The organism is Vibrio sp. 3-2(1) (genome assembly GCF_963887575.1).
GTDB classification, from domain to species: Bacteria; Pseudomonadota; Gammaproteobacteria; order Enterobacterales; family Vibrionaceae; genus Vibrio; species Vibrio anguillarum.
This window is the reverse complement of the sequence record NZ_CAWPGB010000011.1, coordinates 346,030-576,715: the sequence shown is the minus strand read 5'-3', so window position 1 is coordinate 576,715 and position 230,686 is coordinate 346,030. Positions and strand designations below refer to the sequence as shown.

The following is a 230,686-nucleotide window of genomic DNA, read 5'->3' as shown; positions in this document are numbered from 1 at the left end:
TGTAGCCGCCGTTTTGTGTTTCTCTTCTTGCGTCATATGCCCAGTGAGAGAGACAAATATTGGCATAATCCCCACGGGGTTCACAGCGGCTACAAGGCCTAAGAAAAACTGCAGGAAAATGGCTAACTCAAAGGTTTGCATGGCATTTATCTCTAATGGATCATTTCGATGAAATATTACGTGGCTAATGTAAGCGAAAGCAAAGGATAGCACGAATGAAAAAAACTAAAGCGATTGGGGTTTTATTGCTGAGAAAAACTAATTCAATGAAGAAAACGTTTTACAATTGTTTTTCTAATGTATGTGAGTGGTGTTGTTTTTTGCTCAACTGTTAACATCTGCACATTTTTAATAAAATTAGTGCTCCTAGCTGGTGGTAAAAGTGAGAGTCGATATACTCTCAGTAGCACGTAAAATGAGGTGTGTTCATTCATCTATCGCTCAAAAATGAAACTTTTTTACAGATTGTTGTAGTTTTTATAGTTTTCGTTGTTTAAGTAAATGTTTTTTATTCATTTAATTATCTATATGTTTTTTGTTTGTTTTCAGTGTCTTGTGGGCGATTTTGTAGGGTGGTTACCCCTAATTGGGTAATTAGTTTTTGAGAACTGATCTGAGTCAATTTTTTTCACACTCTGAAATATTATACTCAGTCCTGAAAGCAATTTACTAAGTCTGTCATTGTTTAAGCTGTTGAGAAAAAACAAAAACACAAAGCTGCAAACTTAATAAAGAGTTTTTAACATTTTTCTATTTTTAGGAGATCCATTATGCCTGTAACTAATTTAGCTGAACTTGATGCTCTAGTAGCGCGCGTTAAAGCGGCTCAAGCAGAATTCTCTACTTACTCTCAAGAGCAAGTAGATAAAATTTTCCGCGCAGCATCATTAGCAGCTAACCAAGCTCGTATCCCTCTAGCGCAACAAGCGGTAGCGGAATCAGGCATGGGTATTGTTGAGGATAAAGTAATCAAGAACCACTTTGCGTCTGAGTTCATCTACAACAAATACAAAGACGAAAAAACGTGTGGCATTCTTGAAGAAGATAAAAACCTAGGCACGATGACTATCGCTGAGCCTGTAGGCATCATCTGCGGTATCGTTCCAACCACTAACCCTACTTCTACTGCAATCTTCAAATCTCTCATCTCTTTGAAGACTCGTAACGGTATCATCTTCTCGCCACACCCACGTGCGAAAAATTCAACTAACGATGCAGCTAAACTCGTGTTAGATGCAGCAGTTGCAGCTGGCGCGCCAAAAGATATCATCGGCTGGATTGATCAACCTTCAGTTGAGCTATCTAACGCGCTAATGAAGCACGAAGGTATTGCACTTATCCTTGCAACAGGTGGTCCTGGCATGGTGAAAGCAGCTTACTCGTCAGGTAAACCAGCAATCGGTGTAGGTGCAGGTAACGTTCCAGTTGTAATCGACGAAACGGCAGACATCAAACGTGCAGTTGCTTCTGTTCTTATGTCTAAAACATTCGATAACGGTGTGGTATGTGCTTCTGAGCAAGCGGTTATCGTTATGGACGAAGTGTATGACGAAGTAAAAGAACGTTTCGCGAGCCATAAAGCGCATGTTTTAAGTAAAGCAGACGCAGACAAAGTACGTAAGGTACTGCTTATCGATGGCGCACTAAACGCGAAAATCGTAGGCCAACCAGCAACAGCCATCGCTGAAATGGCGGGCGTTAAAGTTCCAGCAGATACTAAAATCCTTGTCGGTGAAGGTATTGGCGAAGTTTCTTATGACGATGAATTCGCACATGAAAAACTTTCTCCAACACTTGGCATGTTCCGCGCGACTTCTTTCGAGAACGCGGTAGAACAAGCAGTAAGAATGGTAGAAATCGGCGGTATCGGCCACACTTCTGGTCTATACACTAACCAAGACGTTAATGCAGACCGTATCCGTTACTTTGGTGACAAAATGAAGACGGCGCGTATTCTTGTAAACATCCCAACCACTCATGGTGGTATCGGTGACCTTTACAACTTTAACGTTGCACCATCTCTAACGCTAGGTTGTGGTTCTTGGGGTGGTAACTCGATTTCTGAGAACGTAGGTCCTAAGCACCTAATCAACAAGAAAACTGTTGCGAAGCGAGCTGAAAACATGTTGTGGCATAAACTACCTAAGTCAATTTACTTCCGTCGTGGTAGCCTTCCAATCGCTATGAGCGATCTTGAAGGCAAAAAACGCGCATTCCTAGTTACTGACCGTTTCCTATTCAACAACGGTTATGCAGACGACGTAGTGACTCTGCTGAAGTCAAACGGTATGGAAGTTCAAACATTCTTTGATGTAGAAGCTGATCCAACTCTATCTGTCGTAGAGAAAGGCGCTGAAGCAATGAAGAGTTTCCAACCAGACGTGATTCTAGCACTTGGTGGTGGTTCACCAATGGATGCGGCGAAGATCATGTGGGTTATGTATGAGCACCCAGAAACTCACTTTGAAGAGCTTGCAATGCGCTTTATGGATATCCGTAAACGTATCTACAAGTTCCCTAAAATGGGTCAAAAAGCAGAATTGGTTTGTATCACGACTACTTCAGGTACAGGTTCAGAAGTCACACCATTTGCCGTTGTAACAGACGACAAAACAGGTGCTAAATACCCACTAGCGGATTATGAGCTAACACCTAACATGGCTATCGTTGATGCGAACCTTGTGATGAATATGCCTAAGTCTCTAACGGCATTTGGTGGTTACGATGCTGTGACTCACGCTCTTGAAGCCTATGTATCTGTTCTTGCGAACGAATACTCTGATGGTCAAGCTCTACAAGCACTTAAGATGCTGAAAGAGTACCTACCATCAAGCTACAAAAATGGCGCAGCAGACCCAATTGCTCGTGAAAAAGTGCACAATGCAGCGACTATCGCAGGTATTGCTTTTGCTAACGCGTTCTTAGGTGTATGTCACTCTATGGCGCACAAGATCGGTGCTGAGTTCCACATCCCGCACGGCCTTGCTAACGCATTGCTTATCTCTAACGTTGTGCGCTATAACGCGAATGATAACCCAACCAAACAAACTGCGTTCTCTCAATACGACCGTCCACAAGCACGCCGTCGTTACGCTGAAGTGGCTGACCACTTAGGCTTGAGCCAAGCGGGCGACCGTACTGCTCAGAAGATTGAACGTCTACTGACTTGGTTGGAAGAGCTGAAGAAAGATCTCGACATCCCGCTATCTATCCAAGCGGCTGGCGTGAATGAAGCGGATTTCCTCGCAAAAGTTGACGTGCTATCAGTTGAAGCGTTTGATGACCAATGTACTGGTGCAAACCCACGCTACCCACTGATTTCTGAGCTAAAAGAAGTACTTCTTGCGGCTTACTATGGTACAGCGTTTGTTGAAGGTGAAACTTTCGAAGGCACTACCGTTATCAAGAAGAAAGATGACCAAAAACCAGCAAAGAAAAAGTAAGCTGAGTTATTGAGAGATTTTCGCTAGCACGAAACAATCTCTATCGGGAAAAGATAAAGCCTCACCGTCTGGTGAGGCTTTTTTTGTATCGAGTAACTTCATCATCAAAGCGTGGATGGGTATCTATCCCCACATGACTAAGATAGCGGCAATTGCGACTAGAACAAGCCCCAGCCCATCTTTAATTTTCACCGATTGTTTTAGCCAAAAAATAGAAATTAACATCGTAAAAAAGATCTCAATTTGGCCTAAAGTTTTTACATAAGGCACGGTTTGAAGAGACATTGCACTGAACCAACCAATAGAACCAAGACAGCTACTTGTGCTGGTTAATAGCGTTAGCTTAGGTCTTACCCATAATTGTTTTAATGAGTTGTTGTCGGTCACCATTAGGTAAATTAGCAGTAATAAAGTCTGCAGTGAAATGACCAACAATAATACCCAAGCAGCACTGTGTGGAAAGGGTAAGCCAAGTGCTAAGCTGGCTTCACGTACCCACAATGAAGTGAGTGCAAAGGCACTACCACAACTTAATCCCAGTAAAACAGTTGGCATTGAAAGCTGCTTAATATTGCCGTGCGTGCTCATCAAAAATACACCAATGCCACCAACGATGACGCCAATCCAGCCCAAGCCTGTCAAATGAGTCCCAAAAAAAATCATCCCTAAAATAGCGGCAACTAAGGCTTCGCTTTTGGCTAGCCCAGCACCTACAGCATAGTTATTTAATTTAAAAAGCTTAACCATGAGCGCAGTCGCGATGATTTGCATCAATGACGCGCCGATAATGAAAGCGATAAAGGTCAATGACAATGTAGGTAATTTCGCGGGTATGAAATGATACAAAGTGATGAGATACAGAGCCGCGATAGGGCCAGCCCAAAGAAAGCGGGCAAGGGTAACACCAGTAGTACTGACCTCAGTTGCTAAGCGACTTTGGAATGCATTGCGCCAAGATTGCATGAATGCGGCCAGAAGGGTGAATAAGATCCAAGTCATGGAAGTCCATTTTGAGTGACAAGAAAGAGGTAATGCTATGAGATGCAGAGATATTGGGCAAGCGGAATATAAAAAGGGCTGCGAATGCAGCCCTTTAATGGTATTTAAACTCGGTTCAGAGATTAATACTGTGGTTTAGTCATTGCCGCACCAGCTTGACTTTGCGCTGACTGGCTGCCTGCTGCACGAGTTGCAATTCGTTCAGCATGGAAAGGTGCTGATACGATTTCAATCTCTTTGAGCAACAAAGAGCCTGAGGCTTTGGTCATCGGAGAGAATGCATGCGCTTTGATTGTTTTGGGTAATACGGCTTCAGGTGCCTTAGTTACTGCTTCAACCTTCAATGCTGGTACTTTCTCTGTCGTGGCTTTTTCTTCGACAACGAGCTCAATAGCGGTAGTCTTTTCAATAACAACTTCTGCGATCACTGGCTCTGAAATAACGGCTTCTACAGTGACCGATTCTGTGACTGAAACCGATTCTGTTACCACTGTCGATGGTACTTGAGGTTCAATAGCGTCCTGCAAAGAGACTGTAACAGGTTCTTCTACGACGCTCTGGTCCTCTTCGTGGCGAATAATGACCTTACCCATTGCCATTTCAGGGAAAGCAAAACCACCTAACGTTATCTCGGTATTGTTATCTACGACATCTGCCACTTGCTGAACAGGTTCAACCGCTGCGACTTGCTCTGTTACTGGTGCTTGATACACAGGTTTAGAGAGGTCATAGCGAGGCATCACTTTACCCATTGCCATCTCAGGAGAGGCAACCCCACCTTTGCGTAAACGGAATGGGTTAGGGCGACGATCACGACCACGGCGTCGACGTTGACCACTGGCTCGTAAATGACGAGGGGAGCGGCGATTGCGACGTTGATTTTGATCGTCATTCTCATTGTCGTCGTTTGGTGTAACGACCGATGTCTCAACAGATTGTGCTGTTTCAGCTTTTACGGCTTCAATAACCTCTGCTGCCGGGGTTGTATTGATCAACATTTCAGCTTCTGGTTGTTCTTGAGCGATTGTCTGATCTTTTACACGAACTTGTTTGTTTAACTTACGGCGTTGACGGCGTTCTTTGACTTTTGCCGTTTTCTCTTCCGTTTTATCTTCATTCGCTGTCAAGGTAACGGCTTGCGCTTCAGCCGCAAGTTGTAGCCCTTGCTCCGCTAACTTTTCAGATTTGCTGTCATCACGCTTGTTGCGGCGCTCTTGTTTTGGCTTGCGAGCTTGTGTCTTACGAGGCTCGTTGGTAGCAACAATTTCTTTGTCTTGTGTTTCTTCAACAAGAGCAGAGGTATTGACAGGTTTACGTTTGTTTCTGTCACGGTTTGCGTTGTCGCGATTAACATTTTCACCGCGTCCGTTACGACGACGTTGGTCATTTCGATCACGACGCTGGCGTGGTGCTTGGCTACGTTCGTTTTCTTGTTTTTGTTGCTCTTCCTCAGTTTTCACCTCTTCCGTGGTGGTTGAGAAGATGCTACCAAGAGCTTTAACGATGCGGCCAAATAGACCTGGTTTGCCTGGTTCAACAGCGATCTCTTTGACTGGAACCGCTACCTCTGCTTTAGGTGTTGGAGCTGGAATAGTTTGTGCTGGAGCAGCAAACCCTTTCAACGCTGGTTCTTCAATGCGTTTTGGTTTGAAATCGATATCTGAGCTTTCTTTGCCTTCTGCTTCTTTCAGTGCTTCTAGTTTCATTGGCACTAAGTAAGAGAGTATTTCTTGCTCTTCCCCTTCACGGACACGGATCACTTCAAAATGAGGCGTTTCCATTTCAGAGTTAGGGACAATGGTGATCTCGACTTCTTGAATGCGTTCAATATGATTGATTGAGCGACGTTTTTCATTGAGTAGATAAGATGCAATAGGAACGGGAACCACCGCCATAACTTGAGCGGTATTATCTTTTAGTGCTTCTTCTTCAATGAGACGTAAAACAGAGAGCGCAAGAGATTCATTATCACGAACCACTCCGGTACCAGAGCAGCGTGGGCAGATATGGTGACTTGCTTCGGCAAGTGATGGGCTCAAGCGCTGACGCGACATTTCTAACAAGCCAAAACGTGAAATTCGGCCAATTTGTACGCGAGCACGATCTAGGCGTACGGCATCGCGTAAACGGTTTTCTACTTCACGTTGGTGACGAACAGGAGTCATATCGATGAAATCGATAACCACTAATCCGCCCAAATCGCGCAGACGTAATTGGCGAGCAATTTCATCGGCTGCTTCTAAGTTGGTGTTAAGCGCCGTCTCTTCAATATCGCCGCCTTTTGTTGCACGAGCAGAGTTGATATCAATTGAGGTCAATGCTTCGGTTGGGTCGATAACAATAGAGCCACCAGAAGGCAAACGCACTTCACGCTGGAAAGCCGATTCGATTTGGCTTTCAATTTGGTAATGGCTAAATAGGGGTACTTCACCGTCGTATTTTTTTACACGACTCACGAAATCAGGACGCACCAAACGAATGTGCTCAAGGGCACGTTCATAAATTGTGTTGCTATCAATTAGAATTTCACCAATGTCACGACGCAGATAATCACGAATTGCGCGTACAATGACGTTGCTCTCTTGGTGAATAAGTAGCGGTGCAGGACGCAAATCTGAAGCCTGTTTGATTGCGCTCCAGTGATTGAGCAAAACGTTTAAGTCCCACTCTAGCTCTTCCGCACTTTTGCCCACACCTGCAGTGCGAACGATAAGGCCCATGCCTTGAGGAAGCTCTAAACTGCTCAATGCGGTTTTTAATTCGGTACGCTCATCGCCTTCGATACGGCGTGAAATACCACCGGCACGAGGATTGTTTGGCATAAGAACTAGGTAGCTACCAGCAAGAGAAATGAAAGTGGTCAACGCAGCGCCTTTGCTGCCTCGTTCTTCCTTTTCAACTTGGACAATAACTTCTTGGCCTTCTTTAAGCGCTTCTTTGATGTTTGGACGGCCTTGGTAAGTGTAGCCATCAGGGAAGTATTCGCGGGCAATTTCTTTGAGAGGAAGGAAACCGTGACGTTCAGCGCCGTAATCAACAAATGCAGCTTCTAAACTAGGTTCAACACGGGTGATACGTCCTTTATAGATGTTCGCCTTTTTAGATTCATGCCCTGGACTTTCGATGTCTAGATCAAAAAGTCGTTGGCCATCAACCAGCGCGACACGCAACTCTTCTTTTTGAGTTGCGTTAATTAGCATTCTTTTCATTTAAAAATCTCGTTATCTTTCTTTAGTTTTGATTATTGGACTTGTTGCTGGGTTTCGTTTTCACGGTGCCAGATCCCATGACTAAAAGGTGCAGCCTCCCGGCTGGAGGGGATGCTCTAGGGCACTTCAGTTATCGCACGCACACGATTGCCTGCGATCCGCGTATTGGCGGAAAATACTCAACATGAAATGACGATGAGTAGAGCAACAAGATAGCTTCGCTCAATAGTGTCTTACGCCATGTGCAGCACATTGACGCTTAGCAGTCTACTCACTATTTTGCTCAAAAATGGACGGTAAAGAATAAAAAATCACCGAATCATTCATTGCAGCTGTGAACTATAGCAGTGACAGGTAAACACAGCAATCTGCTTTGTTATGAACAGGTCAAAAAAATGAGAATAGGTCTAAAAGTTAGATGGCTAATTTAATGTTTATCAAAGAGTTTTAGTTGTTAAAGTAAGAATTGTAATGGGTAATATTTAATTTTATCCACAGTCACATTTCAATTGGTGTAATTCTCGCCAATTTGCCATTAAACAGCAGATGAAAATATTCTTTTTTGGGGCGAAGAAAATGTGAATTTAAACAATTTACAGTGGTACAATGGCGCCCATGAGTGAAATTAGAACCCAAGTCCAGCTCATCGATATCGATGAAGATATGGCTGGTCAACGCATTGACAATTTTTTGCGTAACCAATTAAAAAACGTTCCCAAAAGTATGGTTTACCGAATCCTGCGCAAAGGAGAGGTTCGTGTAAATAAAAAACGCATCAAAGCAGAATATAAGTTATCGGCTGGTGATGTGGTGAGAATACCACCAGTGACTCTCGAACAGTCGGATCAAGAGAGCAACACACCCAATACCAAATTGAGTAAAGTCGCCGAGCTAGAACACTGCATTATTTTTGAGGATGAGCACTTACTTATTCTGAATAAACCTTCCGGTACGGCTGTTCATGGTGGGAGTGGTTTGAAATTTGGCGCAATTGAAGCGCTGCGGGCATTGCGCCCAGAAGCTCGCTTTTTGGAATTGGTGCACCGTATCGATCGCGATACGTCGGGCATTTTATTAGTGGCTAAAAAACGCTCCGCGCTGCGCCATCTCCAAGCCCAGTTTAGAGAAAAAACGATTCAAAAATATTACTTTGCTTTAGTTATGGGGCAATGGAAAAGCAGCTGTAAAGTCGTGAATGCGCCACTATTGAAAAATGAAGTGAACAGCATTGTGCGAGTCAATCCAAACGGTAAAGCATCGGAAACGCGCTTTAAGATCCTTGAACAGTTTGCACAAGCAACTTTGGTGCAAGCCAGTCCGATCACTGGCCGTACTCATCAGATCCGCGTTCATACTCAGTATACAGGGCACCCGATTGCGTGGGATGATCGTTATGGTGACCGCCGTTTTGACGCATATGCCGCACAGTTTGGCATTGACCGATTATTCTTACACGCGGCGAATATTCGTTTTGTTCACCCTTCGACAGAGGCGTTAATGGACATTAATGCACCACTCGATACTCAACTAGAGCAAGCATTAGTCAAATTGAGAAACGCTTAAGGCCAGCTTTCATTCGCTAACGAGTAGCAACATAGTAGAAACATAAAGTAATGGTCGAAGTCATGGTATAAAAGTGAGCGCGGATCAAGGCGCTCACTGTTAATCATTATCCTAAAACGGTAATGCCTTGAGACTCAAGCATTGAGACTAGCTTAATTAATGGTAGTCCAATCAAACTGTTAGGGTCGTCACCTTCTAAACGTTCAAAAAGTGCAATGCCTAGGCCCTCACACATAAAGCTGCCTGCGCACTGTAGTGGCTGTTCTTTTGCCACGTAAGCCGTCACCATCTCGCTAGATAAAGAGCGAAAATGAACCGTGAAGGGTTCTACGGTGACCATGCATTGACCAGAGACTGAGTTGTAAACCGCAAGCCCAGTATAAAAAGTGATGGCTTTTCCACTTTGTCTGAGTAGCTGCTTAATGGCTTGTTCTTGTGTATGAGGTTTGCCAATAATCTCACCGTCAATCACGCAAACTTGATCAGAACCGATGACTAAACTGGGTTGGTTTGGATGGCAAGATCTTGCTTTCGTTTCTGCTAAACGAGTCACCAGATCTTGTGCGGACTCACCAGGCAACGCAGTTTCGTCGCAATTAGGCGAGCAGGTAACAAAAGGTAAATCCAGCTTTTTAAGTAATTGCTGCCGAAACGGCGAAGTAGATGCTAAAACTAGTTGGTAATTTTGCATTTTGATTTAGAATTGCTGCGAATTTTACCGCAGCATATATCAATCAGGCATGCTGTACATAATTCTCTCAGTGGAAAGGGGAAAAAACGAACTTTTTTGCCTTTTTCTTTGACTAAAACCGATTTGGAAGATAATATTCGCGCCCTATGCAAAAGGTAAAAATACCGCGATCGATTGATCCGGCTAAAGCGGCTCAAAAACGGCTTGATTGTGATGGTATCATCCAACTCAATCTTTTTAAGCGTTTAGAAGAATCAGTCGCAGGCGTTAAACGCGACGCACAAGTCTCATTGTCATTTGGGCTTGATGAACAGCGACTAGTTGTTATCTCTGGTAAAGCTAACATCTCTGTCGATTTAGAGTGTCAACGCTGTAACAAGGTTTTCGCACATGAGTGCGAAGTCCAATTCAAGTATACTCCTTACTTGGGGAGTAAAACGGATGAAGACGCACCGGAAGAGTACGATTTGGTAGATCCGAATGAGTACGGTGAGATCGACCTTGTACAATTAGTTGAAGACGAGTTCATCATTAATTTGCCACAAGTAGCAATGCACGATAGAGCGGAATGTAGCGTTAATTCAGACAATTTAGTATTTGGTGAACTTCCAGAAGAACTAGCGGAAGAAAAGCCGAATCCATTTGATGTTTTAAAAAACTTAAAACGATAATTCGTTATAGGTTAAGACAAAGGAGTAGGGTCAATGGCCGTACAAAAGAGCAAAAAATCACGCGCACGTCGTGGCATGCGTCGTTCACATGATGCGCTAACTACATCTGCACTATCTGTAGATGCGACTTCAGGTGAAACTCACCTACGTCACAACATGACTGCTGACGGTTATTACCGTGGCAAAAAGGTTATCAGCAAGTAAGGTTGACCTTTGCAATATTTAACCGTTGCACTTGATGCAATGGGCGGGGATTTCGGTCCTCGCGTAACAGTGCCTGCCGCCGTGCAGGCACTGTCGCATTTCCCAGAGCTCAAAGTGATCCTCGTTGGTGATCAAGTTTTGATCACACATCAATTATCTCAATTAGGTTATGAACTTAATACTCGCTTGAGTATTTTGCACAGTGACCGCGTTATTTCTAACTCCGAAAAACCTTCTCTGGCCTTACGCAATAGTGCTGGAAGTTCAATGGGCATAGCAATTGACCTAGTTTCTGATAGCCGTGCTGATGCTTGTGTCAGTGGTGGTAATACAGGTGCGCTCATGGCGTTATCTCGTTTTCGTCTGAAATTGCTGCCCGGCATTGATCGTCCTGCATTAGTTTCAGCGTTGCCGACGGCTTCAGGTCAACGCACTTGGATGCTGGATTTGGGTGCGAACGTATCAAGTGATGCAGATTCTCTGTTTCAATTTGCTGTCATGGGGAGTGCGCTAGCCGAACAGCATTTAGGCCGCTCTGCAAAAGTTGCCATCCTTAATATTGGTGCGGAAGAGATTAAAGGGAATGATTTAGTGAAGCGTTGCGCTGAAATGTTGAATCAAACTCAGGCCGTCAACTATATCGGCTATATCGAAGGTAATCAGTTGTTGGATGATGTCGCTGATGTGATTGTTTGCGATGGTTTCGTCGGCAATGTTTGCCTGAAAGCATGTGAAGGCACAGCACAACTCTTTATTGATAAGTTAAAAAGCCAACTTTTGGGCTCATCCATAAAGGGTTGGATTGCACGAAAACTGTTTTCTTCATTATTTACTGAACTAAAAACATTGAACCCCGACCAGTATAACGGCGCAAGTTTGTTAGGATTGCGCGGCATTGTCATAAAAAGTCATGGAAGTGCTGATGTACTCGCCGTCGTGAATGCGATTTCCGAAGCGGTACACGAGGTCAAACGACAAGTCCCCAGCCGTATAAGCGATCGTTTGGAAGCGGTTTTACTCGAGAGGCATTATTAGTCTTCATGTATAGCAAAATTTTAGGTACTGGCAGCTACTTGCCATCTCAGGTGCGTACCAACGCAGATTTAGAGAAAATGGTAGAGACAAGCGATGAGTGGATTATTGCCCGTACTGGTATTCGTGAGCGCCGCATTTGCGCGGAGAATGAAACCGTTGCGGATATGGCTTTCTATGCAGCGCAAAATGCCATTCAAATGGCCGGCATTGATAAAAACGATATTGATCTGATTATTGTTGCAACAACCAGCAGTAGCCATGCATTTCCTTCGGCAGCATGTCAGGTGCAAGGTAAGCTTGGCATCAAAGGATGTCCCGCTTTTGATTTAGCGGCGGCTTGTTCGGGTTTTGTCTATGGATTATCGATTGCAGATCAACACATCAAATCGGGTATGTGTAAAAACATTCTTGTCATTGGTGCTGATGCCTTGTCTAAAACCTGCGATCCAACAGACCGCTCGACAATCATTTTATTTGGTGATGGCGCAGGCGCCGTCATTATTGGTGCAAGTGAAGAGCCAGGAATTTTGTCGACTCATATCTATTCTGATGGTGAGTTTGGCGAGCTCTTGAGTTTACCTGTTCCAGAGCGTGGTGGTGATGCTGATAAATGGCTCTATATGGCGGGTAATGAAGTCTTTAAAGTGGCAGTGACGCAACTCTCTAAGCTTGTTAAAGATACGCTTGCTGCCAATAACATGCACAAATCAGAATTAGATTGGTTAGTGCCTCATCAAGCTAACTATCGCATTATTTCCGCGACCGCGAAAAAACTATCGATGTCACTTGACCAAGTCGTAATAACGCTTGATCGCCATGGTAATACGTCTGCCGCTACCGTCCCAACCGCGCTCGATGAAGCCGTGCGAGATGGTCGAATTCAACGTGGTCAAACGTTATTGCTTGAAGCCTTCGGTGGTGGTTTTACTTGGGGCTCGGCACTCGTTAAGTTTTAAGCGGATAGATTTTTATTTTAAGGGGTTGGTTCAACCTCTTGTTTTTACTTAAGGAAACAAACAATGAGCAAGTTTGCTATCGTATTTCCAGGTCAAGGCTCGCAATCAGTTGGTATGCTTGCGGAACTTGGTCAGCAGTATGATGTCATTCAACAGACATTTGCCGAAGCTTCTGAAGTGCTGGGTTATGATTTATGGGCATTGGTACAAAATGGCCCAGTAGAAGATCTTAACCAAACCTCTCGTACCCAACCGGCATTACTCGCTTCTTCTGTTGCCCTTTGGCGGCTATGGCAAAGCCTAGGTTTAGATCAGCCAGCCTTGCTTGCAGGCCATAGCTTGGGTGAGTATTCCGCACTGGTGTGTGCTGGTGTAGTTGACTTTAAGCAAGCCATCAAATTAGTAGAGCTGCGCGGTCAGTTAATGCAAGAAGCCGTTCCGGCAGGCGTAGGCGCGATGTCGGCTATTATCGGTCTTGATGATGAGCTGATAGCAAAAGCGTGTGAAGAAGCAGCTCAAGGTGAAGTGGTTTCACCGGTTAACTTTAACTCGCCAGGCCAAGTTGTCATCGCAGGCAATAAAGATGCAGTTGAACGTGCGGGTCAGTTATGTAAAGAGGCCGGAGCAAAGCGCGCGCTGCCATTGCCAGTTTCTGTTCCTTCTCACTGTGCTTTAATGAAGCCAGCAGCAGACAAGTTAGCGGTTGCATTACAATCGATTGAATTTCATGCACCACAAATTCCGGTTATCAATAATGTGGATGTAATAGCAGAAATTGATCCGGCCAAAATTAAAGATGCGTTAGTTCGTCAACTATACAGCCCTGTTCGTTGGACGGAATGTGTACAGTTGATGAGTGAGCAAGGCATAGAAAAGCTGCTTGAAGTTGGCCCAGGCAAAGTTTTGACGGGCCTGACTAAGCGCATTATTAAATCGCTTGAATCAGCAGCAGTGAATGATATTGCTTCACTTGATGCCGTTAAGTAATCAAAGGAAAGAATAGATGATGAACCTAGAAGGCAAAATTGCTCTCGTGACTGGCGCAAGCCGTGGTATTGGCCGAGCGATCGCTGAATTATTAGTTGAACGCGGTGCAACAGTGATCGGCACGGCGACTAGCGAAAGCGGTGCAGCGGCAATCAGTGAATATCTTGGTAATAATGGTAAAGGCCTAGCGCTGAACGTGACGGATGTGGAATCTATCGCAGCGACGCTGAAAACCATCAATGACGAGTTTGGCGTGATCGATATTCTTGTGAATAACGCCGGGATTACTCGTGATAATCTATTAATGCGCATGAAAGATGATGAATGGTCAGATATTATTGATACCAACTTAACGTCTATCTTCCGCTTATCGAAAGCGGTGCTACGTGGCATGATGAAAAAGCGCAATGGTCGCATCATCAATGTGGGCTCTGTGGTCGGTACTATGGGTAACGCTGGTCAAACCAACTACGCAGCGGCAAAAGCGGGCGTAATTGGCTTTACTAAGTCTATGGCTCGTGAAGTTGCATCTCGTGGTGTGACGGTTAACACAGTTGCGCCAGGTTTTATCGAAACAGATATGACAAAAGCGCTGAATGATGACCAACGTACTGCTACACTAGCCCAAGTGCCAGCTGGCCGCTTAGGCGATCCACGCGAAATTGCGTCGGCAGTGGTATTTTTAGCTTCTCCAGAGGCTGCCTACATTACGGGTGAAACTTTGCACGTAAATGGCGGGATGTACATGGTATAAGTTGGTTTTTGAACGTTATTGATGAAATAAAGGCTTTGCTATTGTCAACAACGTGTAAAACTTGCTAACTATATGCGCAACATTTGTGCATGATTTAAGTCAAAAATGGTCTTAATTTCGGTTAAAATCGGTAAAATTGTGGTTTGACCAGCAATGACCCACTTGCAACTTTCCCTAGTTAGAATAAACTACGGAACCATCGCATTAGGCGAAATCTGTAAAGGAAAAGAAAACATGAGCAACATCGAAGAACGCGTAAAGAAAATCATTGTTGAACAGCTAGGTGTAGACGAAGCAGAAGTAAAGAATGAAGCTTCTTTCGTAGAAGATCTAGGTGCTGATTCTCTAGATACAGTTGAGCTAGTAATGGCTCTAGAAGAAGAATTCGATACTGAAATTCCAGATGAAGAAGCTGAGAAGATCACTACTGTTCAAGCTGCAATCGACTACGTAAACAGCGCTCAGTAATATCTCTCCCCAGGCGGCCCTCTGGCCGCCTGAGTTTTTCTAACTCTTCTATACCTCTCATAGAACTTTTCAACTCCGGAGAATATGATCGTGTCCAAGCGTCGTGTCGTTGTCACTGGCATGGGTATGTTGTCACCGGTAGGCAACACTGTAGAATCTTCTTGGAAAGCCCTGCTAGCTGGTCAAAGTGGTATCGTTAATATCGAACATTTTGATACCACCAATTTTTCAACTCGTTTTGCAGGTCTAGTCAAAGACTTTAACTGCGAAGAGTATATGTCTAAAAAAGATGCCCGTAAGATGGATCTCTTTATCCAGTACGGTATTGCGGCGGGTATCCAAGCACTTAATGATTCTGGTATCACAGTAACTCCAGAAAATGCCCCAAGAATCGGTGTTGCTATCGGCTCTGGTATTGGTGGTCTTGACTTGATTGAAACTGGCCATCATGCCTTGGTAGAAAAAGGCCCACGTAAAGTGAGCCCGTTCTTTGTACCCTCAACGATTGTCAACATGGTTTCAGGCAACTTGTCTATCATGCGTGGTCTTCGTGGTCCAAATATCGCTATTTCTACCGCATGCACAACAGGTTTACATAACATTGGCCATGCGGCACGTATGATTGCATACGGTGATGCCGATGCGATGGTGGCGGGTGGTGCAGAAAAAGCATCGACACCACTTGGCATGGCGGGTTTTGGCGCAGCAAAAGCATTGTCTACGCGTAATGATGAACCGCAAAAAGCGTCTCGTCCTTGGGACAAGGGCCGTGATGGCTTTGTTCTAGGCGATGGTGCGGGCGTTATGGTTCTTGAAGAATATGAACATGCTAAAGCACGCGGTGCGAAGATTTACGCTGAGTTAGTTGGCTTTGGTATGTCTGGTGATGCTTATCACATGACTTCACCAAGCGAAGACGGTTCAGGCGGTGCGTTAGCGATGGAAGCCGCGATGCGTGATGCGGGCGTAACAGGTACTCAAATCGGTTACGTCAACGCTCATGGTACTTCGACTCCAGCTGGTGATGTTGCGGAAATTAAAGGTGTTAAGCGCGCTTTAGGTGAAGAAGGTTCGAAACAAGTTCTTGTCTCTTCTACTAAATCGATGACTGGTCATTTGCTAGGCGCGGCTGGTTCTGTTGAAGCCATTATCACCGTTATGTCATTAGTTGACCAAATTGTTCCACCAACCATTAACCTTGATGATCCAGAAGAAGGTTTAGGCATTGATCTTGTTCCACACACTGCCCGCAAAGTGGAAGGTATGGAATATGCAATCTGTAACTCTTTTGGTTTTGGTGGTACGAACGGCTCGTTGATTTTCAAAAAAATCTAATGATTGTGGTTGTGACACTTGAGTTTGAACGGCTTGATGCTTAGCATTGAGCCGTTTCTTTTTGTGGGGTAAGCACGATGTTTTGGGTAAATGGACAGCCTAGTGACACTCTATCTCTTACTGATCGCTCTTTTCAGTATGGGGATGGTTGCTTCACAACGATTCTCGTTTGCGCTGGTGAGCTTCAATATTGGGATATGCACGTTGAACGCATGGAATCTTGTTTGCGGTGTTTAGCTATTCCCGCCCCTGATTGGCGGCAAGTTGAACATTGGCTCTCAACGATCGTTCCTCGTACCGCAAGATCCGGTGTGAAAATTCATATTAGCCGCGGACAAGGTGGTCGGGGTTATAGCCCTGCTAACGTTGGCGATTCTCAAGTCACTATCAGTACCTTTGAGTATCCAGCCCATTATGGTCAGTGGATAGCCGATGGTATCGAGCTTGGTGTATGCCAACAGCGGATGGGACTCTCGCCATTATTGGCGGGTCACAAACATAACAATCGACTAGAACAAGTTTTATTGAAGTCAGAGATGGATGCAAAAGGGTACGCTGACGGCATCGCGCTAGACATCAATGAGCATGTCATAGAAACTACGGTTGCAAATATTTTTTGGGTGTCAGGGGATAGGTTATGTACGCCAAACTTAGACAATGCAGGCGTAGCTGGGGTTATTCGTCGTGTATTATTGGCGGCGGCTACCGATCTCAAGGTTGAGATGAGAGCATTCTCATTAGAAGAGTTATTGTCGGCAGATGAAGTGTTTATTACTAACTCCTTATTAGGCGTTGCGCCTGTCACGGCAATTGCAAATACGATTTTCCCTATTGGTAAAATAACACGCTATTTTCAGGAGCGTTTTAACTCGTGATTAATCGAATTTTCGTTGTATTACTACTGATCATTATCGCCGTTGGAGCTGGATATTTCTACATTGAGCGACAGGTAGATGCTTATTTAGAACAGCCTCTATCGCTTCCTTCATCGCAAGTCGTGACCATAAAATCTGGTACAAGCCTTAATGGCGTATTAACGCTATTGAATGAGAAAAAATGGATAACGGATTTTTCGATGTACAAGTTAGTGCGACGTCTGCATCCTGAAATAACCAAAATTAAGGCGGGAACTTACCAAGTACAACCCGGAGCTCGATTGATCGATCTCTTAAGTGACGTGATATCCGGTAAAGAGCATCAGTTTTCTATTACCTTTGTCGAAGGGAGCCGCTTTAATGAGTGGCGAGCTCTGCTTGCACAAACCGAAGGTGTGACAAACACGATAGCTGATTTGGCAGAAGCCGACATTGCCCAAAAATTAGGCATTGAGCAGCAAAAGCTTGAAGGACTATTTCTAGCGGAGACTTATCATTTCCCTTTTGGAACGACCGATTTTGAGATCCTAAAAAGGGCCAATAGACGTCTTGAGAAAATACTCGATCAACATTGGGCCAATCGCCAGCCAAATCTGCCAATTAAAACGCCTTATGAAGCGTTGATTTTGGCGTCAATTATTGAAAAGGAAACGGCTATTGCTTCAGAGCGAGGGCGCATTGCCTCCGTTTTTGTCAATCGACTCAATAAACGGATGCGGCTACAGACTGATCCTACGGTCATTTACGGGCTTGGCGATGCCTACGATGGCAATCTTCGTAAAAAAGACTTAAGAACACCGACGCCATTTAATACTTATACTATTTTTGGTTTACCTCCTACGCCTATTGCGATGGCGGGGGAAGCCTCAATCAAAGCGGCATTAAACCCAGAGCAGAGTAATTATTTGTATTTTGTTGCCAGTGGCTCTGGTGGACACGTTTTTTCTAAAACATTGAATGAACATAATCGCGCTGTTCGCGCTTATTTAAAACAGTTAAGAACCCAGTCATGAATGCTAAATTTATTGTTGTAGAAGGTTTAGAAGGCGCAGGAAAAAGCACTGCTATTCAATCCATTAGAGAAACACTTATTGAGTTCGGCGTGACAAATATCACTCATACTCGTGAGCCGGGTGGAACTGTTTTAGCAGAAAAAATGCGCGCCTTAGTCAAAGAAGAGCATGAAGGTGAAGTGCTTCAGGATATGACTGAGCTGTTATTAATGTACGCCGCTCGTGTTCAATTGGTTGAAAATGTGATTAAGCCTGCACTTGCGGCTGGTTCGTGGGTGGTTGGTGATCGCCATGATATGTCCTCTCAAGCCTACCAAGGTGGTGGGAGGCAAATTCCGCTAGAAACGATGCAAAACCTTAAAAAGGTAACGCTAGGTGATTTTAAGCCAGATTTTACTCTCTATTTGGACCTAGATCCGAGCATCGGTTTAGAAAGAGCAAGAGGTCGAGGTGAGCTTGATCGTATCGAAAAAATGGATATTGGTTTTTTTGAGCGCACGCGTGAACGTTACCTTGCCCTAGCTAAGGAAGATAAAAGCGTGGCCGTGATTAATGCTGAACAAACAATAGAAGCGGTGGCATTCTCTATCAAAGCAGCGTTAAACCAGTTTCTAGAAACCAATATGCTAGAGAGAAACTAGGGCTAAACATTGAGTAACAAATTGATGATAAATGATCTGTATCCTTGGTTAGCAGGCTATTGGCTTCAGTGGCAAACCAGCCTCAATAACCAGCAGTTCCCTGCGGCGAGCTTACTCGTTTCTCCCTCAGGGCTGGGCGCTGAACGGCTCATTGAGAAGTTGAGTGCAGCAGTGATGTGTTCGCATGGCCATTCAGAAGCGTGTGGGTTTTGTCATAGCTGCGAATTGATGAAGTCTGGTAGTCACCCTGATTTTCATCTGATCTCGCCTGAAAAAGAGGGGAAGGCGATTACCGTTGATCAAATTAGGCAATGCAATAAGTTGGCTCAAGAATCGGCGCAGCTTTCTGGTGCTCGCTTTATCGTTATTAATCCCGCCGATTCCATGAATGAATCAGCAGCGAATGCACTGCTCAAAACGTTAGAAGCTCCGGGGCGCAATTGTTTTTTCTTACTTGTCGCCTCTCGTATCAACCCATTACTCCCAACCATTATCAGTCGCTGTCAAAAAACGGTGCTGACACCACCGAGCAGTGAACAAGTCTCGCATTGGTTAAGTGAACAGACATCGCAACCTGTCCCTCCTTATGCGGCGCATTTAAATGGTTATTCACCACTAAATACGTTGGCGTTTATTCAATCGGGAGAGTTAGCAAAATATCAGGCTTTTGAGCAAAATATTGCTCATTGCTTAACCGATACTAGTGCCGATATTTCCGCTTGTGTGAAGCAGATTAATGAGGCACCTACCCAATATTTGGCTTGGTTGTGGACCATGTTGACCGATACGCAAAAGGTACAATTTGGCGTGGTTGAACAGCAGCAGCTTCCTATTAGCCTTCGATTAGCAAAACAGATCAGCTACCCAGTACTTTATCGCCAAACCAAGGCATTAACTCGTTTGATGGAAGAACTAAAGACGTTTAGTGGGCTCAATAGCGAGCTACTGATCAGCGATTGGCTATTTAACTTTAATGATGAGAAAACATGTTTGTAGATTCGCACTGCCACTTAGATAAACTTGATTACGATACGCTCCATATCGATGTTGCTGATGTAGTAGAAAAAGCTCGTCAAGCCAATGTTAAGCAATTGCTTTCTGTTGGCGTAACGCTGGATTCTTTTGAACCAATGTTAGAGCTTATTCAGCCCTTTGATAATGTTCATGCTTCTTGTGGTGTTCATCCACTTGACGTTGAAAGTCATTTTGAATTGACCCGCTTCCATCAATACGCGAGTCATCCCAAAGTGGTGGCGATTGGCGAAACGGGGCTAGATTATCACTATCAACCGGAAACGGCTGAATTACAGAAGTTACGGTTTTCACAGCACATTGAAACCGCCGTTGCCCTTAACAAACCTTTGATTATTCATACACGAAATGCCCGGGCTGATACTCTTGAAATGCTCCGTAATGGTGGGGCAGAAAGGTGCGGTGGTGTTATCCATTGTTTTACTGAAGATCTTGCCTTTGCACAAGCCGCTATGGAGCTTGGCTTTTATATTTCTATCTCAGGAATTGTCACGTTTAGACAAGCGACAGAATTGAAAGAAGTTGTGAAGGCGCTGCCCTTGGAACGCTTGCTGATTGAAACTGATTCCCCTTATCTTGCGCCGGTTCCACACCGTGGTCAGCAAAATCAGCCAGCCTACGTTGTTGAGGTTGCTGCTTATATTGCACAGCTAAAAAGTCTGTCATTAAAAGTAATTGAAGAAAAAACGACCGAAAATTACCAAAATCTTTTTTTGCGACGGAAAGTTGAATTGTCGTGAGAAATGCGTGTAAGACGGCGTTTTTTATCAAGTTCGCGTGATAATTAACAACTTATTACCTTGTTTACTTAATCTGTTGAAAAAATAAGCTTGAAAGTTAAAATTGTAATTTTGTTACTAAAAATAACAAGTGCGCTAATTTTATTCACTCTGTGAAATTAATGGTATTGTTAACAATGTCATTATAAAACATGAAGTTATATTAATTGATTGGCAGGGTTTACACCCTCCCGCATTGTGATCGGTCTATTGTTTTGAAACAAAATTTCGTTACTAACTAGAAAGTTTGAGTGGCATCAAGATATATTTAGAGGCGAAAAATATAATGCGATATGTGGTTACATTTTCATTGGGTGCTAACATTTAGGCTACGGGGGTGTGCCGTTAGAACCCAAACAATTCTAATAACTTAATCAGGAGCATAAACATGTTTAAAAACCTTTTTGCAAACCTGCAGAAAGTTGGTAAGGCTCTGATGCTTCCAGTATCAGTTTTACCAGTTGCGGGTATTTTGCTTGGTGTGGGTGCAGCGAACTTTAGCTGGCTACCAGAAGTTGTTTCACATTTAATGGAACAAGCTGGTGGTTCGGTTTTTGGTCAAATGGCACTACTCTTTGCAGTAGGTGTAGCATTAGGCTTCACGAATAACGATGGTGTTTCAGGCCTGTCAGCAATTGTTGGCTATGGCATCATGGTTGCGACGCTAAAAGTAATGGCAGTCGTAATGGGTGTTGATAACATCGAGACGGGCGTTCTTGGTGGTATCCTTGCAGGTGGTGTTGCTGCTTGGGCATTCAATCGTTTTTACAAAATTCAACTTCCTGAATATCTTGGCTTCTTCGCGGGTAAACGTGCAGTACCAATCATTACGGGTTTCCTTGCGATTGCTCTAGGTATTGTTTTATCTATCATTTGGCCTCCTGTAGGTTCAGCTATCGCAACATTCTCTGATTGGGCTGCTAACCAAAACCCAGTAACCGCATTTGGTATCTACGGTGTTGTTGAGCGTTCATTGATTCCATTTGGTCTTCACCACATCTGGAACGTGCCTTTCTTCTATGAAGCAGGTACATGTACCAACAATGCAGGTACTACCGTTCACGGTATCATGACTTGTTTCTTGACTGCTGATGATGCGTCTCGCGCTGCAGGTAACGGTTTCGGTCAACTAGCGGGTGGCTACCTATTCAAAATGTTCGGTCTTCCAGCTGCAGCAATTGCAATTGCACACAGTGCTAAACCAGAAAACCGTGCCAAAGTAATGGGTATCATGGCGTCAGCTGCATTGACTTCATTCCTAACGGGTATTACAGAACCTATTGAGTTCTCGTTCCTATTCATCGCTCCAGTACTTTATGTTGTTCATGCTTTGCTAGCTGGTCTTGCTTATGTATTGACTAACGCTCTAGGTGTTGTTCACGGTCACACGTTCTCGAACGGTTTCATTGACTTTGTTGTTCAATCTCCTCGTGCTGAAAACATGTTGCTATTGGTTGGTCTAGGTATTGCTTATGCAGTTCTATACTATGTCGTGTTTACTTTCGTTATCCGTACGATGAACCTGAAAACTCCTGGTCGTGAAGATGAATCTGAAGAGGCTTCTTCTGCTACAGGTAGTGAGTTAGCTGGTGAACTTGTTGCAGCCTTTGGTGGTAAAGAAAACATCACTAACCTAGATGCATGTATTACTCGTCTACGCGTTTCTGTTGCTAAAACAGAAGCAGTAAACCAAGAGAAATTGAAACAGCTTGGTGCTGCGGGTGTTGTTGTTGTATCGGGTGGCGTTCAAGCTATCTTTGGTACTAAGTCTGACAACCTTAAAACTGAAATGGATGAGTGGATCCGTAACCACGGTTAATTCATATCTTTTCATTCCCCTATAAAAAAGGAGGCGAAAGCCTCCTTTTCTTTTGCCGCTAACTCGTTCATCAGCCATCCCCTATTTTTATAAGTTGATCATTGCCATCTCATTTATTAGTTGAGTTGTCCGCTTGCGGCGATAAGACGGATCTCACACTTGGCTTGTTGACTTAATTCTCTTTTATCTCAAACGATAATCAAGTAAGGGCTATTTCGCTCTATTCCTTTATTCACATCACTTGTTTAATTTTGCTGTGGTTTTGGTGGCATGAATAGGTTTGGCTTCAAGAGGCAGGTGTAGCGGTTGTCGACAGGCATAAAAAAAGCCGATGATGACATCGGCTTTTAGAATCAACAGGATTATTGTTTGTTCATGGCTTTTTTAATGCAGATGGCGGCGCCACCCCACGTAATGCCCAAACCAATAATCATCATAATAATTGCACTTGTCGTCATTAGTTGCACTCCTTGCGGCTTGTTGCATTGATTGTTACGCCTATAGCGAATAGTAACCCGATCATGACCCATCCTAGGGTGAGGTCATAACCACCGTAACCTTCTGTGAATAGAGCGTTCAGTTTTGTGGCGACAATAATGGCCAAAATTACAGGTGAGATAAAGCGCAGACAAATATCAAACCACACGCCAATATTGAAATCGGAAATGCTGTTCACGTATTTGCGTACGTCAGAAATCTTAAATAGCCATGCCATGAGCGTAAGTTCCACTAGACAGCTCGCCATAATGCCCACGTTGTTTGCGAAGTGGTCGACAAGGTCGAGTAGCAACAGGCCACCGTTGGTCGCAAAGGCCATTGAAACCAAAAACCCTACACTGATAACTACATTAGCGGCCTTTTTACGGCTCCATTTTAGCTTATCGATGACGGCTGAGGTGACGGCTTCAATGATTGATATGTGTGAGCTTAGGCCTGCAACAACAAGTGCAAAGAAGAAGATTGGCCCAAGAATATAGGGCGCTGGCAATAGGTTGATAGCCGCTGGCAACGTAACGAATGCAAGCCCAACGCCCGCAGACACGACTTCTGTCAACGGTTTGCCTTGTTCATGAGCCATGTAGCCAAGAACAGAGAAAATCATAATCCCCGCCAGAATTGAGAAACCACAGTTGATCAATACTGTCATGAAGGCGTTATTCGTTATGTCTGATTTCTCAGGAAGGTAGCTGGAATACGCCAGCATGATGGCAAAACCAATACTTAGGGTGAAGAAAATCTGTCCATAAGCAGCAGCCCAAACCTTCACATCCCAGATCTTGTCAAAGTCAGGCTCAAACATGTAGTTCACACCATCTAATGCACCTGGTAGGAAAATCATGCGGCCAATCAAAAGCAGTACCATGATAAACAGTATTGGCATCATGATTTTTGAAGCGCGTTCGATTCCAGATTTCACTCCACCGACGATAGCAGCATAAGTAATGGCCCATGCAATCAGCATTGCAATGGCGATTTTCCATTGAATACTACCGAGATTGGTCGGTGAATTATCGCCTAGTGCTAAATAGTTGCTAAAGAAGAAAGCATTAGTATCGGTTCCCCAACTTTGTGTAAACGACATACCAAAGTAGGAAATAGCCCAGCCAATAACGGCCACATAATACACAGCAATAATAGCGGCAACCCCTACTTGGAACCAACCTAACCATTCAAATTTTGCGTGAATTTTAGCCAGAGTGGCTGGTGCTGAACCGCGATGCTTTTGACCCATGCTGAACTCTAGGATCATAAACGGTATACCCGCTGTGATCATGGCGAAAAGGTAAGGGATGAAGAATGCACCACCCCCATTCTCATAAGCCATATAAGGGAAACGCCATATGTTTCCAAGACCGATAGCCGAACCTACGGCAGCCAGAATGAACCCTGCACGGGATCCCCATTGTTCTCGCTTCATTGTTTACTCCTTTACGACTTCCCTGAGGTATGAAGCTTCTCTTCGGCTGCGGAGCCAGTGTTGGAGTGATGAATACTATCGGTACACTAAATAGACCGTGAATATTTGCGCCATCATCCATGAACTGGCAAAAAGTTAGTGTTATATGTTGTCAGCTTTCAGAGAACTCAGAATATTGTTCTTAATAGTTCGATGTGTGTTTGCTGTATCTGAAATAATCAGCTACGCATGGGTTCGAGACTACAGACTAATCTAAGTTAAGGCAATAGATTGTAAATGTTATTCTCTGGTTTTTTGATGGTGTATTAGTTGTTAATTAATTGGGATTTAGGTGGAATGAACGTCATTTTTTAATAAGAATGGAATTTATAACTTCGTTGTCTAAAAAATATAAATGATAAAACTATTTTTTGTCGAAGAGTGTATGACTGAAAAACATACACTCACTAGTGAATCACACCACAATTTTATCTTGGTTTAAAAACGAACTGTTAGGCCGATATTAGCCGAAAATTGATTGATCCAATCAGATTTAAAACGAATCGCGCACGTTTCTGAAGAGGGCAGTGTGCAGGTTGCTGAAGTTTCGTTGTCAACAGAGGTACCTAACCAACGCACTTGGCTATTCAGCGCAATGTTATCGGTAAAGGCATACTCAAAACCCCCAAACAAGCTTGAAGAAAAACCATATTTATCTTTAGCCCAGTCAACATCCGTATAAGAACCACCGATACCTAGGCCTATATAAGCGGTCAATTGTTGGCTTGTCGGATAATAAATGCTGCTTTGAAAGTGGAGATAATGGATGTTGGCATCCGAGTTAATGGTTTCAACAGAGGTGTTTTGAGTGGCATAAAACAGACCAATTCGGCCTTTTTCGTAATCAGTTTCTATAGCGAGGCCATAACCAGAGGAAGCTTTTAAATCGTATTCATTGCTGGCTTGATCCTCGATTTCGCCCCCAATCATATACCCAAAAAAGGGAGAGACGATGACTTGCGCTTGTGCATAGTGAGCAGATAAAGCTCCGATGATAAGAATGATTTTATTGTATTGATGCATAATTATTAACCTAAGCCACTTTTTAACGATTAGGTTATTGTGATGGTAACTCCATAATTGTGCACGAAAAACCACCGATTCTTGAAGATACTTCACACTGATGTTATTACTTTGTTATCTGATAGGAGGTGGCTATGGAACTTGATCTAAAATATGCATTAGTGATTACTGCAACGGTCTTTACTATTCTCGTCGGTTTTGGTTTGATCGCTATCAGCCATTAATCAACGAGGGTTCTGCTGATGAACACTAGTGGAACTATCTCTGATAAAGAGACGAGAGCGGATTTAGATCGGCTCTCGAAGTACATTGGAGGAAAAAATGCATTGGTTGCCCAAGGTGGTGGTCAAAGAGGTATTTTTACCGCAGGTGTGTTAGATGCGTTCCTTCTTTCCAATTTTGACCCCTTTGATGAATTTTATGGCACCTCTGCAGGTGCATTGAATTTGTGCGCTTACCTATGCCGTCAACATGGGTTAGGTAAGGCTTTTATTTTAGAACTCACCACGGATGCTAATTTTTTTAATCTATTTAGCTACGTTCGGCGTAAGCAGTTCATGAACTTGGATTGGGCTTTAGATCGCATATCGGAATTTCCTTATCGGTTGGATGTCGATATGGGAGCCCAAGTCCTTGCGAAAAGAAAAGCTTATGCTGCTGTTACCTCAGCACACTCACTACACGACCATTATTTCCCGATATTAGAAAGTAACTGGCGAGAGGTGTTGATTGCCACCTGTGCGATTCCCCGCTTATATCCGCATGAAGTCAAGCTGGGTGATGACCTATATATTGATGGTGGAGTATCGGCATCAATTCCAGTTCAGGAGGCATGGCGTAGAGGTGCCCGTTTTGTTGCGGTAATCCGCACTGAATGCCCTGATGCCGACGCGGTAGAGAGTGGGTTACCGATGAAGCCGTTGCCTTCTGCTAAGCCTTACAACGAGGCTCATTGGTTACATGAACCTTTGCAAAATATTCAAGGTCAGTGGCGACAAAAATTGTCTTACTGGAAGCAAGAGTGGAGTGGTCTTCTCCATCAACAAATAGAACGTTCTAAGTTACAAAAACGTGAGCAAATGAATTTGGAGCTACTCAATGGTGGACGCTGGTTATTTGGCGCTGATGATATTTATCGCTTGAGTCATTTAATTGGTGACAAGTTTGATTCGGGGTTAGCGGATATGTTAATGGTGCATTACCAAACTTATTCTCTTACTCAAGAATTTTTGCGTGCGCCGCCGGATGATGTTTACATCCTACAGATTGTGCCCAGCGAACCATTGAGGTCAAGATCTCTCTTAAGCAGTCAAGAAGATCTGCTTTATGATTATGAGCTGGGACTGACGGCGGGTTATCGATTTATCGACCAATTTAACCAAGCGCAGTCGGCATATCAGTCCCGTATTGCATCATCGGATTATTTTCCCCGCGACCATTAAGTCAACGGGGAGAACGGGTTATTCAAGGACCGGCAGGATACGCATGCAGTTGGTTGACCCTTCGACATCCATAATGTCACCTTGAGTGATGATCACTAAGTCACCGAACTCTAACAATTTTTTCTCCTTAAGCGTATTGAGAGCTGCAACGGCCACATCAAAACCAGTATCTGCTTTGGTATCAAAATAGACGGGTGTGACTCCCCGATATAGAGCGCAGCGGTTTAAACTTCGTTCATTGGGCGACATAGCAAAGATAGGCAGTACAGAATTTAAGCGTGAGGTCATAAGCGCTGTTCTTCCTGATTCGGTCAGAGTCACCATGGCTTTGATTCCTTCCATGTGATTGGCCGCATAGATAGTGGACATCGCGATGGTCTCTTCAGCAGTCACAAACGAAGTATCGATTCGGTAATTTTGTTGGCTAGCTTCGATCATTTTTTCCGCACCGACACACACTTCGGCCATCGAACGAACCGTTTCTACTGGGTATTTCCCAGCAGCAGTTTCACCTGAAAGCATCACCGCATCGGTTCCGTCAAGCACCGCATTGGCAACATCCATTACCTCCGCGCGGGTTGGCATTGGGTTCTCTATCATTGACTCCATCATTTGTGTTGCTGTGATCACTACTCTATTGAGTGCCTTAGCGCGGCGGATCAGCTTTTTCTGCACACCAACCAGCTCAGGATCACCAATTTCTACCCCCAAGTCACCACGAGCGACCATGATCACATCGGAGGCCATAATGATGTCATCAATATTGTGATCACTGGCTACAGTTTCTGCCCGTTCCACTTTAGCCACGAGCTTGGCCTCAAGGCCTGCATCACGAGCGAGGCGGCGAGCGTATTTCATATCTTCGCCATTGCGAGGAAATGAAATGGCTAGATATTCAACCTGTATTTCGGCGGCGAGTAGTATGTCTCGTTTGTCTTTTTCGGTCAGCGCTTCCGCCGATAAACCGCCACCCTTTTTGTTGATGCCTTTGTTATTTGAAAGTGGGCCACCGACGGTGACTATGGTGTGTATTTTAGCACCATCGACTGCTGTAACGAGTAGTTGTACTCGTCCGTCGTCCAATAGCAGCAAGTCATCCTGTTGCACATCTTGTGGTAGTTTTTTGTAGTCAATGCCAACCGAGTCTTGGTCACCTTGCCCTGGGGGGAGCTCTGCATCAAGAACAAATCGGTCACCTTCATTTAAGTAGACTTTTCCTTCTTTAAATGTGGAGACCCTAATTTTTGGTCCTTGTAAATCACCAAGTAAAGCGACATGGCGACCCAACTTAGCAGCGATAGCTCTTACTCGTTGCGCTCGCAGTTTATGGTCCTCGGAGCTACCATGTGAAAAATTCATGCGCACAACATTTGCGCCAGCTTTGATAATCGCCTCTAATATCTCGCCTTTGTCTGTTGATGGGCCTAAAGTAGTCACGATTTTTGTTCTTCTTAACACAGCGGTCATTGTGTTCTCCTGATGGGGCGGGAATCTAGATTGAGTATATGCAAGATCTGGCGAAAGAAAGGGGATAAGAGTGAAATTTATCGACAGGTGTCAGATGATTTTTGTCACAAAAAAAGAGGAGTTTCATATTTTTTGAATGTAAACAAATGGCAGTTTATTGGCTAAATACACGAAGATCTAGGTATATCCGTGATGCTTGTCACGGCAATATACTAAAGCGCTTCACAATTACTTCGCAAAGTAAAAAAATTGGCATGTTATTGATTTCTGGAGCTCCCAATGTATATGGCGCAACCAGGCCATATTGATCATATCAAACAGGTCAATGCTGGTCGTGTATATAAACTCATCGACCAAAAAGGTCCCATTTCTCGCATCGATTTATCGAAGGAGAGTGAGCTTGCTCCGGCAAGTATTACCAAAATTACTCGTGAGTTAATTGAAGCTCATTTAATCCATGAAACGACAGTACAAGAAGCGATCAGCCGTGGCCGCCCAGCCGTTGGTTTACAAACCAATAATGAGGGATGGCAATTTTTATCCATGCGTTTAGGGCGTGGTTACCTAATCATTGCCCTGCATGAGTTGGGTGGTGAAGTGTTGATCGACACCAAAATTGAGATCCATGAGCTAGACCAAGATGACGTGCTCGCTAGGTTGCTTTACGAAATTGAAGAGTTTTTTCAAACCTACTCGTCGCAATTGGATCGAGTGACGAGTATCGCAATTACCTTGCCCGGTTTAGTGAATTCAGAGCAAGGGATTGTGCTGCAGATGCCTCATTACAATGTGGAAAATCTGGCTCTTGGTCCTGAAATTTATAAGGCGACGGGCCTACCTGTATTTGTGGCAAATGATACCCGAGCTTGGGCACTGGCTGAAAAGTTGTTTGGCCATTCGCAAGGCAATGAAAATTCGGTTCTTATCTCTATTCACCACGGTTTAGGGGCCGGCATTATCCTCGATGGCAGGGTGCTGCAAGGTCGGCACGGGAATATCGGTGAGTTAGGTCATATCCAAATTGATCCGCACGGTAAACGTTGCCATTGTGGCAATATTGGCTGTTTGGAGACAGTCGCCAGTTCGCAAGCAATTCGTGAAGAAGTGGCGCTGCGTATTGCAAACGGTGAGGTTTCATCATTGACCGAGCACAGTGAAATCACTATTGAAGATATCTGTGAGGCCGCAGCAGAGGGTGACCCATTAGCGGTGGATGTGATAGAGAAACTAGGGCGTTATTTAGGGGCCGCAATCGCAATTGTGATCAACCTGTTTAACCCAGAAAAAATTCTTATCGGTGGTGTTATCAACCAAGCTAAGAACGTGTTATACCCTGCATTGCAAAAATGCATCGAAGAGCAGAGCTTACCTGTCTATCATCAAGATCTCGAATTAGTGGAATCACGTTTTTATAAACAGGCAACCATGCCCGGTGCGGCTTTGATTAAACAAGCTCTCTATGATGGACTTTTGCTGATGAAAGTTGTCGAAGGTTAATTTTTTCGCGGTTAGATCATTTATATTTTTTACAATTAACCCATATGGCTATACTGTTATGTGAGTTCACTATAATTTTCGGGATTTCGTATGTCAGGTGTTTTAAATACGGTTGACCAGCGCACCAATCTTGTCGGAGAGAATCGACTTGAGTTGCTTTTATTCAGCTTAAATAGCCGGCAAATTTTTGCGATCAATGTATTTAAGGTGAGGGAAGTGATCAAAGTTCCTCAGTTAACGAAATTGCCCGGTTCTCATCATAATATTACGGGTGTAGCCTCATTGAGGGGAGTGCCAGTTCCTGTCATTGATTTGCGCAGTGCGATCGGTTTTCCTCCATCTCGCTTGGATAGCCAGGAACAGAACCTCATCATCACTGAGTACAATCGAACCATTCAAGGTTTTTTGGTTGGGCAAGTTCGCAATATTATCAATACCGCATGGACTGAAATTCAGCCACCACCGCGTTTAGCTGGCCGGTCTAATTACCTTACCGCTATCACCCATGTTAAAGAGGCCAACAGTAGCCATATTGTTGAAATCATTGATGTTGAAAAAGTGTTAGCTGAGATTATTGATTATGATGTTTCTATCTCAGAAGGCATTCTTGATCATGATTTGGTTGCGGAGATGGTCGGGCGAAAAATTCTGATTGTGGATGATTCTTCAACGGCTCGTAACCAAATAAAAGGGACGCTCTCACAGCTTGGTTTAGAAATTGTCGAATGCAGAGATGGCTTAGAAGCATTGAATCTTCTGAAGTCGTGGAGCGATGAAGGAAGAGATGTAACGAGTGAGCTTTTACTGATGATCACCGATGCTGAAATGCCAGAAATGGACGGCTATAAACTGACTTCCGAGATCCGTAACGATCCGAGAATGAAATCACTATTTATTACGTTAAACACGTCACTCAGTGGCAGCTTTAATGAAGCCATGGTACAAAAAGTGGGTTGTGATCGTTTTATCTCTAAATTCCAACCCGATTTATTAGTACAAGTGGCACAAGACCGATTACGTGATGTGCTTTCGTAAGATTTTTGGCCATCATCACAACAAAGTCGTCTCTAATGTGCCGACATGAAATAGTGATTTTTACCTCAAACGACAATGCCTTGCTGATGAGGCAAGGCATTGAAAGATTAAGAAAAAGCTAAGCCATTACTTTTTCGGTTGTGCATCGATACATTGACCATTCACAGCTTGGCCTTCCGGCGCCATTAAATAGAGATAAAGCGGCATGATATCTTTAGGCGTTTTCAACAACTCCACATCTTCAGCGGGATAAGCTTTAGCGCGCATGCCAGTACGCGTGCCACCGGGATTAATTGCATTCACTCGAATTGATGTGTTGCTTAGCTCATCAGCTAGCACTTGCATCATCCCTTCTGTGGCGAATTTTGACATAGCATAAGTGCCCCAAAAAGCACGACCATCATGGCCTACGGTTGAAGACGTAAATACAATTCGCGCATCTGGAGATTTGTGCAGCAATGGCAGCGCCGCTTGGCTGAGTAAGAATTGCGCTTTGACGTTGACCTGCATGACATCGTCATAAGAATCTTCACCGATCTGATCAAACGGGCTGATCACACCCAAAAGCCCCGCGTTATGTAGCACGCCATCTAAGCGACCAAACTGCTCTGCAATGGTATCGATCATATCGAGATAATGTTGCTTGGTGGCTCCTTTCATGTCCAGCGGAACAATCGCAGGTGTTGCGTAGCCAGCGTTTTCTATCTCATCATAAGTTTGTTCTAACTTTTTCACCGTGCGGCCGAGCAAAATGACGGTTGCGCCGTGGGCTGCATAGCTGATGGCGGCTTGTTTACCGATACCGTCGCCAGCACCTGTAACTAAAATGACTCTATCTTTGAGGGCATCTGCAGAAACTGAATAATCCACCTTGTGCTTCCTTATTGTTATGATTTGCTTTAAGTCTTCGTGACAAGGTGGTTACAATACACCAAATCAAAACCTATGAGGATTAGGACGTTGGAATTTTTATTGGACTACGGCCTATTTTTGGCCAAGATTGCGACAATCGTCGTCGCTCTTGTTGTGCTATTGGTCATTGTGAAATCGGTGGGCGGAAAAAACAGCGCGCAGAAAGGCGAGCTGGAAGTAGTGAATTTAACCGAGCGTCATAAAGAAATGGTCGAGCAGATGGAACACCATCTGCACGATGATGCTTTCTTGAAGGCTCGCGATAAAGCAGAAAAGAAAAGCGAAAAAGAGAAAAACAAAGCACGTGACAAAGCGATCAAAAAAGCGGCCAAAGAGGGCGCGCTAGATACCAAACGTGAACCGCATCTCTTTGTCTTGGATTTCAACGGCAGTATTGATGCCAAAGAAGTGAGTTCGCTACGCGAGGAAGTGACCGCCATTCTCGCCGTTGCTCGTCAAGGTGATGAAGTGTTGCTGCGTTTAGAGACTGGCGGCGGCATGGTGCATGGTTATGGTTTGGCTTCTTCGCAGCTCGATCGCATTAAAGCGGCTGGGTTACCCCTAACCATCGCAGTTGATAAAGTGGCCGCCAGCGGTGGTTATATGATGGCGTGTATTGCTGATAAAATTGTGGCCGCTCCTTTTGCGATTGTTGGATCCATTGGCGTTATTGCACAGTTGCCTAATTTCAATAAACTGCTTAAAAAACATGACATTGAATTTGAACAATTGACCGCAGGTGAATACAAACGCACGCTGACTATGTTTGGTGAAAACAGTGATAAAGCGCGCGATAAGTTCAAGCAAGAACTCGAAGAGACCCACGAACTGTTTAAAGATTTTATCCGCGAGCATCGCCCAGCGCTTGACCTTGAGAAAGTGGCCACTGGTGAACACTGGTTTGGGACTCAAGCTCAAGAGCTCGGTTTAGTTGATGAGATCAAAACTTCTGACGACTTAGTGGTTGCTGCGTGTAAAGATAAAACGGTACTGGCAATCCATTATGTGCAGAAGAAAAAACTGACTGATAAATTGGCTGGTGTTGCGGGCGAAGCGGCTGATAGCGTGCTTCTGAAATTGATCAGTCGCGGTCAACGGCCAATCGTTTAGGTTAGGTGCGTCTTTCTCGAAGCAGGCAGATTATTTTTCGGAGAGTATTAAGCGGAGAAGTACGTTACTTCTCCGCTTTTTTTGATCTCAGCCATTCACCGATGGCGAGTATCAACCCGGCCAACATGCCTGCTAAATGCGCTTCGATAGCCACGCGTGCATTAATAAGCTCACTGGTGTTACTTGAAGCGCCGAAAATTTGCTCCCAGACAACTTTGACAATAACACCAACCACCAACAGCCAACTGCTGCGACGCCCTTGCAGTGCTTCTTGCAGCGCCAAATAGGCAAACATTCCATGGAGCGCGCCTGAAAGGCCGACATAGACTTGCATACGGCTCAAAAAAAGGCTAACGCCTACCATCAGGCTGGTTGCCAGAAGGCTGATTAACCATTTTTTACTGCTCGGTTGAAACACCAAATGGATAATCCACAGCCCTGCGAGGTTCATACCAAGGTGCGTAAAGTTGGTGTGTGTGAAATTTCCTGTTAGGATCCGCCACCATTGGCCCGCTTCAATGGCAGGCCGATTCCACGCACTGAGGGCGGCCAGTGGCGGCCATTGCAACCCCAAGCAGACCAAGCTGATAGCAAGTAGTGCAAAATAACGATTTTTTTGATGGTTTATGTTTAGTAAGCAAAGGCGAAAGTAATTCACGTTATGTCTCGATACTGTTCTCAATGTGGTAAAGCGCGAAAAGCCTGCATCTGTTCTTTGATCGTACCGCTTTCCTCGTCGGTCGAGCTTATCATTCTTCAACATCCGACAGAAGAACATCGCCCAATGGGCACAGCCCGAATTCTCGATTTATCTTTAGCGAATTGCAGGCGCTTTGTTGCTGAAGATTTTAGCCAGCACACTCAGCTGAACGAGTGCTTAGCTGAGCCGGATGTGCTCAACTATGTACTTTACCCGCATGAGACTGCGCAGCCCGTGTCGGCTATGAATATCAATGCTGATACCAGAAAAGTACGAGTTATTTTACTCGATGGTACTTGGAAGAAAGCGTATAAAATGTGGCAACTCTCGAGCAATTTACATTCGCTACCGTGTTTGCACTTGCCGACCGATCTCAAAGGCAATTATCGCATTCGCAAGGCACCGAGTGAAAACAGCTTATCAACTGTTGAAGCTGGTTTTCATATCTTGTCATTGCTTGAGCCTCGGCAAAGTTTTCAACCGCTCCTTGATGCTTTTGATGCGATGGTTGCCTTTCAAATTAGCCAAATGCCAGCTGGGGTTTTTAAGCAAAACTATATCAGCGAGTAACCGCTATATCAGTGAGTAATGATGGCAGAAGCTACCACTCAACCAGCCATTAATAGTGATTATGAGCTGAGAACAGTTGTTGATGGAGCCTTTGCGCATAGCCATCGGTCATAGCCGAAATATAGTCACAGATAACGCGCATACCATCGTTTTCATTGGTTTGGGCTTGCCACTTACCGCGCGTTGTTTCTGGCAGTAAGCGTTCAGGATCGGCGCTTAGCGCTTCAAACAGATCCATGATGATCTGCTGGCCTTTGTATTCAAAACGCTGCACTTGCGGAATTTGAATCACATATTGGTTCACAAATGATTTCAGTACTTCCAGCGCGGCGGCCATATTGGGTTCTAAATAGGCGTTGAAGGCGAGTAGCTCATTCTCAAAATGCGCATCAACGGCTTGAATATGAATACTAGTCAGTAGTGCATTAACAATCCCGCCAATCGCATCTTTACGACGGTAATGTTTGCCTGCAAACAGCATTTCACTGATGGAAGCAATGTGTTCTTCAAACCACGCATCACCGCATTCGGCCAGTTTCGAGGCCGCGGCCTCTTGCCACTGTTGGCGAGTCACCATGCCAAGTACGATGGCATCTTCTAAATCGTGCACGCCGTAGGCAATGTCATCGGCCAGCTCCATGATTGAGCAATCGAGTGATTTAAAGCGAGTCTTGTGATGTTGATAAGGCGTTGCGGGCTGACCACGCATTTGACTGAGTAGGGCTTTATCTTGCGCAGAGAGCGGCTCCGTTACCCAAGAAAAAATCGCGTGATCGCAATCGTATATTCCCTTAGCAGGCGACCACTCTTTAGCTTTCAACTGACGCTGGTGAGCGACTGCATTGGGTTGCTGTACGGCGCGAGTTTGGCTCAGCAGCGCAGGGTATTTTAATAACCCTAGCACAGTGCGGCGTGACAGGTTCATGCCATGGTGTTCGGTGTAGGGCTCTAAGCTGGTTACAATTCTAAAGGTTTGCGCGTTGCCTTCAAAGCCGCCGTGATCGCGCATCATATAATTGAGCGCCACTTCGCCGCCATGACCATAAGGAGGATGGCCGATATCATGCGCTAGGCATAAGGAATCGATCAAACTATCCGAAGGCAGCAAATCACGAAACTCAGGTTGTTTGAGTTTAATTTGCGCCACTATCCCAGTGCCGAGTTGCGCAGCTTCTAAGGAGTGAGTGAGACGAGTGCGATGGAAATCATTCAGGCTAGTGCCATGTACTTGAGTTTTGGCTTGCAAGCGACGAAATGCCGCAGAGTGAAGAATACGCGCCCGATCGCGTTGGAAGGGGCTACGGTGATCATCGCGGCGGATTTTATGCTCATCATCTTGGCGTTCAAGCCATTTGGGGTCAATGGATATATCCATGCCATCTCCTGCAGTACATTTATGTTTTTCAAACACTTAACAAGTAACTTAGCGTGAGTTAGCTGATCTCGTCCAGCGTTAATTCGAAACTAGGGGCAAAGGTATTGAGAAAATACTCCATCTCAGGTGTATGGCGATCTCGTAAGGTGACGTCTAAACGTTTTTTGGCCAGCGCATATTCATGGTTGCCCGCGCTGAGCTCTTCTAAGCATTTGAGATAGGCGCAGAGTGAATCTGCCTGTTTGACTATCGCCACATCTTCAGGGTGCGCGGCGTCTGAAACGAGATATGGAGCAAAATCCTCACGCAGCTCTTCAGGCAACATCGAGAGCAGTTTTTGTTCGGCGGCGGCTTCTATCTTTTTGTATTCTTTCGCAATATCGGGGTTGTAGTATTTAACTGGTGTCGGAAGATCGCCCGTCAACACTTCACTGGTATCGTGGTACATACCTAAAATCGCAATCCGTTCAGGGTTGACCTTGCCGCCAAATTTTTTGTTTTTGATTACGGCTAAAGCGTGAGCGACAAATGCCACTTGTAGGCTGTGTTCAGAGATATTTTCACTGGAGATGGATCGCATTAAAGGCCAGCGTTGAATTAACTTCATTCGGGCTAAGTGAGCAAAAAAGTGACTCTCTTTCATTGCAATAAACATCCTTGCTGTGTCGGGGGCTAAGAGAAAAATTGGCGATTAAAAGAAAACGGGCGCACTTTTAGTATCGAAAAGTGCGCCCGTTTAGCATATGGAAGTTTACGTCAGAATGCTACTGACTGTAGGTCGATAAGAAACGCTCGAAGCGGCCAATGGCAATTTCCAAATCTTCAATATGCGGTAAGGTGACAATGCGGAAGTGATCCGGTTTTGGCCAGTTAAAGCCCGTTCCTTGAACCAATAGCACTTTCTCTTGTTTTAAGAAGTCGAGCACCATTTTTTGGTCATCTTTAATGCTGTACATTTTCGTGTCGATTTTCGGGAACAGGTACATGGCTCCTTTAGGTTTGACACATGAAACGCCGGGGATTTGGTTGATGAGTTCCCACGCGCGGTCGCGCTGTTCGAGCAGTCGGCCGCCGGGTAAAATCAGCTCGTTGATGCTTTGATAGCCGCCTAATGCGGTTTGAATCGCATGCTGCATGGGCACGTTGGCACACAAACGCATTGAGGCAAGCATTTCCAAACCAGCCACATAACCTTTTGCGATGTGTTTTGGCCCGGTAAGGAACATCCAACCGCCTCGGAATCCGCACACACGGTACGCTTTCGACAGGCCGTTAAAAGTGACCATTAAAACGTCATCAGCTAGCGTTGAAATAGGCGTATGGGTTGCACCATCGTATAAGATTTTGTCATAGATTTCGTCGGCGAAAATGATCAATTTATGCTTGCGTGCAATCTCAACAATTTCCAGCAGAAAATCACGGTTATAGACAGCCCCTGTTGGGTTGTTGGGGTTTATCAATACAATACCGCGTGTTTTGGGCGTGATTTTACTTTTGATGTCGTTGAGATCAGGGTACCAATCGGCTTCTTCATCACACAAGTAATGCACGGCAGTGCCACCGGAGAGGGCGACCGAAGCGGTCCATAATGGATAATCAGGAGCAGGGACAAGCATTTCATCGCCATTATTAAGCAGCGCTTGCATCGCCATCACGATAAGCTCTGAAGCACCATTACCGATGTAAACATCTTCTATATCTAGGCTACGCAGCCCTTTTTTCTGGTAGTGCTGCACCACGGCTTTGCGCGCGGAATAGATCCCCTTTGAGTCGCAATAGCCTTGTGAAGTAGGCAGATTACGGATCACATCAACTAGGATTTCATCTGGGGCGTCAAAGCCAAATGGGGCGGGGTTACCAATGTTTAACTTCAGTATTTTATGCCCCTCTTCCTCCATGCGTTTAGCATGTTTGAGTACAGGACCCCTAATGTCATAGCAGACATTGTCGAGTTTTGACGACATCCCGATATTTTGCATTGTATAATTCCTGAAAAATAAATAATTTCTTTATTAAACTACACTAAATTGATGTTTGATAGAATAAAAATCTGCCACTGTGCGCTTTTAGGATACAGATGAAGATGCCCGTTATCACAGGAATCTGCAAAAGATAACTCGTAACCTTGATTTCGTTTCCCTCTCTAAATAGAGTAGCCGTCAGTAGAGCCCGTGTCTCAATGTTTTCGAGGTCGATTTGTCGCATTTTCATCAAGCTATTGCTCGGTTAATCGAGCAAATAAACGACGCGAAGGATGATGACGTTCGTTTTGTACAAATACTGCAAGAAGCTCCCCCTTTCGCGCCAATTGATTGGCTTGAAGCGCAACCCATTTTCCCTAAATTTTATTGGCAGTCACGCGATACGCGCGAAGAAGTCGTGGCATTAGGTCAGCTGTATACTTTTTCTGAGGCTGAACCTGCCTACGCTATTCTTGGTCAGGAGCAGCGAGTTTGGGGTGGACGTTCTTTTGATGGGCATACGGACAAAAATCGCCGTTGTCTATCCTCATTCTTCTTTTTACCGCAAATTGAGCTGATTTGCTGTGATGGTCAATGGTCATTGGCGGCGAATATTACCGCTGAACGCCAACGAACCTTGGTCGCACTGCATAAACTGCAACTTGAAGTTAGTCCGTTACGTGGTATGACGTCACATATAAAACAGGTCACCCATCAACCTAATGAGGTGAAGTGGCAGCAGTTGGTCAATCAAGTGCTTGAGGGAATTGATCATCAAGCGTTTAAGAAAGTGGTACTCGCGCGGCAAACGACACTCAGTTTAGATAAGCCGTTAAGCGCGGCGCAGTTGCTTAAGGCAAGTGCGGCGCACAATCATCACAGTTTTCATTTTTTATTAGCATTTGATCAAAAACACAGCTTTATGGGGTCGACACCTGAGCGTTTGTACGCTCGTCAAGGGCAGACTTTGTATACCGAAGCGCTGGCGGGAACTATAGGTCGGGGAGAAAATGCGAGCCAAGACATGGAGTTATCTCATTGGCTTACTCAAGACAGTAAAAATCTTAATGAAAATCAATATGTAGTGGATGACATTATTGAACGGTTAACGCCTCATTCTGAAAGGGTTGATGTTGAACAGGACGTCCGTTTAGTGCGTTTGCGCAAAGTGCAACATTTAAAACGGGGTATCCATGCGCAGCTGAAAAAGGGTGTGAATGGTGTGCAACTGCTGAACGCGTTACAACCAACCGCGGCGGTGGCTGGCCTGCCGCGCAAAGCGGCGATGGATTTTATTCAGGCTAATGAGCCTTTTGCACGTGGTTGGTATGCCGGCTCAGTCGGTTATTTTAGCCATCAACAAGCGGAGTTTTGTGTGGCGATTCGCAGCGCTTTGCTGGTGGACAATCAGGTCCAACTGTTTGCCGGAGCGGGCATTGTTCCAGGTTCAGTTGCTGAGCATGAATGGCAAGAGTTAGACAAAAAAATGGCAACCTTACTGAGTTTGATCAGCGACCATTTTCCTCTAGGAGTGGCGTCATGAAGCATGACCAAGCAGTGCTGAACCGAATTTGGAGCCAAACGCTACTTGAGGAGCTTACTCGACTTGGGGTGCAAGAGATCTGTATTGCACCAGGTTCACGCTCGACACCCTTGACCTTAGAGGCGGCCGCCAATCACAAGCTTTCAATCCATACTCACTTTGATGAGCGTGGGCTGGGCTTTCTTGCTTTAGGTCTTGCTAAGGCGAGCCAAAAACCAGTTGCGGTGATTGTCACTTCTGGCACGGCGGCGGCTAATTTACTGCCAGCGATTGCTGAGTCACACCTCACGGGTGAAAAACTCGTTGTACTCACGGCTGACCGGCCCGTTGAGCTCGTGGGATGCGGTGCGAATCAAGCAATCAATCAAGTAGGTATTTACTCATCACATGTCACCCAGGCGGTGAATCTACCCAGTCCATCGACAACTATCCCATTGACTTGGTTGTTAACCACAGTGGATGAGTCCATGGCCAACCAAGATCACATGGGTGGCGCAATACATATTAACTGTCCCTTTCCCGAGCCACTTTATGCCGAACATGATGTAGATCTTTACGCGGACTATTTGGCTGTGATTGAAGCGTGGCGTCAGCGTGAGCAAGCATTCAGCTCTCGCCAGTACCAAACCGAAACCAAAACGTTAGATGATGGTGCATGGCTGAGTAAAAAAGGGCTGGTGATTCTTGGTTCGTTGACGTTAGCTGAAGCGAAGAAGGCCAAGCATTTTGCCAACAAACTCGGCTGGCCAGTCTTATGTGATCCACAATCAGGCGTGAGCAGCGAATGGGCGCATTTTGATTTATGGTTGCAAAATGCGCGAGCACGTGAGCTGCTTAGTGAAAGTGAGGTGGTGATCCAATTCGGTTCACGGCTGGTCTCAAAACGGCTTACTCAATGGCTAGCTAGCCATGCTCACATGGGTAACGTGCAGTATATTTACGTTTCACCCCAAATGGCACGTAATAATCAAAACCATCTGATGCAACAGCAGTTTGTCACTGATATTGCGTGCTGGGTCGATCGGCATATTGGTAAATTAACGGCTTTAGGTGCGGCGCAAGCGGGTTGGTCGGATCGGATAAAAAGTGTGGCGCAAGAGATTGCCCAACTGGCTAAATTACATTTGAACGGTGACTCTTCCATTACAGAGATTGGTTTAGCGCTCGATATGGCCGAGCGTAGCGAAGGGGCCGACCTATTTATCGGCAACAGTTTGTTCGTCCGTTTAGCCGATATGTTTGCTCAAATTGAGGGACGTTCGGTTTACTCCAATCGAGGCGCTTCGGGCATTGATGGCTTAGTGGCAACCGCCGCAGGAGTACAGCGAGCCAATCATAATCCAATGTTGGTATTTATTGGTGACACGTCATTGCTGTATGATCTGAATTCTCTAGCTCTGCTTAGCCAAGTCAGCACGCCTCTGGTGCTGGTGGTGGTGAATAATGATGGTGGCGCTATTTTTGATCTATTACCCGTTCCCAAAACGCACAAAACCGCCTTGTACCAAATGCCCCATGGCTACCAATTTGAACACGCCGCACGGCAGTTTCGTTTAGGTTATGCTTGTCCGCAAACCTTATCTGCTTATCAAAGCTTGGTCCGTGAACATTTACAACAGGGTACTGGCACCTTATTGGTTGAAGTGACCACGCCGTCTGGGCAAGCCGGTGAGCAAATCACACAATTTACCCAGCAAGTCTATGCTTTGTAGTCGTTTTTATTGCAGCACCACCACAGGTTCGACGTCGGTAGAGCCTGTGGTGGTTTTTCTACATGGTTTACTAGGCAGTGGGCGAGATTGGTCGAAAACGGCGGTTTTCCTTTCGCCATACTCGCAATTATGGATTGATCTTCCCGGCCATGGCGGTAGTCAGTCTCTCTTATGTGATGATTTTGATGAGTGCTGCGCTCACATTTCTGCAACCGTGCTTAAGCAGCTTGGCGAAAAAACACCTATCGTATTGGTGGGCTATTCACTTGGTGGAAGGCTGGCAATGTATGGCGTGGCGATGCAGCGTTTTTCGGCGTTGAATATTCAAGGTCTGATCGTTGAGGGTGGCAACTTCGGCTTGCAGAGTTCTTTTGAACGTGAGCAACGATTGAAAAATGATCACCATTGGGCACATCGTTTCCAAACTGAGCAGATTGAGCGAGTTTTGGTCGATTGGTATCATCAACCCGTTTTTTCTTCATTAAATCATGAGCAAAGACAAACTTTAGTCACTCAACGCAGTGCTAATCTTGGGGTGGCAGTGGCTCACATGCTACTTTCGACTTCATTGGCAAAGCAACCTTATCTGCTCGCACAACTTGAGCAAGTCGCATTGCCAATGGTCTATGTTTGTGGGGAGAAGGACAGTAAGTTTGTTCAGCTGGCACAACAAAGCGGTTTCGAATATCGCCAAGTGCGGGCTGCGGGGCATAATGTCCATTATGAGCAGCCCGAAGTATTTGCTCATCTTATTCAAGAGTTTATCAGCCAATGCTAACGCGTTGGTTCAAAAACTATAATTAATAGAACAATGGAAAGCACCATGGCTAAAACAGTCGGTATTACTGAACAAGAATTGTATGCACCAGTCATCTGGAGTGACTGCAGCGCCGAATATGAAGATATTCACTATCACAAATCGCAAGATGGCATTGCCAAAATTACGATTGCCCGCCCTCAGGTGCGTAATGCCTTTCGCCCACAAACGGTTAAAGAGATGATCAGTGCGCTGGCCGATGCGCGTTATGATGAGCAAGTTGGCGTGATCATTCTAACTGGTCTTGGTGAAGCGGCATTTTGCTCTGGTGGCGATCAAAAAATTCGTGGCGACTACGGCGGCTATCGTGATGAGTCCGGTACGCATCATCTCAATGTGCTCGATTTCCAACGCCAAATTCGTACCTGTCCGAAACCTGTAATTGCGGCGGTTGCTGGTTGGGCTGTCGGTGGTGGCCATGTGCTGCATATGATGTGCGATTTAACTATAGCGGCAGAAAATGCCCAGTTTGGTCAAACAGGGCCCAAGGTGGGTTCATTCGATGGTGGATGGGGTGCGTCTTACATGGCTCGTATCGTTGGGCAGAAAAAAGCGCGTGAAATTTGGTTCCTTTGCCGTTTTTATGATGCTCAAGAAGCGTTGGACATGGGGCTGGTCAACACGGTTGTGCCAGTAGCTGATTTAGAAAAAGAGGCGGTTCGCTGGTGTCGTGAAGTATTGCAGCATAGCCCTATGGCGCTGCGCTGTTTGAAAGCAGCGCTCAACGCAGATTGTGACGGCCAAGCAGGTTTGCAAGAACTGGCGGGTAACGCAACCATGATGTTCTATATGACAGAAGAGGGGCAAGAAGGGCGCAATGCCTTCAATGAAAAACGCCGCCCTGATTTCAATAAATTCCCTCGTAATCCTTAAGCGTAAAATCGGCTCAAATCATCCATTTTCCGTGATGATTTGGGCTAGTGGTCTCAATGAACAAAGTCGAATATCGAACAAAAGGTTGAAATTATGCGCAGCGCAATACTGTATCGCTACTGTTTACCGATGGATAGCGGCGTTATTCTCCGCAATCAGAAGCTGGTAGAACGTGAAGGTCTGATTATTGAATTACAAGATGATCACGGTTCAGCGTTGGGTGAAGTTGCCCCATTACCCGGTTTCAGTTTAGAGTCACTTGAGCAAGCACAGCAGCAGTTAATAACGCAGCTTCAGCTTTGGGTTAGTGGTGAGCTTATTACCTATGATGATCTTTTTCCTTCTGTTGCCTTTGGTTTGTCGATGGCGGAGTTAGAGCTGGATGGTGGGTTGCCTCAAGCCGGACACTATCACGCAGCACCTTTGTGCTCGGGGGATCCTGATGAACTGATCCCGCTTCTGAACGCGCTACCGGGCGATCATAGAGTTGCGAAGATTAAAGTTGGGCTGTACGAAGCGATTCGAGATGGGATGATCGTAAATCTGTTTTTAGAATCCATGCCTGATTTGCAATTGCGTCTTGATGCTAACCAAGCTTGGACACCCGCTAAAGCTGAAAAATTTGCCCAATATGTCTCTCCTTCGCTGCGTCAACGCATTGCGTTTTTGGAAGAGCCGTGTCCATCTCCCAGTGACAGCTTGGCTTTTGCTATAAATACGGGTATTGCGATTGCGTGGGATGAAACCTTACAGCAAGCCGTTCGCCGTGCAGATTTTCAGCTAGAAGATCTGACGGGAGCGAAAGCCATTGTGATTAAACCGACCTTGATTGGCTCGGTACAGCGCTGTATCGCTTTGATTGAAAAAGCTAAAACATTAGGCATTCAAGCCGTTATTAGCTCTAGCATCGAATCGAGCTTAGGGCTTTGCCAATTAGCTCGTTTTGCGCAGTGGCAACTGCCTAATGAAATTCCGGGGCTAGATACGATTAGTTTGTTTAAAGCACAACTCGAAAGCGCATGGCCCAACAGCGCATTGCCGATACAAACGCTCGCACAGCAAACGGTGGTTTGGCAATCTCAATGCGAGTAGGCGTTTTCTTTTGCCAAAAGCCGTGGCAACAACATGCTTTGTATACGCCGCACGCGATCGCCTTGCGTACGGCGAATCAAACCTACACTTGGCAGCAGTTAGCGAACCGTATTGACGCTTATGCTTTTGCAATGCAGCAACAAGGTTTGCAGAACCAAGATGTGCTGACGTTAGTGGGTAAGAACAGCCTTGAGTTAGTGTTCATCTACCTTGCGTCGTTAAAACTTGGCGTGATCTGCGCCATCACCATGCCACAACCTGTGATGCTGCTGAAACAGAAACTCAGTACCTTATACGGAGAGAATCAACCACATTGGTTATGGTTAGGTGAAGGAGCTAAGCTTGAGGAGAGTGGGCTAACTTCATTGCTCGCTGAGGCTAACATCCAGCTTTTTACTCATGAACATGTTACTCATGAACATGTTTCGCCGCCTACGAACGCTATGGTAAACAAGGCTGAGACACAGTTTGCCTCAATCATCTTTACTTCTGGCTCTACTGGGGTTCCTAAAGCCGTTATTCATACTTTTCAGCAGCATTGGTCGTCAGCCAGTGGTTTACTTGAGGTATTTTCATTTCGTTGCCATGATACGTGGCTGCTGAGTTTACCGATGTATCATGTGTCTGGGTTAGCCATTATTTATCGCTGGCTAGTCGCTGGTGCTTGCTTAAAAGTCGGCAGCGGCGATCTCACCCAAGATATAATTCATGTCACGCATGCTTCATTGGTTGCTACTCAACTGAAGCGTTTATTAGACAGTAAAACACCACTCGCATTAACGCACGTGCTGCTTGGCGGAGGCCATATCCCAAACTATCTCGCCCAGCAGGCGGCAAAGCATGGCATTGAAACTTGGGTGGGTTATGGCATGACGGAAGCGGCTTCCACGGTCACAGCAAAACGTGTTAACGCAAGCCAGAGTGTTGGCCACGTGCTACCTAAACGGCAAGTGAAACTACAAGGCCAGCGCATTTTCATTGGCGGTGAAACCATATCCAGTGGCTATTACCAACAAGGCTTAATCACGCCTCTTATCGATGAACAAGGATGGTTCGACAGCCAAGATCTTGGCTACTGGCAGAATGATGAGCTGTGCATTATTGGCCGCGTTGATAACCAATTCATCTCTGGAGGCGAAAACATTCATTGTGAAGAGATTGAAGCGGTATTATCTCACCACCCCGATATTATTTTAGCGATGGTGATCCCTGTTCATGATGATGAGTTTGGCGCGCGCAGCGTTGCTTTGTTGCAATGCCAAACTATGCCTAAAAAAGAGGCGTTAGAGCAGTGGCTCAATGGCAGGCTTGAAAAATTTAAATATCCCATCGATTATTTTTTAATACCAAATCACTTGAGCGAAACGGGTATTAAAATATCGCGCAAGACCTTAAAAACATGGCTCACCGAACATCAGCTGCGTTATCGACCACTCAATGAGCGATCACCATTTGATGGTCTGGTGCTGCCAATCCACAAAACAGACGGGCTTATCTAACATTTCCTTTTGCTGTAGTTGATAAAGTTGCTTAGCCACAAACTCCGGTTCAAAGAGCTTATCGCTAGCCACATTATGCTGAAATGGTTTAGAAAGCGGGGTGTCGGTGGTTCCCGGATGAAACAGAATAGTTTGTGTGTTGGGATGAGTGCGAGCTAGCTCTATCGCAAAACTTTTCGTCGCCATATTTAGCGCCGCTTTACTCATCCGATAGCTGTACCAGCCGCCACTGTGGTTATCCTCTAAGCTACCTATCCGCGCGCTAAAAACCGTAATTTTTGCAAAAGATTGACGATCAATAAGTGATGGTAAATATTGAAACCAACGCACTTGGCTCAAAACGTTACATTGTAAAAGCCATTGAAAGTAAGACTCGTCAAACCTTGAGATACGCTTTTCCGGTGTATAGGTGCCGTTGTGTAGTTGCCCATTAAAAAACACAATTTGATCAAACTTATGTCCGATGTCGGCCAATGTTTTGGCAATCAAGGCCGTTGATTCGATACTGTAGTCGGTTGGAAAATGTTCGCTTGAGGATTGGGCGAGATATTTTTGTCTTGAGACGGTAACGATTTCTGGCGCTAAAGTCTGCGCTTTGAGCTCCCTTATAAAAGCTTGGGCGATGATGCTTGAGGCGCCAATAATGAGGTATTTCATTGTTATCACTCTCTGTTTTTACAAACGCCATTACGGCATTGAGCATGACTAAACCAGCGAGATATCGACATGCGATGTTTTGCAAAAAGGAGATAAATTTGGTCGCTAATCCATTTTAGGATGGGCAAGCGCGTGATGAATAACCAGCGATGTTTGTTGACTAAACGCCAAGCTAGAACGGTCACATCCAGCCCATAAAGCAGATTGCCTTGTTGGTCTAAGCCATGCAATATCGATAACGCCTTGCTTTTGTCAATAGAAGGAAAGCTGCGCATAGCATCGGCGTCATTTATGTCGATAAGCTGAACATGACCATGGTGATCGAAGGTTTTTAATGAACGCATTTCATTGCAGCATAAAGGACACTGCGCATCGAAAAAAATCACTAAAGATGGGGTACTTATATGCATGTCATCAGCCTAACAGCCCGTAAATAACATATTTGTACGTTCACTCTTCAGTATAAGATCAAGCTAGTGTTTGGTTTGCACTCAATCCCAATCTAACGCCAATCCCCCCTGAGTTCGGCGACTTTTTGTTGCATCACTTGTGTTGTTGCCTCTTTGGGGGGGACGGGCTCGCCAGCTTCAATTTCTATATGTGACCAAAAACGAGTCGGTAGCCCACAGCAGGCGCGCCCTTTGGCACGGCTAAAATAGCTTCCCCACAACCCCTTCAATGCAATGGGGATGACAGGCACAGAGCTGCGTTTTAAAATAATATCCATCCCGCGCATGAAATCGCTGATTTCGCCATCCGCGGTTAACCGTCCCTCTGGGAAAATGCAGACGATATGCCCTTCTGCCAATGCTTGTTCTACATCGTTAAAGGCTTGGCGGATAGAACCGCGACGCGTTGCGGAAATAGGTATCACGCCTACACGTTTCAAAAAGCGACGAAGTGGCGGCAAATTGGCGTAATCCTCTTCCATCACAAAACGAATTAAGCGAGGACAAACCGCGCTCAGCAACAGTGCATCCATATAGCTAACATGATTGCACACCAGCAGAGCTCCGCCCTTTTCAGGTAAGTGATGAAGATTTTTGTGGTTGACTCGATACATGGTATGCGTGAGCATCCACATTAGAAATCGCACCAAAAAGACCGGGACTTGGTAGCATAAATAGAGTGCAACAAAGCCATTAAGCAAAGCTAATATAATGAAGAACTGAGGGATCGTAAGCTCAAGAAAGCTCAAACAGACAATCCCTAATAGTGCGCTCGCCACCATAAACAGTGAGTTGTAGATATTTAAAGCGGCAATGACTTGTGCGCGTTGAGTGACTTTAGCACGCTGCTGCATTAGCGCATATAAAGGCACAATGAAGATGCCACCGCAGACGCCAATCAACAATAGAAAAAGAAACATCGGCCATAGTGATTGGTAGCTGATAAATTGATAAAAATCAGTAAATTGAGGCAGATTTTCTGGCACGGAGGTTGCCATTAAATAGCCAAATAATGTAATGCCAAAACTGCCGATAGGCACGATGCCGATCTCTATTCTATGATGCGATAATTTGTCACAGGTCAATGAGCCAGTGGCAATGCCAACAGAAAACAGTGCTAGCAAAAAAGAAACGGCGCTCTCTGTGCCATATAAATAGTGATGCGTGAAATTTGGAAATTGAGTTAAGTAGGCAGCACCTAAAAACCAGAACCAACTGATCGCCATTACGCATTGGAAAATAGTACGGTCTTGTTTGGCAATCGCAATGGTCTGCTTGGTTTGCTTAATGGGCTGCCAGCGAAAAACGAGATCGGGTGCGCAAGCAGGGGCTTGAGGAATATGACGGCTGGCTAAATAGCCTAACAACGCAAATACTACCACCGCGCCAGCGGCCACGTATTTAGTGTAGGGCATCGAGGCAATGAGCCCAGCCCCCAATGTGCCTAATAAAATCGCTAAAAATGTGCCTGTTTCCACTAACGCATTACCCGGAACCAATTCATTTGGCTTGAGTTGTTGCGGCAATAAAGCGTATTTGACTGGGCCAAAAAAGGCCGATTGTGTCCCCATCAAAAACAGTAATAACAGTAAAATGGCGTAACTCTCGGTCATAAAACCGATCGCGCCAAGACACATGATGCCAATTTCAGCCAATTTCACTTTACGAATGAAAGCGGATTTTTCGTACTTGTCAGCAAGCACACCAGCAGAGGCAGAAAAAAGGAAAAAAGGAAGAATGAATAGCCCTGCGGCAAGGTTAATAAATAAATTACTGGAAACCGGTAACACGTTCGCTCCAGCAAACGCGACCAATAGCAGCAAGACATTTTTAAAGATGTTATCGTTAAATGCGCCAAAAAACTGGGTGATGAAATACGGAAGAAATCGTTGCTGAGTCAGCAATGAAGATTGAGATTGACTCATTGATGGTCCTTATCGCGCCCAGTGATTAAGATAGTTTGAAAGTAGGTTTTCAATCAGCTCTTTCCCATCGATGGGTTCGGCGGCGAAAAATTTATCATCTACGCTTAATAAGGTAATACCATGTACGCCAGACCACAGGACTCGGCTTGCTTGCAGCACTTCTTGTTGCGAATGTTGTGGGCCAAGGATGGTCAATAAACCTTCAAGCATGGCGGTCATGTTGTCGATGCGCTCTGCTTGCCACTGGGGAAGTAGTTCGCCATTCATATTATGTTCAAAAATAAGTTGCCAGCGATTGGGGTGCAACTGAGCAAAATCGTGGTAGCAATAGGCCAATTTATACAACGCTTCTTTTGGATCGCTACACTTACCCACCACTTTTTTCGCTTGCGAAGAGAGTTCATCCAAGGTTTGAGCTACCACATGCAACAATAAAAGATTGTAACTGCCGAAGACATTGACCAAAGTGCTAGGTACGTAGCCAATCATGGTTGCGATTTTACGCAGGCTGAGCTCGTGATAAGTGTGATTTTGAAGAAAATGCTTCGCGGTCTTGAGTGTCAATGCAATCAGTTCTTCTCGGGTGTGATCGTTTCGTCTGGCCATGGTTACGTATCAATTATGAACAACGTTCGATATTCTAGTGGGGTGGTGTATAAGCGTCAACTTATGGACGGTTAATTTGCAATATTCTGATACATGTCTGCGAGAAGCAACGGTTTTCTTGTCTATCCGAAGTGGTTATGATGAGTAAGCCTCAATAATTATAACCCTAAGGAAAAACATGAAACGTTTTTTTTCCCTTGTAGCACTGCTGATGGTTGCTGTTGCGATCACACCGATAGCAGAAGCAAAGAAATTTGGCGGTGGTAAATCGTTTGGTAAAAGCTATAAAACGGCTCCAGCACCCAAACAGCAGACTCAAAAAAATGACACCATTAAGCAAGATCAAGCAGGTAAAGCTGGTTCGACCAAAAAAGGTCTGATGGGCGGATTACTGGGTGGTTTACTCGCTGGTGGTCTACTGGCGGCTTTCTTTGGCGGCGCGTTTGAGGGTATCCAATTTATGGATATTCTGATCTTCGGCCTGATTGCTTTTGTGCTCTTTAAACTGATGCGCGGTATGCTTGGCGCGAAGCAGGGTAGCATGAATCGGCAGCAGCCTGCGTTTGGTGGTGTGAATAACCGGACGGAGTTTGAACAGCCTAACGTGCACAATTTTGAACAACAGCCTCAAGCCACGGGTGGTTTTGGAGCGAATGCACACAGCGATATCCCACATAACTATCCAGCCGGTTTTGATAAGGTAGCTTTCATTAATGGTGCGCGTGAGCACTACCGTATTTTGCAAGGTGCTTGGAACCATAACCAACTTGAAACTGTTGAAGAATATGTATCGGCGAGCTTGTTTGAAGATTTAAAACAAGAGCGCGCAAAGCTAAACGGTGAACAGCACACAGATGTGATGTACGTAGACGCTGAAGTCGTTCGCGCCGATTACGATGCAATTAAAGCGCAGTTGAGTTTGCAGTTTACTGGCCGCTACCGCGATTCCGTGGAAGGCATTGAAGAAGATATTAATGATGTGTGGCATTTAGAGCGTGATTTAACCGTACCTAATGCACCTTGGTTGATTGTCGGCATTCAAGGCTAAGACTTTTCACGATGGATCCAAAACGCCCAAGTTTGTCTTGGGCGTTTTGCTAGGTCACTAAGCTAATTTAGCCGTTGTTTCAAAGGCTTCTAATTTTGAAAGATAAGGTGTTAAATCACCAATATTGCTTTTCACCCAATCGGCACAGTAATAGGTATCTAAATAACGTTCGCCGCTGTCGCATAACAGCGTCACGATGGAGCCTGTTTCACCTCGTTGTTTCATCTCACTGGCAATTTGCAAAACCCCATAAAGATTGGTTCCGGTAGAAGGGCCTGCTTTGCGGCCGAGTAGTTTTTCCAACCAATAGATCGTAGCGACACTGGCGGCATCCGCAACGGTGCGCATTTCATCGACTACGCCGGGAATAAAACTCGGTTCAACTCGTGGACGACCAATTCCTTCAATTTTGCTACCACACTGCAAGGTTAAGCTTGGGTTTCGGCTTTTGAAATAATCATGAAATACCGAGTTTTCAGGGTCGACGACGCACAGTTTGGTATTGTGTTTTTGGTAGCGAATAAAGCGGCCTATAGTTGCTGAGGTTCCGCCTGTGCCTGGGCTCATTACAATCCATGTCGGAACGGGGTGATCTTCCATTTGCATTTGGTTAAAAATACTGTCGGCAATATTGCTATTACCACGCCAGTCGGTCGCACGTTCAGCATAAGTGAACTGGTCCATATAATGACCATTCAGTTCTTTAGCTAAGCGGTGTGATTCGGCATAAATTTGATCAGAGCGATCGACTAAATGCGCTTGGCCGCCATAAAGCTCAATCTGCTCAATTTTTTTACGTGCAGTACATTTGGGCATTACAGCAATAAAAGGCAAGCCTAGTAAACGAGCAAAATAAGCTTCTGATACCGCAGTACTGCCCGATGAAGATTCAATGATAGTCGTTTCAGGGCCAACCCAGCCGTTACAGATGGCATACAGAAAAAGAGAACGGGCTAGGCGGTGTTTGAGCGAACCCGTAGGATGCGTACTTTCATCTTTGAGATAAATATCGACCCCAGCGACACAAGGCAAATCGAGCTTGATCAGATGAGTATCGGCCGAGCGTTGGTAGTCCGCTTCTATTTTTCGAATTGCGTTGTTAATCCATTGATGATCGGTGCACATGGTTCTCTCTCCATCGTTATTGTGAGGGTAATTTACCCTTAATGTGAGAGAAAAACTTTGCTATGTTGCCTGTCATTTTGTAGTTTTAGAGAAAATTATTCTCTTATTCTGGGGAAGCTATGGAGCTTGATAGAATTGATCGCATGATCCTCTCATTACTGCAACAAGACAGCACTTTGTCGCTAAATGATTTGGCTGAAGCGGTGAACTTAACCACCACACCTTGCTGGAAGCGGTTGAAAAAGCTCGAAGAATCTGGCGTGATTGCGCGGCGAGTTGCCCTGCTTGACCCAGAAAAATTAGATTTGAGTTTTACCGCGTTTGTGTTGATTAAGACCAGCGATCACTCTCACGAATGGTACAGCCATTTTGTCGTGACTGTGTCTGAGTACCCTGAGGTGATGGAGTTCTATCGAATGGCGGGTGAGTACGATTACATGATGAAAGTGTTGGTCAAAGACATGAAGTGTTTTGACCAGTTTTATAAAAAACTGGTCAATGGCGTGAAAGGGATTAATGACGTGACTTCAACCTTTGCAATGGAGTCATTGAAGTACACTACCCAATTGCCTCTGGCATAGCCTGCTCGTCCGAGTCTTGTTATTTGGTGAAGCGCATCACACCTTCTTGCACTGCTGTTGCGACTAAATCTCCTTGGCGGTTGTAAATCTCGCCACGCACTAAACCACGGGTATTGCTGGCCGTAGGGCTTTCTATTGCGTAGAGCAACCACTCATCCATTTTGAATGGGCGGTGGAACCAAATCGAATGATCAATCGTCGCGACTTGAAAGTTAGGTGTCATCAAAGAGACTTTATGAGGATGCAACGCTGTGGCTAAAAACCCCCAATCAGAAGCGTAACCGAGCAAATATTGATGGATGAGTTGGTTATTTGGCAACTCACCATTAGCGCGTATCCACAGGTACTGTTTTGGCTCCGCTTTTTGTGGTTTTAGCGGGTTAATTACGGTCACTGGACGCATCTCAATCGCTTTTTCGCCACAAAAAACCTTTTTTATTTTTTCAGGTAATAAGTGTGCAATCTGGGCTGCCAGTTCAGATTCAGAGGCAAAATTTTCAGGGCCAGGGATGTCAGGCATGGTGTTTTGATGTTCAAAACCGGGCGCTTCACCGTGATAAGAAGCGGTGAGATAGAAAATCGGCCGACCATTCTGAATGGCTTTGACTCGTCTGGTACTGAAACTGCGTCCGTCCCTTAAATTCTCAACATCATAAATGATTGGTTTTTCAGGATCTCCGGGGTAAAGAAAATAGCTATGAAATGAGTGAACAGTGCGGTCGGAATCAACCGTATAGCGAGCCGCCGAGAGCGCTTGGCCAATCACTTGTCCACCATACACTTGTGGCAGACCTAAGTTCTCGCTCTCACCTCGGTATAAACCTTCTTCTAGTTTTTCCAGTTGCAGCAAATCCAATAGTTCATTTAATGGTTTACTCATAGGCCCTCACCGAGATTCTTAATGTAATTATTATCATTGTTGACTAAGTCAATATCTTGTTAATACCAAATTGACGACCATGACAGCAGATAAAACCGAACCTATAATCATCACCTATCTAACACCATAACTGAGGTTTTATCCTTATGAAAAAGGCACTGTTGCTGATTATGTCGTCTGTTTTGGGTCTAATGCTTGTGGGTTGCCAGTCAGCGCAAAAACCAACCTCTTCCGAGAGCAATATTCAATCTATCATGGGTACGGTTTCGTACCGTGAGCGTATCGCACTGCCGGATAAGGCGCTTGTCACTATCACTTTGCAAGATGTTTCATTGGCTGATGCACCCGCTAAGGTGATCGCAAAACACCGCTTTGAAACTAACGGGATGCAAGTGCCGCTTCAGTTTGACTTGGCATTCGACAACCGAAAAATTGATGCTCGCCACCGTTACAGCGTCAGTGCTCGCATCGAAGTAGATGGAAAACTGCGCTTCATTACGGATACCCATTACGCGGTGATTACTGATGAGAATAACACTAAACGGGTTGATTTGCGTTTGGTTGGTGTTAAACAGTAGTAAAAACAGAAGCAATACTATAAAAACAGTAAAACAAGAAATAGTAAAACAGCCCTTTCCCGTGCTAGATAAGCGGGAAAGGCGCTTGACCGAAAGGGGGTTACGGGCGCCACTGGTATAATCGAAGTTTTATTTTTCCATGCTCGTTCACTTCGACGCCTTCGGCGATCAATTTCTGTCGTTGACGTGATAAATCCTCTCCTTTTAGCGAAATCTCTCCTTTGCTGTTGATCACACGAAACCAAGGTAATCGGCTGTTTTTAGGTAGGTTACCTAATGCTTTTCCAACATGTCGTGCGTAGCCGGGGTAGCCAGCTAAGCGAGCAATTTCGCCATAAGTGGTCACTTTTCCCGCGGGAATTTGATGTATAACTGCAAAAATTTGCGCTAAAAATTGGTTCATACTGACAATTCGTCCATACTAGCAGTGTCCTAGTTCGATAGTTACCAAGGAACGGTATAAGGAGAGGGCATGCTATTTTCTACCTTTCAATTTTTAATCACAACCGTGTTGGCTGTGGTTTGTGCAAGAGCCATAGGTTTAAGCGAAGGGGACATCCCTGTGTTGGCCATCGTGATCCCTGCGCTGTGGATTTTACCGCAAGGGGGCGTCGCGGGTGTGTTGTTATTGGTTGCAATGACCGCTTATGGTTTCACTTTATCTTATCAGCCAATCGCCCTTTCTGTCAGTGTTTGGGTGCTACTCCCGTTGTTGATGGTGGTCTTTTCTAAACGCAGTAGCATGGGAGTTATCTTAGTGAGCACGTTGATCGTACTGACGTTGCAAGTCGGTATCATCGTTACTCAATCTGCTGGGAAATTAGGCGGTACAGGCTGGCTTACTGTTATTCAGACTCTTTCTGTTATCGTTGTTTGGTGGTCGGTTGCGCACTGGAAACCATCCAATAAGCACCGTTGGTGGGCGTTAGGGTTACTGCTACCGCTATGGATGGCCGATTTCTCGTATGCGGTGTTAGTTGCGTTAAGCATTACTGGCATTATGGCGTCGATGGAAAGTTTAACCCAATCCAAACCAGTCGCGGTGAATTGGAATGGTTTGTTATGCTGGACACTTCCAACGGTAGGCTTTGCAAGCTTAGTCGTCTCGCCCACAAGTGACGTACCAAACCCAGTATTCGTGGTTTGGATCTGTTTACTGGCTACTGCTTGGATGACTGATTATCTACTCAAGAGCACCGAAGAGAATACCGAATGACCAGAACACAACTGAATGTAGATTAGAGCATGTTGTGGGTGAAGTTGTGACTTCATTCTTATGCATATATAGAGCATTAGTATATGATGCTCACCTCTCATTACAATAATATAAACGTCATGGTTCGTGCATTTCGGCTAATAGGTCTTTTATGGCTAGCAACGGCGGCACACAGCGTCATCAGTGCTCCCATAATCAACGCTAAAACATATCGAGTAGCGACAGAAGCGGACGATGTTGTCACGCGTATTTTGTTTGATGCCATTGCTTACCAATTTCGCCTTGAGATTGACTATGTTAATTACCCCAGCTTTGATGCGATCTTGACCGCTATCGAACAAGGGGAGAGCGATTTTGCAGCCAATGTTACTTACACCGAACAGCGTGCTCAACGCTTTGATTTCTCAAGTCCTACCAATATTGAATACACCTATGCATTTAGCCATAGCAACGTACAGTTAACCGATCTGGCGAGGGTCGGGGTTCCCAAAGGAACGATTTATGGTGAGCTGATTGCCGCTTATTTCCCTCATATCATACAGGTTGAGTATGATGGTGCTCGGCGTGCCAAAGAACTTTTAAGCACGGCTGAAGTCGATGTGGTCGTAGACGCGATTAATCAATTAAAGCCGATGTTGATGGCAGGGCTCGATGCGCAATTGCTTAATGACCAACTGCCTATTCAGCCGGTTGCCATTATTACGCCAAAAGGGCACAACACTTTATTACTCAACAAAATTCAAGAATATGTACACTCAGCGTCGGTACAAAAACTGCTTAGAGAATCAGTACAAAAATACCAATTTGATATCCGCAAGCAGGCATTGCGTCAATCCGTCATCGATAGTGGCTTAAACGTGCAGCGACCGTTAAAAGTAAAATTGGAGAACATCAGCCAATTTGCTCAGTATCAGCACGATGGTAAAGTGAAAGGAATAAACGCGGACATTGTTTTTAAAGCATGTGACATTCTGTTGCTCAAATGCGAACTGGCCAGCCAGCCAGACGAAACGTGGGAGAGTATGTATGCCGATTTGGTCAATAAACGCATTGATATCCTAGTACCAGTTACCGTCTCTCAACAACGAAAATCCGACGTTTATTTCAGTGACACGTATTACCAGCCTGAAGCCGTCTTGATCAAACGTGAAAATTACAAAGACAATGTTTACAGCAATGTGTCTGAATTAATTGTTGAGCGCATCGGCGTGATTAAAGAAGATTTCTTTGAAGAGCTGTTAGGAAAAATGCTGCCCAATAAAGTGCTACATGTTTATAAAACTCAAAATGAATTGGTCAAAGCCTTGCTCGGTAAGGAGGTCGATTACATCGTTCTAAACCGTGCCAACTTTAACCAAATATTGCGCGAAGCGGATAACTTATTGCCGTTGGAGGAAGATCTATTTATCGGCAGTTTTTACTCGTCTGAGATTGCAATGGGCTTTCCCAAAAATAGCATGGGCGCTTCGCTGGCTCCTTTATTTACTCGTGCTATTAAGATGATTGATACGCAGAAAATCATCAACACCTATGATTATCAACCGAATTGGCGAGCAACGTTAGCGGCCGAGAAAACTTTTTCACGCCACACTCAATGGCTGTTTACGTTGGTATTTGGCTTCTTGTTAGTGGTCGCTTTCTATCTACACTCACAATCTGTTACCGATAATTTAACCAAGCTGCGTAATCGCCGAGCTTTATATCGCCGTTATTCGAGAGGCTTAAACAGCGATCTAACCTTGATTTATTTAGATGTGAATAACTTTAAGCCGATAAACGATAACTATGGTCATGAAGTGGGGGATGAAGTGTTGAAAGCACTTGCTAGCCGTATCGACTCTATTTGGCTTGGTCGTAGTTACCGAATCGGGGGTGATGAGTTTATCCTGATTGGGCAATATAGTGATGAGGAGCTTGAGCCTGTGTTAATGCAGTTAGAGTCCTTTACCTACAGCGATTCTGCTCGAAATTTAAACATAAAAGTCAATGTGGCGATTGGTGTGTCGAATTACAGAGATCATTTCATGAGCCTGGAAGAAGTATTGCACCAAACTGATATTGCCATGTACCAAAGTAAGCACCACGGTAGCGGCCAACGAGATAATACAAAGCCTCTTCTCAAGATAATCAGAAGTTCAAACAAGAGCTAAAATAGTCCACCTATTTTATTGAGTAGAAGAGAAAATAGAAGATTTGCTCAAATGGTGTTCACTTAAAACAAAAAGCTTCCATCCATTGGGATTTCGGCTTGCAATCATTACTATGATGCTTGATAATCGCCGCACTCTTTGGCTAGCAAGCCAAGAAAACAAATCAATGGAGGCTCTGGTCCTCCCGCAACACTAACTTGTGAACTCGGTCAGGCCCGGAAGGGAGCAGCCGCAGCAGGCGACGTGTGTGCCGGGATGTGGCTGGGGCCTCCACCCTTTTTGTCGCTGACAAACTTTATCCGTATACTCCCGATTTCTTCGTTTCAAAAGCTAATGCAATAATGTTTTATCATATTGCAATCTGAAACATACATTTTGTCCAAAGACATGCTGATTCATTTATAATCAATTATTATTGAAAGTTGATTTATTAATAACTATTGGTTTATGACTATGCTCAATCCTATTTGGTTAAACACTTTTAAAACATTAGTCGATATTGGGCACTTTACTAAAACGGCTGAGTTACTCCATATGACGCAACCTGGGGTAAGCCAGCACATAAATAAACTAGAAGCTGCTTGCGGTTATCCTTTGATAAAGAGATTTAACAAGAAATTTGAGTTAACAATCTATGGGCGGAAAGTTTACGATTATGCTGTCAAACACTTTGAAGAAGAGTTTGAGTTATTACAGAACCTGGCACACGACGAACCTTTCCGTGGTCGCTGTACTATAGGTTGTTCAGGGACTTTCGCGTGGCTGATTTATTCACAATTACTTTCTTTGCAAGTGAGTTATCCAGGCTTATCCATTGAGTTAGAAGCAACGCCAAACCATCGTATATTTGAGCAGATATTGCAGGGGAAACTGGATATAGGTCTAGTGACAAAAGAACCTAACCCTAAATATTTCGCGAGCCGTATTGTTGGTGCGGAGTGTCTTGCTCTTGTATTGCCACTGTCCGCAGACGAAAGCTTGCCTATAAATGACTTGTTAATAGAATTGGGAGTCGTTCGTCATCCAGATTTCGCTCACTACTTCCAAACATATGTCAATCAAGCGAATAATGATTTGCTTCGTCTAGTCGATTTGGAGGATGTTTCGACGCAAAGCTATATTAACCAAGTGCACCAAATATTAGTTCCTATAGCTAAAGGGATTGGTTTTACAGTGGTTCCTCGATGGTGCGTTAACTTGTTCGCGGATAAAGAGCAGCTAAAAATATTCAACATTACCGAAGATATACAAGAACCTGTTTACTTGGTTAGCAAACTTAACTCACCTCTTGCTAGGCGTTATGAGCAAGTCATTGATGTTATTGATCACTCTTTTAAGGTTGTTTGACTTGATTGAACCTCACATAAGCAGATGATATTGGCATTAAAGCTTCATAGCTGACCTTGCAATAGAAACTAAAAAGGGCTGGTTGTGCTACCTGCCCTTGAAATTTTATTAATGCATCACAGATCGACTATTCGTAATCAGAGGCATAAGTTTCTTCGTATGAGTGCGAGTAAAGCTCAAATAGGTTACCAAATGGGTCTTCTAGATAAACCATTTTAGCGAGCTTGTTATCATCTTCTGGGTGGTAACGCATGATATCCATACGCGCTTTACCGCCATATTGCTCAATGCGCTTAATAGCGCCTTCAAAGTCGTCGGTTTGTAGACAGAAGTGGAAGATACCAAGGCGAGAGAAGTCTACTTCGTGACGCTCTTCGCGCTCTTTCATTTCAAACAATTCAACACCAATACCATCAGTTGTTACTAGATGTGCAATATTGAAACCTTTGAAACCCTCACCAAAAACAGCAATACACATGCGGCCAATCGCTGACTCTCGCTCTTCAATAACTTGTGTATTATTCATAACGATTTTTAAACCTAAAGCTTGAGTGTAGAACTCAACAGCTTTATCCATATCGCCAACCATAATACCGACGTGATTCATTTTCATAATTCGCTCCTAATACCTTTGATTTTTTGGCTTCGTTTCGATAGATGGGAGTATATGGAGATTGATGGATTAAATAAAATTATCAGTAATTATAAAAATGATAAATTATAATTATAAGAGAAACGCAAGATGTCTCCGTGTTAGAACCAATACAAATGGCGATAGTAGAGAATGATAATTTTCCGTATCTAAGCCAATCTGTGACAGGCTAATTTAGAAAAATCGTTCCGTTTAGATTTGGCCACACATTTGCGAGTGAGCTAAGTGGTATCGGATATTCAACGGCTCCTCATCCATTGAGTTGAAGAAAAAATCTCTTATTAAGGGATTCTTAAGTTACGTCCGTTATTTTTGTTTACAGAGTAAGCAAAAAGGAAATGCCGATGAAAACCATACGCTCAGCATCTGATCTGCAATTGGCCGTAATTGATCCTTCTCATCCTCGCTGGTTGGAAGCCATACACCTTGTGCGCGAGCGTTATCAGCAAGCGTTTGATGCACGCCTTATTACTTTTATGCCTGCTTATTTAGCTTTGCTTGATCATGACGAAATGAAATCCGTATGTGGTTTTCGCGTAGCGCAGCAAGAGCCTCTATTTCTCGAACAATACTTTGACCAACCTGCCGATGAAATTTTATCGCAGCGTTTTGATTGCCGAGTATCCCGAAGTGCTTTGATTGAATTTGGCCAACTGGCCTCTTTTGGTCGTGGTTTATCGGCGCTGCACTTTACTTTGATCGCTCAACAGCTGGTTGATTTAGGGTATGAATGGTGCGTTTTTACAGCAACGGATCCACTGCATGCTTTGATGCGTCGATTTGGTTTACAACCGACATTGATCGCGAAAGCGTCAGCATCTTGCATTCCTAACGCCAACCAAATTTGGGGCAGTTATTACCAACACAGCCCTCGAATTTTAGCGGGAAATTTGGCGCAGGGGCTGGCGTTGCTCAACCGATTTCATTTAAACCAGAAACAAGCGTGAGGCCTTTGCTATGAACCAAATTTTATCGGCGCTTCATCAACATGCGCAGCAAAAGCCAGATAGCATTGCCTTCATTGGGCACAATGCCAAACAAGAAAAGATAGCGCTGAGCTATCAACAGCTCTTAGAAAAGGTGGAAGCCACAGCACGCACATTGCGCCAGTGGCAGGTACAGCGTATCGCATTAAAAGCTGAAAATAGTTTGGATTGGGTGATCATCGACCTTGCGGCCATGCACGCAAAAATAGTGCTCGTTCCTGTACCTACTTTCTTTAGTAAGGTACAGGTTGAACACTTACTGTATGAATCGGGGGTTGATGTTTGCTTAGGTGATTGGCCAACGCTAGGTGAACCTTTCTCAACGCTCAGCCATCTACCTGCTTTTGTCTATTTGGCGAATCCATCAGCACAGGTGTTGCCTTTGACGCAAAAAATCACCTTTACGTCTGGGTCCACCGGAACGCCGAAAGGGGTGTGTTTGAGTGACGAAAACATGCAAGCGGTCACGCTGGCGATCGCAGAGAAAATGTCCGCGCAAGTTGAGCGTCACCTCGTGATGCTGCCTCTCTCAACCTTGTTAGAAAACATCACGGGTGTGTATGTTCCTTTGGTTCTGGGTGTGACATCGACAGTTGTCTGTGGCAGCGAAGTAGGTTTGACTGGTTCTAGCCAGTTCTGTGGTGCAACGTTCGCACTCGCACTACAACAGTTTCAGCCGTCAAGCTTGGTGCTAACGCCTGCGCTATTGCTGGCATTAATTGAAGTCGTCAAGCAGAGCCCAGCTCTTGCGCTGCCTTTACGCTGGGTTGCCGTGGGCGGGGCGCGAGTGGCTCCCCAATTAATTGACGCAGCTCGCCAGCTCGGCATTCCCGCTTTTGAAGGGTATGGTTTGTCTGAAAGTGCTTCGGTCGTGAGTATGAATACACCCCAACAAAATAAGCCGGGGTCGTGCGGACAGGTGCTGTCTCATCTTCAGGTTTCGCTGGCACAAGATGGCGAATTGTTAGTTAAAGGCAACACGGCTTTGGGGTATTTAGGTGAGCCGTTTAGCCACGAGTGGTTGTCAACTGGTGATATGGCCACAATCGATGATGAGGGTTTTTTAACCATCATCGGGCGTAAAAAGAACCTCATCATTACCAGTTTTGGGCGTAACGTGGCCCCTGAATGGATTGAATCTCAAGCATTGGCTTTGATTGCACACCATCGATTTGTGGTGGTGGGCGACGGGCAGGCAGGCCTCACGGCCGTCAGTGACAGTCCTTTACCTGATCTCGTTACGCGCGTGCAACAGCTCAATAGCGTGTTGCCCGATTACGCACACATCACGCAGCTTTGGTTGGTGAGCGATACTCATTGCTGGCAAAAGTGGCTGACCGCTAATGGTCGCCCAAAACGCTTAGCTATTGAAAACGCACTGCAAGAGGCTCGCTTGGCGCGCCACACCACTAATCCACAGACGGTTTTTATCTCTATTCCTTCCTTCTATTCAATGGCTGAGGAGCTTTAAAATGAGCAAATTTTTCCATATTTTAAAAACACAAACTGAGCCAGCACAGCAGCAGATGTTGCAAGCTCCGGTATTTGATGCCTGCGCAAGAGGAGAGATCAGCCTAGAGATGTATATTCGTTTTCTCACTCAAGCTTATCACCATGTTAAACATACGGTGCCACTGCTGATGGCATGTGGCAGCCGCTTAGGCGATGAATATGAGTGGGTACGAACGGCGATTGCCGAGTACATCGATGAAGAAAAAGGCCACCAAGAGTGGATCTTGAACGATATTAAAGCGTGCGGTGGTGATGTGGACGCAGTGCGTCATAATGAGGGGGCAGGGCGGGTCAGCGCTTCCATCGAACTCATGGTGGCGTATCTCTATCACCAGATTGATCGCGCTAACCCGTTGAGCTTATTTGGCATGGTGTGGGTACTTGAAGGAACCAGTGTGGGTGTCGGTGGGAATATCGCACGGTTAGTCAAACAGCGTTTGGAGCTTCCTGATGCGGCGATGACTTATCTCACTTCGCACAGCGAACTTGATCAAGGGCACATCCGTTTTTTTGAGTCGTTAATGAACAACATTCAGTGTGTATCCGATCAAGAGGCCATCATCCGCTCTGCAAACATGGTGTTTGATCTGTATGGGCAGATGCTGCGAGAACTACCGCTTCCTTGCGAGTCAATGGTGCATGCAGGTTCGCAAGATTTAGCTTCGCAAGGTGTAAGGTCGCAATATGGATCTTAATCATCAACATGTTTTACTCACCGGCGCTTCCGGTGGTATCGGGCAACGCATCGCATTGCTGCTTGCTAAGCAAGGAGCCAGTCTAGTTCTGGTGGCTCGAGATGGTCAAAAACTCGAGCAACTTCGGCAAACGCTACCCATGCCTGAGAAGCATCTGATTTTGAGTGCAGATTTAAGCACAGAGTCAGGAATAGAGCAGATCAACACCTTCATTCAGCGCTTTTTTATGGGCCAGAAACGAATCAGTGTGGTGATCAATAATGCGGGCATCAACCAGTTTCGCTTATTAGCCAGACGAACCGCAGTTTCAGTGCAACAGGAGCTGCATTTGAATTTACTTGCTCCGATGCAACTGACTCAATCGGCGATACATTGGTTGAATAAACCGGGGATTATTTTAAATATTGGCTCAAGTTTAGGGGCTATTGGTTACCCAGGTTATGCCACGTACTGCGCTACCAAAGCAGGGTTGCACCGTTTTAGTGAAGCGATGCAGCGTGAGCTTGAGGGGACGGGTATCAAGGTACTCTACCTAGCGCCGCGAGCGACCAATACCGAGCTGAATAATGACACGGTGAACCAGTTCAACCAAGCCGTAGGCAACCACTGTGATGAGCCAGAGGTTGTTGCCCAACATGTACTTAGTATGCTCGAAAGCGAATCAACAACTCGCTGGATTGGCTGGCCTGAAAAAGTGTTGGTGCGATTAAATCAACTATGGCCTGCAGTGATTTCGTCGGCAATTAAAAAGCAGCAAGCGACCATTCTTGCCTTTTTGAACCGTTAAAGCGTGATAATTCAAGGAGAACAACATATGAAAACTGTGTTTAAATGGGCCAGTGCATTGGTCATCTTTGCGGTAAGCACGACACCCGCTTTTGCGATCACCCCTTTAGCTCAGGTTCAATCTGATTGGGCCAAATGCCAATACAAAATGAAGTCGAGCGATGATCAAGAACGTTGTTTTGAACGTGTCATTATGCGTAACACCTTAGAGATGAAATCAAGTAACAGCCCAGAACTCAAAGTGTGGCTTGCCATCAATAAATCCTCATTAGCGGGCGTAAAAGGTGGGTTGGGTGCGCTATCTTTAGTGAAAGAGGCGAAATTATTGTACGAAGAGGTTATCGATCAAGCGCCTAATACTTTAGATGGCTCGGCTTTTACAAGTTTAGGCACCTTATATTACAAAGTGCCCGGCTGGCCAGTGGCTTTTGGCGACGACGTTAAAGCGGAAGAGTTGCTGCAAAGAGCGCTGCTGATTAACCCGACAGGAATTGATGCCAACTATTTTTACGGTGATTTTCTTGCCGAGCAAGGCAGAACCGATGAAGCAAGAAAGTACCTGTTGCAAGCACAACAAGCACCAGCAAGGCCACAAAGAGCGATTGCCGATGCTGGGCGTCAGCAAGAAATTGCTCTTTTGTTGGAGAATTTAAAATAACGTATGCGTTTATTATTAGTCGAAGATGACAAACAACTGGGCGAGTCAATGCAGGTGGCGTTGACTCGCCAAGGTTATACGGTGGATTGGTTAGAAAAAGGTGGCGGCGTGGCGTGTGCGCTCAAAACTGAACAGTTTTCGGCGGTGATCTTGGATTTAACCTTACCGGATATGGATGGTCTTGAGGTGTTGCGTGGCATTAGAAACGCCGGTTATTCGCTGCCTGTAATGATCCTAACGGCGCGTGATGATATTAGCGATCGCGTCAAAGGGTTAGATGGTGGAGCCGATGAATACATAGGTAAACCCTTTGCGTTAGAAGAGCTACTGGCACGTTTACGGCTTATCATTCGTCGCAGCTCAGGCAGCGCCGAGGCTCTGATTTCGATTGGTGATCTGAGCCTCTCTCTTTCCAAACAGGAGATTGAATATCGTCAGCAACCCCTCAAACTGACGCGCAATGAATATAAAATTCTCGCCAGTTTGATCACTCAAGCAGGGCGAGTGATGAGCAAAGAGCTATTGCAACAAGCGCTTCATGGCTGGGACGAAGGCAGCAGTGACAACGCTATCGAAGTTCACATTCATAACTTGCGTAAAAAAATGCCAGAAAATGTCATCAAAAATATCCGTGGTGTGGGGTATATGATTGAAAAATAAAAAAATCTTTTCGATTAAACGTCGTTTAACACAGTCGGCGGTATGGTTAAGCGGTGGCTTACTGCTCATTTCTCTTTATTTCAGTTTTTCTACTGCTCAACATGAAGTTGAGGAGGTGTACGATGCGCGCTTAGGTCAATCGGCAAAATTACTGTTGATGGCGACTTCTGTCTCTATAAAAGAAGGAGACAATGCCGATCTTCATCAACAGTTTGATCAGTGGATGCAAAGCATTGAACGTCTTTCGCAAGCCAACAAGGAGATGGCAACGCAGTATGGTCACCCTTATGAGCGGTACATTCTGTTTCAGTTTTATCGAGATGGTCAGTTGATGTATAGCTCTGATAGTCAGCAACCCGCTTTTAGCAGCAATGCCAGCAATAATGGATTTGGCAACGTCACCATTGATGGCCAAACATGGCGTTATTTTCAATTGGCGCAACCTCATCCTGATCACGGTTCGGAATACATTCTGGTTGCGGAAAAACAGAGTATTCGTGATGAAATGGTCAATGAAATTGCACTGTCGACCGCGTTGCCGCAATTGATCCTGATCCCATGCGTTATCTTGGTGCTGGTGATGCTTATTGGCCGAAGTTTCAAACCACTGCAAGAACTAAAATCAGCAATCGCCATTCGCAGTGTCCATAAGTTGGATCGCATTTACGTTACAGAACAAACCACCGAACTCTCACCATTAGTAGAGACACTCAACCAACTGTTGGCTCAATTAGAATTGGCTTGGCAGCGAGAAAAACGCTTCACACGCATGGCTGCTCATGAACTTAAAACACCACTAACGGTATTGAGATTAAATGCCGAAAACGCGATGCTCAGCCAGAATGAGCAGCAACTGAAATATGATTTGGACATGATTCTTAAGGGTATTGAGCGTACTGACCGCCTTATTCATCAGTTGTTGATGTTAGCCAAAGTAGAAAGCACTATGGAATTGTCATCACAAACGGTCGATCTCTCAGTCTCTATTAAGCAAGTTATCGCAGATCTTGCGCCGTTAGCGTTAAAGCACGACCAACAATTGAGCTATGAAGGGCAGAGTTTGTCGGTTCAAGGCGACGAGCTATTACTCGGCGTGTTGTTTAAAAACTTAATCGATAATGCGATGCGCTATTCTGGCGTACACAGTCACATTGATATTACGTTGCATGGCGATGATCAGTTTATTCAAGTGAATGTGACTGATAGCGGCCCCAACATCACGAACGAAGCCCGAGAAAAAATATTTGATAACTTTTATCGAGCTAACAGTGAAAAAGGCGATGGGGCAGGGCTTGGAATGTCGATTTGCCGTGATATCGCCGCGCTGCATAATGCCACCGTCGAGTTGCTGCCGAGACACAACGACAGCAACATCTTCAGGGTTTGTTTTTATCTAAGTTAACGGGTCTCTTCTGTTTTTATCCATACTCTTTAGCGGCATGGCGCAAAAATATCTTGCGCTTTCTCGTATGCATTGGTTGATACATCCATAATGCCAAGTAAAGAGTGAAAGAGATTACTGTGAGCATAGGGCTGAGTGGCTGTTTGACGTAAACAGGTTTTATTCACGCCTTTCGTACGGGCGAATCCGTCAGATAACCAGACTAAAAGCGGTACTTGAGTTTGATCATCGGGTGCTAGGCTGTACGGCATGCCATGTAAGAACAGTCCATTTTCTCCCAGCGATTCCCCATGGTCGGAGACATAAATCAATGCGGTGTTGTATTGCGCTTGCAGTGATTTTAGCTTTTCAATCAGCTGCGCCAAAACAAAATCTGTATAACGAATAGTGTTGTCGTAAGTATTCACTATCTGCTCAACGCTGCAATTTTCAATATCCGCTCTTGGGCAATCAGGTTGATATTGCACCATGTCTTTAGGATAGCGCTTAAAGTAGGTTGGCCCGTGACTTCCAATGATGTGCATGAAAATCATTCGGTTACCAGTTTGGTTGGCAATTTCTTCATCTAAGTTGTCTAGCATTGTGACGTCATAACAAGTGCTGCCGTCACATCGGCCTTCTCGCGCAGTTTTATCCAACTCTTTCTGCGGAATATTTTTCGCGACGCCTTTATCGCCTCCATCATTCTCTTTCCATAAGAGATCGATGCCTGCACGCTGCAAAATATCGAGGACATTGTCCTGATTATCCGCCTTGGCACGATCAAAATCATGACGATTCATATTGGAAAATAAACAAGGTACAGAAGCCGCTGTAGCGGTACCGCAAGAGGCGACATCACTGAAAAATATAGGCTGATAAGGCGCGGTATAAGCGTTGGTATCGCGTGTGTAGCCGTGGTATTGGTAATTTTGTGCGCGAGCTGTTTCTCCGAGCACAAACAAAACTAAGGTTGGTTTTTCGGCATCACGGCTATGGGTGATTTTCAGTTGCTGCTGCGCATCAGCGCCGATAATTTGATACACCACAGGCTTGGTAAAATAGCGGTCTTTCACAAGACCGTAAGCGCTATAGACAAAATGAGTGGGGATGATCATTTTCTTGAGGTAGTTATTGTTGCGTCCAACCGACGAATAATTCTGATAATAAAGCGCCGCAATAATGACGATGCCGAGTAAAGAGAGCAATATTGATAGCGCTTTATAGCCTAAAAAGCAGGAAGTGGATTTTTCTACTTTAAGTGGTGAAAGCAGTAATAGAGCGGCAGGGAGGATGCCCAACGCTGAGATCCAGACAATGGAATAGAGACTGACATAAGAGCCTGCCTCACTGCTATTGGTTTCAACGACATTGATCAACATGTCTCGGTCGACAATCGTGCCGTAATTGTAACTCGCATAACTCACCACAGCAGAAAGGATGAGTAAGACCGCAAAAAAAGGTTTTAGAAAATAAGGCCACGAAAACAGTTGGAAAATAACGTTCAGCGCCAAAAAGAAAAAAATCGGTATTGAGAACGCAAACCCCCAATTGAACTGCTCAGCAGCCGAAAAAATCTGTGCCAATTTGGCATAAATAGGGATGTTGAGTACCAAGCTGAAATAGAGAGCAAGCAACAAGGTAATACTTGCGTATGAGAAGCGAGGATTTTTCATTGTGGGTTCCATAACATACCGTGTGATGAGAAGACGTTATGGAACTTATAAAGATCTTTTCTTAATAAAGGCTTAAGAAATTCAATCGTTAGAATGAGATGAGTTTTGGTAGTTACTTATCTTAGTACCTTGCGCACCTTGTCGAATGCTAAAAGTGATGGCGTAAATACTATTGCCGTTCGTCTTTAGGAGAGTCCATCACCACCATGGTGGTGATCGATTTCACCGTTAAGCACTCACCAAGCACATCGGCGTGAAAACGTTTATAGGCGCTGAGATCTTTGCTTTCGACACGCAGCAAATATTCGTTCATCCCGGTAATGTTGTGGCATTCGACCACCTCCTTGGCGTAGCGCACATGTTCTTCGAAACTGAGCTGCGCTTTTTTAGTATGGCTGTTTAAGCCAATTGCCACATAAGCGACAAACCCGACATCAAGTTGGGTTTTATTTAAGACCGCTCGATAGCCTTTAATGATCTGCTTACGCTCGAGATCCTGCACACGGCGCAACGTGGCGGAGGGCGATAAGCCGATGCGTTCGGCTAGCTCGACATTCGAGACTCGGCCATCAAGTTGTAGCTCTTGCAATATTCTCTCGTCAAATCTGTCCATGGCTTATTTTTATTGCTCAATATTAGTGGTATTGACCAATATAAGCACAATATTGCCAGCCGATACCATTATTATTTGTTCATCATTATTAAATAGAGAAAGAAGATGGATTACACACAATGGTGGCCACTGGTGGCTTTTGCTTTTGTTTCGACCTTTTCACCGGGTCCAAACAACATCATGCTGATGACATCCGGTGCGAATGTGGGCTTTATGCGCACTATTCCGCACATGCTTGGTGTAACGTTTGGTTTTAGCATTATGGTGCTATTGGTTGGTGTTGGGTTAACGGGTTTATTCCATCGTTATCCTATGTTGCAACAAGGCTTGCAAATTGCCTGCACCATTTATTTGGTCTATTTGGCGATAAAAATTGCTCTGAGTAATCCTTCGCAGGGAGAGAAGCAGTATCAACCGATGTCATTTGTTTCGGCTGTACTGTTTCAATGGGTCAACCCCAAAGGTTGGTCGATGGCGCTGACTGCGGTGAGTGTATTTAACCAAAGTGCGAGCTGGGCGCAGTTAATGCTGATTTCATTGGTGTTTGCTTTGGTGAACATTCCGTCGGTCAGTGTTTGGACTGCGGCGGGTAAACAGTTGAGCCACTGGATGAATCACCCAAGTTATGTCCGCTGGTTTAACGGCGCGATGGGCGCGTTGCTGCTACTGTCCGTTGTTCCTATGTTGTAGAGATTTGGTGAGACGTTGCTGTGTGGGAGCATTATCAACGCAGCAAAAGAAAGTGGGTACTGAGCGACCCACTTTGTTTATCTAGTTTGCCTGATATTAACCGTTCGCTATATTGCCCATAAAATTAACGCCAATATTTGCGGTGAGAGTATGCGCAGGCACATCACTAACGGATAGACAGTAGCGTATGCCAATGCAGAAGCGCCACTGCTTTCGTGCAGCGCATTTGCAAAAGCAAGAGCGGGTGGATCGGTCATCGAGCCTGCTAGCATGCCACAGATGGTGAGATAGTTAATATGGCCTAAAACACGAGCCAGTATTCCGACGGTGATCAATGGAATACCCGTGATCAACATGCCGTAACCCATCCAACTGACGCCATCGCCTTGCACTAAGGTTTCAACAAAATTACCCCCAGATTTTAACCCGACTACGGCTAAAAACAGCACAATACCAATTTCTCGTAGAGCAAGGTTCGCGCTGGGCGGCATAAACCAATACATTTTGCCAATGCTGCCGATACGCGCCAAAACAAGTGCGACAATCAGCGGTCCTCCAGCTAAGCCGAGCTTAATGGCGGCGGGGAATCCCGGTAGATAAAACGGAATAGATCCGAGTAATACCCCAAGTCCAATCCCAACGAATACTGGTAGCATCTGCACATGCTGTAATTTTTGGTGCGCGTTGCCGACCATGCCACTGACCGCTTCAATCGCTTCTTGACGCCCGACTAAATTGAGAATGTCGCCAAACTGCAAGGTAGATTGGCTGGTTGGGATAAGCTCAACCCCGGCACGGTTTAAACGCGAAACTACGACGTCGTATTTCTCTTTTAAATCCAGATCGCGCAGCTTTTTACCAAGCACAATCTCGTTGGTGACGACTAAGCGCTGTACTCGCAGCTCAGTGCCGCGTGTCGAAAGTGATGCATCGACCTCTTCGCCAATCACCAAGCGTGCTTTTTCTAACGCTTTTTTATCGCCGACCAGATGAAGCAAATCATTCACTTCAACTCGTGAATCGGGTTTGGGCACGGAAAGGTGTTCACCACGTTTAAGGCGCGAGCACACAATATCGCCATCACTGAGCGCGGGAATGTCTTTTAAGAGCAGGCCATTTAAGTTGGGGTTTTTAATCGCAACGTTAATGGTGTGTAAGCTCTCTTTTTTGTGGCCGTTGTGGATCTCAAACTCTTCGGCTTCGGCGTCAACACTGACACGAAAGGCAATTCTGAGCAGCCACATGGTCAGCAAAATACCGCATATGCCAAAGGGGTAAGCAATCGCATAACCCATACCCGTCAGGTCAAGCATGTTCTCTTGGCCACCTAACTCAGTCAGGATTTGTTGCCCCGCGCCTAATGATGGCGTATTGGTGACTGCACCGGAGAATACACCAAGAATAACGGGTAAAGGCACATCAAACAGATAGTAAAGCGCGACCGTCACCACACAGCCCAGCAATACAATCAGTGCGGCAAAGGCGTTGAGTTTTAGTCCTGAGCTTCGAAGTGAAGAGAAAAAACCGGGTCCGACTTGTATACCAATGGTGTACACAAATAGGATAAGGCCGAACTCTTGAATAAAATGCAACGTATTGTAGTCAAGAACCACACCCCACATGCCTGTAAAGTGGCCGACGAGAATGCCGCCAAACAGCACCCCACCGATCCCTAAACCAACACCGTAGACGCGCCAATTCCCTATCCACAAACCCAGCACAGCTACCAGCGAGAGAATGCTGATAGAAAGTGCAATATCACTCATGATGAGTCTCCTGAACAATTAAAAAACGGCTGGTGGGCAAGCTTAATGAACGGCAGGGGTAGGCGTAAGAACTCGGTTAGTGGTTATGTCTACAGCTGGAGGGTTCAAATACGGCATTGAGAAGTCACCTAGTGAAATGAACTCTCGATGTCGTTTTGTGGTTGCCCTGAACTTATGACCAGTAATACTGCAACGAGCTATAAATGTTAACTATAGAGATGCAAATTTGTGCACCGGAACGAATATTAAATTTCTCAGATAAGTGATTGTTAGATAAGAGTTAATAAAATCACACTTCCCAAAAAGCTAGCCTTATTTTTTCTTATGTTAAGAAAGTGTTGGTTTGTTTAGTCTGTACTCTTTTCACTAGTGATATTCGTTTGGTTTCGTCCGGTGTTTTTCGCTTGATAGAGCATGTTGTCAGCCAATTTAATTAACTGCTCTGGTGAATGGGAACCTTCTAGGTCGACTGCGCCTCCAATGCTGATGGTTAAAAAACCGTTTTCAGCCGCTGGGTGGTCTATACACAGTGCTTTGATTTTATCTTGAACAAGGTTAGCAACGTACCAAATACCTTCTTGGTCCGTCTCAGGAAGAATCATGGCGAATTCTTCACCACCATACCGTGCAGCGATGTCGGTTGGTCTTCGACAACATTGGTGCAAAGTAGTGGCGACTTTTTTTAAACAATCATCACCCTCAAGGTGGCCAAATGTGTCGTTGTATTGTTTAAAATAATCAATATCGATCAGCAATAACGAGAGAGGCTGTTTTTTTCGGTAAGCTTGCGCTAAGTGAGACTTTAAGTGTTGATCGAAATAGCGGCGATTATTAAGACCGGTAAGGCCGTCTAAATATGCCAATGATCTCAGTAGGTCTGCTTGGTGCTTTAGGGTTAAATGAGCCTTGATTCTGTTTTTTAACGTATTGATATTAAATTGTTTTTTTAGAAAATCAACACCGCCTGCTTCCCAACATGCATCTTGGTCTTCTTGGGCGGTTAATCCGGTAATAAAAATAACAGGTATATCAGCGATCGTAGGGTCATTTTTGATCAAGCGGCAGGTTTGTAAGCCATCCATTTCTGGCATGATGACATCGAGTAGCACCAAATCGGGCTGACTTTCTTTGCAAACGTTGATGGCTTGCGTTCCAGATGTCGCCATCAATATCTGATAGTCATCTTTCAATAATTGATATATGAGCTGAATATTAGTCGGCTGATCATCAACGATGAGTACCGTGAAGTCAGTTTTCTTACTGAAGTTTAGTAAACCGTAATTAGATAGCATCGGAAAACTCTTTGTTTTTCATGATTTCTTTTAGTATTGCAGTTGCTTGTTCAAACGCCAAACTTTGTACTTGTTCTGCAAGTTGTTTTGTTAACTCTTCATCAATCATATTTAATTGTGCTGAGATTTCTTCAAATAATGTCGTCGCTTCCATATTTGAAGTGTTGAAACATCTCCCGAGCATGAGCAGTTTTTCTCTAAATATTGCTTTATCCATGGCAACTGGTGTTGTAGTCGTTAGTTGCTCGTTGCTGAGTAAATTCATCAATGATCTGAGTTGTGATTGTGCAAATAGTACGTCAGCCAATAAGCTACTATTTCTTCTCATCGTCTCTGTGGTTGCTATTGAACATTCGAGCTCAGCTTTTGCTAACTTTTCCGACAATTGTGTAAGTCCACAGCTTTCTGAACCACTTTTTAAACTGTGGTAGATACGCAATGCGACATCAGTGGCAATTTCAGTAGATTGCAGTTGTGATATAGCATCTTGCATATCAATGACAAATTGATTGATTACTTTTAGATAAACGGATAAATCGCCGATTCGATTTATCGCTTGATTGAGTTTAATACCATGTTTGTCTGCATATTCTTGAGCTGGTGTCGATATTTTTTGATTATGGGTAGCCACCACTTGTTGTTTTGCTGGGAGCGTTTTTTGAGTTACGAAGTGTTGAATTTTTCTAACCACATCATTGATCTCGAAAGGTTTCGCAATATGGTCATTCATACCTGCAGCTAAACAGGTGGCTTTATCTTCAGGGCGAGCATTAGCTGTCATTGCTAATATTGGAAGTTGATGAAACTTCATCTCTTGTCGGATCTTACGAGTCGTTTCATAACCATCCATACCGGGCATTTGAATATCCATCAGTACTAGGGAAAACTGCTGATTTTGCAGTATATCTAGTGCTTTAAAGCCGTCCTCAGCTTCGATAATTGTTGCGCCACGTTCGCTGAGTAATTCGGTTGCGACCAAGCGATTGGTCGGATTATCTTCAACCAGCAATATGCTGATACCAGATAAGCTATCGTTTGAATTTATTCGATGGAATGTTTCTGCAAATACTGCATCTTTACTTTGCAGTACATTGATAATGGTTTGTTTGATTAGATCTGGCGTTACTGGCTTTATCAGCACGGTTTCTAAAAGTTCATGGGTGTCTTCTAAATGTTTGTCGAGAATTTCTAGGCCAAAAGCCGTAATCATGATGACTAAAGGTATTTTTTTGAGATTTTTCTGGTTTTTGATGGATCGAGTAAGAGCCAAGCCATCCATATCAGGAAGTTTCCAGTCAACAAATGCGAGATCAATTACTTCGTTTTGTTGAGCTAAGTTGTGTAGTTGTGCTAAAGCTTCATCGGCGTTGGGCGCAGCAAACACTTGGCAGCCTAGTTTTTGGAGTATGTCTTGAAGAATTAAACGTGCGGTTTCATTATCTTCTACCACTAATATGTTTAAACCCTGTGTAAGATGCGAGTAAATGTCATTACAAACAGGCGCGAAGTTTAATGTAGTGGTGAACGCAAATTCACTCCCCTTACCAAGTTGGCTGGTTACGCTAATGTCACCTTTCATCAGGCTCACTAGCCGTTTTACGATCGATAAACCTAATCCTGTACCGCCATACTTTCGGCTAATTGACGACTCAGCCTGGCTAAATCCATTAAAGATAATTGCTTTCTGTTCTTGGGTCATCCCGATACCAGTGTCTGACACTTTAAAAAGCAAGGTGCAATTATTTTCTGATATTTTCTGTGTTTCTATGGATATTTTTATTTCACCTGCATCAGTAAATTTAATGGCATTACCGGCTAAATTTAATAATATTTGTCGTAAGCGTAGGCTGTCACCGATCAAGATGGTTGGAACATCAGGCGCAACATCATAAATGATCTCGATGGCTTTCTCTTGAAGGCTTGACGACAGTAGTATCCCCGTTTCTTGTAACAGATCTGGAAGTGAAAATGAAGATTGCTCTAATTCAAGCTTTCCTGCTTCCACTTTAGAAAAGTCTAAAATATCGTTTAAAAGAACGAGTAGAGACTTGGCTGCACTTTGTGTTTTACTTAAGTAGTCGATCTGCTGGCTACTTAAATCGGTATTGAGAGTTATCTGTAATAACCCCAAAATAGCGTTCATTGGGGTTCGAATTTCATGGCTCATGTTCGCTAAAAAATCAGACTTAGCTCGGTTTGCGTACTCCGCTTGCTCTTTGGCTTCCGCGAGTTCTTTCTCTTTTTGTAGCTGTTCCGTTAAGTCATAAGCAATACCTAAGAAGCCGACTAACTGACCGTGGTCATCTATTAATCCACCGACATAAAGTTTAACCGGAATGTGTTGGCCGTTTTTACTGATGTAAGTCCAATGATTAATATCGGATTTGCCTAATTTTGCTTTAGCGACAAAGGCATCAAACCCGACTTCTACGGTTTCTCCTAGCTCTAACGACAGATCTTTTGCTCGTCGAACGACCTCTTCGGGTAAGTGGAATATAGCTGGTGTTTTTTTTCCCACCAGTTCACTGGCACTGTAGCCGATCAGTTTTTCTGCAGAGGGGTTAAATATAGTGATTAATCCATCTAGATCCGTCGCGATAATAGCGTAACCCGCACTGCTCAAAATGCTGCGCTGTAGAGCATTCGCTTGCGAAATCTCCTCTGTTCTTTGGTTGACTAATTTTTCTAGTTGAAGATTGGTTTCTGTCAGTACGGCTTCCCTTGCTTGAGCGATCTCTATTTTGTGTTTGGCTAACTGATCTCGACGAGAACGCATCATTTGAATGATAAAAACAGTCAACATAAGCAATAATGTGGCCGTTAAGATCTCTTGATAAGTTTGGTTGTAAGTATCTAATGGTAGAGATTCGATAAACTTGTTGGTAGCGATAAGATTGAGCTCCCATTGACGTCCAAACAAATCAATGGTTTGAGTTACTTGATAAGGGGTTCTATCTTGAATTGAGCCGCGGGTGAAAAAATGTTTTGAATCACCGTCATTGATGTCACTTATGGTTAGAATAACCTCGTCATTGAGGCCAGCCACAGCACTTAACACTTCATCTATCAAAATAGGTGCATAACTCCAGCCTACCAGCTTGCTTAATCGTTCTTCCACAGAAGAGGAATCCGCTATTTTATTGGTGTTGTACACTGGCATTAGTATTAGAAACCCTTGCAGTGCCTTTTTGTTGGCTTGCACAAGAGTTATAGGAGCAGTGAGACGTACCGAGTTATTTTTGGCTGCATCTAAAGCTGCTGCACGACGCATAGCCTCTGAACCAATGTCTAAGCCGACCGCTTGTTTATTACGCTCTTCTGGTTCAATGTATTGGATGACAAACAAGCTGCTATTATGCTCTGAAAGTGAGCGAATATTGAAGGTTTTGTCCGGCCTGTCTAGGCGAGCTTGCTCAAGGAACATTTCTTTTTGCTGTGGTTCAACAAAGCGGATAAATCCAAAGCCACGAGCACCTGGAAATTCTTTGGGATAGTCACGAGTCTGGGTATAGCGAAACATTTGCTCATAATCAAATGCATCGACACCGGCAGTCATTACCGCACCTCTAAAGCCACGTATCCCGTATTGATATAGCGTAACCTTTTCTGATACCCCATTACTAATCTGCTGTAATCGAGCAGATAAATCATGTTGTATATGCTCAATTCGCTCTGTCTGATGCAGTTGATTAAAATGACTTGCGGTAAATAAACCAAAGATAAGAATAATCAAAGGCAGCCAAAGTGCATTTAAGATTGTCTTATTTAACTTTAAAGCAGCTTTCGGGCGTGCTTCTTGCGATAGATCCATTACCTTTCCCTGCTAATTACATGCTTTTTATCGCATTATTACTTGTTTTGATGTTTTTTAAGATACCTATAACAACTTTAGCAGGATATTTCTAATTGGATAGAAATGCCGTAGACGCGCCAATTCCCTATCCACTATAGATATACAAATTTGTGCACCAGAGCGAATATTGAGTTTTCTTGATAACCAATTGTTAATTAAGGGTTAAATGCATTTTGAGGTGAGTATGGATACTGAGGAAAGTGATTGACACTCATTTAAAATGTGAGTGCCAATCTAATCAAGACAATAGGAATAAATTAAACGCCAGCACGCTTGAGCAGGCCAGCCATCAGTGGCGAGCTTGAACGAACCTGTTTTGATTTGTTCTGTAATGTTTTAGCCAGCGTCGGGTTATTGATGCTTTTGGCAATGTAGGCCATTGAATGATAGAAATCTCCTGCGGATTTCATTTTATTGGCGTCATTTAATGGCGCTAACAGTTGCACCATGGTTGTGCCACTCATCGCTTGTTGGGTGGCGTACTCTTGTACTGCATCGAGTAGAAGATCGAGATCGACCATCGCCTCGGCACTTTCCACACCATGTTTTTTCATCTCTTTGCGGTTACGTTTACGCATTTGTTTAATGACAAAGGCCGGTTTGTTGAGCTTTTTAAAAGCAAAGTAACCAAGAACCACTGCAAGCACGACACCGCCCGCCACATAACCCCAAATAGAACCGGAAGATTCAACAACAGGCTTTAGGGTTTCAACGGTATATTCAACGGTAGTGGGTGTATCAGACATTATTATTTCCTTAGAATGCAGCTTCAAAATCAGAAGCTATTAATTAATCTGGCAGGGGGAAAAGCGCCTTGCGATGAATCAAAGATCCATGAAAAGGAGAGCTTCTGCCTCACATTACTCTCTTTTTGGGGTGAGGAGGCAAGAAAGCAAGTCCATTTTAGGGATTATTAATGAGTTTGTTGATAATTGTGCGAGTTGGTCACACAAATTACGCCATTGCCTCTGTGTGTATGAGCTTAACGAGGTGATATAAAGATTGAAATGCACAGTCGTCATGAGGTTTAATGTTACGGTAACATTCAGTTGGAAAACAGAATAAAAATGAGCAGTATGCAACGTAAAACTAGGCCTACCCTGCAAGATATCGCAGACCGCGTGGGGGTGACGAAAATGACCGTTTCCCGTTTTCTACGCGACCCCAATTCGGTCGCATTGGCAACCCAAGAAAAAATTGCCGCAGTGATTGAAGAATTAGGTTATATACAAAATCGCGCCCCGGCGATGTTGTCGAAATCGTCAAGTAAGGCGATTGGTATTCTTCTGCCTTCCTTGTCAAACCAAGTGTTTGCCAATTTAGTTCAAGGGATTGAGTCGGTAACCAAAGCAAGAGGTTACGATACACTTATTGCTCACTTTGGTTATAACGTGCAAGAAGAGGAGGAGAAAATTGCCTCGTTGCTGTCGTATCAAGTCGATGGTCTTATTTTGACCGAAACGCACCACTCCGAACGTACCATCCAGATGCTAAAAGCGGCGGGTGTGCCGGTGGTTGAAACGATGGAGCTGCCAGACAAGCCGATCAATATGGCGGTGGGGTTGGATCACGAACAGGCCTCGTATCATGTGGTGACGCAGATGATTGATAGTGGCAAACAGCATATTGCCTATCTCGGTGCGCGTCTTGATACTCGAACGCAGTTGCGGATGAATGGCTATGATCGTGCAATGCAAGATGCAGGCTTAACCGCAGTTCATATCCTAACTCAAGAGCATTCAAGTTTTACTCTCGGCGGTGATTTACTCGAACAAGCCCTAGAAGAGCGGCCAGAGATCAACGGCATCTTCTGTACTAATGATGACATTGCAATTGGTGCCATGATGAAGTGTGCACATCGAGGGCTGAAGATTCCTCAAGATATTGCAATCGTGGGGTATAACGCGCTCGATATAGGTCAAGCGATTTCACCAAAGCTAACCAGCGTAGAAACGCCTCGGTTTGAGATTGGCAAGAAAAGCGCTGAGCTATTATTGTCCGCACTGGCTGGTGAAGTGATTGAGCAGAAAGTGTTCGACTTAGGCTTTAGTGTCACCGATGGCGAGAGCCTGTAGTCAGCTTGTTATTCAGCCATTGAAGTGGTTGGGTTTGTCACTTCAATGGCTACATCAAGCTCATGTTGTATCAATTAGGGTAGAGGAACGAAGCCCCTTGATTGGCGGCAGAGACATTATCTCGGCACACTTTAAACAGATCGCGCCCCCAAGTTTGCTGTGTGAGCTCAGTATCACAAGTGGCGATATCGCGGCCTTCGGTTGGCGTTAAGTTCTCTAATCGGCCTGTCACCGCATCGACGCGGATCCTATCTCCCTCTTCAATAAGCGCAATTGCGCCGCCTCTTAATGCTTCCGGTGAGACGTGAATAGCCGCAGGAATTTTACCAGAAGCGCCGGACAAACGACCATCGGTCACTAACGCAACCTGATAGCCCGCTTTTTGTAAGTTGCCCAAAATCGGCATTAACTTATGCAGCTCAGGCATGCCATTGGCTGCTGGCCCATTGAAGCGGACTACAACCACGCAATCTTGATTGAGCTCGCCGCGTTGATACGCCTGCTCAACCTGATGTTGGCAAGCGAACACTTTGGCGGGCGCTTCAACAATGCGATGTTGCTCAGCCACGGCAGAGACTTTGATCACCGCTTGCCCAAGGTTACCCGATAACACTTTAATGCCACCAGAGCGCTGAAATACCTTATCAGGTAGGGCGATTACCGAGGGGTTTTTAGTTTGAGTACACGCTTGCCACTCTAACGTATGGCCCACTAATTGCGGTGATTTTAGCTGATCTGCAAATTCACCAAACACGGGTTTTACGTCGCTGTGAAGTAATTGCGCTTGATGCAGACGCGTCATCAACATGGGTACGCCGCCTGCGAGCTCAAATTCATTGATATCCGCCGAACCATTGGGGTAAACATTCACCACAAGAGGAACGACGTCAGATAGATCACTGATATCTTGCCAAGTCAGCACAATACCCGCCGCGCGAGCAACAGCCAGTAAATGAATGGTATGGTTTGAACTGCCACCAGAGGCGAGCAAAGCCACCAAGCCGTTGACCACGCTTTTTTCGGTCACCACCTCATAAAGTGGACGGAAATGCGCCGTGCCATCGCTCATGGCGGCAAGGCGGATTGCGGCATGTTGCGTCAATGCAAGGCGCAATGGGGAAAAGGGAGCGACAAACGCTGACCCTGCCAGCATTAAACCCATCGCCTCAAACACTAATTGGTTGGTATTGGCGGTGCCGTAGAAAGTGCAAGTGCCCGGGGAGTGATACGAAGCGCACTCCATATTCAGCAGCGCGCTATCATCAACCAAACCCGCCGCGTGTTTTTGGCGAACATCGACTTTCTCATCATTAGTAATGCCAGTGGACATTGGCCCTGCGGGAATAAAAGCCGTTGGCAGGTGCGCAAACGCCAGCGCGCCCATCAGTTGCCCGGGCGCAATTTTATCGCAAATACCGAGCAATAATGTGCCATCAAACATATTGTGGCTGAGTGAAAATGCCGTGGCTTGTGCAATCAAATCGCGTGAGAACAACGACATATCCATGCCCGCTTGGCCTTGCGTTACGCCATCACACATCGCCGGAACGCCGCCAGCAACTTGAGCCGTGTGGCCAAATGGGGCGAGCACTTTTTTGATTTGCTCAGGGTAATCTTTATACACTTGGTGCGCGCTAAGCATGTCGTTGTAGGCTGTGATAATGGCTAAGTTAGAACGCGTTAAATCGAGAATGTGCGCTTTTTCTTGAGAGCAAGAGGCGGCGACGGCATGAGCTAAATTACCACAAGAGAGTGATGCTTTACCCTTGCCACTGTGCTGCTGTGCCTTGGCGCGGTTGAGAAACTCATCACGCAAAGTACGGCTACGCTGAATAATTCGTTCGGTGACGGCTGTGATGGTTGGGTTTAAGGCTGTACTCATGCTGACACCTTTTGACCATCTAAAGTGAGCTCGCGCAATGCCACTAGGGCGCGCTCTACAACCTCATCAATATCCGTATCGATATCAACGATAGCGACTTTCACTTCGTTGTCGGGGCGCTCTAACGTATTGAACTGGCTTTCCACCATGTTCGCTTTCATAAAGTGGCCTTTACGCGCTTGCATGCGCTTCATGATTAAATCAAAACTGCCATCGAGAAAGAGAAAGGTCACATTTTGGTTACCGTCACGGATTTGATCGCGGTAGGTTTTTTTCAACGCAGAGCAAACAATCACGCCGTGCTCATTTTTACTCTCTAAGCTAAAAGCCGCGTCACGGATGCGCTCTAGCCAAGGTTTGCGATCGTCATCATTTAGCGGCTCTCCGCCTGCCATTTTGAGAATGTTGGCTTTTGGATGAAGGTCGTCACCGTCGATGAATTTCGCCCCTAATTTCTGGGCCAGTTTCGCGCCTACAGTGCTTTTTCCGCAGGCGCATACGCCCATTACAATAATGCTACTACCAGTCATACGGACTCCTTGAGTGGTATTCTGAGCTGGATCTCATTTTTTAAATTCACTTGGAAATATGACTTTATCTTATCCATGTTATCGGTAACATGTTACCCGTAACTTAGAGATTTGTGAACTGAAACACAAACAAAACAATACGTGATATAAGGTGAAGAACATGGAATTGATGACTCAAAGCAGTAACCCTGCTTACCTATTAGCAATCGCGGGATGTGCGATTGCAGCACTACTGATTTTAATCATGAAGTTGAAGATACACGCCTTCGCTTCATTAACCTTAGTCAGCCTTGGCACTGCAATTGCCACCGGTGTTGCGGCGGAAAAAGTGGTCCCAACCATGATGTCTGGTTTTGGTGGAACCCTAGCGTCCGTTGCTTTGCTGGTCGGTTTAGGTGCGATGATTGGCAAAATTTTAGAAGTGACGGGCGGTGCTAAAGTGCTGGCCGATACCTTGATAGGCCGCTTTGGTGAAGAAAAAGCGCCGTTTGCACTGGGTATTGCTTCATTACTGTTTGGTTTTCCCATCTTCTTTGATGCGGGATTGATCGTGATGATGCCGATCATCTTTAGTGTAGCGAAGCGCTTTGGTGGCTCACCATTGAAATACGCGCTACCTTCAGCTGGTGCTTTTGCCGTGATGCATGCCTTTGTGCCGCCTCATCCTGGGCCAGTTGCGGCTTCAGATCTTTTAGGCGCTGATCTTGGTCTGCTGCTGATTGTTGGTATCTTGGTCGCGATTCCTACTTGGTATTTTGGCGCTTACCTCTTTGGCCTGTATGCGGGTAAGAAATTTGATATTCCACTCTCTAAAGCGTTTTTTAATACCGAGCAAATTATTGATGAAAATAAATTGCCAAAATTTGCCACGGTATTAGCAATTTTAGTGATGCCTGTGCTGCTCATTTTTATGGATACAGGTCTTAATACCCTTGCGGTAGCAGGCGTGATTGACGGTAAAGCGCCATTGGTTGAATTCTTACGCATGTTGGGTAAAACCCCGGTGGCCCTGTTGCTGACTCTGCTAACTTGTTTACTGGTGTTTGCCAAAGATTTTGGAATGAACAAGCTGGAAAAACTGTGCAGTGACTCGTTAGCGCCTATCTGTGCGGTAATTCTTGTGACAGGTGCGGGCGGTATGTTTGGTGGTGTGTTGCGCGCCAGTGGCATTGGCCAAGCATTGGCTGACGTGTTATCCGATACAGGCATGCCTATCATAGTTGCGGCGTTTGTTATCGCAACTTGCTTACGTGTGGCGCAAGGCTCTGCCACCGTGGCACTAACCACCACCGCCGCTTTGATTGCGCCAATTGTGGCACAAACCACGGGTTTGAGTGAGTTGGATTTATGTTTTATCGTGATTGCGATTGCTGGTGGAGCAACGGTACTATCTCACTTTAATGACTCAGGCTTCTGGCTGGTTTCTCGCTTGATGGAAATGGATGAGAAAACCACACTCAAAACTTGGACTGTGATGGAAACACTGCTTGGTAGCATCGCGTTTGTGATTGTCGCTGTCCTAAGTTTCTTATTATAAAAAGCGTTTTACTATAAGGTTATGAAATGAAAACTCTTGAACAACGATTGAAAGAAATCAAAATCGTCCCTGTGATTGCGATTAATGATGCTAGCCAAGCGGTCCCTTTGGCCAAAGTATTGGTTGAAAATGGGTTGCCATGCGCGGAAGTGACCTTTAGAACAGAAGCGGCTGCAGAATCGATTCGTTTGATGCGTGCCACCTACCCAGAGATGCTGATTGGCGCAGGGACAGTACTGACCACGGCGCAAGTAGATCAAGCCATTGAGGCGGGCGTGGATTTTGTAGTCAGCCCCGGTTTTAACCCAACCACGGTGAGATATTGCCAACAGCGTCATGTGGCAATTGTTCCGGGCGTCAACAACCCAAGTTTGGTTGAGCAAGCGATGGAGATGGGTTTGCGCACATTGAAATTCTTCCCAGCCGAGCCTTCAGGTGGCGTGGCCATGCTCAAAGCATTGACGGCCGTTTATCCGGTCAATTTCATGCCAACAGGTGGCGTTAGCCCAAGTAACGTTCAAGATTATTTGTCGATTAAATCCGTAGTGGCGTGTGGCGGTACGTGGATGGTACCGACAGATCTAATGGATAAAGGTGATTGGCAGGGAATTGCGGAATTGGTTAAAGCGCTATAGCCCTTTCTATTTTCTTTAAGAACAACGGCTTGCTTCGGTAGGCCGTCTTTTTATTCCGTGCGCACCTCCGACCATTAACGATAAAAGTAATCGAGAGTAACGCGCGATCAAAAATCTCGTTACAATCGTTCTCCTACTCATTTCACGATAAGCCAAGCTATGTACGCAAACCGACGCGCAGAATTAATTTTAGTTATCACGACCTTATTGGCCGCTGCGGGCTGGGTGTTTTCCAAACAAGCCATTCAAGGCCTACCGCCTTTTGGCTTTATTGGTGTGCGCTTTCTTTTAGCGTCGCTGTGCCTACTGCCATTTTGTCTTAAAGCGCTGCGCCAAGCCTCACTGCACGATTGTTTAAAATCGATGAGTGTGGGCGTGTTGCTAGGTGGCTCGATTTTTTGCTGGATCCACGCGATTTCCATTAGCGACACGCTAGGCGAGGGCGCATTCATCATGAGCCTCTCTATGCTGTTTGTTCCGTTATTAGCATGGCCGCTGTTTGGCACTAAACCGGCGCGCGCATTTTGGTTGTCGCTACCCATTGCACTGATTGGGCTTTTTTTACTGTCGTGGAACGGGGAGTGGGTCGTCGCGACCAGTCAGTTGTGGTTTATTGCTGCGGCCTTTAGCCTGGCATTGCATTTTAACTTTAACAGTCGTTTTTCGGCTAATCTGCCGCCGATGTTGCTCACTACATTACAACTGTTTGTTGGCGGCTGCCTTGGGGTATTACTCTCTTTACTGTTTGAGTCATGGCCAGATCAAATAAGTTTGATGACGTGGAAGTGGCTTGCTCTGAGCGTATTACTCGCCACCAGTTTGCGGTATTTGATGCAAACCATAGGTCAAAAGCACGCCAACCCCACTAATGCGGCGATATTAATGCTACTTGAGCCAATCTGGACACTGGTTCTGAGCGTGCTGATTTATGATGAATCGATGCCAGCGAATAAGATTTTCGGCTGCGGCTTGCTGCTCTGTTCGCTTCTTTTCTATCGAATGGGCCATTTTCGTCATCGCTGAAATCATCGCAAATCTTTCAAAACGGTTTTGCTGCATAGTTTCTAGAGCCAAGGTGTGGGTTGGGCTGTAGTCATTGAATGCCTCTTTATCACAATGTGGTGCTATTGTGCATCGTCTAAAGGTTGACAAATATGCTTTTTGGCAGCTTACCAACAGGGTTGTTGATAAAGGTTTGCGCTTTGTTTTCAATGAAGTGAACGTATTTTAGATTATCGCTTAAAGCAGATGAGTATTTTTGCTTTATCTACAGAGAAAGAGAAAATCTTTTATGACGTAAAAAAGCCCGATAAGAAGCAGTGTACTTATCGGGCTGAGGTACCAATTAGTGTACCGAAGAAGTGTCAACCGCGTATTTGGGTTTGGGAGCCAGCCAAATAAAGCAAGCCGCGAGTATAAAAATGGTCGCAATCGTCATAAAGAGCTGGTTAGTTGCCACCATTACACTTTGCTTTTGTACGATCCAATCAATCGCATTACGCACTTGATCTAAGCTCATTCCACTAGATTGCATGGTTTGGGTCGCCACACCATGTTGGTCGGTGAGCCCCGACAATTCAGAGTGGACATGGCGGGTATTTCGTTCCCACGCGGTATTGATCATCGAAGTGGCAAATGCACCGGACAATGTCCGAATGAAGTTCATTAAGCCTGCCGCCGATTCCATCTCACTCTCTTTGACACTCCCTAAGGCAATGGCCGTGAGCGGTACAAAGAACAACGGCATACCAATCCCTTGGAAGAAAATGGGCCAACTGACTTGGCTAAACGTCATGTCTAAGTTGGCGTAACTTCGGATGAAAGTCCATAAACCCAACCACAACACACCACAAAAGACAAACGGACGAGGATCATATTTGCTCGATAAGTTGGCGATCAATGGCGCAAGAAAGACCGCTAATATCCCCATCACGGCTGTTGCGTAGCCCGATATTGTGGCTGTGTAACCCATGTAAATTTGTAACCACAAAGGCGTGATAACAGAGATGGAAAAGAACGCGCCAAAGGCTAATGAAAGTGTGACCATACTGGTGCTGTAGCCTCGATGGCGGAACACCTTCAGCGCGACAATTGGGTTACGTTCGGTCAACTCCCAAATGAGGAAAGAGACGAAGCTAATTGCGGCCACAACCGCTAAAGCCACGATGCGTGTTGATTCAAACCAATCATGGTCCTTACCTTCATCGAGCATAATTTGCAGCGCACCGACCCAAATAACCAAGAGGATTATGCCAATAACATCAACGGGTGTTTTACTGGTTTTAGTTTCAAATTTACGCAAAATGCGCCAGCAAACGATCCCAGCAATAATGGCAAATGGCACTTTGCAAAAAAAGATGTAAGGCCAACTAAGTTGGTCACACAACACTCCTCCCAATATTGGGCCCATGATCGGAGCCACTAAGGTTGTCATACTCCAAATACCAATGGCCACATGACCTTTGTTTTTCGGGAAGATACGCATCATCAGTGTTTGCGACAGAGGCATCAATGGCCCGCCAGCTAAACCGAGAAAGACCCGAAACATCACTAAGGTCGACATGTTGGTGGCAAATCCGCACAACAGTGAAAAAATGCCAAACAAGATAAAGCAGGTAACAAACACTCTGATTGCGCCAAAACGAGAGGCTAACCAACCCGTTAAAGGCACTGAAATCGCTTCTGCTACCGCATAAGAGGTAATGACATACGTTCCTTGGCTGGTGGAAGTGCCAAGGCTACCCGCAATACTTGAAACCGAAACGTTCGCAATAGTGGTGTCTAAGATGGCTAAAAAATTAGCCATCGCAAGGCACAAGGTTCCAAAAAAGAGGGCACTACCAGTCAGTGGCTTGATGCCTTCGGATGCTTGAGTCATCTTGACACCTTAACCTTGATCGCCGCGAATATCGTAGCGAGCACGAGTGAGGTAACTCACGTCTTCTTGTGACAAAGTATCGATAGTCACTGTCATTGAGAGGCCAACTTGCAGTGGGTGGTCATGCAGATCGCGAGGATCTAACTCGATACGAACGGGGAGGCGTTGCACGACTTTTATCCAGTTGCCAGTGGCATTTTGAGCTGGGATCATCGAAAATGCAGAGCCCGTACCACCAGAAATTCCCGTAACTAAACCGTGATAGCGCACATCATCACCATGCAGATCTGATGTCACAGTGACGGTTTGGCCAATCTGCAAATCACGCAGTTCACCTTCTTTGAAATTGGCATCAACATGGATCTGGTCGATAGGAACAATGGTGAGCAGTGGAGCGCCAACGGGCACTTTTCTACCCACTTGAACTTGACGCTTTGCCACAACACCAGCAATGGGCGCATGGATGACGGTACGGGCTAAATCGACTTGTGCTTGCTGATAACGCGCGTTAGCGAGTAGAACTTCGGGGTTGGTTTCCACCGATGTGCCTTGGATCAACGCCGCGTTGGCTTTTTGGTTACCAATGGTCGAAAGCCGAGTCGCTACCGATTGATTCGCCGCGGCCTTCGCTGCATTTAAATTGGCTTGGGCTTGAGTAAAAGACGTTTGGGCGTTCGAGAGTTCTTCACCAGACACTGAGCCTGATTTTACTAGGTCTTGACGGCGAGATAAGTCCAATTTAGCACGTTCAAAATTAGCTTGTGCTACGGCTAATTGGGCTTTAGTCCGGTTTTCATCGGCCATGCGCGCTCGCACTAGGGCATTCAAACCTTCATCATTGGCAATGTAACTTTCGACTCGGCGTTTTGCCAAAGCCAGATCTGCCTCTGCTTGTATCAGCGCTAAACGTGCGTCGGTGTCGTCAAGCGTTACTAGCACATCCCCTGCATTTACCCATTGGGTGTCCACTACGTCAACTCGGGTCACAATCCCGCTGACGGCTGGTGTCACTTCTGCAATTTCTACTGAGGCATAAGCATTGTCGGTAGTGACATAGCGTGAGGCAATGAAATACCAATAAGCAGTGCAACCAAGGGCTGCGATAAGGATAACAATGGCTAAGGCGGCAAAACCTGTAATTCGATTACGGCGCGCTTGATGCGCGTGATCAGATGGTGCGTGTGTCGTGTTCATGAATAGACCTATGGAAATTAAAGTGGGGTAGAGTGGTAACCACCACCCAAAGCATGGATAAGTGCGACATCTAAACTAAAAGAGCGTGATTCCAAATTGACCAAGGCTTGTTGGCTGTTGATCAATGCATTTTCGGCTGTCAGGACATCAAGGTAAGTTGATAAGCCGCCACTGTAGCGATGGCGAGAGGTTTGGTAAGCCACGCTGGCGGCATCAACCGCTTCTTGCATTTTAGCGATACGTGCACTGAGTTTTTGGTTGCTGGTGATGGCGTTGGCGACTTCTTGCAGTGCTTGGATCAGTGTGGCGTTGTACAAGGCGACGGCTTCTTCATAGTGTGATTCAGCAACGGTCAATTGGCCTTCAAGGCGCCCTCCCGAAAACAGAGGAAGATAAATCGCGGCACCAACATTGCCGGCATCATTGCCACTGTTGAATAAGCTGTTTAACCCAAATGATTGGTATCCGATAAACGCAGACAATTTGATGTCGGGATAAAATTGTGCTTTGGCATAGTCGATGCGATTCGCCGCCGCCTGAGCATGCCAACGTGCGATGGAAATATCAGCGCGGTGGCCGAGTAATCCTAGCGCTAAGTCATCGGGAATACCGATCGCGGTTGAGAATACCAAAGCAGGTCTTGATAGTGACAATCCACGGTCCGGCCCATTGCCAAGTAACGCCGCAATCGCGTTTTTTTGTAGCGCAATTGCTTCTTGAATACTCAGGAGATCGGCTTCGACTAAAGCGGCGGTTGAACGTGCTTGGCTGACGGCCACTTGTGTCTCAAGGCCATTGTCATAACGTTTTGTCAGTAGATCTAACGTGTGATGTTTGATGTCTAGCGCCGCAGTTGCAGTGTCTTGATTGGCGTATAAACGCGCAAGCTCAATGTAGTGATTAACCACGGAAGTGGAGAGAATCAGCGCTGCAGCTCTTTGTTGCGCTTGAGCGGCCGCATAATCGAACTGAGCGGATTCAATGAGCGCCTTATTTTTGCCCCAAAAATCAAAATCGTAAGAAAAATCTAAGCCGACAGATCCATAATCATTCCAATTTTCTGGGGGCATATACGCTTGGTAGGCGTAGCTGACTTTGGTTTCAGACGCAGAAGCGGCCATACCCACATTGGGTTTATTCAACGCGCCCGCTTGCTGCGCCATACCTTGCGCATATTTCAAGCGTGCTTGCGCTACTTGCATATCAGGTGAACTGCGCAAGGCTTCATTTACTAATGCATTGAGTTGTGCGTCGTCATAGCGTTGCCACCAGTGATCGTTTGGCCAGTCAATCGCCTTTAGCTCATTTAGCGCCTGTGCATATTGAAAGTGTATTGCTAAATCTTGAGAAGGATCAGCAAGATAAGAGGGAGCAGAACAGGCTGAGAGTAAGACGATATTAAGTATCGAGAACACTCGCAGATGAATAGGTCGCCCTCTAAGGGTGAAGTGAGCACGGCGATGAATTTTCAATGTAGTTTCCTTATAACTAAACTGTACGGTACAGTTATATACTTGACAAGGTTTCGCTGTCAAGGGAAAATCAAAAGCTACAAATTAGAAAGTAGTGGTAGTTATGCGAGTTAAAAGTGAAGAACGTCGACAGGCTATTATCGATGTGGCAAGAGAAGAATTTATAAAGCAAGGATTTACCCGAACCTCTATGTCTGGTATAGCGAAGACCGTCGGTGGTTCAAAAGCGACGCTGTATAACTATTTCAGCTCTAAAGAGGAAATTTTCCTTGCCGTAATGGAATCCACCGCTGCCGAGTTGCGAGCGACCGCGTTCCAAACCCTATCGACAAATAAACCACTCAAAGAGACATTGGGCACATTTGGTTACCACTATCTCAAGTCAATTTTGTCGGCTGATCTCACCGCAATTCGCAAAATGGCCCTTTCAGAAGCAGAACATTCAGATGTTGGCCGTTATTTTTATCACAATGGCCCACGTAAAGGATGGCTAGAAGTGAGTCACTTTCTGCGCTCTTACATCGAACAAGGGAAATTGCGTGAATGTGATGAGTGGATAGCGGCAAGACAGCTGAAAGTGTTGCTTGAAGCTGAGTTGTTAGAGCCGTATGAACTTGGCGTTATTGCAGCACCAAGCAAAAATGAAATTGAAGCTGTTGTTACAAGGGCTGTTGACACTTTCGCGCTGATTTACGCTAATTGCTGATTAGGATCATCGAGTTCCTCCATCTTTTAGATAGGGAGGTGGCATTGTGTGCGTTGATAGTGTGGAGAATATGATTATTGGGGCTGATAAATTATTTTTGGGAATTTTTGATTCAGACAAAATCAAGAAAATCGTTTTCTAAACTCTCGCGGTGTTAATCCCACAATATTAATGAAGGCCTTTCGACACGCGCTGATATCCTCGTAACCAACCTGATTTCCTATCCACTCAAATGAATGTTGTGTGCTTTCCAAGTAGTTACACGCACTCTGTATTCTAAGACGCTGCAAATACTGATTAGGGTTATAACCTGTAGCCTTTAAAAATCTTCGTTGCGTCGTACGTTCGGTAAGGTTTGCTTGCTTTGCTAACTGCTTTATAGACAACGATTCAGCATAACTCTGATGCATTATTTGTTGGATCGAAACAATCGCCATATCACCATGATAGAACGAAGGATTGAATTGTTGGTAGTAACTCTGTGCTCTCTGTGCTGTGTCGATAACCAGCGTTTTACCAAGTTGACGCACAACTCTTGGAGATGCATATTTGGCGATCAACTCAAACCCTAGATCTAGCCACGACATCATCCCGCCCGCCGTAATTATGTCACCGTGATCGACCAATATCTTATTGCTATTAAGCGTAATACTAGGAAACATTTTGGAAAATGTTTCTGCTAACGCCCAATGAGTTGTCACTTCTCTTTTACCAATTAAGTTAGTTGCGGCCAAAATAAATCCCCCCGCACAAGCAGATGATAGAACTGCACCTTTGGAATACTGCTTTCTAAGCCATTCAATAAGTTTGGCTTCAGGGACCAAGTAGTAATCATCTATTGAAGCAGGCGGTAGCAAAACAACTGTAAAGCTATCCTCTATAAGCTCATCATGCGAAATAATGACTGGTTCAAATAAGACCTCAATCCTTTGTTCCCAACAAACTCTGCTTGCAAGCAAAAACATCTCTTCAAGACCGTAAACAGCGGACTTCAATACTGAAGGATACTCGCAAATTCCAATCGTAATTTTTAGCATGTCTATCTCTGAATTTGTCGTTTTTAACCTCTTTTATGTCATTTTAGCCTCTAAAAATAATGCAGCAAGTTACTCATAATTTTTCTGAGCCAAAACTTAAAAAACAGGATTTGAAAATGGGTAAAAAAGCATTGCTTGTAATTGATATACAAAACGACTATTTTCCTGACGGAAAATTTCCTTTGTGGAATACAGATAAGACCCTGAGCAACATTAAACAGCTCATTACTAAAGCCAACGCACAGCATGTTCCTGTATTCCTTATTCAACATGTATCTTCTGCACCTCAAGGAATGGCACCTTTCTTTGAAGAAGGAAGTGACGGTATGAGAATTCACTCTGAAATAATGTCAATATGCCCTGATGCTGAAATTATCTGTAAACAGCACGCTGATGGTTTTCATCAAACTAATCTAGAAAAATCACTAGGAAAGCTCGATGTTGATGAGTTGCTGATCTGTGGAATGATGACTCAGAATTGCGTTACGCATACGGCAATATCAAAGAAAGCGGAAAAATATAAAGTCTCCATTATTGGAGATTGTTGTACGGCTACAGATAGAATGATTCATAACATAGCGTTAAATGCGGTATCAATTCGAGTACCTTTATTGGCTTTTTCTGAAGTGTTATAGAAGTAAACTGCCACAAGAAATGTATCGAGAATTCACTGGTATAATCTACCCGTAAGCTTTCTACCTAAAAACTTTGAAACACAAGCCATTTCAGTCAGTTGTTATGTTGGCTGAATTGGTTCGTATTTTAGGCAGCTTAGCGCTCATCAATAATATTGACGAAGGGAAACGTTGAGCGCAGACTCCGCTCGTTTGTGAGTTCAGTTCGTGTTTGATTATTTTGGAGTTTGTCTTAATGTTCACCCTTCCTCCCGTCGTGATGACTATTGGGCTTTTGTTGATCAGTAACGTATTTATGACCTTTGCTTGGTACGCTCACTTAAAAGATCTCAGCCACAAACCGTGGATTATTGCAGCGTTGGTCAGTTGGGGAATTGCCCTGTTTGAATATCTCTTCCAAGTACCCGCTAACCGGATTGGCTATACGGTATTAAACCTTGGTCAATTGAAAATATTGCAAGAAGTGATCACCTTATCGGTGTTTGTGCCTTTTGCATTGATCTACATGAAAGAGCCTTTCAGGCTTGATTTTGTGTGGGCAGGGCTCTGTTTGCTTGGCGCGGTGTTTTTTATTTTCAGACCGCAAATCCTCGAAGTACTTGCGAAAAGTATTGGCTGATTGCTGGTGAGTATTTGGCAGGCGACCATTATTTAAGAGGCAAATGCCGGATAAATAAACTCGTAAAAAAAGCCGTTGTGTGGGAAACGGCTTTTTATGGGATTATTCGCTGAATTTCTTAAAAATAATCGAGGTGTTGATGCCACCAAAAGCAAAGTTATTGCTCATTAGGTATCGCACATCCAGCTCACGTCCTGTGCCTGTAATGTAATCAAGATCGCCACATTGCGGGTCGATGTTATCTAGGTTAAGGGTTGGATTAAACCAACCGCTGCGCATCATTTCTAAACCCAACCAAGCTTCAACCGCGCCACATGCGCCCAATGTGTGACCAAAATAACTTTTCAACGAGCTGATCGGCACTTTACCCAACGCGTTTGCGGTGGCGTGACTTTCGGCTATATCACCCCGGTCGGTTGCCGTGCCGTGAGCCGAAACATAGTCAATTTTATCTGCACTTAACTTGGCATCGCGCAGCGCCATCTCCATGCAGATTTGCATGGTGTCCATTTGTGGTTGAGTGACATGGGCGGCATCGCAGTTGCTGGCAAAACCGATGATTTCTGCGTGAATGACGGCACCACGTGCGATGGCGTGTTGATACTCTTCAAGCACTAAAGTTCCTGCACCTTCACCAATCACTAAACCATCACGCTGAGTATCATACGGGCGGGGGGTGGTTTTTGGCTGGTCGTTTTTGAGGCTAGTGGCAAATAAGGTATCAAATACGGCCGATTCGGTAGGGCAGAGCTCTTCACCACCACCCGCCACCATTACGGTTTGGTAGCCGTGCTTGATCGCTTCGTACGCGTAACCGATGGCTTGGCTACCAGACGTGCAGGCGCTACTGGTTGGAATGACGCGGCCTTTGAGCCCGAAAAATAGACCTACGTTCACCGCGGCAGTGTGAGGCATCATCTGTACATAAGTGGTGGCGGTAATGGCTCGAGTGGTTTTTTCGTTGAGCATGACACCAAACGCACCGATGGCATCGGTACTGCCTGTTGATGAACCATAAGCGATACCGGTTTGGCCATTCGTCAGCACTTCATGACCAATTAAGCCCGCTTGCAGCAGCGCATTTTCGGTGGCAACGGTCGCCAGTTGTGACACGCGGCCCATACCTCGGACTTGTTTACGTTTGTAGTGGCTAGGCAGTGTAAAGCCCATTATTGGCGCGGCGAGTTTAGTGTTTAAACCCTCATACTGCTCATAGGAAGGCATATATTGAGTGGCATTTTCACAAGCTCTGAGTTTTGGCTCAATACTGGCCCAGTCATTACCAAAAGCAGTCACGCCGGACATGCCTGTAACGACAACGCGACGGGTCATACTAAGCCTCCATTAACCGAGATAACTTGGCGAGTAACATAAGCGGCAATATCAGACATTAAATAGCTCACAAGGCCTGCGACTTCTTCGGGTTCACCCATGCGGCGTAAAGGAACTTGTGGCAGTGCGTGCTCTTTGACGTGCTCATCTACCATGCCGGTATCGATTAAACCCGGAGCAACACAGTTGACGGTGATTTTGCGCTTAGCCAGTTCAAGCGCGAGCGATTTGGTCGCGCCAATCACGCCAGCTTTAGCGGCGCTGTAATTGGTTTGACCTCGGTTGCCCGTGATGCCCGACACCGATGCTAAAGTCACAATGCGCCCACCTTGGCGTTTTTGCACCATTGGCATCACACAAGGGTGGAGGACGTTATAAAAGCTGTCTAAATTGGTGTGAATTACACCATCCCATTCTTGTTCTGTCATGGCGGGAAACGCCGTGTCACGAGTAATGCCCGCGTTATTGACCACGCCGTAATAAGCGCCATGCAGAGCAATATCGGCTTCTAATACTTCGCGACACTGAGCTCGGTTGCTGATGTCAAATTGAATCAGTCGGCCTGAACCACCGTTTTGCTCGATGGTCGCGAGTGTTTGCAGGGCACCTTGCTGGTCGCCCATGTAATGGACAGCGATGGCAAAACCATCTTTGGCGAGCGCAATCGCAATCGCTTTGCCTATGCCTTTACTCGCACCAGTCACTAATACGTGTCGGGTCATGCTTGACTCCTCATTTTCATTTCTTCTAATTTTTGTTCTGATGGCACATACACATTTAATTGGCATTCGGCCAAAAGCTGGTGTTGGTGCTCGATTCTTGCCTTAAACACGGCCATGCCATTGTCTTGCATTAGCTGTTCAGCGTAGATATCGAGCGTTTGCCCTTTCAGGAATGCATCGCACAGCGCGCGATAACGGCGACTGCCGAGCAGAAAGCCAATCGGCGGTTGAATGCCTTGGACAAGTGAGTGATACCCAGACCACGCGGCAATGGCTTGTGCCATAAACTCGATACCGACATAGGCCGGTATGCTTTGTGTCGCCGGGTCAAAAAACAGGTGGTGCGATTCAATATCCACTTGGCAGTGGATAGATTCGCTCCGTACCTCAAGCGCGCGGTCAATCAAAATCATCGGCGCTTGATGAGGCAGCAGTTGATCAATTGCAGGAAGCTTTGTCATTAATGTAACCAAAAATGAGGCTAATATTGTTGCCACCAAAAGCAAAGGAGTTGCTTAAAATGGCCTTGTTTTCTAAATATTGAGTGGTTTCCACTAGCGTAATATCGATGTCTGGCGCTTTGTTAGCACAGCGCTGAATGGGCAAAGGCAATTGGTATTGCAGTATGTGCCAAGCAATGGCGGCTTCGGTTGCACTGGCCGCGCCGAGCGTGTGTCCAGTGAGTGGTTTGGTTGAACTCACCGCAACGTGCTGGCCAAAAACGCGGAAAATCGCTTTACTTTCCATGCTGTCATTGAGCGGTGTTGCGGTGCCGTGAGCGTTGATATAGCCGATATCACTGGCGGTTAATTTGGCATCTTGCAGCGCGTTACGCATCGCCTGTTCTGCACCGTTTCCATCTGGGTGGGGCGCAGAAATATGGTGTGCATCGGAACTGTCGCCAGCGCCCAATAGCGCAATGGCGTGAGCGTGTTGCTGAGACGGCGTTTTCCCCAGCAGCATAAAAGCGGCAGATTCACCAATGTTGATGCCATCTCGTTGTGCATCAAACGGTTTACACAAACGTTGAGACAATGCCTCTAAACCGTTAAAACCATTGAGTGTTAAGCGGCACAAAGTGTCAGCGCCACCGACAATCACCGCATCAACTAACCCAGCATTAAGCATTCTTTTGGCGGTGATAAAGACGCGGCCACTGGACGAACAGGCGGTCGAAATGGCGTAGCAGGGGCCGCTTATTGCAAAATAGCGAGCGATAAAATCACTGCAATTGCCTAATTCCTGTTTGTAGTAGTGGTAGTCGCTTGGGAATTCGCCCTGCTCTAATTTGTGGGCGAGTGCGATTTCGCCATCGGCAATGCCGGACGTGCTCGTGCCAACCACCACTGCGATGCGATCTGCACCATAGGTGGCAATCGCGTGGCGGACGCTCGGTTCAATCTGTTGCAGTGCAGAAAGAGCCAGTTGGTTGTTGCGCGTATTGAACGCACTTAAATGCGCTGGGATTTTTGGTAGCGGTTCACTCACTCGGCCTACGATGGTTGGGGTGCCAGTATTGAGCGACGTGCCGTCAGCCACCATGTTGTCACAATAGCCCTGCGCTAAACTTTGGTGAATGTGCGACGAGTCACTCCCCATCGCGCAGTGAAAACCGCAGTCTTGGACATAAATAGGTGAGCGAGAATCAATAGGAGAAGTCGTGGATGAGTTCATGATAGCTATCTACGGTTGTGTGGGCGGCAAAGGGTGCTGGGCACTGAGTGTTTTAATCGTAATGGTGTAATTCAATAATTGATTGTGGAAGCGAATATCGCCCTTCATCGCGAAGGGATGTTGATAATCAATAACAATCACTGTTTCACCCAGTTCATTGATGAGTGTTCGTCTATTCTCATCATCAATGATTTGCCACTTTACCTTATTTAACGAGGCTTCCCAAGCATTTCGCGGCCAGAGCGTGATCATCAGGTTAAAGAGTATCTGTTCGGGCTTCGGCAAGGTGTTTTCTAAGCCAGTGAGTACACTGGTCTCAATAGTATCTTGCTGATAATTGAGCGATAAAATCCTCGTTCCCCAAGATGAAAACCCTGCCAGCACAATCTTGTCATCGGTGACCTGCAACTGGACCGGAAGCTGTTGGTTATGCTGGCCGTTATCATCTTGCCAATGGGCGCTGATCAACTGACTTGCCGTGACTTGGTACCCAAGTTGCGCAGGTTTGGGCAGAGTAACGAATGTGTTGGGGCTAATTTCTACCTGCGTGGAGGCTTGGTTTGGCACTAAAGAGCAGCCAGACAACATCAGTAACAGCAAGGGCAGCGCACGGCGTATTCTCATCATCATAGTTTTTCCTCATGCGCTTTCATGGCGGCAGGTTGTGATTTGATCGCCATTGGTGAAAGCAACCAAGCAACGAAAATGCCGCTCAGTACCGTCAAACCAAAACTGTGGATGGCGTGAGTTTGGCTAAGAGCAAGCAGACCAAACGAGAGCAAAGTCGTTAGTGCCGAAAGGGTTATGGCAAGCAAGGTGCTGTGACTGCGGGCTTGTTCGGCAAAAAAGAGCGTGTAATCAATACCGATACCTATCACTAATACCAGCGCTAATAGATTGAATAAATTGAGCGTAGAGCCTGTTGCGACGGTGACGGCTAACCCAGCGATGCAAGCAATAAGCGAAGGTAACATAATGCGAATGCTGTGCTTCACGCCGTAGCGCCAAATAGTGAGAGCGCTGATCAAGGTCAGAGCCAGCGCAATTAACTCCATCACTTTAAGGCGATACTGCCCAAACAGGGTTGAGATCTCTTCGGTTTTATTCAAATAGGCGTAGTCGCTATTTTGCGCCGCAAACTGCTTAATTACTGCTGCTTGGTGAACCTCTTTCAACAGGACTACCGCCGCCACTTTTTGCTCAACTTCACCTAAATAAAGAAAGCGCAGCGGCTGGGAAACATCATGGGCTAAATAATGCGCCAGTGTCATGGGCAAAAATGACGCTTCCAGTTTAGGAGTCGAAGATAGTTTCAGCGTGTGAGCCAGTACTGCGCCTTGGTTTGCGTACAGTGCTTCAACCAGTGCGTAGTTTTCTTGCTGACGCTTAAGCGAGCTGATGTTTTGACTTAAACTTTGGTAGCCAGAAAGTACGCCTTGTTGTTGCCATTGTGAAAATTGCGTATCTAATTTTTCTAACTGCTGCATTAATGCTTCATTATCGTTGGCACTGACGACCAACATTTGCTGTGATGATTGAATACCAGTCAAGGTGCTGATTTGCAGCTCTTGCTGTTTCAAGTCGCTAGGCATGGCTTGTAATTGTCGAATGTCGTCGTTGTAGTGCACTTGCGTCAGGGCAAGACTGCTGATGAACAATAACGCCGTGGGTAGGCCCCATTTAACCCATTGCTTTTGCCAAAGCGCAAACCATAAGGACCAATAAGTGAGGCCGGGAAGCGTTCTCGATGAACTTGGTTTTTTGGCCAAAATCGGATACCAAGCCACGACCGTCGCGTAAGCGGCAACGAGCCCCAAGGCGGAAAATAGCGCTAACTGTTGTAAGCCGGGGAAAGGGGCGACCAGTAGACCGAGATAGCCAATTAAACTGGTGATTAACCCTAAGGTAATGGCCGTCAGAATATGCTTTAGTCCTTGCACGCTATCCCAGTGTTCATTTGCGGCAAGGCGATCGGTCAGGTAGTGAAAGGCGTAGTCGATTGAAACGCCAATCAGGCTGGCCCCAAACACTAAGCTAAACAGATGGATCTGACCAAAAAACGCGGTGGTGATCACCATGGCAACCACTAACCCAACGGATACCGAGAGCAGTGCCAACAGTAAAGGCATGGCACTGCGAAAAACCAGCATCACCAACAGCACAATTCCGAGTAATGAGAAAAGGCCAATAGTGCTGATTTCTGACTTGGCACTTTGAGTACCAAAATCGGCGTAAAATAAAACACCAGTGTGATAAATGTCCGCACCGAATTGTTGCTTGATGCGTTGTTGCCATTGAGCAATATCGGGCACCACTTGTTGCGCTTTGAAACTGTATGGTGAGTCGTTGAGCTGCGCGGTGATCAACACGTATTTTTGGCCTTGATACTCGCGGGTTAAGTATCCATCTTGCAAACGAAAATGAGACGATAGCTGGCTAAGTTGTGCTAAGTAGTCGCGAAATAGCAGAAAAGGGTCGTGACTGAGCTCTTGCCCTGTTACCCCAGAAAAAGGGTTATATAGGGCTTGCACCACGGTTTGCACTTGTTGTTCGGGATGTTGACTGAGCTGATTGCGTTGCTCGCTGGTGAGCAGTTGTGCTCGATGTTGAAAGTAGTAACTGGCCCAAGCGCTCTGTTGAGTGGCATCGATTTTCCCAATCACATCCTTGAAATAGCCACTCTGCTTGAGCTCGCTTTCTAGCGCTGTAACGGATTTGAGCCGGTCAGCCTCATTGGGCGCAGTGACAATAAAGACCACCTTATCGCTCATACTGGCAGTGACTTTTTCAAACGCTTGCTCGGCGAGCACACTTTGCTGGTTGACCGGCAGTAGCTTAAGGATATCTGTCTCGATCGGTGAGGCTGCTGAAAAGAACCACTGCTTGAGTAGTAAGCCAAGACAAAGGGTCACAAAAGCCAACCAGAACAATGCCAGCCGGTTCGATTTAGAAGTTAAACTGTGCTTGCTCAGCATGGGTTAAACGCTCTGGCTGGTGGTTTTGGTTAGTAAACTGAATCTCGGTTTTGTCGCCTCGCACTTCTTGCAGGATCAAACCATCAATGTCATCTCGCCCCGTTAATGTTATCGAGGTAAACACCGAGCTCAGTGGCGCATTTCTCGGCGTTAAATTTAACTGCCACTGGCCATCTTCGCTGTGCAGCGTCATCGTAAATTGTTCATTCAATTGCTGCGTGTCACCATGAAATACCGACAAAAAGAGATGGCTGAAATAAAACGCCATTGGGTTCTCTTTTTCGGTAATCACCTGTGGTGTTTGGTTAGCAAAAGTTTGGCGAAGCTTGTCTTGAGTTAGCACCAAATTAACTGGAAATGGTGAGTTTTGTTGCCAAAGTAAGCCATTTTGTTTATCGAGCAAGAATTTCCCGGCTGACGACAGTGGTTGTTCGAACATCTCAATATGGCGGAGTTGAGTAAACTCTCCGCGTACGATCTGGTGTTTCGCCAACTGCGCTTGCAGTGAGGCAAGGTCGGTCACCTGTGCCCAGAGTAGGGGCGAAAATAGGGCTAAAGTTAGCCATAGAAAACGGCGCATCATAATTTCCCGTAGGTATGCCAGTGCTGCACTTTGTCGGTAAATAGCGTTGGGGAAGCGAAACACATCTCTTGGGTGTCGATGCGAACCGCTACTTGAGTGGTGTGTGCTTTACACATTCGTTGCCCGGTCTGGCTATCAAAAATCATGTAGTCAACACGCAAGCGATTTTCCCATTCTGTCAAGGTCGCTTTGACTCGAATCGTATGGTTGAACGGGATCGCTTTCACGTACTTCACGTGGGTATCAATCACCGGCCATAGGTAGCCCGACTGAGTCATCGCGTGATAGCTGTAATCAATTTTTTCCATCAGCACGCGGCGTGCTTCTTCAAAAAAACGAAAATAATTGCCGTGGTAGATAACGCCCATTGGGTCGGCATCTTGAAACGAGGTGACTAAAGTCACCTCACTTTCCAATGGATGAAGTACATCGCTCATCGCGCTTCCTAGTAAAGTGTCCAGTGGCGTTGTTGAATGCGGCTAATAAAGTGGCGCAAATCATGTTCTAGCGGACGATCTTCCACCACAAAGTCAAACTCTTGTAACACGGCTAAGCGCATCTGCTTGATATTGTGACTCATGTGTTGCTCATCCAGCTCATGATGACGTTTGCGCAATTCTATTGCTTGGGTCGCTGCCAACAGCGAGGCGGCCGCCACTTGTTCTGTCAGTTCAAGCACACGTAGACAATCACGTGCGGCAATGGTTCCCATGCTGACTTTGTCTTGATTGTGACACTCAGTCGAACGTGAAAAAACGCTGGCAGGCATGGTATGTTTCAAGGCTTCGGCCGTCCACGCTGAAATGCCGATCTGCACGGCTTTAAAGCCGTGGTTGATCGGTTTTCTTTCGCCTTCTGCGCCAGTTAAGTTAAACGGTAAACCGTTGTTGAATTTGTAATCCATCAATTGCGCCATTTGGCGATCGAGCAAATCGGCTAGGTTAGCAACCTGTGTTTTTAAGGTATCCATTGCCATGGCAATGTGGCCGCCGTAAAAATGGCCGCCGTGCAGTACGCGTTCATTATCGCCATCGATGATGGGGTTGTCGTTGGCACTGTTGAGCTCATTTTCAATCAGTTGACGTAGCCACGGCAGCGCATCTTGCACTGTGCCAATCACATGAGGTGCGCAGCGCAATGAATAGCGATCTTGCAGGCGATCACTGTTGCGAGGTGGGCGCTCTGCTTGTAAGTCATCACGTAGCCATGCTGCGATTTGTTGCTGGCCAGGATGCGGCTTGACGGCAAATAGCGCGGCATCAAAATGGAAGTCGTTACCCTGAATACCGACAGACACCATGGCGGTAATTTTGGTGCAGAGTTGAGTTAAATACTCGGCGCGTTTATAGGCTAAACAGGCCAAAGCAGTCATGACTGATGTGCCGTTCATCAGCGCTAATCCCTCTTTTGGTTTTAGCTTGATCGGGCGAATACCCAGCTCGTTAAACACATCTTGAGTTGGGCGCATCTCATCTTTATAAAGCACGTCGCGCTCACCAATCAGTGTGGCCGCGAGGTAGGAGAGTGGCGTTAAATCGCCGCTTGCCCCGACCGAACCTTCTTGTGGAATACGAGGGGCGATATCGTGGTTGATCAAGGTGACTATTTGGTTAAGTAGTTCATGGCTCACACCAGAGACACCTTGCGCTAGTGAACACAAGCGTGTTGCTAATACTGCGCGAGATTGCTGATGGCTTAATACCTCGCCTAAGCCACAGCCGTGAAAGCGAGTCAAATGCAGTGGTAATTGGTCTACTAGATTCGGTGGAATGGCAACGGTGCATGAATCACCATAGCCGGTGGTTACACCGTAAATCACGCCTTCTTCTTTTAAAAGGCGTTCTAGAAAAGCGACGCCGCGATCAATTTTAGCGGTGAATTCCGCTGAAGAATTGAGGTTGGCCTGCGCGCCTTGCGAAATCGCGACAACATCTTCAATGGTGAGGCGATCGACGCCAAAAGTTATGCGGTTATCTGTCTGAATCATCATGCTGCTGTTTACTTAGAGTCCAAAAGTTGAAAAAGTTATACCACTGCAGTGGAGCTTGCAGTGTGTAATGTTCCAGCCGATCAGCGTAGCGTTGTACTACCTGCGCTAGCGCCGCTTGTCGCTCTTTTCTCGGTAAATCTATGTTGTCGCTAAAGTGCTCGAAATAGACGTTAAAATGTGGAGTTTTAGAACGTTCGTCTCTTAAGCCAAACAAAAGGTAGACGGGAGCTTTCAACACCGAGGCCAACATAAAAGGGCCTTGTGGAAACGGCGCGGGTTGGCCTAAAAAATCGGCCCATACGGCTCGGGTCTCTTTGCTGGTGGACGTTCTATCTCCGACGATCACCACCCATTCTCCCTGCTCTATTTTCTGTTGAAGCAAAATAGCGGTATCGGGGCCCAAACGGCTCACTTGAATGAGGTTCAGTTCTGAGTTGGGATTGATCGCTTTCATTACCGCATTGAAGCGTTCGGCGTGCTCGGTGAAGACTAACGCATTGATCTTAATATGAGAATGCCGACGTCCCAGAGCGCGGCACAGTTCAATATTTCCAAGGTGAGATCCTAAAAGAAGCACACCTTGTTTTCGTTTGGCTAAAGTTTGGAACGATTCTTGACCATGAATGGTCAAATTTTTTACCGAAAAATCGCCTTTCCATGCCGCCAATTTATCCAGCATAGTGTGGCCAAAAGAGAGCAGATGGTTATAGCTAGAGAGATGATTTGGCAGCGTGATTTGGCGACGGTTTGCGTAGCTTCGTAAGTGCTGTAAATACTGTTCAGAGGCTTGGCGAGCTTGTTTTCCGGTAAGGTAGTAATAGCTCATTACAAGTTTCAGCATCAGGTTAAAAATCGGTCGCCCGAGTAGGCTATATACCGCCAGTAACGCTTTAATACCCAGAACCGTTCCTCGTTCTTGACGCTTTGACCAGTGCTGGTTTGGCTCTGCGCCACTTTTGTTGTGCCTGCTTTGGTTGCGTTTCAGCAGTTGAGGAATACGCGGTAACATGCCAAAAAATAATTTGCTGTGCATCCAACTGATTTTGACGTTATCCCATAGTGTATCGAAATGAGAGACGCCTCCTTCAGGATAAATGACGCGAGTTTCCACAAAATCGATATCGACCCCGTGCCAATACATGCGAACTAAGATTTCGATGTCGAAATCCATGCGCGTGCCGATCTTATGGTTATTGAGCACCTCAACGGTGAGGTCTACAGGATACGCGCGAAAACCACACATACTGTCTTTGATCGTAAAGGATAGCGTTTCAATCCAAACCCAAATATGCGTTGCGTAACGGCCATATAAACGCGCTTTGGGTACGCTGTCATCGTAAATCGGCTGACCAGAAATTAGGTGGTTTGGATGTTGCTTTGACGCGGCCAGTAATTTAGGCAGCGCTTGTAAATCATGTTGGCCATCGGCATCAATTTGGATGACGTGGCTAAACCCCAACTGCTGCGCTTGGCGAATGCCAGCCATTACCGCGCCACCTTTTCCTTGGTTTTGTTCTAGGGTAATGAGGTGAACATGTGTTTGCTGGGCGACGTTGCTCAACGCCTGTTTTGTTTGCTGATTGCTGCCATCATCAACCAGTAAAATGGGAAGTTCAAATGCGCTGAGTGATGAGACCACTTCTGCTACTGTGCTGCCGTGGTTGTAGCACGGAATTAAAAAACAAGCTTGATAATCAGCCACAGATTTCACCCAACTTCATTTTTCCTGATGAGTGAATGATGTTTAAACCCTCACGCTGCGAACTATAACTAAACGCGAGTTTCTGTTTTTCCTCATCCCAACTTAATGCCAGTTGAACGGTCATGTCTGGCAAGATAGGTTCTTGGAATTTGATCACTTCCATACCTTGAAAGCTTGTGGGTACAGATAAGTATTCTCGTGCATAGCGCAGTGCCCAATCGATTTGGGTAACGCCTGGCAGCAATGGAAAATGTGCAAAGTGTCCTGAAAAATCAATAATGTCGGCGTCAACGCGCAGCGTCAAATTCACCGTGTGAGGCTGAGTTTCAGCACATAATAATGTGGGTGTTCTTTTGGCCATAATCTATTGGGCTTCGTTATTTTTATGGTTGGAATAGTGTTTCTAGTTCAGCAACAAGGCGCTTACCTTGGCTGTTGAGAGGGATCTCTTTTACCACTCTAAAGCGTCGAGGTACAGCAATAGGTTCTAACCATTGGCGCAGTTCAGAGCGCAGCAACAGCCAGAACTTCCCCTTTCCAAGTTGAGCTAATTTTTCAGTGCCGCTGGCTGACAGTACAATCGCTGAGATTAAGATCAAACGTTCACCGTCTTGCTGTGGTAACACGGCTGTTTCACTGATCCACGGCAGTTGTTCAATACGCTGTTCCACTTCAACCAGTGAGATCCGTTTTTCTTCGATTTTGATGATGCGATCGGTGCGACCTTTCAAGGTAAAGTGCCGTTGGTCGGAAAACTCACATTCATCGGCTGTTTGATACCAATGATTCGGATCAATATGTGCAGAGCGCAAGGCTAAGCAGTGCTCGCTGTTAAGTCTTGCTTCAACGGTAGGAAAAAGCTGCCATTGCTGCGTTGCACTGTGCTGTTGCCGAAAAGCGATGCCGCCAGTTTCCGTACTGCCATACACTTCGATAGGTCGTTGCCCAAACAGGGTTTTTGCGTGACAAGAAGCAGAGTAGGGAAGTGGGCCACCGGAAGAAAACAGTGTGCGCAGTGGGCTTGGCTGGTGCTCTTGTGACAAGCGTTTCAATAGCGCAGGGCTACTGATCAGCGCAGTGTCCGGATGCGCATGTGCGGTCACTTGTTCTGGAAATTCCAAGTTATGGCGGGCAAATGCTCGCCCTGCACACAGTGGCCATAACACACGAAATAGCAGCCCATAAATATGTTGATGAGAAACCGTACTTTCCACTTTTGCACCAATGAGCTGTTCGCCCCAAAGCTGCTCTAAAATGGCGATTTCAGCTTCAAGCTGCCGCAGTGTTTTGATGATAGCCTTAGGCTGACCACTGGAGCCTGACGTAAACAGCGTCACGGTTTGTGTCTCTAATGAAAGTGGTGCAAAACAAACGGCTTCATCGCGCATGTCGTTGGGTAGCGCTAAATGGTTAAGAGAGAGAGTTGGCGTTGAATTGGGTATTGTTATTGCCTCATCACACAGCAACAACTCAAAGTGTTGGCTCAGTTCTGCCAGTGCCGCAGGTTGATAATTACCGGGCAGAATTAATGATTTTTGCGTGTAACAGACGGCGAAAAAACCGACGGAGAACCGATAGCTATCGCCAGCACACAGTGCAATATGATGTTCATTTCGCGATGCTAATTGCCGGCTTAGTTGGCTGACATCGGCGACAAAGTTTGCCCAGTTAATGGTGTTATTGAGGTCAAAAGCAACACAATGCGAATCGTTTCTTGGTGAGGAGAGTAACGTTGCAAGCGAGCAAAAATCGGGGTTGCCGAAAGTCATAGCGTACCTAGCCTTTGCGAATCCTTTGCCTTACTAGCCATTCCGTTACAAAGAGGCTGCCAGCAAGGAGATAACTGATCAATCCGTTATACAACGTCCAGATCTCGATAGATTGGAAGCAGGTATAAAGTGCGATGGCTCCATTCATGATGAAGTAGAGGCACCACACTTTAGTGACCGTGCGTGTGTACTCAATGCCACTTTGAGGAAGTTCCGGCTCTTGCAGCCTCGCCAGCCGTTCAATCACTGTTTTCGGTTGTGTTAGGCTCAAGGCAAAAAGAGCCAAAAGACATACATTAACCACAACAGGATAAAACAGCAGCCAGCCATGTTGCTGAAAGAGCATCCCCAAAGCCACCAAAGTGATACCAACGAACCCACTAATCCAAGCCAGTTGCTTCAGTTCTTGAAGTTTGGCTTGCCAACCAGAAAGAATTCTTAAAGCAAAAATAGCGGCTAAGAAACCCCCTATAGCTTGCAAACCAAACTGATTAATCCCGAAGTAGACCGCGAGTGGGTAGGTAAGCAGGACGATTGCAGACAAAATCGTCAGCAATCGCCGCATTAGCTTTCCTTAACAAGTTCAATAACCGATTCCACCACATCATTGACGGTGCGAACGGTTTTAAACTCTTCAGGCTTGATTTTTTTGCCAGTCACTTTTTGTAAGTGAACGACAAGATCTACAGCATCAATACTGTCGAGATCGAGATCTTGATAAAGGTGAGCGTCTGGTTGAATATCGGCTTCATCAATTTCAAATAGTTCAACGAGAGCTTCTTTAACTTGATCAAATACTTGTTGTTGGTTTACTTCTGTCATAACGCTATCTATTTATTAGTGGCTAGTTTGAGATGAAATATAATTTGCTAAGTTTGCCACTGATGCAAAGTGTTGGCGAGTATTGGAGTCATCAGCGTCAATGACGATATTATACTTCTTTTTAATGGCCAAACCGAGCTCTAAAGCATCGATAGAATCTAAACCTAACCCATCACCAAAAAGTGGTGCGTCAGTTTCGATATCGTTAACTGAGATATCTTCAAGATTTAGTGCGTCGATAATGAGCTGTTTTATTTCTGTGTGTAGTAATTCCACTTCAACCTACTTATATAATGTTCTAGCCGTTTTGAACAAAACCTTGATATACACTTCCCCACTTAAAGTTGCAGCGGTGTTGGCTACGTTCGCTCCCCCCAATCATATCGTTATCTATACGGATGGGGACTTACTCACTTTCCGCTTCGCTGCAACTTGACGTTATGGGTCGATAACTTCAATAGTTTTGTCATTTCTGGTTATTGTTTTGGGGGAAAATCACCTCTGCAAGGTGGCGATTTAAACGTCGTGCTGCAGTGGTGGGGTTATCAGCACCTTCAATAAAAGGTGTGACGGCAACTTTACCCTTTATCTCCACATGGAAAAAGGGTTTGGTTTTAGGAACTTGGTACCACTTTTGCTCTTTTGTGAGAAAACTCGGAGAAACGGTAATATGTACGATGCGTAAGTCTCTTTGAGTTCGGATTGCGATTTGCGCCGCACCGCGCTGCAATTTGGGTTTAACGCCGGGTGTGGTTCGCGTGCCTTCAGGGAAAATCAATAATACGTTTCCGCGACTCATGCGTTCCTCGCACACATTTAACAAATCATCAGGTGTTTCATTTGGGATATAACCTGCGGCTTGAACAATCCGTTTCATAAAAGGATTGGCCCAGACAGCTGACTTAACCAAGCAATCGCACTGATGAAGTTGTGATGCAATGAGAACATAATCAATTAAGCTTGGATGATTGGCGATAATAAGGCAGCTTTTATCCTGTTTTAATAGTTCTGCGTTGGTTATTTTATAGTCGATGGCACCTGTTAATTTCATCAACTTACAAAATATATTGAATGAGTTTTGGATTGATTTTTGAACTTTATATTCTCGACGATCTGTTTGCGATGAAAATAATGCAATCAGTGGGATAATAATAAAACTCAGCGTTAATCCGCCTAAACCAAATATAAAAAAACAAAAACCTGTAGCAGCAATACGCCAGTAGCGGTTGAACTCTAACATTTTCGTTGCCATTTCCAAGCGCTTTGCGAGCCCTCAATGATCCATTCAGATTTTTCTGACAAATAGTGGTGAAGAAACGACAATGCTTGAGGCTGTTGTGGCTTGGTATCAGACATCTGCATAGAGAGCGTAAAATCTGAACCGTGAGACAGGGTTAACCCTAAGGCATAGCCTTGAAACTGCCACTCTTCGTATTGTTGGTAGTCGCTAGGTAGTGGCTCATCAAAATCAACCAACAGCACTTTGTGACTAGGGTGCTCATTTAGATAGAGCCAAGCTTCTAATATGGCACTTTGAAATGTGTTTTGTGCTGCTGCAATCGAGGTTAACGGGATCGGTTGTTTTGAAGCGATGGTTGCTAGGCCTGCCGCTGTATTATGAACAGATTGTGAAAACGCCATTGGTGAGGCTTCTTCGCCAATCAATATCGACTTCACGATTTCAACGCTACGATGAAGCTCGCCATGACGACATGAAAATATCATGTAATCAATATGTTGTGATTCTATAGCAGTCAGTGCAGTCTGCACGGCTAATTTGCTCAAACTACTCATTCTGCGGCGCATCATAGGAGGAATATGGTCTGTGTTGAGCGTATTATCGTCAGGCCAAATATCTTCTCTTGCCCAATTTTGCCAATCAGAAGGGTGAGATAAGCCTGCAGAATTTGCAACCCAAGTATCAATATTTAACGTGATTATTTGCTGTTGATTTGACATAAGATATTGCATTGTTTTTGATAGGGTTAAATACTATGGCACAAGATTATTCTTCGCAACTATAAACGTTTGTATCCTTGACTTAAATATTGATTTTTAAGAATTGAGTCGAACTTAGATTAAGTGTTTGGATATTGTTCACAAATTAAAGTTAGGTTTTAATGTGTTAAATCAAAAAATAGATCCTTATAACGCTTTAGAGGCAAAAACCGAAGCTCAAAAATTATCTTTTGCCCCCATCGTTTTTCATACGGCGCGTACATTACGTGACTTAGGCATATTGGCTGCATTAGATAATGCTGGCGAAAAAGGTTTAAACGCGGAACAAATTGCTCAAGAAACGAGCGTGTCAGAGTATGGCGTTAAAGTATTACTCGATATGGCCATCAGTGCCCACATTGTTTTATGGGATAAACCGAATTATTCGTTGGCTAATCTAGGCATTTTTTTGCTGCATGATGGGATGACGCAAGCCAATATGGATTTCACGGCAGACGTTTGTTATGCCGCCATGATGCACTTAACCGAATCGATCACCGAAGGCAAGCCTGCTGGTCTGAAAGAACTCGGCGATTGGGATACCATCTACCAAGGTTTATCGCGTTTGCCCCAGCAAGCTAAAGACAGTTGGTTCAAATTCGATCACTTCTATTCCGATCGTTCTTTTCCTATTTTGCTGAAAGAAGTGTTTCGTAAAAAACCGAAACATTTGGTCGATATTGGTGGCAATACGGGTAAATGGGCACTGCAATGTTGTCACTATGATTCAGACGTTGAAGTGACGATTGTGGATCTGCCACAACAGTTGGAAATGGCGATGGCTAACGCGCAGCAACAAGGTTTTACGCAGCGTATTCATCCTTTTCCAGCCAACATGCTCGATAAAGAACAACCGTTACCAAAAAATGCGGACGTGTGGTGGATGAGCCAGTTTTTAGACTGTTTTTCGCCAATGGAAATTTTGAGTATTTTAAAACGCGTTCGCGCCAATCTTTCTGCATATTCGACGGTTTATATTTTGGAACTGTTCTGGGATTCACAGAAGTACGATGCGGCTTCTTATAGCCTCAATGCCACCTCTTTGTATTTTACCTGCCTTGCAAATGGTAATAGTCGCTTCTATCGCAGCGAAGATTTCTTAGAAATCGTTCAAGCAGCAGGATTACAGGTGATCAAACGAACCGACAATATTGGCCTTGGCCACACCTTGTTAGAGCTAAAAGCCCAAGCTTAATTAAAATCGATGCGAGTCAATTCATGAATAAAGAGATAACTCAAGTTGTTATCATTGGTGCGGGCCCTTCGGGTTCGACTGCCGCGGCATTACTCCATGCACAAAACATACGCGTGTTGGTTATTGAAAAAGCACTTTTCCCACGCTTTTCTATTGGCGAAAGCTTATTACCTGCTTGTATGGAAGTGATAGAAGCGGCGGGAATGTTACCTGATGTTATGCGTGCGGGTTTTCAATATAAAAATGGTGCTGCCTTTCGAAAAAATGGTGTATACGCCCAGTTTGATTTTACCGACAAATATTCGAATGGACCGGGAACCACTTTTCAGGTACAGCGCAGTCAATTTGATAAAGTATTAGCGGATTCTGCTGTTAAGCAAGGGGTTGAAATTCGTTATCAACATCAACTGACGAATATCGAATTTGAAGAGAATAAATCACAATTATTGGTGACGGATCAACACGGTATAACGTATCAAATTGAAGCCGACTTCGTGCTGGATGCCAGTGGCTTTGGCCGAGTATTGCCTAAGTTACTCGATTTGGAAGAGCCATCGTGTTTACCTCCGAGAAAAGCCATCTTTACCCATATCATTGATCATATCTCCCCTGAACAACCAGACTACGACCGAAACAAGATACTGATCTCCGTCCATCCGCGTAATCCTGACGTATGGTACTGGCTCATTCCTTTTTCTAACGGCACATGTTCATTAGGTGTTGTCGGTGAACCGTCGTTTTTTGACGGCTATCCAAGTGATAAAATTGCGGCGATCCAGCAGTTGGTGAATGAAATGTCTGAGCTGGCAGAACTGCTTTCGAAGTCCGAATATCCTAATCCTGCTGGTGAGCTAGGCGGCTATTCTGCAAATGTTAAGCACTTGGCCACGGTAAATTATGCGTTATTAGGCAATGCTGGTGAATTTTTAGACCCGGTGTTTTCATCAGGTGTAACGATAGCCATGAAATCGGCTCAGTTAGCAGTGTCTTGCGTTGTACGCCAACTAAAAAACGAAAGTGTAGATTGGCAGCAAGAGTATTCTCAGCCATTAATGGTCGGAGTGGATACGTTCCGCACTTATGTGGAAGGTTGGTACAACGGCATGTTACAAGAGGTGATTTTTTACCAAACGCCCAATCCAAGAATAAAGCAGATGATTTGCTCTATTCTTGCAGGATATGCTTGGGATCGTAGTAATCCTTATGTCGCTGAGCATCAACGACGCTTATCAAGTTTAGCTGAAATTATTCGTACTTCATCTCATTAATAATATCCGCACCGAAATTATGTTTTGGTGCGGATATGCATCTCACATTCTAATTTTATGGGTTTATTCTCTTGTAAGATTATTCCTACACTACATTAACGTGTTGATAAATATGTATTTTAACCAGTTTTGTTCTGATGCCCTATTCTTGGCAATGACGAGCAGGATCGTTAAACTAGTTGGATATTGGAATCAATATCACGAGAATGAATTTGTTACGTATCTACTTGCTGTTAATTTTAGCAATTAACTTACTTTTTAATACTGTTTATGCCGCCGATTATTTATCAGATTCGGAACGTACCTATTTAAAAGCAAAAAAAGTCATTGTAATGGGTGTATTGTCTGAACCTTGGCTACCTTATTGGGGCGGCATTGAGAATACAATCGGTATTCAACATGATTATGCGGTAGGGATAGGAAAAGAGCTTGATGTCAAAATTGAATATCGTAGCTATCAATCGATAACTGATCTTGTTGCTGCTGTGCATGGTGGTGATGTGGATTTTGCTATTGGTTTTAGCAAAACAAAAGAGAGAGAAAAAAACATTTTATTCAGTTTGCCACTCTATAATAACCTACGAGTGATTTGGCTAAGGGACAAAAAATTAAATCAGCAAGATATGCATCATTTGAAATGGGTTTGCGTACAAGGTTCATCTTATTGTGAAACATTAGAGCAGAGCCATTACCCACACATATTACTAGCACAAAGTTTCTTAGAATCAGCAGAAATGATGAAGCAAGGTTTAGCCGATGCAACGATAACCAACTATATATCACTCAACCATTATATCAGCCCTAATTCTGGATATGACGGTGAGATTATTGCAGATGGTCGATTAGGTGTCGAAATAAATAGAATCATTTTGCCGATGGGAAATAATGAATTAAAAAACATTTTTGATAAACTCATTCTTGCTGAAGCAACAGGAAATACAGCTAATAAGATAGACTCGACTAATATTTATTTTTTGAATAATAAAGACAGCCTAAAATTATTAAGTCAAGAAAATAGCAATCAAATTGTCAGATACACCATAGAAGAAGATATATATCCACTCTCTTATTGTGATGAGGGTGATAATCAGGTGAAGGGATATGTCCATGATTTACTCAAGCTCATTGAGTCAAAAAGCTTTCTTAAATTTCAGTATGTGCCGGCCAATGGTAGAGATATTAGACAAATGCTTATCGATAATGAAGTCGATTTATTGCCTTCATTAAATGTCGATGACATCGATAATCGTGATTTTATAGCGACCCCACCTTACACTAATTTGCAATTTGGTTATGTGGTCACTAAAAAGTCTTTTCAACAGAAAAAATTAGCGATATTAGATCGTACTGGTTACTTATATAGCCACTTAAAAATCTATGAAGATAATAAAAAAGTTAAAGTTTATAGAGATCTTAAAAAGGTTATTCTAGATTTAAAATCAGGTAAGATAACTCATGCCTTAATGAATCAAGATATTATAAATCAGCAAATGGCATATCTTGGTGATAAATTCTTGATACTTCCCGCAATAGATAATGAAGGTTACTCTATTAATATCGGTATGGTCTTTCGAAAGGACGAGTCGATATTGTCTGAAATGCTCAGCCGATCTTTAACTATGGTAACTGAGTCTGAGATTAATGCACTAAAATCACTCCATAAGAAAGTGAATGTGAATTATGGTTATGATAAGCAGCAAGTTATAATCTATTCTTTGATTGCAATGTGTATTTTTTTGTTTTTATTATTATTTGGAATAATTATATTTTATAAGTTGAAAAGTTCCTTAAAATACAGTCAAATCAGTTCAAAACTTTCAGAAGTTCAAGTGCAATGGCTGACAGATTTGCTCGATAAAATACCCAGCATGATCTTCATTTCAGATGTGAATGGGAAAGTAGTGTTATCTAACCGTTCATATAAGCAATGTAGCAAGGCTTCTCTAATTAGTGATGATGTGAATTGCCTCATATGTACTGGCATCGGATCTGTCGATCTGTCGAATAAACACTATCAGATTGATGAGAAATATTATGTCATTAATCATGAATCGATTGCGCATCCCAAGAGTGGGGATACTCATTACTTGACCGTTTGCAGTGATATCACAGAACTCAAGCTCTCAGAATTAGCATTACGTGATTCTAACAATAAGGCACTAGAAGCTGTAGATGCGAGGAATCATTTTTTAGCTGTAATGAGTCATGAGCTTAGAACGCCAATTGCGGCCATGCTAGGGTTGATGGAGATTTTATCAACTCGAATTAAAAACGATGAGAGCCGTTTGTTATTGACGAATGCAATTCGTTCTGCCGAGAGAATTAAGCACCATGTCCATGAGATTTTAGATTTTTCAAAAATGGAAGCTCAGCAATTACAATTAGATATACGCCAGCATAATATTTTAGAAGAGTTATGTCCCACCATTAGAAGCTTTGAAGCGAGTGCTAAGTTGAAAGGCGTTGAGTTCGTTGTTGATTGGGTGCCAACAGCTATTATTTACGCAAAGTTTGATGCATTACGCTTAAATCAGGTTCTTACCAATGTATTAGCCAATGCTGTTAAATTCACTACGGCAGGTACGGTTTCCATCCACGTTGAATTGACGGAAGAACAGATAGTCTTTGCCGTAAAAGATACGGGGTGCGGAATGAATGAAGCGCACTTGGATTCGTTATTTAAGCCATTTATGCAAGCGGATAAAACCATTACTCGCCAATATGGTGGTACTGGGCTTGGTATGTCAATAGTATCGAATTTAGTCAATCTAATGGATGGTCATATTACGGTTTCCAGTACGCTGAATGAGGGGACTCAAGTAACGATAATGCTTCCCATTTGTGGTGAGCCTTTGTCTGAACCGTTGAGTCAACGTAACTACCGTTGCACTAATGAACGCATTATCGAGTGGCTGAAGTGTTGGCAGGTTTCGGTGAGTCAAGGTGGGGTATCCTTGGTCGATTTTGACGCGATAATGACCAAAAAACATCTCTATCCTGACCTGCTTATTGATAAGATAAAAGATAGTGAGCAAGTGCTGGTTCAACCGAAAAAAATGAAACTTTGCGGGCATGTTTTGGTGGTTGATGATGACGCTATTAACCGTTTGTTATTAAAAAAACAGCTGCATGAACTTGGTGTGCAAGCAACCATCGTTGGTGATGGAGAAGAGGCATGCCATCTTTTACAAAGCGAAGACAGCCAGTTCGATTTACTACTAACGGACTGCCATATGCCTAAAATGGATGGTTTCGCTTTAGCAAGATTTGTTAAAAATCATATTCCGCAAGAGAGATATAAGGTGGTTATCGGTTGTACGGCGGAAGACTCACGGTTGATTGCAGAGAAGGCTTACCAGTCTGGTATGGAACACGTGTTGTATAAACCCTATTCGTTGGCGTCGCTGTATACTATGTTGAGTGGTTATCTTTCTATGTATCCTTTAGTAAATGCTGACTCAAAAAGCTGGCTTGAGAGCTTTTTACCGGGTGAAAAAAGTGAAATTGCTTCTGTTGTGGCAGAATCTTTAGCGGCCGAGGTCGATAGACTCGAAAAGCATGATTCTGATTACAAAATGATAGCCCATCGTGTTAAAGGCTCTGCCGGAGCGCTTCAACTGGATTATCTCGCGAGTCTTGCGGTTAGCTTGGAGCGCGAATTAGAACCACAAGCGGTTGTATCTGCAAAACAACGACTGATAATGGAAATGAAAATCGTGATTACACAAGCACAAGAATGGTTAGATAAACAGCAACGAGTAGATGACGAATGAACATTTTGATTGTCGAAGATGATCGAATTCAAGCCACGAGTTTGAAACTGAAACTCAGACAACTTGGATTGAATAATGTCGATATTGCAGCAAATGGACACCAAGCGTTGGCTTTATGCTTGCGCAAAGAGATATCGCTGGTTTTTTGTGATATTCATATGCCGGAAATGGACGGAGTTACGCTTTTGTCGATGCTTGGGGATAAACATCCTTCACTCGGAATTATTATATTGAGTGCTGTTGACGATGCCGTTTTAGACCTTACTTATAACATGTGCTGTTTAGCGAGCTTTAATTTTGTCGATGTTTTACGAAAACCCTATTCTATTGAGCAACTTGAAACCGTGATTCATGCGTTTCATGTGAAGTGTGAACAACAGGCCGCAAGCATTACGCCTATCTCATTAGGGTACAAAGAGATAGAAACAGCATTCAGTGAAGATTGGTTATTCAATTACTATCAACCTCAGTTTGATTTTAAAACGGGTGCCATGGTTGGAGTCGAGGCACTTGTCCGACTAGATCACCCAGTTCATGGTGTATTAAGCCCTGCGCATTTTCTGCCTCTTATTGAAGAGCTGAATTTGATGGATAAGCTGTTTTTAATTGTTTTGGATAAAGCATTATCGGCTTTAGGCAGTTTGTCAGCCGATCTCCAGTTATCTATCAATATCTCCCAGAGTAATTTACAACAGCTGATCTGTGACCCTATTCTTACTCTCTGTCACAAATACGCATTTCCCACTGATAAACTTACGCTCGAGCTGACGGAAGATCATGTCTATAACGGTACGACAGCATCACTGGCTAATCTTGCGCGTTTAAGAATGCATGGTGTTGGTTTATCCATTGATGATTTTGGCACAGGCTACGCCTCTCTAAGTCAGCTTTCGAAATTACCCTTTACAGAACTTAAAGTAGATCAAAGCTTTGTCCGTGATCTCTCCACCAATTATAAAAACCAGCAACTCACCAACATGTGCTTATTGCTAGCGCAATCCTTAGGCTTGCATTGTGTTGTCGAAGGTGTGGAGGACGAAGATACTTGGCAATATTTACGTCATTTAGGCGTGGATACTTGTCAAGGTTATTATTCGGCGATGCCGATGCCGATTGGCGATCTCGCTGAACTGTATAGCAAAAATGTCAGCAAGCAGCTAAGCCACCAAAGTATTGAAGATGGTGTGTATTGCTTATTAGTTGGAGAAAATTCGACTAGCGCTAATGCCCTAAGAAAAATGTTGATGAGAGAAAAGCGCGTTACGCAGGTGGTCGTTGCCAGTGATCTCGCTTGCGCTGTAAAGAGATTGCGTGATTTACCTTTTAATTTAGTGGTTGTGGATAGCTACTGCAGTAAAGACGCTAGTTTGCAGTTGCATCAGCATATTGAATCGATGAATTTTAAGGGAAGACTTATTTTTCTCAATGAATATCATGAAGCAATATCTGCAGAACTTGCACATGCGCGCCACATTGTGAAATCAGCTGCATTGACTGACACCATTCAGAGCATAATGGGGGAGGTCGGGCGAACAGTTAATTTTCAACCTAGTTTTCGACTCAATGAAAGACTATCCAGCAGAGAGTTGAGTGTGGCAAATTTGTTGATTCAAGGTTTGACCAATAAGCAGATAGCTAATCAACTGGATATTAATCAGAAAACAGTCAGTACTTACAAAGCGAGAATTCAAAGTAAATTGGGCATTCGTTCAGCCATGGAGCTGATTCGTTACATTGAGCTCGATCATCTTAGTGCCAGTTTGAGCATCGCGTAAACTGAATGTCGATTTGCGTAAGTATTAGATTACACTTTTCGGTGAAAGTGTTTATTTATTATTACCAATCAACACGTTGTTAATTTATTGTTAATCGATTTTAGTGACACTCTTCACGGATTTTATTTTCAGATGGCAGGATTATCCCTTTAAGTTAGATCTAACGTAACTAAGATGTTAAAAAAAGGCTGATTTTCCAGTGAAACGTGCTGAAAATGTACTCAACACTAGATGATTTAGCACTATGGTCTGACCAGATGGCGCTTGGTAACTTTAATTCACTGAGTTTGAGTTAATTGTTGGGCTATTTATCTATTCCATTAGGTAAACCATGGAATTATGCATTTTTTTGCTACGATTTTATGGCAAATTACTTCAATGGTTGCTAATGTGTGCCGCTATCCTTAGGAGTTTTTAGATTTTTCTGCTTAGTTTTTGCGCTAAATAAATCTAAAGTTCTAGCGATGCTAGAGAGCTCTCAAGGAAGTCATGGATGCAAAAATAAAAACTTGGAGTTTATGCATGTATAAAAATAAAATCACCCAAGCCCTTCTTCTAGGGGCGGGTATGGCAGTGGCTGCCACTTCTACTTTTTCTATCGCGGCTGATGTTCCAGCCGGAACCAAATTGGCCAAAGTTCAGGAAATCGTTCGTGGTAACGGTACTGAAGTCGCCACACTCGATCCTCACAAATCCCAAGGTGTTCCTGAGTCGCACGTAATTCGTGACTTATTGGAAGGGCTTGTAAACCAAGACGCGGATGGTAAAACCATTCCTGGTGTCGCAGAAAGCTGGGAAACCGCAGACAACAAAACCTTTATTTTCCATTTGCGCAAAAATGCAAAATGGTCAAATGGTGATCCTGTCACGGCTGGTGATTTTGTTTTCAGCTTCCAGCGCGCCGTCGACCCTGTAACGGCTTCTCCTTACTCTTGGTATATGGAATATACCAAGATGAAAAATGCAAAAGAGATTATTGCAGGAACGAAAGACAAAAGTGAACTTGGCGTTAAAGCTAAAGATGACCATACACTCGTTGTTGAACTTGAAGATGCTGTGCCTTATTTCGTCATGATGATGGGCCACACAACCGTGAAACCAGTCCATAAAGCGACGGTTGAAAAGTTTGGTGACCAATGGACCAAGCCTGAGCATTTTGTTGGCAACGGTGCCTACGTTGTTGATCAATGGGTTGTCAATGAGCGTTTAGTATTAAAACGTAACGAGCAATATTGGGACAATGACAAAACAGTCATTAACAAAGTCACCTTCTTGCCCATAGAAAACCAAGTATCAGAAATGAACCGTTTCCTAGCAGGCGAAATCGATATCTCTTATGAATTACCCACCGAGCACTTCAAGCGTCTGAAGAAAGAACACCCGGAATCAGTATCGATTCAGGGTAACTTGTGTACTTATTACTATCTGTTCAATACCAAAAAGGCACCATTTGACGACGTTCGCGTGCGTAAAGCGATTTCTTACGCTATCGACCGTAACATTGTGAGTGATGCGATTTTAGGTCAAGGCCAAAAACCAGCTTATTTCTTAACACCTGAAATTACTGCAGGCTTTAATCCTCAAATGCCAGCATATGGCAAGATGACGCAAAAAGAGCGCGATGCAGAAGCGGCAAAATTGTTGGCTGAAGCGGGCTTTAATAAAGACAACCCTCTGAAATTCAGCCTTCTCTACAATACATCGGAAAACCACAAGAAAATCGCTGTAGCACTGGGTTCTATGTGGAAAAAAACGCTCGGTATTAATGTCGTATTAGAGAACCAAGAGTGGAAAACCTATCTAGATTCTAAAGATCAAGGTAACTTTGAAGTGGCACGTGCTGGTTGGTGTGGTGACTATAATGAAGCGTCTTCATTCTTGACCTTGATGGTGAGCAATAACACCACGGGTGGTTTGCACTACCAAAGCGCTGAATACGATGCAATTATTGATAAAGCGTTAAAATCAACCTCTGAAGAGGAGCGCACTAAGCTATATCTGGATGCTGAAAAACTATTAACCAAAGATATGCCGATTGCCCCTATCTATCAGTATGTTAAATCTCGTTTATTATCTCCTAATGTAGGCGGCTTCCCGATGAATAACGCGGAAGAGAAGATCTACTCAAAAGATCTTTATATCACAGCAAAGTAAGTCCACTTACGCTGATAAAAATATAACGACTTAGACACTGCATGTAGCTATCTTCAGATAGTAATTTACATGCAGCGTCTTTCTAATTTTCATTGTCACAGACTGAAAGAGTGAGTTTATGCTTAAATTCATCGCAAAAAGGATATTGGAAGCGATACCAACCATGTTGGTGTTGATCACGGTATCTTTCTTTCTCATGCGTTTCGCTCCTGGTAATCCATTCTCAAGCGAACGTCCTTTACCACCGGAAGTGATGGCCAACATTGAAGCCAAATATGGCTTAGACAAACCCGTGTCTGAGCAATACTTCACCTACTTGACCAATATTTTGCAAGGTGATTTTGGCCCATCATTCAAATACCAAGATTATACGGTGAATGAATTGATCGCCGTTGCCTTGCCTGTCTCGGCAAAAGTCGGCTTTATCGCTTTTATTTTTACCGTTATCGCGGGTGTTTCCATTGGTACGATTGCCGCACTAAAACATAACACTTGGATTGACTACACCATCATGTCGACGGCAATGATTGGCGTGGTGATGCCGTCGTTTGTTCTCGCCCCAGCTTTAATTTATCTCTTCTCCTTGCATTGGAAAATATTCCCAGCTGGTGGTTGGTTAGATGGAAGTTTCCAATATTTAGTACTGCCAGTGCTGGGTATGTCGATGCTCTATATTGCCACCTTTGCCCGTATCACCCGTGGCTCAATGATAGAAACACTCAACAGTAACTTTATTCGCACGGCACGTGCGAAAGGGTTGAGTTATCCCTATATCGTTGTTAACCATGCTTTGAAGCCTGCTTTACTGCCTGTTGTGTCGTACATGGGGCCTGCGTTTGTCGGTATTATTACCGGGTCTGTAGTGATTGAAACGATTTTCGGTCTACCGGGTATCGGTAAGCTGTTTGTTAACGCTGCATTTAACCGCGATTACTCATTGGTGATGGGTGTAACCATTTTAATTGGTTTCCTATTTATTCTTTTCAACGCCATTGTTGATATTTTGCTTGCGGTCATTGACCCGAAAATTCGCTACTAACAGGGACGTATGGTTATGTTAACGAAAAGAGAAAACCTAGCCGCGGTTGAGAAGTTTTCTGAAAACTTAGAAATAGCTGGCCGCAGCTTATGGCAAGATGCGCGAATTCGCTTTATGCGTAACAGAGCGGCAATGGTCAGCTTGTGTATTCTGACGATGATGACCCTTGCGGTGATCGTACTACCGATGATGGCCCCGTATACCTATGACAATACGGACTGGTATTCAATGCACGTTGGGCCCAATGCGGATCATTGGTTCGGCACCGATAGCCTTGGGCGTGATTTGTATGTGCGTACCTTAGTTGGTGGGCGAATTTCGTTGATGGTTGGCGTAATGGGCGCGTTGGTTGCTGTTCTGATCGGCACACTTTATGGTGCGGCGTCGGGCTTCATTGGCGGTAAAGTAGACCGCATTATGATGCGTATTTTGGAGATTCTATACGCTGTTCCTTTCATGTTCCTTGTTATTGTGTTGGTCACGTTTTTTGGCCGCAATATCGTGCTTATCTTCGTCGCTATCGGTGCAATTGCATGGCTTGATATGGCGCGAATTGTGCGTGGCCAAACCTTGAGCCTACGCAGCAAAGAGTTTATTGAAGCGGCGCATGTGTGTGGCGTCAGCAACTGGAAAATTATTACACGTCATATTGTGCCAAACGTGTTGGGTATTGTAGCGGTCTATTCGACGCTGTTGATCCCAAGTATGATTTTGACAGAGTCATTTTTATCTTTCCTTGGTCTTGGTGTTCAAGAGCCGATGACAAGCTGGGGAGCACTTCTACAAGAAGGTTCACAAACAATGGAAGTCGCTATTTGGCAACTTGCTTTCCCAGCCGCGTTCATGGTGGTCACCCTGTTTTGCTTTAACTATGTTGGTGATGGTCTGCGCGATGCGCTTGATCCTAAAGACCGATAATTAAAAGATTAAGGAAGCAATAATGAGCTTATTAGATGTCAAAGATCTGCGGGTCGAATTTACCACTCAAGATGGTATTGTTACCGCTGTCAACGATTTAACTTTTTCACTGGAGCAAGGCGAAACCCTCGGTATCGTAGGGGAGTCTGGCTCTGGTAAATCGCAAACCGTGTTCGCTATTATGGGCCTACTTGCCAAAAACGGTATTATCACGGGTAGCGCAAAATTTGAAGGGAAAGAGATCCTCAATTTGCCAGAAAAAGCCTTGAACAAAGTGCGCGCTGAACAAATTGCGATGATCTTCCAAGACCCAATGACGTCACTGAATCCTTATATGAAGGTCAGCGATCAGTTGATGGAAGTGCTGATGCTGCACAAAGGAATGAGCAAGTCGGCTGCGTTTGAAGAGTCGGTACGTATGCTAGAGGCGGTTAAAATCCCCGAAGCGCGTAAGCGAATTACCATGTATCCGCATGAGTTTTCTGGCGGTATGCGTCAACGCGTTATGATTGCAATGGCGTTGTTATGCCGGCCTAAGTTACTGATTGCCGATGAGCCCACCACCGCATTGGACGTAACGGTGCAAGCCCAAATTATGGATTTGTTAAATGAACTCAAAAGCGAATTCAATACCGCCATTATCATGATCACCCATGATCTGGGTGTGGTTGCAGGTTCATGTGACAAAGTATTGGTAATGTATGCTGGGCGTACGATGGAATATGGCTCTGTGGATGAGATTTTCTACAACCCGAGTCACCCTTACGCTGAAGGTTTATTAAAAGCCATTCCTCGTTTGGATACGGAAGGTGAAATATTACCAACAATTCCTGGAAACCCACCTAACTTGCTACGATTGCCACCGGGTTGCCCTTATCAAGAGCGCTGCCACCGAGTGACAGAACGCTGTAAACGTGAAGCACCTATTTTATTGCCATTTGCCGATGGTCGCCAACGTGCCTGTTTTTCTGATTGGGAGGCTTGGGTTAAATGAGCGAACAAAAACCATTATTACTGGATGTAAAGAACCTCAAAGTTCACTTCAACATTGCCTCTAAATCCGCGTGGCCATGGTCTAAAACATCCAACCTAAAAGCCGTAGATGGCGTCAATGTGCGCCTATATGAGGGTGAAACTCTCGGCGTAGTAGGTGAATCAGGTTGCGGAAAGTCTACTTTTGCGCGAGCGATCATTGGTTTAGTCGAAGCCACCGAGGGTGAAGTAGTGTGGCTAGGAAATGATTTGACGAAAATGCATGAGGTTGAGCGTCGCAAAACCCGTAAGCAAATTCAGATGATTTTCCAAGACCCACTGGCGTCATTGAACCCAAGAATGTCGGTTGGCGATATTATTGCAGAGCCACTTCAAACCTTCTATCCAGAACTTTCGAAGCAAGAAGTAAAGGATCGTGTAAAAGAGATGATGACAAAAGTCGGTTTATTGCCGAACGTCATTAACCGCTATCCCCATGAATTCTCTGGTGGTCAGTGTCAACGTATTGGTATTGCCCGTGCGCTCATTTTAAAACCGAAAATGATCATCTGTGATGAGCCAGTTTCTGCTTTGGATGTTTCAATCCAAGCGCAGGTGGTTAACCTGCTCAAAGAGCTGCAAAATGAGCTTGGTTTAAGTTTGGTTTTTATTGCCCATGATTTATCGGTAGTGAAACACATCTCTGATCGTGTACTCGTGATGTATTTAGGCAATGCGGTCGAGCTTGGCACCTCTGAGGCGTTGTTTGCGAATCCATCACACCCTTACACCAAAGCTTTGATGTCGGCTGTGCCAATTCCAGATCCAAAACTGGAGCGTGCTAAGAAAATTCAGATGCTAGAAGGGGATTTACCCTCGCCAATCAACCCGCCTTCTGGATGTGTTTTCCGTACCCGCTGTCCTCAAGCGACGGAAATTTGCGCACAGCAAAAACCGCAGATTAAAGGTAGTGATGAACATGCTGTGTCTTGTTTGCATGTCGAACTCTAAATTTAGCCTGTGACAGGCTTAAGCGCGACGCATTTCTGGGTCGCGCTTTTTTTATCTGTGCGCTTAGCGGGGTAAATCGCACTGTTCAAAATTTCTGAATAACAAGGACAACTTCCTCCGGTTTTACCATTTTCTATCCTACTTATAATAAAAAAGTCATCGGAATGAGGAGTGGAGATCATGGGAAAATTAGTTGAAGGCGTCTGGCACGATGTTTGGTATGACACCAAAAGCAGCGCTGGGCGTTTTGTTCGCGAAGACGCAGGATTCAGACACTGGGTCGACAGCCAGCCAGACGCACGATTTCAACCAGAATCGGACCGTTATCATCTGTATGTCTCTTTGGCATGCCCTTGGGCTCACCGTACATTGATTTTTCGCCAGCTTAAATCACTCACCGAACACATTGATGTTACGGTCGTTTGCCCTGACATGCTAAGTGAAGGCTGGTCTTTTGGTATTCCTGAACCACTGTTCGGCTATACCAAACTCCACCAAATCTACACCAAAGCAAAGGTAGATTATTCAGGGCGAGTAACTGTACCTGTGCTGTGGGATAAGAAGACCAATACCATTGTTAGCAATGAATCTTCTGAGATTATTCGCATGTTTAACAGTGCATTTAATGAGTTAACGGGTAACCAGCACGACTACTATCCGCAAGCACTCAGCAAAGCTATCGATGAATGGAATGCGTATATCTACCCCAATATTAATAATGGCGTCTATCGATGTGGGTTTGCGACCACGCAAGAGGCCTATGACGATGCTTATGATGCACTCTTTACGGCATTAGATAAGGTCAACAATCATTTAGCGACGTATCGCTACTTGGTCGGTAACCAGATCACCGAGGCGGATTGGCGTTTATTCACTACACTTATCCGTTTTGATGCTGTTTACGTCGGGCATTTTAAATGCAATAAACAGCGTATCGCCGATTATGAGAACTTAAGCGGTTACTTAAAAGAGCTTTACCAAATCGACGGTATCAAACAAACGACCGATTTTTACCACATCAAACGCCACTATTATTTCAGCCATATCGGTATTAACCCAACGCAAGTGGTACCTAAGGGGCCGGATCTTGATCTTGATACGCCCCATGAGCGCGGTTTTATTGGGTTATAACGAGGGTGGAAGTGTGCTATAAAAAAGGCTCTTATGTGATACATAAGAGCCTTTTAATCAGCAAGTTAAGCTAAGAATTTTATTTTGTTTCTTGGCTTGCTTGAATCGCCGTCAACGCGATTGTGTAAACAATGTCGTCAACCAACGCACCGCGAGACAAATCGTTTACTGGTTTACGCATGCCTTGCAGCATTGGACCGATAGAAACAAGGTCTGCTGAGCGTTGTACTGCTTTGTAAGTTGTATTACCTGTGTTTAGGTCAGGGAAGACAAATACCGTTGCTTTACCAGCGACTGGAGAGTTTGGTGCTTTAGAAGCCGCCACGTTTTCCATGATTGCAGCATCGTATTGCAGAGGACCGTCGATAATAAGATCTGGACGTTTCTCTTGAGCAATGCGCGTCGCTTCACGCACTTTATCTACATCAGCACCTTTACCTGATTCACCTGTCGAGTAGGAAATCATCGCCACGCGCGGGTCAATGCCGAATGCCGCCGCAGAATCGGCCGATTGAATCGCAATTTCAGCAAGCTGTTCAGCATTTGGATCTGGGTTGATGGCGCAGTCGCCGTATACCAACACTTGATCAGGCAATAGCATGAAGAAGATAGAGGATACAATCGAGGCATTTGGCGCGGTCTTAATGATTTGGAATGGAGGAACAATGGTGTTGGCTGTGGTATGAACCGCACCAGAAACCAAACCGTCAACTTCATCCGCTTCAAGCATCATTGTGCCAAGGAATACTGAATCTTGCAGTTTTTCACGAGCCACAACTTCTGTCATGCCTTTTGAACCACGCAGCTCAACCAAGCGAGCAACGTAGTTTTCGCGCACTGAGTCAGCATCGATAATTTCAACGCCAGTACCTAACTCAACACCTTGCTGCGCAGCAACGCGGCGGATTTCATCAGGGTTACCAAGTAGAACACAAGTCGCAATACCGCGCTCAGCACAAATAGAGACCGCTTTCACTGTGCGTGGTTCATCCCCTTCAGGAAGCACAATACGTTTACCTGCACGACGAGCATACTCAGTTAACTGGTAACGGAATGCTGGCGGGCTAAGGCGACGAATACCTTGCGTGCCCTCAGTGAGCGAATTAATCCAAGGGCCATCGATGTGGCTAGCAACATGATCGCTGATGAACTCGATACGTTCTTTATCGTCAGCTGGAACTTCTAGGCTAAAGCTTTGCAGGTTGAGTGACGTTTGCCAAGTGTTACCTTGCGCTTTAAAAATAGGCAATCCGCTTTCAAAGGCTGGTTTACATAGGTTCACAATCTCTTGTGGCATATCGTAACCGCCAGTCAGCAGTACCGCACCAATTTCAACGCCATTCATTGCAGCCAGAGAGGCGGCAACAATCACGTCAGGACGATCGGCCGATGTCACTAAGAGTGATCCTGGCTTAAAGTGCTCAATCATGTGTGGCAAAGAACGCGCACAGAAAGTGATGCTCTTAATACGGCGAGACTTAATTTCACCTTCATTAATAATTTCAGCTTTCAGGTGTTTGGCCATATCAATAGCACGAGTCGCGATAAGATCGATACTCCAAGGCACGCAACCTAACACACGAATTGGGCTAGTGTTAAAGATCTGCATCACTTCTAAATTGGCTTGTTTCGCGCTATCTGCATCATCAAAAATTTCTGATAAGTCAGGGCGAGTACGGCCTGCTTCATCAACAGGGGCATTAAGCTTGTTGATAATCACACCTGAAATGTTTTTATTTTTTGTTCCACCAAAGTTTGAGCACGCAACTTCAATACGCTCTTTCAACTGAGTTGGGTTGTCCGTTCCCGGAGTCGCGACAAACACAATTTCTGCGCCCAGTGTTTTGGCAATTTCTGCGTTCACTTGGTTCGCGAATGGGTGTTTGCGTGTTGGCACAAGGCCTTCAATCAGCGTTACTTCAGAATCTTTATTGATGTGGTTGTAACGCTCAACGACGGTTTCAAGCAACACATCCATCTTTTCGCTACCGATCAACGTTTCTGCCGCTGACATCATCATCGGTTCTGCAATGCTGATGTCGCTGTTGCGACCGATAATCGTTGAAGTGAGATCAGGTTGATCGCCACCCGAGCGAGGTTGTGCAATAGGCTTATAAAAAGAAACGCTAACACCTTTACGCTCCATGGCGCGAAGGACACCCATGCTCACGCTGGTAAGACCAACACCAGCGCTGATAGGGATAAGCATAATAGTACGGGACATGAGTAGAGTACCTCAAACTATTGAAATCAATCTAACCGAAACTAGATTGAAAAAGGAACAAAGCCCAACATGACCTTCTTCGGAAATAAGCCTGCTGACCTAAATCGCTAGAAACTAAGGGTTGAGCCCCGGTAAAAAACTGGCTAACTCAGAGAGTTAGCCAGAAAGTCAATTAAAGGCCTGCCAGACGAGCAGTATCTTCAGCAATCACTAGCTCTTCATTGGTCGAGATAACCATAGCTGGAATACGGCTGTTTGCCGTTGTGATCACACCTTCGCCGCCAAAACGTGCTTTTAGGTTTGCTGCGCTGTCGACTTCGATACCGAAGATAGCCAAACGATTTAGTACCATTTCACGGATAGGGCCTGAGTTCTCACCGATACCACCAGTGAAGACGATAGCGTCTAGGCGACCGTCAAGGCTTGCTGTGTAGCCAGCCACGTATTTTGCTAGGCGGTGGCAGAACACGTCCATTGCACGAGTCGCTTCTTCTTTCTCACCGTAGTTATCTTCAACAAAACGGCAATCCGAAGTCACTTGAGTTAAGCCTTGTAGGCCAGACTCTTTGGTTAGCATAGTGTTGATTTGATCAACAGAGTAACCGAGTGCATCGTGCAGGTGGAAGATGATTGCAGGGTCGATGTCACCACAACGTGTGCCCATCACCAAACCTTCAAGCGGCGTTAGGCCCATTGAAGTATCAACTGATTGGCCGTTTTTGATCGCACAAACAGAAGCACCATTGCCTAGGTGACAGTTGATGATGTTAACTTCTTCAACTGGCTTGTTGAGTAGGCCTGCAACTTCACGAGTGATGAATAAGTGTGAAGTACCATGCATGCCATAACGACGGATACCATGCTCTTTGTATAGATTGTACGGAAGAGCGTATAGGAAAGACTCTTCAGGCATAGTTTGATGGAACGCAGTATCAAACACAGCTACGTTTTGAAGCTCAGGGAAGTTTTTCTTAGCGGCTTCGATACCGATGATGTGTGCTGGGTTATGAAGCGGTGCAAAGGTTGCAGCGTCTTGAATACCTTTCAGTACATCATCAGAGATAAGTGCAGATTGAGTGAACTGCTCACCACCGTGTACGATACGGTGACCGATAGCGCCAAGGTTAGCTTTAAGCTCTGGCTTAGAAGCAAGAATAGTTTCAACCATAAACGCGAGTGCTTCTTCGTGCGCTGCACCTTCGCCTAGTTGCGCTTCGTGTTTACCGTCAAGTTTCCACTTGATACGTGCTTCAGGAAGGTGAAGACATTCAGCAAGACCTGATAGGTGCTCAGCACCTGTTTCTGCATCGACAACAGCAAATTTAAGAGAAGAACTACCGCAGTTTAAAACTAAAACTAGCTTAGACATGTGTGACTACCTGTAATAATCGGTTAGGATAAAAATCATTCACAAGAATAGTAGAACCGTTGTGGAGCGCTACTAATCTTGGTCAATAAAACTTGAATTTCCGTATAATGAGACGGGGCTTTTAACGTAAAGTCGTCGATGCATTCCTTGCAGATTTCATCTCGGGGTTGCCTAAATTGTAAATAACGGCAACAATGAGATTGAGGGCTCGCAAAGAATAGCGATAATGGGCCAATATAACAAAAAAAAATTGAAATAATATTAACTTCTATCAATTTTTTACTAGATTAGTTGAATCATTAAACTATTTTTTAGTTGAATGGGCAGCATCGAGAGTGAGGGCGCGCTATGAATAACAAAGTTGGAATCGTTCACAGCCTGAAAGATGGTCAGAAATATATGGATGTTTGGCCTGTGCGCAAAGAGCTAGGCCTCATTTTTCCTGAGCAACGGATCATTAAAGCCACGCGTTTTGGCGTTAAGGCTATGCCAGCTATCGCCGCAATCAGTGTACTGACACAGATGGTTTTTGAAAATACACAGGCGATGCCCCAAGCAGTGGTAGTGGCACTTTTTGCCATAAGCTTACCGCTACAAGGTATGTGGTGGCTGGGAAACCGCGCCAATACCCAACTTCCACCTTCGCTTGCTGGGTGGTACCGAGAGCTGTACCAGAAGATTGTCGATACTGGTTTTGCTTTAGAGCCAATCAAAGCGAAGCCGAGATACAAAGAGCTGGCTGCTATCCTCAACCGAGCATTCCGTCAGTTAGATGACGCCGCGTTAGAACGCTGGTTCTAGCCACCCAGTTAGCATGTAAATAAAAGGCAAAGAGGACTTCCGCAGTGAACTCCTCTTTGTTATTCAACTTTCGCCTTATTCTTAGCTCTCTTTTTGTTACTTTACTGTTAAACCTCACTTCCCTTTAGCCTGAGTTACTGGTAATAATGTTGTCAGCGACGCTCAGTGCGCGTACATAAAAATATTAAAAACACAACATCCAACATGTATACCCAAACAATATGAAGTTGTAAGCAATCTGCAATGGGATGAATCCTAATGTGGCACAGGTTAACTGTGTTTAACGGGATGAGCGCATTTGCTAGCACTGCTACCGCTTTAAGTAGGAAGGGTATAATGCTTAAATCAAGGAGTTAAGATGAAAGCAGGCAAAGCCATTGTTACCGCCGTTTTTGCAGGAGCAGTATTACTCTCTTCCACAAGCATCATGGCCAAAACAGCGAAAGTCGCCGTATCGCAAATTGTTGAGCACCCAGCTTTAGACGCAACCAGACAAGGTTTACTTGATGGTTTAAAAGCAAAAGGTTATGAACAAGGCAAAAATCTAGATTTTGATTTTAAAACCGCGCAAGGCAACCCAGCCATTGCTGTTCAAATTGCGCGCCAATTTGTCGGGGAAAATCCTGATGTGTTAGTCGGCATCGCAACCCCCACGGCGCAAGCGCTCGTCTCTGCAACCAAAACTATTCCTGTCGTGTTCACGGCGGTGACCGATCCTGTCGGTGCTAAATTGGTAAAAAAACTTGAGCAACCGGGTAAGAACGTGACCGGGCTTTCTGATCTGTCGCCAGTTGAACAGCACGTTGAGCTGATCAAAGAGATCATGCCAAACGTGAAATCTATCGGCGTAGTGTATAACCCCGGTGAGGCCAATGCAGTGAGCTTGATGGAACTGCTTAAATCGAGCACTCAAAAACATGGCATTAAACTTATTGAAGCGACAGCCTTAAAAAGCGCAGACGTACAAACTGCGACACAGGCGATTGCCTCAAAATCAGACATTATCTATGCCTTGATTGATAATACCGTCGCCAGTGCGATTGAAGGGATGATTGTTTCGGCAAACCAAGCTAAGACCCCAGTATTTGGCGCAGCAACCTCTTATGTTGAACGCGGAGCGATTGCTAGCCTTGGCTTTGATTATTACCAAATTGGCGTACAAACCGCGGACTATGTTGTCGCTATCTTGGAAGGCCAAGCACCGGGTAAACTGGATGTTAAAGTGGCCAAAGGGTCTGATTTAATGATCAACAAAACCGCAGCGGAAAAACTGGGCGTAACTATTCCTCAGTCAGTACTTGATCGTGCTACGAGCGTAAAATAAAGACCATTCAGAGCTAGAGCGAAGGCTTTAGCTCTGTTTAAGCAGAGAAAGGAGTTGTTATGTCTGCTTTTGCTTTTTTTGGCGCTCTAGAGATAGGGCTGCTGTACGGATTAGTGGCATTGGGTGTTTACCTCACTTTCCGTGTCCTTGATTTCCCCGATTTAAGCGTTGACGGCAGCTTCCCGATGGGCGCTGCGGTGGCCGCAACGGCGATTGTGGCAGGTATTAACCCTTGGGTCGCTACAGGAATGGCAATACTTGCGGGTGCCTTTACCGGTTGGGTGACTGCATTTCTTGCGGTTCGCTGCGGTATTTTGCATCTATTGGCGTCGATTCTTACCATGATTGCCGCCTTCTCCATCAATATTCGTATTATGGGACGCCCCAATATTGCTCTGCTTGGGGAGGAGACCATTCTTACGCCCTTTGAAGCCATGGGTGACTCGGTTTACATTCGCCCGCTGGTCGTGGGTGTATTGGTCTTGATTTCGGCCTGGTTTGTGGTGCGATTATTAAACAGTGACTTTGGACTTGGACTGCGTGCTACGGGCGTTAATGCCCGTATGGTGAGAGCACAAGGCGGAAGCACCTCGTTTTATACCTATTTTGCTCTTGCGTTATCGAATGGTTTTGTCGGTTTTGCTGGGGCACTGTTTGCGCAAACCAACAGTTTTGCTGATGTAACTTCGGGCGTAGGGACGATTGTCGTTGGCCTTGCTGCTGTGATCTTGGGGCAGACGTTGATCCCTAGGCGCCGGATCTGGGTTGCAGTGCTGGCGGTCATCGTCGGTTCAGTGCTGTACCGTTTAGCGGTCGCCTTTGCTTTGAGCTCGGGCATGTTCGGTTTGCAGGCGTCTGATCTCAACTTAGTTACTGCTGTGCTGGTGGCCATTGCACTGATTGCGCCAAAAATGAAAAGGAACTTCAAAGCAAAAAAGGGTAATTCTCCTGCTCAGAAGTCGGTTGTTGCTAAGCAGGATAAAGCGTCAGGAGAAACATTATGATTCGTTTAGAAGATATTCAAGTCACGTTTAACCCTGGCACAATTTTAGAAAATAGAGCGTTAAGAGGTGTTCACCTCGAAGTACCTGAACATCAATTTTTAACTGTGATTGGCTCAAATGGTGCAGGGAAATCGACCTTATTAGGCGCTGTAACGGGCGAAACGCCCATGATGGCAGGCAAAGTACTCATCGATGAAGTCGATGTCACGCGCCAGAGCGTGGATCAGCGTGCACGTTTATGCGCTCGCGTGTTCCAAGACCCACTTGCCGGTACATGTGGCGATTTAACCATTGAAGAGAATATGGCTTTAGCCTACATGCGCGGCAAGCGCCGAGGGTGGGGGCTGTCACTTTCTTCATCACGTCGCAAGTTGTTTCAAGAGCGAATCGCTATCCTTGGTTTGGGATTAGAAGATCGTTTAGGCGATAACATCGGCCTACTGTCTGGTGGGCAGCGTCAAGCGGTTAGCTTAGTGATGGCAACTTTATCTGACAGTAAATTGTTACTGCTTGATGAGCACACTGCGGCTCTGGACCCTAGAATGGCGGCCTTTATCATTGATTTGACCAAAACAATCGTCAAAGAATTTAACTTGACGGTGATGATGGTAACGCACTCGATGAAAGATGCCTTAGCGTGTGGTGATCGCACAGTGATGCTTCACCAAGGTGAAATTGTTCTTGATGTGTCTGGTGAGCAGCGTGCCAATATGAAAGTGCCTGATCTACTGGAAATGTTTTCGAAAGTTCGAGGCGAAGAGCTGGCAGATGATAGCCTTCTACTCAGTTAATGGTTTTATTTCGTTATCACAGAGGGTTAGTTATCACAGTGGTTGACTAAGCAGCAACAGGCTTTCTCGGCGTGATGTTGAGAAAGCCTGAAGAAAACGCATTACAATGTGTTTTGTAACCGATCACGGTAACGCTGAATGTGCTCCACGATAGGTTCCGATTTGGTGAAGGTCCTGATTTCGCGAAATAGCTCGTTAGCTTGAGGATATTCTTGACGCAAGTAGGTAAACCATTGCTTGACTCGGTTGGGATAGTAAAAGCCTTTATCGCCTCTAATTTCAAATTGCGAATAGCGCAGGAGCAGATCAACCACTTCATGCCAAGGCATCACTTTATGGTTATGTTTGACCACATTGCCTAAATTGGGAACGTTGAATGCGCCTCGACAAACCATCAATGACTCTACGCCCGTCGCTTTAATACAGGCTTGACCATCGTCATAGTTCCAAATTTCGCCATTAGCGATCAGAGGCAGAGACGTCTTCTGGCGTATCTGATTAATGTAATCCCACTTAATTTCACTGGCGCGATAACCGCCCGCTTTTGTTCGGGCATGAACTGTGAGCTCGTTTGCTCCAGCTTGTTCAATCGCATCGACAATTTCAAAGCAGTCGTTAGGGTCTTCCCAACCTAAGCGGATTTTAGCCGAAACAGGGATCGCTTTCGGTACCGCATCTCGGCATGATTTTACCACTTGATAAATCAATTCCGGATGTTGTAACAGCGCCGCACCGCCTTTGTGTTTGTTGACCGTTTTCGCTGGGCAACCAAAATTCAAGTCAATGCCGTGCGCGCCTAATTCAGCAACTCGTGCGGCATTTTCTGCCATCCAATGTGGCTCTTGGCCGAGCAGTTGAACGTGCACGGGAACACCTGCTTGTGTTTTTGAGCCTGTTTTCAGTTCAGGACAAAGGCGATAAAAAACGTGGTCAGGCAATAATTGGTCAACGACACGCACAAATTCAGTCACGCACAGATCGTAATCATTCATCTGGGTGAGCAGTTCACGCATCAAGTGGTCTAGCACACCCTCCATTGGGCCCAAAATTACACGCATCATCATTTCGCCTTAAAAATTCGAGGCGAGATTGTAGTGGTTACCGAATCAAAAGTCACTAAATGCAAGAGTTGGTATATAATCCTTGGTCAACCATTTTAACTGTACAGATTTTCATGACCTACTCATTGCTCTCTCTTCCTCAATCAGCTCCTCAATCCGCTCATTTTTTTGAAGGGGCTATTTTGGCATCCAATTTCGCCACTAAGCCGTTAGAACCCACAACTTGGTTAGAACCTTTAGTGGGGGAGCAAGTCAAAGCACTTGAACCAGCGGTGATGGCGCAAATTAATCTGCAATATAACTTGCTCAAACGTAGCGAATATTCGGCGTTAGCCTTGCTAGATAATGCGACTCAGTGGGCTGATTTTGCTGAAGGGTTTATGAGCGTCTGGCCAGTCGTTGAACCGCAATGGTTAGAGACTCAAATTGGTGATGGCAGCCTGCGCATGCTGCAAGCTTTGTTGACCACCTTCATGTTAGCCATCGATGAAACACAAACACGGCAGCAGATGAGCGAAGCGGGTTTTGCAACACCACCCAGTTTGAGTGATTTTGCTGAGCAGTTGGATGTCATGATCACTGAAGTGGCGTTAATGGCTGATGAATTAATGCTCGGCATGAAAACGCAGCGGGTTAACCCATTTAAAGAGATTGGACGCAATGATCCTTGTCCGTGCGCCAGTGGCAAAAAATTCAAACAGTGCTGTGGCCAGTAAAGTACGCCGCCTGAGGTTTAATCTCAACAAAACGCTGACAAACCCAAGCCAATAAGCCCTTATAAACGAGCTGTTCTTATAAGCGAATGCTTCTTAAAAGAATGGGGTCTTATCAATAGACGTTATAGAAAACGTTATAGACAAAAAATTGTTATCCATGGAGTGTGGTAATCATGAAAAGAGTGTTAGCCCTGTTGCTGTGTAGTTTTTCTGTCGCTGTTTTGGCTGCGCCAAAAGAGGAGTTGAGCCAACGCCTCGCGCTGAACGCTGGTTTTAGCGCTACCTTTGCCCAGCAAGTGATCAGCCCTGAAGGTGATATTGTGATGGAAGGTCAGGGGAAAGTTGATATTGTTCGGCCAAGCCTTTTCCGTTGGCAAACGACCGCTCCTGATGAAAACTTACTGGTGTCTGATGGTAAAACCTTGTGGTATTACAGCCCATTTATCGAACAAGTGAGTATTTATAATCAAGAACAAGCGACGGAACAAACTCCTTTTGTGTTGCTGACTCGTAATCGCGCCAGTGATTGGGATCACTACAAGGTTGCACAAAACGGTGATGATTTCACCCTAACGCCAACCGCGGTAGATTCAAACCAAGGGCAGTTTCAGATAGCGATTGATGAGAAAGGGATCGTGAAAGGTTTTAACGTGATTGAACAAGATGGGCAGAAGAGTCTGTTTACGTTTAGCGATGTACAACTAACACCGGCCGCCAAAGCGCGTTTCACGTTCCAGATCCCGCAAGGTGTCGAGGTTGATGATCAACGTAATTGAGATAGGGACTAAGGCGTGAGTAACTATAGTGTGGGTAACTACAGCAGTGTGGGTAACTACAGCTTAGATTTTTCGGGTGATGAAGATTTCCGTCCGTTGGCCGCGAGAATGCGCCCTCAGACGGTTGAGCAGTATATTGGCCAGCAGCACATTTTAGGTGTGGGTAAACCCTTGCGGCGTGCATTAGAGGCTGGTCATATTCATTCGATGATCTTGTGGGGGCCGCCCGGTACGGGTAAAACGACCTTGGCTGAAGTGGCGGCGAATTACGCCAATGCAGAGGTTGAACGTGTTTCTGCGGTGACTTCTGGCGTTAAAGAGATCCGTGCTGCCATTGAAAAAGCACGCGAAAATAAAATGGCGGGTCGACGTACTATTTTGTTTGTAGACGAAGTGCATCGTTTTAATAAATCTCAACAAGATGCTTTTTTGCCACACATTGAAGATGGCACTGTGACTTTCATTGGTGCCACGACAGAGAATCCCTCTTTTGAACTCAACAACGCTTTGCTATCTCGTGCTCGGGTGTACAAATTAACTTCGCTGGCTAGCGATGAAATTTTGCTGGCGCTCAATCAAGCAATCAACGATGCCGATCGCGGTTTAGGTAAAGTCGCAGCGCAGTTTATGGATAACGTGCTCGAACGTTTGGCTGAATTGGTCAATGGTGATGCGCGCATGTCACTCAATTATCTTGAGCTGCTGTACGACATGGCCGAAGAGAATGCGCAAGGTGAAAAGCTCATTACGCTCAAACTGTTGGCCGAAGTGGCAGGCGAAAAAGTGTCGCGCTTTGATAATAAAGGCGATATTTGGTACGACCTTATCTCTGCGGTGCATAAATCGATTCGAGGTTCCAACCCCGATGCGGCGCTGTATTGGTCGGCCAGAATGATCGCAGCAGGTTGCAATCCACTTTATATCGCTCGTCGTTTATTGGCGATAGCTTCGGAAGATGTTGGCAACGCCGACCCAAGAGGCATGCAGGTGGCGCTCGCTGCTTGGGACTGTTTTACCCGCGTTGGTCCTGCGGAAGGTGAACGTGCTATTGCACAAGCGATTGTCTATTTAGCGTGCGCGCCCAAAAGTAATGCCGTGTATAGCGCGTGGAAGCAAGCCTTAGCTGATGCGCATAATTTGCCAGAGTATGAGGTGCCGCCTCATTTGCGTAATGCACCAACCAGTTTGATGAAAGATCTTGGTTATGGAGCACAATATCGCTATGCCCACGATGAACCGGGAGCTTACGCGGCTGGCGAAAGTTATTTGCCGCCTGAAATGAGCGATACACGCTACTACCAGCCAACAAATCGAGGTTTAGAAACCAAAATTGGTGAAAAGTTAGATTACTTGGCTAGTTTAGATGCAAAAAGCCCACAAAAGCGCTATGAAAAATAGTCTCTTTTCGTTATCTTTGTCGGGTTCAATTTTCTCTACGCGTCGCTCTTATTAGAAAGGGATGCAGGCGCGTTTTTCATAACTAAAAGCATAGGATTAGCAATGCTGGATTCTAAATTACTTCGCACTGAGCTGGATGAAACAGCTGCAAAATTAGCGCGTCGCGGTTTCAAACTCGACGTTGAGACAATTCGTCAACTTGAAGAACAACGTAAGTCCATTCAAGTAGAAGTTGAAAATTTACAATCCTCGCGCAACTCCATCTCCAAAGAAATTGGCCAAAAAATGGCCGCCGGCGACAAAGCGGGCGCAGAAGCAGTCAAGCTACAAATCGGCTCTCTAGGCAGTGACTTAGACGCGAAAAAAGCGCAGTTGAATGACATCCAAGCACAATTGGATGCGATTACTATGTCTGTACCCAACGTACCAGATGAATCGGTTCCTGATGGTAAAGATGAAAATGACAACGTAGAAGTTTCTCGTTGGGGCGAACCCAAAACTTACGATTTTGAGCTCAGAGATCACGTTGATCTTGGTGAAATGGCCGGTGGTTTAGATTTTGCTAGTGCGACTAAAATTACTGGCGCTCGCTTTATCGTGATGAAAGGCCAATTTGCTCGTCTGCACCGTGCGATTGCTCAGTTCATGCTGGACTTGCACACACAAGAACATGGTTATACAGAAATGTATGTCCCTTATCTTGTCAACGCTGACAGCCTGTTTGGTACTGGTCAGCTACCTAAATTTGGTCAAGACCTATTCCATACTGAGCCACTAACTGAAAAAGTGAATGATGAAGAGCCACGTAAACTGTCTCTTATCCCAACGGCTGAAGTACCGGTAACGAACTTGGTGCGTGACACCATTTCTGACGAAGCCGATCTGCCATTGAAAATGACAGCTCATACACCTTGTTTCCGTTCTGAGGCGGGATCGTATGGTCGCGATACACGTGGTCTTATCCGTATGCACCAATTTGATAAAGTCGAATTGGTTCAGATTACGCGCCCAGAAGATTCAATGGCGGCGCTGGAAGAGTTAACCGGTCATGCGGAAAAAGTGCTGAAATTGCTTGAACTGCCGTACCGTAAAGTGGTGTTGTGTGCAGGTGACATGGGCTTTGGCTCTCGCAAAACTTACGATCTAGAAGTGTGGGTTCCTGCGCAAGGCACATACCGTGAGATCTCCTCTTGCTCAAACATGTGGGATTTCCAAGCGCGTCGTATGCAAGCCCGTTTCCGTCGCAAAGGCGGCAATAAACCTGAGCTTGTACACACGCTGAACGGTTCAGGCCTTGCTGTGGGCCGTACTATGGTAGCCATTTTGGAAAACAACCAACAAGCCGATGGCCGTATTGCCGTTCCTAGCGTACTGCAACCATACATGGGTGGCGCAACGCACATCGGTTAATCATGATGTCTTAAACACAGTAAAAAAACCGACTTGCGAGTCGGTTTTTTTATGCATCAATATTCTATGTCGGTTCTATTTAAGCCCCATCGATTTGAAAGCATTGCGAATTTTGCAATGCCACCGCTACAGCGTTGATCAGTTTTTCAATGTCATCTACTTGGCTAATAAACGGTGGCATCACATAGATTAAACAGCCAAAAGGACGGATCCAGACCCCTTGCTCAACAAATAGCGCTTGAATGACTTCCATATTGACAGGGCGATGCGTTTCAATCACGCCGATAGCGCCCAGCCAGCGCGTCTCTTTTACCATCTCAAAACGGTTAAGCATGGGCAGTAAATGAGCAAATTGCGCTTCAATACGCTGGGTTTGCTGTTGCCAATCGCCCTGTTCGATGAGATCTAAGCTAGCGCAGGCGACGGCGCACGCTAATGGATTAGCCATAAAGGTTGGCCCATGCATAAAGCAGCCCGCTTCGCCAGCACAAACCGTATCGGCGACTTGCTTGGTCGCCAGTGTGGCCGAAAGCGTCATATAGCCACCCGTTAAGGCCTTGCCGACACATAAAATATCAGGCGCGATATTAGCGTGCTCGCAGGCGAAGAGCTTTCCAGTACGGCCAAATCCAGTTGCAATCTCATCGGCAATCAGTAGCAAACCATATTGATCGCAAAGTGCGCGCACGCCTTTTAAAAACTGAGGATGATAGATACGCATACCGCCAGCACCTTGCACAATTGGTTCTAAAATCACCGCCGCAAGCTCTTGATGAGCGTGCATTATTTTATCTCGAAAATCATCGAGATCGCGTTCATCCCACTCATCCCAAAAACCGCAAGTTGGCGAATCGGCAAAAATATGCTGCGGCAAAAAACCTTTGTAGAGCGAATGCATTGAATTATCTGGATCAGTGACTGACATCGCGGCAAACGTATCGCCGTGATAGCCATGGCGTAAGGTGAGAAATTTCGCTCGCGGTTGACCTTTTGCATGCCAGTATTGCAGCGCCATTTTTAAACTGACCTCCACGGCGACGGAGCCAGAATCGGCTAAAAATACGTGCTCAAGATTGCTTGGCGCTAATGCCAGTAATTTTTTACAAAGCGTAATGGCGGGTTGATGTGTGATACCGCCAAACATCACGTGTGACATTTTATCAATTTGCTGATGCGCAGCGTAATTAAGGTGTGGATGGTTATAACCATGAATAGTTGCCCACCAAGAGGACATTCCATCAATCAAGCGTCGCCCATCTTCCAAATAAAGATGGACACCTTGAGCGTGAGTGACGGGATAACAAGTCAATGGCGTCAGCGTTGAAGTGTAGGGATGCCAGATATGTTGGCGGTCGAAGAGTAAATCCATGATCAGTCCATATTGCTGAGTTTGATTAAATATTAATCAAACGTAAACTTGTGTTCTCTTTGGTTGTTGACAGTTTATCGCTTGTCAGTAGACTAGCCAAGCAACAAAATAATAAAACTGAATAAGGAAGAGATGTGGAAGTTCGTCATAACTGGACCGTTGCTGAGGTGAACGCACTGGTCGAAAAGCCGTTTATGGATCTACTGTTTGAAGCGCAGCAAGTACATCGTCAATACCATCCCAAAAATTATGTTCAGGTCAGTACGTTACTTTCTATTAAGACGGGGGCGTGTCCTGAAGATTGTAAATATTGCCCGCAGAGTGCGCATTACCGGACTGATGTTGATAAAGAACGGTTGATGGAAGTCGAGCGGGTGTTAGACGCGGCGCAAAAAGCGAAGCGCTCTGGGTCGACCCGCTTTTGCATGGGAGCGGCGTGGAAAAACCCGAAAGCGCGTGATATGCCTCTCTTGAAAGAGATGATCAGTGGCGTGAAAGAGATGGGCTTGGAAACGTGTATGACGTTGGGCATGCTAACGCCTGATCAAGCAAGCGAGTTGGCCAGTGCAGGGCTTGATTACTACAACCACAACCTAGATACCTCACCTGAATACTATGGCAACATTATCACCACCCGAACCTATCAAGATCGCCTTGATACCTTATCGCACGTGCGCGATGCAGGAATGAAGATCTGCTCTGGGGGAATTATCGGTATGGGAGAGAGCGCTAATGACCGCGCTGGCCTGTTGGTGGAATTAGCGAACTTACCAACCCATCCTGAAAGTGTACCGATTAATATGCTGGTCAAAGTGAAAGGCACACCGTTAGAGCAAGCCGAAGATGTCGAAGCGTTTGATTTTATTCGTCTGATTGCCGTTGCTCGCATCATGATGCCACAATCGGCGGTGCGTTTATCGGCTGGACGTGAAAATATGAATGAGCAGATGCAAGCGCTGTGCTTTATGGCAGGTGCAAACTCCATTTTCTACGGTTGCAAGTTGCTAACGACTCCTAATCCTGATGAAGATAGCGATATGCAGTTATTTAAAAAACTGGGTATCAATAGCCAACAAGTGAGCCAAAAACCGGATGAAATTGCAGAAAGTGAGTTGCTTGAACGTGTCGTAAAACGGGTGGCAGCTCGTCCTACTAAAGATGATCTTTTCTACGATGCCAGCGTTTAATTCACGTATTTCAGCGGCGCTCAGTGCTCGTCGCGATCTTGGGCTTTCTCGCTCTCTTATCGAGCTTGAGGGGGGTAACCAGGTTCGATTGTGCAAAGATGGCCGCCAGTATCTTAACTTTTCCAGTAACGATTACCTTGGCCTTGCGCACGACTCAGAATTGATTGCCGCTTGGCAGCAAGGGCTGAGTATGTATGGTTGCGGTAGTGGCGCGTCTCCTTTGGTCACAGGCTTTAGCTCAGCCCATCGCAACCTTGAAGCTAACTTGTGTGAGTGGCTAGGTTATGAGCGAGCCATTTTGTTTGGATCGGGGTTTAGTGCCAATCAGGCACTGTTGTTTAGCCTGCTCAATAAAGACGATTTGCTACTGCAAGATAAACTTAACCACGCCTCTTTGATGGAAGCAGGAATGCTTTGCGCAGCCAGTATGAAGCGTTTTCGGCACAACGATGTCACTCATCTTAAGCAACAGCTTAACAGCGATAGTCATACGTTAGTGGTGACTGAAGGGGTCTTTAGCATGGATGGTGATTGTGCACCGCTGTGCGAAATCACGGATGCACTGCAAGGTGAAGCGTGGTTGGCAGTCGATGATGCACATGGCATCGGTGTTTTGGGCGAGGGTGGGGCAGGCAGTTGCAGCGCGGCAGGAATAAAACCACAGCTCTTAGTGGTGACCTTTGGCAAAGCCTTGGGGTTATCGGGTGCAGCTATCTTATGCAATCAAGAGGTGGGTGACTTTCTTACGCAGTTTGCTCGTCACCACGTCTATTCTACAGCCATGCCGCCAGCGCAAGCTTATGCAGTAACTCATGCTATTTCAATGGTCACTCAGCAGCCGTGGCGCAGAGAAAAACTAACTGAGCTGCAAGCTTATTACGCTGAATCCATGCAAGGTTTCGATGGCTATGTTGAAACGCTAACGCCAATCAAACCCTACCTTGTTGGTGAGGCGCAAACAGCATTGAATATCGCCGATCAATTGCGACATAGCGGGTGTTGGTTGACCGCGATTCGCCCACCAACGGTGGCTCAAGGCCGTGCCCGATTGCGTATCACTCTAACCGCCAATCACACTATTGCTGACATAGAGCAACTAACCACACAACTGCAACGTGCGCTAGAGGAGAGCTGAATATGTCACAAACTCATGCCATAGAGATAAATACGCTGCATGACAAAGCCGCCATTGCCCACTCTTTTAGCCGCGCGGCAAAGCATTATGATGTACATGCCGCTTTTCAACGTGACGTAGGGCAACGTTTATTGGACAAAATGCCGCGCAATCTAGTAGGGAAAAGAGTGCTCGATCTTGGTTGTGGTACGGGCTATTTTTCAGAGCAACTGCGGCGTAGAGGGGCGTATGTGGTATGTGCTGACCTCTCCAGTGAGATGCTAGTACAAGCTAAAATACGTTGTGGTGATGTTGGCGTCACCTATTATCAAGCCGATGCTGAGGCGCTTCCTTTCGCCAACGCCTCTTTTGATTACGTTTTTTCTAGCTTAGCGCTGCAGTGGTGTGATGACCTTGTTCTACCACTGCGACAAATTCACCGCGTATTGAAACCACAAGGGACGGCTTATTTTTCGACATTATTGGACGGTTCGCTGTTTGAACTGAAACAAGCGTGGACAAAAATTGATACACATCAACACGTCAATGATTTCATCACACTCAATCAGGTAAAAATTGCGTTAGCGCAATCTCACTGTTACCACCATCAACTAGACTTGCCTTCGATCACAGTTTGGTATGACAAAGCTTTTTCCTTGATGAGAGATCTTAAAGGAATTGGTGCAAATCACGTAAGTGGACGCTCACAAGGGTTAACAAGCCGCAAGGCTCTAATGCAAATTGAGCAGGCATACCAAGCATTTCAAAACCATCAAGGTCTTCTACCTGCAACTTATCAGGTTTGTTTAGGGGTTATACATCGATGATTGATGCATTTTTTATTGCGGGTACGGACACCGACGTTGGAAAAACGGTCGCTTCAAAAGCGATTCTACAAGCATTAGCCGCCAAGGATTTGGTGACTATTGGCTACAAACCCGTTGCCGCTGGTAGCGAAAAAACGGAATTTGGCTTACGCAACTCAGATGCATTACATCTGATGAAAGCGGCAACCAAAGAGATGCCCTATGGTGATGTGAATCCATATTCTTTAGCGCTCCCTACATCACCACATATCGCCGCAAAACATGAACAGGTCGAGATTGATTATGGCGTACTCAGTAGCAAATTAGCTAAGCATAAAGCGAATGCTGACATTGTGTTGATCGAAGGTGCTGGTGGTTGGCGCGTTCCGATCTCTGATACGGACTGCTTGTCTACTTGGGTTAAACAAGAACAGCTACCAGTGGTATTAGTGGTAGGGATTAAACTAGGTTGCTTAAGCCATGCAATTTTAACAGCGGAAAGTATTATTGCCGACGGGTTGAAGATTGTTGGCTGGGTAGCCAACCGAGTGAACCCAGGAACTGAGCATTACGCTGAAATTATTGCAATGTTGGAATCGCGCATTCCAGCGCCTAAGCTTGGTGAAATACCCTATGTGCCAACGGTAAAACGGCAACAAATTGGTAAGTATATTAATGTTGATCCGCTGCTTGCGTCAGAGTAAGCGATGTGAATCAGCCCAAAGGCATCTCTTAGCGAGATGCCTTTTTTGATCAAGCAGGTTATTACCGCAGCTTATTGACGTGGGTTTTCGTGAACTGAGCTAAAACAACAAAAGCGAGCACCAGCAAGTTAGCAGCATAGATGACCACTAGCCACTGTGGCATGGAAAGCGTTAAAAATTGCCATACCACTTTCGAACAGTCACCGTAAGCTTCGAACATCCAAGGTGCCCATTGATTGAGTGGTGCCCAGCTTGGGAAAGTGACAAATAAATCACAAGTGGCAAAAGGAGAAGGGTTGAATTGGTAATCCACATGTTGCAGAGCTAAGGTCAAACCTTTATAAGCACTGGATCCCCAAGCAACGAGTCCAATCCAACGAACAATCGGATTATTGGGTGCGATTAAGCCAAGCAGAGCTGCTCCGCCAATTCCTAGCATCGCCACACGTTCATAAATGCACATCACACACGGTGCGAGCATCATGATGTGCTGAAAAAAAAGCGCACAAGCCTCAAAAAAAACCACAAAAAGAAGTAATAAAAACCAAGATTTTCTCGATTGAGAGAACAGTTTCAGAGTAGAAAAAAAAGTCACATTCAATACCTGTAAAGAATAAAAAGCCCTGATAGTTCAGAGCTTTTTAACTTAGATAAGTTTCATTATCAACCGAATATTTTAATGCCCGGCAGAGATGGCTTGAACTGCTTTGGCTGAATGGTGCGTAATCCACCCTAAGTCATAAAAATGCGCAGTCATGGGTTCAACTAAGAAGACAATGCCAAACAGGCCAACTAATGCCAATACAATCGTGTAGGGCAGAGCCATGATGACCATTTTGCCATAAGAAAGGCGGATCAATGGTGCAAGTGCTGATGTTAATAAGAATAAGAAAGCGGCTTGGCCGTTTGGTGTTGCTACTGACGGTAAGTTCGTACCTGTGTTAATTGCGACAGCCAATAAATCGAATTGGTCACGCGTGATAACACCTTCTAGTAGCGCTGTTTTGACTTCATTAATATAGACAGTGCCAACGAAAACGTTATCCGAAACCATCGACAAAAGCCCGTTAGCCACATAGAAGAGAGCAAGCTGAGCCCCTTTATCTTCAACATTCAACACAGCATCGATAACTGGCTTAAAGAGTTGTTGATCGATAATTACGGCTACGATGGAGAAGAATACCGCCAGCAGCGCCGTAAAGGGTAGGGCCTCTTCAAATGCTTTGCCTAGCGAATGTTCTTCTATCACACCAGTAAATGCTGTCGCCAAAATAATAACTGAAAGACCAATCAATCCAACTGCCGCTAAGTGCAGTGCCAATCCAACAATCAGCCAGACAGCAATAGCGCCTTGGATCCAAAGTTTTGCGACGTCTTGATTGGTTCGATTTTTGCGCTCAGCCGTGTCAAAATCGACCAGAATTTGACGAACGTTAGCGGGTAATTCTGCGCCGTAACCAAATAGCTTCAGCTTTTCAACCAATACACAGGTCAAAATACCACAGAGAAAAACAGGTACGGTTACCGGAGACATACGGATGATAAACTCGCCAAAAAACCAACCTGCTTGATCGGCGATGATCAAGTTTTGTGGTTCACCAACCATGGTCATCACCCCGCCTAAAGCGGTACCTACGCCAGCATGCATCAGTAGTGAGCGCAAAAACGCACGATAGTTTTCTAGGTCATCACGTGTTAGTTCTGAGATATGCTCATCTTGAGTATGGTCATGAGCGGAGCTTGTCCCTTGTCCCGATGCCACTTTGTGATAAATCGAGTAAAACCCGACGGCGACACTGATGACCACAGCAATAACTGTTAAAGCATCCAAAAATGCAGACAGGAAAGCAGCTGTAATGCAAAAGGCGACCGAAAGCATCGCTTTTGAACGAATACCAAGCAGTATTTTGGTGAAGATGAACAGCAATAGCTGTTTCATGAAATAGATACCAGCCACCATAAACACCAGTAGCAGCAGAACTTCGATGTTATTCACAAGCTCATGTTTTACTTGCTCTGCACTGGTCATCCCAATGGCGATAGCTTCGATAGCCAGTAAGCCACCAGGTTGCAGGGGATAGCATTTAAGCGCCATCGCTAGGGTGAAAATGAATTCAACCACAAGTAGCCAACCAGCAATAAATGGGTCGACCAAAAAGAAAACAATCGGGTTGATAATGAGAAAAGCAATAATGGCAACTTTGTACCAGTCAGGGGCTTTACCAAGAAAGTTCTTGAGAAAAGCGCTTCCGAGGGACATCGGCATGGGTAGTTCTCTTACTGTTGAGATGATAGACGCTGTCAGCTTATCTTTAATTCATTATGTGAAGTGGCCAAATAGAACGTGTTAAACACGAAAACAGTATCTATCGGCAATGTTCTAGCGAAACAACAAGCCGTTTAGGGATTATGGTTTTACCAAGACACTCCTTGAGTGAGACAAGCAATCCTTACTTCGACCGTCACTCTACTCCGCAAGCTTTTTTAGTCAATAATAATCAGGTTATTGATAAAACACTTACCGATATTTTGGTCAAAAACGCGATCAAAGTTGGGTAAGCATAGCATAAGAGTTGTGAAAAATTCACGCCGAGCCGTATTTTGAAGTGGAGTTAAGGTAATAGGCATCTAAATGACTAAAAAGAGCGAATTTTGCAAGCTTAAATTGATTATTTTAAGTTTATTAATGTGAGTTATATCTCTTTATTTTTTCTACTCTTATGAGTTCTTCCTTTTGAAGAACTGCTAAAAATTACCATTTCATTGACTCGGTATTGTTCATAAACAAGATGATTAAATTAGAGTTTAAGCTCTATTTTGTTTGTGATAACTTCGCGGATGGTTTGTTTCCGATAACGTTCAACTAGTGGTATGATGAGTCCCATTCGACCCAAATAAATAGAAAACTGGATAAGTACTTAATGGTCATTAAGGCAAAAAGCCCAGCAGGTTTTGCTGAAAAATACATAATTGAGAGCATTTGGAATGGTCGCTTTGCACCGGGTTCTATCTTACCTGCAGAGCGCGAACTTTCAGAATTAATTGGTGTAACACGTACAACGCTTCGAGAAGTATTACAACGCTTAGCCCGTGATGGTTGGTTGACTATACAGCATGGTAAGCCAACAAAAGTAAACCAATTTATGGAAACTTCCGGTTTACACATATTAGATACATTAATGACGCTCGATGCTGAAAATGCTACCAGTATTGTGGAAGACTTACTTGCGGCTCGGACAAATATTAGCCCCATATTTATGCGTTATGCATTTAAAGTGAACAAAGAGCCTGCCGAGCGCACTATTACTAATGTTATCGAAAGCTGTGAAGCACTATTAAGTGCTAAATCTTGGGATTCTTTTATGGAGTTATCTCCTTATGCACAGAAAATCCAACAGCATATTAAAGATGATGGTGAGAAAGACGAATATAAACGTCAGCAAATATTGATTGCGAAAACCTTTAACTTTTACGATTACATGTTATTTCAGCGTTTAGCGTTTCACTCAGGAAATCAAATTTATGGTTTGATTTTTAATGGGCTAAAGAAATTATATGACCGAGTCGGCAGCTATTATTTCTCTAATCCAGAAGCACGCGAGTTAGCCTTGCAGTTTTACCGTGAATTATTAGCAGTATGTGAAAGTGGCAATCGTGAGCAGTTGCCGATTGTGATCCGTCATTACGGTATTGACAGCGCTCACATATGGAATCAAATGAAAACAACGTTACCGACAAATTTTACAGAAGATGATCATTAGAAAATTCGTTTTACTGTAAAAAAAGCCCGTATGAAACGGGCTTTTTTTGTAGGTTAGATATCTTCGTTACCACCCGCTTCTTTAAACCAAGCGGCTAAATGTAATTTTAAATCTTTCAGTTCGTCTGGGCCGATTAAGGCTAACCCTAAATCTTCTGCACGAGTAATGTCATTATGGCGGAGTGGGCGAAAGCTCACGAGCATAGCGCGAGCTTGTAGGCCACCAAGCAAATCACGTAATGATTCTAGCTTATAAAGTGTATCATCGCCGTCATCACGCATACCTTTCGTTTTACATTCAATAATATGCAGTTTGTTATTCACCACTGTAGCGACATCGAGTTCATTTCTGACTTCTCGCTCACCTAATTGACGGTAGACTTGAACATTCAAAGAGCGATCTTGAATGGTTGGCATATCATCTTGGATCTGTCTTATTGTACTGTGCACTAATGTTTCTAACCATTCTCCATTGGAAAATCGGCGCGCATCTTCGTTGGCGAAGGTTAAAATGCCATTTTGATAGGTGGCGATTTGTGCTTCGACCAGATCGGTCAACAGAATATGAAGTTCACGATAGCCTTGTTGTTTTTCTGAAAGTGCAACATCTAGCCGCTGCTCTTTGCGGCACGTCGTCGCTAAATAGTTTAATGTGGCTAAACCAGGACCAAGTTCTAATGCATTACTTGCCCAGCGCTCGCCGAGTTCGTAAAGTTTTTGGTCAAGTTGTGGCGGAATATGATGCTCACTAAATTCACCCCGTGCACCAAAAATGGTTAAGTAATCTGAAATGGTAATGTGGTCTTGCACTTGGGTATTATTTTGACCATCGGGATAAAGCCAACACAGCTGATCACTGTTCGGTTCGACGACAAAAATAGGCCATTGATAGCTACGGAACACCTCATAAACGGATAATAAACGATGTCTCAAACCACAACTTGCGTTCAGCTTGACTTCGTCGTATCTGGCTTTCAAATCTTCCGCTAAAAACTGGATAGCTTGTTTGATTGCTGAGGTATTGGAACCCGATGGGATTTCAAAAAACTCAGAAGTGATGTCGCGCTGACTCAATACCGAGTGTAAACGTAAATACATTGATTTTTGGTCTTGCTCACCGATGAAGACAATGTGCGAACTTACCGTTCGATTATCAAGCAGGGGAGTAACCAAGCGAATAGGGTCTTGGTCGATAATGCCAACATGAACAGCCATAGATCATCCTCATGTTTGGCTTGCAAAGAGTAGGAGGTAGATAATAATGCGCAAGCCGATAGTTATCATATAACGATGTGGCATCAAAAAAACAAGGGCGACTTTAGATTAAAAGCCGCCCTTGAGACATAATTTACATGTAACTTACAAATGGGGTTGAGTTTGTTAACGGTCACTCATAATGTAAAACGATGGACTAATTCATTCTGCTGATTAGCAAGCTGAGTTAGGTTGGCGCTTGCCTGTGCAATTTGAGACATGGCTTGATAGCTACCATCTGCGATTAAATTAATATCCTCGATACTGCGTGCAATGTCACCGGTTGTTTCACTTTGCTCGGCGGCCGCCTGTGTAATATGAGTACTCATCTGACTGATTTCTAGAATTAACGCTTGGATCTCTTCCATTGCGCTATTCGCCGTTGATGCTTGCTCGACAGAAAGTTCCATATCAGTCATGCAGCTTTCAATAACAGTACTGGCAGAAGATGAGCTGGATTGCAAGTTGCTGATCATACTTTCAATTTCAGACGTCGAATCCGTTGTGCGTTTTGCCAAAACACGAACTTCGTCAGCTACGACTGCAAACCCGCGCCCTTGCTCTCCAGCACGAGCAGCTTCAATCGCGGCATTGAGCGCCAGTAAGTTGGTTTGTTCTGCAATGTTACGAATCACATCCAAGATAGAACCAATTTGGCTGCTCATTTTTTGCAGTTCACCGACAGCATCAACCGATTGATTTAAGCGAGTCTCCAATTGATTAATAGTAGTGATATTGTCACTCATAATTTTACGGCCCGATTCAGAAGCCGATTCAACTTTCTGCACCATCTCTAGCGAACTTTGAGCACTTTGCGCTACTTCTTGTACTGAATGAGCCATTTCCGTCATTGCGGTTGCCACGCTCGCGGTTTGCTCACGTTGGGTGCTGAGTTGTGACTGTGCTTTTGAAGAGGTGGTTTGGTTATGGTTAGCTGTGTTGGTTAAATTTTCAGAAGCATCATTCAACTGCACCAAAATATGGTGCAAATTATCTGCTAGCGAATTGATGTGGCCACTTAAGCGACTAAACTCGTTGTTGTAACGAATTTCAATGCGCTGTGTCATATCTCCTTTTGTCAGCCCTTCTAGCGTTTTGAGTATACGATTTAACGGCTCACGAACACTTTGCGCAATGTGGTAACCAATACCCGTAGCCACTAGTACAACCGCAATACCAATCACGATCGCTTTAATAACTCCTTGCTTATAGACTTCCCCGGCTTCTCGCAGAGAGGCATTTAAACCGTCGGTCGCAGTATCGTTAAAAGAGTCTAAAATCGTCATTGCTTTATCGACCTCGATAGCCAAATTCGCAATGTTTTCATAAAGGGCTGTTTTCGCTAGTAAGTAACTATTGTGTTGATCAAGCACACCACCCTTTTGCCCAATATCTTGAGAGAATTTTTGGACGAGATCGTCAAATGTTTTTTTCAGTTCAGGTAATTGGGTCGATAAGCCTCGGTAAGCGTAGTTGAGGTGCGTGACCGCTTTTTTATTCATGGTGACGGCCTTGTCAACAAAGGCGACATCCGAACTGGCCAAAGCGTCTGAAGTGATTAATTCCGCATCTTTCAATTTAATGAAATAACTTTTCGCCATGACTTTAACTGAAATACTATTTTGCCCATCGACAAAATCTTTCATTCCGGTGCTTAAATCGGCATGAAGTCTTTGAAATTCACGAGTTGATTTTTGCACTTGAGCTTGCGCCTCAAACATCGCCTGATAATTATTCATGGCTTGTTCTGCTTCTGAAAAGTAGCGGAGTTCCATCTGTTTAAGTTGGCTTATCCGCTCTTCAAGAGAGGGGTTCATTGCACTTGCTTGTTGGAGCTGGTTTAGCACGTCAGCAAAATCTTGTTTTGCTTTAGCAAATTCTGAACGCATCACATTCATGCGATCTTGGTTTTGTGTCGTCAAAAAGTCCTTAAAAGATTTATCGGCAGAAAGCAGTTGAACACTTGTTTTGTTTGACAAAGAAACGAGCGGTAAGGCGGTGGTTGATACACTTTCGAAATTAGAATGAATTTGATTCATTCCTCCCATCATAATGGCGGTCGTTACTGCAAACATGATGATGATCAGTGTGAAACCAGCGTACATTCGCCTAATCACTGAACCCTTCATAATCCTCTCCCTAGAAAAATAGTGTTTTGTTTTAAAAAATAACAAAATAATGAGTATTGTATTGAATGTGAGACGTACATTTTATGACGGGCCTGGCAAAACGCATTTTTTATATTAGTGTTCTGTCATTTATGCTACGCGTACGGTGTTTTTTATTGAGCTTTTGACAGGGTTCACGCATACTCAAATCCAACTACACACCTATTATATTCAGTAGCATTAAGGTCAAATTAGTGTCGGTTCTATCGGTTGTCGATATGTTGTCGTGGGCCACTTAGGTATTAGCCTTGAACCACTTATCTCGATCTAATGTACTTTGATGTGACTGCGTAGGCCTATTTACTAGTGGAGTATTTCATGGCTGAAGAAACCATTTTTAGCAAAATTATCCGTAAAGAAATTCCTGCAGATATCCTCTATCAAGATGATTTAGTTACCGCCTTTCGGGACATTAACCCTAGAGCGCCTAGCCATATTCTTATCATTCCCAATGCGTTTATTCCGACGACCAACGATGTTGAACCTGAGCATGAAGCGGCTATGGGACGTATGTTTACAGTGGCAAAAAAAATCGCTCAACAAGAAGGTATTGCACAAGATGGCTATCGCTTGATAGTGAATTGTAACGCTCATGGTGGCCAAGAGGTTTACCACATTCATATGCACTTGGTTGGTGGTCGCCCGTTGGGTCCGCTTTTGATGAGCTAATGCATGGGTCGCCCAGTCACTATTGGGCGCTCGATTGATACGGTTAGAGTTAAATATGGAGTATTGAGTGAAGCGTTACGTGCGACATATTACGGTTTTTTTATCGCCTTTTTTTCTCAATGCCTGTGCTAATTTTTCTGCGGGGAACTTGTTTAGTCATTACAGTGCTCAAAATGGCGCTGTCTATCAGTCAGTTAAATCTGGGCAGTATCAAGATGCGGAGAATGAACTTGCGGAATTTGTCGCGGGTGACATTCTGGACAATCTGGAAAAAGGGCGAGTCCATTTTCTTAACCAGAATTATGTAGACAGTAAGCGTAGTTTCGAATTGAGTGATTCTGCGGTTAAAATTCAACAAGATAAGGCATTGATTTCACTAAGTGATACGGCGACAAGTGTCGGTGCGTTGGCTGTGAATGATAACTTGATGGAATACGTTCCTGCGGATTATGAACTCGGTTTTTTACATCTTTATCTCGGTTTGAATTATTTACAACAGAATGATTTGGATGGAGCTCTGGTTGAGGTTCGGCGAGCGAATCAGGTACAAGAGCAAGCAAGGCAGGCTAGAGAAGCGGAACTTGAAAAGGCGCAAAAAGAGCTAAAATCACAAGGTGTGACACCAAACTTAGGCAGCGTACTAGCAAACTACCCTGATGCAGGAAAAGCTTTGCAGGCGGTGCAGAATGGTTACCTTTTTTACCTTTCTGCTTTGCTTTATGAAGCCTCTGGTGATCTTAATAGTGCCTATGTCGACTACCGACGCGCTTTGGCCGTCACTCCCGATAATATTGAGGTTATAGAGGGGACATTACGCGTTGCGAAACGATTAGGGATGAGAGAAGACCTAATCCAATTAGAGAAACGCTACGGGAAATCTCATTCACTGACTGCTTCTCAAGGTCGTGTGCTTATAATAGAAGAGCAGAGTGTGGTGAAAGCCTTAGATAGCTGGCGTCAATCTTTACCCTTGTATGACAGCAGAGGAAATGGCGCATTGTATTCTCTCGCCTTACCTTATTATCCGAATACACCCGTTGAATCATTTTCATCACTGACGATGAATGACAAAGTACTCACTTCTCATTTTCTGACGGATGTGAATTTAATGGCAAGTCGAAACTTGTCTGAGAAAATGCCCTCTATAGTAATAAGGCAAGTGTTGAGAGTGCTGGCGAAAGATCAATTGCGCAAAGAAGCGGCCAAAGATGACAATGTTGGTAATTTAGTCTTCAACGTTTGGAATCTGCTGACAGAGCAGCCCGATACGCGCAGTTGGCTAACGCTGCCAGGGTTGGTGCAAACGGCCAGTCTGCAAGTCAATGCAGGCGAGCAACGAATAAAGGTGGGAGAGCAAGAATATCAGTTTTCTGTACCGGAAAAAGGCACCACTTTGGTGTGGGTTTCTCGTCAGGGACGTCATTCAACCATCTGGCATAAACAACTAGGAAGATTGTAATGAAAAAGTGGATATTGGGACTGTTAGTCACATTCTCATTGATTGGATGTGCTGAAAATACCGCAGGATTAAGAGTTGATGGCGCTTCGCAAAAAGTGCTATTTGGCGACAATGTATTAGGTAATCGCTTGGTTGTTGAAGACATTGCAACTAACCAAGTGGATGGTCATACGAGGGGACTTGTGCGTTTAGTGAGTCATTACCAAGGTGACCAAATTATCGAGTACCGTTTTTCTTGGTATGACGATGATGGGCTTGAAGTCAATAACAGACAAAGTCCTTGGAAACAAAAGATAATCAGTGGGATGGAGACGGTGTCGTTGTCGGAGATTTCTGTCAATCCAAATGGAAAACAGTTTCGCGTACAGATCCGTGGGTCAAATAATTAAATTGGGAAAGTAAGGAACCAATATGAACAAAAGTATTATCGCATTGCTAGGGCTCGCTGTCATTTTGGGCGGCTGTTCAAATAAAGTCAGCTACGGAGATGCACAATCCGTTGAAACGACGACAGTTGATTTTGGTTCAACAGATTTACAAAAAATCGCGGGGGAAATGGTTGATAGCATGATGATGTCAGGTTCGGTAGCAGCGATTACCCGTGATTCTCGTCCTATCGTGTTTGTTGAGCGAATCAAAAATAAAACCAGTGAGCACATTGATACTGAATCTATCACTGATACCATCAGTACTAAGATGTTGAATTCAGGTAAGTTCCGCTTCGTCGACATGGGTCGTGTTGAAGCCGTGCGCGAACAGCTCAATTTCCAAAATAATGATGAGTTGGTCAACCAAAGTACCGCCATTCAGTTTGGCAAAATGGTTGGCGCACAATATATGCTGTATGGCAACTTGTCGAGTATTGTGAAAAACGCAAGCAGTGATAAAGATGTATATTACAAAATGACGATGCGTTTAATGGATCTTCAAAGCGGCCTTATTGAATGGGCAGATGAAACCGAAATTCGTAAACAGCAGTCAAAAAGTTTACTCGGTTTTTAATCACAAAATTGAGTAATTGAGAGAAGAGGTCCTTATGGCGAGAATGTCTTGGCGTGAAGCTTGTCAGCTTGATCGTACCTTAACGTCGCTAGAAGGATTCTTCTCTACTCCCCCTGACTACGCACAAACGCTGACAGGGGGGTTAACAAACCGATGTTGGAAAATTGTCACGGAGGAACGCAGCTTTGTTTGGCGGCCTAATACTCCGATCACTCAAGCCTTTTCCATTTCGCGTTTTCAAGAATATCAAATTCTCTCTGCTATCGAATCTTCTCACTTAGGCCCCAAGCCACTTTCCATTAATGATCAAGGATTATTGGTTGAATGGATTGATGGCCAATCCCTTACTGGTGGTTTACCTTTCGATTCTCTATTAAAAACACAGATAAAGATCCATAATCTCAGTACAGCACGCATTCCAGTTGCCCCTTTCAGTTTTATCGCTCGGGTTGATCATTATTGGCTACAGCTCAAAGCTGAGTATAAAAGTGAGGACTTGTCGGCTTTATATCAACGTTGGCGCACCGCACCTAACCTTGCTGATGTTGGTCAGACTTTGTGTCACTTTGATTTGGCTGGCTACAATATGGTTAAAACCGATGAAGGTAACCGCGTGATTGATTGGGAATACGCCTCAATTGCCGACCCCCGGCTCGACCTGGCTTTAAGCATTGATGTTGCAGAAGAAAAACCATTAGAGGCGGTCTACCGTTATTGTCAATTGCGTGAGATTGTGGGGGTCGATGATTGGGTCGAAGGAGTGGTGGCTTGGCATCCAAGAGCAACAATGATGGCCATGTTATGGTATTTGTTAGCACATCAATTATGGGGTGATGACTATTATCGTCAACAAGCCGAACATCTAAAACGCACATTATGTAGCTAGGATCACTGTTTCGTCGTTTTGTTGCAGTAAATTAAGGTTAAAGTCTTTGAAACCACAATCTTCGTGGTAGATTAAAAACCTCAAGGAGTGGGGAGTTATTATGATTATTTATCTGCACGGTTTTGATTCAACAAGCCCAGGAAACCATGAAAAAGTACTGCAATTGCAATTTATTGACAGCGATGTCCGTTTTATTAACTACAGTACACAGCACCCAAAACACGATATGCAGCATCTTCTAAAAGAAGTGCATAAAGTGATTGAGTTGTCTGATGACCCACATCCGATTATTTGTGGTGTAGGCCTCGGCGGCTTCTGGTCTGAGCGGATTGGATTCTTATGCGGAATTAAGCAAGTGGTGTTTAATCCCAACTTGCATCCGGAAACGAACATGACTGGACGCATCGACCGCCCTGAAGAGTATGAAGATATTGCGACTAAGTGTGTTGAGCAATACAGGGTAAAAAATAAAGGACGCTGTTTAGTGATTTTATCTAAAGAAGATGAAATTCATGACAACAGCAAAACAGCAGCAGAGCTCGAAAACTACTACGATATCATTTGGGATGAAACCCAGAACCATAAGTTCAAGAAAATCTCACAGCATTTGCAAGCGATGAAGGTATTTAAAGAATCAAATTAAGCATCCAGCATACATAGTTTCGACTGAACGACTCACAATTGTGAGTCGTTTTTTTATGGCCCAACACCCCTATATCTCGTAGTGAAATAGAGGAATTCTTTGGTTGCACCATGAGTTTTGCTCTATATAATGATTAAATTATAAATATTTTGATAAATATCAAAAAAAATTGAGAGCAAGTCTTAAATTTGCCTAATTTGTGTGTAGTTACATGCATTTATCCTAATGAAACGTGCTGCGAAGATAGCTTCATTTGCTGAACAAGATTTATCTGAAGCAAGCGCATTACTGAGAATTCCTTCAGTGTGAGATTTCACACTGAATCATGTTTATTTCTTTTTGAGGATTATTGTTGTGACACGAATTATCGTAGTCGGTGGTGGCGCGGGTGGTTTAGAGCTCGCGACTAAACTTGGTCGCACTCTTGGCCGTAAAAATCGCGCAGAAATCACATTAGTGGATCGTAAAGCAAGCCACTTATGGAAACCGTTATTGCATGAAGTGGCAACGGGTTCATTAGATGAAGGAGTGGATGCGCTAAGCTATCGCGCTCACGCAAAAAATCATCGTTTTGATTTCCAAATGGGTAGTCTTGCTGATATCGATCGTGAACGCAAAGTGATTGTTCTTAGTGAATTGCAAGATGAGCATGGTGAATTGTTAATGCCAAGTCGTGAGCTTGAATATGACATTTTGGTGTTGGCAATCGGTTCAACGTCTAACGACTTCAATACTCCAGGAGTTCGTGAGCATTGTATCTTCCTTGATAGCCCTGAACAGGCAAATCGTTTTCGTACTGAAATGAATAATGAGTTTCTAAAACTTCATGCGAAAAATGGTAACGGTACAGTTGATATTGCGATTGTTGGCGCAGGTGCAACGGGTGTTGAATTATCTGCAGAGCTACATAATGCAGTAAAAGAGCTGCGGACTTATGGTTTTGGCGATCTTGATTCAAGCAAACTGAATGTCAACCTTGTGGAAGCGGGTGAGCGTATTCTACCCGCTCTTCCACCTCGCATTTCTAGTGCTGCACACAGCGAATTAACGAAATTAGGTGTCAACGTTCGTACTGCGACTATGGTCACGCGAGCAGATAAGGATGGCCTAACAACTAAAGATGGCGAAAAGATTCCCGCTCAGATCATGGTGTGGGCTGCTGGCATCAAAGCACCGGATTTTATGAAAGAGATTGCTGGTTTGGAAACAAACCGCATTAATCAGTTAGTGGTAAAAAACACCTTACAAACCACAAGAGATGACGATATTTTTGTGATCGGTGATTTAGCACAATGTACACAAGCTGATGGTTCATTTGTGCCACCTCGTGCACAAGCAGCGCACCAAATGGCAAGCCAAGCGTTCAAGAATATTGTTGCTAAGCTTAACGGGCGTGAGCTCAAACCGTATGTTTATAAAGATCACGGTTCGTTGGTTTCATTAAGTCGTTTTTCTACCGTTGGTAGCTTAATGGGTAATTTAACCAAAGGCTCGATGATGGTTGAAGGTCGTATTGCGCGAGTCGTGTACATTTCTTTGTATCGCATGCACCAAATGGCGCTACACGGTATGTTCAAAACAGGGTTGATGATGTTAGTTGGCCGTATTAATCGTGTGTTGCGTCCAAACTTAAAGCTTCACTAATATTCCCAGCGTACTAGCCATAAAAAACCTCGCCTTTGTTAAAAGGCGAGGTTTTTTGTTGTCACCCACCACCACCGCCTTGGGCGATAGTGGTGGTTATATCAAATTCAAGTTATTTAATGGTACTTGAGCGATAAGTGTTATGTGTTAGCCAACTAGGCTGAGCATTGGTTGGTACTGAGCCATCTTGGTTAATGTTTGAGAAATGGAATGAATGTTGGTTCCAAATTCTCGTTGCATTTTTCCATGGTTTATCAGCATCGGCTGATTCATAAACATAGACGCCGTGGTTGATTGCGCTTTCTTTTGCATAATCATTTGCGACCACAATAAGCGATGCATTGTTGTTGCCTTCGAGATCCGCCACAACAGGATATTCCCACAAGGTGTTCGACGAGTTAGCAATCGTTGCTAATACTGCTCCCGTGCGCCCATCAAGAATACGGACTCTCAGAAGATCTTGTACGATAACTTCATCAATGCCATCACCAGTGAAATCGTAAGCCGAGACACCAATTTTACCGCTGTTATAGTCATCATTTGCTACAGACCAAACTTTGCTACCTTGTGCATTATACATATCAACAGCATGATAACCCGCATAGACAATACCAGTGTTCAGGTAACTATCATTAATGCTTTCCCCAACAACAAACTGAACTGCATTAACGTGTTTTTTGAAGGTAAAGATAGGTTTTGGTTTGCTCCAAACATTTAAGCCTACCAATTGGGTATTGCTTGGGACTGTGTATCGTTCAGTGGTTGCTTTGCTCTTCATGACGGGAACAGCATAAGGAATCGTTTTAGTTTTCCAAACAGGAGCTAGGTAAGAAACTGTTTTGGTATGCCAGCCAAAGAACCAGTAAGAAACTTGTTTTGTTCTCCACTCCAATCCAAGATATGGAACTTCTTTGGTTCGCCACTCTAATGCTGGGTATTTAAAGGCTGAGTCTTTTGAACCTAACGTTATTTTCGAACCATCATTGAGAGTGAATTCCATCTCGAGTACGCCATATGTCCACCACGTTTTATATTTGCCGTAGGTTACATCGATAGAGCGGACTTTGCTTGCATCAATAGTATGCAGTGAACCGCCTTGACCACCCACCATATTACTTGCTGTTGATCCAATAGCGTCAATCAGATCTCCTGAGCGGATTTTAAGTTGGTTGTCATCTGCTATTTTAACTGGATGGCTGTGATGTAAATGGGTATATCCATAAACAGGGGACTTAGCTATTTCATTGGTAGAGCTTGTTGCTGTATTACCAAGGAAGTTAGAGATAGCTTGTACACCACCACCTGGGTTTTCAAGGTTATTAACCTCCCACTTTACTGAGCCGTCATGCTCTAAAACTGCAAATACACTGTTTTGTGCTGTTGCTTTAGTGGCTGGTACTGATACAACAATTTCTGGTTTATTGTCGCTATCTAGGTTGGCAACGGAAGAAAACCAAACCGTATCATTCGCTTGATATTGCCAAGTAAATGAGCCGTCACTTTTGTAAAGAGCGCCGTTTGAAAATATTTCTTGAACACCATCGCCATCCGCATCAAAGCTGATCGATGATGGAGCCCACTCCAAACTAAATAGCAAACCAGTATCGTAGTTATAAACACCATCGGCAGAGATGATCTCAATTGACCCATCATTGTTTAAATCAGAGATCGAGATTGTACCGACTGACCGTCCACCTGTGACATGCTTTAAAATTTGCTTTTTAATATTCCCTTCATTATCTAGGATAGTAATGTAAGGGCTTGATGCACTGGTAATAACAATATCAACAACACCATTACCATCAAGGTCTGCAACAGCAGGAGAGTAGCGAGCATCGGCTATGATGCCACCGTTATCGTATGACCAAAGCTCAGAACCATCAATACCACTTAATGCCCTAACTAGTCCACCTTGTGTATATTTGTTATTTTCAAACGTCACAACAATGATATCAGCAATATCATTCTCGTCGATTTTGCCATCGCCATTATCATCATTTAGCTGGGCAATAACAGGAGCCGCCATGACTTGATTTGATTCTGGTTTAAACGAGCTACTTTCCCAAGACCACTTTAATTGGGTGTTTATCTCACTAGGGTTTGATGCGGTTGCAATAGTGCTGACTGCAATACTGCTTATTGACAGTAGCCCGACCGCACATAACGAAAATTTAGAAGTCATTAGGTAACATCTCTCTCAGTATGTTTGTGTAAATTCCGATTTAAATTGATGTTGTTAACCTGTGCTGCACTTTAACGATAGGTCTTACGGTAAATAAGTTGAACATGGCACAACACGAGATGGAGGGATTATCAAGACTTAATAAGAGAGATTCAATCTAACATGGCTCTCATAAATGAGAGGTCTTAAAAATGAAACACTCACTAATAAAATACATTGTCAGTTTAACTTTTAGAAGATCACGTACCCAAACCATGGAGCGGCCTGTAGGTGGGTTATGTTATTGGTTTTGATAAGAATAGTTAACAACAGAATAGCTCTAACCTTTAAGGATATGAAATCAGTGAGCTAAACTGTATGAGAGATGAATAAAAGAAGAAACGCCCAGGCAGGGCGCTTTGTTAGGCTTTATTCTGCAACGCGGCGAACTTGGATGATCATTCCCATTAATGGATGGTCTAGATAGTGGGTTTCGTTGCTGCGCATACGGCGTTTTTGGTCCATCCGATAGCTCTTTAAAAACTCTTCCTTTTCCACTGTTGGGGAGATAGCTTCTAGGTTCCCCAGTTGAACCTCGGCATTTTGCTCTTCAGGTGTAATATCTAACTCCAATGGTTTACTTTGGAGCACGATTTCTCGCACACTCGGGGCTTTAAGGTCGAGCGTGGTTTCAGCATAAAGATAGTGCTGCACATAGATTTGTAATTTACCGTCGAGTTCGTAAAGGGGACTCGCGATGTTTTGTTCTAGCACACCGTTTACTGGCGATTCTTCTAGTACGGCTACTTTTTCACTGCCGTCAGTATTGAATTTAGCGGAGTAATCTTTACCCGCCTGAATATGGAAAATCGGCGCGGAAGCTCTGCCTTGATCGCCTTGACGCCAAGCCGTATGCAATAGCACTTCAAAGCCGGCGTGGTTTTTCAGTTTTTGTGCTTGGTCGTTAAGTTGGTAGTCGGAAAAAGGCAGCATTTTCACGCCTTTTTCTTGGCGATAGTTTAAGTCACTAAAACTGCCCGCGCGTTGAATATTGATTTCAGGCAATGAGTTAGGCCACGACTCACTGACCTTCTCTGCATCAATTGCACGCTTAAAAATGATCACTTCTATGTCAAATTGCCGTTGTGCCAGACTTGGCATCGAAATAAGCAAAAGTAGGAGTGGGATCAGTTTTTTCATTATGGCTCCATCATTTTTTGTGCGTAATTTATGCTCTAGGCATCAGGTTTTGTTGGAATTCGCTGAGCATACTCGACACAAATTGAATTCGTTCACGTCTATCAGCTAATGGTACAGCAAACTTAAACTTAGTTGGCCCTTCCATTGCAAATTTTTTCGGTTGTGATTGCAGAAGTCTAACCAAAAAGACGGGGTTAATGTCAGCATCTGGATAGAACTCAATGTAGCCGCCTTTTTCATGCGCTTCGATTTTCTTCACTTTTATATGTGCAGCATCAATTTTGACTTCAGCAACGCCGAGTAAGTTATTTGCAGCATCAGGTAATTTACCAAAGCGATCAATCAACTCGACTTTGAGCTCGGCGAGCTCATCTCGGCTAGCGACACTCGCTATCTGTTTATACATGGAGAGGCGAGTATTTACATCAGGAATGTAATCATCGGGTAATAGCGCTGGCAAACGCATTTCTACTTCGGTTTGTTCACGAAGCAAATCGTCAAGAGAAGGTTCTCTGCCATTTTTTAATGCTTCAACCGCTTGCTCTAGCATCTCCATATAGAGAGTAAAACCAATCGATTGGATCTGACCGCTCTGTTCATCGCCCAATAATTCACCCGCTCCACGGATTTCTAAATCGTGCGTTGCTAGAGTAAAACCGGCCCCAAGATCTTCAAGAGATGCAATCGCTTCTAAACGTTTCACGGCATCTTTAGTGATGGCTTTAGGATGTGGAGTGAGTAAGTAAGCATAAGCTTGATGGTGAGAACGTCCTACTCGGCCACGAAGTTGGTGTAGCTGCGCTAAGCCCAGGTTATCTGCTCGGTCCATAATGATGGTGTTCGCGGTCGGGACATCAATCCCTGTCTCGATGATGGTTGTGCAAACCAATACATTGAATCGTTGGTGATAAAAGTCGTTCATCACTTTTTCCAGCTCACGTTCACGCATTTGTCCATGGGCGACGGTAATTCGAGCTTCAGGGACCAGCTTTTCTAAATCGGCGGCCACTTTGTCGATAGTTTCTACTTGGTTATGTAGAAAATAAACCTGTCCACCGCGCATGATTTCACGTAATACGGCCTCTCGAATCGTATTGTCATCATGTTGGCGTACAAAGGTTTTGATGGCTAATCGTCGTGCGGGTGGTGTGGCGATAATCGATAGATCGCGCATTCCGCTCATCGCCATGTTTAATGTGCGCGGAATCGGTGTTGCCGTTAGCGTGAGAATATCCACATCAGCACGCATCGCTTTCACTTTTTCTTTTTGGCGAACGCCAAAACGGTGTTCTTCATCAACGATCAAAAGACCAAGATCGCTAAATTTTAGCTCGCTGGAAAGCAGTTTATGCGTGCCAACCAAAATGTCGACTTTGCCGTCAGCGACATCTTGTAGAATCTGCTTTTGCTCTTTCGCTGATTTGAAGCGTGATAAAACTTCGACACGGATCGGCAGGTTAGCGAATCGGTCTCGAAAGTTCTCAAAATGCTGCTGTGCGAGTAAGGTTGTCGGCACTAATACGGCCACTTGTTTATTGTTGTCGGTGCAAACAAAGGCGGCGCGCATGGCGACTTCTGTTTTGCCAAATCCAACGTCACCACACACTAATCGGTCCATCGCTTTTTTCTGACACATGTCCGATAGCACGGCGTTGATAGCTGTATTTTGATCATCGGTTTCTTCAAATGGGAAACCTGCTTTAAAGGTCGCGTATTGGCCACGATCCAGAGCGAACTTATAGCCTGGTTTGAGCTCTCGCTTGGCGTAAACATCCAGCAGCTCTGCAGCAACATCGCGGACTTTTTCGGCCGCTTTTCGTCGTGCCTTGGTCCATGCTTCACCCCCGAGTTTATGCAATGGTGCGCTTTCTTCCGCGCCGCCAGAGTAACGACTAATGAGATTCAATGAAGCGACAGGGACATAAAGTTTGGCTTCGTTTTGATACTCAAGGGTGACGTATTCGGTCATCATGCCACCCGCTTCAAGCGTCTGTAACCCGAGATAACGGCCGATACCATGATCAATATGAACAACGGGTTGCCCTGGTTTGAGTTCAGCTAAGTTACGAATGACAGCGTCACTATTGGTGACTTTACGGTCTTTCTTACGGCGAAGAATGACACGGTCACCGAGTAAATCACTTTCGCAGATGAACGCTAAGTTGGCATTGTTATCGATAAAGCCGTGCTCAGATGCCCCTAATACGAGACATTGTTTTTCTTTTGCTTGGCACGCTTGCTGGAAGGTTTCTTTTTCGATAGGGCGCAGTTTTACGCGTTGCAATAGCTCTAGTAATGCTTCGCGACGGCCTTCTGATTCGACGGAAAAAATGATTTTCCCAGTGAAACTTTCACTAAATTGCCGGATGGCGGCTAAAGGCTCTTTATTTTGATGCATGACCGCCAAGTCGGGTAATGCACTGACCGCTAAATTGATCCGCCCTTGCTTTTCTGAAATCGGTTCTACACTGAGTTGGAGCTGAGCCACGTTTTTGAAAAGACTGAAAAGCTCATCTTTTTTAAGCCACAATTCATGAGGCGGCAGTAACGGGCGAAGAGGGTCAACTTTACGCTGCTGGTAACGATATTCGACGTCGGTTAAAAACTGGTCAATCGCTGTTTCGATATTTCCTACGATAATTAGTTGGCTTTCTGGCGCGATATAATCGAACAAGGTTTCGGTGTGTTCAAAAAATAGTGGTTGCCAGTATTCAATACCGGCTGGCCAAATCCCCTTTGAGACTTGCATATAGACTGATTCTGGTTCGCGACGCGCTTCAAATCGTTGACGCCAGCGGGTGCGAAAATCTTCAATTGCACTTTCTGTGGTGGGAAATTCATGAGCAGGTAGCAAGCGTATCTCACTGATCTCTTCAATTGAGCGTTGATTCTCAGGATCGAAGGTGCGTATGGTGTCGATTTCATCATCAAAAAAATCAATGCGATAAGGATCGCTGCTGCCCATTGGAAATAAATCAAGAATCGAACCTCGGCTGGCGTACTCGCCTGGGCCAAACACTTGATCAACATGACGATAGCCCGATTGTTCCAGCTGAAGACGCAGTTTATCTAAGGAAAACTGATCGCCAGTTTTAACCATCAGCGTATGCTGTAGCAGAAATTCTCGCGGCGTCTGACGCTGCAATATGGTGCTCACAGGCACAATGGTAATGCCTGTTTTCAAGCTCGGTAATTGATACAGGCGCGCGATGCGATCAGAAATGATCTCTTGATGAGGCGAAAAACTATCATAAGGCAAAGTTTCCCAATCAGGAAACAGCGCCACTTCGGCGTCACTAAACTGCTCAATTTCGTGCTGCAGCTTTAAGGCGGTTTGTGGATCAGGTACAGCCAGTAAAGTGTGGCTATTATGCTGGTTGGCCAGCTCTGCAATTGCCAACGCAAGGCTTGCACCACGTAGGTTACCAATGTGTTTTTTGTCGCCCGCGCCAGCAGGTTTAATCAGAGTCAGTAAAGAGTGTGTAGTCATGAGAACGCTTATGGTTTATTTCGGTCTAAAGAGCGTTGACGCAGCAATTTTTGCTGCTGGTACAGTGCGGCTTTAATCAAGAGATCTTGGTCAGTATCTCGCAGTAAATCGTATTTCATCGTGATGAGATAGTGTTGCTCGTCCGCTTGGCAATCAATCACCGAACTATAGCAATAAATAGCGGCTGCAGGGTGGTCCAAAAACAGTTTACAGCGGGCTTGGGTACCAATCTCTAGTGCGTTTGGATAACGAAGAGAGAAGCGACTGGCACCAAATGTGCTGGTGATGAAGCGTGAATGTGGCTCATCTTGCTGTGACAGCATAAAGGTTAGCAACAAATTCAGTTTCGAATTTTGAGTATCAAGTAACTGAACGACGTGCTTGAAATCACTATTTTTCAGTTCTAGTCGTGCACTTTCGGTGAGTGCATCCAACTGGCTAAACTCACTGGCCACAATAAATGGGGCAGGAATCTCCGCTTCAAATATTGATTGGGAAGGTAGCATAAATGTGCTGTCTAAAAGTTCAATATTGGTTGTCAGTCCATAGTGAACCGTAAAAAATTCTTGCTCGGTCATAAAGGCATCCTTCTCATCGCTTTGTTGATTATCGTCATACCGGCGAACTAATCAAGGTATGTCCTTGTTATCGAGTCTATTTAACCGATTTTTGGCAAATTAAAGCTACAACCTTCCACCGTTTCTCGTTACAGTACTGAGCATCACTTTTAGGCGGTTTTTCTTATGTTTCATCCTATTTCGGCGTTCATCGGCTTGCGTTATTTACGTGGGCGATCCGGTGATAGATTCAGTCGATTTGTCTCTTATATGTCTACGGCGGGAATAACCATTGGCGTGATGTCACTGGTGACGGTGCTTTCGGTCATGAATGGTTTTGAATCCCAGCTCAAAAATAGAATTCTAGGTGTGTTGCCTCAGGCTGTAGTTTCGCAAAATGGCGATCGCACTTTGCTCACGCAAGATGTGCCTCAATTCATTAGCCAGCTCTCTAGCGCCAGAGCGGCTGAACCGATTGTACGCAGTGAAGCGGTTGTTCAAAGCTCATCGCAACTGGCCGCAGGTTTGTTGATGGGAATTGAACCGAATCAACATGATCCGATTGCGGCGCACTTGATTGCGGGTCAAGTGAGTGCGCTCAAGCCGGGCGAATATCAACTCTTCCTTGGCCATTCATTGGCGCGGGCGCTCAACGTGACAATTGGCGATAAAGTGCGTTTGATGGTCACTTCAGCTAGCCAATTTACCCCCTTAGGTCGTATTCCTGCGCAGCGTAATTTTACTGTCGCAGGTATCTTCAATACGGGGTCTGATGTGGATGGACAGCTGATGCTGACGCACATCAAAGATGCAGCGCGATTGCTTCGTTTACCACCAAATACTGTGTCGGGATGGCGGCTCTTTTTTGATGATCCTTTTGTGGTTGCAGACCTAGCTAGCGCACCTTTGCCTGAGGGATGGCAATGGAGTGACTGGCGAGATCAGCGTGGCGAGTTGTTCCAAGCTGTTCGCATGGAAAAAAATATGATGGGTTTGATGCTTGGGTTGATTGTTGGCGTGGCGGCTTTCAATATCATTTCCGCGTTGATCATGGTGGTGATGGAAAAACAAGCTGAGGTCGCGATTTTGAAAACGCAAGGCATGACAGATCAACAAGTACTGGCCATTTTTATGGTTCAAGGCGCGAGTAGTGGAGTGATTGGTTCGCTTGTCGGTGGTGTGTTAGGCGTATTGCTGGCGGATAACCTCAATGGATTATTAGAAAGCATGGGGGTTGCGCTGTTCTCTGTGGGGGGAACGCTGCCTGTAGTGATTAACCCCATGCAAATTATGTTGGTGGTGATAGCAGCCATCACGCTCAGCTTATTCGCGACACTGTTTCCTTCCTACCGCGCGTCATCCGTAAAACCTGCCGAGGCTTTAAGATATGAATAACCTTTTACAATGCCATAACGTATGCAAAACCTACCAAGAAGGGGAGCTACGGACTCAAGTGCTAAAAGGCGTCAGTTTTGGCATTCAAGCGGGGGAGTTAGTCTCAATTATTGGGACTTCTGGATCTGGGAAAAGTACGTTATTGCACATTCTGGGTGCACTGGATGAGGCAACCGAAGGTTCAGTATCGTTTTTAGGTCAGGATTTATCGAGCTTAAGCTCCAATAAACAAGCGAACATTCGCAATCAACATTTGGGTTTTGTGTACCAGTTCCACCATTTATTAGCCGATTTCACCGCTCTTGAGAATGTGGCCATGCCGTTGCTTATTGGTGGCCAAAAAGTATCGCGTGCTAAACAGGCCGCGCAAGCACTGTTAGAAAAAGTGGGGTTGGGACATCGTTTATCTCATCGACCCTCTGAGCTCTCTGGTGGAGAGCGGCAGCGGGTAGCGATTGCGCGAGCGCTTGTCAATCAACCCGATTTGGTGTTAGCCGATGAGCCTACGGGCAACCTTGATCACAAAACGGCGCTGGCGATTTATGATTTGATGCGTCAAATGAATCAAGAGTTTGGCACGGCATTTTTAGTGGTAACGCATGATAGCGAACTTGCTGCAAAAATGGACAGACAGATGCACATGCAAGATGGTTTGCTGATTAATGTGGAGGCACCGTAGATGTTCACCTCGCTCTCTTTAGTGATTGGTCGGCGTTTTAGCCTGGCAAAGCAGCGTAATAAAATGGTGTCGTTTATCTCGCTCTCTTCCATTATCGGTATCGCTGTGGGCGTTGCGGTGATCATCGTGGGTTTGTCGGCGATGAATGGTTTTGAGAGAGAGCTGCAGAACCGCGTGTTATCTGTCATTGCACACGGAGAGTTTGAAGGGGTTCAACAACCCATCGCGAACTGGTCGTCATTAGTCAAGCAAGCCGTGCAGCATCCAAAAGTGGAAGCGGCCGCTCCTTATGTAAAATTGACGGCATTAGCGGAGAAAGGCGCGCAACTGAAAGCGATTGAGGTGCGTGGAATTGATCCGCAAATGGAGCGCGCCGTGTCGCGTTTATCTCAATTTGTCTCTTCCGATGCATGGCAAGGTTTTGTCGCAGGTCAGCAACAGGTCATTTTAGGAAAAGGAGTGGCGGATAAATTGGGCGCGGCAGTCGGTGACTATGTCACTTTGATGATCCCCTCTGCGAATGAGAGCGCTAAAGTTCAAGCGCCAAAGCGCGTGCGCGTCAAGGTCTCAGGGCTTTTGGAACTCAATGGCCAAATTGACCACAGCCTTGCGTTAGTGCCATTGGCAGATGCACAAGCTTACGCCAAATTAGGAGAGCGAGTGACGGGCGTTGCTATCAAGGTCTCAGAGGTATTAAATGCAACTCAAATTGTAAGAGAGGTCGGCAATACGCTTGATCAATACGTCTATCTACGCAGTTGGCAGCAAAAATTTGGCTTTTTGTACCGTGATATTCAGCTGGTCAGAACCATTATGTATTTGGTGATGGTGCTGGTGATTGGTGTGGCGAGCTTCAACATCGTTTCAACACTTATGATGGCGGTCAAAGATCGTGCGGCTGAAATCGCCATTTTGCGCACTATGGGCGCGACCGATGGATTAGTAAAACGAATTTTTGTCTGGCAGGGTGTTTTCTCTGGTGTATTAGGCAGTGTGATAGGTGGCGTGTTAGGTGTGTTGATTGCGTGGAATTTAACAGCGTTAATCAAAGGATTAGAACGGTTAGTCGGCCATCAGTTTTTGTCTGGTGATATCTATTTTGTCGACTTTTTGCCATCACAAGTGAACCTATCGGATGTGGTGCTTGTCTCTTCGACGGCGATTGTGTTGAGCCTATTAGCTACTTGGTATCCGGCCTCTAGGGCCAGTCAACTGAATCCGGCGTCTGTGCTTAGCGCTAAATAATCTCAACTCGGATTCTTTTCGTGCATCAGCATTGAGCTATTTTTAGCAAACAAAAAGGACCATTTGGTCCTTTTTCAACATCATGCGACATCGTTTTACATGCTCAGTTGTATAGCCAGTCTCAATCTCTTGAAGCTTTTATCTCGTTTGGCGCTTTTGCCAGCTTCTTACGACAGAATAGCGCCATAAACCGTGAATGCCGAAGTAGCCGATTATGGCGGAGATCACTCCACACATCATGCAACCCAAAAGGAATGGCGGACCAATGGTACTCATTTGTTGCATGATAAAATGCCAAGAGAGTTCAAAGTGAAATGGTTGTGGTGGTGTTTGCATTACCCATGCGCCAAGCTTGTAGGCGAAGTAGAACAGCACTGGCATGGTGATGGGGTTGCTAATCCAAACCAAGGCTACAGAGAGCGGTAAATTGACGCCGCACATAATGGCAAGGCCAGCGGACATGATCATTTGACTCGGAAGTGGAACAAAAGCCATGAACAAACCTACGGCGAAGGCGCCCGCTGCTGAGCGGCGGTTCAAACACCATAAATTGGGGTTGTACAGCACATTGCCAAAAATTTTCAATGCCTTCTGACGCTTAATCACTTCATGGTTAGGCATAAAACGTTTGATGAACTTTCTTGGCATCGTGACATGACTCTCTTATCTAATTACTGGACCCTAGCTTCGTTTTCGCTAACCGCCATTTCTGCTTCTTATTGGCCTTGGATGCCAGATTGGAAATGGATTATGCCTCTATTCGCCATTCTTATACTCTCTGTCGGTTATAGAAAACTGCGCTTTCTCTCAGGAGTAACAATGGCTTTAATGGTCATTGTGATCAGCGGGAACTTATTACGTGAGCAGTCCAACACTATTTTTCAGACAGGTTCGGATATTACCATAAACGGACAGGTTAACAGCTTTTTTAGACAAATTACTCATGGTTATGAAGGAACAATTTCGATTCGATCAATCAATGGTCAAACCTTAGGCATTTTTTTGCGGCCCAAGGTGCGATTAATTGCTCCTTTACCGTTGAAGTATGGTGACGTGGCTGAATTCTCCATCACAGTAAAACCTATCTTTGGTCGGTTAAATGAGACCGGGTTTGATGCAGAGGCGTACTCTTTGAGCCAAGGTATTGTGGCTCGTGCAACGGTTAATAATGGACAGTCTTATCGCATTGAATCATTACCAGAATGGCGAGCACAATGGTACCAGAAGATCAAAACCTGGCTCGCTGATGATCCCAATCTTGGTATTTTAATGGCGCTTACGTTTGGTGAGCGCAGTGATATTTCAACGGCACAGTGGAAAGCATTACGAGACAGTGGGCTGATTCATTTGGTTGCCATTTCTGGTCTGCACATTGGCATCGCGTTTGGTTTTGGTTATAGCCTTGGGCTCGTATTGATGCGTTTGCATCATCGCATGGGGTGGTCGCCATTCGTCGTAGGAAGCTTGTGCGCACTAGGCTATGCTTGGTTGGCTGGCTTTACCTTGCCCACTCAACGCGCGCTCATCATGTGTTTGCTCAATGTGGCGATGATTGTCCTCAATGTCCGTATCAATACTTTGCAGCGACTGCTTATGACGTTATCGGCGGTGCTGCTTATCGATCCTTTTGCTGCGTTATCCAGTAGCTTTTGGATGTCCTTTATTGCTGTCTCGGTTGTGTTCTACCAACTTTCTCTACCTCAAACTCAGCGATTTTTTTTATGGCGTTTATTGACGATGCAGATTGGGTTAGTGCTGTGTATGCTTCCGGTAACCGCTTATTTTTTCGGTGGGGTCAGTACCAGTGCGGCGCTCTATAACTTAGTGTTTATTCCTTGGTTCAGTTTTGTGGTGGTTCCGGCGATCTTTGTTGCTTTAGTCTGTACGGTTTTGACTTTTGATGGCGCACCTATGGTGTGGCATTGGGTGGCCAAATTACTCATTCCAGTTGATTGGTCAATACATTATTCAAGCCTCAGTTGGTTTCCTATTTCTGGGGCTGTTTTGGCTCTGTTGAGCAGTGCTCTGTTGCTGTTTGTGTTTTCACCGTTGATCTCGCGTTTTGCACTGGCGGTTTACAGCATCATTGTGATGGTTTCTTGGCTCACCATTCCGATAAAAACAGGTTGGCGGATTGATGTGTTAGATGTTGGGCATGGGTTGGCGGTGTTGATCGAAAAAGAAGGACGCTACGTGCTTTATGATACTGGTGCAAGTTGGCAAGGCGGTGATCACATCCAGGCAACAGTTGCCCCCGTGTTAAACAAACGGGGAGCTACGCAATTAGACGGGTTGATTTTGAGTCACTTGGATAACGACCATGCAGGTGGAAGAGCGGAAGTTGAGCGTGTTTGGCAGCCCAAATGGAAACGTGCTAGTCAAACGATAGCGGGTTACCAACCTTGTATTGCTGGTGAACAATGGCAGTGGCAACAACTCTCTTTTGATGTTATCTGGCCACCAAAAACCGTAGCGCGTGCTTACAATCCTCACTCTTGTGTGATTCGAATCTTTGACCAAAATACCGGTTTTTCAGTGCTTTTACCCGGGGATGTGGATGCCATGAGTGAGTGGTTACTTGCGCGAACAGAGCAATCCTTACAAAGTCATATCCTGCTTGTACCACACCACGGTAGTAGGACATCTTCTACTGTTGCTTTGATTAGTAAGGTGAATCCTGAGGTCGCTATTGCCTCGCTCGCCAAAGGCGGACGCTGGCAATTACCTTCCGCACAGGTTGTTCAACGCTACCAACAACATGGAGCAAACTGGTTGGATACGGGTGAAGCAGGGCAAATTAGCGTTATTTTTGGCATGCAGAATTATCAAGTTAGCAGCTTGCGTATCTCTCGCTCTCAGGCTTGGTATAGGCAGATGCTCCGTAACGAGGTAGAATGAGCGCAATATTTTCTTAAAAACAAAGCATTTCTATGTCACTCAATACTGACGAAACCACTTGGCAAACCTTCAAACGCCTGTGGACCTATATCCGCCTATATAAATCTGGCCTAGCAGTTGCGGTTGTCGCATTGATTATTAATGCGGTCTCTGACACCTATATGGTGTCGTTACTTAAGCCTCTTCTAGATGAAGGATTTGGTAATGCGGAATCCGATTTTTTGCGAGTGCTGCCTTTTATTATTTTAGGGATGATGGCGCTGCGTGGTTTAAGTGGCTTTGTCTCCTCGTACTGCTTGAGCTGGGTTTCTGGCAATGTCGTGATGTTGATGCGTCGAAAAATCTTCAATCAATTCATGCACATGCCTGTCAGTTTTTTTGATAGAGAATCAACGGGTGGTCTGTTATCACGTATCACCTATGATTCAGAGCAAGTGGCTGGGGCGACCAGTCGTGCATTGGTCAGCATTGTTCGCGAAGGTGCGAGTATCATCGGCCTATTGACCTTGATGTTTTGGAATAGCTGGCAGTTATCTTTGGTATTAATCGTGGTTGCACCAGTGGTTGCGATGGGGATTGGTATTGTCTCTAAACGTTTTCGCAAGATCTCAAAAGGGATGCAGACCACCATGGGTGATGTGACCTCTTCAGCAGAGCAGATGCTAAAAGGGCACAAAGTCGTACTGAGTTATGGTGGACAAGACGTAGAGCGTAAACGTTTTGACCATGTCAGCAATCAAATGCGTCAACAAACAATGAAGCTGGTTGCGGCGCAGTCCACTGCTGACCCTATTATTCAAATGATTGCTTCTTTAGCACTTGTCACTGTGCTGTTTTTAGCCAGCGTTGATTCTATTCGTGCCGAATTAACACCAGGTACTTTTACGGTGGTATTCTCGGCAATGTTTGGCTTGATGCGACCACTGAAAGCGTTAACGAGTGTTACCTCCGATTTCCAACGTGGTATGGCGGCCAGCCAAACATTATTTGAGCTGATTGATTTAGAAACCGAGCGCGACACTGGCCAGTTTGAAGCCGAAAAAGTACGTGGTGACGTTAGAGTTCAGGATGTGACCTTTACTTATCAAGGTAAAGAAAAACCAGCGCTGTCTCATGTGAGCTTTGAGATCCCTCAAGGTAAAACGGTCGCGCTTGTTGGGCGTTCCGGCTCAGGGAAAAGTACTATCGCGAGCCTCTTGACTCGTTTTTATGATGTCGATTCAGGTGCTATCTATCTAGATGATCATGATATTCGCGATTATAAACTGAAGAACTTGCGCACCCACTTTGCGCTGGTTTCGCAAAATGTTCACCTCTTCAACGATACCATTGCCAATAATATTGCTTACGCGGCAGAAAATGAGTATACGCGTGAGCAAATTGAGCACGCGGCTAGGCTTGCTCATGCCATGGAGTTTATCAATAACATGCCTGATGGCTTGGATACCATGATTGGTGAGAATGGAGCCAGTTTATCGGGTGGTCAACGTCAACGAGTAGCGATTGCTCGAGCGTTATTACGTGATGCACCCGTACTTATCCTAGATGAGGCGACTTCTGCGTTGGATACAGAATCTGAGAGAGCGATTCAATCAGCACTTGAAGAGCTACAAAAGAATAAAACGGTATTGGTCATTGCGCACCGCTTGTCGACGATTGAAGAAGCCGATGAAATTCTAGTGGTCGATGAGGGTGAAATTATCGAACGTGGTCATCATGCTCAGTTAATTGCACAGGATGGGGCGTATGCCCAACTACATCGAATTCAATTTGGTGACTAATCAGTGATTGAAAAAATCTGGTTCGGACATCACCCAGCGTGTTTTTTGTTGTGGCCACTATTGTGGCCACTGAGTGTCTTGTTTCGGTTGGTCAGTCAAGCACGTAAGCGAGCATTCCAAGCGAACAAAAAAGAGCGCTATAAGGCTCCCGTTCCTGTGGTGGTGGTGGGTAATATTACTGCGGGTGGTAATGGTAAAACACCGTTGGTTGTATGGTTAGTGGAAGCTTTACAAGAACAAGGCTTCAAACCAGGAGTTGTTTCGCGTGGGTATGGTGGTAAGGCTCCGGTTTATCCATTAGTGCTGCAAAGTGATACGCCAACCGCTCACTGCGGTGACGAACCTAAATTGATTCACCAGCGCACGGGGGCTCCGGTTGCTGTTGCACCAAAGCGCTCACAAGCAGTGCAAGCCCTGCTTCCGTTGGGTGTTGATGTGATCATCACTGACGATGGCCTTCAGCACTATGCATTGGAGCGTGATCTCGAATTTGCAGTCGTGGACGGCGTTCGTCGCTTCGGTAATGAGCAGTTCATGCCTTTAGGTCCGTTAAGAGAGCCACTCTCTCGGTTATCGGAAGTTGATTTTATTGTGACTAATGGCGGTCAAGCTCAATATGGCGAATTGGCTATGCACCTTTCACCTAGCTTAGCCGTTAACTTAGTGACAGGTCAGCAAGCGCCAGTGAGCCAGTTACCTGCATTAGTGGCTTTTGCTGGCATTGGTTATCCCACGCGCTTTTTCAATACATTAGAAGCTTTAGGTGCAAAGACGGTATTGACCCAAGGTTTTGCTGATCACCGAGAGTATCAATATTCAGAATTAGAGGCGCTTGCGCAACATGGAGCAAACGTCATCATGACAGAAAAAGACGCAGTGAAATGTGCGGCCTTTGCACAAGAAAACTGGTGGTATCTTCCCGTTTCTGCGCAATTTAGTTCGCCAGATGAAAGGCGTATTTTGGATAAAATAAAAGAGGTAATGGAGTCATATGGATCACCGTCTGCTTGAAATTGTAGCTTGCCCTGTATGTAAAAGTAAGTTGACTTATGATAAAGAAAATCAAGAGCTTATTTGTAAGTTAGATCGTTTGGCCTACCCAATAAAAGAAGGGATTCCTGTGTTGCTTGAGCCAGAAGCGCGCAGCATGACGATGGATGAGGGACGATAATGGCTTTCACCGTTGTTATCCCTGCTCGTTATCAGTCAACTCGCTTACCTGGCAAACCTTTGGCCGATATCGGCGGTAAACCCATGATTCAGTGGGTTTATGAGCAAGCGTTACAATCGGGAGCTGAGCAGGTCGTTATTGCTACTGATGATGCTCGTGTTGAAGCGGCTGTCCATGCGTTTGGTGGCAATGTTTGTATGACATCATCACATCACGAGTCCGGTACTGAGCGTTTAGCCGAAGTGGTGAAATTAATGGGCATTGCCGATCACCACATTATTGTTAACGTACAAGGTGACGAGCCACTCATTCCACCGAGCATCATCAAGCAGGTCGCTAACAATTTAGCCAACAGTAGCGCGCCGATGGCGACTTTAGCGGTTGAAATTACTGATCAAGCTGAAGTGTTTAACCCTAACGCGGTTAAAGTGGTAACAGATCAAGAGGGTTACGCGCTGTATTTCAGCCGTGCGACAATTCCTTGGGATAGAGACAATTTTGCAGCTGGTGGTCAAACGGTGATTCAGCCATTGCTACGCCATATTGGTATTTACGCTTATCGGGCTGGTTTCATCAATACTTATATCAACTGGCAACCCAGTGTACTTGAGAAAATTGAGTGTTTAGAGCAGCTTCGAGTACTGTGGTATGGTGAAAAAATTCACGTTGCCGTTGCTAAAGAAGCACCACCTGCAGGGGTAGATACACCAGAAGATTTAGAGTTAGTGAGAGCGATAGTAAGCCAACGTTAGCTAAAAAAGGAGCAATTATGCTCCTTTTTATCACTGAGTTAATCACGGTTTTATGCGTGCCATGACCTGATCTTTTACGATGAAGTGATGATAAAGAGCCGCTGCGATATGACCACCGATAACAGTCAATACAATCACCTGCATTACTTCACTGTGTAAAGTTCTCCCTATGTTATAAAGCCAATCACTCTTACCTATCAATGAGGGAATAGCATCGCCTGCCAGAGTTAATGTCCGACCTTTTCCTGCAAAACGAAGATAACCACTGATTGGAACAAGCAATGTAAGGAGGTAAAGGGCAGCATGCGCTCCATATAGCAGCTTCTGCATAAGGTCACTTTCATACACTGGCGCTGGTGCTGTTGTGCTTAGTTTTACGGCTAAACGAATCATCGATAATCCAAAAACAGCGACTCCAAACCATGCATGTAAGTTCAGCCATAACACTCGCATTTCGCTACCTTTATCGGAGAATGAACGAAATGAATCGCTTAAAAACAGCAATACGAACAGTAATGCTATAACCCAGTGTATAGCGATGATGATTTTGTTGTGCTTCATTAGTTAAATACCCTTATAAATATTGGTGATTTTATTTAAGCAAATATTTAATGAATGAAATGTGAACAAAGCTGTAAGGATGTATTACAAATATTTTTTAATAAAAAATGCGCAACGAATGAGGTCGCGCATTATGAAGTCGATATTTAAGGTAACGACTTGTACTTATGTGTCACGTTCGCCGTGTGGTGGGCAAGTCGCTAAAATTTCACGTCGGCCACTCTCTTTGACTTCCTCTAAAATGACATCAAACCCCCATAAACGGTAAAGGTGTTTTAGTACCTCATGACAGCTTTGATCTAAAGGAATTCTATCGTGTGGAACGTGTTGAAGCGTCAGTGAACGATCACCACGGACATCCACGTTATAAACTTGAATATTCGGTTCTAAATTACTGAGATTGTACTGTGCCGCAAGCTTTTCACGGATGGCGTGATAGCCAATATCATCGTGAATGGCACTAACTTCAATAAAATTCTTGCGATCGTCATCCACAATGGCAAACAGCTTGAAATCGCGCATTACTTTAGGTGAAAGATACTGGCTAATGAAGCTCTCGTCCTTAAAGTTGTGCATAGCAAAATGAAGCGCATCTAACCATTCTGTGCCAGCAAGCTCAGGAAACCATTCCCTGTCTTCATCGGTTGGCTCTTCACAAATACGTTTAATATCTCGGAACATAGCAAAGCCAAGTGCATATGGATTGATGCCACTAAAATAGGGGCTGTTGTAAGAAGGTTGTGCGACGACACTGGTGTGGCTGTGTAGAAACTCAAGAATGAATTTCTCAGAAACAAAACCTTCATCATAAAGGTGATTCAAGATAGTGTAGTGCCAGAATGTGGCCCAGCCTTCATTCATCACTTGCGTCTGTTTTTGTGGGTAAAAATATTGGCTTATTTTCCTCACAATACGAACGATCTCCCGTTGCCATGGCTCAAGCAGTGGCGCATGTTTCTCAATGAAATAAAGAATGTTTTCTTGTGGCTCACTTGGAAAACGAACTTTAAGATCTTCTTCTTTGGTTTTTGCTTTGGGCACGGTGCGCCACAGTTCATTAACTTGTGATTGTAGATAAGCTTCGCGCTCTTCTTGACGTGCTTTTTCTTCTGCTATCGATATTTTTTCAGGTCGTTTATAGCGGTCAACACCATAATTCATTAACGCGTGGCATGAGTCGAGCAGCGATTCGACTTCGGGTACGCCATATTTTTCTTCGCATTCTGAAATGTAGTTTTTGGCAAACAAGAGATAGTCAATGATAGAGCTCGCATCCGTCCAAGTTTGGAAAAGGTAGTTGCCTTTGAAAAACGAGTTGTGACCATAGCAAGCGTGCGCCATCACTAAGGCTTGCATAGTGACGGTGTTTTCTTCCATTAAATAGGCAATGCATGGGTCTGAGTTAATAACGATCTCATACGCGAGCCCCATTTGGCCATGTTTGTAACCTTGTTCCGTTTGAATAAATTTTTTGCCAAATGACCAGTGGCTGTAATTAATCGGCATGCCAATGCTGGAGTAGGCATCCATCATCTGCTCGGAGGTAATAACTTCAATTTGATTAGGGTAAGTATCGAGACGATAAAACTCAGCTACCCGGCGTATTTCAGTATGGTATTTCTCCAAAAGCTCAAACGTCCAGTCAGGCCCGTCTGGTAACAATTTGCTCTTGCGTTTTGAAGTACCTTTCGCTTTTGTTGTCATTAGTATGCCTCCCTAAGCTGTTTCCTTTTGGAATAGCTCCCTAAATACAGGGAATATGTCATCCACGGTGCGAATGTTTTTAATCGCAAAATTGCCAAATGAGGGTTGTAATTTTTCGTACTCGTGCCACAAGGTTTGGTGTGAGCGACGAGTGATTTCAATATAAGCGTAATACTGGCAATATGGCAGAAGCTTATTGGTGAGGAGTTCTTTACAACGAGGCGAATCATCAGCCCAGTTATCACCATCGGATGCTTGAGCTGCGTAGATGTTCCATTCGCCGAGTGGGTAGCGTTGTTCAATGATTTCATGCATTAATTTCAGTGCGCTAGAAACAATCGTGCCGCCGGTCTCTTGAGAGTAGAAGAACTCGTGCTCATCCACCTCTTTGGCTTGCGTATGGTGACGAATAAACACCACTTCGACATTTTCATAAGTGCGAGTTAAAAATAGATACAGCAACACGTAAAAACGTTTGGCAATATCTTTAGTCGCTTGATCCATTGAACCCGACACATCCATTAAGCAGAACATAACAGCTTGGCTCGATGGAATGGGGCGCTTTTCAAAGTTTTTGAAACGCAGGTCAAACGTATCAATAAACGGCACACTTTCAATTTTTTTACGCAACGCTTCGATTTCTTGCTTAAGTCGCTTCTCTTCTAATACTTGAGCGGGCTCTCTATTTTGAATGCGCAGTAACTCTTCTTCTAATTCCCCCATTAAACGACGTTTTCCCGCGGTCATTGCGGTGCGGCGAGCCAGTGATTGTTGCAAAGAGCGAACTACAGCAATGTTCGACGGTACACCTGCCGTTTTGAAACCCGCGCGATGAGTTTTCCATTCTGTAATCTTATTGATTTGATTTTTTTCTAGATTAGGCAATTCCAGATCTTCAAACAGTAGATCAAGATATTCATCTTTAGAGATTTGGAAAATAAATTCATCTTGGCCTTCGCCATTAGCACTCGCATCACCTTGTCCTGAACCATTGCCTTGTCCGCCACCTTTAGGTCTCTCAATTTTATCACCAGTAATAAACTGGTCATTACCTGGGTGAACCCGTTCTTTCAGGCCGCCTTTTCCTTGATGAAACACGGGTTCTTTGATGTCGTGATTTGGGATCGACACATCTTCGCCAGACTCAGTGTTGGTGATGGAGCGACGATTCACTGCGTCTGCCACAGATTCTTTGATCTGCTCTTTATGACGGCGTAAAAAGCGTTGTCTATTGACCGCGCTTTTGTTTTTACCGTTCAATCTTCTATCGATAAATTGCGCCATGAGTATCCCCTTGAAAACGTCACCTTTACGTTAGCCATTGTTCGTATGGCTAACGCATGTACAGGTTTTGGTTTGCTTGAAGTTAAGAAGATTTACGGACGCGTAAATACCACTCAGACAACAGCCTTACTTGTTTTTCTGTATAACCTTTCTCCATCATACGAGCGACAAAATCGTCGTGTTTTTTCTGATCATCCGATGAGGTTTTGGCATTAAAAGAGATAACAGGAAGTAGCTCTTCGGTATTTGAGAACATTTTTTTCTCAATGACGGTACGCAGTTTTTCGTAACTGGTCCAAACCGGATTTTGTCCATTGTTGTGCGCTTTCGCACGCAGTACAAAATTGACGATTTCATTTCGGAAATCTTTCGGGTTACTAATGCCTGCTGTTTTCTCGATTTTTTCTAACTCGTTATTGAGCGATGAACGATCGAAAAGTTGGCCAGTTTCAGGATCACGATACTCTTGGTCTTGGATCCAGAAATCAGCATAAGTAACGTAGCGGTCAAAAATATTTTGACCGTATTCAGAATAAGATTCCAAATAAGCCGTTTGAATCTCTTTACCAATGAACTCGACATAACGAGGCACTAAGTAGCCTTTTAAAAACTCCATATATCGTTCAGCGATTTCTTGAGGGAACTGCTCGCGTTCAACTTGCTGTTCGATGACATAGAACAGATGAACGGGGTTAGCCGCAACTTCCGTTTGGTCAAAGTTGAATACGCGCGACAGTATTTTAAAGGCAAAGCGAGTCGATAAACCGGACATACCTTCGTCAACACCTGCGTAGTCACGATACTCTTGATAGCTTTTTGCTTTTGGATCGGTATCTTTTAGCGTTTCACCATCGTAGACGCGCATTTTGGAGAATAGTGACGAGTTTTCCGGCACTTTTAGGCGCGAGAGGATACTAAATTGACCAAGTAATTCTAGTGTGCTTGGTGAGCATGGCGCTTTGGATAGTTCACTGTGTTCAAGCAGTTTTTGGTAAATTTTCACTTCTTCCGAGACGCGTAAACAGTAAGGGACTTTAACGATATAAACCCGGTCCAAAAACGCTTCGTTGTTTTTGTTGTTACGGAATGTCTGCCACTCTGATTCGTTTGAGTGCGCTAAAATCATGCCATCAAAGGGTAGGGCGGATAACCCTTCTGTTCCGTTGAAGTTTCCTTCTTGCGTGGCGGTTAAGAGTGGGTGAAGCACCTTAATTGGCGCTTTGAACATCTCAACAAACTCCATTAACCCTTGGTTGGCTTTACAGAGTGCACCGGAATAGCTATATGCATCGGGGTCATCTTGCGAGAAATGCTCGAGTTTTCGAATATCCACTTTCCCAACCAGTGACGAAATGTCTTGGTTGTTTTCATCACCGGGCTCTGTTTTTGCGACGGCAATTTGATCGAGAATTGAAGGTCGTACTTTGACCACTTTGAATTTGGAAATATCGCCACCAAACTCGTGTAAGCGTTTGGCCGCCCAAGGTGATGTAATTGAGCGTAAATAGCGTTTTTCTATCCCATATTCCTGCTTGAGGATTTCGCCATCTTCAACCACATCAAACAGACAAAATGGGTGGTCATTGACTGGGCTACGAACGCCATTTGCAGACAAAACATAAATAGGCATTTGTTGCATTAAAGCTTTGAGTTTCTCCGCCAGTGAAGATTTACCGCCACCAACTGGACCGAGTAGATAGAGAATTTGTTTTCTTTCTTCTAAACCTTGGGCAGCGTGTTTGAGGTAGGAAACAATCTGTTCTATGGCTTCTTCCATGCCATAGAAATCCTCAAAAGTTTTATAACGAGAAATCACCCGGTTAGAGAAAATACGACTCAATCGGGGGTGTTTTGCTGTGTCTATCAGCTCAGGCTCACCAATCGCCATTAACAGCCGCTCTGCTGCATTGGCATAAGCACTTTTATCTTCTTTACACAGAGCTAAAAACTCTTGCAGTGATAGCTCTTCATCCTTGGCGGCTTCATAGCGTGCCTGAAAGTGGTCAAAAATACTCATAGTGAATTCCCCTCTGAAAACTGTCTAACTGACAACACCGCTTAAAAACACAAATTAATAACAATTTAAGACTAGTCCGAGTTTGACAATTTTGCTTAACAATTATGTGTTTATTTAAATTTCGTGACAGTAATAACGTCGATCAGGTTGAACTATTTAGTGTATGAATATCAAGAGTTCGAGGGATAAGTTGGTGTTGGAGTTAACAACTACGAGGGGGAATGTAAAAAAGACGCAGTGTCTGCGTCTTTTCATCTTTCGTCAGCCTACCTTGCTAGGTATTAAAATTTAGGCATTAAAAATTTGTGTAAATTCTGCGGTTGACAAATGGTATTGGCGAGGACAATTACGCCAAGCCGTTAACATGCGACGATATTTATCTGACATTGGCATTTGGCTGTTGAAGTGGTGATCGGCTTTATCAAATTGTGGGTAAAGCCCTTCAGACTCAACCAAGAAACGCACGTAATGAACGTGTTGTGACTCTTTAGCGATATCAAACCCTAAAAAGTGCAGGCGGCGCTGATCCACATTTGGGCTTTCTGCATCGGAGAGCATTTTGTGTGATTCTTGCATAGCGTGATACATCTCCATGATGTCGATCACTTCGCGGCACTCCGCTTCGGTCAAGCAGCCAAATTCTTTGTTGAGCTCTCGCATTTGCAGTTCATAACCACGTTCTACAATAGTTTGTAACCGCTTGTATTTTTTTGCGTTGTTGGGATCCATCTGTGACATTAAAAAATACTGATTAGATAGAATCAGTCGTTGAGCGTTGGTCATTTCCATGGAGGTAGCCTCACTAAATTTTATGTTCTATTTGATGGCATAAGGTTAACAGCAATTATCGACAATGAAACATGATCTCAACACGGATTTAATATGGAAAGCATAAAATGTGTGCAATTCTTGTTACTTTTTGTGTAAGTGGTTATAGATATAATCTTTGTCGGAAAAGACACGCAACCATTCTGGCTTAAATACGGATAGTATCGCTAACGCCATACCATTGAGCAGCCCTTCTGGGAAAGCGAGTAAAGGAACAAAAATTAGGTAATTATCGCGGATGACTTGCCAGTCATGTTGCCCAAGAAGCAATTGATAAGCGGTATTAATGGCCAAATGCAGGCTACCCGTCAGGCCGCCATTTAAAAAACCAGCCACAAAAATAAACACAAAAATATTGCGCGGTAGATAATGATAACTCAAAGCAAACAAAGCATAACTAACTAGGATTGGCAGTAGCGATGATAGCAGTAAGTATTCGGGGATGTTAAAGAAGGCCAGTTTACCGACCGCCGCCAGTGCGAATGTAACAGGAATAGTTATAACAAATGCGCAGCGCCAGCCAAACATCATCGTGAGGGTTGTTAAACCGAGAAAATGGATAGGCAATCCTTCGGTCACTCCGGCTTGAGCTAACCACAAAAGAAAAAGCGCAAAAGAGGCAAAATAGGTGAGATGCTGAAAGGATTTCTCGGCCTTAAACTTTGTCCAAAATGAGTATTTAAAATCGCGAAGGGTCGTTAACCCAATAAGTAGCAGGAGCAATAGCACCGCAAGTTGTTCCAGCTGCATGGCTAGCCTCTCTATAAAAATACCAGCATTATGCTGGCATTTTTATAGTTATTAAATCAAGCAATCAATATTTTATGTTTGAGTGATACTGAGCTAAGATCCCAACGATTTTGTCCATGGTCTCTTTTGACGGCGGATTCACACCTTCTAATGGGTATTCTAGCCCCATTGCTTCCCATTTATGAGCGCCCAATTTGTGATAAGGCAGCAGCTCTACTTTCTCGATGTTATCCATATCTTTAATAAAATCACCAAGCATATGAGCCGCTTCTTCGTCATCAGTGTAGCCAGGAACAATCACATAACGGATCCACGTTTTTTTACCTATGGTGTGTAAGTAGCGCGCGAAATCTAAGGTTCGCTTATTCGACACACCAATAAAATCATGGTGGATCTCATCTTTCATGTGTTTGATGTCTAACATCACTAAATCAGTGGCATCGAGTACTTCATCAATCACGTCTGTGTGTTTGCGAATATAACCGTTGGTATCTAAGCAGGTGTGAATGCCCTCAGCTTGCGCTGCGCGGAATAAATCACGAACAAATTCAGGTTGAAGCATAGCTTCACCGCCTGAACAGGTAATTCCGCCGCCAGAGGCTTTCATAAAATGGCGATAAGATTTTGCTTCGGTAATGATTTCTTCAACAGTCACTTCCTTGCCTTCATGGGTGTCCCATGTGTCACGATTATGACAATACATACAACGCATTAGGCAGCCTTGCATAAAAACAATGAAGCGAATTCCAGGGCCATCTACCGTGCCACAAGACTCAAAAGAATGAATACGACCAGTTGTTGACATCAGTTCATCTCGAATAGGTTATTTGCCCGTTATTTTATTACAAATGGTAGGGATTAAGTAGGGTTAATGTGCAATTGCCGCCGCATATCCTAAACCATATGTTGTGGCTCAAAATGAATGCCATGAAATTCTGCACATTGACTACACTGTATAGAAATAAGAACTCGTTGAATGCGATAGGGTTTAAATAAGGAATAGTTCATGGATGTACAGTTTTCTCAAAAGCAAAAAATCAGTCTATTTTTAGTTATCCTTTGTGTTGGTTTTTTAGGTTTAGGGATTTATACCGCAAAGAGCTTGATGGGAATGGATGAACAGTATCGCTCCAGTGGCGAAGTGGCATCCGGTTCTGTGGCGATATTTACTACTCAAGCAAATTTGTTGTCGCTTGCATCAGAGCTAAACAACATGCAAGGCAATCAGGTTAACTCGATTTTGAATAAATTGGATCAGTTGATGGAAGAGGTGAATGCTAATGTTGCTTTCCTGCAAAAGACCAATTTTGCTCAAGAAGGGGAAGTGTTGCTCAAGGCGGCCAAACAATTTGACCAATTTTTGCGTCCTTGGTTGCAAGTGAAATCAGAAGTGGGTTTCAACGTTAACGAAGGTAAGCTGGGCGAGCTGAAAACGTTGGCCACCACGATAGAGAAAAAGATAGATGAGACGGGGATGGTTACAATCAACTCGGATTTTCAAGCCATGGTTAAGGCGCAGCAAAATTATTTATTAGAACCCACGGAGCAAAACTTAAAACTGTTTAATCGTGCTATGGCCAGTTTCGTCAATATGTCTGATTCTTATTCGATGTTGGATCTGTATGAAAAAGAGATACAACAATTTAAACAGGCTTTTTTACGTGTGAGTGAACTGTCTCAGCAATTACAAGTGATGGAGAAACAAAGAGGCGATACAGAGGCGCAAGTTAAGTCGGTGATTCAAGATATTTCAACCAAGCTTTCCGCGTTGAGTGAGCAATATCAGTTGGCCGCAAAAACGACCGCATCGCAAACACAGTGGTCTGTATTGGCGGCCTGTGCGTTACTTGCCATATTGACCATTGCTATTTTCCTTACCTTTAGTTTTTCTCTTTCTCGTTCTTTGTCGCAAACAATTCACGTGTTGAACAATATCTCGCGTGGCGATTTGTCACGCCGTATGCCGATGACGAATAACGAAAAGGACGAATTCAATCAACTGGCATTGGCCATTAACCAAAGCTGTGAAAATTTAGGGAAATTGGTGAGTGGTGTGCAGAAAAGCAGTGAAGCCTTGTCTGGTGATGCCGCGTCACTGAATGTTGGATTAGACACTTTGGTGACAAATCAATCTGACGTTTTGGGACAAACGCAATTATTGGCATCGGCCACAGAAGAGGTCAGCGTGACGACCCAAGAAGTCTCCAACTCATTGGAGTTTGTTGCGGAACTCAGCAAATCTTCTATGCAAAGCGCAGAAGAGGGAGGAAAAGTGATTTCCGTTGCTATTACGTCACTGGTTGAGGTTGGTAAAATCCTAAGCTCGGCCGCAGGCCACATTCATCAACTTGAACAAGCTTCTGCAAAAGTAGACTCGGTGATGGACATCATTAATGGTATTGCCGAGCAGACTAACTTATTGGCACTCAATGCCGCAATTGAAGCGGCGAGAGCGGGAGAGCAAGGTCGTGGCTTTGCTGTTGTCGCTGATGAAGTTCGAAGTTTAGCAGTAAGAACGGTCAATGCCGTGGCCGAAATTTCCGGCACGATTGATACTATGCAAAAGGAAAGTGCGGAAGTAATCACTTATATTGCGCAATCTGAGCAGTCTATGCAGAGTGGGCAAGAGAAAGGTAATGAGGCGATACAGGCCATCGCGCAAATTATCAAAAAAGCAGATGAAGCGGCGAATAAAACAGAAGCCATTTTTGCATCGATTCGAGATTTGGCGACGACTAGCCATTCAATGGCAGATAATATGATACAAATATCTCGAGCCATGAAAGCCTTGGAAGAGAACAATGAACAGTTAAGAGCAACCAGCCAGATTGTGGATAAACGCTCTAGCAGCCTAAGTGTAGACTGCCAAAGTTTCACCATATAATTTCAGTTTGCTAAACGTTAGAAAAAAGCAAAAAGAGAAATATTACCGACACCGTGAATGGAGTTTTTGTCTTCCTTATACTCAGGTGTGTTTGCGGTGAACGTTAAACTCGCACCGACTTGTTGAATATACCAAGCCGCACCAATTACAGCGGTCGCTTGAAGATTTTCCAAGTTAACTTGGTAATATTCAGCGGGGTGATCTAGTCCGTTTAAAGGCCTATCTCCTTCGATGGTAATGTCATTGAAGCGATAGCGTCCTTCTACACCTCCGAAGAGAAACCATCCAGTATCCGAGGCACCAATCATCCCTGCCGAGAAAGGGTTTTCTGCACTGATTTGAGCACTGCCAAAGTTACCCGCAAGATCGGTCCCCCAACGCATCATAAAACCTGTGGAGAGATCACTGCGAAAGTTACCTACATTGACCTCTGAAACGTTGGAAAGCTCAACGTCAGTTCCTGCATAGCTGCGGTATCGTGTCAGATTAAAGTGAGATAGATAACCCACGCTGCCGACGATTTTTTCCTCTACTTGGTAGGCCCAACCATTGGGTTCGTCAGATTTAGTTATGCTGTGCACTAACTTTTGCGCTTTCTCAGAAAGCGCAGCATCTCCGGTGGTTCCAATGGTTAAATTTGCCCGCGTGGCTTGTTGGGGATGCAAACTAATATAGTTAAGCTCGGTGTGTAAATACCCAGCGTAAGGTCGTTCATTCGGCTCTGGTTTGGTAAGAGAAATCTCCGAAGGAGTCCACATTTTGTGGCCAATGCTGATTTCCCATTTGTCCAATGGGGCCGCTCCCCAAACCGAAAGGCTAAGTGGTTTAGCCCACCAATATGGAGCAATCGCCCCTGAGGTGTAGCTTAAAAATAAACCATTGGTGTAGTCGCGATCTACGCCAAATACGCCATCGTTATCGAGGTTAAAAGCAACCGTTGCGTGTTGAGAGGCCAGCGCAGAAGCACTGAGTAACGTCAATGGAAGAATGTGAAATAGCTTCATACGAACACTGCAGAGTATAGACAAACCCTAATCATATAGGAAAGATGCGCTATTCAGTTGATAAATAGGCAATTGAATCAAAATAAATGTGGTAAGCGTAACATTTGTGGTCGATGCATTACGCATTTTTGATTTCTGAGTATAAAAAAGCCCCACTCATCGAGCAGGGCTTAACTATTTTGCTAGTAATTTAACTGAAATTATAGAGATTCAGTGAAAGTACGTGCAATAACGTCAGCTTGTTGTTCAGCAGTCAGTGAGTTAAAACGCACAGCATAGCCAGATACACGAATGGTCAGCTGAGGGTATTTCTCAGGGTGTTTAACCGCATCTTCTAAAGTTTCGCGATTAAGCACGTTCACGTTTAGGTGTTGGCCACCCTCAATGCCTGCTTCATGGTGGAAGTAACCATCCATCAGGCCAGCAAGGTTGGCACGTTGACTTGCTTCTTCTTTGCCTAACGCATTTGGAACGATAGAGAAAGTATAAGAAATACCATCTTGCGCATCAGCAAACGGTAGTTTCGCTACTGAAGTCAATGATGCTACTGCACCTTTTTCGTCACGGCCATGCATTGGGTTTGCACCCGGTGCGAAAGGCATACCAGCACGGCGACCATCAGGTGTGTTACCTGTTTTCTTACCATATACCACGTTTGAAGTGATAGTCAGGATAGACTGAGTTGGAATTGCATCACGGTACATCTTAAGTTTACGGATTTTGCCCATAAACGTAGAAACAAGTTGGCATGCGATGTCATCAACGCGGGCGTCATTGTTACCAAATTTAGGATAATCACCTTCGATTTCGAAATCGATCGCTAGGCCATCTTCGTCACGAATTGGCTTAACTTTTGCGTATTTTATTGCTGATAGAGAGTCAGCAGCAACAGACAGGCCAGCAATACCACATGCCATTGTACGTTTAACGTCACGATCATGCAGTGCCATTAGCGCGGCTTCATAGCTGTATTTGTCGTGCATGTAGTGAATGCTGTTTAGTGCGGTCACATATTGCTTCGCCAACCAATCCATGAAGTGGTCCATTTTTGCCCATAGTTCGTCATAGTCAAGATACTCACCTGCGATCTTGTCCATTTTAGGACCAACTTGGATTTTCAACTTCTCATCAATACCACCATTGATGGTGTAAAGCATGGTTTTAGCAAGGTTTGCACGCGCTCCGAAGAACTGCATTTGTTTGCCTACAACCATTGGCGATACACAACATGCGATAGCATAGTCGTCAGAGTTCATGTCTGGACGCATTAAATCATCGTTTTCGTACTGGATAGATGAAGTATCGATAGATACTTTTGCACAGAAACGTTTAAAGCCGTCAGGTAGCTGCTCAGACCAAAGTACAGTGATGTTTGGCTCTGGAGAAGGACCCATAGTGTATAGGCTGTTTAGGAAACGGAAGTTAGAACGCGTAACGAGTGTACGACCATCAAGACCCATACCACCCATTGATTCTGTTGCCCAAATTGGGTCGCCAGAGAATAGTTCATCGTATTCAGGAGTACGTAGGAAACGAACCATACGCAGCTTCATTACGAAGTGGTCGATCATTTCTTGAGCTTGTACTTCAGTGATTTTACCCGCTTCTAGATCACGTTGGATGAAGATATCTAGGAAAGTCGAAGTACGACCTAGCGACATTGCCGCACCGTTTTGTGATTTAACAGCAGCTAGGTAGCCGAAGTAAGTCCACTGGATAGCTTCTTGTGCAGTTTCTGCTGGGCGAGAGATGTCAAAACCGTATTTTTCAGCCATTTTTTTCATTTGGCCAAGTGCGCGGTGTTGCTCTGCAATTTCTTCACGAAGTTGCATCGTTGCCGTTAGATCTTCGCCGTTCTCAAAACGCTCTTGTAGAGAAGTGAATTGAGCAAGCTTATCCTTCATTAGGAAATCAATACCGTAAAGTGCTACGCGACGGTAGTCACCAATGATACGGCCACGACCATAAGCATCAGGAAGGCCCGTCAGAACACCAGACTTACGACACGCTAGAATATCAGGAGTGTAGATATCGAAAACGCCAGCGTTGTGAGTTTTACGGTATTCTGAGTAGATTTTTGAAATCATAGGGTCAAGAGTTCTACCGTATGCTTTGCAAGAACCTTCAACCATACGCACACCACCGTTAGGGATGATAGCGCGCTTAAGTGGTTTCTCAGTTTGTAGACCAACGATAGTTTCAAGATCTTTTTCGATGTAGCCTGCATCGTGAGCAGTGATGGTAGAAATAACGTCAGTATCGAAATCGACAGGGGCCTTAGTCGCGTTTTCCTGTTTGATACCTTCCATTACTTTAGCCCAAAGCTTGTTTGTCGCTTCAGTACCTTCAGAAACTAGGAAAGATTCGTCACCTTCATACGGCGTATAGTTCTTTTGAATAAAATCACGAACGTTAACTTCGTTTTGCCACTCACCTGCAACAAAACTTTCCCAAGCTTTAGCAAATTGCTCTGCCATGACATACCTACCTTTTTAGTAGAAAAAACACGTACCGTCTTCACCGTTGAGCCAGTTATCCTCGAAAGGAGCAGTACACTCTATTAATACAATATCTATATTCACACTATTCAATTATCTGAATATAGATATTGTGCTTTTAAGCCTTGAATGCAAGATTAGACTAAAATTTTTTTGCAAACCTTAAACTAAATCAATAAAAGTTAAATTTTTCAAATAAAGTTTGGGTAGTGCGAGCACTACCCAAATTTGTATTAGTCCAAGCTCATTATAGCCAAGCTTTTAAACCGTATTGGTTTTCAAGCATACCAACCGCAAGCATAGCAATTAAACAGATGATCAGCACACCACCTGGAATGATGATTTTGTCGATAAAAGACAGCTTTGATGCACGTTCTTTGTCGCCAATTAGGCCATTGTTATCGAGTAGCATGGTCAATGCCCACGCTAGAACAGGGTTCACCACAGCGCTACCAAAGATACAAATGCCCGCTGCTTGTGAATCTTTTGTGTTTCTTACCATTTGCATACCCGCTTCTAGTAAAGGAAGAAATACCCCTACTAATAGAGCAATACGCATCACTGGCGGCCAAACCGCTACGTCCATTGGGAAGCCAAGGATAGCAATAGTCATGACCAATAAACCTAAGATGATGGCACCACCAGGAATTGGGCGTTTAGCAATCGCCGCTGGGATCATATACGTTCCCCATGACGATGTGATATTACCACCACCAAGTGCTGTACCTACCATTTGACGAATTGAACACATGGTCATAGTGTCATCAACATCCATCAGTACTTTTTCAGTTCTCTTCGGATAGTTCAATTCTTGGAAAATTCGGTGACCAAGGAAATCTGGTGACCACATCGCAACGGCCAAAATAGCAAAGGGCAATGAGGCGATAAAGTGTTCTACTGTTGGCAAACCAAGCATCCAACCTTCAGTGGTTGAGCCCCACCAGTAAACAGGATTAAGGTTAGGTAAGCCCATTTGAGTTTCAAATTGAAGATCAAAGCCAGTACCGAATAAAAGCGCAATCGCAAGCCCAGTCATTGCACAGACAGGAATTGCTAACCAACGCATGTTGATTTTTGCAAGAAATGCATACAGCACAATATTGACACCTAAAACCACTAGGCCAACGTAACCTAAGCTGCCTGCGGCGACATCGGCCGATTGCAAACTGGTAGCCCAAGTTTGGATAGAACCAATTTGGCTCATTGTTCCGGTAAAGCCGAGGAAGATAAGCAACCCGCCTGCGGTTCCCTCGGAGGTTAGATTGACCAGTTTCGAGCCTCCTTTAAAGTAACTTAAGAGAAGACCAAAAACGCCAAGCAAAATTGCCAATGCCAAAGGGTGTGCACCGGCTAATGCGATTGAGCCGATAAGAGGGATCATTGGGCCATGGTTGCCAGCTAAGTTGGCTTTTGGGTTTAAGAAACCAGAGGCAATAACACAGAAGAAGAGGGCAGGAAATAACATCTCTACACGTGCAACTTCAATCGCGAAGTCTTTACCTAGATGAATGTGATCCCATGCTTGGGTTAGGCCATCAGCCCAAGACATCATTACCGCTGAGTACATGGCGATGATGCCGATTGTGCCCGCGATGGCTGGTACAAAATCTTCAAGTTCAAAACGGAAGTCACGACCAGGTAAGTTCAAACCAAAGCGACGGGGCTTCATGATTTGCAGTTCGTGGTCTAGGTAATCTGAACGGCTTGCAAACTCAGATGCTGGACGATGCAGCTCTTTATAGCTTTTCGTCTCGATTTCTGAGCGCTCATTGTTGACTACGTCTGGCATAGATTCCTCATATTTTTAAAAGTTAGTAATTCGTACTGAATCCTAGTAATCCGCGAAGAAGCGGTAATGTTTTTAATTGAATATGTAGCACATCTCATATGTGCTTGCATAACAACAACTAAAAAAGAGAGTGTGGTCATTTATACAACCTTATCTTTGCTCGCGAGTTTAGCTTGCTTATCCTTTAGGGTGATTGATCTTGATCACTTTAAGAATAAATGTGAAAGAAAACTACAGCAGCCTAATGAAAACGGGGGGTTGAGCCGTTACTTGCTTGAAATAAGTTTTCACATTGTGATGTTTGTAAAAGAGTTTCAATGATATTAATGACCTTAAATATCCTATGAATCTAGGTGTACTTTATACATAAATAGGTTGTCTATCTTTAAGTAAATGTTAACAAAATGAGTTAACTGTTAATTGCTTGATGTGCCATTTATATGCGCCATATGGAGAAGTATTGGCTAAAATGTGAATTTTTAATCAGATAAAATAACTAAATATCCTTATTTTCCAGGTTAATAATTTGTTGCATGTTTTCGGTGTGAATGCTAGTTTGTATCAAAAATGGGAGTTGGAATACTCTGCAGTAGCAAATACAGGGAGTTAAGCGCATGACTGATGTACCGGCGCTGAATATTAAAGAGCTGCACAAAACCTTTGGTCAAAACGAAGTACTAAAAGGAATCTCGCTAGAAGCTCGTAAGGGTGATGTGATCTCCATTATTGGTTCTTCTGGCTCGGGAAAAAGTACCTTTCTTAGATGCATCAATTTACTTGAAACACCAACCTCTGGTGATATTTGGGTCAATGGTGAACTCATTCAAATGAAAAAAAATCGGCAAGGTGAAGCTTCACCTGTGAGTGAAAAGCAGGTGCAACGAATTCGCTCACGCCTTGCTATGGTATTTCAGGGATTTAACCTTTGGTCGCACATGACGGTGTTAGAAAACGTTATTGAAGCACCAATTCATGTGTTAGGAGTACCGAAAGCACGAGCCATCGAGAGTGCTGAGGTGCTGCTAAAAAAAGTCGGCCTGTATGAACGTAAAGACTATTATCCTGGTCACCTTTCTGGTGGGCAACAACAACGTGCGGCGATTGCTAGAGCGTTGGCCGTGGAGCCAGAAGTCATGCTGTTTGATGAGCCCACTTCTGCACTTGATCCTGAATTGGTGGGTGAAGTGTTGGGTGTTATGAGAGACTTGGCAGAAGAAGGCCGTACTATGCTGGTAGTGACTCATGAAATGGCCTTTGCTCGCGATGTTTCAAACCATGTGATGTTCTTGCACCAAGGTTTAGTGGAAGAGCAAGGAGATCCAGCCATCCTGTTCACCCAACCTAAATCTGAACGGTTAAAACAATTTATATCCTCTATTTATTAATGTGTTCATTATGTTGTGGTATTCGCCACGGCATAAATATTAAGCAAAACCAACATAAACATAGCATGATAAATAAGTAAGACCTCAATCACAGGAGTATGGAAATGAAAAAGTGGTTATTAGTTGCAGCCGTTGCTGCTAGTGCAATGACTGGTATGGCCCAAGCGAAAGAATGGAAGACGGTTCGTTTTGGTATAGAAGGGGCTTATCCTCCTTTTAGCTGGACAGAGGCTGATGGATCTCTCAAAGGCTTTGATGTTGATATGGCCAATGCGTTGTGCAAGGAGATGAAAGTGGAATGTAAAATCGTTCCACAAGACTGGGATGGCATTATCCCATCACTGCTTGCACGTAAATATGACGCGATTATTGCAGCTATGTCGATTACCGACGAGCGCAAGAAAAAAGTCGATTTCACTGGTAAGTACGCATTAATTCCCAATAAATTTATCGCCAAGAAGGGAGCCGCGTTGGATTTTTCTAAAGAAGGTCTAAAAGGGGTGAAAATTGGTGTACAACGTGCAACAACGCACGATAAGTATCTTACTGATAATTATGGCGATGCAGTTGAAATTGTCCGTTATGGTTCATTTGATGAAGCCTATCTTGACCTAGCCAATGGTCGTATTGCGGCAGTATTGGGTGATGCCTCTGCATTGGAAGAGGGTGTGCTTAACAAAGCGGGCGGCGAAGCGTATGAGTTCGTCGGCCCATCATTAACCGATCCGAAATGGTTTGGCGATGGTTTTGGTATTGCGGTTCGTAAACAAGACAAAGATCTCACTCAAAAACTTGATATGGCGATTAAATCTCTTCGTCAACAAGGGATTTACCAAGAAATTGCGACCAAATACTTTAATTACGATGTATACGGTGAATAAGCTGTAACATCATATCTTACCCATATAATTAGAAGGTGAGAGTGGGCCGAGCATATGAATATGTTTATCGATCACTCTGTCATTAGGGCTGGTTAGCTCAGTTGACTCCACCTTCTCAATTATGATGGGAATCCATTGATTCTTAACGGCTGGATCCTAGTTCCAGAAGTACTCAGCCGTTAAATTCTCCAGGGACTAGGGATGAATTATGTTGGACCTACACGGATATGAAGCCTCAATTTTGAAGGGAGCGGTGCTGACCATTGAAGTTGCCGTGCTCTCTTTATTACTTGCCATGTTACTTGGCATGCTAGGTGCGCTAGCCAAGCTTGCACCTTACCGTTGGGCAAGAGCCATTGCCACTCTTTATACGACCATCATTCGCGGTATTCCAGACCTTGTGTTAATGATGCTTATTTTCTTTGGCGGTCAAATATTGTTGAATAATAGCCTTTATTCAATCAACGAATGGCTAAACAATTGGTTTATGGCAAGTGACCCGAGCCATGAATGGACCGCTTATCTCCCCGATTATATTGATGTTAGCCCTTTCATTGCTGGGATACTAACCATAGGTTTCATTTTCGGTGCCTATATGGCTGAAACCTTTCGTGGCGCTATTATGGCGGTTGATAAAGGAGAGATGGAAGCGGCGAAAGCGTATGGTATGAGTTCTACCTTAGCATTTAGACGCATTTTGCTTCCTCAAATGGTTCGTCATGCATTGCCAGGGTTTGGTAACAACTGGTTGGTATTGCTCAAAACGACGGCACTTGTTTCCATTATTGGATTAGAAGATATGGTCAGAGTCAGCTCACTCGCGGCGGGTTCGACAAAAATGCCATTCACCTTTTATATGGCTGTCTCAGTGATCTTCCTTTTCTTTACCAGTGTATCAACCGGTCTTCTCAAATTGGTTGAGCGCAAGTTCAGCATTCACACGAGGTAAATATGGATTTTTCCCTTATTGCTCAAAGCCTACCAATTTATTTTAGTGGGCTATGGACAACGGTTTGGCTGGTGGGGTTGTCGTTAATCATCGGTTTGAGCCTTGCCATCCCCTTAGCGATTGCTAGGAATAGCCACAACTATTTTATTCGTACTCCAGCATGGGCTTATACCTACTTTTTTCGTGGTACACCGTTATTAGTCCAGCTTTATCTCATCTACTATGGAATGGATCAATTTTTCCCGGTGAAAGATACCTTGTGGGAAAACGCTTGGTTTTGCGCGTTGGTTGCTTTTGTTCTCAATACGTCCGCCTACACGGCTGAAATTATTCGCGGTGCGATCAATGGGTTGCCTAAAGGGGAAGTTGAAGCGGCGAAGGCATACGGAATGAGTACTTGGAAAACGTATCGACGAATTATTCTACCGAGTGCGTTAAGGCGCGCACTGCCCGCTTATAGTAATGAAGTTATCTTCATGCTTCACGGTTCTGCGGTTGCTGGTATTGTTACCATTATGGATTTAACGGGAGCTGCGCGTTTAGTGAACTCTCGTTATTATGCTCCATTCGAGTCATTTTTAACCGCAGGTTTGTTCTATATGGGCTTGACCTTCATTATTTTGTTCTGCTTTAAACAGGCTGAAAAACGCTTCTTAGCTTATTTGCGCCCATTAAGCTGAAGGGCTGCGAGTAGCAATTTGTTGTACCGAGTTTGTTTCTATAATCAAGGCATAGATTAAAATAAGAAGCGCGCTGAATGCGCGCTTCTTATTGGCACGTTACTTTCTGTTCCTACAAAGAAAAACTGGACCAAATTGGCGCGTGATCAGAAGGTTTTTCTATTCCTCGAAGTTCATAGTCGATGCCGACTTCTTGGCATTTTTTTGCTAGGTTCGGGGTCGCTAAAATGACGTCGATTCGTAGCCCGCGGTTATCATCAAAGCCGCGTGAGCGATAATCAAACCACGAAAATTGATCATTTACATCCGGATTTAACTGACGGAATGTGTCAACAAAACCCCAGTCCATTAAAGTTTGTAACCATTCGCGCTCTTCAGGTTGGAAAGAGCATTTTCCCGTTTGCAACCAGCGTTTTCTATTGGCTTCACCAATCCCAATATCCAAGTCGATAGGGCTGATGTTAATGTCTCCCATCACAATTATTTGTTCGTCAGGGGAATGATGTGACGTTAAGTAACCCATTAGATCTTTATAAAACTGACGCTTATAGGGATATTTTGTTTCATGGGAAATATTCTCCCCTTGAGGAAAATAGCCGTTGAGTATGGTTGTTTTTTGGCCGTTGTCATCTTCAAAAGTGGCCATAATCATGCGTTTTTGATGATCTTCATTATCGCTAGGAAAGCCTTTCTGTACTGAAATGGGTTCCTTCTTACACAACATGGCGACGCCATAATGCGCTTTTTGACCATGGAAATAGACGTGGTAGCCCATGGCTTCAACATCCTCAAGAGGAAAAGCGTCATCGTGTACTTTGATTTCTTGAAGTCCAATGACATCAGGTTGATGCTTATCAATAATCGCTTGCAGTTGATGAAGGCGAGCTCTCAAACCGTTGATGTTAAAACTGATGACTTTCATAAGGGATCCTTAAGATGAGTTGTGCGCAAGATGTTACCATTTCAAGGCGCAAGGACAAGACGAAAAGCGAATCAATTCTAATACGTAAATTTTTTGAATAGTCAGAAAGGATATTTTTATTAACATTTATGTAAACTTACGATTGATCTCTCAAGTCAATATGCTCTAATTAAAGTCGTCACCATTTCGTCTGAAAACCCTATTAGCGCAGCATAAGGATGTAGTATGCGAACACTTTCGGTTCAATGGAAAATAACCCTTTTAGCCGGCCTTTGCCTGTTAATTACGTCATTGTCTCTCATTGGTTTTTCTGTTTATAACGCAGTGAATAACCAACAAGCAATAAAACAACAAAGTTCAGATTCTGTGATCAATAAATCGCAGCAGTTATTAGAAACTCGGGCGCTGCTCAATGCCACCGAAGTATCTGAATATCTCAGTGAAGCCATGTATCGGGCTCAGATGCTTGCTGATACGGCCTTGTTTTTCAAATCAAATACCGAAGAAAATTTTGGTGAAAGCGAAGCGTTAAGGACATCTTTAGATGAAATGGTTCGCAAGACGGTAGTCAATTATCCCAATGTTCAGGGGGCTTATCTCGTCTTTAAGCCAAATTTGCTCGATAGCGAGGATGACAACTACCAGAATGCTGACTATGTAGGCTCAAATGAAATAGGTCGATTCGCTGCATACTGGATAACGTCCTCCAATGGTGAAAATGTGGTGGCAAATGTATTAAGTGAAGTGGCATTGAAGGATGAAGGAAACAGTGAGCGTTTCGCCTGCCCGTTAACAACAGCTAGTGCATGTATCTCATCGCCTAAAATCGTGATTCAAGACAATGAAACGTTTCTTACTTCTTCTCTCTCTGTGCCCATTTTGATTGATGGCGTTGCGATTGGCTTTTTTGGCATCGATTTAAAACTTAGCCCACTGGTAGCGATTGCACTGAGTTCAGATCAAAGTCTATTTGGTGGTAGTGGTAAGGTCTTTATTGTCAGCTTAAATAACACGCTTATTGCGACTGATGAGCGTGAATTAACCTTAGGCGCGCCACTGGCTGATTCAGTCTTGACTACAAAGGAGATTGCCAATCTTCTAGCCGAGGGTAAAGTCCATTCTCAATGGAATTCAGATCGGCAGTGGTTGTCTGTCTTTGCTCCCATTCAGGTGGCGAACCAGACTTGGGGCGTGGTTTTTGAAATGCCGACATCGAGTGTGCTAGCTGATGCCAATCAACTGGATCAAATCATTACTCAACAGGTAGAGAATGGCGTTAGAGCGGAGCTATTAGTCGGCGCATTGCTAGTCTTTTTAGGGCTCGCAATCATTGCGTTAGCTGCAACCCAAATTGTGAAACCTATTCGAGCGGTCGTGGAGCGGTTACAAGATATTGCTTCTGGCGAAGGGGATTTAACTCAGCGGCTTGTCATCAGTAGTCATGATGAAATCGGTGATTTGGCACGCGGCTTTAACCAGTTTTTAGACAAATTACAGGCTATCATTCAGCAGATCGTAGAAAGTGCGAACCAAGTAGCTCAAACGACTGAACAGGCACGGCAGTCTGCCGTACAAACGCGTAGCCGTAGTGAGTCTCAATTTAAAGAGATGGATATGGTGGCGACTGCCTCTGAAGAAATGACACAAACAGCAAGTCTCGTTGTGCAAAATGCCGAGGCTGCGGTGCAAGCCGCTTCACAAGCTAATCACTCCGCACTGACTGGGCAGGATGTCATCCGTGCCTCTGAAGCTGAGATGCATAAGCTGGTGGTGCGAATGAGTGATGCGGTGCCTGTTGTTGAAGAGTTGGCTCAAAACAATATCAATATTACCGAAATTTTAACGGTCATTGAGGGAATTTCACAGCAAACCAATTTGCTCGCATTAAATGCGGCTATAGAAGCGGCTCGGGCCGGAGATCAAGGGCGAGGGTTTGCTGTTGTCGCCGATGAGGTACGTAATTTGGCCCAGCGGACTCAGAACTCTGTGGGTGAAATACGCAAAGTGATAGAAAAAGTCCAACAAGGTACTGAGGGCGTAGTTGAGGTGATCCAGCAAGGAAACGCGTTAGCAAATGGAACTGCGATGCAAGTCCAAAAGGCCGTTGCTGAATTAGAAATAGTGTTTGAATCCATCTCAGCAATTAACGATATGAATAGTCAGATTGTGAAAGCGGCCCAAGAACAGCAAGCCGTCTCTGGTGAAGTCAACCTCAACCTATCCAATATTCGTGATCTTAGCGCGCAGATATTGATACTGGTCGGTGAATCAGAATCGGTTGGTGCTCAGATAAGCCAACTCTCGGCTAAGCAGCAACAGTTGGTTGGGCAATTTAAAGTCTAACGGCTGAAAGAGTAAGAAGTAGATGTTTGCTTCTTACTCTCTCGCAGTATCATCCAGTTTACGCAATAAATCCTGCTGTACGATTTTCAGCGCTTCAAGTGCGGTGTGTGGTTCAATCTGATTGGTTTCTAATAAGTAGATGAGATCGACAGCGAGCTTTATCTCTTCAGACGCACCGTCTAGCGGTACAGTAGGATCATTCATTTTATTGGTTTTTCTCCCTGAACGTAATTTGTTTTTCGATCTTAGCCTTAGCTTCTTGGCAACGCTTGAGCCGTTGCTCTACCGTTAATAACGCTTTTTGTGCTTGCTGCTGACTAACGGCAGAAGTTTGCTTGAGTCCTAGCTCTTTTTCTCTCACCATATCCATCAGCCTCCGCTCCCATTCTTGGTGCTGGGCCAGCTCTTGATATAACGCGTTGATCGGTTTGCGATAATAGCTGCGATGCTTGGGCTCACTTTTTCTGATCGATACTGTCGATATTTCGCGTTGGATTGCCGCAATTTGTGCAAGCAGTCGATCGGTTAGATATTGAGCTCGTTGACTGGTTAGCCGTTTGCTCTCTTGTTCGCGCACGATGGAATCAAAGGTCGCTTTTGCTTCCATAACACAAGGGATTAATAAGTGCGCTTTACAGTGGAACAGGCGCTCATCAAACAGAGCCTGATGGTGTTCACCACGAGTTCGGTCAACACTGGCGGCTTGTTGCTTCAACTCTTCAATTAAGGACTTCAATTGAGAAAAATGGTTCATAAGCCTGCAAACCACGCATCATAAGTCAGCTTAATTGCAAGCACACTGACCACACTCACAAACACCGGACGAATAAATTTAGCGCCGAAACGAATCGCTGAATGTGCGCCAACAAAAGCTCCAACCATCAAACAAACTCCCATAGTCAGTCCCAACACCCAGTCAATATGCCCCAAAATGGTAAAGGTAACCAATGACGTTACATTACTGGTAAAATTCATCGCTTTAGCAAGGCCAGAGGCCAATAAAATGTTGAGTCGGTATAACGCCATCGAACTGACTGTCCAAAATGCGCCAGTCCCTGGCCCTGCCAGTCCGTCATAAAATCCAAGTATCAAGCCTTGCGCATACTGCTTTTTGTGAAGTACAGGGCTGGGGGGCGGGCTGACATTCTGGTGTGCATGTGGTGTTTTATGCCATATCGTATAGATAGCGGCAGCTAGAATAATAAGCGGCAGCACTTTTTGTAGCCAATCGGTGCTGATCGCATCGACAGCAAAAGTACCTATGGTTGCGCCAATCAAGGTGGCAATGAAAGCTCTGACCCAGCAACTTGGTTGAAACAGCTTCTTCTGATAGTAGGTTAATGCGGCAGTTGATGAGGCAAATGTTGCTGCCAGCTTATTCGTTCCTAGTGCGATGTGCGGCGGAAGACCGATTGATAATAACGCGGGTACAGTAAGCATGCCACCGCCGCCAGCGACGGCATCGATAAAGCCAGCAATAAAAGCAACAAGCGCCAACACAATCAAAGTGGTTGGCTCAACAAATTCCATGAATAAAATCGGCCCTGAGTAATGAGATGAAAGGGCGCAGCGTTAAGCCCCTAGCTAATATTCTATTGTTCTTTTAAATGGAGGAAGCGAGTCCAATAATGATTTTCCGTAGCGTTTTGAAACGATTCGGCGATCGAGAATCACGACTCTACCAGAATCACGCTCTTTGCGCAGCAATCTCCCGACGGCTTGGATCAGCTTTTTGCTGGCTTCAGGAACGGTTATCTGAATAAAAGAGTTTCCGCCTCGCTTCTCTATGTATTCGGCGTGAGCTTGCTCAACTGGAGAGGTTGGTACGGCAAACGGAATTTTTGTGATCACCAGATTCTCCAAAAGTTCTCCTGGTAAGTCTAGCCCTTCCGAAAAGCTACTGGTGCCAAACATTACGCTCGTTTTACCACACTGCACTAGCATTTTATGTTTATTTAGAATTTCTGTGCGTGATATTTCACCTTGGACTTGCAGCGCCCAGCCTCGTTTAACAAAATCTGTCGATATTTTTTCAGCCACTTCGCGCATTTGCCAGTAAGAAGCAAACAGCACTAAATTAGCTTTGTTTGGCTGAATAAACTCAGCGAGCCGCTCTACCAGATAATCAGTATACTCTTTCGCTTGCGGTTCAAAACGCATGGCTGGAATGAGTAACTCGGCCTGATTTTGATAATCAAACGGTGAAGCGAGTGCTAGGAAACGTGTGCCATCTTCTGCCTTTTCACTGATCCCTGCTTGCGAGCAAAAGTAGCTGAATGAGTTAAGAGCTCGCATCGTCGCGGAGACTAAGATTGCGCCTATACAGCGGCTCCAGATCTGTTGATCAAGTTGCCAACCAATTTCTAGCGGTGAAACGTTAACAATGAAATCACCTTCACGTTCAGGGTGAATTTCAAGCCAACGTGCCAAAGGGGCTCCTTTCTCTCGCTTGGGCTCCGCCATCAGCAACCATACTTGGGCAAGGTTCTCTAAACGCTGAATATAAAAGCCTAATTCAGTCAGTGCTGGTTCTGCCAACCGAGCGGCGAGTTCGCCTTCCTTAACTCGCTCAGCAATCAAGTCCGTAATTTTAGCGACGGATTGATTGGCTTTTTGAGAGAGCCGCTTCAGGGTTTTAGACTCTTCTTCAAGCCATTGTGGCAGTTCTCCATGCTCAAAACGGTATCGCTTTTCTTCAAATTGTTCGGGTACAAACTGCTTTGTCAGTTGGCTCAAGCTTGGGATAAGTTGTTGCAGTGTGTCTTGCAGTTCGTTACGAAAACGTGCCACTCGTTTTTCTTCGGCTAAGCTTGAAAACTTGGTTACGGATTGATTGAGTTTTTCTAACCAACTAGCTGCGCCTTTCAAGCTTGCTGACGCTGAAGCGTGATCACGTGCTACATGAGGTAAGTGGTGTGCTTCATCAAAAATGTAAATGGTGTTTTCGGGCTCAGGCAGAATGACACCACCGCCAAGGTCAGCATCCGCCATGACCAAGCTGTGGTTGGCAATAATGACATCGGCTTTATCCAGTTCCGAACGCGCCTTTTGAAAAGGACAATCTCTGTGGCCAGCAAAGCTACCATTACAACTATGCTTATCACTAACAATCAGTTGCCATAACTCATCTTTAATCGCTTTTGGACACGAGTCGCGATCACCGTTCCATTTTCCTTGAGCCAGTTTTTCATACATGGTGGTGAATAATTCAACGTCTTTTTTTTGTGGCTTTGATTCGAACAGGGCAATTTGTGAGCCATCTACTCCACACGCAGCCGCGAGTTTTTCGGTGCAACAGTATCGTTGACGTCCTTTGGCAAGGATAAAAGAGAATTGACGATCAGTGATGCGTCTAAATAAAGGCAAATCTTTGCTGATCAGCTGTTCTTGAAGTGCCACTGTGGCTGTCGAAACAACAACCTTTCTATTATTCAACACTGCAACAGGAACCGCTGCCATTAAATAGGAGAGTGATTTCCCTATTCCTGTACCCGCTTCAGCAATCAAGATTCGGTTGGACTTGTGATATGAACCGCACAATGTTTTTGCAATCTCAGCAACAAGATAATTTTGTCCTCGACGAGGAATGAAGTTTTCGAGCTGAAATTGCAGGTTTTGATAACTATCCCGAATGGATTTTTGGATTTTTGTTGTAAGCATACACAGACCTAAATAGCAGAGTGCCGAGTCTAGCACAGTTCACTAAAGGATACGCAGTTCACGAAATCGTATGCTTTTAGATCAAATCTAGATCTTGTTCACAAAAAAAAACTGAACCTTCAGGAACTTATGTTTAATTCTCATTGTGGAAAATATAAAACTGCCTATTCGGTTAAATGATGACCTCAATATCTATTTTATCTTTCAAAAATAAATTTTATTGGTGTTTAATTCTGATGTTTCATGATTGTTAGTTTTTAGATTGAGTGATGTTTTTGCTTGGAAGTCGCCCGTAATTTTATGAAAACATCATGTAACTATATGTTTTTAATTGTTTTTACCTTTATTTTTGTTTATTTTTTAGGATATTTGACATGCAGGATAATCTTTTGCAATCTAATCCTTGAGATTTAATGGCGGCAACGAACCGAGTTTAAATTTGGAAGTTGCCAGCAAAAACAAAGGGAACCGGATAAGGAATTCCCATACATAAGAAAAGGCAGTGGATTAATTATGAAAAAGACTCTATTAGCACTAGCAGTGCTTGCGGCAGCGAGCTCAGTTAACGCAGCAGAAATTTACTCTAACGATAGCACTTCAGTTGGCCTTAAAGGCGAAATTGATGCTTACCTAATTCAGAAAGAAAAAACAGCTTCTGATGTTAAAACAAAAGAATCTGCTGATTTCTCTACTTGGGCAAAAATCCAACTAGATGCTTCTCATAAGCTTTCTAATGGCCTAACCACTTTTGGTTCTTTCGAATTTGAAGGTGACGGTTCTGCTGGGGTAGTAGTCGACGACCTATATGTCGGTGTGAAAGGCGATATCTGGGGTGTGGCTGTTGGTGAAACTGGTGATTTCGCAGAATCTTTTGATGCAATTCAAAAAACCGATATTGCTAACGAAGGCAACTACATCGGTCTAGATCGTCCTTACGAAAGCAAAACAGAAGGTCTTGCACTGAAAGTGACTCCTGTTGGTGGCCTAACCTTAGTTGCGGATGTATATACTAATAACACTGACAAACTAGATAACTCTTACGGCCTATCAGCTAACTATGCGATGGAGATGTTCTCTGTTGGTGCTTCATTCAACAGTAGCGAAGTGGCAAAAGACTACGATGCAAGTTCATTCGGTGTATCTGCTTCTGTGGATGTTGCTGGTTTCTTCTTCGCGGCAACTTATCTAAGTACTGAAGGTTTAAGTACGCTTGGTGCGGTAGATACACAAAGTGTATCTCTAGCTGATAAAGATAAAAAAGTACTTGCTGCTTTAGAAGGCGATGTATGGAACTTGGCGGCGTCTTACAAAGTTGATGATCTTCGCCTATATACAACTTACGCATACGGTGATTTCGATAAGCTAGTAAGCTTCAGTGATGTAAACAACAAAACTAAGCTGGATGCTCAAGTTACAGACTTGGTTGTTGGCGTAGACTATGCCGTATCTAGTAACGTGCTAGTTTTTGTTGAATATGAAACAGCGAAAGCTAAGAAAGATTTTGCTGGTAACAAATACCAAGATATTACTCTAGGTGTTTACTACACGTTCTAATCCGAGTAATTTGATGAAAAAAGCCGACGCTTAGCGTTGGCTTTTTTCATATAGGAGTTGTAAAAGTGAAAATGGTAAAGAACGTTATTGTAAGTTTATTGATGTTAGTGAGTTTTTCTTCATTATCTCAATCGCTTGATTTGCAAAGAGGCATTACTTTGGAAGTGCTGAATGAAGCGCTATTCACGGATGAAGAAAAACCAATATTTATTGATGGTGAAAACCAACTGATTCTCACCTTTGCTGGTCGCTTAAAGAAAGTGGCTAAGCCAGAGTATTTCTCGTCTCTCCCTTATGTCATTCGAACAGAGATTAAAGCTGGAGATAAGCTATCTGTGGAGCTGGTTTCGGGTCGATACGAAGTTATTCAGGAGAAGCAGTTTAAGAGTGAGCCGATTTTTGTTTTGAAGAAAAACGGAGTCGAAGTCACAGATAGTAAACAATATCGCCTTGAGCCAGAAAATGGTTCGCTGATGCCTTATTCAGATATTCGTTCTTTGACAATTAAGCAAAACCGCAAAGAGGGTGTCATTTTTGAATCTGGAAAGTTTCATCATTTGACCGACGAATTAAAATCGTTGGGCACTTCAGCTCAATCGACAAAATACACTGAATCGGAAGCGGCCTTACAGCTAAAAATTTGGTTTAGTAAAGCTTCAAAAGAAGAAAGACGAGAGTTTTTGGATTGGGTTGTTCAAGGTCTTTATACTGAATAGGTTATTCCGTACTACACCATAATTCCAGAATCCAAAGTCACATAGCTGTGTGTGACTTTGAATCTCTTACCCACAACACTTCTTAAATTTCTTGCCGCTACCGCAATGACATGGGTCATTTCGTCCTAGTTTCGTTGGTGTGTTCTCCTGTGGAAATTCACCGTCAATGTAGAACCAGATACCATTTTCTCGTATAAATCGTGAACGTTCTTGCAGACAAAATTGCTGTTGATTCTGTGTGTAATAGGCTTTGAAATGAACGAAGCCTTCATTTTCGTTGTTGCGGATAATTGCGGAGATGACGTCTAGCCCACACCATTGACTGTTGATTGATTCTTCAATCGCGTCGCGTTGCTGTGGTGCATTGCAACTCGGATGATAGGTATTGATGACAAAATCAACCAAGCCCAGAACATGGGCACTATAGCGAGCTCTCATCAGTTGTTCTGGATAGATGGCTAAAGCTGAATCACTGTGGATTGGTTCACAACAGTGTTGGTAATCTAAATGGCTACCACAATAGCATTGGTTCATAAATCCTCTCAAATTGCCCATGCAGATAAGGCGGGGAAGTTTAAGGAGATCTAAACTCGATGTCTACTCAGGAGTGGACACCCAGTAAATCGGCTGTCCATTTCACAGCTTCGTTGTAACACTCTTTCACCACGGGTTCTTCGATACTTAATGCATGAGCAATTTTCTCAACCTTTTGCCAGTCAGCCTGTTCATAAGCTCGAGTTAATTCAAGTACCAGACCTAACTCTCCTTTCCCCTCTATTAGTGCAAGTTTAACGTATTCGTCGATAGGCATCTCTTCCATGATACTTTCTAAAGGTTGATCAAGTAGGCTATCGAGTAGCGAAAACATTCCTGTCAGGAAGGCCGAACCGGGTTCAACGTTCATTTTTGCTTTCACACCGATCAGTTCGCAATATCTTGCCCTTTGAATGGATAAGCCATACAAATAATCCGGTTTAGATTCTTGCGTCGAAGCAATCGCAACCAAGGAGATGAACTTTCTCAATCGTTGTTCACCGAGATAGATCAGCGCTTGTTTAAATGAATGGATCTTTGAACTGACTGTCGCGGATGAGTTAACAAAGGTTAACAGTTTATAAGACAGGGTCAGGTCGGTGGCGACAAGCTCCTCAATGGCTTTGTAATCGAGGTTAGATTTGGCTATTTCTTTGAACAGTTGCACCACAGTAAGAAATGCAGGCTCTAACGCTTTGCGTTGTAACATCTCTGGTTTGCTAAAAAAGTAGCCTTGAAAATAGGTAAAGCCCGCTTTTTTAGCTTGCTTAAACTCTTCATAGGTTTCTACTTTCTCAGCAAGGAACTCAATTTTCGTTGCGCCAAGTTTTTGAATAAAGCGAGCGGCCTTTTCAAGGGAAACAACACGGATGTCAAATTTGATAATTGACACATAGGGGAAGAAGACGAGCCAGCCTGAACTGGGTACAAAGTCATCAAGCGCAATTCGGTAACCAAGCTTCGCCATCTTTTTAATTGCTTCTAATAACTCTAAAGTTGGTTTGCAATCTTCCAATACCTCAACGACCAAATTTTGCGCAGGAAAAAGCGTAGGCACGAGGTTAATCAGGCTTTGATAAGGAAAATTGACAAACCCTAAATGCTTACCCAGCGTATTGTAATGAGTGGATAAAAAATGATCAGAGAGTAACCGGCTCGTTGCTAAGTCTGGGTCTATATCTGGAAAGGTGTTCTTAGGACCGTCTCGAAATAGCAGCTCGTAGCCGATAGTTTTTCGGTCACGATCGAGTATGGGTTGTCTGGCGATATAGGAGTATTTCAAGGCAAGACTCTTATCTAATTATTGATATTATTGATTATACTTATTATAGCTTAACTTTTGATTCGACCGCTTAAACCAATAGTACCAGAGTGCGACTTGGCGTCAGTTTTTAGAACTAAAAGGTCGAGTTTGCAGTTCGTAACCATCATTAGCATAGACTAAGACTGAGCCTTGGGTGTACCAGTCACCCAAAACAATTCGCGTTGCGGTGCCATGAAGTTGATTTCTGTGATGAATCTCTGGTCGATGAGTATGGCCATGAATCATTAAATCGACCCCATACTGGGTCAGAACTCTATCCACTTCACTTTGTGTGACATCCATAATATCCATAGATTTCATTTGTTTATCATTATGGATGCCCGACTGTACTTTACCCACAATACGAACCTTTACAAAAAATGGTAGCCGATTAAATACCCATTGTAGCCAAGGCTGGTGAACCTTCTTGCGATAGGCTTGATACTTTATATCGTCAATACAGAGTGTGTCGCCATGCAACACCACGGCTTTTTTTCCGTAAAGATCAATTACTTGTTCTTCTTGGAGAAGAGTGATTCCGGTTTCTTTCGCAAATCGTTTGCCAAGCAAGAAGTCGCGGTTTCCTTGAGTAAAATAGCAAGCAACCCCTTTGCGAGTCAGTTGCTTAAATTCCGATTTTATTTGGTTGGCGAAAGGTGAATTATCATCGTCACCTATCCAAAATTCGAAAAGATCGCCAAGCACGTACAGTGCATCGGCATGAATGGCTTCTTCGCGCATGAAACGGATAAAACACTCAGTGATATCTGGTCGAGAAGGGCTTAGGTGTAAATCAGAAATAAATAGTGTATGCATAATAAAAATAAGGAGCGCATAGCGCTCCTTTTACCGTTACTCTTCGATGGTTGTGCCAGAAATGAACACTTCTTCTAGTGGAACATCTTGATGCATGCCCATAGAGCCTGTGCTCACTGCTTTTATTTTGTTCACAATATCCATACCTTCGATCACTTCAGCGAACACGCAGTAGCCCCAGCCATCTCGGCTTTCTGAACGAAAATCTAGGAATGTGTTGTTGTTCACGTTGATGAAAAACTGAGAACTTGCAGAGTGTGGATCCATAGTGCGCGCCATGGCAAGAGTACCGATCTTATTGCTTAGACCATTGTTGGCTTCGTTTTTAATCGTTGCGCGAGTTGTTTTTTCTTTTAGGCCAGAGGTCATGCCGCCGCCTTGAATCATGAATCCATCGATAACGCGGTGGAACAGAGTGTTATCGTAAAAACCGTCACGGCAGTACTGTAGAAAGTTTGCGCTTGTTTCTGGTGCTTTTTCTTCATTAAGTTGAATTTTAATATCACCAAAATTCGTGTGAAGGATGATCATGATAGTTACCTTTATCTATTTTTCGTTGAGGCCCGGATTTTAACTGAACTTTGGACACATTCAAATCAACAAATGTCTTTAGGGGCCGTATTATTGCGAGAGAATAAGGATGACCAAGCTAGGCTAGAGTTGTTATACTGTGAAGCCATTTTAGTTCAAACAGTTATTAGATAGAGATCATGCTGAAAATATATAACTCAATCACTAGACAAAAAGAAGAATTCAAACCAATTCATGCCAACAAAGTGGGTATGTATGTCTGTGGAGTCACCATTTATGATCTCTGTCATATTGGCCATGGTCGCACCTTCGTTTCTTTTGATGTGATTTCTCGCTACTTGCGCTACTTAGGCTATGACCTTACATTTGTGCGTAACATCACTGATATTGATGACAAAATCATTAAACGTGCTGCCGAAAATGGTGAATCTTGCGATTCGCTAACCGAGCGCTTAATCGCAGACATGCATGCAGATTTCGATGCATTGAATATGAAACGTCCAGATGTCGAGCCTCGTGCAACCGCTTATATCCAAGAAATCATAGGCTTGGTGCAACGACTGATTGAACGCGGTTTTGCTTACGTTGCTTCTAATGGTGATGTGATGTTTGAGGTCAGCAAATTTGACGAATACGGCAAGTTATCCAAACAAGATCTCGATCAGCTTCAAGCGGGCGCTCGTGTTGATGTTGATCTTGCTAAGCGTAGCCCACTTGATTTTGTGTTGTGGAAAATGTCGAAGCCGGGCGAGCCCACTTGGGAATCCCCATGGGGAGAAGGACGCCCAGGCTGGCATATCGAATGTTCGGCGATGAATTCAGCGATTTTGGGTAACCACTTTGATATTCATGGTGGAGGCTCTGATTTGCAGTTTCCTCACCATGAAAATGAAATTGCTCAATCGTGCTGCGCACATGACACTCCCTATGTGAACACATGGATGCACAGTGGCATGGTGATGGTGGATAGAGAAAAAATGTCTAAATCATTAGGGAATTTTTTCACAATCCGCGATGTACTTGCTCATTATGATGCGGAAACGGTGCGCTATTTCTTGATGTCGGGCCATTATCGCAGCCAATTAAATTACAGCGAAGATAACCTAAAACAAGCGCGAGCCTCGCTAGAGCGTCTATACACTGCGTTGAGAGGGTTGGATTTAACCGTTCCAGTTGCAGGCGGTGAAGAGTATGTCAGCCGCTTTACGATAGCGATGAATGATGACTTTAATACGCCAGAGGCTTATTCCGTCTTGTTTGATATGGCACGTGATATCAACAAGCTGAAGACAGAAAATCTTCAGCAAGCCAGCGCTCTTGGCGCACTTATGCGTGAGCTTGCCGATGTGATTGGCATTTTGCATCAAGATCCAGAAGCGTTTCTTAAAGGGGACACTAATGGCGACGAACAAGTGGCTGAGATTGAAGCTTTGATCAAACTGCGTAATGACTCACGTGCAGCAAAAGATTGGGCTAATGCTGACGTAGCACGCGATAAGTTGAACGAGCTCGGCATCATTTTAGAAGATGGACCAAGTGGGACTACTTGGCGTCGTAAATAATCAGGCAGTTAACTTGTCGATGATGGGCTTGAACTTTATTGGTTAAGCCCATTTTGTTTTTCGTCCACGATTAAGGTTTTCATGTCAATTATTTTAGGTATAGATCCCGGCTCGCGAATCACAGGTTATGGTGTGATCAGGCAGCATGGACGATATTTGTACTATCTTGGTAGTGGATGTATTCGTACCTCCGAAAAAGAGTTACCAGGGCGGCTCAAGCAAATTTACGCTGGCGTGACGGAAATCATCACACAGTTTCAGCCTGATGTTTTTGCCATCGAGCAAGTATTTATGGCAAAGAATGCGGACTCAGCACTCAAGCTCGGACAAGCAAGGGGCAGTGCTATTGTGGCGGCGGTGAATGCGGATCTTCCAGTGTATGAATATGCCGCTCGACTGGTTAAACAATCTGTAGTTGGTACGGGTAGTGCTGATAAAGCGCAGGTACAACATATGGTCCAGCAAATGCTCAAATTATCGGCTAAGCCACAAGCGGATGCCGCTGATGCTCTGGGTGTGGCAATTTGTCATGCGAATACCAATAAAACCTTGATCGCGTTAGCTGGGCGGGCAAGCAGTGCTAAAAAAGGCCGATATCGCTGAAAAACCGATCTCGAGCGAGGTGGTATTTTTCTACTGGCTATACATCCAGTTATTTATTATCATCCGAGTCAAATAACCTCATTTCTCTAAGGAATTTCCTGTGATTGGACGTCTTCGCGGCATTCTGATTGAAAAGCAACCTCCAGAGCTATTGATTGAAGTCGCTGGCATTGGTTATGAAGTCCAAATGCCAATGAGTTGCTTCTATGAACTCCCTAAATTGGGCGAAGAAGCGGTCATTTATACCCATTTTGTGGTCCGAGAAGATGCGCAGCTTTTATATGGTTTCAACACGGTAAAAGAGCGAGCTTTATTTCGTGAAGTGATTAAAGCGAATGGCGTCGGGCCAAAATTAGGCTTGGGTATTTTGTCCGGAATGACGGCCGGTCAATTTGTTTCATGCGTTGAGCGTGAAGATATCTCCACATTAGTTAAGCTTCCTGGCGTGGGTAAAAAAACCGCTGAACGTTTGGTTGTTGAGATGAAAGATAGGCTGAAAGGTTGGGGAGCCGGTGACCTCTTCACTCCCGCTACTGACGCTGCACCAGTCGATAACAATTCCTTGGAAGCGCTCACGAGCAATGCGGAAGAAGAAGCGATCAGTGCGTTACTTTCTTTGGGTTATAAGCCTCAACAAGCTTCTAAAGTAGTGGCACAAGTAATGAAAGCTGACATGACCAGCGAAGCGCTGATTAAAGAAGCCTTGAGAGCAATGGTATGATTGAAGCTGATCGCTTAATTGCCCCTGATAGTCCTATTTTTAAAGATGAAGATATTATTGATCGCGCGATTCGTCCCAAAAAATTAGCGGACTATCGTGGCCAAGATCATGTACGCAATCAAATGGAAATCTTCATTAAAGCGGCACAAATGCGCAGCGAACCACTCGACCATCTCCTGATTTTTGGCCCTCCAGGGCTTGGAAAAACAACATTAGCCAATATCGTTGCCAATGAGATGGAAGTGAATATCCGCACAACTTCTGGTCCGGTATTGGAAAAAGCAGGCGATTTGGCGGCATTACTGACTAACCTTGAAGAGAACGACGTTCTTTTTATTGACGAAATTCATCGCTTAAGTCCGGTGGTTGAAGAAATTCTTTATCCCGCAATGGAAGATTACCAGCTCGATATAATGATTGGCGAAGGTCCAGCCGCTCGGTCCATTAAAATCGATTTACCCCCTTTTACGCTGATTGGGGCAACAACTCGCGCTGGCTCGTTAACCTCACCCTTGCGTGATCGCTTTGGTATTGTACAGCGCCTTGAGTATTACAAAATTGATGATCTACAGTACATAGTGCAAAGAAGCGCGGACTGTTTAGGATTGTCGATGGAAGCGGATGGTGCACTTGAAGTGGCTAGGAGAGCAAGGGGAACGCCTCGGATTGCCAACCGTTTATTGCGCCGAGTTCGAGATTACGCTGAAGTGAAAGGCAACGGGCACATATGTATAGAGACTGCAGATAAAGCGCTAAACATGTTGGATGTTGATAGCCAAGGTTTCGACTATATGGATAGAAAGCTATTACTAGCGATTATGGACAAATTTGGCGGTGGCCCTGTTGGTCTCGATAACCTAGCTGCTGCAATCGGCGAAGAAAAAGATACCATTGAAGATGTGTTAGAACCCTTTCTTATCCAACAAGGTTATTTACAACGGACACCAAGAGGACGAATGGCGACCGATCGCGCCTATCTTCACTTCGGAATTGAAAAATAAGTTTACACCTCATCGTCATTTTTAGGTGGTAAGCACAAAGTGTGAACTACATCTTATTTATGATAATTTCCTTATCACTAAAGAGTTAATGATGTGAAGTGTATTGTTAACTCTCTGTGTGATTCGTTGTATTAATTTCTATCCCTTTCACTAAATACTCACAACAATTTCATTCTTCCTTTGATGTGGATCATTTTGTTCTTTTTTTGTTCAGATTTGCCGCGTGAAAATTGATGTAAATCAAGGCTTTTTTCTCCCATAAATCTTTTGAAACAACCTGCATTTAGAAGTAGTATTAGTCCCAGCTATATTAGCTGATGCTTAACAATTAACTAACCATAACGGTACATGCTTGCAACAAAATTCTGATATTTTTCAACATTTGATGAGGTTATATCACTGATGAATTTTGAGGAATTTTAACCCGTTTAGCATGTCAAAAGTGTCATTCAGCCGGCACAAAGGAGTTACCATGATTGACGTCGTTGATCTATCGCGGTTGCAGTTTGCACTGACAGCGATGTATCACTTCCTGTTCGTTCCATTGACTCTAGGTATGGCTTTTCTTTTAGCCATCATGGAATCTTTGTATGTAATGACTGATAAGCAAATCTATAAGGACATGACAAAGTTCTGGGGTAAGCTTTTTGGTATTAACTTTGCCCTTGGGGTGGCCACTGGCCTCACTATGGAGTTCCAGTTCGGTACAAACTGGTCATACTATTCCCACTATGTAGGTGACATTTTTGGCGCCCCTCTTGCGATTGAAGCACTTGTAGCCTTCTTTTTAGAATCAACCTTTGTCGGTTTGTTCTTCTTTGGTTGGGATAGACTATCAAAACGCCAGCATTTGGGCGTGACTTGGTTGGTTGCTCTGGGGTCCAATTTCTCGGCACTTTGGATCTTGATTGCGAATGGTTGGATGCAAAACCCAGTTGGCGCAGAATTCAATTTTGAAACTATGCGTATGGAAATGGTCAGCTTTGCTGAAGTCGTTTTCAACCCAGTTGCTCAAGTGAAATTTGTGCATACCGTCGCTTCTGGTTACACCACTGGCGCGATGTTCATTCTTGGTATTAGCTCATATTACTTGCTGAAAGGTCGAGACGTTGCGTTTGCACGCCGCTCATTCGCTATCGCTGCATCATTCGGCATGGCCGCTATTTTGTCCGTGATTGTGCTTGGTGATGAATCAGGATATGAAGTGGGTGAAGTTCAAAAGGTGAAGCTGGCTGCGATTGAAGCCGAGTGGCACACGGAACCTGCACCGGCTGCATTTACACTGTTTGGTTTGCCTAACCAAGACGCCATGCACACCGATTATGCAGTAAAAATTCCGTACGTGATGGGTATTATCGCTACACGTTCACTGGATACCGAAGTCACAGGGTTACGCGATCTACGCGATCAACACGTTGACCGAATTCGTAACGGTATGTATGCCTATGAACTGTTAGAGAAATTACGTGCAGGCGAAAAATCGCCAGCAAACATTGCCGCTTTTGAAGAAGTGAAAGGCGATTTGGGCTACGGCTTATTGCTAAAACGTTATACCGATAAAGTGAGCGATGCAACGGAAGAGCAAATTCAAGCCGCCGCCGATGATTCAATTCCAACCGTATGGCCACTATTTTGGTCATTCCGTCTGATGGTCGGTGTTGGTTTTGTGATGCTATTTGTCTTTGGTGCAGCATTTATTCAAACTTGTCGTCAGAAAATTGAGCAAAAACAATGGGTACTTAAAGCCGCCTTGTTCAGTATTCCTCTACCGTGGATTGCAATTGAAGCAGGTTGGTTTGTTGCTGAATATGGCCGTCAACCATGGGCTGTTGGTGAAATATTGCCAACCAATGTTGCCGCTTCTGCGCTAACTCTGGGCGAATTATGGACCTCATTGTTTGCGATTCTTGCACTGTACACTGTGTTCTTGATTGCTGAAGTTTACCTGATGGTTAAATTTGCTCGTAAAGGGCCTAGCAGCCTGAAAACTGGTCGTTATCACTTTGAGCAAAACGCAAACTCTGTTGAAGACAAAGTTAGCCGTCAAGTCGAAGCATAAGGCAGGGAGATAGAATAATGTTTGATTACGAAATCTTGCGACTAATTTGGTGGGTGCTGATCGGCGTACTGCTGGTTGGTTTTGCAATCACAGATGGTTTTGACATGGGCGTTGGTGCTCTTGTTCCCGTCATTGGTAAGAATGACAGTGAGCGTCGTGTCATGATCAACTCTATTGCCCCACACTGGGATGGTAACCAAGTTTGGCTTATCACGGCAGGTGGTGCACTGTTTGCGGCTTGGCCGTTAGTCTATGCGACATCATTTTCCGGATTTTATTTGGCTATGATTGTTACATTGGCTGCATTATGGCTTCGTCCGATTGGTTTGGATTACCGTTCAAAAATTGAAGATCCAAAGTGGCGTAATACTTGGGATATCTGTATTTCAATTAGTGGCTTTGTACCACCAGTCATCTTTGGTGTTGCCTTTGGCAACTTACTACAAGGCGTGCCATTCCAACTCAGTGATTTCATGATGCCAACGTATCACGGTTCATTTTTTGGTCTGTTGAACCCATTTGCTCTGCTTTGCGGCTTAGTCAGCTTGTTTATGATTATTTTACAAGGCGCCGCTTGGCTACAGATGAAAACCACCGATGAGCTGCATGCACGCGCTCGTGGCGTCGCTCAACTAATGGGCTTGTTGGTTGCTGTTACTTTCGTCGCTGCAGGGTTTTGGATCCAAAACATCGATGGTTACGTGATTACCAGCGTCATTGATACACATGCTGCATCAAACCCACTCAATAAAGAAGTGATACGTGAGGCGGGGGCGTGGATGGCTAATTTCAACGCTTACCCATTACTATGGATCGCACCAGCTTTGGGTGTTGCCATGCCACTACTTGCTGTGTTGGCGTCGCGTTTTGAAAAAGGTGGTCTCGCATTCTTGGCTTCTAGCTTAGCCAATGCAGGTGTGATTTTCACCGCTGGTTTTGCGATGTTCCCATTTATCATGCCTTCAAGCTTAGTACCAAGTAACAGCTTGACCATGTGGGACTCAACATCGAGTGAATTGACGTTGAACTTAATGACAGTGGTCGCTTTTGTAATGGTACCTATCATTCTTGGTTACACCACTTGGACTTACTACAAGATGTTTGGTCGTCTTGATAGCAAGTTTATTGAAGAAAACAAAAACTCACTTTACTAAGGAGCATAGATATGTGGTATTTCGCATGGATTCTAGGTGTGCTTTTAGCGTGTGCATTTGGCATCATCAACGCTCTTTGGTTAGAGCATTCTGAAATGATGGACAAAGACAGTGAGTAAACTTGCAATGCAAGTCACTGAGTACCATAAACTGGTTGATAAGACTCTGCTCAGAGTCTTATCGCTCTTGCTTGGTTTTTATCATATCGCCATGATTATGTGGGATCCCGAGCTGTATTCTCAGAGCATTGGTGGTTTTAACGCGGTTATTTCACCACTCATGATATGGGCGCTGTGTGCAAGTATGGTTTTTGGTGTTGGCTTTAGACCACGCAAATGGTTTTGGCAATTATTGTTTAGCCCCTACATTTCATTATCGATCTTAATTTACCTAACGATTATTCGACTAGTTTGATATTTACTGTGTATGAATAACCTGTCGAAGGTTGATTAACGACCCACATTAGTGCTGCCTCTTTGAGACAGCACTAATTTTTTGTTTCAAGTTTTGTAAAAGTCCACTCAATGCTTGTACTAACGTCAATGAGTTGCGTTATAGTATCCGCCTAAATCTGTATATGTGTTGGAACCTTTGTGCAAAATACAGCCTCAGCCTTTCATTGGCCTGTAACGATTTACTATGAAGATACGGATGCTGGTGGTGTCGTCTATCACTCAAACTATCTTAAATTCTTTGAACGAGCCCGAACTGAAATGTTACGCGCAGTTGGAGTGTCTCAGCAGACGCTTTTGCAGCAGAACATTGGTTTTGTGGTCAGGCACGTTGACATCGATTTTCTACAAGCTGCACGTTTAGACGATATGCTGACGATAAATACTGTGATTTCGGCATTGAAAAAAGCCTCACTGATCTTCTGTCAAGAGCTCGTCAATCCTGAAGGTAAAGTATTGTGTAAAGCAATAGTTAAGGTAGCATGCATCGACAATCAGAACATGAGGCCAAAAGCGATGCCTCAATCAATAATTTTGGAGTTAACCCATAGTGACTGCTGATATCTCAATTCTCGATCTGTTTTTGCAAGCCAGCTTATTGGTCAAGATGGTGATGCTAATCCTTTTGGGGATGTCTATCGTTTCGTGGGCGATGATCATCAAACGTAGTAAAGTCCTTTCCCAAGCAGAAAAGAACGCCAATGCTTTCGAAGACAAATTTTGGTCTGGTACTGACTTATCTGTTATTTATCAAGATGTCAAAAAGCGTAAAGATGAACTTTTGGGTACAGAAGAGATTTTTTACTCTGGCTTTACCGAATTTGCACGTTTACGCAAGACTAACGCCACTTCACCTGATTTCATCATGGAAGGGACGGGACGTGCGATGCGAGTTGCTGTCGCAAGGGAAGTGGACGAGTTAGAGACCAGTCTGCCATTTCTAGCGACCGTGGGTTCTATCAGTCCATACATTGGATTATTTGGTACGGTATGGGGAATCATGCACTCATTTATTGCGTTAGGTGCGGTGAAGCAAGCGACGTTAGCAATGGTGGCTCCTGGTATTGCAGAGGCGCTGATTGCGACCGCCATGGGTTTATTTGCGGCTATTCCTGCGGTGATGGCTTACAACAGGTTGAGCAATAAAGTCAGCAAATTAGAGCATAATTACGCCACCTTTTCTGAAGAATTTCATAGCATTCTTCACCGCCAAGCGATGGCTGGTAGGGAATAGACGATGGTGGGTTACCAGCGTAAAAAGCGCAAGTTGACAGCTGAGATTAACGTTGTCCCTTATATCGATGTTATGCTCGTGTTGCTGATTATTTTTATGGTGACATCACCGTTTGTCACTCAAGGCGTTGACGTCGAGCTTCCTAAAACAACCACTTCAAAGTCAGCGGCTGAGCTGAAAGGTGATAGTGATAGTAGTTTTATCATCGTGGAAATAGATAAAGAAGGTCGTCTCGGGTTGAGCGTAAATAATGAGGAAGTCGAGCGGGGTCTTTCGCTGCAAGATGTCATCATTAGAGTCAAAGCTGAATTGTCGTTGAAACCGGATTCACCGGTTGCGGTTGGCGGTGATGCTGCAACGCCTTATGCAGAAGTGATACTGGTTCTGGATGAATTGAATCGTGCGGGCATTTCAAAAGTAGGTCTGCTAACCGAAATTAAAGGATAGTTTGTACTGTTCATGAAAGATCATAAATCCAAAAAAAGCGATTACAAAAAGCCCATCATTATCTCGGCTGTTTTGCATATAGTGTTGATCATTGCTTTGTTATGGGGTTCGGATTTTAGCCTAACTAAGCCCGAGCCTGCAGGGCAGATGGTTCAAGCTGTGGTGATTGATCCACAATTGGTACAAAAACAGGCCCAGCAAATTCGTAACCAGCGTGAAGCTGCTGCCAAAAAAGAGCAGGATCGGCTGGATAAGTTACGCCGCGAAAGTGAGCAGTTGGAAAAAAACCGCAAGGCGGAAGAAGAGAATATTCGCCAACTAAAAGAACAACAAGCTCAGGAAGCGAAAGCGGCCAGAGAAGCTGAAAAGCAACGTGCCGAAAAAGAACAAGAGCGTAAAGTGGCAGAAGAACGAGCTCGTAAAGAAAGAGAGCGAGCGGTAAAAGCGGAAACGGAACGTAAGATAAAAGAAGAAGCGGTAAAAAAAGCAGAACAGGAGCGCATCGCTAAAGAGGCTGAAATTGCGAAAGCGGAAAAAGAACGCATTGCCCGTGAAAAAGAGGCAGAACAAGCTAAAGAGAAAGCTCGTAAAGAGCGAGAAGCAGCAGAGCGAGCCGAGAAAGAGCGAATAGCCAAAGAACAAGAGGCGAAGAAAGCGGCCGAAAATGCAAAAAAAGAGAAAGCACGTCTAGAGAGATTGGAGCGTGAACGCAAAGAACAAGAAGCGGCGCTGAATAACATTTTTTCTGGGTTAGAAACAGAAGCAGAGCAAAATAGCTCAGCTCGTTCCCAATTTGTAATGAACGAAGCTCAGCGGTATGGAGCAATCTATACGCAGCTCATTCAACAAAATTTGCTGATTGAAGACAGTTTTAAAAGTAAACAGTGCAAAGTGAACCTACGGCTCATTCCAACGGGAACTGGAGCAATAGTCGGTAATCTAAGCATTATTGATGGTGACTCAAGGTTATGCGCGGCGACAAAACGTGCTGTGGCGCAGGTGGGGACGTTTCCGCTGCCCAAAGATGATCTTGATGTAGTCAATCAATTGAAAAACATTAATTTAACTGTAGAACCAAATTAAAAGGAAAAGCTTGTGTTAAAGCGATTGATGTTAGGATGCTTACTTGTCATCGCAAGTAGTGTACAGCTCGCCAACGCCGCATTGGAGCTTGTGATCACCGACGGCATTAATTCAGCAAGGCCGATTGCTATCGTACCGTTTAAGTGGGAAGGCAAAACAAAATTACCGCAGGATGTCTCTGCGGTGATCGCGTCAGATTTGCAACGTAGTGGTAAATTCAGCCCGATTGCGACCAGCAAAATGCCACAAACGCCTTACAATGAAACCGATGTGAAGTTTGATGCTTGGACCAGTATTGGTGTTGATGCTTTGCTCACTGGTAGCATTACGCAAAATGCAGAAGGTAACTATGTCATCAACTACCAATTGGTAGATGTAGTGCGTGGTCAACTGACACAAGGCCAAAGCAAAGCATTAAGTAACGATGGACAGTTGGTGCTTTCTAAAGATCATGTTTTATTCAATAAAGTTGCCACCGTACCAGCAAACCGAATGCGTGAGTATGCGCATCGAATTTCAGATTTGGTCTATCAAGAACTCACGGGTGATAAGGGTGCGTTTCTCACTCGTATTGCCTACGTGGTGGTCAACGACGATGAACAATATCCTTACCAGCTAAGGGTTGCTGACTATGACGGTTACAATGAACGTTTAGTACTTCGTTCAAAACAGCCTTTGATGTCACCGACTTGGTCACCTGATGGTAAGCAACTGGCGTATGTGAGCTTCCAAAACGGCCAAGCGGAAATATTCATCATGAATATTTATACTGGCGAAAGAGAGAAAATGACCTCGTACCCACGTCATAATGGGGCACCAAGGTTCTCACCAGATGGGAAAACTCTCGCCTTGGTGTTGTCTAAAACGGGCAGCTTACAGGTTTATACTCTGGACTTGGCAACCAAGAAGCTGAAACAAATAACGAGTGGCAGATCAAATAATACAGAACCGTTCTGGCATCCTGATGGTAAATCGCTAATATTTACTTCGGATCGGGGTGGTAAACCACAGATATATCAAGTAAATTTATCAGACGGTTCTACCAATCGTCTGACATGGCAAGGCAGCCAGAATTTAGGTGGACAAATAACGCCTGATGGTCGATTCCTTGTCATGGTAAACCGAAGTAATTCGGGTTTTAATCTGGCGAAACAAGATTTGGAAACTGGTTCAGTGCAAATTCTAACAAAGACTTTGCTCGATGAGTCTCCAAGTATTGCACCCAATGGTGGTATGGTCATATACAGTTCTATTTATAACAAAGCGAATGTACTTTCGATGGTGTCTATAGATGGGCGTTTCAAAGCTAGATTACCGGCAACAAATGGTCGCGTTAGGGCTCCTGCGTGGTCTCCGTTTTTATAGCAAGTAAGTATCAAAAAGTAAGGAAAAAAAATGCAACTTAATAAAGTTCTTAAAGGGCTACTGATTGCGCTACCAGTACTTGCAGTAACTGCATGTAGTTCAAGCGATGAAGCGACAAACGCTTCTGGTACTCAAACTAACCAGTCTACTTCAGGTTCAGCAAACAGCGTTGATACAACTGTAGTTTCTCCAATTGATGCGAATGGCCAACTCTCTGAACAAGAGCTAAAGGAACAAGCTCTTCGTGAAACTCAAACCATTTATTTCGCATTTGATAACGCGACAATTGCTGGTGATTACGAAGATATGCTTGCTGCACACGCAGCTTACCTAAGCAAAAATTCAGCAATGAAAGTTACCATCGAAGGCCATGCTGACGAACGTGGTACGCCTGAATATAACATCGCGCTAGGTGAGCGTCGTGCACAAGCTGTAGCGAAATATCTACAAGCGCTAGGTGTACAAGCTGACCAAATCTCGATCGTTAGCTATGGCGAAGAGAAGCCACTTCTTCTTGGTCAATCTGAAGAAGTGTATGCGAAGAACCGCCGCGCGGTTCTCGTATACTAATCGAGGAATCGCCTCATGTTCAGTAACTTAAAGCGAATTGTAACGCTTACGTTACTGGCAAGTGCAGCGGGTCAAGTACTCGCTGCACCAGCTCCAGTATCCGATCTTAGCAATAGCTCTTCAGCAAGCACATCTCGTGCTCAACAATCATCATCTGAATCTAATGTACAACGTCTTGAACGTCTGCTTGAAAACCGTAATAGCGTTCAACTCAAAATGCAGCAGCAGCTCGATGATATGGCACTTGAAATCAGCGAACTACGTGGCCAGTTAGAGCGTAATAGCTACGATATGCAGCAAATGTTGCAGCGTCAGCGTGAACTCTTTATCGAGTTAGATCGCGTACGTGGCGAAATGAAGAATACAACCGCAAGTTCGTCACAGCCGACAACGGACACTGATATTGCAGGAACGTTTAGCAGCAATGTTGATGAACAAACTGCCTATCAGAATGCGGTTGATTTGATCCTGAAGAAAAGGGATTACAGTGGTGCTATTGCAGCGTTTCAACAGTTTCAAAAAGATTATCCAGATTCTAATTTTGCGTCTAATGCCCATTATTGGTTAGGGCAGCTCTATTTTGCGAAAAAGCAGGATAAAGAAGCGACGCAAAGTTTTGCCGCCGTGCTCACTTACAGTGACTCCAATAAACGTGCTGATGCGCTGGTTAAGTTAGGTGATATTGCCAAGCGCAATAATAATACTGCGCAAGCAAATAAGTATTATCAGCAAGTTGTGGATGAATACCCTACAAGTGCGTCTGCCAAGGTTGCTAAAGAGAATTTGAATTGATAACAATTTGAGTTAATAAAAAAGAGGCCTTGCGGCCTCTTTTTTCGACGGCCCTATTTTATGAATCGCTTTTGATCCTTCGTTAGGTGCGGTGTACAATGCTCGGATTCTTGGAAGTTGCGTAGAGCAAGAGCAATGAGCCACATATTAGATACGATTGAAACTATTTATCCATTTCCGCCAAAGCCCATTCCACTAACGGTTGAGCAAAAACAAGCCTATACAGCAAGTATCAAACAACTCTTAAAAGAAAAAGATGCTGTATTAATTGCGCATTACTATACCGATCCTGAAATTCAAGCTCTCGCTGAAGAAACCGGCGGTTTTGTTGGTGATTCATTAGAGATGGCCAAGTTTGGTAATCGCCATCCTGCCAGTACATTGATCATCGCTGGTGTGCGATTTATGGGCGAATCAGCAAAAATCTTAACCCCTGAAAAACGCATTTTAATGCCAACCTTAAAAGCAGAATGCTCTTTGGATCTGGGGTGTCCTGCCGATAAATTCACAGAATTTTGTGATGCACACCCAGATCATACCGTTGTTGTGTATGCAAACACATCGGCGGCGGTCAAAGCTCGTGCCGATTGGGTGGTTACATCGAGCATTGCACTTGATATTGTTGAGCACTTAGATGCGGAAGATAAACCCATAATTTGGGGGCCAGATCGCCATTTAGGCTCATACATCGAGAAAAAAACGGGTGCAAAGATGTTGCTCTGGCAAGGTGAATGCGTAGTTCACGACGAGTTCTCAGCCGATGCATTGCGTAAGATGAAAGCACTGTATCCTGATGCAGCCATCCTTGTACATCCAGAATCACCAGCCAGTGTGGTAGAACTTGCGGATGCTGTAGGCTCTACAAGCCAGTTGATTAAGGCAGCAAAATCCTTACCTCAACAGAAAATGATTGTGGCGACCGATAAAGGCATCTTTTTTAAGATGCAGCAGTTAGTCCCTGAGAAAGAATTGATTGAAGCACCGACGGCAGGGGCCGGGGCAACATGCCGAAGCTGCGCGCATTGTCCTTGGATGGCGATGAATGGTCTTCGAGCGATTGAGTCAGCTCTTATGGAAGGCGGTAAAGATCACGAAATTTTCGTCGATGAAGCCGTGAGAGTGAAATCACTCATCCCATTAAACCGTATGTTGGATTTTGCTGAACAGTTAAATTTGCAAGTCAAAGGGAATGCCTAATTCCTTTCGGCGGTAGTGGATGAAAAAAGGCTCTTATTCAGAGCCTTTTTTATCGCAAGCAAATTGATTTGAAATTAACGTTATTCGAAAACAAAACTATTCAAAAACAAAGTTATTGCTCTAGTGCCAACTGAGCGCCGCGTTGCGTTAAGCCACACAACATCACAGGTATGGCCTGATAGATTTCTTCAAACTGGTCGAGTCCTTGCATACCTTGTTGGGAAAGTGTTGCCAAGGACGTCTCCGGATCATAAAGCATACTCAGCGAAAGGAGCACGCCCCCAAGTAGCGCATTGTCTTGGCTATCTTCAGGCATTAACGTTTCCCAATCATCACGCGTAAGTTGCCAACCTTGAAGAAAACCTTCACAAAAATCACGGACATGTTCAGTCACTATTTCTTGTTCATCGAGTGAGCAACCTGCAGGCCAGCTCCATTGATTTTCGAGCAAAGCAGGGCGATAGTCATTCCACATTTCAACGATCAGTTGGAAATAGGTTTCTAGCTGTTTGCCTTCGCTAAATGGCGCGATCTCTTCTCCCCCCCATAGAAAAGGGAGCCATTCCTCTGGCGGGAGCAAGTTAGGCGCTGACGCCATGGATGCGACAAAACCTTGAGTTTTGGCCTCATTAAGCAATTTATCTTCTAGTTCGGGTTGGGTAAGGAGTTCTTGTAAATTCACAGCAGATCCCATCAGTTGCCGAGTGTATTTGCAGCCATTTTAACGTTAAAGCGATACAATGTGCGAATTTTGCTGATAATTTGTTGGCTTTAGTGAGGTTTTACAACAATCAACATATTGCTCGCTGAGATTGTTCACTATAATTTGCACAAAAGAAAAAATTGAAAGGATTTATGAGAGCACCTATTTCATTGAAGAAGAAGAGCATTATCGCCCTTTCTTTTTATCTCTGCTTTTTTATTGCGATCACAGGTACCGTTACTTATTGGGTTGTCGAAGCGCCACTACGAGCTGAATTAAAACAGAATTTAGATCTTCGTGCAGAAGTGTTATCAGCCCAAATTCGCGAACCTCTCAACCGTTCTATTGGTGTGCTCCAAAGCATTGTGAGCCTTGGGCAAGCTGCAACCAACCAAGCTGAGCAAGACAGAATGCTCTCTTCGCTGTTCACTATACTTGATGATGTTGTCGTCAGTGGTGGGTTATGGCCGAAACCCTACAGCATTAATGCATCGCAGCGATACAGTAGCCTATTTTATAATCGAGCCGCTGACGGTCAAGTCGACAAATTGCATTCTTGGAACAATCAAGAAGCGCATGGTTACGATAACGAAGAGTGGTACAACGCAGTAAAAGAGAAGCCTGTCGGTAGTGTGGTATGGTCAGAAGTCTATGTTGATGCCTATACGCACGTTCAGATGATCACGGCTTCATCGCCCTATTACGTTAACGGTGAATTTGCTGGAGTAGCAACAGTCGATCTGTCATTGGCGGGGTTAGCCACATTTATTGCCAGTCAAGCGGAGCTTTATAACCTTGGCGTATCCTTAAGTGATTCGGGGGGATCCCTGATCACTGAACATAATTTTATAATACGTGAAGAAGCTAACGTAAGTCATTTCGGTTTTGGTGATTTTGAATGGCGAGTTGATGTTATTAATGCCCATCGGTTAGTGAATGACGAAGTGTTTGATCTGGTGATGAATGTCGAACGGAGTATCATTCCAATCCTTTTAGTTTGCGTTATGATCGGTTATTACTTGATCAATCAATATGTGATTAAACCGATTACCATAATCGCCAAAAAAGTGAGTGATTCTAAGCAGGGCGGTATTATTGATATGCCGTATCGAAGCCAAGATGAGATCCGCCAGCTTATCGATTCATTTAACCAAAAAACCGTTTATCTTGAAGCGGAAAAAGTGAAAGCTCAAGCTTCCACTCAAGCCAAAAGTGCCTTCTTAGCAACCCTGTCACACGAAATCAGAACTCCAATGAATGGTGTTTTAGGAACCGCGCAAATCTTATTGAAAACAGAGCTTTCCCCAGAACAGAGGCAACACCTTAATAGTCTGTATGAGTCTGGCGAGCACATGATGGTGCTGCTTAACGAAATTCTCGATTTCTCCAAGATTGAACAAGGGCGATTAGAACTTGATAACACCCGTTTCCCCTTGGATTCACTGATTGGTAGTATTAACAGTGTTTACCATACCTTATGCAATGAAAAAGGACTGCAGTTTAGGATTTACAGCGATATTGTTCACGATCGCTGGTATTACTCAGATAAAGCACGATTGAGACAGATTCTGTTTAATTTACTTAATAATGCGGTCAAGTTTACCTCTCACGGCTTTGTCGAAGTGACTCTAAAAGAGCAGCAGATGGAAGATAAACGGTATCTTTCTATTCGGATACGGGATTCGGGGATAGGTATAGCAAAAGAGGCTCAGGAAAAAATATTCCGCCCATTTGAACAAGCTGAATCATCGACGACAAGGCGTTTTGGTGGAACGGGGTTGGGCTTAGCGATTGTAAAACAAATTGTAGAGCTAATGGATGGGACAGTTACGGTAACCAGTGAGTTAGGAATTGGTACCAGTTTTCACGTTATGCTAGCGATAGAAACAACGACGCCCGGGACCATTGAAGTCAAGCCACGTCGCAAGCTTAATTACCAAGGACTGAAAGCTCTCATTGTGGAAGATAACCGGACCAACTCTATCATCATCGAAACCTTTATGAAGAATAAAGGGTTTACATGCGATTGTGTTGAGAATGGTGAATTGGCAATTCAAGCGGTTGTTGGCGGGAATTATGACCTGATATTGATGGATAACCATATGCCCGTAATGGATGGCGTAGAAGCGGTGTCTGCGATTCGGATCTTAGTTGGGGAGCAACGTAATGTGCTCATTTTTGGTTGTACTGCTGATGTTTTCAAAGAAACTCGTGAGCGAATGTTGTCGGCCGGCGCTGATTATATTGTCACCAAACCCATTGATGACAATGAATTAGATGATGCTCTTTTCCAATTTGTCGAAAAACTGTATCAATATCATCCAGAGTCCTCTATGCCGCTAAAGATAGGCTCAGCAGAGGAATCATTGGTGACGTTTTATATGGCAGTAGAAGATCAAAACATAGAACTTGCATTAGCCATGATTCAACGTTTGATACAGCAGTTGCCGGAGATTGAAAATACTCATATTCATCAAGTGTTAATCGATACCCAAACAAGCTTAGAAAAACACCAGTTACCTACACAGCAGCAAGTCGATTTGCTAACGGTGTTGCTTTCCGATTTTTGTAATTAAATAACCATTTTGAGATTTAGTAAGAATGCGTTGTAACAGGAATTTAAAGAATAGCGTTAGATTCTAGTTTCCGATTCAAAATTGGTTATAAATTTACCTAAGTTAATTAAAATTGGTCACTAAATCTACAAAATATGTGTTCTAATTCCCTCATTATCTAGCTTGTTGTTATTTTCTAGGTATCTGTATTGCTGATTGGCATATTTAATAGTTATATCTATTGTGTAGAGGGAAGTAATGAAAGCTCGTGGCCCATTTTGTATTCGTCATGCTGCGGCGGACACATTTGCAATGGTTGTTTTTTGTTTTATATCAGGCATGATCATTGAAATTTTCATCTCTGGAATGACCTTCGAACAGTCGCTAGCATCACGTACACTGTCTATCCCAGTTAATATCGCAATAGCATGGCCTTATGGCGTATTTCGTGACTTTATTCTGCGCCAGGGACGTCAATGGTCTGAGACTGGCTTAATGAAGAATGTCTCGGATTTGGTTGCTTACGTTCTATTTCAATCTCCGGTCTATGCCGCCATTCTATGGGCTGTAGGCGCATCTACAGAGCAGATCATAACCGCAGTATCAAGCAATGCCATTGTGTCGTGTGGAATGGGCGTTCTCTATGGCTATTTTTTAGATATGTGCCGCCGTTGGTTCCGTGTCCCTGGTTATCATCGTAGCGCCTAACCGTGACACTCACTGAAGAAAGGCTTGTATTGAATTTCATCAAATAAGTCAATAAGTAGTCAAACGAACCAAAGTGGTGGGCTTTTTTATTATTTTGGCTTGACCTAATCCTATAGAATCATTAAATTAGCGCCTCGTTAGCCAAATGCGCTAACCACAATATAATTTGGTGAGTTGTCCGAGTGGCTTAAGGAGCACGCCTGGAAAGTGTGTATACGGCAACGTATCGAGAGTTCGAATCTCTTGCTCACCGCCATATTCTTAACCGTAGACGATCGTCTACGGTTTTTTTGTGCGTAAAATACCATGTTAACTCAAGCTTAACTCACTGTTTAATCTAAACAATCTCAATGCATCCCCTGCTAAAAGTTATTAAATAGCCATTCACTCAAAAATAATTCCAATTCAGAGCTAAACTGTCATATATAAAACTAATTTCACTTATTGGCTATGGTTACGAAAAAGCACAAAGCTCAGACCTTTCATAAAGTTGCAGTGGCTATTGTTGTATTGGTAGTCACTATTGCTATTTTTAATAGGCAACTTGGTCATTTTTATGATGCTAGCCGTGTTGAAGAGCGTAAAGCAGTAAGAATAGCGGTTTCGCAAACGCCACTCTCTTCCTCCTTTATTATTGCCGAAAGTTTGGGTTTTTTTGAACAACAAGGGGTCAATGTCGAACTAGTGCCCTGTTCTGGAGGTGTGGCCTGTTCTCAAGCTTTGTTTAGTGGGAATGTAGACTATGCGACTGCCTCTGAGTCGGTGGTTATGTTTAAGCTTTTCCAGCGTAATGATTTTGCACTATTAACCAGTTTTGTTGAGTCAGATAACGATTTAAAGCTGCTCACGTTAGAGCGATTAGGCATTGTTAACCTGAGTGACTTGGAAGGTAAAAAAGTAGGCATCGTTAAGGCGAGTGCCAGTGAGTTTTACTTTGATTCATTGTTGATTGCCAGTGACCTGAAAGAGATGGCTGTTGAAAAAGTCTATTTACCACCAGAAGCGCTAAATGACTCATTATTCTCCTCACAAGTTGATGCTATTTCTGTTTGGGAACCTTACGGTTATAAAACTGAAACCTCTGCACCATCCGATGTATTGAACCTTGGGCTATCTGGTATTTATCATTTGTCGTTTAATTTACTTTCGATGAAAGCAACCGTCGAAGAGGCGCATGACGAGATAGTGGCAATATTACGCGCATTAAAAGAGGCTAATGAATGGATTAACCTCAATCCTGAACAATCGAGAGAGGTGATCGCACAGGCCTTAAATATTCCGTTACCCCAACTCGAGTGGTCTTGGAATGATTATGTATTTCGTTTGTCGTTAGGTAATGCACTTTTATCTAACTTACAGCTTCAAGCAAGATGGGCGATTGAGGCTGGTATGGTTACGGGCGACAAGCCGGATTTTCGGACAGTGCTTGCTTCCAAGCCGATCGAGGAAGTGCTACGTACTAAGGTATCGATAAAATGATCAGTTCGATTGTACGTAAATTGACATTATTGTTCGCATCCACGGCATTTCTAATCCTTTTGATCACTTTTTCTCTGTGGGGCTTACTTAAAGAACAAGAGCAAACAAAAAAAGATCTAGAAGATATTATGCAGATCCAATTGAGTGTGGATTTGTTGCGTAGCCAACTTTGGATTTTCCTGCAGTATTCTGATGTATCAAGTTTGGACCAGGTTGATATTGCTCAGCAAAGCCTCTCCAAGAGACTGCTTAATCATAAGATGATGGGCAAACATATCGAAAACTTACAACGTATGAATACTAGCCTTGCCGTCTTACTGCAACAAGAAAAAAAGCTTACTCATCAAGATGCTGAAGCAAAAAGCAACTCTTTAATCAGCGCGAAAGGGCTGTTACATTCACGTTACAATATGCTCGTGCAAAATATGACTGAAGAGTTGTTTTACTTACAAAAATCAGTCTTAGCAAAAAGCATTGAGAGTCAACAAATGACCTTGATGGTGAGTGCACTGAAAATATTATTTTTTTCAATCTTAGTGAGTGGCATTGCCTGGTTGATTTTGAAACGTTTCAAAAGGGGGTTTGCGTCAATTAAACAAGGTATCCTAGCTTTGACGTATGGTGACCTTGAAAGCAAGATTGAGCCAGTTAATCTGGATATTGAATTTGTAGCTTTGGCTGACTTTTTTAACCATATGAAGGTATCACTAAAAACGACAACCGTGACAAAAGATGAATTGCAATTAGAGGTTGAGCGACAAACCTCAGAGTTAAAAATTCAAAAAGATCAGCTTCAGTTTCTATCTGAACATGATTCGTTGACGGGGCTACTTAATCGGCGAGCGTTTGAAAAATTGTTGGATAACGCCATCGTAAAAGCCAATAGGACTAAGGTGAAGTTAGCGCTGCTCTTCATTGATTTGGACAATTTCAAAACCATCAACGACACTCAAGGCCACTGCGCGGGAGATGAAATTTTAAAGCAAATCGCGATTCGCTTAGAGGCCAGTATCCGCCAATCTGATTTTTCGGCAAGGCTTGGAGGCGATGAATTTGTAGTGTGCCTCGATCTGATTGATGAGTACGATTTTGTCGCAGAGAAAGTCAAACAAATTATCAAATGCTTAGGGCTGCCCATTGAGTTTGAAGGGCAAAGCCTAACCGTTGGTGTTAGTGTCGGTATCAGCTATTTCCCCTTACAAACCAATAGCATGCACCATTTAATGGCCTTGGCTGATGAGGCGATGTATCAAGCGAAAGAGGTGGTTGGTAACACTTATTGTCAAAACATTGATCCCTTAAGGGGAGTTTTTACAGTGGAAGACGTGGTGAGTTAACGCCATTTTTCTGCATAGGAAGCGGCTGGGTCGAGGCTGATGCATGAGTAGATAGCCGCAATCCCTGAATAATACCGTTTATCAATTGAACCTGACTCAGTTTCCTTTTACCCTGTGCTTCTCCCCCCCCCCTTTATTATCGCTAGGAGCATTGTCATGCAGCTTCGTGATCCTCAACTTTTTAAACAACAATGTTATCTCAATGGTCAATGGGTTTGTGCATCCAATTCGCTCACCTCAACCGTTTACAACCCTTATGACGGCACTCTGATTGGAACGGTTCCGCAGCTAGATAATGCGCAAGTTCAACAAGCGATTGAGGGTGCAGAGCTTGCGCAGAAACTGTGGAAAAAACAGCCAGCGGCGGACAAAGCGAGAGTGCTTAGAGCTTGGTATGAATTGATTGTTGAACACAGCGATGATCTGGCACTGATTTTAACCAACGAGCAAGGCAAACCTTTAGCGGAAGCGAAAGGCGAGATCAGCTATGCTGCCAGCTTTGTCGAATGGTATGCCGAAGAGGCAAAACGAGCTTATGGTGAGTTTGTTCCGAGTCATAAAGCGGATGCAAGAATACTGGTATCGAAAGAACCTATTGGTGTGGTTGCTGCGATCACGCCTTGGAATTTCCCTGCGGCTATGGTGACTCGTAAATGTGCTCCAGCGATTGCGGCTGGGTGCGCAGTGGTACTCAAACCAGCACCAGATACGCCTTTTACTGCTCTTGCTTTGGCAGAATTGGCGCATCGTGCTGGGCTTCCCGCTGGCTTATTGCAAGTGGTGACCGGAGAGGCAATCGCAATCGGGCAGCAATTAACCAGCAGCAAAGTGGTACGCAAACTCTCATTTACTGGCTCAACAGGAGTAGGGAAAATATTAATGGCACAGTGCGCGCACAACATCAAAAAGTTGTCGCTCGAGCTGGGTGGTAATGCCCCTTTTATTGTGTTTGATGATGCCGACATTAATGCCGCCGTAGAGGGTGTGATGGTGGCGAAATTTCGTAACGCTGGCCAAACTTGTGTCTGTGCCAATCGAATCTATGTGCAAGAGGGCGTGTACGATAAATTTGTTAAAAAATTGGTTGATAAAGTCAGCAAGCTGATTGTGGGAAATGGGTTGGAATCAGGCGTAACAATGGGGCCTTTAATCAATGATGCGGCGGTGGCTAAAGTCAAATTACATATTGCGGATGCCACCGCGCAAGGCGCTCTAGTGCAATATGGCACTCTGCCTCAAGCCGGTAGCCGCTTGTTTGAGCCTCACGTATTAACAGAGATGACAGAAGAGATGTTGGTGGCTCAAGAAGAAACCTTTGGCCCACTTGCACCTTTGTTTCGTTTCAGTCACGAAGAGGAAGTGATTGAACGTGCAAACCACACGGATTCTGGATTAGCTGCATACTGCTATACGCAGTCACTGGCTCGGGCTTGGCGCTTGAGTGAGGCACTGGAAGTCGGTATTGTTGGTATTAACGAAGGTTTGATATCAACTACAGTCGCACCGTTTGGCGGCATCAAAGAGTCAGGTCTTGGCCGCGAGGGAGCAAAGCAGGGGCTAGACGAATATTTGGAAGTGAAATACACCCTAATGGGAGGCTTAAACTAACCTTCCTCTCACTATTTTTGTTGAGTCAGTAACACCCATCTTAAGGGGCCATTGGTTTCAAAATCATTGGCCTCTTGGCAGATCATATACAGCTCACCGACTTGAATCACTGCACCGATAGAATAAGCTTGGTCCTTATAATAGCAAACACGTTGCAAAGCTTTACCTTCTGTAGCCACCACAACCGGTAGCGAAGCGGTATTGATTACTTTCGTGTAGCCAAAGCTAGGAGCAATCAATAATAACCAAACACAGTACTTCAGCATGGTGTATCTCCTATTTATAGTGAGGTAGTTAATCAAATTGCCGCTGATAGCGGGGCAGCATACTTTCATTGCCCAGTAACCCACCTTGATGAATATAAATCACCGTTTTTTCTGGATGAGCTTCCATCCAAGGTAACAAACATTGCCACATCATAGGGTCATACAACAGATCAAATTCCACATGAGTCTGCTCAAGTAGATTTTGCCACATCCGATAATCGGCTTCGTACAATCGTCCAAAGTGATGCTTTTTCTCTGTAGATATAATCGTAGGGTACTGGCGCTCTTCAAGCTCGTCAAATTGTTGGATGAGGTAGTCATTTCCCCCTACACAAGCACAGGTCAGAACCTCAATGCCGTGCGGTTTTAGATATTTTTGCAGGTAGATCGCAGTGGTTCCTGTCCCGGAGGGCAACGCAACGACGAATTGCGTTTTTGTCTCCATCCTCATCCAGTTGAGAATTTCTAGAGCCAACTGCTTAATGCCCGTTTCGGCCACCTTTGAGCGACCGCCTTCTGGTACGACTAAGCATGAAGCATCAGGCTGACGGATCGTATCAATATACTGCTCGGGGGCCATTATATTGATGGGGCTAACTTCGATGATGTGCGCTCCTAAATCCAGTGCACCACGATAGTTGCCAATCGGCCTTTGTTGTAACCACGTTGGAATGTGGTCTACATAAAACTCAAATTTCCACCCTTTAATGCGCGCAAGAGCTGCCAGAGAATAGAGAGCATTCGATTGCGCCGAACCATAGCTGATTAAAGTGCTGATGCCGGGGAGATCGCTATCCAATAACGCCATAAACTTACGCGCTTTATTTCCTGAAAAATGGCTGTGAAGTTGATCATCACGTTTTAAATAGAAGCGGTTATTGGCAAAAGTATGTTGTGTTATGGGGGTGTCAGACAGTTTCATGATGATTTTCGAGCAGAAAAGGGCCGTAGTATATACTGACCTGAGTAAAAATTGCAGTGTTGGCCGATTTTATCGCTCGTCAGTTACTGCTTTGCCTCTCATGCAGCAAAAAAAAGCCCAGAGCAAAAGGCGCTGGGCGGATACAAATAAACATAGGAGTTAATAAGAAAAAGCAGCATATCGGTAGTTACAGTAAGAAGAAAAATTTGACGGCCTGTAAAATTCTTAATGCTCTGCTAACTACACTTATTGAGACTGAGCATTTCACAATCAGTTCCATCTCAAAGCCATTTTTTTCAATTTATTTTTAAAATATTTATCTTTCATTAGCTTACTTCTATTTTGCTCTTCAGCTCCGATCATTTCGTAAAAATGTGATGTTAATTGCTTGTTAATCAATTGTGTCGATAGTATATTTCAAACACCTGTTTGATACGAGTGATTGAAATGGCACCAAGAAGTAGTACCAAAGAAAAAATCCTAGATGTTGCAGAAGGATTGTTTGCTGAACATGGCTTCAACGATACATCGTTACGAGCTATCACCAGCAAAGCTGGAGTAAATCTAGCCTCGGTTAACTACCATTTTGGTGATAAGAAAACGTTAGTGCGTGCAGTGTTGAATCGTTATTTAGAAGCATTTATGCCAGCCGTTCAACAAGCACTACAGGAGTTAAACTTCCAAGATGAATATCAAATGTCGGAAGTGTTTGAGTCATTGCGTACACCATTACGTGCGTTGAATGATGTTAGGCCCAACGGTACCAGCCGTTTTATGTTGTTGATTGGTCGCGGCTATACCGATGTGCAAGGTCATTTGCGTTGGTTTATCACCACACGCTACAGCGATGTATTGTCACTGTTTACTCAGTCAGTGATGAAGGCGAACCCAAAACTGACGCCTGAAACTCTATTCTGGCGTTTGCACTTCACGTTAGGCACGTGTGTTTTTACCATGGCGTCGAGCCAAGCATTGGCTGAGATTGCCGAAAGTGATTTTGGCAACCAAGTGGATGCCAAAACCGTCGTCGACTTACTTATTCCTTATTTAGCCGCCGGCGTTGCGGCTGATTAACCCAATTAAATCTATTATAAGAAGTAACAATCCAAGCGAACAAAAGGATCTGATCATGAGCTCTCTACGAAGAAAATGGATAAGCGACCCCGCCTTTAAACTGTTTAAGCAAGTTTTGCCTCCGTTATCGGAGACAGAAAAAGAGGCGATGGAAGCGGGCAGCGTTTGGTGGGATGGTGAACTGTTTTCAGGTCGTCCAGACTTTACCAAGCTGCATCATTACCCAAAACCAACCTTGTCAGATGAAGAGCAATCTTTCATTGATAATGAGTTGGAAACGCTGCTGTCCATGTTAGATGACCATAAAATCGTGAAAGAAGATCGCGACTTGCCAGCGGAAGTGTGGACGTTTCTGCGTAAAGAGCGTTTTTTCTCTTTGATTATTTCAAAGGCCTACGGTGGTCGTGAATTTTCCGCACTCGCCAACTCCACCATAGTGTCACGGATTGCGACGCGCAGTATCAGTACCGCTGTTACAGTGATGGTGCCAAACTCGCTTGGCCCGGGAGAGCTCCTCTCTCACTACGGTACACAACAACAGAAAGACTACTGGCTTCCTCGCTTAGCTGACGGTACTGATATCCCTTGTTTTGCGCTGACCGGGCCAGAAGCAGGCTCCGATGCTGGCGGCATTCCTGATCAAGGCGTGGTGTGTTACGGCAAGCACGAGGGCAAAGAAGTCCTTGGGATTAAACTCAGTTGGAATAAGCGTTATATCACGCTGGCTCCGGTTGCAACTGTGCTAGGCCTAGCTTTCAAACTCAGTGATCCTGAAAAACTTCTAGGCGATAAGCTCGATATCGGTATTACCTGCGCGTTGATCCCTGCTAATCACAAAGGCGTGGAAATTGGCGAGCGACATGATCCACTCGGCCTTGCGTTTATGAACGGCCCAACGCGTGGTCAAGATGTTTTCATCCCGATGGATTGGCTCATCGGTGGTGCTGACTATGCGGGTAAAGGCTGGCGCATGCTGGTGGAATGTTTGTCGGCAGGGCGTGGTATTTCATTGCCCGCACTTGGTACGGCGATTGGTCACTTAACTTCGCGCACGACAGGTGCATACGCTTATGTGCGCAAGCAATTTGGCATGTCGATTGGTAAATTTGAAGGGGTAGCTGAAGCATTGGGCCGTATCGGTGGCTTAACTTATTTGCTTGAAGCGACACGAACCTTAACCACAACCTCGCTCGATTTGAAAGAAAAGCCGGGCATAGTGACTGCCATTGCCAAATATCATATGACAGAAATTGCGCGCACAATTTTAAATGATTCGATGGATATTCACTCTGGTCGAGCGATTCAAGATGGGCCAATGAACTACCTCGGAACACATTATCTCGGTATCCCGGTCGCAATAACGGTTGAAGGGGCCAATATCCTGACTCGCAATTTGATGATCTTTGGCCAAGGTGCCACTCGTTGTCATCCTTATGTTTTGAAAGAGATGGAAGCGGCGGCTAATCCTGATACAGAGCAAGGCGCGAAAGATTTCGATAAGCTGTTGTTTAAGCACATTAGCCACGCGACCAAAAATACCTTTGGGGCACTCGGTGCTGCATTAACGGGTTCGCGCTTTGTCAAAGCGCAAATGAGCGGCCCAACAAAAGCGTATTACCAACAGTTAACGCGCATTAGCCGAGCACTTGCCGTGAGTGCCGATTTCGCTATGTTGACGTTAGGTGGCGATCTTAAACGTAAAGAGATGATCTCAGCGCGTTTAGGTGATGGTTTGAGTTATCTGTACATGGCTTCAGCGACCTTGAAAAAGTATGAAGATGAAGGCCGCCAACAAACCGATTTAGATTACGTGCACTACGCGGTGCAATATTGTTTGTACCACGCGGCTAAATCTTTGCAAGAGGCGTACAGCAACTTCCCCAACAAAGTGGTTGGGCGCTTACTTAAAGTGTTGGTCTTCCCTTTGGGCAACCATTATGACAAACCTAGCGATGAGCTGTCGGTCAAACTGGCGGAAAGCTTAATGACTCCTGGAGCACATCGAGATCGTCTCACTCATCTTTGCTACATTGGGCCAGAGGAAGACGATAGCGTTGGCTTGATGGAAAAAGCGTTTTTGGCGATGTACGGTATCAGTGCACTTGAGCGCAAGCTGTTCCGCGCAGCCAAAGAGGGTAAAATTGCGCGTAAAGGTGCTCTGACTGAGCGATTAGCTCAAGCCTTAAGCGAAAATGTGTTGACTCAAACTGAAGTAGACCAAATTTTGGCCGCAGACAAACTGCGTTATAAAGCGATTCAAGTTGATCACTTTAGCCATGACTTGAGCGAGGTGATGACCAATAAGCCGGGAAAGCCAAAGCTTAATCATGTCGCCTAGTCGCGAATATCGTCACTAAAAGTGTGACCATATATCAGGGCATCCTAGTCGGGTGCCCTGATTTTTTGAGCCACGAGAGATCCAACCACTTGCAATTTCTGCCTGTTTTTAAAGAAATAGGGTGAGATCTTCGAGCGAAACTTTTATCCTAGCGGAGATTTTTGAAGGAAGTTGAATATGATCATCAAACCTAAAATTCGTGGATTTATCTGTACGACAACGCACCCTGTGGGTTGTGAAGCTAATGTAAAAGAACAAATTGCTTACACCAAAGCACAAGGCCCTATCAAAAATGCACCGAAACGTGTACTTGTTGTAGGCTCATCCAGTGGCTACGGCCTTTCGTCTCGTATTACCGCCGCTTTTGGTGGAGGTGCTGCGACCATCGGTGTTTTCTTTGAAAAACCGGGCACGGATAAAAAACCAGGCACCGCCGGTTTTTATAACGCAGCCGCGTTTGACAAGCTTGCTCACGAGGCGGGTTTGTATGCTAAAAGCCTAAATGGTGATGCATTTTCTCACCAAGCAAAACAGAAAGCGATCGAGCTAATCAAACAAGACTTAGGTCAAATTGATATGGTGGTTTACTCGCTTGCTTCACCAGTGCGTAAGTTACCTGAAACTGGCGAACTGATTCGCTCATCATTGAAACCGATTGGCCAAACATACACCGCGACAGCGGTTGATACCAATAAAGACATCATCATTGAAGCCAGTGTTGAACCTGCAACTGAGCAGGAAATTGCAGACACGGTAACGGTTATGGGTGGTCAAGATTGGGAGCTGTGGATCCATGCACTTGCTGAAGCTGGCGTATTGGCTCAAGGGTGTAAAACCGTGGCTTATAGCTATATCGGTACTGAGCTAACTTGGCCAATCTATTGGGATGGTGCGCTAGGTAAAGCGAAGATGGATTTAGACCGCGCCGCATCGGCACTGAATGAACAGCTTTCTGTACTAGGTGGTACGGCTAATGTGGCCGTTCTTAAATCGGTTGTTACTCAAGCCAGTTCAGCTATTCCTGTTATGCCTCTTTACATCGCAATGGTGTTTAAGAAAATGCGTGAGCAAGGTGTACATGAAGGATGTATTGAACAGATCTATCGCATGTTTAGCCAACGTCTTTATAAAGAAGACGGTAGTGCGCCGGAAGTAGATGAGCAAAATCGTCTGCGTCTGGATGACTGGGAACTGCGTGAAGATATTCAAAAGCATTGCCGTGAGCTTTGGCCACAGATCACTACTGAAAACCTAAAAGAGCTGACGGATTACGTTGAATACAAAGAAGAATTCTTGAAGTTATTCGGTTTTGGTGTTGATGGCGTTGATTACGAAGCCGATGTCGATACTGAAGTGGCATTCGATGTAATTGATATCTAATCCATTGGTGTCACAGTGACACAATAAGATGTTCTAATCTCAAAGGTCTAGCCACAGTGCTAGGCCTTTGCCGTTATGGAGGGTAATACAGCATTATTCACCCTCAACAGCATTTTCTCGATCAATGAAACGGTTGCTGTTTCCCTGCAACAAAAAATACATCACAGTGGTGCTCGGCCGCTAATTGCTTGAGTAGGTGTTGGTTGATAGGCTCAATAGTATTTGACGCGATTATCGCACTGGCATTTCCGGAGCGGATAGCTTTAATCACAATCTCTAATTCCGATAACGTTTGAGAGGGTTTCATGTGGATCACTCTGTCGCAATGTATATTGAAAGAAGCAAACTGTTCATACTGTGGTCGAGGACATTCAGAGGTGAATAAGATCCACTGCTGTTGGTGCTGGGATAGCTTAGCAAGCTTTGACATCATGGCTTGTTCAATCGTATTGACTGAGCGATGGGCATTAGCCAAAGGGTACTGAGCTGATAGTTGAGAAGCGAAATTTACTTGAAGCATAATACTGTCCTTTCATACATGCTGTATGTGTATACAGTATTTGAGTTGTAGATACTGATCAAGTTTTTTTTGCTGAATTTATCAGCATAACCAAGCTTGAATTCGTTAGATTTTGTTTTAATTTATTGATTAATAACTATTTTTAGCGAACAATCAAATTGTTCAAAGATAAAGCGCTGTTGTCTGTTTTGTGATCAATGTAAGTATCCTAGTAACAGTGTCTCGTCACTAATTAGATAAGTTATCATAGT

General features: G+C 44.5%; 205 protein-coding genes, 1 tRNA gene and 1 other RNA gene (1 of these 207 cut by a window edge). 121 read left to right on the top strand and 86 right to left on the bottom strand.

Annotated features, from left to right (window positions below; translation table 11 throughout):
- Positions 1–141: the 5' end (the start) of a YchE family NAAT transporter gene (locus tag AACQ79_RS05190; protein WP_010318853.1), read on the bottom strand. The gene continues 498 nt to the left of window position 1, outside the view; the window shows 141 of its 639 coding nt (coding positions 1–141); it begins with the start codon at positions 139–141; the stop codon falls past the left edge of the window.
- Positions 142–770: 629 nt separating this feature from the next.
- On the opposite strand from AACQ79_RS05190, the gene adhE reads away from it, so the two are divergent.
- On the top strand, positions 771–3,443 hold the full coding sequence (adhE, locus tag AACQ79_RS05185; RefSeq protein ID WP_013856398.1) for a bifunctional acetaldehyde-CoA/alcohol dehydrogenase: 2,673 nt from the start codon (positions 771–773) through the stop codon (positions 3,441–3,443).
- Between the two features lie 123 nt (positions 3,444–3,566).
- On the opposite strand, the gene AACQ79_RS05180 is transcribed toward adhE, so the two are convergent.
- Together AACQ79_RS05180 and rne are read right to left on the bottom strand one after the other, a co-directional pair.
- Positions 3,567–4,442, bottom strand: coding sequence for a DMT family transporter (locus AACQ79_RS05180; RefSeq protein WP_088732727.1), 876 nt, complete (start codon positions 4,440–4,442; stop codon positions 3,567–3,569).
- Positions 4,443–4,564: 122 nt separating this feature from the next.
- Positions 4,565–7,651: a ribonuclease E gene (gene rne, locus AACQ79_RS05175; RefSeq protein ID WP_170898679.1), complete on the bottom strand. Its 3,087-nt coding sequence runs from the start codon at positions 7,649–7,651 to the stop codon at positions 4,565–4,567.
- Positions 7,652–8,266: 615 nt separating this feature from the next.
- Between rne and rluC the strand changes: the two genes are divergently transcribed.
- On the top strand, positions 8,267–9,214 hold the full coding sequence (gene rluC, locus AACQ79_RS05170; RefSeq protein ID WP_170898677.1) for a 23S rRNA pseudouridine(955/2504/2580) synthase RluC: 948 nt from the start codon (positions 8,267–8,269) through the stop codon (positions 9,212–9,214).
- Between the two features lie 106 nt (positions 9,215–9,320).
- Here rluC and AACQ79_RS05165 read toward each other — a convergent pair whose 3' ends face one another.
- Positions 9,321–9,905 (bottom strand): Maf family protein, encoded by a 585-nt coding sequence (locus tag AACQ79_RS05165; protein ID WP_170898675.1) that lies wholly within the window; start codon positions 9,903–9,905, stop codon positions 9,321–9,323.
- A gap of 146 nt (positions 9,906–10,051) precedes the next feature.
- Between AACQ79_RS05165 and yceD the strand changes: the two genes are divergently transcribed.
- The 14 genes from yceD to ptsG all read left to right on the top strand — a co-directional run bounded on the left by yceD (position 10,052) and on the right by ptsG (position 22,474).
- Entirely contained in the window at positions 10,052–10,576 is a 525-nt protein-coding gene (yceD, locus tag AACQ79_RS05160) for a 23S rRNA accumulation protein YceD (protein WP_170898673.1), read from the top strand.
- 33 nt (positions 10,577–10,609) lie between these two features.
- Entirely contained in the window at positions 10,610–10,780 is a 171-nt protein-coding gene (gene rpmF / locus AACQ79_RS05155) for a 50S ribosomal protein L32 (protein ID WP_010319119.1), read from the top strand.
- A 9-nt stretch (positions 10,781–10,789) separates the two neighbouring features.
- Positions 10,790–11,815, top strand: coding sequence for a phosphate acyltransferase PlsX (gene plsX / locus AACQ79_RS05150; RefSeq protein WP_017042562.1), 1,026 nt, complete (start codon positions 10,790–10,792; stop codon positions 11,813–11,815).
- Between the two features lie 5 nt (positions 11,816–11,820).
- The gene (locus AACQ79_RS05145) at positions 11,821–12,771 is read left to right on the top strand and encodes a beta-ketoacyl-ACP synthase III (RefSeq protein ID WP_010319117.1); all 951 of its coding nucleotides are present in this window, start codon (positions 11,821–11,823) and stop codon (positions 12,769–12,771) included.
- A 63-nt stretch (positions 12,772–12,834) separates the two neighbouring features.
- Positions 12,835–13,758 carry an ACP S-malonyltransferase gene (fabD, locus tag AACQ79_RS05140; protein WP_017048547.1) on the top strand — a complete coding sequence of 308 codons (924 nt, stop codon included), beginning with the start codon at positions 12,835–12,837 and terminating at the stop codon, positions 13,756–13,758.
- 19 nt (positions 13,759–13,777) lie between these two features.
- The gene (fabG, locus tag AACQ79_RS05135) at positions 13,778–14,512 is read left to right on the top strand and encodes a 3-oxoacyl-ACP reductase FabG (RefSeq protein WP_026027249.1); all 735 of its coding nucleotides are present in this window, start codon (positions 13,778–13,780) and stop codon (positions 14,510–14,512) included.
- 234 nt (positions 14,513–14,746) lie between these two features.
- Entirely contained in the window at positions 14,747–14,980 is a 234-nt protein-coding gene (gene acpP, locus AACQ79_RS05130) for an acyl carrier protein (protein ID WP_014204679.1), read from the top strand.
- 90 nt (positions 14,981–15,070) lie between these two features.
- Complete coding sequence (fabF, locus tag AACQ79_RS05125) at positions 15,071–16,315, top strand: beta-ketoacyl-ACP synthase II (protein WP_026028275.1); 1,245 nt, start codon at positions 15,071–15,073, stop codon at positions 16,313–16,315.
- A gap of 77 nt (positions 16,316–16,392) precedes the next feature.
- Complete coding sequence (gene pabC / locus AACQ79_RS05120; protein ID WP_096036557.1) at positions 16,393–17,190, top strand: aminodeoxychorismate lyase; 798 nt, start codon at positions 16,393–16,395, stop codon at positions 17,188–17,190.
- A complete protein-coding gene (mltG, locus tag AACQ79_RS05115; RefSeq protein WP_096036556.1) occupies positions 17,187–18,203 on the top strand; it encodes an endolytic transglycosylase MltG in 1,017 nt (338 codons plus the stop codon). The genes pabC and mltG overlap by 4 nt, the downstream gene beginning before the upstream one ends.
- The gene (gene tmk / locus AACQ79_RS05110; RefSeq protein ID WP_094123824.1) at positions 18,200–18,844 is read left to right on the top strand and encodes a dTMP kinase; all 645 of its coding nucleotides are present in this window, start codon (positions 18,200–18,202) and stop codon (positions 18,842–18,844) included. The genes mltG and tmk overlap by 4 nt, the downstream gene beginning before the upstream one ends.
- A 9-nt stretch (positions 18,845–18,853) precedes the next feature.
- Entirely contained in the window at positions 18,854–19,840 is a 987-nt protein-coding gene (gene holB, locus AACQ79_RS05105; RefSeq protein ID WP_094151321.1) for a DNA polymerase III subunit delta', read from the top strand.
- Positions 19,831–20,616: a TatD family hydrolase gene (locus AACQ79_RS05100; RefSeq protein ID WP_170898670.1), complete on the top strand. Its 786-nt coding sequence runs from the start codon at positions 19,831–19,833 to the stop codon at positions 20,614–20,616. The genes holB and AACQ79_RS05100 overlap by 10 nt, the downstream gene beginning before the upstream one ends.
- 427 nt (positions 20,617–21,043) lie before the next feature.
- Positions 21,044–22,474 carry a PTS glucose transporter subunit IIBC gene (gene ptsG, locus AACQ79_RS05095; RefSeq protein WP_013856413.1) on the top strand — a complete coding sequence of 477 codons (1,431 nt, stop codon included), beginning with the start codon at positions 21,044–21,046 and terminating at the stop codon, positions 22,472–22,474.
- A 362-nt stretch (positions 22,475–22,836) separates the two neighbouring features.
- Here ptsG and AACQ79_RS05090 read toward each other — a convergent pair whose 3' ends face one another.
- The 3 genes from AACQ79_RS05090 to AACQ79_RS05080 form a co-directional block, all read right to left on the bottom strand.
- Positions 22,837–22,932, bottom strand: a complete 96-nt coding sequence (locus AACQ79_RS05090; RefSeq protein WP_010319106.1) for a MetS family NSS transporter small subunit — start codon at positions 22,930–22,932, stop codon at positions 22,837–22,839.
- Positions 22,932–24,392 (bottom strand): sodium-dependent transporter, encoded by a 1,461-nt coding sequence (locus AACQ79_RS05085; RefSeq protein ID WP_017045264.1) that lies wholly within the window; start codon positions 24,390–24,392, stop codon positions 22,932–22,934. The genes AACQ79_RS05090 and AACQ79_RS05085 overlap by 1 nt, the downstream gene beginning before the upstream one ends.
- A gap of 477 nt (positions 24,393–24,869) precedes the next feature.
- Positions 24,870–25,550: an outer membrane beta-barrel protein gene (locus AACQ79_RS05080; RefSeq protein WP_170898667.1), complete on the bottom strand. Its 681-nt coding sequence runs from the start codon at positions 25,548–25,550 to the stop codon at positions 24,870–24,872.
- A gap of 38 nt (positions 25,551–25,588) precedes the next feature.
- Here AACQ79_RS05080 and cydH point away from each other — a divergent pair, with 38 nt between their 5' ends.
- Positions 25,589–25,678: a cytochrome bd-I oxidase subunit CydH gene (gene cydH, locus AACQ79_RS05075; protein ID WP_094123948.1), complete on the top strand. Its 90-nt coding sequence runs from the start codon at positions 25,589–25,591 to the stop codon at positions 25,676–25,678.
- 18 nt (positions 25,679–25,696) lie between these two features.
- Positions 25,697–26,896, top strand: a complete 1,200-nt coding sequence (locus AACQ79_RS05070) for a patatin-like phospholipase family protein (RefSeq protein WP_170898665.1) — start codon at positions 25,697–25,699, stop codon at positions 26,894–26,896.
- An 18-nt stretch (positions 26,897–26,914) separates the two neighbouring features.
- Here AACQ79_RS05070 and pyk read toward each other — a convergent pair whose 3' ends face one another.
- The gene (pyk, locus tag AACQ79_RS05065; protein WP_017045267.1) at positions 26,915–28,363 is read right to left on the bottom strand and encodes a pyruvate kinase; all 1,449 of its coding nucleotides are present in this window, start codon (positions 28,361–28,363) and stop codon (positions 26,915–26,917) included.
- 279 nt (positions 28,364–28,642) lie between these two features.
- Here pyk and mlc point away from each other — a divergent pair, with 279 nt between their 5' ends.
- Together mlc and AACQ79_RS05055 are read left to right on the top strand one after the other, a co-directional pair.
- Positions 28,643–29,860, top strand: coding sequence for a sugar metabolism global transcriptional regulator Mlc (gene mlc / locus AACQ79_RS05060; RefSeq protein ID WP_013856420.1), 1,218 nt, complete (start codon positions 28,643–28,645; stop codon positions 29,858–29,860).
- Between the two features lie 90 nt (positions 29,861–29,950).
- On the top strand, positions 29,951–30,895 hold the full coding sequence (locus AACQ79_RS05055) for a chemotaxis protein CheV (RefSeq protein ID WP_170898662.1): 945 nt from the start codon (positions 29,951–29,953) through the stop codon (positions 30,893–30,895).
- A 126-nt stretch (positions 30,896–31,021) separates the two neighbouring features.
- Here the strand turns inward: AACQ79_RS05055 and AACQ79_RS05050 are convergent, their stop codons facing one another.
- Positions 31,022–31,765 carry a YciK family oxidoreductase gene (locus tag AACQ79_RS05050; RefSeq protein WP_013856422.1) on the bottom strand — a complete coding sequence of 248 codons (744 nt, stop codon included), beginning with the start codon at positions 31,763–31,765 and terminating at the stop codon, positions 31,022–31,024.
- 90 nt (positions 31,766–31,855) lie between these two features.
- Here AACQ79_RS05050 and sohB point away from each other — a divergent pair, with 90 nt between their 5' ends.
- Positions 31,856–32,917: a protease SohB gene (gene sohB, locus AACQ79_RS05045; protein WP_026028277.1), complete on the top strand. Its 1,062-nt coding sequence runs from the start codon at positions 31,856–31,858 to the stop codon at positions 32,915–32,917.
- Positions 32,918–32,981: 64 nt separating this feature from the next.
- Here the strand turns inward: sohB and rrtA are convergent, their stop codons facing one another.
- Positions 32,982–33,575: a rhombosortase gene (rrtA, locus tag AACQ79_RS05040; protein ID WP_170898660.1), complete on the bottom strand. Its 594-nt coding sequence runs from the start codon at positions 33,573–33,575 to the stop codon at positions 32,982–32,984.
- A gap of 3 nt (positions 33,576–33,578) precedes the next feature.
- Between rrtA and AACQ79_RS05035 the strand changes: the two genes are divergently transcribed.
- Positions 33,579–34,187 carry a tRNA-uridine aminocarboxypropyltransferase gene (locus tag AACQ79_RS05035; RefSeq protein ID WP_170898658.1) on the top strand — a complete coding sequence of 203 codons (609 nt, stop codon included), beginning with the start codon at positions 33,579–33,581 and terminating at the stop codon, positions 34,185–34,187.
- A 49-nt stretch (positions 34,188–34,236) separates the two neighbouring features.
- On the opposite strand, the gene AACQ79_RS05030 is transcribed toward AACQ79_RS05035, so the two are convergent.
- The 3 genes from AACQ79_RS05030 to AACQ79_RS05020 all read right to left on the bottom strand — a co-directional run bounded on the left by AACQ79_RS05030 (position 34,237) and on the right by AACQ79_RS05020 (position 37,541).
- A complete protein-coding gene (locus AACQ79_RS05030; RefSeq protein WP_170898656.1) occupies positions 34,237–35,562 on the bottom strand; it encodes an anti-phage deoxyguanosine triphosphatase in 1,326 nt (441 codons plus the stop codon).
- A gap of 58 nt (positions 35,563–35,620) precedes the next feature.
- Positions 35,621–36,205: a 5'-deoxynucleotidase gene (yfbR, locus tag AACQ79_RS05025; protein ID WP_026028390.1), complete on the bottom strand. Its 585-nt coding sequence runs from the start codon at positions 36,203–36,205 to the stop codon at positions 35,621–35,623.
- Between the two features lie 121 nt (positions 36,206–36,326).
- Entirely contained in the window at positions 36,327–37,541 is a 1,215-nt protein-coding gene (locus AACQ79_RS05020) for a pyridoxal phosphate-dependent aminotransferase (protein WP_170898654.1), read from the bottom strand.
- A 217-nt stretch (positions 37,542–37,758) separates the two neighbouring features.
- Between AACQ79_RS05020 and AACQ79_RS05015 the strand changes: the two genes are divergently transcribed.
- The 6 genes from AACQ79_RS05015 (at position 37,759) to menE (ending at position 45,059) form a co-directional block, all read left to right on the top strand.
- A complete protein-coding gene (locus AACQ79_RS05015) occupies positions 37,759–39,066 on the top strand; it encodes an isochorismate synthase (RefSeq protein ID WP_013856429.1) in 1,308 nt (435 codons plus the stop codon).
- The gene (gene menD, locus AACQ79_RS05010; RefSeq protein WP_170898652.1) at positions 39,063–40,778 is read left to right on the top strand and encodes a 2-succinyl-5-enolpyruvyl-6-hydroxy-3-cyclohexene-1-carboxylic-acid synthase; all 1,716 of its coding nucleotides are present in this window, start codon (positions 39,063–39,065) and stop codon (positions 40,776–40,778) included. The genes AACQ79_RS05015 and menD overlap by 4 nt, the downstream gene beginning before the upstream one ends.
- On the top strand, positions 40,768–41,556 hold the full coding sequence (gene menH, locus AACQ79_RS05005; RefSeq protein WP_170898650.1) for a 2-succinyl-6-hydroxy-2,4-cyclohexadiene-1-carboxylate synthase: 789 nt from the start codon (positions 40,768–40,770) through the stop codon (positions 41,554–41,556). The genes menD and menH overlap by 11 nt, the downstream gene beginning before the upstream one ends.
- A 45-nt stretch (positions 41,557–41,601) precedes the next feature.
- A complete protein-coding gene (gene menB / locus AACQ79_RS05000) occupies positions 41,602–42,468 on the top strand; it encodes a 1,4-dihydroxy-2-naphthoyl-CoA synthase (protein ID WP_170898648.1) in 867 nt (288 codons plus the stop codon).
- Between the two features lie 93 nt (positions 42,469–42,561).
- A complete protein-coding gene (gene menC / locus AACQ79_RS04995) occupies positions 42,562–43,560 on the top strand; it encodes an o-succinylbenzoate synthase (protein ID WP_170898646.1) in 999 nt (332 codons plus the stop codon).
- Positions 43,551–45,059, top strand: coding sequence for an o-succinylbenzoate--CoA ligase (gene menE / locus AACQ79_RS04990; RefSeq protein ID WP_105976345.1), 1,509 nt, complete (start codon positions 43,551–43,553; stop codon positions 45,057–45,059). The genes menC and menE overlap by 10 nt, the downstream gene beginning before the upstream one ends.
- Here menE and AACQ79_RS04985 read toward each other — a convergent pair.
- From AACQ79_RS04985 to AACQ79_RS04970, 4 genes are all read right to left on the bottom strand, one after another.
- Entirely contained in the window at positions 45,006–45,716 is a 711-nt protein-coding gene (locus AACQ79_RS04985; protein ID WP_094128939.1) for an SDR family NAD(P)-dependent oxidoreductase, read from the bottom strand. The two genes, menE and AACQ79_RS04985, sit on opposite strands and share 54 nt — an antisense overlap.
- Positions 45,717–45,721: 5 nt before the next feature.
- Positions 45,722–46,120, bottom strand: a complete 399-nt coding sequence (locus tag AACQ79_RS04980) for a thiol-disulfide oxidoreductase DCC family protein (RefSeq protein ID WP_170898901.1) — start codon at positions 46,118–46,120, stop codon at positions 45,722–45,724.
- Positions 46,121–46,218: 98 nt separating this feature from the next.
- Complete coding sequence (locus AACQ79_RS04975; protein WP_170898644.1) at positions 46,219–48,090, bottom strand: MFS transporter; 1,872 nt, start codon at positions 48,088–48,090, stop codon at positions 46,219–46,221.
- 9 nt (positions 48,091–48,099) lie between these two features.
- Positions 48,100–48,696 carry a TetR/AcrR family transcriptional regulator gene (locus AACQ79_RS04970; RefSeq protein WP_170898642.1) on the bottom strand — a complete coding sequence of 199 codons (597 nt, stop codon included), beginning with the start codon at positions 48,694–48,696 and terminating at the stop codon, positions 48,100–48,102.
- Positions 48,697–48,874: 178 nt separating this feature from the next.
- Between AACQ79_RS04970 and AACQ79_RS04965 the strand changes: the two genes are divergently transcribed.
- Positions 48,875–49,744 carry a Tim44 domain-containing protein gene (locus tag AACQ79_RS04965; RefSeq protein ID WP_094125660.1) on the top strand — a complete coding sequence of 290 codons (870 nt, stop codon included), beginning with the start codon at positions 48,875–48,877 and terminating at the stop codon, positions 49,742–49,744.
- A gap of 57 nt (positions 49,745–49,801) precedes the next feature.
- On the opposite strand, the gene AACQ79_RS04960 is transcribed toward AACQ79_RS04965, so the two are convergent.
- Positions 49,802–50,869, bottom strand: a complete 1,068-nt coding sequence (locus tag AACQ79_RS04960; protein WP_129532630.1) for a PLP-dependent cysteine synthase family protein — start codon at positions 50,867–50,869, stop codon at positions 49,802–49,804.
- Between the two features lie 119 nt (positions 50,870–50,988).
- Here AACQ79_RS04960 and AACQ79_RS04955 point away from each other — a divergent pair, with 119 nt between their 5' ends.
- Entirely contained in the window at positions 50,989–51,450 is a 462-nt protein-coding gene (locus AACQ79_RS04955; protein WP_129532629.1) for an Lrp/AsnC family transcriptional regulator, read from the top strand.
- Positions 51,451–51,469: 19 nt separating this feature from the next.
- Here AACQ79_RS04955 and tesB read toward each other — a convergent pair whose 3' ends face one another.
- On the bottom strand, positions 51,470–52,330 hold the full coding sequence (tesB, locus tag AACQ79_RS04950; RefSeq protein WP_129532628.1) for an acyl-CoA thioesterase II: 861 nt from the start codon (positions 52,328–52,330) through the stop codon (positions 51,470–51,472).
- Between the two features lie 146 nt (positions 52,331–52,476).
- Here tesB and AACQ79_RS04945 point away from each other — a divergent pair, with 146 nt between their 5' ends.
- A complete protein-coding gene (locus tag AACQ79_RS04945) occupies positions 52,477–52,908 on the top strand; it encodes a YbaY family lipoprotein (RefSeq protein WP_047687881.1) in 432 nt (143 codons plus the stop codon).
- 100 nt (positions 52,909–53,008) lie between these two features.
- Here AACQ79_RS04945 and AACQ79_RS04940 read toward each other — a convergent pair whose 3' ends face one another.
- Positions 53,009–53,311 carry an MGMT family protein gene (locus AACQ79_RS04940; RefSeq protein WP_170898640.1) on the bottom strand — a complete coding sequence of 101 codons (303 nt, stop codon included), beginning with the start codon at positions 53,309–53,311 and terminating at the stop codon, positions 53,009–53,011.
- 69 nt (positions 53,312–53,380) lie between these two features.
- On the opposite strand from AACQ79_RS04940, the gene AACQ79_RS04935 reads away from it, so the two are divergent.
- The 4 genes from AACQ79_RS04935 to AACQ79_RS04920 all read left to right on the top strand — a co-directional run bounded on the left by AACQ79_RS04935 (position 53,381) and on the right by AACQ79_RS04920 (position 57,621).
- Positions 53,381–54,124 carry a hypothetical protein gene (locus tag AACQ79_RS04935; protein WP_170898638.1) on the top strand — a complete coding sequence of 248 codons (744 nt, stop codon included), beginning with the start codon at positions 53,381–53,383 and terminating at the stop codon, positions 54,122–54,124.
- Between the two features lie 83 nt (positions 54,125–54,207).
- Complete coding sequence (locus AACQ79_RS04930) at positions 54,208–56,274, top strand: GGDEF domain-containing protein (protein ID WP_170898636.1); 2,067 nt, start codon at positions 54,208–54,210, stop codon at positions 56,272–56,274.
- Between the two features lie 173 nt (positions 56,275–56,447).
- Positions 56,448–56,544, top strand: an RNA gene (gene ffs, locus AACQ79_RS04925) — signal recognition particle sRNA small type.
- A gap of 177 nt (positions 56,545–56,721) precedes the next feature.
- Complete coding sequence (locus AACQ79_RS04920) at positions 56,722–57,621, top strand: LysR family transcriptional regulator (protein WP_047687887.1); 900 nt, start codon at positions 56,722–56,724, stop codon at positions 57,619–57,621.
- A gap of 127 nt (positions 57,622–57,748) precedes the next feature.
- Here AACQ79_RS04920 and AACQ79_RS04915 read toward each other — a convergent pair whose 3' ends face one another.
- Positions 57,749–58,234 (bottom strand): VOC family protein, encoded by a 486-nt coding sequence (locus AACQ79_RS04915; protein ID WP_047687889.1) that lies wholly within the window; start codon positions 58,232–58,234, stop codon positions 57,749–57,751.
- A 377-nt stretch (positions 58,235–58,611) separates the two neighbouring features.
- Between AACQ79_RS04915 and AACQ79_RS04910 the strand changes: the two genes are divergently transcribed.
- From AACQ79_RS04910 to AACQ79_RS04880, 7 genes are read left to right on the top strand one after another with little or no spacing between them, the layout of a single operon-like run.
- On the top strand, positions 58,612–59,220 hold the full coding sequence (locus AACQ79_RS04910; protein ID WP_445285851.1) for a thermostable hemolysin: 609 nt from the start codon (positions 58,612–58,614) through the stop codon (positions 59,218–59,220).
- Between the two features lie 10 nt (positions 59,221–59,230).
- Positions 59,231–60,730 carry an AMP-binding protein gene (locus tag AACQ79_RS04905; protein ID WP_170898631.1) on the top strand — a complete coding sequence of 500 codons (1,500 nt, stop codon included), beginning with the start codon at positions 59,231–59,233 and terminating at the stop codon, positions 60,728–60,730.
- A 1-nt stretch (position 60,731) separates the two neighbouring features.
- Entirely contained in the window at positions 60,732–61,466 is a 735-nt protein-coding gene (locus AACQ79_RS04900) for a TenA family transcriptional regulator (RefSeq protein ID WP_013856451.1), read from the top strand.
- Positions 61,456–62,253 carry an SDR family oxidoreductase gene (locus tag AACQ79_RS04895; protein ID WP_094123787.1) on the top strand — a complete coding sequence of 266 codons (798 nt, stop codon included), beginning with the start codon at positions 61,456–61,458 and terminating at the stop codon, positions 62,251–62,253. Before AACQ79_RS04900 ends, AACQ79_RS04895 begins: the two co-directional genes overlap by 11 nt.
- A 27-nt stretch (positions 62,254–62,280) precedes the next feature.
- Positions 62,281–62,910: a tetratricopeptide repeat protein gene (locus AACQ79_RS04890; protein WP_050990508.1), complete on the top strand. Its 630-nt coding sequence runs from the start codon at positions 62,281–62,283 to the stop codon at positions 62,908–62,910.
- Between the two features lie 3 nt (positions 62,911–62,913).
- Entirely contained in the window at positions 62,914–63,570 is a 657-nt protein-coding gene (locus tag AACQ79_RS04885) for a response regulator (protein ID WP_013856454.1), read from the top strand.
- The gene (locus AACQ79_RS04880) at positions 63,560–64,972 is read left to right on the top strand and encodes an ATP-binding protein (protein WP_445285849.1); all 1,413 of its coding nucleotides are present in this window, start codon (positions 63,560–63,562) and stop codon (positions 64,970–64,972) included. The genes AACQ79_RS04885 and AACQ79_RS04880 overlap by 11 nt, the downstream gene beginning before the upstream one ends.
- A gap of 29 nt (positions 64,973–65,001) precedes the next feature.
- On the opposite strand, the gene AACQ79_RS04875 is transcribed toward AACQ79_RS04880, so the two are convergent.
- The gene (locus tag AACQ79_RS04875; protein WP_170898629.1) at positions 65,002–66,639 is read right to left on the bottom strand and encodes a phosphoethanolamine transferase; all 1,638 of its coding nucleotides are present in this window, start codon (positions 66,637–66,639) and stop codon (positions 65,002–65,004) included.
- 157 nt (positions 66,640–66,796) lie between these two features.
- A complete protein-coding gene (locus AACQ79_RS04870; protein WP_019280913.1) occupies positions 66,797–67,240 on the bottom strand; it encodes an Lrp/AsnC family transcriptional regulator in 444 nt (147 codons plus the stop codon).
- Positions 67,241–67,345: 105 nt separating this feature from the next.
- On the opposite strand from AACQ79_RS04870, the gene AACQ79_RS04865 reads away from it, so the two are divergent.
- Positions 67,346–67,930, top strand: coding sequence for a LysE family translocator (locus AACQ79_RS04865; RefSeq protein WP_013856459.1), 585 nt, complete (start codon positions 67,346–67,348; stop codon positions 67,928–67,930).
- A 107-nt stretch (positions 67,931–68,037) separates the two neighbouring features.
- On the opposite strand, the gene AACQ79_RS04860 is transcribed toward AACQ79_RS04865, so the two are convergent.
- The 4 genes from AACQ79_RS04860 to AACQ79_RS04845 all read right to left on the bottom strand — a co-directional run bounded on the left by AACQ79_RS04860 (position 68,038) and on the right by AACQ79_RS04845 (position 75,587).
- Positions 68,038–69,696 carry a putative transporter gene (locus tag AACQ79_RS04860; protein ID WP_026027818.1) on the bottom strand — a complete coding sequence of 553 codons (1,659 nt, stop codon included), beginning with the start codon at positions 69,694–69,696 and terminating at the stop codon, positions 68,038–68,040.
- Positions 69,697–70,043: 347 nt separating this feature from the next.
- Positions 70,044–70,988, bottom strand: coding sequence for a diguanylate cyclase domain-containing protein (locus AACQ79_RS04855; protein ID WP_170888729.1), 945 nt, complete (start codon positions 70,986–70,988; stop codon positions 70,044–70,046).
- Positions 70,978–74,799, bottom strand: a complete 3,822-nt coding sequence (locus AACQ79_RS04850) for a PAS domain-containing hybrid sensor histidine kinase/response regulator (protein WP_170898627.1) — start codon at positions 74,797–74,799, stop codon at positions 70,978–70,980. Before AACQ79_RS04850 ends, AACQ79_RS04855 begins: the two co-directional genes overlap by 11 nt.
- 299 nt (positions 74,800–75,098) lie before the next feature.
- Positions 75,099–75,587, bottom strand: a complete 489-nt coding sequence (locus AACQ79_RS04845; protein WP_010319103.1) for a hypothetical protein — start codon at positions 75,585–75,587, stop codon at positions 75,099–75,101.
- 321 nt (positions 75,588–75,908) lie between these two features.
- On the opposite strand from AACQ79_RS04845, the gene AACQ79_RS04840 reads away from it, so the two are divergent.
- On the top strand, positions 75,909–76,916 hold the full coding sequence (locus tag AACQ79_RS04840; RefSeq protein WP_026027817.1) for a substrate-binding domain-containing protein: 1,008 nt from the start codon (positions 75,909–75,911) through the stop codon (positions 76,914–76,916).
- Between the two features lie 70 nt (positions 76,917–76,986).
- On the opposite strand, the gene edd is transcribed toward AACQ79_RS04840, so the two are convergent.
- On the bottom strand, positions 76,987–78,798 hold the full coding sequence (edd, locus tag AACQ79_RS04835) for a phosphogluconate dehydratase (RefSeq protein ID WP_094125134.1): 1,812 nt from the start codon (positions 78,796–78,798) through the stop codon (positions 76,987–76,989).
- Entirely contained in the window at positions 78,795–79,328 is a 534-nt protein-coding gene (locus AACQ79_RS04830; RefSeq protein ID WP_013856467.1) for a gluconokinase, read from the bottom strand. Before AACQ79_RS04830 ends, edd begins: the two co-directional genes overlap by 4 nt.
- Positions 79,329–79,488: 160 nt before the next feature.
- Between AACQ79_RS04830 and AACQ79_RS04825 the strand changes: the two genes are divergently transcribed.
- The 3 genes from AACQ79_RS04825 (at position 79,489) to AACQ79_RS04815 (ending at position 82,523) form a co-directional block, all read left to right on the top strand.
- Positions 79,489–80,865 carry a GntP family permease gene (locus AACQ79_RS04825; RefSeq protein WP_026027816.1) on the top strand — a complete coding sequence of 459 codons (1,377 nt, stop codon included), beginning with the start codon at positions 79,489–79,491 and terminating at the stop codon, positions 80,863–80,865.
- Between the two features lie 26 nt (positions 80,866–80,891).
- On the top strand, positions 80,892–81,500 hold the full coding sequence (locus tag AACQ79_RS04820; RefSeq protein ID WP_170898625.1) for a bifunctional 4-hydroxy-2-oxoglutarate aldolase/2-dehydro-3-deoxy-phosphogluconate aldolase: 609 nt from the start codon (positions 80,892–80,894) through the stop codon (positions 81,498–81,500).
- 159 nt (positions 81,501–81,659) lie between these two features.
- The gene (locus AACQ79_RS04815) at positions 81,660–82,523 is read left to right on the top strand and encodes a DMT family transporter (protein ID WP_170898622.1); all 864 of its coding nucleotides are present in this window, start codon (positions 81,660–81,662) and stop codon (positions 82,521–82,523) included.
- Between the two features lie 322 nt (positions 82,524–82,845).
- Here the strand turns inward: AACQ79_RS04815 and AACQ79_RS04810 are convergent, their stop codons facing one another.
- Genes AACQ79_RS04810 through AACQ79_RS04800 form a run of 3 tightly spaced genes read right to left on the bottom strand, consistent with a single transcriptional unit; the run spans position 82,846 to position 87,038 of the window.
- The gene (locus AACQ79_RS04810; RefSeq protein WP_170898620.1) at positions 82,846–84,378 is read right to left on the bottom strand and encodes a DHA2 family efflux MFS transporter permease subunit; all 1,533 of its coding nucleotides are present in this window, start codon (positions 84,376–84,378) and stop codon (positions 82,846–82,848) included.
- A gap of 9 nt (positions 84,379–84,387) precedes the next feature.
- A complete protein-coding gene (locus AACQ79_RS04805; RefSeq protein WP_094125463.1) occupies positions 84,388–85,572 on the bottom strand; it encodes an HlyD family secretion protein in 1,185 nt (394 codons plus the stop codon).
- Between the two features lie 17 nt (positions 85,573–85,589).
- Positions 85,590–87,038 carry an efflux transporter outer membrane subunit gene (locus tag AACQ79_RS04800; protein WP_170898899.1) on the bottom strand — a complete coding sequence of 483 codons (1,449 nt, stop codon included), beginning with the start codon at positions 87,036–87,038 and terminating at the stop codon, positions 85,590–85,592.
- Between the two features lie 109 nt (positions 87,039–87,147).
- Here AACQ79_RS04800 and AACQ79_RS04795 point away from each other — a divergent pair, with 109 nt between their 5' ends.
- On the top strand, positions 87,148–87,750 hold the full coding sequence (locus tag AACQ79_RS04795; protein ID WP_088732689.1) for a TetR/AcrR family transcriptional regulator: 603 nt from the start codon (positions 87,148–87,150) through the stop codon (positions 87,748–87,750).
- Between the two features lie 122 nt (positions 87,751–87,872).
- Here the strand turns inward: AACQ79_RS04795 and AACQ79_RS04790 are convergent, their stop codons facing one another.
- Entirely contained in the window at positions 87,873–88,787 is a 915-nt protein-coding gene (locus AACQ79_RS04790; protein ID WP_088732688.1) for a GlxA family transcriptional regulator, read from the bottom strand.
- A gap of 116 nt (positions 88,788–88,903) precedes the next feature.
- Between AACQ79_RS04790 and AACQ79_RS04785 the strand changes: the two genes are divergently transcribed.
- Positions 88,904–89,422 (top strand): cysteine hydrolase family protein, encoded by a 519-nt coding sequence (locus tag AACQ79_RS04785; protein ID WP_088732687.1) that lies wholly within the window; start codon positions 88,904–88,906, stop codon positions 89,420–89,422.
- A 235-nt stretch (positions 89,423–89,657) separates the two neighbouring features.
- Positions 89,658–90,041, top strand: coding sequence for a DMT family protein (locus tag AACQ79_RS04780; RefSeq protein WP_017045134.1), 384 nt, complete (start codon positions 89,658–89,660; stop codon positions 90,039–90,041).
- Between the two features lie 102 nt (positions 90,042–90,143).
- Here AACQ79_RS04780 and AACQ79_RS04775 read toward each other — a convergent pair whose 3' ends face one another.
- From AACQ79_RS04775 to AACQ79_RS04695, 17 genes are all read right to left on the bottom strand, one after another.
- Positions 90,144–91,373 (bottom strand): beta-ketoacyl-ACP synthase, encoded by a 1,230-nt coding sequence (locus AACQ79_RS04775; RefSeq protein WP_170898618.1) that lies wholly within the window; start codon positions 91,371–91,373, stop codon positions 90,144–90,146.
- Positions 91,370–92,095 carry a 3-ketoacyl-ACP reductase FabG2 gene (locus AACQ79_RS04770; protein WP_017045136.1) on the bottom strand — a complete coding sequence of 242 codons (726 nt, stop codon included), beginning with the start codon at positions 92,093–92,095 and terminating at the stop codon, positions 91,370–91,372. The genes AACQ79_RS04775 and AACQ79_RS04770 overlap by 4 nt, the downstream gene beginning before the upstream one ends.
- Positions 92,092–92,556, bottom strand: coding sequence for a hotdog family protein (locus AACQ79_RS04765; protein ID WP_017045137.1), 465 nt, complete (start codon positions 92,554–92,556; stop codon positions 92,092–92,094). The genes AACQ79_RS04770 and AACQ79_RS04765 overlap by 4 nt, the downstream gene beginning before the upstream one ends.
- Positions 92,534–93,769, bottom strand: a complete 1,236-nt coding sequence (locus AACQ79_RS04760) for a beta-ketoacyl-[acyl-carrier-protein] synthase family protein (protein ID WP_170898616.1) — start codon at positions 93,767–93,769, stop codon at positions 92,534–92,536. The genes AACQ79_RS04765 and AACQ79_RS04760 overlap by 23 nt, the downstream gene beginning before the upstream one ends.
- A gap of 9 nt (positions 93,770–93,778) precedes the next feature.
- A complete protein-coding gene (locus tag AACQ79_RS04755; protein WP_170898614.1) occupies positions 93,779–94,399 on the bottom strand; it encodes a DUF3261 domain-containing protein in 621 nt (206 codons plus the stop codon).
- Positions 94,396–96,744 carry an MMPL family transporter gene (locus tag AACQ79_RS04750; protein ID WP_094166005.1) on the bottom strand — a complete coding sequence of 783 codons (2,349 nt, stop codon included), beginning with the start codon at positions 96,742–96,744 and terminating at the stop codon, positions 94,396–94,398. The genes AACQ79_RS04755 and AACQ79_RS04750 overlap by 4 nt, the downstream gene beginning before the upstream one ends.
- Entirely contained in the window at positions 96,716–97,327 is a 612-nt protein-coding gene (locus AACQ79_RS04745; protein WP_094166006.1) for a LolA family protein, read from the bottom strand. The genes AACQ79_RS04750 and AACQ79_RS04745 overlap by 29 nt, the downstream gene beginning before the upstream one ends.
- Positions 97,324–97,764, bottom strand: coding sequence for an acyl-CoA thioesterase (locus tag AACQ79_RS04740; RefSeq protein ID WP_017050416.1), 441 nt, complete (start codon positions 97,762–97,764; stop codon positions 97,324–97,326). The genes AACQ79_RS04745 and AACQ79_RS04740 overlap by 4 nt, the downstream gene beginning before the upstream one ends.
- A gap of 8 nt (positions 97,765–97,772) precedes the next feature.
- On the bottom strand, positions 97,773–99,317 hold the full coding sequence (locus AACQ79_RS04735; RefSeq protein WP_094166007.1) for an HAL/PAL/TAL family ammonia-lyase: 1,545 nt from the start codon (positions 99,315–99,317) through the stop codon (positions 97,773–97,775).
- Positions 99,298–101,028 (bottom strand): glycosyltransferase family 2 protein, encoded by a 1,731-nt coding sequence (locus AACQ79_RS04730; RefSeq protein WP_094166008.1) that lies wholly within the window; start codon positions 101,026–101,028, stop codon positions 99,298–99,300. Before AACQ79_RS04730 ends, AACQ79_RS04735 begins: the two co-directional genes overlap by 20 nt.
- Positions 101,012–101,380, bottom strand: a complete 369-nt coding sequence (locus AACQ79_RS04725) for an ApeI family dehydratase (RefSeq protein WP_017045145.1) — start codon at positions 101,378–101,380, stop codon at positions 101,012–101,014. Before AACQ79_RS04725 ends, AACQ79_RS04730 begins: the two co-directional genes overlap by 17 nt.
- A gap of 22 nt (positions 101,381–101,402) precedes the next feature.
- Positions 101,403–102,788 carry an AMP-binding protein gene (locus tag AACQ79_RS04720; RefSeq protein WP_094166009.1) on the bottom strand — a complete coding sequence of 462 codons (1,386 nt, stop codon included), beginning with the start codon at positions 102,786–102,788 and terminating at the stop codon, positions 101,403–101,405.
- Positions 102,789–102,795: 7 nt separating this feature from the next.
- Entirely contained in the window at positions 102,796–103,353 is a 558-nt protein-coding gene (locus AACQ79_RS04715; protein ID WP_088728975.1) for a septation protein IspZ, read from the bottom strand.
- Positions 103,353–103,610: an acyl carrier protein gene (locus AACQ79_RS04710; RefSeq protein WP_013856486.1), complete on the bottom strand. Its 258-nt coding sequence runs from the start codon at positions 103,608–103,610 to the stop codon at positions 103,353–103,355. The genes AACQ79_RS04715 and AACQ79_RS04710 overlap by 1 nt, the downstream gene beginning before the upstream one ends.
- 15 nt (positions 103,611–103,625) lie before the next feature.
- On the bottom strand, positions 103,626–103,886 hold the full coding sequence (locus AACQ79_RS04705; protein ID WP_013856487.1) for a phosphopantetheine-binding protein: 261 nt from the start codon (positions 103,884–103,886) through the stop codon (positions 103,626–103,628).
- Between the two features lie 190 nt (positions 103,887–104,076).
- Complete coding sequence (locus tag AACQ79_RS04700) at positions 104,077–104,850, bottom strand: lysophospholipid acyltransferase family protein (protein ID WP_170898898.1); 774 nt, start codon at positions 104,848–104,850, stop codon at positions 104,077–104,079.
- Complete coding sequence (locus AACQ79_RS04695; protein WP_094166012.1) at positions 104,844–105,581, bottom strand: beta-ketoacyl synthase chain length factor; 738 nt, start codon at positions 105,579–105,581, stop codon at positions 104,844–104,846. Before AACQ79_RS04695 ends, AACQ79_RS04700 begins: the two co-directional genes overlap by 7 nt.
- 115 nt (positions 105,582–105,696) lie before the next feature.
- Between AACQ79_RS04695 and AACQ79_RS04690 the strand changes: the two genes are divergently transcribed.
- The 10 genes from AACQ79_RS04690 (at position 105,697) to AACQ79_RS04645 (ending at position 120,844) form a co-directional block, all read left to right on the top strand.
- Complete coding sequence (locus tag AACQ79_RS04690; RefSeq protein ID WP_013856490.1) at positions 105,697–106,803, top strand: class I SAM-dependent methyltransferase; 1,107 nt, start codon at positions 105,697–105,699, stop codon at positions 106,801–106,803.
- 23 nt (positions 106,804–106,826) lie between these two features.
- Complete coding sequence (locus AACQ79_RS04685) at positions 106,827–108,071, top strand: NAD(P)/FAD-dependent oxidoreductase (RefSeq protein ID WP_170898612.1); 1,245 nt, start codon at positions 106,827–106,829, stop codon at positions 108,069–108,071.
- A gap of 179 nt (positions 108,072–108,250) precedes the next feature.
- The gene (locus AACQ79_RS04680; protein WP_249339180.1) at positions 108,251–111,844 is read left to right on the top strand and encodes a hybrid sensor histidine kinase/response regulator; all 3,594 of its coding nucleotides are present in this window, start codon (positions 108,251–108,253) and stop codon (positions 111,842–111,844) included.
- Positions 111,841–113,619, top strand: a complete 1,779-nt coding sequence (locus tag AACQ79_RS04675) for an EAL domain-containing protein (protein WP_094166156.1) — start codon at positions 111,841–111,843, stop codon at positions 113,617–113,619. The genes AACQ79_RS04680 and AACQ79_RS04675 overlap by 4 nt, the downstream gene beginning before the upstream one ends.
- A 522-nt stretch (positions 113,620–114,141) precedes the next feature.
- Positions 114,142–115,773, top strand: coding sequence for an ABC transporter substrate-binding protein (locus AACQ79_RS04670; protein WP_141195622.1), 1,632 nt, complete (start codon positions 114,142–114,144; stop codon positions 115,771–115,773).
- A gap of 118 nt (positions 115,774–115,891) precedes the next feature.
- The gene (oppB, locus tag AACQ79_RS04665) at positions 115,892–116,812 is read left to right on the top strand and encodes an oligopeptide ABC transporter permease OppB (protein ID WP_013856495.1); all 921 of its coding nucleotides are present in this window, start codon (positions 115,892–115,894) and stop codon (positions 116,810–116,812) included.
- A 15-nt stretch (positions 116,813–116,827) separates the two neighbouring features.
- Complete coding sequence (oppC, locus tag AACQ79_RS04660) at positions 116,828–117,730, top strand: oligopeptide ABC transporter permease OppC (protein WP_026028150.1); 903 nt, start codon at positions 116,828–116,830, stop codon at positions 117,728–117,730.
- Positions 117,731–117,752: 22 nt separating this feature from the next.
- The gene (locus AACQ79_RS04655) at positions 117,753–118,724 is read left to right on the top strand and encodes an ABC transporter ATP-binding protein (RefSeq protein ID WP_094145609.1); all 972 of its coding nucleotides are present in this window, start codon (positions 117,753–117,755) and stop codon (positions 118,722–118,724) included.
- Positions 118,721–119,713: a murein tripeptide/oligopeptide ABC transporter ATP binding protein OppF gene (gene oppF, locus AACQ79_RS04650; RefSeq protein ID WP_170898610.1), complete on the top strand. Its 993-nt coding sequence runs from the start codon at positions 118,721–118,723 to the stop codon at positions 119,711–119,713. The genes AACQ79_RS04655 and oppF overlap by 4 nt, the downstream gene beginning before the upstream one ends.
- 180 nt (positions 119,714–119,893) lie before the next feature.
- On the top strand, positions 119,894–120,844 hold the full coding sequence (locus AACQ79_RS04645; protein WP_094166155.1) for a glutathione S-transferase family protein: 951 nt from the start codon (positions 119,894–119,896) through the stop codon (positions 120,842–120,844).
- A 79-nt stretch (positions 120,845–120,923) separates the two neighbouring features.
- On the opposite strand, the gene pta is transcribed toward AACQ79_RS04645, so the two are convergent.
- Both pta and AACQ79_RS04635 read right to left on the bottom strand, forming a co-directional pair.
- Positions 120,924–123,068 (bottom strand): phosphate acetyltransferase, encoded by a 2,145-nt coding sequence (pta, locus tag AACQ79_RS04640; RefSeq protein ID WP_170898608.1) that lies wholly within the window; start codon positions 123,066–123,068, stop codon positions 120,924–120,926.
- 172 nt (positions 123,069–123,240) lie between these two features.
- Positions 123,241–124,437, bottom strand: a complete 1,197-nt coding sequence (locus AACQ79_RS04635) for an acetate kinase (RefSeq protein ID WP_013856499.1) — start codon at positions 124,435–124,437, stop codon at positions 123,241–123,243.
- A 348-nt stretch (positions 124,438–124,785) separates the two neighbouring features.
- Here AACQ79_RS04635 and yfbV point away from each other — a divergent pair, with 348 nt between their 5' ends.
- From yfbV to AACQ79_RS04615, 4 genes are all read left to right on the top strand, one after another.
- Complete coding sequence (gene yfbV / locus AACQ79_RS04630) at positions 124,786–125,238, top strand: terminus macrodomain insulation protein YfbV (protein WP_013856500.1); 453 nt, start codon at positions 124,786–124,788, stop codon at positions 125,236–125,238.
- Between the two features lie 358 nt (positions 125,239–125,596).
- On the top strand, positions 125,597–126,562 hold the full coding sequence (locus tag AACQ79_RS04625) for an ABC transporter substrate-binding protein (protein ID WP_013856501.1): 966 nt from the start codon (positions 125,597–125,599) through the stop codon (positions 126,560–126,562).
- Between the two features lie 59 nt (positions 126,563–126,621).
- Positions 126,622–127,566 (top strand): ABC transporter permease, encoded by a 945-nt coding sequence (locus tag AACQ79_RS04620; protein ID WP_170898606.1) that lies wholly within the window; start codon positions 126,622–126,624, stop codon positions 127,564–127,566.
- Positions 127,563–128,357: an ABC transporter ATP-binding protein gene (locus AACQ79_RS04615; RefSeq protein ID WP_010319725.1), complete on the top strand. Its 795-nt coding sequence runs from the start codon at positions 127,563–127,565 to the stop codon at positions 128,355–128,357. Before AACQ79_RS04620 ends, AACQ79_RS04615 begins: the two co-directional genes overlap by 4 nt.
- A 101-nt stretch (positions 128,358–128,458) precedes the next feature.
- On the opposite strand, the gene dusC is transcribed toward AACQ79_RS04615, so the two are convergent.
- Positions 128,459–129,415 carry a tRNA dihydrouridine(16) synthase DusC gene (dusC, locus tag AACQ79_RS04610; RefSeq protein ID WP_088718024.1) on the bottom strand — a complete coding sequence of 319 codons (957 nt, stop codon included), beginning with the start codon at positions 129,413–129,415 and terminating at the stop codon, positions 128,459–128,461.
- Between the two features lie 62 nt (positions 129,416–129,477).
- On the opposite strand from dusC, the gene AACQ79_RS04605 reads away from it, so the two are divergent.
- The 4 genes from AACQ79_RS04605 (at position 129,478) to serS (ending at position 133,718) form a co-directional block, all read left to right on the top strand.
- Positions 129,478–130,134 carry a YecA family protein gene (locus AACQ79_RS04605; RefSeq protein WP_170898604.1) on the top strand — a complete coding sequence of 219 codons (657 nt, stop codon included), beginning with the start codon at positions 129,478–129,480 and terminating at the stop codon, positions 130,132–130,134.
- Positions 130,135–130,307: 173 nt separating this feature from the next.
- Positions 130,308–130,910, top strand: coding sequence for an outer membrane lipoprotein chaperone LolA (gene lolA / locus AACQ79_RS04600; protein WP_026027187.1), 603 nt, complete (start codon positions 130,308–130,310; stop codon positions 130,908–130,910).
- Between the two features lie 48 nt (positions 130,911–130,958).
- Positions 130,959–132,308, top strand: a complete 1,350-nt coding sequence (locus tag AACQ79_RS04595; protein WP_170898896.1) for an AAA family ATPase — start codon at positions 130,959–130,961, stop codon at positions 132,306–132,308.
- 102 nt (positions 132,309–132,410) lie between these two features.
- Positions 132,411–133,718, top strand: coding sequence for a serine--tRNA ligase (gene serS, locus AACQ79_RS04590; RefSeq protein WP_013856507.1), 1,308 nt, complete (start codon positions 132,411–132,413; stop codon positions 133,716–133,718).
- Positions 133,719–133,797: 79 nt separating this feature from the next.
- Here the strand turns inward: serS and bioA are convergent, their stop codons facing one another.
- Positions 133,798–135,087 carry an adenosylmethionine--8-amino-7-oxononanoate transaminase gene (gene bioA, locus AACQ79_RS04585; RefSeq protein WP_170898602.1) on the bottom strand — a complete coding sequence of 430 codons (1,290 nt, stop codon included), beginning with the start codon at positions 135,085–135,087 and terminating at the stop codon, positions 133,798–133,800.
- 134 nt (positions 135,088–135,221) lie between these two features.
- On the opposite strand from bioA, the gene bioB reads away from it, so the two are divergent.
- From bioB to bioD, 4 genes are read left to right on the top strand one after another with little or no spacing between them, the layout of a single operon-like run.
- A complete protein-coding gene (bioB, locus tag AACQ79_RS04580) occupies positions 135,222–136,274 on the top strand; it encodes a biotin synthase BioB (RefSeq protein WP_017048088.1) in 1,053 nt (350 codons plus the stop codon).
- Positions 136,246–137,409 (top strand): 8-amino-7-oxononanoate synthase, encoded by a 1,164-nt coding sequence (gene bioF, locus AACQ79_RS04575; protein ID WP_170898600.1) that lies wholly within the window; start codon positions 136,246–136,248, stop codon positions 137,407–137,409. Before bioB ends, bioF begins: the two co-directional genes overlap by 29 nt.
- A gap of 2 nt (positions 137,410–137,411) precedes the next feature.
- Positions 137,412–138,215: a malonyl-ACP O-methyltransferase BioC gene (gene bioC, locus AACQ79_RS04570; RefSeq protein WP_170898596.1), complete on the top strand. Its 804-nt coding sequence runs from the start codon at positions 137,412–137,414 to the stop codon at positions 138,213–138,215.
- Complete coding sequence (bioD, locus tag AACQ79_RS04565) at positions 138,212–138,898, top strand: dethiobiotin synthase (protein ID WP_170898594.1); 687 nt, start codon at positions 138,212–138,214, stop codon at positions 138,896–138,898. The genes bioC and bioD overlap by 4 nt, the downstream gene beginning before the upstream one ends.
- Positions 138,899–138,959: 61 nt before the next feature.
- Here the strand turns inward: bioD and dsbB are convergent, their stop codons facing one another.
- Positions 138,960–139,499: a disulfide bond formation protein DsbB gene (dsbB, locus tag AACQ79_RS04560; protein ID WP_094128833.1), complete on the bottom strand. Its 540-nt coding sequence runs from the start codon at positions 139,497–139,499 to the stop codon at positions 138,960–138,962.
- 75 nt (positions 139,500–139,574) lie between these two features.
- Entirely contained in the window at positions 139,575–141,164 is a 1,590-nt protein-coding gene (gene nhaB / locus AACQ79_RS04555) for a Na(+)/H(+) antiporter NhaB (RefSeq protein ID WP_013856514.1), read from the bottom strand.
- A gap of 655 nt (positions 141,165–141,819) precedes the next feature.
- Between nhaB and fadR the strand changes: the two genes are divergently transcribed.
- Complete coding sequence (fadR, locus tag AACQ79_RS04550) at positions 141,820–142,659, top strand: fatty acid metabolism transcriptional regulator FadR (protein ID WP_010319711.1); 840 nt, start codon at positions 141,820–141,822, stop codon at positions 142,657–142,659.
- Positions 142,660–142,712: 53 nt separating this feature from the next.
- On the opposite strand, the gene AACQ79_RS04545 is transcribed toward fadR, so the two are convergent.
- Together AACQ79_RS04545 and AACQ79_RS04540 are read right to left on the bottom strand one after the other, a co-directional pair.
- A complete protein-coding gene (locus AACQ79_RS04545; RefSeq protein ID WP_170898590.1) occupies positions 142,713–143,873 on the bottom strand; it encodes a DUF1887 family protein in 1,161 nt (386 codons plus the stop codon).
- A 176-nt stretch (positions 143,874–144,049) separates the two neighbouring features.
- Entirely contained in the window at positions 144,050–146,041 is a 1,992-nt protein-coding gene (locus AACQ79_RS04540) for a methyl-accepting chemotaxis protein (RefSeq protein WP_026027184.1), read from the bottom strand.
- A 357-nt stretch (positions 146,042–146,398) separates the two neighbouring features.
- Here AACQ79_RS04540 and hinT point away from each other — a divergent pair, with 357 nt between their 5' ends.
- The 7 genes from hinT to AACQ79_RS04505 all read left to right on the top strand — a co-directional run bounded on the left by hinT (position 146,399) and on the right by AACQ79_RS04505 (position 152,383).
- Positions 146,399–146,749: a purine nucleoside phosphoramidase gene (gene hinT / locus AACQ79_RS04535; RefSeq protein ID WP_026027183.1), complete on the top strand. Its 351-nt coding sequence runs from the start codon at positions 146,399–146,401 to the stop codon at positions 146,747–146,749.
- Positions 146,750–146,816: 67 nt separating this feature from the next.
- Positions 146,817–148,208 (top strand): hypothetical protein, encoded by a 1,392-nt coding sequence (locus AACQ79_RS04530; protein WP_170898588.1) that lies wholly within the window; start codon positions 146,817–146,819, stop codon positions 148,206–148,208.
- A complete protein-coding gene (locus AACQ79_RS04525; protein WP_013856520.1) occupies positions 148,208–148,597 on the top strand; it encodes a YcfL family protein in 390 nt (129 codons plus the stop codon). The genes AACQ79_RS04530 and AACQ79_RS04525 overlap by 1 nt, the downstream gene beginning before the upstream one ends.
- A gap of 22 nt (positions 148,598–148,619) precedes the next feature.
- The gene (lpoB, locus tag AACQ79_RS04520; protein WP_081244991.1) at positions 148,620–149,210 is read left to right on the top strand and encodes a penicillin-binding protein activator LpoB; all 591 of its coding nucleotides are present in this window, start codon (positions 148,620–148,622) and stop codon (positions 149,208–149,210) included.
- A gap of 34 nt (positions 149,211–149,244) precedes the next feature.
- Complete coding sequence (locus AACQ79_RS04515; protein WP_038170292.1) at positions 149,245–150,096, top strand: phosphotransferase; 852 nt, start codon at positions 149,245–149,247, stop codon at positions 150,094–150,096.
- 100 nt (positions 150,097–150,196) lie between these two features.
- Positions 150,197–150,739 (top strand): alpha/beta hydrolase YcfP, encoded by a 543-nt coding sequence (gene ycfP, locus AACQ79_RS04510; protein ID WP_170898586.1) that lies wholly within the window; start codon positions 150,197–150,199, stop codon positions 150,737–150,739.
- Between the two features lie 354 nt (positions 150,740–151,093).
- Positions 151,094–152,383, top strand: a complete 1,290-nt coding sequence (locus AACQ79_RS04505) for an NAD(P)/FAD-dependent oxidoreductase (RefSeq protein WP_026028144.1) — start codon at positions 151,094–151,096, stop codon at positions 152,381–152,383.
- 112 nt (positions 152,384–152,495) lie between these two features.
- Here AACQ79_RS04505 and AACQ79_RS04500 read toward each other — a convergent pair whose 3' ends face one another.
- The 4 genes from AACQ79_RS04500 to AACQ79_RS04485 form a co-directional block, all read right to left on the bottom strand.
- Positions 152,496–154,565, bottom strand: a complete 2,070-nt coding sequence (locus tag AACQ79_RS04500; protein WP_013856525.1) for a beta-prism lectin domain-containing protein — start codon at positions 154,563–154,565, stop codon at positions 152,496–152,498.
- Between the two features lie 408 nt (positions 154,566–154,973).
- A complete protein-coding gene (locus AACQ79_RS04495) occupies positions 154,974–155,744 on the bottom strand; it encodes a peptidoglycan binding protein CsiV (protein WP_088728963.1) in 771 nt (256 codons plus the stop codon).
- A gap of 28 nt (positions 155,745–155,772) precedes the next feature.
- Entirely contained in the window at positions 155,773–159,234 is a 3,462-nt protein-coding gene (gene mfd / locus AACQ79_RS04490; RefSeq protein ID WP_170898585.1) for a transcription-repair coupling factor, read from the bottom strand.
- Between the two features lie 8 nt (positions 159,235–159,242).
- Positions 159,243–159,812, bottom strand: coding sequence for a hypothetical protein (locus tag AACQ79_RS04485; RefSeq protein WP_017048079.1), 570 nt, complete (start codon positions 159,810–159,812; stop codon positions 159,243–159,245).
- Positions 159,813–159,977: 165 nt separating this feature from the next.
- On the opposite strand from AACQ79_RS04485, the gene lolC reads away from it, so the two are divergent.
- From lolC to lolE, 3 genes are read left to right on the top strand one after another with little or no spacing between them, the layout of a single operon-like run.
- Entirely contained in the window at positions 159,978–161,186 is a 1,209-nt protein-coding gene (gene lolC, locus AACQ79_RS04480) for a lipoprotein-releasing ABC transporter permease subunit LolC (RefSeq protein WP_170898583.1), read from the top strand.
- Positions 161,179–161,865 carry a lipoprotein-releasing ABC transporter ATP-binding protein LolD gene (gene lolD / locus AACQ79_RS04475; RefSeq protein ID WP_017048077.1) on the top strand — a complete coding sequence of 229 codons (687 nt, stop codon included), beginning with the start codon at positions 161,179–161,181 and terminating at the stop codon, positions 161,863–161,865. The genes lolC and lolD overlap by 8 nt, the downstream gene beginning before the upstream one ends.
- Positions 161,866–163,110, top strand: coding sequence for a lipoprotein-releasing ABC transporter permease subunit LolE (gene lolE / locus AACQ79_RS04470; RefSeq protein ID WP_013856531.1), 1,245 nt, complete (start codon positions 161,866–161,868; stop codon positions 163,108–163,110). It begins immediately after the preceding gene.
- Positions 163,111–163,248: 138 nt separating this feature from the next.
- Here lolE and AACQ79_RS04465 read toward each other — a convergent pair whose 3' ends face one another.
- Positions 163,249–163,758 (bottom strand): DUF2062 domain-containing protein, encoded by a 510-nt coding sequence (locus AACQ79_RS04465; protein ID WP_017042300.1) that lies wholly within the window; start codon positions 163,756–163,758, stop codon positions 163,249–163,251.
- A gap of 6 nt (positions 163,759–163,764) precedes the next feature.
- Here AACQ79_RS04465 and AACQ79_RS04460 point away from each other — a divergent pair, with 6 nt between their 5' ends.
- Genes AACQ79_RS04460 through kdsB form a run of 5 tightly spaced genes read left to right on the top strand, consistent with a single transcriptional unit; the run spans position 163,765 to position 169,712 of the window.
- Entirely contained in the window at positions 163,765–166,008 is a 2,244-nt protein-coding gene (locus AACQ79_RS04460) for a DNA internalization-related competence protein ComEC/Rec2 (RefSeq protein ID WP_228209211.1), read from the top strand.
- Between the two features lie 32 nt (positions 166,009–166,040).
- Positions 166,041–167,789 (top strand): lipid A ABC transporter ATP-binding protein/permease MsbA, encoded by a 1,749-nt coding sequence (msbA, locus tag AACQ79_RS04455; RefSeq protein ID WP_013856533.1) that lies wholly within the window; start codon positions 166,041–166,043, stop codon positions 167,787–167,789.
- 3 nt (positions 167,790–167,792) lie between these two features.
- Positions 167,793–168,800, top strand: coding sequence for a tetraacyldisaccharide 4'-kinase (gene lpxK / locus AACQ79_RS04450; RefSeq protein WP_170898581.1), 1,008 nt, complete (start codon positions 167,793–167,795; stop codon positions 168,798–168,800).
- On the top strand, positions 168,781–168,960 hold the full coding sequence (locus tag AACQ79_RS04445; RefSeq protein ID WP_013856535.1) for a Trm112 family protein: 180 nt from the start codon (positions 168,781–168,783) through the stop codon (positions 168,958–168,960). The genes lpxK and AACQ79_RS04445 overlap by 20 nt, the downstream gene beginning before the upstream one ends.
- Positions 168,960–169,712: a 3-deoxy-manno-octulosonate cytidylyltransferase gene (gene kdsB, locus AACQ79_RS04440; RefSeq protein ID WP_017045182.1), complete on the top strand. Its 753-nt coding sequence runs from the start codon at positions 168,960–168,962 to the stop codon at positions 169,710–169,712. Before AACQ79_RS04445 ends, kdsB begins: the two co-directional genes overlap by 1 nt.
- Positions 169,713–169,754: 42 nt before the next feature.
- Here kdsB and AACQ79_RS04435 read toward each other — a convergent pair whose 3' ends face one another.
- The 7 genes from AACQ79_RS04435 to pflA form a co-directional block, all read right to left on the bottom strand.
- Entirely contained in the window at positions 169,755–170,273 is a 519-nt protein-coding gene (locus AACQ79_RS04435; protein ID WP_170898579.1) for a cytochrome b, read from the bottom strand.
- Positions 170,274–170,438: 165 nt separating this feature from the next.
- Positions 170,439–171,977, bottom strand: coding sequence for a SpoVR family protein (locus AACQ79_RS04430; RefSeq protein WP_013856538.1), 1,539 nt, complete (start codon positions 171,975–171,977; stop codon positions 170,439–170,441).
- A 12-nt stretch (positions 171,978–171,989) separates the two neighbouring features.
- On the bottom strand, positions 171,990–173,261 hold the full coding sequence (locus tag AACQ79_RS04425) for a YeaH/YhbH family protein (RefSeq protein ID WP_170898577.1): 1,272 nt from the start codon (positions 173,259–173,261) through the stop codon (positions 171,990–171,992).
- A gap of 82 nt (positions 173,262–173,343) precedes the next feature.
- Entirely contained in the window at positions 173,344–175,278 is a 1,935-nt protein-coding gene (locus AACQ79_RS04420) for a PrkA family serine protein kinase (protein ID WP_013856540.1), read from the bottom strand.
- 288 nt (positions 175,279–175,566) lie between these two features.
- The gene (locus tag AACQ79_RS04415) at positions 175,567–176,067 is read right to left on the bottom strand and encodes a YfbU family protein (protein WP_170898575.1); all 501 of its coding nucleotides are present in this window, start codon (positions 176,065–176,067) and stop codon (positions 175,567–175,569) included.
- 123 nt (positions 176,068–176,190) lie between these two features.
- Positions 176,191–176,856 (bottom strand): energy-coupling factor ABC transporter permease, encoded by a 666-nt coding sequence (locus AACQ79_RS04410; protein ID WP_170898573.1) that lies wholly within the window; start codon positions 176,854–176,856, stop codon positions 176,191–176,193.
- A gap of 64 nt (positions 176,857–176,920) precedes the next feature.
- On the bottom strand, positions 176,921–177,661 hold the full coding sequence (gene pflA / locus AACQ79_RS04405; protein ID WP_013856543.1) for a pyruvate formate lyase 1-activating protein: 741 nt from the start codon (positions 177,659–177,661) through the stop codon (positions 176,921–176,923).
- A 201-nt stretch (positions 177,662–177,862) separates the two neighbouring features.
- Here pflA and AACQ79_RS04400 point away from each other — a divergent pair, with 201 nt between their 5' ends.
- Positions 177,863–179,740, top strand: a complete 1,878-nt coding sequence (locus tag AACQ79_RS04400; RefSeq protein WP_013856544.1) for a methyl-accepting chemotaxis protein — start codon at positions 177,863–177,865, stop codon at positions 179,738–179,740.
- Positions 179,741–179,757: 17 nt separating this feature from the next.
- Here the strand turns inward: AACQ79_RS04400 and AACQ79_RS04395 are convergent, their stop codons facing one another.
- The 3 genes from AACQ79_RS04395 to AACQ79_RS04385 all read right to left on the bottom strand — a co-directional run bounded on the left by AACQ79_RS04395 (position 179,758) and on the right by AACQ79_RS04385 (position 185,031).
- Positions 179,758–180,744, bottom strand: a complete 987-nt coding sequence (locus AACQ79_RS04395; protein ID WP_170898571.1) for a lipid A deacylase LpxR family protein — start codon at positions 180,742–180,744, stop codon at positions 179,758–179,760.
- Between the two features lie 200 nt (positions 180,745–180,944).
- On the bottom strand, positions 180,945–183,221 hold the full coding sequence (gene pflB / locus AACQ79_RS04390) for a formate C-acetyltransferase (protein ID WP_013856546.1): 2,277 nt from the start codon (positions 183,219–183,221) through the stop codon (positions 180,945–180,947).
- 268 nt (positions 183,222–183,489) lie between these two features.
- Entirely contained in the window at positions 183,490–185,031 is a 1,542-nt protein-coding gene (locus AACQ79_RS04385) for a DUF3360 family protein (RefSeq protein ID WP_017042289.1), read from the bottom strand.
- Positions 185,032–185,645: 614 nt separating this feature from the next.
- Between AACQ79_RS04385 and AACQ79_RS04380 the strand changes: the two genes are divergently transcribed.
- The 4 genes from AACQ79_RS04380 to AACQ79_RS04365 all read left to right on the top strand — a co-directional run bounded on the left by AACQ79_RS04380 (position 185,646) and on the right by AACQ79_RS04365 (position 188,926).
- The gene (locus tag AACQ79_RS04380; protein WP_013856548.1) at positions 185,646–186,416 is read left to right on the top strand and encodes an ABC transporter ATP-binding protein; all 771 of its coding nucleotides are present in this window, start codon (positions 185,646–185,648) and stop codon (positions 186,414–186,416) included.
- A 104-nt stretch (positions 186,417–186,520) separates the two neighbouring features.
- Positions 186,521–187,297: an ABC transporter substrate-binding protein gene (locus tag AACQ79_RS04375; protein WP_026028918.1), complete on the top strand. Its 777-nt coding sequence runs from the start codon at positions 186,521–186,523 to the stop codon at positions 187,295–187,297.
- Positions 187,298–187,505: 208 nt separating this feature from the next.
- On the top strand, positions 187,506–188,246 hold the full coding sequence (locus tag AACQ79_RS04370; protein ID WP_013856550.1) for an ABC transporter permease: 741 nt from the start codon (positions 187,506–187,508) through the stop codon (positions 188,244–188,246).
- A gap of 2 nt (positions 188,247–188,248) precedes the next feature.
- Positions 188,249–188,926 (top strand): ABC transporter permease, encoded by a 678-nt coding sequence (locus AACQ79_RS04365; RefSeq protein ID WP_017045191.1) that lies wholly within the window; start codon positions 188,249–188,251, stop codon positions 188,924–188,926.
- 112 nt (positions 188,927–189,038) lie between these two features.
- Here the strand turns inward: AACQ79_RS04365 and xthA are convergent, their stop codons facing one another.
- A complete protein-coding gene (gene xthA, locus AACQ79_RS04360) occupies positions 189,039–189,848 on the bottom strand; it encodes an exodeoxyribonuclease III (protein WP_013856552.1) in 810 nt (269 codons plus the stop codon).
- A 225-nt stretch (positions 189,849–190,073) separates the two neighbouring features.
- Between xthA and AACQ79_RS04355 the strand changes: the two genes are divergently transcribed.
- Positions 190,074–192,191, top strand: a complete 2,118-nt coding sequence (locus tag AACQ79_RS04355; protein WP_170898569.1) for a methyl-accepting chemotaxis protein — start codon at positions 190,074–190,076, stop codon at positions 192,189–192,191.
- A gap of 33 nt (positions 192,192–192,224) precedes the next feature.
- Here the strand turns inward: AACQ79_RS04355 and rsmS are convergent, their stop codons facing one another.
- The 4 genes from rsmS to dinG are packed head-to-tail and all read right to left on the bottom strand — an operon-like array spanning position 192,225 to position 195,851.
- On the bottom strand, positions 192,225–192,395 hold the full coding sequence (gene rsmS / locus AACQ79_RS04350) for a pleiotropic regulatory protein RsmS (RefSeq protein WP_013856554.1): 171 nt from the start codon (positions 192,393–192,395) through the stop codon (positions 192,225–192,227).
- Position 192,396: 1 nt separating this feature from the next.
- The gene (gene priC, locus AACQ79_RS04345) at positions 192,397–192,945 is read right to left on the bottom strand and encodes a primosomal replication protein PriC (RefSeq protein WP_170898567.1); all 549 of its coding nucleotides are present in this window, start codon (positions 192,943–192,945) and stop codon (positions 192,397–192,399) included.
- Positions 192,942–193,721 carry a sulfite exporter TauE/SafE family protein gene (locus AACQ79_RS04340; RefSeq protein ID WP_170898565.1) on the bottom strand — a complete coding sequence of 260 codons (780 nt, stop codon included), beginning with the start codon at positions 193,719–193,721 and terminating at the stop codon, positions 192,942–192,944. Before AACQ79_RS04340 ends, priC begins: the two co-directional genes overlap by 4 nt.
- A 54-nt stretch (positions 193,722–193,775) precedes the next feature.
- On the bottom strand, positions 193,776–195,851 hold the full coding sequence (gene dinG, locus AACQ79_RS04335) for an ATP-dependent DNA helicase DinG (RefSeq protein WP_170898563.1): 2,076 nt from the start codon (positions 195,849–195,851) through the stop codon (positions 193,776–193,778).
- A gap of 513 nt (positions 195,852–196,364) precedes the next feature.
- On the opposite strand from dinG, the gene AACQ79_RS04330 reads away from it, so the two are divergent.
- Both AACQ79_RS04330 and AACQ79_RS04325 read left to right on the top strand, forming a co-directional pair.
- Complete coding sequence (locus tag AACQ79_RS04330; RefSeq protein ID WP_064625530.1) at positions 196,365–197,405, top strand: porin; 1,041 nt, start codon at positions 196,365–196,367, stop codon at positions 197,403–197,405.
- Positions 197,406–197,476: 71 nt separating this feature from the next.
- Positions 197,477–198,121, top strand: coding sequence for a DUF2057 family protein (locus AACQ79_RS04325; RefSeq protein ID WP_064626135.1), 645 nt, complete (start codon positions 197,477–197,479; stop codon positions 198,119–198,121).
- A 66-nt stretch (positions 198,122–198,187) separates the two neighbouring features.
- Here AACQ79_RS04325 and AACQ79_RS04320 read toward each other — a convergent pair whose 3' ends face one another.
- From AACQ79_RS04320 to AACQ79_RS04305, 4 genes are all read right to left on the bottom strand, one after another.
- Positions 198,188–198,655: a YchJ family metal-binding protein gene (locus tag AACQ79_RS04320; protein ID WP_170898561.1), complete on the bottom strand. Its 468-nt coding sequence runs from the start codon at positions 198,653–198,655 to the stop codon at positions 198,188–198,190.
- Positions 198,656–198,722: 67 nt separating this feature from the next.
- Positions 198,723–199,937, bottom strand: coding sequence for an EAL and HDOD domain-containing protein (locus AACQ79_RS04315; protein ID WP_170898559.1), 1,215 nt, complete (start codon positions 199,935–199,937; stop codon positions 198,723–198,725).
- Positions 199,938–200,039: 102 nt separating this feature from the next.
- A complete protein-coding gene (lpxH, locus tag AACQ79_RS04310) occupies positions 200,040–200,774 on the bottom strand; it encodes a UDP-2,3-diacylglucosamine diphosphatase (protein WP_170898557.1) in 735 nt (244 codons plus the stop codon).
- Positions 200,775–200,810: 36 nt separating this feature from the next.
- A complete protein-coding gene (locus AACQ79_RS04305) occupies positions 200,811–201,305 on the bottom strand; it encodes a peptidylprolyl isomerase (RefSeq protein WP_010319203.1) in 495 nt (164 codons plus the stop codon).
- A gap of 179 nt (positions 201,306–201,484) precedes the next feature.
- Between AACQ79_RS04305 and cysS the strand changes: the two genes are divergently transcribed.
- The 16 genes from cysS (at position 201,485) to nadA (ending at position 215,545) form a co-directional block, all read left to right on the top strand.
- Positions 201,485–202,867 (top strand): cysteine--tRNA ligase, encoded by a 1,383-nt coding sequence (gene cysS, locus AACQ79_RS04300; RefSeq protein ID WP_170898555.1) that lies wholly within the window; start codon positions 201,485–201,487, stop codon positions 202,865–202,867.
- Positions 202,868–202,948: 81 nt separating this feature from the next.
- Positions 202,949–203,470 (top strand): crossover junction endodeoxyribonuclease RuvC, encoded by a 522-nt coding sequence (gene ruvC, locus AACQ79_RS04295; RefSeq protein WP_013856565.1) that lies wholly within the window; start codon positions 202,949–202,951, stop codon positions 203,468–203,470.
- Positions 203,471–203,570: 100 nt separating this feature from the next.
- On the top strand, positions 203,571–204,191 hold the full coding sequence (ruvA, locus tag AACQ79_RS04290; protein ID WP_013856566.1) for a Holliday junction branch migration protein RuvA: 621 nt from the start codon (positions 203,571–203,573) through the stop codon (positions 204,189–204,191).
- The gene (ruvB, locus tag AACQ79_RS04285; protein WP_017042275.1) at positions 204,188–205,192 is read left to right on the top strand and encodes a Holliday junction branch migration DNA helicase RuvB; all 1,005 of its coding nucleotides are present in this window, start codon (positions 204,188–204,190) and stop codon (positions 205,190–205,192) included. Before ruvA ends, ruvB begins: the two co-directional genes overlap by 4 nt.
- Positions 205,193–205,664: 472 nt before the next feature.
- Positions 205,665–207,251 (top strand): cytochrome ubiquinol oxidase subunit I, encoded by a 1,587-nt coding sequence (gene cydA / locus AACQ79_RS04280; protein WP_029189795.1) that lies wholly within the window; start codon positions 205,665–205,667, stop codon positions 207,249–207,251.
- A 17-nt stretch (positions 207,252–207,268) separates the two neighbouring features.
- Positions 207,269–208,405 (top strand): cytochrome d ubiquinol oxidase subunit II, encoded by a 1,137-nt coding sequence (gene cydB, locus AACQ79_RS04275; protein ID WP_013856570.1) that lies wholly within the window; start codon positions 207,269–207,271, stop codon positions 208,403–208,405.
- Positions 208,406–208,416: 11 nt separating this feature from the next.
- Positions 208,417–208,524, top strand: a complete 108-nt coding sequence (gene cydX / locus AACQ79_RS04270) for a cytochrome bd-I oxidase subunit CydX (RefSeq protein ID WP_000270284.1) — start codon at positions 208,417–208,419, stop codon at positions 208,522–208,524.
- Positions 208,517–208,819 carry a cyd operon protein YbgE gene (gene ybgE / locus AACQ79_RS04265; protein WP_013856571.1) on the top strand — a complete coding sequence of 101 codons (303 nt, stop codon included), beginning with the start codon at positions 208,517–208,519 and terminating at the stop codon, positions 208,817–208,819. Before cydX ends, ybgE begins: the two co-directional genes overlap by 8 nt.
- Before the next feature lie 179 nt (positions 208,820–208,998).
- Positions 208,999–209,418 carry a tol-pal system-associated acyl-CoA thioesterase gene (gene ybgC, locus AACQ79_RS04260; protein WP_017042272.1) on the top strand — a complete coding sequence of 140 codons (420 nt, stop codon included), beginning with the start codon at positions 208,999–209,001 and terminating at the stop codon, positions 209,416–209,418.
- On the top strand, positions 209,408–210,091 hold the full coding sequence (gene tolQ, locus AACQ79_RS04255; protein WP_170898553.1) for a protein TolQ: 684 nt from the start codon (positions 209,408–209,410) through the stop codon (positions 210,089–210,091). The genes ybgC and tolQ overlap by 11 nt, the downstream gene beginning before the upstream one ends.
- A gap of 3 nt (positions 210,092–210,094) precedes the next feature.
- Positions 210,095–210,538: a protein TolR gene (gene tolR / locus AACQ79_RS04250; protein WP_013856574.1), complete on the top strand. Its 444-nt coding sequence runs from the start codon at positions 210,095–210,097 to the stop codon at positions 210,536–210,538.
- A gap of 12 nt (positions 210,539–210,550) precedes the next feature.
- Entirely contained in the window at positions 210,551–211,621 is a 1,071-nt protein-coding gene (gene tolA, locus AACQ79_RS04245) for a cell envelope integrity protein TolA (protein WP_170895418.1), read from the top strand.
- Between the two features lie 27 nt (positions 211,622–211,648).
- Positions 211,649–212,986 (top strand): Tol-Pal system beta propeller repeat protein TolB, encoded by a 1,338-nt coding sequence (gene tolB, locus AACQ79_RS04240; RefSeq protein WP_094146918.1) that lies wholly within the window; start codon positions 211,649–211,651, stop codon positions 212,984–212,986.
- 30 nt (positions 212,987–213,016) lie between these two features.
- Positions 213,017–213,556, top strand: coding sequence for a peptidoglycan-associated lipoprotein Pal (gene pal, locus AACQ79_RS04235; protein WP_013856577.1), 540 nt, complete (start codon positions 213,017–213,019; stop codon positions 213,554–213,556).
- A gap of 15 nt (positions 213,557–213,571) precedes the next feature.
- Entirely contained in the window at positions 213,572–214,348 is a 777-nt protein-coding gene (gene ybgF, locus AACQ79_RS04230) for a tol-pal system protein YbgF (RefSeq protein ID WP_019280925.1), read from the top strand.
- A gap of 135 nt (positions 214,349–214,483) precedes the next feature.
- Positions 214,484–215,545 carry a quinolinate synthase NadA gene (gene nadA, locus AACQ79_RS04225; RefSeq protein WP_026028138.1) on the top strand — a complete coding sequence of 354 codons (1,062 nt, stop codon included), beginning with the start codon at positions 214,484–214,486 and terminating at the stop codon, positions 215,543–215,545.
- Between the two features lie 112 nt (positions 215,546–215,657).
- On the opposite strand, the gene AACQ79_RS04220 is transcribed toward nadA, so the two are convergent.
- The gene (locus AACQ79_RS04220; protein ID WP_013856580.1) at positions 215,658–216,239 is read right to left on the bottom strand and encodes a UPF0149 family protein; all 582 of its coding nucleotides are present in this window, start codon (positions 216,237–216,239) and stop codon (positions 215,658–215,660) included.
- Positions 216,240–216,400: 161 nt separating this feature from the next.
- On the opposite strand from AACQ79_RS04220, the gene AACQ79_RS04215 reads away from it, so the two are divergent.
- The 6 genes from AACQ79_RS04215 to AACQ79_RS04190 all read left to right on the top strand — a co-directional run bounded on the left by AACQ79_RS04215 (position 216,401) and on the right by AACQ79_RS04190 (position 223,935).
- Entirely contained in the window at positions 216,401–218,824 is a 2,424-nt protein-coding gene (locus tag AACQ79_RS04215; RefSeq protein WP_049785461.1) for a hybrid sensor histidine kinase/response regulator, read from the top strand.
- A gap of 237 nt (positions 218,825–219,061) precedes the next feature.
- Positions 219,062–219,511: an L-alanine exporter AlaE gene (locus AACQ79_RS04210; protein WP_017042265.1), complete on the top strand. Its 450-nt coding sequence runs from the start codon at positions 219,062–219,064 to the stop codon at positions 219,509–219,511.
- Between the two features lie 168 nt (positions 219,512–219,679).
- Positions 219,680–219,767: transfer RNA gene (locus AACQ79_RS04205), tRNA-Ser, on the top strand.
- A 188-nt stretch (positions 219,768–219,955) separates the two neighbouring features.
- A complete protein-coding gene (locus AACQ79_RS04200) occupies positions 219,956–220,990 on the top strand; it encodes an ABC transporter substrate-binding protein (protein WP_081265504.1) in 1,035 nt (344 codons plus the stop codon).
- The gene (locus AACQ79_RS04195; protein ID WP_017045214.1) at positions 220,987–222,327 is read left to right on the top strand and encodes a GGDEF domain-containing protein; all 1,341 of its coding nucleotides are present in this window, start codon (positions 220,987–220,989) and stop codon (positions 222,325–222,327) included. Before AACQ79_RS04200 ends, AACQ79_RS04195 begins: the two co-directional genes overlap by 4 nt.
- 156 nt (positions 222,328–222,483) lie before the next feature.
- On the top strand, positions 222,484–223,935 hold the full coding sequence (locus AACQ79_RS04190; RefSeq protein ID WP_170898551.1) for an NAD-dependent succinate-semialdehyde dehydrogenase: 1,452 nt from the start codon (positions 222,484–222,486) through the stop codon (positions 223,933–223,935).
- An 11-nt stretch (positions 223,936–223,946) separates the two neighbouring features.
- On the opposite strand, the gene AACQ79_RS04185 is transcribed toward AACQ79_RS04190, so the two are convergent.
- Positions 223,947–224,201, bottom strand: coding sequence for a DUF1496 domain-containing protein (locus AACQ79_RS04185; protein WP_010319042.1), 255 nt, complete (start codon positions 224,199–224,201; stop codon positions 223,947–223,949).
- Between the two features lie 28 nt (positions 224,202–224,229).
- Complete coding sequence (locus AACQ79_RS04180; protein ID WP_094165366.1) at positions 224,230–225,123, bottom strand: pyridoxal-phosphate dependent enzyme; 894 nt, start codon at positions 225,121–225,123, stop codon at positions 224,230–224,232.
- A 447-nt stretch (positions 225,124–225,570) separates the two neighbouring features.
- Here AACQ79_RS04180 and AACQ79_RS04175 point away from each other — a divergent pair, with 447 nt between their 5' ends.
- The 3 genes from AACQ79_RS04175 (at position 225,571) to fabV (ending at position 229,915) form a co-directional block, all read left to right on the top strand.
- Positions 225,571–226,197 (top strand): TetR/AcrR family transcriptional regulator, encoded by a 627-nt coding sequence (locus AACQ79_RS04175; RefSeq protein ID WP_170898549.1) that lies wholly within the window; start codon positions 225,571–225,573, stop codon positions 226,195–226,197.
- Between the two features lie 55 nt (positions 226,198–226,252).
- A complete protein-coding gene (locus AACQ79_RS04170; protein ID WP_026028135.1) occupies positions 226,253–228,535 on the top strand; it encodes an acyl-CoA dehydrogenase in 2,283 nt (760 codons plus the stop codon).
- 177 nt (positions 228,536–228,712) lie between these two features.
- Positions 228,713–229,915 carry an enoyl-ACP reductase FabV gene (gene fabV / locus AACQ79_RS04165; protein ID WP_026028134.1) on the top strand — a complete coding sequence of 401 codons (1,203 nt, stop codon included), beginning with the start codon at positions 228,713–228,715 and terminating at the stop codon, positions 229,913–229,915.
- A gap of 121 nt (positions 229,916–230,036) precedes the next feature.
- On the opposite strand, the gene AACQ79_RS04160 is transcribed toward fabV, so the two are convergent.
- The gene (locus tag AACQ79_RS04160; RefSeq protein WP_017045220.1) at positions 230,037–230,435 is read right to left on the bottom strand and encodes a hypothetical protein; all 399 of its coding nucleotides are present in this window, start codon (positions 230,433–230,435) and stop codon (positions 230,037–230,039) included.
- Positions 230,436–230,686: the final 251 nt, after the last annotated feature.

What these genes read in the sequence shown, in the direction of transcription:
- AACQ79_RS04425 (WP_170898577.1), bottom strand. Translation starts at nt 173,261, where the DNA reads ATGGCGCAATTTATCGATAGAAGATTGAACGGTAAAAACAAAAGCGCG.
- AACQ79_RS05085 (WP_017045264.1), bottom strand. Translation starts at nt 24,392, where the DNA reads ATGAAGCGAGAACAATGGGGATCCCGTGCAGGGTTCATTCTGGCTGCC.
- AACQ79_RS05020 (WP_170898654.1), bottom strand. Translation starts at nt 37,541, where the DNA reads ATGCAAAATATCGGGATGTCGTCAAAACTCGACAATGTCTGCTATGAC.
- adhE (WP_013856398.1), top strand. Translation starts at nt 771, where the DNA reads ATGCCTGTAACTAATTTAGCTGAACTTGATGCTCTAGTAGCGCGCGTT.
- AACQ79_RS04385 (WP_017042289.1), bottom strand. Translation starts at nt 185,031, where the DNA reads ATGCCAGACGTAGTCAACAATGAGCGCTCAGAAATCGAGACGAAAAGC.
- lpxH (WP_170898557.1), bottom strand. Translation starts at nt 200,774, where the DNA reads ATGCATACACTATTTATTTCTGATTTACACCTAAGCCCTTCTCGACCA.
- AACQ79_RS04355 (WP_170898569.1), top strand. Translation starts at nt 190,074, where the DNA reads ATGCGAACACTTTCGGTTCAATGGAAAATAACCCTTTTAGCCGGCCTT.
- AACQ79_RS04525 (WP_013856520.1), top strand. Translation starts at nt 148,208, where the DNA reads ATGAAAAAGTGGATATTGGGACTGTTAGTCACATTCTCATTGATTGGA.
- AACQ79_RS04330 (WP_064625530.1), top strand. Translation starts at nt 196,365, where the DNA reads ATGAAAAAGACTCTATTAGCACTAGCAGTGCTTGCGGCAGCGAGCTCA.
- serS (WP_013856507.1), top strand. Translation starts at nt 132,411, where the DNA reads ATGCTGGATTCTAAATTACTTCGCACTGAGCTGGATGAAACAGCTGCA.
- AACQ79_RS04770 (WP_017045136.1), bottom strand. Translation starts at nt 92,095, where the DNA reads ATGACCCGACACGTATTAGTGACTGGTGCGAGTAAAGGCATAGGCAAA.
- AACQ79_RS04180 (WP_094165366.1), bottom strand. Translation starts at nt 225,123, where the DNA reads ATGAAACTGTCTGACACCCCCATAACACAACATACTTTTGCCAATAAC.
- ruvC (WP_013856565.1), top strand. Translation starts at nt 202,949, where the DNA reads ATGTCAATTATTTTAGGTATAGATCCCGGCTCGCGAATCACAGGTTAT.
- AACQ79_RS04875 (WP_170898629.1), bottom strand. Translation starts at nt 66,639, where the DNA reads ATGGAACCCACAATGAAAAATCCTCGCTTCTCATACGCAAGTATTACC.
- AACQ79_RS04740 (WP_017050416.1), bottom strand. Translation starts at nt 97,764, where the DNA reads ATGAGCGATGTACTTCATCCATTGGAAAGTGAGGTGACTTTAGTCACC.
- AACQ79_RS04685 (WP_170898612.1), top strand. Translation starts at nt 106,827, where the DNA reads ATGAATAAAGAGATAACTCAAGTTGTTATCATTGGTGCGGGCCCTTCG.
- AACQ79_RS04675 (WP_094166156.1), top strand. Translation starts at nt 111,841, where the DNA reads ATGAACATTTTGATTGTCGAAGATGATCGAATTCAAGCCACGAGTTTG.
- AACQ79_RS04750 (WP_094166005.1), bottom strand. Translation starts at nt 96,744, where the DNA reads ATGCTGAGCAAGCACAGTTTAACTTCTAAATCGAACCGGCTGGCATTG.
- bioF (WP_170898600.1), top strand. Translation starts at nt 136,246, where the DNA reads ATGATCTTTTCTACGATGCCAGCGTTTAATTCACGTATTTCAGCGGCG.
- pabC (WP_096036557.1), top strand. Translation starts at nt 16,393, where the DNA reads ATGTTTTGGGTAAATGGACAGCCTAGTGACACTCTATCTCTTACTGAT.
- rne (WP_170898679.1), bottom strand. Translation starts at nt 7,651, where the DNA reads ATGAAAAGAATGCTAATTAACGCAACTCAAAAAGAAGAGTTGCGTGTC.
- cydA (WP_029189795.1), top strand. Translation starts at nt 205,665, where the DNA reads ATGATTGACGTCGTTGATCTATCGCGGTTGCAGTTTGCACTGACAGCG.
- AACQ79_RS04170 (WP_026028135.1), top strand. Translation starts at nt 226,253, where the DNA reads ATGAGCTCTCTACGAAGAAAATGGATAAGCGACCCCGCCTTTAAACTG.
- pal (WP_013856577.1), top strand. Translation starts at nt 213,017, where the DNA reads ATGCAACTTAATAAAGTTCTTAAAGGGCTACTGATTGCGCTACCAGTA.
- AACQ79_RS04655 (WP_094145609.1), top strand. Translation starts at nt 117,753, where the DNA reads ATGAGCTTATTAGATGTCAAAGATCTGCGGGTCGAATTTACCACTCAA.
- oppB (WP_013856495.1), top strand. Translation starts at nt 115,892, where the DNA reads ATGCTTAAATTCATCGCAAAAAGGATATTGGAAGCGATACCAACCATG.
- AACQ79_RS05090 (WP_010319106.1), bottom strand. Translation starts at nt 22,932, where the DNA reads ATGACGACAAGTGCAATTATTATGATGATTATTGGTTTGGGCATTACG.
- AACQ79_RS04220 (WP_013856580.1), bottom strand. Translation starts at nt 216,239, where the DNA reads ATGGGATCTGCTGTGAATTTACAAGAACTCCTTACCCAACCCGAACTA.
- dinG (WP_170898563.1), bottom strand. Translation starts at nt 195,851, where the DNA reads ATGCTTACAACAAAAATCCAAAAATCCATTCGGGATAGTTATCAAAAC.
- AACQ79_RS04720 (WP_094166009.1), bottom strand. Translation starts at nt 102,788, where the DNA reads ATGACTTTCGGCAACCCCGATTTTTGCTCGCTTGCAACGTTACTCTCC.
- AACQ79_RS04380 (WP_013856548.1), top strand. Translation starts at nt 185,646, where the DNA reads ATGACTGATGTACCGGCGCTGAATATTAAAGAGCTGCACAAAACCTTT.
- pyk (WP_017045267.1), bottom strand. Translation starts at nt 28,363, where the DNA reads ATGACCGCTGTGTTAAGAAGAACAAAAATCGTGACTACTTTAGGCCCA.
- yfbV (WP_013856500.1), top strand. Translation starts at nt 124,786, where the DNA reads ATGAATAACAAAGTTGGAATCGTTCACAGCCTGAAAGATGGTCAGAAA.
- AACQ79_RS04715 (WP_088728975.1), bottom strand. Translation starts at nt 103,353, where the DNA reads ATGCGGCGATTGCTGACGATTTTGTCTGCAATCGTCCTGCTTACCTAC.
- msbA (WP_013856533.1), top strand. Translation starts at nt 166,041, where the DNA reads ATGTCACTCAATACTGACGAAACCACTTGGCAAACCTTCAAACGCCTG.
- AACQ79_RS05035 (WP_170898658.1), top strand. Translation starts at nt 33,579, where the DNA reads ATGTCTCGATACTGTTCTCAATGTGGTAAAGCGCGAAAAGCCTGCATC.
- bioD (WP_170898594.1), top strand. Translation starts at nt 138,212, where the DNA reads ATGATTGATGCATTTTTTATTGCGGGTACGGACACCGACGTTGGAAAA.
- bioC (WP_170898596.1), top strand. Translation starts at nt 137,412, where the DNA reads ATGTCACAAACTCATGCCATAGAGATAAATACGCTGCATGACAAAGCC.
- AACQ79_RS04830 (WP_013856467.1), bottom strand. Translation starts at nt 79,328, where the DNA reads ATGACTGGTAGTAGCATTATTGTAATGGGCGTATGCGCCTGCGGAAAA.
- lolD (WP_017048077.1), top strand. Translation starts at nt 161,179, where the DNA reads ATGAATAACCTTTTACAATGCCATAACGTATGCAAAACCTACCAAGAA.
- AACQ79_RS04395 (WP_170898571.1), bottom strand. Translation starts at nt 180,744, where the DNA reads ATGAAGCTATTTCACATTCTTCCATTGACGTTACTCAGTGCTTCTGCG.
- AACQ79_RS04635 (WP_013856499.1), bottom strand. Translation starts at nt 124,437, where the DNA reads ATGTCTAAGCTAGTTTTAGTTTTAAACTGCGGTAGTTCTTCTCTTAAA.
- ruvB (WP_017042275.1), top strand. Translation starts at nt 204,188, where the DNA reads ATGATTGAAGCTGATCGCTTAATTGCCCCTGATAGTCCTATTTTTAAA.
- AACQ79_RS05165 (WP_170898675.1), bottom strand. Translation starts at nt 9,905, where the DNA reads ATGCAAAATTACCAACTAGTTTTAGCATCTACTTCGCCGTTTCGGCAG.
- AACQ79_RS04540 (WP_026027184.1), bottom strand. Translation starts at nt 146,041, where the DNA reads ATGAAGGGTTCAGTGATTAGGCGAATGTACGCTGGTTTCACACTGATC.
- AACQ79_RS04860 (WP_026027818.1), bottom strand. Translation starts at nt 69,696, where the DNA reads ATGAGTGATATTGCACTTTCTATCAGCATTCTCTCGCTGGTAGCTGTG.
- AACQ79_RS04805 (WP_094125463.1), bottom strand. Translation starts at nt 85,572, where the DNA reads ATGAACACGACACACGCACCATCTGATCACGCGCATCAAGCGCGCCGT.
- AACQ79_RS04920 (WP_047687887.1), top strand. Translation starts at nt 56,722, where the DNA reads ATGACTATGCTCAATCCTATTTGGTTAAACACTTTTAAAACATTAGTC.
- kdsB (WP_017045182.1), top strand. Translation starts at nt 168,960, where the DNA reads ATGGCTTTCACCGTTGTTATCCCTGCTCGTTATCAGTCAACTCGCTTA.
- AACQ79_RS04810 (WP_170898620.1), bottom strand. Translation starts at nt 84,378, where the DNA reads ATGACTCAAGCATCCGAAGGCATCAAGCCACTGACTGGTAGTGCCCTC.
- nhaB (WP_013856514.1), bottom strand. Translation starts at nt 141,164, where the DNA reads ATGCCGATGTCCCTCGGAAGCGCTTTTCTCAAGAACTTTCTTGGTAAA.
- pflB (WP_013856546.1), bottom strand. Translation starts at nt 183,221, where the DNA reads ATGGCAGAGCAATTTGCTAAAGCTTGGGAAAGTTTTGTTGCAGGTGAG.
- AACQ79_RS04775 (WP_170898618.1), bottom strand. Translation starts at nt 91,373, where the DNA reads ATGACCCGTCGCGTTGTCGTTACAGGCATGTCCGGCGTGACTGCTTTT.
- lolC (WP_170898583.1), top strand. Translation starts at nt 159,978, where the DNA reads ATGTTTCATCCTATTTCGGCGTTCATCGGCTTGCGTTATTTACGTGGG.
- AACQ79_RS04175 (WP_170898549.1), top strand. Translation starts at nt 225,571, where the DNA reads ATGGCACCAAGAAGTAGTACCAAAGAAAAAATCCTAGATGTTGCAGAA.
- AACQ79_RS04795 (WP_088732689.1), top strand. Translation starts at nt 87,148, where the DNA reads ATGCGAGTTAAAAGTGAAGAACGTCGACAGGCTATTATCGATGTGGCA.
- mlc (WP_013856420.1), top strand. Translation starts at nt 28,643, where the DNA reads ATGTATATGGCGCAACCAGGCCATATTGATCATATCAAACAGGTCAAT.
- AACQ79_RS04760 (WP_170898616.1), bottom strand. Translation starts at nt 93,769, where the DNA reads ATGAACTCATCCACGACTTCTCCTATTGATTCTCGCTCACCTATTTAT.
- fadR (WP_010319711.1), top strand. Translation starts at nt 141,820, where the DNA reads ATGGTCATTAAGGCAAAAAGCCCAGCAGGTTTTGCTGAAAAATACATA.
- AACQ79_RS04305 (WP_010319203.1), bottom strand. Translation starts at nt 201,305, where the DNA reads ATGATCATCCTTCACACGAATTTTGGTGATATTAAAATTCAACTTAAT.
- yfbR (WP_026028390.1), bottom strand. Translation starts at nt 36,205, where the DNA reads ATGAAAGAGAGTCACTTTTTTGCTCACTTAGCCCGAATGAAGTTAATT.
- AACQ79_RS04755 (WP_170898614.1), bottom strand. Translation starts at nt 94,399, where the DNA reads ATGATGATGAGAATACGCCGTGCGCTGCCCTTGCTGTTACTGATGTTG.
- acpP (WP_014204679.1), top strand. Translation starts at nt 14,747, where the DNA reads ATGAGCAACATCGAAGAACGCGTAAAGAAAATCATTGTTGAACAGCTA.
- AACQ79_RS04785 (WP_088732687.1), top strand. Translation starts at nt 88,904, where the DNA reads ATGGGTAAAAAAGCATTGCTTGTAATTGATATACAAAACGACTATTTT.
- rluC (WP_170898677.1), top strand. Translation starts at nt 8,267, where the DNA reads ATGAGTGAAATTAGAACCCAAGTCCAGCTCATCGATATCGATGAAGAT.
- priC (WP_170898567.1), bottom strand. Translation starts at nt 192,945, where the DNA reads ATGAACCATTTTTCTCAATTGAAGTCCTTAATTGAAGAGTTGAAGCAA.
- AACQ79_RS04710 (WP_013856486.1), bottom strand. Translation starts at nt 103,610, where the DNA reads ATGACAGAAGTAAACCAACAACAAGTATTTGATCAAGTTAAAGAAGCT.
- AACQ79_RS04515 (WP_038170292.1), top strand. Translation starts at nt 149,245, where the DNA reads ATGGCGAGAATGTCTTGGCGTGAAGCTTGTCAGCTTGATCGTACCTTA.
- mfd (WP_170898585.1), bottom strand. Translation starts at nt 159,234, where the DNA reads ATGACTACACACTCTTTACTGACTCTGATTAAACCTGCTGGCGCGGGC.
- AACQ79_RS05145 (WP_010319117.1), top strand. Translation starts at nt 11,821, where the DNA reads ATGTATAGCAAAATTTTAGGTACTGGCAGCTACTTGCCATCTCAGGTG.
- bioA (WP_170898602.1), bottom strand. Translation starts at nt 135,087, where the DNA reads ATGGATTTACTCTTCGACCGCCAACATATCTGGCATCCCTACACTTCA.
- AACQ79_RS04960 (WP_129532630.1), bottom strand. Translation starts at nt 50,869, where the DNA reads ATGTGCACCGATCATCAATGGATTAACAACGCAATTCGAAAAATAGAA.
- fabV (WP_026028134.1), top strand. Translation starts at nt 228,713, where the DNA reads ATGATCATCAAACCTAAAATTCGTGGATTTATCTGTACGACAACGCAC.
- AACQ79_RS04215 (WP_049785461.1), top strand. Translation starts at nt 216,401, where the DNA reads ATGAGAGCACCTATTTCATTGAAGAAGAAGAGCATTATCGCCCTTTCT.
- menD (WP_170898652.1), top strand. Translation starts at nt 39,063, where the DNA reads ATGAAGCATGACCAAGCAGTGCTGAACCGAATTTGGAGCCAAACGCTA.
- AACQ79_RS04320 (WP_170898561.1), bottom strand. Translation starts at nt 198,655, where the DNA reads ATGAACCAATGCTATTGTGGTAGCCATTTAGATTACCAACACTGTTGT.
- AACQ79_RS04855 (WP_170888729.1), bottom strand. Translation starts at nt 70,988, where the DNA reads ATGCTATCTAATTACGGTTTACTAAACTTCAGTAAGAAAACTGACTTC.
- tolR (WP_013856574.1), top strand. Translation starts at nt 210,095, where the DNA reads ATGGTGGGTTACCAGCGTAAAAAGCGCAAGTTGACAGCTGAGATTAAC.
- cydB (WP_013856570.1), top strand. Translation starts at nt 207,269, where the DNA reads ATGTTTGATTACGAAATCTTGCGACTAATTTGGTGGGTGCTGATCGGC.
- lpoB (WP_081244991.1), top strand. Translation starts at nt 148,620, where the DNA reads ATGAACAAAAGTATTATCGCATTGCTAGGGCTCGCTGTCATTTTGGGC.
- AACQ79_RS05100 (WP_170898670.1), top strand. Translation starts at nt 19,831, where the DNA reads ATGTTTGTAGATTCGCACTGCCACTTAGATAAACTTGATTACGATACG.
- AACQ79_RS04695 (WP_094166012.1), bottom strand. Translation starts at nt 105,581, where the DNA reads ATGCAATATCTTATGTCAAATCAACAGCAAATAATCACGTTAAATATT.
- AACQ79_RS04905 (WP_170898631.1), top strand. Translation starts at nt 59,231, where the DNA reads ATGAACCAAATTTTATCGGCGCTTCATCAACATGCGCAGCAAAAGCCA.
- AACQ79_RS04500 (WP_013856525.1), bottom strand. Translation starts at nt 154,565, where the DNA reads ATGACTTCTAAATTTTCGTTATGTGCGGTCGGGCTACTGTCAATAAGC.
- AACQ79_RS04545 (WP_170898590.1), bottom strand. Translation starts at nt 143,873, where the DNA reads ATGGCTGTTCATGTTGGCATTATCGACCAAGACCCTATTCGCTTGGTT.
- AACQ79_RS04420 (WP_013856540.1), bottom strand. Translation starts at nt 175,278, where the DNA reads ATGAGTATTTTTGACCACTTTCAGGCACGCTATGAAGCCGCCAAGGAT.
- menB (WP_170898648.1), top strand. Translation starts at nt 41,602, where the DNA reads ATGGCTAAAACAGTCGGTATTACTGAACAAGAATTGTATGCACCAGTC.
- AACQ79_RS04615 (WP_010319725.1), top strand. Translation starts at nt 127,563, where the DNA reads ATGATTCGTTTAGAAGATATTCAAGTCACGTTTAACCCTGGCACAATT.
- pflA (WP_013856543.1), bottom strand. Translation starts at nt 177,661, where the DNA reads ATGTCAACAACTGGTCGTATTCATTCTTTTGAGTCTTGTGGCACGGTA.
- fabG (WP_026027249.1), top strand. Translation starts at nt 13,778, where the DNA reads ATGAACCTAGAAGGCAAAATTGCTCTCGTGACTGGCGCAAGCCGTGGT.
- AACQ79_RS04930 (WP_170898636.1), top strand. Translation starts at nt 54,208, where the DNA reads ATGATGCTCACCTCTCATTACAATAATATAAACGTCATGGTTCGTGCA.
- AACQ79_RS04870 (WP_019280913.1), bottom strand. Translation starts at nt 67,240, where the DNA reads ATGGACAGATTTGACGAGAGAATATTGCAAGAGCTACAACTTGATGGC.
- AACQ79_RS04975 (WP_170898644.1), bottom strand. Translation starts at nt 48,090, where the DNA reads ATGAGTCAATCTCAATCTTCATTGCTGACTCAGCAACGATTTCTTCCG.
- AACQ79_RS04195 (WP_017045214.1), top strand. Translation starts at nt 220,987, where the DNA reads ATGATCAGTTCGATTGTACGTAAATTGACATTATTGTTCGCATCCACG.
- xthA (WP_013856552.1), bottom strand. Translation starts at nt 189,848, where the DNA reads ATGAAAGTCATCAGTTTTAACATCAACGGTTTGAGAGCTCGCCTTCAT.
- AACQ79_RS04430 (WP_013856538.1), bottom strand. Translation starts at nt 171,977, where the DNA reads ATGACAACAAAAGCGAAAGGTACTTCAAAACGCAAGAGCAAATTGTTA.
- AACQ79_RS04485 (WP_017048079.1), bottom strand. Translation starts at nt 159,812, where the DNA reads ATGACCGAGCAAGAATTTTTTACGGTTCACTATGGACTGACAACCAAT.
- AACQ79_RS04845 (WP_010319103.1), bottom strand. Translation starts at nt 75,587, where the DNA reads ATGTCTGATACACCCACTACCGTTGAATATACCGTTGAAACCCTAAAG.
- rpmF (WP_010319119.1), top strand. Translation starts at nt 10,610, where the DNA reads ATGGCCGTACAAAAGAGCAAAAAATCACGCGCACGTCGTGGCATGCGT.
- AACQ79_RS04190 (WP_170898551.1), top strand. Translation starts at nt 222,484, where the DNA reads ATGCAGCTTCGTGATCCTCAACTTTTTAAACAACAATGTTATCTCAAT.
- AACQ79_RS04840 (WP_026027817.1), top strand. Translation starts at nt 75,909, where the DNA reads ATGAGCAGTATGCAACGTAAAACTAGGCCTACCCTGCAAGATATCGCA.
- fabD (WP_017048547.1), top strand. Translation starts at nt 12,835, where the DNA reads ATGAGCAAGTTTGCTATCGTATTTCCAGGTCAAGGCTCGCAATCAGTT.
- AACQ79_RS04645 (WP_094166155.1), top strand. Translation starts at nt 119,894, where the DNA reads ATGGGAAAATTAGTTGAAGGCGTCTGGCACGATGTTTGGTATGACACC.
- AACQ79_RS04935 (WP_170898638.1), top strand. Translation starts at nt 53,381, where the DNA reads ATGCTATTTTCTACCTTTCAATTTTTAATCACAACCGTGTTGGCTGTG.
- pta (WP_170898608.1), bottom strand. Translation starts at nt 123,068, where the DNA reads ATGTCCCGTACTATTATGCTTATCCCTATCAGCGCTGGTGTTGGTCTT.
- AACQ79_RS05070 (WP_170898665.1), top strand. Translation starts at nt 25,697, where the DNA reads ATGAACACTAGTGGAACTATCTCTGATAAAGAGACGAGAGCGGATTTA.
- AACQ79_RS04375 (WP_026028918.1), top strand. Translation starts at nt 186,521, where the DNA reads ATGAAAAAGTGGTTATTAGTTGCAGCCGTTGCTGCTAGTGCAATGACT.
- menE (WP_105976345.1), top strand. Translation starts at nt 43,551, where the DNA reads ATGCGAGTAGGCGTTTTCTTTTGCCAAAAGCCGTGGCAACAACATGCT.
- AACQ79_RS04765 (WP_017045137.1), bottom strand. Translation starts at nt 92,556, where the DNA reads ATGACAAAGCTTCCTGCAATTGATCAACTGCTGCCTCATCAAGCGCCG.
- AACQ79_RS04735 (WP_094166007.1), bottom strand. Translation starts at nt 99,317, where the DNA reads ATGATGATTCAGACAGATAACCGCATAACTTTTGGCGTCGATCGCCTC.
- AACQ79_RS04945 (WP_047687881.1), top strand. Translation starts at nt 52,477, where the DNA reads ATGAAAAAGGCACTGTTGCTGATTATGTCGTCTGTTTTGGGTCTAATG.
- edd (WP_094125134.1), bottom strand. Translation starts at nt 78,798, where the DNA reads ATGAGTACAGCCTTAAACCCAACCATCACAGCCGTCACCGAACGAATT.
- tolB (WP_094146918.1), top strand. Translation starts at nt 211,649, where the DNA reads ATGTTAGGATGCTTACTTGTCATCGCAAGTAGTGTACAGCTCGCCAAC.
- oppF (WP_170898610.1), top strand. Translation starts at nt 118,721, where the DNA reads ATGAGCGAACAAAAACCATTATTACTGGATGTAAAGAACCTCAAAGTT.
- AACQ79_RS04725 (WP_017045145.1), bottom strand. Translation starts at nt 101,380, where the DNA reads ATGGCCAAAAGAACACCCACATTATTATGTGCTGAAACTCAGCCTCAC.
- lolA (WP_026027187.1), top strand. Translation starts at nt 130,308, where the DNA reads ATGAAAAGAGTGTTAGCCCTGTTGCTGTGTAGTTTTTCTGTCGCTGTT.
- ycfP (WP_170898586.1), top strand. Translation starts at nt 150,197, where the DNA reads ATGATTATTTATCTGCACGGTTTTGATTCAACAAGCCCAGGAAACCAT.
- AACQ79_RS04900 (WP_013856451.1), top strand. Translation starts at nt 60,732, where the DNA reads ATGAGCAAATTTTTCCATATTTTAAAAACACAAACTGAGCCAGCACAG.
- AACQ79_RS04940 (WP_170898640.1), bottom strand. Translation starts at nt 53,311, where the DNA reads ATGAACCAATTTTTAGCGCAAATTTTTGCAGTTATACATCAAATTCCC.
- AACQ79_RS04160 (WP_017045220.1), bottom strand. Translation starts at nt 230,435, where the DNA reads ATGCTTCAAGTAAATTTCGCTTCTCAACTATCAGCTCAGTACCCTTTG.
- cydH (WP_094123948.1), top strand. Translation starts at nt 25,589, where the DNA reads ATGGAACTTGATCTAAAATATGCATTAGTGATTACTGCAACGGTCTTT.
- AACQ79_RS04445 (WP_013856535.1), top strand. Translation starts at nt 168,781, where the DNA reads ATGGATCACCGTCTGCTTGAAATTGTAGCTTGCCCTGTATGTAAAAGT.
- ptsG (WP_013856413.1), top strand. Translation starts at nt 21,044, where the DNA reads ATGTTTAAAAACCTTTTTGCAAACCTGCAGAAAGTTGGTAAGGCTCTG.
- AACQ79_RS05030 (WP_170898656.1), bottom strand. Translation starts at nt 35,562, where the DNA reads ATGGATATATCCATTGACCCCAAATGGCTTGAACGCCAAGATGATGAG.
- AACQ79_RS04850 (WP_170898627.1), bottom strand. Translation starts at nt 74,799, where the DNA reads ATGGATCTATCGCAAGAAGCACGCCCGAAAGCTGCTTTAAAGTTAAAT.
- AACQ79_RS04370 (WP_013856550.1), top strand. Translation starts at nt 187,506, where the DNA reads ATGTTGGACCTACACGGATATGAAGCCTCAATTTTGAAGGGAGCGGTG.
- AACQ79_RS04400 (WP_013856544.1), top strand. Translation starts at nt 177,863, where the DNA reads ATGGATGTACAGTTTTCTCAAAAGCAAAAAATCAGTCTATTTTTAGTT.
- AACQ79_RS04955 (WP_129532629.1), top strand. Translation starts at nt 50,989, where the DNA reads ATGGAGCTTGATAGAATTGATCGCATGATCCTCTCATTACTGCAACAA.
- AACQ79_RS05180 (WP_088732727.1), bottom strand. Translation starts at nt 4,442, where the DNA reads ATGACTTGGATCTTATTCACCCTTCTGGCCGCATTCATGCAATCTTGG.
- rsmS (WP_013856554.1), bottom strand. Translation starts at nt 192,395, where the DNA reads ATGAATGATCCTACTGTACCGCTAGACGGTGCGTCTGAAGAGATAAAG.
- menH (WP_170898650.1), top strand. Translation starts at nt 40,768, where the DNA reads ATGCTTTGTAGTCGTTTTTATTGCAGCACCACCACAGGTTCGACGTCG.
- AACQ79_RS04605 (WP_170898604.1), top strand. Translation starts at nt 129,478, where the DNA reads ATGCAAGAGTTGGTATATAATCCTTGGTCAACCATTTTAACTGTACAG.
- dusC (WP_088718024.1), bottom strand. Translation starts at nt 129,415, where the DNA reads ATGCGTGTAATTTTGGGCCCAATGGAGGGTGTGCTAGACCACTTGATG.
- AACQ79_RS04340 (WP_170898565.1), bottom strand. Translation starts at nt 193,721, where the DNA reads ATGGAATTTGTTGAGCCAACCACTTTGATTGTGTTGGCGCTTGTTGCT.
- AACQ79_RS04625 (WP_013856501.1), top strand. Translation starts at nt 125,597, where the DNA reads ATGAAAGCAGGCAAAGCCATTGTTACCGCCGTTTTTGCAGGAGCAGTA.
- AACQ79_RS04435 (WP_170898579.1), bottom strand. Translation starts at nt 170,273, where the DNA reads ATGAAGCACAACAAAATCATCATCGCTATACACTGGGTTATAGCATTA.
- menC (WP_170898646.1), top strand. Translation starts at nt 42,562, where the DNA reads ATGCGCAGCGCAATACTGTATCGCTACTGTTTACCGATGGATAGCGGC.
- AACQ79_RS04365 (WP_017045191.1), top strand. Translation starts at nt 188,249, where the DNA reads ATGGATTTTTCCCTTATTGCTCAAAGCCTACCAATTTATTTTAGTGGG.
- AACQ79_RS04910 (WP_445285851.1), top strand. Translation starts at nt 58,612, where the DNA reads ATGCCGATGAAAACCATACGCTCAGCATCTGATCTGCAATTGGCCGTA.
- AACQ79_RS04915 (WP_047687889.1), bottom strand. Translation starts at nt 58,234, where the DNA reads ATGAAAATGAATCACGTCGGTATTATGGTTGGCGATATGGATAAAGCT.
- AACQ79_RS04820 (WP_170898625.1), top strand. Translation starts at nt 80,892, where the DNA reads ATGAAAACTCTTGAACAACGATTGAAAGAAATCAAAATCGTCCCTGTG.
- AACQ79_RS04745 (WP_094166006.1), bottom strand. Translation starts at nt 97,327, where the DNA reads ATGATGCGCCGTTTTCTATGGCTAACTTTAGCCCTATTTTCGCCCCTA.
- AACQ79_RS04815 (WP_170898622.1), top strand. Translation starts at nt 81,660, where the DNA reads ATGTACGCAAACCGACGCGCAGAATTAATTTTAGTTATCACGACCTTA.
- nadA (WP_026028138.1), top strand. Translation starts at nt 214,484, where the DNA reads ATGAGCCACATATTAGATACGATTGAAACTATTTATCCATTTCCGCCA.
- AACQ79_RS04210 (WP_017042265.1), top strand. Translation starts at nt 219,062, where the DNA reads ATGAAAGCTCGTGGCCCATTTTGTATTCGTCATGCTGCGGCGGACACA.
- AACQ79_RS04895 (WP_094123787.1), top strand. Translation starts at nt 61,456, where the DNA reads ATGGATCTTAATCATCAACATGTTTTACTCACCGGCGCTTCCGGTGGT.
- tesB (WP_129532628.1), bottom strand. Translation starts at nt 52,330, where the DNA reads ATGAGTAAACCATTAAATGAACTATTGGATTTGCTGCAACTGGAAAAA.
- AACQ79_RS04495 (WP_088728963.1), bottom strand. Translation starts at nt 155,744, where the DNA reads ATGAAAAAACTGATCCCACTCCTACTTTTGCTTATTTCGATGCCAAGT.
- oppC (WP_026028150.1), top strand. Translation starts at nt 116,828, where the DNA reads ATGTTAACGAAAAGAGAAAACCTAGCCGCGGTTGAGAAGTTTTCTGAA.
- AACQ79_RS04985 (WP_094128939.1), bottom strand. Translation starts at nt 45,716, where the DNA reads ATGAAATACCTCATTATTGGCGCCTCAAGCATCATCGCCCAAGCTTTT.
- cysS (WP_170898555.1), top strand. Translation starts at nt 201,485, where the DNA reads ATGCTGAAAATATATAACTCAATCACTAGACAAAAAGAAGAATTCAAA.
- AACQ79_RS04865 (WP_013856459.1), top strand. Translation starts at nt 67,346, where the DNA reads ATGGATTACACACAATGGTGGCCACTGGTGGCTTTTGCTTTTGTTTCG.
- AACQ79_RS04825 (WP_026027816.1), top strand. Translation starts at nt 79,489, where the DNA reads ATGGAATTGATGACTCAAAGCAGTAACCCTGCTTACCTATTAGCAATC.
- AACQ79_RS04410 (WP_170898573.1), bottom strand. Translation starts at nt 176,856, where the DNA reads ATGCAGCTGGAACAACTTGCGGTGCTATTGCTCCTGCTACTTATTGGG.
- yceD (WP_170898673.1), top strand. Translation starts at nt 10,052, where the DNA reads ATGCAAAAGGTAAAAATACCGCGATCGATTGATCCGGCTAAAGCGGCT.
- AACQ79_RS04885 (WP_013856454.1), top strand. Translation starts at nt 62,914, where the DNA reads ATGCGTTTATTATTAGTCGAAGATGACAAACAACTGGGCGAGTCAATG.
- AACQ79_RS04185 (WP_010319042.1), bottom strand. Translation starts at nt 224,201, where the DNA reads ATGCTGAAGTACTGTGTTTGGTTATTATTGATTGCTCCTAGCTTTGGC.
- tmk (WP_094123824.1), top strand. Translation starts at nt 18,200, where the DNA reads ATGAATGCTAAATTTATTGTTGTAGAAGGTTTAGAAGGCGCAGGAAAA.
- AACQ79_RS04700 (WP_170898898.1), bottom strand. Translation starts at nt 104,850, where the DNA reads ATGTTAGAGTTCAACCGCTACTGGCGTATTGCTGCTACAGGTTTTTGT.
- AACQ79_RS05055 (WP_170898662.1), top strand. Translation starts at nt 29,951, where the DNA reads ATGTCAGGTGTTTTAAATACGGTTGACCAGCGCACCAATCTTGTCGGA.
- AACQ79_RS04780 (WP_017045134.1), top strand. Translation starts at nt 89,658, where the DNA reads ATGTTCACCCTTCCTCCCGTCGTGATGACTATTGGGCTTTTGTTGATC.
- AACQ79_RS04620 (WP_170898606.1), top strand. Translation starts at nt 126,622, where the DNA reads ATGTCTGCTTTTGCTTTTTTTGGCGCTCTAGAGATAGGGCTGCTGTAC.
- lolE (WP_013856531.1), top strand. Translation starts at nt 161,866, where the DNA reads ATGTTCACCTCGCTCTCTTTAGTGATTGGTCGGCGTTTTAGCCTGGCA.
- hinT (WP_026027183.1), top strand. Translation starts at nt 146,399, where the DNA reads ATGGCTGAAGAAACCATTTTTAGCAAAATTATCCGTAAAGAAATTCCT.
- AACQ79_RS04970 (WP_170898642.1), bottom strand. Translation starts at nt 48,696, where the DNA reads ATGGCCAGACGAAACGATCACACCCGAGAAGAACTGATTGCATTGACA.
- tolA (WP_170895418.1), top strand. Translation starts at nt 210,551, where the DNA reads ATGAAAGATCATAAATCCAAAAAAAGCGATTACAAAAAGCCCATCATT.
- AACQ79_RS04465 (WP_017042300.1), bottom strand. Translation starts at nt 163,758, where the DNA reads ATGCCAAGAAAGTTCATCAAACGTTTTATGCCTAACCATGAAGTGATT.
- AACQ79_RS04460 (WP_228209211.1), top strand. Translation starts at nt 163,765, where the DNA reads ATGACTCTCTTATCTAATTACTGGACCCTAGCTTCGTTTTCGCTAACC.
- AACQ79_RS04670 (WP_141195622.1), top strand. Translation starts at nt 114,142, where the DNA reads ATGTATAAAAATAAAATCACCCAAGCCCTTCTTCTAGGGGCGGGTATG.
- AACQ79_RS04790 (WP_088732688.1), bottom strand. Translation starts at nt 88,787, where the DNA reads ATGCTAAAAATTACGATTGGAATTTGCGAGTATCCTTCAGTATTGAAG.
- cydX (WP_000270284.1), top strand. Translation starts at nt 208,417, where the DNA reads ATGTGGTATTTCGCATGGATTCTAGGTGTGCTTTTAGCGTGTGCATTT.
- AACQ79_RS04890 (WP_050990508.1), top strand. Translation starts at nt 62,281, where the DNA reads ATGAAAACTGTGTTTAAATGGGCCAGTGCATTGGTCATCTTTGCGGTA.
- ybgF (WP_019280925.1), top strand. Translation starts at nt 213,572, where the DNA reads ATGTTCAGTAACTTAAAGCGAATTGTAACGCTTACGTTACTGGCAAGT.
- AACQ79_RS04965 (WP_094125660.1), top strand. Translation starts at nt 48,875, where the DNA reads ATGAAACGTTTTTTTTCCCTTGTAGCACTGCTGATGGTTGCTGTTGCG.
- AACQ79_RS04415 (WP_170898575.1), bottom strand. Translation starts at nt 176,067, where the DNA reads ATGGAAATGACCAACGCTCAACGACTGATTCTATCTAATCAGTATTTT.
- AACQ79_RS04325 (WP_064626135.1), top strand. Translation starts at nt 197,477, where the DNA reads ATGGTAAAGAACGTTATTGTAAGTTTATTGATGTTAGTGAGTTTTTCT.